This is a genomic window from Agrobacterium sp. 20P9.1.2, from assembly GCF_057799395.1.
Window position 1 is genome coordinate 394772 of sequence record NZ_JBYOKI010000001.1, and the last position, 230686, is coordinate 625457.

General features: G+C 57.7%; 204 protein-coding genes and 3 tRNA genes (2 of these 207 cut by a window edge). 131 read left to right on the forward strand and 76 right to left on the reverse strand.

All coding sequences use genetic code 11. The features are described 5' to 3' along the window. Positions 1–855: the 3' portion of a quinone-dependent dihydroorotate dehydrogenase gene (locus AC27VJ_RS01955; protein ID WP_488682611.1), read on the forward strand. Its footprint begins 234 nt before the window's first position; 855 of the gene's 1089 nt are visible here — the last part of the coding sequence; its start codon lies off the left edge, out of view; its stop codon occupies positions 853–855. Between the two features lie 163 nt (positions 856–1018). On the opposite strand, the gene AC27VJ_RS01960 is transcribed toward AC27VJ_RS01955, so the two are convergent. After that, positions 1019–1516, reverse strand: a complete 498-nt coding sequence (locus tag AC27VJ_RS01960) for a CAP domain-containing protein (RefSeq protein WP_488682612.1) — start codon at positions 1514–1516, stop codon at positions 1019–1021. 1 nt (position 1517) lies between these two features. Continuing rightward, positions 1518–1784: a DUF6460 domain-containing protein gene (locus AC27VJ_RS01965; protein WP_062450945.1), complete on the reverse strand. Its 267-nt coding sequence runs from the start codon at positions 1782–1784 to the stop codon at positions 1518–1520. Between the two features lie 161 nt (positions 1785–1945). On the opposite strand from AC27VJ_RS01965, the gene AC27VJ_RS01970 reads away from it, so the two are divergent. The 4 genes from AC27VJ_RS01970 to pdeM all read left to right on the forward strand — a co-directional run bounded on the left by AC27VJ_RS01970 (position 1946) and on the right by pdeM (position 7033). Continuing rightward, positions 1946–2890 (forward strand): class I SAM-dependent DNA methyltransferase, encoded by a 945-nt coding sequence (locus tag AC27VJ_RS01970; protein WP_488682613.1) that lies wholly within the window; start codon positions 1946–1948, stop codon positions 2888–2890. A 199-nt stretch (positions 2891–3089) separates the two neighbouring features. Continuing rightward, complete coding sequence (locus AC27VJ_RS01975; RefSeq protein WP_488683161.1) at positions 3090–3701, forward strand: YitT family protein; 612 nt, start codon at positions 3090–3092, stop codon at positions 3699–3701. Between the two features lie 45 nt (positions 3702–3746). Then, entirely contained in the window at positions 3747–6266 is a 2520-nt protein-coding gene (locus tag AC27VJ_RS01980) for a ligase-associated DNA damage response DEXH box helicase (protein WP_488682614.1), read from the forward strand. A 38-nt stretch (positions 6267–6304) separates the two neighbouring features. Beyond that, on the forward strand, positions 6305–7033 hold the full coding sequence (gene pdeM, locus AC27VJ_RS01985; RefSeq protein WP_488682615.1) for a ligase-associated DNA damage response endonuclease PdeM: 729 nt from the start codon (positions 6305–6307) through the stop codon (positions 7031–7033). A 490-nt stretch (positions 7034–7523) separates the two neighbouring features. Here pdeM and AC27VJ_RS01990 read toward each other — a convergent pair whose 3' ends face one another. From AC27VJ_RS01990 to AC27VJ_RS02010, 5 genes are all read right to left on the reverse strand, one after another. Next, positions 7524–8342: a TIGR02186 family protein gene (locus AC27VJ_RS01990; protein WP_488683162.1), complete on the reverse strand. Its 819-nt coding sequence runs from the start codon at positions 8340–8342 to the stop codon at positions 7524–7526. After that, a complete protein-coding gene (locus tag AC27VJ_RS01995) occupies positions 8342–9268 on the reverse strand; it encodes a sulfite exporter TauE/SafE family protein (protein WP_113089639.1) in 927 nt (308 codons plus the stop codon). Before AC27VJ_RS01995 ends, AC27VJ_RS01990 begins: the two co-directional genes overlap by 1 nt. Before the next feature lie 216 nt (positions 9269–9484). Continuing rightward, positions 9485–10393 (reverse strand): peptidoglycan-binding protein, encoded by a 909-nt coding sequence (locus AC27VJ_RS02000; RefSeq protein ID WP_488683163.1) that lies wholly within the window; start codon positions 10391–10393, stop codon positions 9485–9487. Between the two features lie 3156 nt (positions 10394–13549). Beyond that, positions 13550–14935 carry an MFS transporter gene (locus tag AC27VJ_RS02005; protein ID WP_488682616.1) on the reverse strand — a complete coding sequence of 462 codons (1386 nt, stop codon included), beginning with the start codon at positions 14933–14935 and terminating at the stop codon, positions 13550–13552. Positions 14936–15261: 326 nt separating this feature from the next. Beyond that, positions 15262–16209: a dihydrodipicolinate synthase family protein gene (locus tag AC27VJ_RS02010; protein WP_488682617.1), complete on the reverse strand. Its 948-nt coding sequence runs from the start codon at positions 16207–16209 to the stop codon at positions 15262–15264. 162 nt (positions 16210–16371) lie between these two features. On the opposite strand from AC27VJ_RS02010, the gene AC27VJ_RS02015 reads away from it, so the two are divergent. The 8 genes from AC27VJ_RS02015 to AC27VJ_RS02050 all read left to right on the forward strand — a co-directional run bounded on the left by AC27VJ_RS02015 (position 16372) and on the right by AC27VJ_RS02050 (position 25097). Beyond that, positions 16372–17400 carry a LacI family DNA-binding transcriptional regulator gene (locus AC27VJ_RS02015; RefSeq protein ID WP_488682618.1) on the forward strand — a complete coding sequence of 343 codons (1029 nt, stop codon included), beginning with the start codon at positions 16372–16374 and terminating at the stop codon, positions 17398–17400. A 171-nt stretch (positions 17401–17571) separates the two neighbouring features. Further along, entirely contained in the window at positions 17572–19368 is a 1797-nt protein-coding gene (locus AC27VJ_RS02020; RefSeq protein ID WP_488682619.1) for an acyl-CoA dehydrogenase C-terminal domain-containing protein, read from the forward strand. 253 nt (positions 19369–19621) lie between these two features. Further along, positions 19622–20830, forward strand: a complete 1209-nt coding sequence (locus tag AC27VJ_RS02025; RefSeq protein WP_062450934.1) for an acetyl-CoA C-acetyltransferase — start codon at positions 19622–19624, stop codon at positions 20828–20830. A gap of 14 nt (positions 20831–20844) precedes the next feature. Next, on the forward strand, positions 20845–21045 hold the full coding sequence (locus AC27VJ_RS02030) for a hypothetical protein (protein ID WP_488682620.1): 201 nt from the start codon (positions 20845–20847) through the stop codon (positions 21043–21045). Positions 21046–21076: 31 nt separating this feature from the next. Then, a complete protein-coding gene (locus AC27VJ_RS02035; RefSeq protein ID WP_488682621.1) occupies positions 21077–23293 on the forward strand; it encodes an FAD-dependent oxidoreductase in 2217 nt (738 codons plus the stop codon). A 284-nt stretch (positions 23294–23577) separates the two neighbouring features. Further along, positions 23578–24069, forward strand: coding sequence for a histidine kinase (locus tag AC27VJ_RS02040; RefSeq protein WP_488682622.1), 492 nt, complete (start codon positions 23578–23580; stop codon positions 24067–24069). A 190-nt stretch (positions 24070–24259) separates the two neighbouring features. After that, the gene (locus tag AC27VJ_RS02045) at positions 24260–24667 is read left to right on the forward strand and encodes a hypothetical protein (RefSeq protein WP_488682623.1); all 408 of its coding nucleotides are present in this window, start codon (positions 24260–24262) and stop codon (positions 24665–24667) included. 354 nt (positions 24668–25021) lie between these two features. Next, positions 25022–25097, forward strand: a tRNA-Phe gene (locus tag AC27VJ_RS02050). Between the two features lie 145 nt (positions 25098–25242). Here AC27VJ_RS02050 and AC27VJ_RS02055 read toward each other — a convergent pair. From AC27VJ_RS02055 to flgF, 4 genes are all read right to left on the reverse strand, one after another. Beyond that, on the reverse strand, positions 25243–26391 hold the full coding sequence (locus AC27VJ_RS02055; protein ID WP_488682624.1) for a glycosyltransferase: 1149 nt from the start codon (positions 26389–26391) through the stop codon (positions 25243–25245). Positions 26392–26642: 251 nt separating this feature from the next. Beyond that, a complete protein-coding gene (locus AC27VJ_RS02060) occupies positions 26643–27206 on the reverse strand; it encodes a flagellar protein (protein WP_488682625.1) in 564 nt (187 codons plus the stop codon). Positions 27207–27220: 14 nt separating this feature from the next. Further along, a complete protein-coding gene (gene fliI, locus AC27VJ_RS02065; protein WP_353576897.1) occupies positions 27221–28612 on the reverse strand; it encodes a flagellar protein export ATPase FliI in 1392 nt (463 codons plus the stop codon). 16 nt (positions 28613–28628) lie between these two features. Further along, complete coding sequence (flgF, locus tag AC27VJ_RS02070) at positions 28629–29363, reverse strand: flagellar basal-body rod protein FlgF (protein ID WP_488682626.1); 735 nt, start codon at positions 29361–29363, stop codon at positions 28629–28631. A gap of 254 nt (positions 29364–29617) precedes the next feature. Between flgF and motA the strand changes: the two genes are divergently transcribed. From motA to AC27VJ_RS02100, 6 genes are all read left to right on the forward strand, one after another. Then, positions 29618–30490: a flagellar motor stator protein MotA gene (gene motA / locus AC27VJ_RS02075; RefSeq protein ID WP_113089791.1), complete on the forward strand. Its 873-nt coding sequence runs from the start codon at positions 29618–29620 to the stop codon at positions 30488–30490. Then, the gene (locus AC27VJ_RS02080) at positions 30487–31446 is read left to right on the forward strand and encodes a FliM/FliN family flagellar motor switch protein (protein ID WP_488682628.1); all 960 of its coding nucleotides are present in this window, start codon (positions 30487–30489) and stop codon (positions 31444–31446) included. The genes motA and AC27VJ_RS02080 overlap by 4 nt, the downstream gene beginning before the upstream one ends. A gap of 66 nt (positions 31447–31512) precedes the next feature. Then, the gene (gene fliN, locus AC27VJ_RS02085; protein WP_113089681.1) at positions 31513–32055 is read left to right on the forward strand and encodes a flagellar motor switch protein FliN; all 543 of its coding nucleotides are present in this window, start codon (positions 31513–31515) and stop codon (positions 32053–32055) included. Between the two features lie 27 nt (positions 32056–32082). Next, complete coding sequence (gene fliG / locus AC27VJ_RS02090) at positions 32083–33126, forward strand: flagellar motor switch protein FliG (protein WP_488682629.1); 1044 nt, start codon at positions 32083–32085, stop codon at positions 33124–33126. 126 nt (positions 33127–33252) lie between these two features. Continuing rightward, positions 33253–34332 (forward strand): flagellar biosynthesis protein FlhB, encoded by a 1080-nt coding sequence (gene flhB / locus AC27VJ_RS02095; protein ID WP_353576899.1) that lies wholly within the window; start codon positions 33253–33255, stop codon positions 34330–34332. Positions 34333–34337: 5 nt separating this feature from the next. Further along, on the forward strand, positions 34338–34787 hold the full coding sequence (locus AC27VJ_RS02100) for a hypothetical protein (protein ID WP_113089684.1): 450 nt from the start codon (positions 34338–34340) through the stop codon (positions 34785–34787). A gap of 91 nt (positions 34788–34878) precedes the next feature. Here the strand turns inward: AC27VJ_RS02100 and AC27VJ_RS02105 are convergent, their stop codons facing one another. Beyond that, entirely contained in the window at positions 34879–36051 is a 1173-nt protein-coding gene (locus AC27VJ_RS02105; RefSeq protein ID WP_488682630.1) for a pyridoxal phosphate-dependent aminotransferase, read from the reverse strand. Positions 36052–36144: 93 nt separating this feature from the next. After that, on the reverse strand, positions 36145–36588 hold the full coding sequence (gene mscL / locus AC27VJ_RS02110) for a large conductance mechanosensitive channel protein MscL (RefSeq protein ID WP_113089686.1): 444 nt from the start codon (positions 36586–36588) through the stop codon (positions 36145–36147). 210 nt (positions 36589–36798) lie between these two features. Here mscL and AC27VJ_RS02115 point away from each other — a divergent pair, with 210 nt between their 5' ends. Further along, complete coding sequence (locus AC27VJ_RS02115; protein WP_488682631.1) at positions 36799–40308, forward strand: hybrid sensor histidine kinase/response regulator; 3510 nt, start codon at positions 36799–36801, stop codon at positions 40306–40308. A 71-nt stretch (positions 40309–40379) separates the two neighbouring features. On the opposite strand, the gene AC27VJ_RS02120 is transcribed toward AC27VJ_RS02115, so the two are convergent. From AC27VJ_RS02120 to AC27VJ_RS02150, 7 genes are all read right to left on the reverse strand, one after another. After that, the gene (locus AC27VJ_RS02120; protein WP_488682632.1) at positions 40380–42224 is read right to left on the reverse strand and encodes a methyl-accepting chemotaxis protein; all 1845 of its coding nucleotides are present in this window, start codon (positions 42222–42224) and stop codon (positions 40380–40382) included. Positions 42225–42514: 290 nt separating this feature from the next. Further along, the gene (gene mnhG / locus AC27VJ_RS02125; RefSeq protein WP_488682633.1) at positions 42515–42859 is read right to left on the reverse strand and encodes a monovalent cation/H(+) antiporter subunit G; all 345 of its coding nucleotides are present in this window, start codon (positions 42857–42859) and stop codon (positions 42515–42517) included. Next, positions 42856–43137, reverse strand: coding sequence for a K+/H+ antiporter subunit F (locus AC27VJ_RS02130; protein WP_113089690.1), 282 nt, complete (start codon positions 43135–43137; stop codon positions 42856–42858). The genes mnhG and AC27VJ_RS02130 overlap by 4 nt, the downstream gene beginning before the upstream one ends. After that, positions 43134–43622, reverse strand: a complete 489-nt coding sequence (locus AC27VJ_RS02135; RefSeq protein WP_162727895.1) for a Na+/H+ antiporter subunit E — start codon at positions 43620–43622, stop codon at positions 43134–43136. The genes AC27VJ_RS02130 and AC27VJ_RS02135 overlap by 4 nt, the downstream gene beginning before the upstream one ends. Beyond that, on the reverse strand, positions 43619–45265 hold the full coding sequence (locus tag AC27VJ_RS02140; protein ID WP_113089691.1) for a monovalent cation/H+ antiporter subunit D: 1647 nt from the start codon (positions 45263–45265) through the stop codon (positions 43619–43621). Before AC27VJ_RS02140 ends, AC27VJ_RS02135 begins: the two co-directional genes overlap by 4 nt. Beyond that, positions 45262–45597 carry a Na+/H+ antiporter subunit C gene (locus AC27VJ_RS02145; protein ID WP_062586443.1) on the reverse strand — a complete coding sequence of 112 codons (336 nt, stop codon included), beginning with the start codon at positions 45595–45597 and terminating at the stop codon, positions 45262–45264. Before AC27VJ_RS02145 ends, AC27VJ_RS02140 begins: the two co-directional genes overlap by 4 nt. Then, a complete protein-coding gene (locus AC27VJ_RS02150; protein WP_488682634.1) occupies positions 45597–48515 on the reverse strand; it encodes a monovalent cation/H+ antiporter subunit A in 2919 nt (972 codons plus the stop codon). The genes AC27VJ_RS02145 and AC27VJ_RS02150 overlap by 1 nt, the downstream gene beginning before the upstream one ends. 995 nt (positions 48516–49510) lie before the next feature. Here AC27VJ_RS02150 and AC27VJ_RS02155 point away from each other — a divergent pair. From AC27VJ_RS02155 to visR, 15 genes are all read left to right on the forward strand, one after another. Beyond that, a complete protein-coding gene (locus tag AC27VJ_RS02155; protein ID WP_488682635.1) occupies positions 49511–51112 on the forward strand; it encodes a methyl-accepting chemotaxis protein in 1602 nt (533 codons plus the stop codon). Further along, on the forward strand, positions 51112–51405 hold the full coding sequence (locus tag AC27VJ_RS02160; protein ID WP_113089694.1) for an STAS domain-containing protein: 294 nt from the start codon (positions 51112–51114) through the stop codon (positions 51403–51405). Before AC27VJ_RS02155 ends, AC27VJ_RS02160 begins: the two co-directional genes overlap by 1 nt. Positions 51406–51407: 2 nt before the next feature. Beyond that, on the forward strand, positions 51408–51773 hold the full coding sequence (gene cheY1, locus AC27VJ_RS02165; protein WP_113089695.1) for a chemotaxis response regulator CheY1: 366 nt from the start codon (positions 51408–51410) through the stop codon (positions 51771–51773). A gap of 16 nt (positions 51774–51789) precedes the next feature. After that, positions 51790–54048, forward strand: coding sequence for a chemotaxis protein CheA (locus AC27VJ_RS02170; protein ID WP_488682636.1), 2259 nt, complete (start codon positions 51790–51792; stop codon positions 54046–54048). 13 nt (positions 54049–54061) lie between these two features. After that, the gene (gene cheR / locus AC27VJ_RS02175; protein ID WP_113089697.1) at positions 54062–54970 is read left to right on the forward strand and encodes a protein-glutamate O-methyltransferase CheR; all 909 of its coding nucleotides are present in this window, start codon (positions 54062–54064) and stop codon (positions 54968–54970) included. After that, on the forward strand, positions 54967–56022 hold the full coding sequence (cheB, locus tag AC27VJ_RS02180; RefSeq protein WP_488682637.1) for a protein-glutamate O-methylesterase CheB: 1056 nt from the start codon (positions 54967–54969) through the stop codon (positions 56020–56022). The genes cheR and cheB overlap by 4 nt, the downstream gene beginning before the upstream one ends. Beyond that, positions 56022–56411 carry a chemotaxis response regulator CheY2 gene (gene cheY2 / locus AC27VJ_RS02185; protein WP_042618009.1) on the forward strand — a complete coding sequence of 130 codons (390 nt, stop codon included), beginning with the start codon at positions 56022–56024 and terminating at the stop codon, positions 56409–56411. The genes cheB and cheY2 overlap by 1 nt, the downstream gene beginning before the upstream one ends. Then, complete coding sequence (cheD, locus tag AC27VJ_RS02190) at positions 56408–56953, forward strand: chemoreceptor glutamine deamidase CheD (protein ID WP_113089699.1); 546 nt, start codon at positions 56408–56410, stop codon at positions 56951–56953. Before cheY2 ends, cheD begins: the two co-directional genes overlap by 4 nt. A gap of 104 nt (positions 56954–57057) precedes the next feature. Continuing rightward, a complete protein-coding gene (gene cheT / locus AC27VJ_RS02195) occupies positions 57058–57441 on the forward strand; it encodes a chemotaxis protein CheT (protein ID WP_113089700.1) in 384 nt (127 codons plus the stop codon). Positions 57442–57667: 226 nt separating this feature from the next. After that, positions 57668–59719 (forward strand): O-linked N-acetylglucosamine transferase, SPINDLY family protein, encoded by a 2052-nt coding sequence (locus AC27VJ_RS02200; RefSeq protein WP_488682638.1) that lies wholly within the window; start codon positions 57668–57670, stop codon positions 59717–59719. 108 nt (positions 59720–59827) lie between these two features. Further along, on the forward strand, positions 59828–60985 hold the full coding sequence (gene glf, locus AC27VJ_RS02205) for a UDP-galactopyranose mutase (RefSeq protein ID WP_488682639.1): 1158 nt from the start codon (positions 59828–59830) through the stop codon (positions 60983–60985). A 312-nt stretch (positions 60986–61297) separates the two neighbouring features. After that, complete coding sequence (locus AC27VJ_RS02210; RefSeq protein ID WP_488682640.1) at positions 61298–68473, forward strand: beta strand repeat-containing protein; 7176 nt, start codon at positions 61298–61300, stop codon at positions 68471–68473. Between the two features lie 123 nt (positions 68474–68596). Then, positions 68597–70285: a flagellar basal-body MS-ring/collar protein FliF gene (gene fliF, locus AC27VJ_RS02215; RefSeq protein WP_353576917.1), complete on the forward strand. Its 1689-nt coding sequence runs from the start codon at positions 68597–68599 to the stop codon at positions 70283–70285. 361 nt (positions 70286–70646) lie between these two features. Then, positions 70647–71378 (forward strand): transcriptional regulator VisN, encoded by a 732-nt coding sequence (gene visN, locus AC27VJ_RS02220; protein ID WP_353576918.1) that lies wholly within the window; start codon positions 70647–70649, stop codon positions 71376–71378. Between the two features lie 11 nt (positions 71379–71389). Beyond that, the gene (gene visR / locus AC27VJ_RS02225; RefSeq protein ID WP_488682641.1) at positions 71390–72136 is read left to right on the forward strand and encodes a transcriptional regulator VisR; all 747 of its coding nucleotides are present in this window, start codon (positions 71390–71392) and stop codon (positions 72134–72136) included. Between the two features lie 90 nt (positions 72137–72226). Here the strand turns inward: visR and AC27VJ_RS02230 are convergent, their stop codons facing one another. Next, on the reverse strand, positions 72227–74149 hold the full coding sequence (locus AC27VJ_RS02230) for an O-linked N-acetylglucosamine transferase, SPINDLY family protein (RefSeq protein WP_488682642.1): 1923 nt from the start codon (positions 74147–74149) through the stop codon (positions 72227–72229). A 381-nt stretch (positions 74150–74530) separates the two neighbouring features. On the opposite strand from AC27VJ_RS02230, the gene AC27VJ_RS02235 reads away from it, so the two are divergent. The 17 genes from AC27VJ_RS02235 to fliQ all read left to right on the forward strand — a co-directional run bounded on the left by AC27VJ_RS02235 (position 74531) and on the right by fliQ (position 91034). Then, the gene (locus AC27VJ_RS02235; RefSeq protein ID WP_488682643.1) at positions 74531–75409 is read left to right on the forward strand and encodes a flagellin N-terminal helical domain-containing protein; all 879 of its coding nucleotides are present in this window, start codon (positions 74531–74533) and stop codon (positions 75407–75409) included. Positions 75410–75679: 270 nt separating this feature from the next. After that, positions 75680–76558, forward strand: a complete 879-nt coding sequence (locus AC27VJ_RS02240; RefSeq protein ID WP_488682644.1) for a flagellin N-terminal helical domain-containing protein — start codon at positions 75680–75682, stop codon at positions 76556–76558. Between the two features lie 318 nt (positions 76559–76876). Continuing rightward, positions 76877–77758: a flagellin N-terminal helical domain-containing protein gene (locus AC27VJ_RS02245; protein WP_113089710.1), complete on the forward strand. Its 882-nt coding sequence runs from the start codon at positions 76877–76879 to the stop codon at positions 77756–77758. A 287-nt stretch (positions 77759–78045) separates the two neighbouring features. After that, positions 78046–79011, forward strand: a complete 966-nt coding sequence (locus AC27VJ_RS02250; protein ID WP_488682645.1) for a flagellin N-terminal helical domain-containing protein — start codon at positions 78046–78048, stop codon at positions 79009–79011. Positions 79012–79194: 183 nt separating this feature from the next. After that, a complete protein-coding gene (locus tag AC27VJ_RS02255) occupies positions 79195–79839 on the forward strand; it encodes a hypothetical protein (protein ID WP_488682646.1) in 645 nt (214 codons plus the stop codon). Next, the gene (locus tag AC27VJ_RS02260) at positions 79832–81145 is read left to right on the forward strand and encodes a MotB family protein (protein ID WP_488682647.1); all 1314 of its coding nucleotides are present in this window, start codon (positions 79832–79834) and stop codon (positions 81143–81145) included. The genes AC27VJ_RS02255 and AC27VJ_RS02260 overlap by 8 nt, the downstream gene beginning before the upstream one ends. An 8-nt stretch (positions 81146–81153) precedes the next feature. Then, the gene (locus AC27VJ_RS02265; protein ID WP_488682648.1) at positions 81154–82395 is read left to right on the forward strand and encodes a chemotaxis protein; all 1242 of its coding nucleotides are present in this window, start codon (positions 81154–81156) and stop codon (positions 82393–82395) included. Between the two features lies 1 nt (position 82396). After that, the gene (gene fliK, locus AC27VJ_RS02270; RefSeq protein ID WP_488682649.1) at positions 82397–83842 is read left to right on the forward strand and encodes a flagellar hook-length control protein FliK; all 1446 of its coding nucleotides are present in this window, start codon (positions 82397–82399) and stop codon (positions 83840–83842) included. Further along, positions 83772–84362, forward strand: a complete 591-nt coding sequence (locus AC27VJ_RS02275) for a transglycosylase SLT domain-containing protein (RefSeq protein WP_488682650.1) — start codon at positions 83772–83774, stop codon at positions 84360–84362. The genes fliK and AC27VJ_RS02275 overlap by 71 nt, the downstream gene beginning before the upstream one ends. Before the next feature lie 271 nt (positions 84363–84633). Beyond that, positions 84634–85305, forward strand: a complete 672-nt coding sequence (locus AC27VJ_RS02280) for a response regulator transcription factor (RefSeq protein ID WP_113089717.1) — start codon at positions 84634–84636, stop codon at positions 85303–85305. 279 nt (positions 85306–85584) lie between these two features. After that, entirely contained in the window at positions 85585–86847 is a 1263-nt protein-coding gene (locus AC27VJ_RS02285; protein ID WP_353576930.1) for a flagellar hook protein FlgE, read from the forward strand. A gap of 19 nt (positions 86848–86866) precedes the next feature. Continuing rightward, positions 86867–88309 (forward strand): flagellar hook-associated protein FlgK, encoded by a 1443-nt coding sequence (gene flgK, locus AC27VJ_RS02290; RefSeq protein ID WP_488682651.1) that lies wholly within the window; start codon positions 86867–86869, stop codon positions 88307–88309. 1 nt (position 88310) lies between these two features. After that, positions 88311–89324, forward strand: coding sequence for a flagellar hook-associated family protein (locus AC27VJ_RS02295; protein ID WP_353576932.1), 1014 nt, complete (start codon positions 88311–88313; stop codon positions 89322–89324). Between the two features lie 54 nt (positions 89325–89378). Next, a complete protein-coding gene (gene flaF, locus AC27VJ_RS02300; RefSeq protein WP_113089721.1) occupies positions 89379–89726 on the forward strand; it encodes a flagellar biosynthesis regulator FlaF in 348 nt (115 codons plus the stop codon). Then, entirely contained in the window at positions 89723–90169 is a 447-nt protein-coding gene (flbT, locus tag AC27VJ_RS02305) for a flagellar biosynthesis repressor FlbT (RefSeq protein ID WP_062586496.1), read from the forward strand. The genes flaF and flbT overlap by 4 nt, the downstream gene beginning before the upstream one ends. Continuing rightward, positions 90163–90588, forward strand: coding sequence for a flagellar hook assembly protein FlgD (gene flgD / locus AC27VJ_RS02310; protein WP_113089722.1), 426 nt, complete (start codon positions 90163–90165; stop codon positions 90586–90588). The genes flbT and flgD overlap by 7 nt, the downstream gene beginning before the upstream one ends. A 179-nt stretch (positions 90589–90767) precedes the next feature. Further along, on the forward strand, positions 90768–91034 hold the full coding sequence (fliQ, locus tag AC27VJ_RS02315) for a flagellar biosynthesis protein FliQ (RefSeq protein WP_113089723.1): 267 nt from the start codon (positions 90768–90770) through the stop codon (positions 91032–91034). A 143-nt stretch (positions 91035–91177) separates the two neighbouring features. On the opposite strand, the gene AC27VJ_RS02320 is transcribed toward fliQ, so the two are convergent. After that, positions 91178–91252, reverse strand: a tRNA-Thr gene (locus tag AC27VJ_RS02320). A 153-nt stretch (positions 91253–91405) separates the two neighbouring features. On the opposite strand from AC27VJ_RS02320, the gene AC27VJ_RS02325 reads away from it, so the two are divergent. The 9 genes from AC27VJ_RS02325 (at position 91406) to yacG (ending at position 97319) form a co-directional block, all read left to right on the forward strand. Then, the gene (locus AC27VJ_RS02325; RefSeq protein WP_488682652.1) at positions 91406–91630 is read left to right on the forward strand and encodes a hypothetical protein; all 225 of its coding nucleotides are present in this window, start codon (positions 91406–91408) and stop codon (positions 91628–91630) included. A gap of 179 nt (positions 91631–91809) precedes the next feature. Continuing rightward, positions 91810–93102 carry a UDP-N-acetylglucosamine 1-carboxyvinyltransferase gene (gene murA, locus AC27VJ_RS02330; RefSeq protein ID WP_353576934.1) on the forward strand — a complete coding sequence of 431 codons (1293 nt, stop codon included), beginning with the start codon at positions 91810–91812 and terminating at the stop codon, positions 93100–93102. A 167-nt stretch (positions 93103–93269) separates the two neighbouring features. After that, complete coding sequence (locus AC27VJ_RS02335) at positions 93270–93707, forward strand: DUF2948 family protein (RefSeq protein WP_488682653.1); 438 nt, start codon at positions 93270–93272, stop codon at positions 93705–93707. A 143-nt stretch (positions 93708–93850) separates the two neighbouring features. After that, positions 93851–95149 (forward strand): histidinol dehydrogenase, encoded by a 1299-nt coding sequence (gene hisD, locus AC27VJ_RS02340; RefSeq protein WP_488682654.1) that lies wholly within the window; start codon positions 93851–93853, stop codon positions 95147–95149. Positions 95150–95152: 3 nt separating this feature from the next. After that, positions 95153–95626, forward strand: a complete 474-nt coding sequence (locus AC27VJ_RS02345) for a UPF0262 family protein (RefSeq protein ID WP_488682655.1) — start codon at positions 95153–95155, stop codon at positions 95624–95626. A gap of 2 nt (positions 95627–95628) precedes the next feature. Beyond that, the gene (locus AC27VJ_RS02350) at positions 95629–96108 is read left to right on the forward strand and encodes an arsenate-mycothiol transferase ArsC (protein ID WP_488682656.1); all 480 of its coding nucleotides are present in this window, start codon (positions 95629–95631) and stop codon (positions 96106–96108) included. A 105-nt stretch (positions 96109–96213) separates the two neighbouring features. Further along, on the forward strand, positions 96214–96432 hold the full coding sequence (gene infA, locus AC27VJ_RS02355; RefSeq protein WP_027673809.1) for a translation initiation factor IF-1: 219 nt from the start codon (positions 96214–96216) through the stop codon (positions 96430–96432). Between the two features lie 30 nt (positions 96433–96462). Then, positions 96463–97086, forward strand: coding sequence for a Maf-like protein (locus AC27VJ_RS02360; protein WP_488682657.1), 624 nt, complete (start codon positions 96463–96465; stop codon positions 97084–97086). A gap of 5 nt (positions 97087–97091) precedes the next feature. Beyond that, a complete protein-coding gene (gene yacG, locus AC27VJ_RS02365) occupies positions 97092–97319 on the forward strand; it encodes a DNA gyrase inhibitor YacG (RefSeq protein ID WP_113089739.1) in 228 nt (75 codons plus the stop codon). An 84-nt stretch (positions 97320–97403) separates the two neighbouring features. On the opposite strand, the gene AC27VJ_RS02370 is transcribed toward yacG, so the two are convergent. Further along, on the reverse strand, positions 97404–99587 hold the full coding sequence (locus AC27VJ_RS02370) for a DUF1217 domain-containing protein (protein WP_488682658.1): 2184 nt from the start codon (positions 99585–99587) through the stop codon (positions 97404–97406). A 284-nt stretch (positions 99588–99871) separates the two neighbouring features. Between AC27VJ_RS02370 and flhA the strand changes: the two genes are divergently transcribed. The 6 genes from flhA to AC27VJ_RS02400 are packed head-to-tail and all read left to right on the forward strand — an operon-like array spanning position 99872 to position 104636. Next, positions 99872–101962, forward strand: coding sequence for a flagellar biosynthesis protein FlhA (gene flhA, locus AC27VJ_RS02375; RefSeq protein ID WP_113089741.1), 2091 nt, complete (start codon positions 99872–99874; stop codon positions 101960–101962). After that, positions 101959–102711, forward strand: coding sequence for a flagellar biosynthetic protein FliR (gene fliR / locus AC27VJ_RS02380; protein ID WP_488682659.1), 753 nt, complete (start codon positions 101959–101961; stop codon positions 102709–102711). Before flhA ends, fliR begins: the two co-directional genes overlap by 4 nt. An 8-nt stretch (positions 102712–102719) precedes the next feature. Then, entirely contained in the window at positions 102720–103127 is a 408-nt protein-coding gene (locus AC27VJ_RS02385) for a hypothetical protein (RefSeq protein WP_353576942.1), read from the forward strand. A gap of 40 nt (positions 103128–103167) precedes the next feature. Further along, positions 103168–103722, forward strand: a complete 555-nt coding sequence (locus AC27VJ_RS02390; protein ID WP_488682660.1) for a rod-binding protein — start codon at positions 103168–103170, stop codon at positions 103720–103722. An 18-nt stretch (positions 103723–103740) separates the two neighbouring features. Beyond that, positions 103741–104106 carry a hypothetical protein gene (locus AC27VJ_RS02395; protein WP_488682661.1) on the forward strand — a complete coding sequence of 122 codons (366 nt, stop codon included), beginning with the start codon at positions 103741–103743 and terminating at the stop codon, positions 104104–104106. Beyond that, complete coding sequence (locus AC27VJ_RS02400) at positions 104103–104636, forward strand: hypothetical protein (RefSeq protein ID WP_353576944.1); 534 nt, start codon at positions 104103–104105, stop codon at positions 104634–104636. The genes AC27VJ_RS02395 and AC27VJ_RS02400 overlap by 4 nt, the downstream gene beginning before the upstream one ends. 294 nt (positions 104637–104930) lie before the next feature. On the opposite strand, the gene fliP is transcribed toward AC27VJ_RS02400, so the two are convergent. The 10 genes from fliP to flgB all read right to left on the reverse strand — a co-directional run bounded on the left by fliP (position 104931) and on the right by flgB (position 111128). Next, positions 104931–105668, reverse strand: coding sequence for a flagellar type III secretion system pore protein FliP (gene fliP, locus AC27VJ_RS02405; protein ID WP_113089747.1), 738 nt, complete (start codon positions 105666–105668; stop codon positions 104931–104933). Next, the gene (locus AC27VJ_RS02410) at positions 105665–106198 is read right to left on the reverse strand and encodes a flagellar basal body-associated FliL family protein (protein ID WP_488682662.1); all 534 of its coding nucleotides are present in this window, start codon (positions 106196–106198) and stop codon (positions 105665–105667) included. Before AC27VJ_RS02410 ends, fliP begins: the two co-directional genes overlap by 4 nt. Before the next feature lie 84 nt (positions 106199–106282). Beyond that, positions 106283–107008 (reverse strand): flagellar basal body L-ring protein FlgH, encoded by a 726-nt coding sequence (gene flgH, locus AC27VJ_RS02415; protein WP_113089749.1) that lies wholly within the window; start codon positions 107006–107008, stop codon positions 106283–106285. Next, positions 107005–107535, reverse strand: coding sequence for a MotE family protein (locus AC27VJ_RS02420; protein ID WP_488682663.1), 531 nt, complete (start codon positions 107533–107535; stop codon positions 107005–107007). Before AC27VJ_RS02420 ends, flgH begins: the two co-directional genes overlap by 4 nt. Then, positions 107532–108623, reverse strand: a complete 1092-nt coding sequence (locus AC27VJ_RS02425) for a flagellar basal body P-ring protein FlgI (RefSeq protein WP_488683164.1) — start codon at positions 108621–108623, stop codon at positions 107532–107534. Before AC27VJ_RS02425 ends, AC27VJ_RS02420 begins: the two co-directional genes overlap by 4 nt. A 29-nt stretch (positions 108624–108652) precedes the next feature. Then, entirely contained in the window at positions 108653–109141 is a 489-nt protein-coding gene (gene flgA, locus AC27VJ_RS02430; RefSeq protein ID WP_113089752.1) for a flagellar basal body P-ring formation chaperone FlgA, read from the reverse strand. Between the two features lie 16 nt (positions 109142–109157). Further along, positions 109158–109946, reverse strand: a complete 789-nt coding sequence (gene flgG, locus AC27VJ_RS02435) for a flagellar basal-body rod protein FlgG (protein WP_113089753.1) — start codon at positions 109944–109946, stop codon at positions 109158–109160. 18 nt (positions 109947–109964) lie between these two features. Beyond that, positions 109965–110321, reverse strand: coding sequence for a flagellar hook-basal body complex protein FliE (gene fliE, locus AC27VJ_RS02440; protein ID WP_113089754.1), 357 nt, complete (start codon positions 110319–110321; stop codon positions 109965–109967). After that, positions 110321–110737, reverse strand: a complete 417-nt coding sequence (gene flgC, locus AC27VJ_RS02445) for a flagellar basal body rod protein FlgC (protein ID WP_353576947.1) — start codon at positions 110735–110737, stop codon at positions 110321–110323. The genes fliE and flgC overlap by 1 nt, the downstream gene beginning before the upstream one ends. Position 110738: 1 nt before the next feature. After that, entirely contained in the window at positions 110739–111128 is a 390-nt protein-coding gene (gene flgB / locus AC27VJ_RS02450; protein ID WP_113089756.1) for a flagellar basal body rod protein FlgB, read from the reverse strand. A 230-nt stretch (positions 111129–111358) separates the two neighbouring features. Between flgB and AC27VJ_RS02455 the strand changes: the two genes are divergently transcribed. Next, positions 111359–113152, forward strand: a complete 1794-nt coding sequence (locus tag AC27VJ_RS02455) for a hypothetical protein (RefSeq protein ID WP_488682664.1) — start codon at positions 111359–111361, stop codon at positions 113150–113152. 85 nt (positions 113153–113237) lie between these two features. After that, positions 113238–114137 (forward strand): bifunctional methylenetetrahydrofolate dehydrogenase/methenyltetrahydrofolate cyclohydrolase FolD, encoded by a 900-nt coding sequence (gene folD, locus AC27VJ_RS02460; protein WP_488682665.1) that lies wholly within the window; start codon positions 113238–113240, stop codon positions 114135–114137. Positions 114138–114159: 22 nt separating this feature from the next. Here the strand turns inward: folD and AC27VJ_RS02465 are convergent, their stop codons facing one another. Further along, complete coding sequence (locus AC27VJ_RS02465) at positions 114160–115182, reverse strand: substrate-binding domain-containing protein (protein WP_488682666.1); 1023 nt, start codon at positions 115180–115182, stop codon at positions 114160–114162. Positions 115183–115466: 284 nt separating this feature from the next. On the opposite strand from AC27VJ_RS02465, the gene AC27VJ_RS02470 reads away from it, so the two are divergent. The 6 genes from AC27VJ_RS02470 (at position 115467) to AC27VJ_RS02495 (ending at position 122560) form a co-directional block, all read left to right on the forward strand. Beyond that, the gene (locus tag AC27VJ_RS02470; protein ID WP_488682667.1) at positions 115467–116828 is read left to right on the forward strand and encodes an ABC transporter substrate-binding protein; all 1362 of its coding nucleotides are present in this window, start codon (positions 115467–115469) and stop codon (positions 116826–116828) included. A 108-nt stretch (positions 116829–116936) separates the two neighbouring features. Beyond that, entirely contained in the window at positions 116937–117950 is a 1014-nt protein-coding gene (locus AC27VJ_RS02475) for a carbohydrate ABC transporter permease (protein ID WP_488682668.1), read from the forward strand. Between the two features lies 1 nt (position 117951). Further along, positions 117952–119112 (forward strand): ABC transporter permease subunit, encoded by a 1161-nt coding sequence (locus tag AC27VJ_RS02480; protein ID WP_488682669.1) that lies wholly within the window; start codon positions 117952–117954, stop codon positions 119110–119112. A 6-nt stretch (positions 119113–119118) separates the two neighbouring features. Continuing rightward, positions 119119–120795 (forward strand): beta-galactosidase BglA, encoded by a 1677-nt coding sequence (gene bglA / locus AC27VJ_RS02485; protein WP_488682670.1) that lies wholly within the window; start codon positions 119119–119121, stop codon positions 120793–120795. A gap of 20 nt (positions 120796–120815) precedes the next feature. Continuing rightward, positions 120816–121904 (forward strand): ABC transporter ATP-binding protein, encoded by a 1089-nt coding sequence (locus tag AC27VJ_RS02490; RefSeq protein WP_488682671.1) that lies wholly within the window; start codon positions 120816–120818, stop codon positions 121902–121904. Between the two features lie 299 nt (positions 121905–122203). After that, complete coding sequence (locus tag AC27VJ_RS02495) at positions 122204–122560, forward strand: hypothetical protein (RefSeq protein ID WP_113089764.1); 357 nt, start codon at positions 122204–122206, stop codon at positions 122558–122560. Positions 122561–122627: 67 nt separating this feature from the next. Here AC27VJ_RS02495 and edd read toward each other — a convergent pair whose 3' ends face one another. From edd to AC27VJ_RS02520, 5 genes are all read right to left on the reverse strand, one after another. Beyond that, positions 122628–124445, reverse strand: a complete 1818-nt coding sequence (gene edd, locus AC27VJ_RS02500; RefSeq protein ID WP_488682672.1) for a phosphogluconate dehydratase — start codon at positions 124443–124445, stop codon at positions 122628–122630. 87 nt (positions 124446–124532) lie between these two features. Then, complete coding sequence (gene pgl, locus AC27VJ_RS02505) at positions 124533–125231, reverse strand: 6-phosphogluconolactonase (RefSeq protein ID WP_488682673.1); 699 nt, start codon at positions 125229–125231, stop codon at positions 124533–124535. A 12-nt stretch (positions 125232–125243) separates the two neighbouring features. Then, on the reverse strand, positions 125244–126719 hold the full coding sequence (gene zwf / locus AC27VJ_RS02510; protein ID WP_113089766.1) for a glucose-6-phosphate dehydrogenase: 1476 nt from the start codon (positions 126717–126719) through the stop codon (positions 125244–125246). A 155-nt stretch (positions 126720–126874) separates the two neighbouring features. Continuing rightward, positions 126875–128161, reverse strand: a complete 1287-nt coding sequence (locus AC27VJ_RS02515; protein WP_488682674.1) for an NAD(P)/FAD-dependent oxidoreductase — start codon at positions 128159–128161, stop codon at positions 126875–126877. A gap of 10 nt (positions 128162–128171) precedes the next feature. Beyond that, on the reverse strand, positions 128172–129608 hold the full coding sequence (locus AC27VJ_RS02520) for a glutamine synthetase family protein (protein WP_488682675.1): 1437 nt from the start codon (positions 129606–129608) through the stop codon (positions 128172–128174). A 129-nt stretch (positions 129609–129737) separates the two neighbouring features. Between AC27VJ_RS02520 and AC27VJ_RS02525 the strand changes: the two genes are divergently transcribed. Together AC27VJ_RS02525 and AC27VJ_RS02530 are read left to right on the forward strand one after the other, a co-directional pair. Beyond that, complete coding sequence (locus AC27VJ_RS02525; RefSeq protein ID WP_488682676.1) at positions 129738–130922, forward strand: BaiN/RdsA family NAD(P)/FAD-dependent oxidoreductase; 1185 nt, start codon at positions 129738–129740, stop codon at positions 130920–130922. 142 nt (positions 130923–131064) lie between these two features. Continuing rightward, the gene (locus AC27VJ_RS02530) at positions 131065–131196 is read left to right on the forward strand and encodes a hypothetical protein (protein WP_488682677.1); all 132 of its coding nucleotides are present in this window, start codon (positions 131065–131067) and stop codon (positions 131194–131196) included. 213 nt (positions 131197–131409) lie between these two features. Here AC27VJ_RS02530 and AC27VJ_RS02535 read toward each other — a convergent pair whose 3' ends face one another. Together AC27VJ_RS02535 and aceA are read right to left on the reverse strand one after the other, a co-directional pair. Continuing rightward, entirely contained in the window at positions 131410–131655 is a 246-nt protein-coding gene (locus tag AC27VJ_RS02535; RefSeq protein WP_045229770.1) for an SMc00767 family acetate metabolism repressor, read from the reverse strand. Positions 131656–131749: 94 nt separating this feature from the next. Continuing rightward, positions 131750–133039 carry an isocitrate lyase gene (aceA, locus tag AC27VJ_RS02540; protein WP_488682678.1) on the reverse strand — a complete coding sequence of 430 codons (1290 nt, stop codon included), beginning with the start codon at positions 133037–133039 and terminating at the stop codon, positions 131750–131752. Positions 133040–133277: 238 nt separating this feature from the next. Here aceA and AC27VJ_RS02545 point away from each other — a divergent pair, with 238 nt between their 5' ends. The 6 genes from AC27VJ_RS02545 to AC27VJ_RS02570 all read left to right on the forward strand — a co-directional run bounded on the left by AC27VJ_RS02545 (position 133278) and on the right by AC27VJ_RS02570 (position 140878). Continuing rightward, complete coding sequence (locus AC27VJ_RS02545; RefSeq protein WP_488682679.1) at positions 133278–134696, forward strand: helix-turn-helix domain-containing protein; 1419 nt, start codon at positions 133278–133280, stop codon at positions 134694–134696. Between the two features lie 136 nt (positions 134697–134832). Then, positions 134833–135930 (forward strand): polyamine ABC transporter substrate-binding protein, encoded by a 1098-nt coding sequence (locus tag AC27VJ_RS02550; RefSeq protein ID WP_488682680.1) that lies wholly within the window; start codon positions 134833–134835, stop codon positions 135928–135930. 78 nt (positions 135931–136008) lie between these two features. Beyond that, positions 136009–137151 (forward strand): ABC transporter ATP-binding protein, encoded by a 1143-nt coding sequence (locus AC27VJ_RS02555; protein ID WP_488682681.1) that lies wholly within the window; start codon positions 136009–136011, stop codon positions 137149–137151. 11 nt (positions 137152–137162) lie between these two features. Further along, positions 137163–138071, forward strand: coding sequence for an ABC transporter permease subunit (locus AC27VJ_RS02560; protein WP_488682683.1), 909 nt, complete (start codon positions 137163–137165; stop codon positions 138069–138071). Between the two features lie 3 nt (positions 138072–138074). Beyond that, positions 138075–138887, forward strand: coding sequence for an ABC transporter permease (locus tag AC27VJ_RS02565; protein ID WP_077118799.1), 813 nt, complete (start codon positions 138075–138077; stop codon positions 138885–138887). A 41-nt stretch (positions 138888–138928) separates the two neighbouring features. Next, entirely contained in the window at positions 138929–140878 is a 1950-nt protein-coding gene (locus AC27VJ_RS02570; protein WP_488682684.1) for an acetoacetate--CoA ligase, read from the forward strand. A gap of 266 nt (positions 140879–141144) precedes the next feature. Here the strand turns inward: AC27VJ_RS02570 and AC27VJ_RS02575 are convergent, their stop codons facing one another. Continuing rightward, a complete protein-coding gene (locus AC27VJ_RS02575) occupies positions 141145–142719 on the reverse strand; it encodes an ABC transporter permease (protein WP_488683165.1) in 1575 nt (524 codons plus the stop codon). 186 nt (positions 142720–142905) lie between these two features. Continuing rightward, positions 142906–146640, reverse strand: a complete 3735-nt coding sequence (locus tag AC27VJ_RS02580) for an ATP-binding protein (protein ID WP_488683166.1) — start codon at positions 146638–146640, stop codon at positions 142906–142908. Positions 146641–147025: 385 nt separating this feature from the next. On the opposite strand from AC27VJ_RS02580, the gene AC27VJ_RS02585 reads away from it, so the two are divergent. The 3 genes from AC27VJ_RS02585 (at position 147026) to AC27VJ_RS02595 (ending at position 149652) form a co-directional block, all read left to right on the forward strand. Next, a tRNA-His gene (locus AC27VJ_RS02585) sits at positions 147026–147102 on the forward strand. A gap of 194 nt (positions 147103–147296) precedes the next feature. Next, on the forward strand, positions 147297–148856 hold the full coding sequence (locus tag AC27VJ_RS02590) for a Ppx/GppA phosphatase family protein (protein WP_488682685.1): 1560 nt from the start codon (positions 147297–147299) through the stop codon (positions 148854–148856). A gap of 1 nt (position 148857) precedes the next feature. Beyond that, complete coding sequence (locus AC27VJ_RS02595) at positions 148858–149652, forward strand: RlmE family RNA methyltransferase (RefSeq protein WP_488682686.1); 795 nt, start codon at positions 148858–148860, stop codon at positions 149650–149652. 15 nt (positions 149653–149667) lie between these two features. On the opposite strand, the gene AC27VJ_RS02600 is transcribed toward AC27VJ_RS02595, so the two are convergent. Next, positions 149668–151065 (reverse strand): MDR family MFS transporter, encoded by a 1398-nt coding sequence (locus AC27VJ_RS02600; RefSeq protein WP_353576973.1) that lies wholly within the window; start codon positions 151063–151065, stop codon positions 149668–149670. A gap of 212 nt (positions 151066–151277) precedes the next feature. Between AC27VJ_RS02600 and AC27VJ_RS02605 the strand changes: the two genes are divergently transcribed. From AC27VJ_RS02605 to AC27VJ_RS02620, 4 genes are all read left to right on the forward strand, one after another. After that, entirely contained in the window at positions 151278–152261 is a 984-nt protein-coding gene (locus tag AC27VJ_RS02605) for an MBL fold metallo-hydrolase (protein ID WP_488683167.1), read from the forward strand. Positions 152262–152439: 178 nt separating this feature from the next. Beyond that, positions 152440–153945, forward strand: coding sequence for an IMP dehydrogenase (gene guaB, locus AC27VJ_RS02610; RefSeq protein WP_113089781.1), 1506 nt, complete (start codon positions 152440–152442; stop codon positions 153943–153945). A gap of 104 nt (positions 153946–154049) precedes the next feature. Next, on the forward strand, positions 154050–154451 hold the full coding sequence (locus AC27VJ_RS02615; protein WP_488683168.1) for an MAPEG family protein: 402 nt from the start codon (positions 154050–154052) through the stop codon (positions 154449–154451). 115 nt (positions 154452–154566) lie between these two features. After that, complete coding sequence (locus AC27VJ_RS02620; RefSeq protein ID WP_488682687.1) at positions 154567–155445, forward strand: dienelactone hydrolase family protein; 879 nt, start codon at positions 154567–154569, stop codon at positions 155443–155445. Positions 155446–155714: 269 nt separating this feature from the next. On the opposite strand, the gene AC27VJ_RS02625 is transcribed toward AC27VJ_RS02620, so the two are convergent. Next, complete coding sequence (locus AC27VJ_RS02625; protein ID WP_353576976.1) at positions 155715–156665, reverse strand: LysR substrate-binding domain-containing protein; 951 nt, start codon at positions 156663–156665, stop codon at positions 155715–155717. Positions 156666–156855: 190 nt separating this feature from the next. Between AC27VJ_RS02625 and AC27VJ_RS02630 the strand changes: the two genes are divergently transcribed. Beyond that, positions 156856–157137, forward strand: a complete 282-nt coding sequence (locus AC27VJ_RS02630) for a YjiS-like domain-containing protein (RefSeq protein ID WP_488682688.1) — start codon at positions 156856–156858, stop codon at positions 157135–157137. A gap of 104 nt (positions 157138–157241) precedes the next feature. Here the strand turns inward: AC27VJ_RS02630 and AC27VJ_RS02635 are convergent, their stop codons facing one another. The 7 genes from AC27VJ_RS02635 to AC27VJ_RS02665 all read right to left on the reverse strand — a co-directional run bounded on the left by AC27VJ_RS02635 (position 157242) and on the right by AC27VJ_RS02665 (position 164877). After that, complete coding sequence (locus AC27VJ_RS02635) at positions 157242–158615, reverse strand: glutamate--cysteine ligase (RefSeq protein WP_488682689.1); 1374 nt, start codon at positions 158613–158615, stop codon at positions 157242–157244. A 135-nt stretch (positions 158616–158750) separates the two neighbouring features. Beyond that, positions 158751–159488 (reverse strand): 16S rRNA (uracil(1498)-N(3))-methyltransferase, encoded by a 738-nt coding sequence (locus tag AC27VJ_RS02640; protein WP_488682690.1) that lies wholly within the window; start codon positions 159486–159488, stop codon positions 158751–158753. A gap of 39 nt (positions 159489–159527) precedes the next feature. Continuing rightward, entirely contained in the window at positions 159528–161030 is a 1503-nt protein-coding gene (locus AC27VJ_RS02645) for an inorganic phosphate transporter (protein WP_488682691.1), read from the reverse strand. Between the two features lie 64 nt (positions 161031–161094). Further along, positions 161095–161604 (reverse strand): NUDIX hydrolase, encoded by a 510-nt coding sequence (locus AC27VJ_RS02650; protein ID WP_488682692.1) that lies wholly within the window; start codon positions 161602–161604, stop codon positions 161095–161097. A 211-nt stretch (positions 161605–161815) separates the two neighbouring features. Further along, entirely contained in the window at positions 161816–162556 is a 741-nt protein-coding gene (locus AC27VJ_RS02655) for an HAD-IIB family hydrolase (RefSeq protein ID WP_488682693.1), read from the reverse strand. Further along, a complete protein-coding gene (locus AC27VJ_RS02660; protein ID WP_488682694.1) occupies positions 162553–163890 on the reverse strand; it encodes a glycosyltransferase family 4 protein in 1338 nt (445 codons plus the stop codon). Before AC27VJ_RS02660 ends, AC27VJ_RS02655 begins: the two co-directional genes overlap by 4 nt. 87 nt (positions 163891–163977) lie before the next feature. Continuing rightward, positions 163978–164877 carry a LysR family transcriptional regulator gene (locus tag AC27VJ_RS02665; RefSeq protein ID WP_488682695.1) on the reverse strand — a complete coding sequence of 300 codons (900 nt, stop codon included), beginning with the start codon at positions 164875–164877 and terminating at the stop codon, positions 163978–163980. 123 nt (positions 164878–165000) lie between these two features. Here AC27VJ_RS02665 and AC27VJ_RS02670 point away from each other — a divergent pair, with 123 nt between their 5' ends. From AC27VJ_RS02670 to glcF, 3 genes are all read left to right on the forward strand, one after another. Further along, entirely contained in the window at positions 165001–166440 is a 1440-nt protein-coding gene (locus tag AC27VJ_RS02670; protein WP_488682696.1) for an FAD-binding oxidoreductase, read from the forward strand. Positions 166441–166445: 5 nt separating this feature from the next. Next, on the forward strand, positions 166446–167645 hold the full coding sequence (locus AC27VJ_RS02675; protein ID WP_488683169.1) for an FAD-binding protein: 1200 nt from the start codon (positions 166446–166448) through the stop codon (positions 167643–167645). A 205-nt stretch (positions 167646–167850) separates the two neighbouring features. Then, positions 167851–169158 carry a glycolate oxidase subunit GlcF gene (glcF, locus tag AC27VJ_RS02680; protein ID WP_488682697.1) on the forward strand — a complete coding sequence of 436 codons (1308 nt, stop codon included), beginning with the start codon at positions 167851–167853 and terminating at the stop codon, positions 169156–169158. A 181-nt stretch (positions 169159–169339) separates the two neighbouring features. Here glcF and AC27VJ_RS02685 read toward each other — a convergent pair whose 3' ends face one another. Then, a complete protein-coding gene (locus AC27VJ_RS02685; protein WP_488682698.1) occupies positions 169340–170062 on the reverse strand; it encodes a L,D-transpeptidase in 723 nt (240 codons plus the stop codon). Between the two features lie 189 nt (positions 170063–170251). Between AC27VJ_RS02685 and AC27VJ_RS02690 the strand changes: the two genes are divergently transcribed. Together AC27VJ_RS02690 and AC27VJ_RS02695 are read left to right on the forward strand one after the other, a co-directional pair. After that, positions 170252–170881 (forward strand): DNA-3-methyladenine glycosylase I, encoded by a 630-nt coding sequence (locus tag AC27VJ_RS02690; RefSeq protein WP_488683170.1) that lies wholly within the window; start codon positions 170252–170254, stop codon positions 170879–170881. Further along, a complete protein-coding gene (locus AC27VJ_RS02695; protein ID WP_488682699.1) occupies positions 170878–171321 on the forward strand; it encodes a hypothetical protein in 444 nt (147 codons plus the stop codon). Before AC27VJ_RS02690 ends, AC27VJ_RS02695 begins: the two co-directional genes overlap by 4 nt. A gap of 22 nt (positions 171322–171343) precedes the next feature. On the opposite strand, the gene copM is transcribed toward AC27VJ_RS02695, so the two are convergent. The 5 genes from copM to relB are packed head-to-tail and all read right to left on the reverse strand — an operon-like array spanning position 171344 to position 173425. After that, on the reverse strand, positions 171344–171718 hold the full coding sequence (copM, locus tag AC27VJ_RS02700) for a CopM family metallochaperone (RefSeq protein ID WP_488682700.1): 375 nt from the start codon (positions 171716–171718) through the stop codon (positions 171344–171346). A 55-nt stretch (positions 171719–171773) separates the two neighbouring features. Continuing rightward, positions 171774–172133, reverse strand: a complete 360-nt coding sequence (locus AC27VJ_RS02705; RefSeq protein ID WP_488682701.1) for a hypothetical protein — start codon at positions 172131–172133, stop codon at positions 171774–171776. A gap of 40 nt (positions 172134–172173) precedes the next feature. Then, positions 172174–172935 (reverse strand): hypothetical protein, encoded by a 762-nt coding sequence (locus AC27VJ_RS02710; RefSeq protein WP_488682702.1) that lies wholly within the window; start codon positions 172933–172935, stop codon positions 172174–172176. A gap of 3 nt (positions 172936–172938) precedes the next feature. Continuing rightward, positions 172939–173208 carry a type II toxin-antitoxin system RelE family toxin gene (locus AC27VJ_RS02715; RefSeq protein ID WP_488682703.1) on the reverse strand — a complete coding sequence of 90 codons (270 nt, stop codon included), beginning with the start codon at positions 173206–173208 and terminating at the stop codon, positions 172939–172941. Then, the gene (gene relB / locus AC27VJ_RS02720; RefSeq protein WP_353576995.1) at positions 173192–173425 is read right to left on the reverse strand and encodes a type II toxin-antitoxin system RelB family antitoxin; all 234 of its coding nucleotides are present in this window, start codon (positions 173423–173425) and stop codon (positions 173192–173194) included. The genes AC27VJ_RS02715 and relB overlap by 17 nt, the downstream gene beginning before the upstream one ends. Before the next feature lie 156 nt (positions 173426–173581). On the opposite strand from relB, the gene AC27VJ_RS02725 reads away from it, so the two are divergent. From AC27VJ_RS02725 to AC27VJ_RS02740, 4 genes are all read left to right on the forward strand, one after another. Next, complete coding sequence (locus AC27VJ_RS02725; RefSeq protein WP_488682704.1) at positions 173582–175243, forward strand: histidine--tRNA ligase; 1662 nt, start codon at positions 173582–173584, stop codon at positions 175241–175243. 201 nt (positions 175244–175444) lie between these two features. Next, complete coding sequence (locus AC27VJ_RS02730; RefSeq protein ID WP_488682705.1) at positions 175445–176566, forward strand: ATP phosphoribosyltransferase regulatory subunit; 1122 nt, start codon at positions 175445–175447, stop codon at positions 176564–176566. After that, the gene (gene hisG / locus AC27VJ_RS02735; RefSeq protein ID WP_488682706.1) at positions 176563–177258 is read left to right on the forward strand and encodes an ATP phosphoribosyltransferase; all 696 of its coding nucleotides are present in this window, start codon (positions 176563–176565) and stop codon (positions 177256–177258) included. The genes AC27VJ_RS02730 and hisG overlap by 4 nt, the downstream gene beginning before the upstream one ends. Positions 177259–177313: 55 nt before the next feature. Further along, on the forward strand, positions 177314–177727 hold the full coding sequence (locus AC27VJ_RS02740) for a GFA family protein (RefSeq protein WP_488682707.1): 414 nt from the start codon (positions 177314–177316) through the stop codon (positions 177725–177727). Between the two features lie 46 nt (positions 177728–177773). Here AC27VJ_RS02740 and AC27VJ_RS02745 read toward each other — a convergent pair whose 3' ends face one another. From AC27VJ_RS02745 to groES, 3 genes are all read right to left on the reverse strand, one after another. Next, positions 177774–178220, reverse strand: a complete 447-nt coding sequence (locus AC27VJ_RS02745) for a DoxX family protein (protein ID WP_353577001.1) — start codon at positions 178218–178220, stop codon at positions 177774–177776. A gap of 200 nt (positions 178221–178420) precedes the next feature. Continuing rightward, on the reverse strand, positions 178421–180055 hold the full coding sequence (gene groL, locus AC27VJ_RS02750) for a chaperonin GroEL (RefSeq protein WP_113088729.1): 1635 nt from the start codon (positions 180053–180055) through the stop codon (positions 178421–178423). A 63-nt stretch (positions 180056–180118) separates the two neighbouring features. Then, positions 180119–180415 carry a co-chaperone GroES gene (gene groES / locus AC27VJ_RS02755; RefSeq protein WP_045229730.1) on the reverse strand — a complete coding sequence of 99 codons (297 nt, stop codon included), beginning with the start codon at positions 180413–180415 and terminating at the stop codon, positions 180119–180121. A 169-nt stretch (positions 180416–180584) separates the two neighbouring features. Between groES and chrA the strand changes: the two genes are divergently transcribed. Beyond that, complete coding sequence (gene chrA / locus AC27VJ_RS02760) at positions 180585–181907, forward strand: chromate efflux transporter (protein ID WP_488682708.1); 1323 nt, start codon at positions 180585–180587, stop codon at positions 181905–181907. Positions 181908–181939: 32 nt separating this feature from the next. On the opposite strand, the gene AC27VJ_RS02765 is transcribed toward chrA, so the two are convergent. Continuing rightward, complete coding sequence (locus AC27VJ_RS02765; RefSeq protein ID WP_488682709.1) at positions 181940–183049, reverse strand: acyltransferase family protein; 1110 nt, start codon at positions 183047–183049, stop codon at positions 181940–181942. A 211-nt stretch (positions 183050–183260) separates the two neighbouring features. Here AC27VJ_RS02765 and AC27VJ_RS02770 point away from each other — a divergent pair, with 211 nt between their 5' ends. The 4 genes from AC27VJ_RS02770 to AC27VJ_RS02785 all read left to right on the forward strand — a co-directional run bounded on the left by AC27VJ_RS02770 (position 183261) and on the right by AC27VJ_RS02785 (position 189211). Further along, the gene (locus AC27VJ_RS02770) at positions 183261–184109 is read left to right on the forward strand and encodes a TIGR01459 family HAD-type hydrolase (RefSeq protein ID WP_488682710.1); all 849 of its coding nucleotides are present in this window, start codon (positions 183261–183263) and stop codon (positions 184107–184109) included. 28 nt (positions 184110–184137) lie between these two features. Next, the gene (locus AC27VJ_RS02775; protein ID WP_488682711.1) at positions 184138–185118 is read left to right on the forward strand and encodes a bifunctional riboflavin kinase/FAD synthetase; all 981 of its coding nucleotides are present in this window, start codon (positions 184138–184140) and stop codon (positions 185116–185118) included. A 397-nt stretch (positions 185119–185515) separates the two neighbouring features. Then, positions 185516–188356: an isoleucine--tRNA ligase gene (gene ileS, locus AC27VJ_RS02780; RefSeq protein WP_488683171.1), complete on the forward strand. Its 2841-nt coding sequence runs from the start codon at positions 185516–185518 to the stop codon at positions 188354–188356. A gap of 228 nt (positions 188357–188584) precedes the next feature. Continuing rightward, a complete protein-coding gene (locus AC27VJ_RS02785) occupies positions 188585–189211 on the forward strand; it encodes a hypothetical protein (RefSeq protein WP_488683172.1) in 627 nt (208 codons plus the stop codon). Positions 189212–189399: 188 nt separating this feature from the next. Here AC27VJ_RS02785 and AC27VJ_RS02790 read toward each other — a convergent pair whose 3' ends face one another. Then, positions 189400–189864, reverse strand: coding sequence for a nucleoside deaminase (locus AC27VJ_RS02790; protein ID WP_488682712.1), 465 nt, complete (start codon positions 189862–189864; stop codon positions 189400–189402). Between the two features lie 72 nt (positions 189865–189936). Between AC27VJ_RS02790 and AC27VJ_RS02795 the strand changes: the two genes are divergently transcribed. From AC27VJ_RS02795 to AC27VJ_RS02840, 10 genes are all read left to right on the forward strand, one after another. Further along, positions 189937–191904 (forward strand): pseudouridine synthase, encoded by a 1968-nt coding sequence (locus AC27VJ_RS02795; protein ID WP_488682713.1) that lies wholly within the window; start codon positions 189937–189939, stop codon positions 191902–191904. Continuing rightward, the gene (gene rsmD, locus AC27VJ_RS02800; RefSeq protein ID WP_488682714.1) at positions 191885–192442 is read left to right on the forward strand and encodes a 16S rRNA (guanine(966)-N(2))-methyltransferase RsmD; all 558 of its coding nucleotides are present in this window, start codon (positions 191885–191887) and stop codon (positions 192440–192442) included. Before AC27VJ_RS02795 ends, rsmD begins: the two co-directional genes overlap by 20 nt. 206 nt (positions 192443–192648) lie before the next feature. Then, positions 192649–193479: a patatin-like phospholipase family protein gene (locus tag AC27VJ_RS02805; RefSeq protein ID WP_488683173.1), complete on the forward strand. Its 831-nt coding sequence runs from the start codon at positions 192649–192651 to the stop codon at positions 193477–193479. A gap of 90 nt (positions 193480–193569) precedes the next feature. Next, positions 193570–194916: a TldD/PmbA family protein gene (locus tag AC27VJ_RS02810; RefSeq protein WP_488682716.1), complete on the forward strand. Its 1347-nt coding sequence runs from the start codon at positions 193570–193572 to the stop codon at positions 194914–194916. 97 nt (positions 194917–195013) lie between these two features. Further along, positions 195014–195817 carry a 3'(2'),5'-bisphosphate nucleotidase CysQ gene (locus AC27VJ_RS02815; protein WP_488682717.1) on the forward strand — a complete coding sequence of 268 codons (804 nt, stop codon included), beginning with the start codon at positions 195014–195016 and terminating at the stop codon, positions 195815–195817. 69 nt (positions 195818–195886) lie between these two features. Continuing rightward, complete coding sequence (locus AC27VJ_RS02820) at positions 195887–196123, forward strand: DUF4170 domain-containing protein (protein WP_113088718.1); 237 nt, start codon at positions 195887–195889, stop codon at positions 196121–196123. 312 nt (positions 196124–196435) lie between these two features. Continuing rightward, positions 196436–197752: a lipid IV(A) 3-deoxy-D-manno-octulosonic acid transferase gene (gene waaA / locus AC27VJ_RS02825; protein ID WP_113088717.1), complete on the forward strand. Its 1317-nt coding sequence runs from the start codon at positions 196436–196438 to the stop codon at positions 197750–197752. A 4-nt stretch (positions 197753–197756) separates the two neighbouring features. Then, the gene (locus AC27VJ_RS02830; protein ID WP_488682718.1) at positions 197757–198497 is read left to right on the forward strand and encodes an HAD family hydrolase; all 741 of its coding nucleotides are present in this window, start codon (positions 197757–197759) and stop codon (positions 198495–198497) included. A 96-nt stretch (positions 198498–198593) separates the two neighbouring features. Beyond that, a complete protein-coding gene (gene lpxK, locus AC27VJ_RS02835; protein WP_488682719.1) occupies positions 198594–199625 on the forward strand; it encodes a tetraacyldisaccharide 4'-kinase in 1032 nt (343 codons plus the stop codon). A gap of 112 nt (positions 199626–199737) precedes the next feature. Then, positions 199738–200082, forward strand: coding sequence for a hypothetical protein (locus tag AC27VJ_RS02840; RefSeq protein ID WP_488682720.1), 345 nt, complete (start codon positions 199738–199740; stop codon positions 200080–200082). Positions 200083–200178: 96 nt separating this feature from the next. Here the strand turns inward: AC27VJ_RS02840 and AC27VJ_RS02845 are convergent, their stop codons facing one another. From AC27VJ_RS02845 to mutL, 3 genes are all read right to left on the reverse strand, one after another. Next, positions 200179–200676 carry a YciE/YciF ferroxidase family protein gene (locus tag AC27VJ_RS02845; protein WP_488682721.1) on the reverse strand — a complete coding sequence of 166 codons (498 nt, stop codon included), beginning with the start codon at positions 200674–200676 and terminating at the stop codon, positions 200179–200181. 133 nt (positions 200677–200809) lie between these two features. Beyond that, positions 200810–201046, reverse strand: coding sequence for a DUF2093 domain-containing protein (locus tag AC27VJ_RS02850; protein WP_488682722.1), 237 nt, complete (start codon positions 201044–201046; stop codon positions 200810–200812). Positions 201047–201120: 74 nt separating this feature from the next. Next, entirely contained in the window at positions 201121–202938 is a 1818-nt protein-coding gene (gene mutL / locus AC27VJ_RS02855) for a DNA mismatch repair endonuclease MutL (protein WP_488682723.1), read from the reverse strand. A gap of 341 nt (positions 202939–203279) precedes the next feature. Here mutL and AC27VJ_RS02860 point away from each other — a divergent pair, with 341 nt between their 5' ends. Then, positions 203280–204944, forward strand: coding sequence for a response regulator (locus AC27VJ_RS02860; RefSeq protein WP_488682724.1), 1665 nt, complete (start codon positions 203280–203282; stop codon positions 204942–204944). Between the two features lie 137 nt (positions 204945–205081). Next, positions 205082–206443, forward strand: coding sequence for a putative bifunctional diguanylate cyclase/phosphodiesterase (locus AC27VJ_RS02865; protein ID WP_488682725.1), 1362 nt, complete (start codon positions 205082–205084; stop codon positions 206441–206443). Positions 206444–206616: 173 nt separating this feature from the next. Here the strand turns inward: AC27VJ_RS02865 and AC27VJ_RS02870 are convergent, their stop codons facing one another. The 4 genes from AC27VJ_RS02870 to AC27VJ_RS02885 are packed head-to-tail and all read right to left on the reverse strand — an operon-like array spanning position 206617 to position 209837. Continuing rightward, complete coding sequence (locus AC27VJ_RS02870; protein ID WP_488682726.1) at positions 206617–207504, reverse strand: SMP-30/gluconolactonase/LRE family protein; 888 nt, start codon at positions 207502–207504, stop codon at positions 206617–206619. Positions 207505–207507: 3 nt separating this feature from the next. Beyond that, on the reverse strand, positions 207508–208137 hold the full coding sequence (locus AC27VJ_RS02875; RefSeq protein ID WP_488682727.1) for a 2-dehydro-3-deoxy-6-phosphogalactonate aldolase: 630 nt from the start codon (positions 208135–208137) through the stop codon (positions 207508–207510). 12 nt (positions 208138–208149) lie between these two features. Beyond that, entirely contained in the window at positions 208150–209067 is a 918-nt protein-coding gene (locus AC27VJ_RS02880) for a 2-dehydro-3-deoxygalactonokinase (protein ID WP_488682728.1), read from the reverse strand. Next, positions 209067–209837 carry an SDR family NAD(P)-dependent oxidoreductase gene (locus AC27VJ_RS02885; RefSeq protein ID WP_488682729.1) on the reverse strand — a complete coding sequence of 257 codons (771 nt, stop codon included), beginning with the start codon at positions 209835–209837 and terminating at the stop codon, positions 209067–209069. Before AC27VJ_RS02885 ends, AC27VJ_RS02880 begins: the two co-directional genes overlap by 1 nt. A gap of 117 nt (positions 209838–209954) precedes the next feature. Between AC27VJ_RS02885 and AC27VJ_RS02890 the strand changes: the two genes are divergently transcribed. From AC27VJ_RS02890 to AC27VJ_RS02950, 13 genes are all read left to right on the forward strand, one after another. After that, positions 209955–210755 (forward strand): IclR family transcriptional regulator, encoded by an 801-nt coding sequence (locus AC27VJ_RS02890; RefSeq protein WP_488682730.1) that lies wholly within the window; start codon positions 209955–209957, stop codon positions 210753–210755. Between the two features lie 174 nt (positions 210756–210929). Beyond that, positions 210930–211670 (forward strand): helix-turn-helix transcriptional regulator, encoded by a 741-nt coding sequence (locus tag AC27VJ_RS02895; RefSeq protein ID WP_488682731.1) that lies wholly within the window; start codon positions 210930–210932, stop codon positions 211668–211670. A 77-nt stretch (positions 211671–211747) separates the two neighbouring features. Next, entirely contained in the window at positions 211748–212971 is a 1224-nt protein-coding gene (locus AC27VJ_RS02900; protein ID WP_488682732.1) for a CmpA/NrtA family ABC transporter substrate-binding protein, read from the forward strand. A gap of 177 nt (positions 212972–213148) precedes the next feature. Continuing rightward, complete coding sequence (locus AC27VJ_RS02905; RefSeq protein ID WP_488682733.1) at positions 213149–214273, forward strand: Mrp/NBP35 family ATP-binding protein; 1125 nt, start codon at positions 213149–213151, stop codon at positions 214271–214273. Positions 214274–214674: 401 nt separating this feature from the next. Next, positions 214675–215652 carry a magnesium transporter CorA family protein gene (locus AC27VJ_RS02910; protein WP_113088701.1) on the forward strand — a complete coding sequence of 326 codons (978 nt, stop codon included), beginning with the start codon at positions 214675–214677 and terminating at the stop codon, positions 215650–215652. 93 nt (positions 215653–215745) lie between these two features. Next, entirely contained in the window at positions 215746–217584 is a 1839-nt protein-coding gene (locus AC27VJ_RS02915) for a potassium transporter Kup (protein ID WP_488683174.1), read from the forward strand. Positions 217585–217768: 184 nt separating this feature from the next. Further along, on the forward strand, positions 217769–218938 hold the full coding sequence (locus tag AC27VJ_RS02920; protein WP_488682734.1) for a cell wall hydrolase: 1170 nt from the start codon (positions 217769–217771) through the stop codon (positions 218936–218938). Between the two features lie 270 nt (positions 218939–219208). Next, positions 219209–219574 carry an AtpZ/AtpI family protein gene (locus tag AC27VJ_RS02925; protein WP_113088699.1) on the forward strand — a complete coding sequence of 122 codons (366 nt, stop codon included), beginning with the start codon at positions 219209–219211 and terminating at the stop codon, positions 219572–219574. Between the two features lie 65 nt (positions 219575–219639). Further along, positions 219640–220389: a F0F1 ATP synthase subunit A gene (locus AC27VJ_RS02930; RefSeq protein WP_111840962.1), complete on the forward strand. Its 750-nt coding sequence runs from the start codon at positions 219640–219642 to the stop codon at positions 220387–220389. Positions 220390–220460: 71 nt separating this feature from the next. Then, positions 220461–220688 (forward strand): F0F1 ATP synthase subunit C, encoded by a 228-nt coding sequence (locus AC27VJ_RS02935; RefSeq protein ID WP_027673924.1) that lies wholly within the window; start codon positions 220461–220463, stop codon positions 220686–220688. Positions 220689–220765: 77 nt separating this feature from the next. After that, positions 220766–221404, forward strand: a complete 639-nt coding sequence (locus AC27VJ_RS02940) for a F0F1 ATP synthase subunit B (RefSeq protein ID WP_488682735.1) — start codon at positions 220766–220768, stop codon at positions 221402–221404. Between the two features lies 1 nt (position 221405). Then, positions 221406–221891 carry a F0F1 ATP synthase subunit B gene (locus AC27VJ_RS02945; RefSeq protein WP_113088697.1) on the forward strand — a complete coding sequence of 162 codons (486 nt, stop codon included), beginning with the start codon at positions 221406–221408 and terminating at the stop codon, positions 221889–221891. Between the two features lie 523 nt (positions 221892–222414). Beyond that, the gene (locus AC27VJ_RS02950; protein ID WP_488682736.1) at positions 222415–224238 is read left to right on the forward strand and encodes a HAMP domain-containing methyl-accepting chemotaxis protein; all 1824 of its coding nucleotides are present in this window, start codon (positions 222415–222417) and stop codon (positions 224236–224238) included. A 12-nt stretch (positions 224239–224250) separates the two neighbouring features. Here the strand turns inward: AC27VJ_RS02950 and rnhB are convergent, their stop codons facing one another. Both rnhB and AC27VJ_RS02960 read right to left on the reverse strand, forming a co-directional pair. After that, a complete protein-coding gene (gene rnhB, locus AC27VJ_RS02955) occupies positions 224251–224904 on the reverse strand; it encodes a ribonuclease HII (protein ID WP_488683175.1) in 654 nt (217 codons plus the stop codon). A gap of 212 nt (positions 224905–225116) precedes the next feature. Beyond that, entirely contained in the window at positions 225117–226274 is a 1158-nt protein-coding gene (locus AC27VJ_RS02960; protein ID WP_113088694.1) for a PA0069 family radical SAM protein, read from the reverse strand. A gap of 203 nt (positions 226275–226477) precedes the next feature. Here AC27VJ_RS02960 and AC27VJ_RS02965 point away from each other — a divergent pair, with 203 nt between their 5' ends. Beyond that, entirely contained in the window at positions 226478–226996 is a 519-nt protein-coding gene (locus tag AC27VJ_RS02965) for a glycosyl transferase (protein WP_488682737.1), read from the forward strand. Here AC27VJ_RS02965 and moaB read toward each other — a convergent pair whose 3' ends face one another. The 4 genes from moaB to AC27VJ_RS02985 form a co-directional block, all read right to left on the reverse strand. Further along, entirely contained in the window at positions 226997–227542 is a 546-nt protein-coding gene (gene moaB, locus AC27VJ_RS02970) for a molybdenum cofactor biosynthesis protein B (protein ID WP_488682738.1), read from the reverse strand. Then, positions 227539–228429 (reverse strand): 4-(cytidine 5'-diphospho)-2-C-methyl-D-erythritol kinase, encoded by an 891-nt coding sequence (locus AC27VJ_RS02975; protein WP_488682739.1) that lies wholly within the window; start codon positions 228427–228429, stop codon positions 227539–227541. The genes moaB and AC27VJ_RS02975 overlap by 4 nt, the downstream gene beginning before the upstream one ends. A 6-nt stretch (positions 228430–228435) precedes the next feature. Further along, positions 228436–230274 carry a tetratricopeptide repeat protein gene (locus AC27VJ_RS02980; RefSeq protein WP_488682740.1) on the reverse strand — a complete coding sequence of 613 codons (1839 nt, stop codon included), beginning with the start codon at positions 230272–230274 and terminating at the stop codon, positions 228436–228438. Between the two features lie 269 nt (positions 230275–230543). Further along, positions 230544–230686 carry the end of a polyprenyl synthetase family protein gene (locus AC27VJ_RS02985; protein WP_488683176.1) on the reverse strand. 874 nt of this gene lie beyond the right edge of the window, so 143 of the gene's 1017 nt are visible here — the last part of the coding sequence; the start codon falls outside the window, past its right edge; it ends in the stop codon at positions 230544–230546.

A 230686-nucleotide genomic window follows, 5' to 3' on the forward strand; every position in this document is an offset into this window, starting at 1 on the left:
TTCGGTTTCACCGAAATCGGCACGGTCACGCCGCGCCCGCAATCGGGCAATCCCAAACCCCGCATTTTCCGCCTGGTGGAAAATGAAGCCGTCATCAACCGCCTCGGCTTCAACAATGAGGGCCATGCTGCGGCACTCGCACGCCTCATCGCCGCCGGTCTGCGCGGCCTCGTCGGCGTCAATATCGGTGCCAACAAGGATAGCGAAGATCGCATCGCCGATTACGTGAAAGGCATCGAAACCTTCGCCTCCGTCGCCTCCTATTTCACCGCCAACATATCCTCGCCCAACACGCCGGGCCTGCGGGATTTACAGGCGCGGGAAAGCCTGTCGGCGCTTCTTTCCGCCGTCCTGGCGCAGCGCGATATCGAGGCTGCAAAGCTCAACCGCGCCCTCCCGGTTTTCCTCAAAATCGCACCCGATCTTACCGAGGAGGGGCTGGACGATATCGCTGCGGAAGCCCTGTCCCACAAGCTGGACGGCTTCATCGTCTCCAACACGACCCTGTCTCGCGATGGCCTGCGTCCCGGTCAGAACAATGGCGAGGCCGGTGGTCTCTCCGGCAAACCACTTTTCGACCTCTCCACGACGGTGCTTGCCAAAATGCGCAAACGCGTCGGCCCGGACCTCCCCATCATCGGTGTCGGCGGTGTGTTCTCGGCGGAAACGGCGCTGGAAAAGATCAAGGCTGGTGCCGATCTCGTGCAACTCTATTCCTCGATGGTTTACGAAGGCCCCGGCCTTCCCGGCACCATCGTGCGCGGGCTCTCTACGTTGGTGGAGCGTGAACGTGTTGGGAATGTCAGGGAGTTGCGGGATAGCGCTGTGGAGAAGTGGGCGGAGCGGAAGATTTGAGGTTTTAACCTCTCCTACGTCATGCCGGGCTTGACCCGGCATCCAGCAGCCACGCGTCTGCGTGGCGGAAGAGTCTTTCGCGATCAAGGACTTGATCGCACTGGACCCCGCAGCAAGTGCGGGGTGACGGCGGATTGTAGGTTTCCGCTAAACTAAACCCTCATCACCGACACAGCACCATAGCCCAATACGGCCGGTTCTTCGCCGCCGCATCATAGGCCACCGCCACACCCAGCCCGCCATAATTCCCCAGCATATTCTCCAAATGGTGCGGAGAGCCAATCCACGCCTTTACCACGCGCTCGACCGTATCCTGCCCAGCCGCCACGTTTTCAGCCGCAGGCAGGGGAACGTTGCCATCCCTCATGCGAATGAGAAAGCTGTCGGTGAGGCCGATGAGATGCGCCATTTTCTGCGCCTTCACCATGCGGCTGGCCTGAAAAGCTGCCGCCTGTTGCGCGGCGCTGTTGGCGGAAAGCGCAGACAGCCCCTTGGAACGGCGAAGCTCGTTGACCATGGGCAGCGCCGAGGCCGTTTCGTCGCGGGTGCCAGCTGTGACGCCCTTGTTGGTGGGCATGGAAACGCAGGCCGATAGCAGCGTGCCGGTAGAGACCAGCACGAAGCCGCGCCGTGAAAATGTCATCAGGGAATGTTGGGTCATATCAGCGGCGGAAGCTCAAAAGGCGAAGAATGATGAAAACGGGGATGACGATGACAGCACCCGCCAGCAGATAATCGCCAATGCTGCCCAAGGCGCGAAAGCCGCTGTGCCAGAGGTCGAGGATGAAATCTCTGACGCCATAGATGATGTTCCACGGTGTCAGGCCGAAGACTGCCATGACGAAGCCGACGATCAAGGATACGACCAGCAACTTTATGATCGTGCGCGCTACACTGTCACCCAGCACCTTATCCACTTCACCCGCCATCTGCAAAATCTCCTGAATTCAGCCAAGACATAGAAAGCATGGTGCCTCTATGCAAGCTTTCACGCCTTTGCATGCGCGATATTTGCCGCTGCCATGAAATAGGACTTGAGTTTTTTTATGGCTTGATGAAAGACAGCCCACCTCTTTCAGGAAAAGCGCTGATGGCATCCAACCAGTTTTCTTCCGGCGATGTCATTGCAGACCGCCGCGCGGACTATGCCCGCATGCTGGCTGAAAACGGGGAACATGCCGCGGCCGCCGAACTGATGGAACAGGCGCTGGAGCTCACGCCTACATGGGCGGCAGGCTGGGTACAGTTGGGAGATTACTGCGAAAAGGCTGGGCAGAGGGAAAAGGCAATTACGGCCTATGAAACGGTCGATCGGCTGGACCCCGAGGGCATTTTCGCCGCGCCCCTGAAACTCGCGGTGTTGGGTGCAGCCGAAACACCGGAGCAACCGCCGAGCGCCTATATCGAAGGCCTTTTCGATGATTACGCAGACCGCTTCGAAACCTCGCTGGTGGAAAAGCTGGAATACAGCGTGCCACAGAAGCTGGCAGCGCTGATCGAAACGGCAAAACCGGCCAGCGGCCAATTCACCTGCACTGTCGATATCGGCTGCGGCACTGGCCTGCTCGGCGTCGAAATACAGGATTGGATGCAGCGCCTCGAAGGCTTCGACCTCTCCACCAACATGCTGGCCAAGGCCGTGGAAAAGGCCATCTACCACCATCTGGCTCAAGCCGATCTTTCGCTGGCGGCAGAAACATCCGGTCTCTTTGCAGATGACCTTCCCCATCACCGCGCTGATCTGGTCGCAGCCGCAGATGTGATGATGTATCTCGGCAGTCTGGAAACCGTCATGCCGCTGGTCTTGGCGTTGCTAGCACCGGGTGGCACCTTCGCCTTCTCGGTGGAAGATGCGGGCGATGAGGAGGGCTTTGTCCTTCAACCCTCCCTGCGCTATGCGCATTCGGAAGCCTATGTCCGCACGCTTTTGGAAGCGTCCGGCCTGCAAGTGCTGGAAACCCGCAAAACCACCATTCGCAAGGACGCCGGAAAACCCCTCTCCGGCATTCTGTTTCTTGCCAGAAAACCGGCCTGATCTTTTCGTTTCTTGCCTTTTTATCGATAGGTCAGCCTTGCTTACATATCGATATTGAAACTGCCCCTGTTGCAATGCAAAATAAGCCCTATCGAGCGATCCATCACGGCAGATGCGAAACGCGACGACACATATTCACCAGCATTGACAGTTCCATTTCGGGGTAGCGCGCATGGCATTCACGAGAAGCGTTTATGGCATGTGGAGTGCCGATCCGGCCAAGCATGCGCCGGTGGAAGACATTCAGGGCATCGTCACCGGCAGCATCGTTTCGGCGCTCGGTTTCTACCTTCTTGCCAAGGTCGGGCTGCTCACTGGCGGCACGGCGGGCGTCGCCTTTCTCCTGCACTACGCCTTCGGCATCAGCTTCGGCTTGTTGTTTTTCCTCGTCAATCTGCCCTTCTATTACCTGTCCTTCCGCCGTTTAGGCCTTGCCTTCTCGTTCAAAACCTTCATCGCCATTGGCCTCGTGTCGGTGTTGACCGAAGTAGAAAGCCGCTGGATGGTGATTGAAAGCATCAATCCTCTCTGGGCGGCATTGCTCGGCGGTCTTCTGTTGGGCTACGGCCTTTTGGCGCTTTACCGTCACCGCGCCAGCCTCGGCGGCATCGGCATTCTTGCCATCTATATTCAGGATCGTTTCGGCATCCGCGCCGGTCTCATCCAGCTCGCCTTCGACAGCTGCGTCATGATCGCCGCCTTTGCCGTCATCAATCCCGAAACGGTGCTGTACTCCATCGTCGGCGCCTTCGTGCTGAACCTCTTCCTCGCCATCAACCACCGCTCGGATCGCTATGTCGTCGTACGCTGATCTCTAAGGCCTTCTTTTTCGCCCGTGCTTCACTACTTTAGAGCAGTGAAACACACAGAGCCCCCCATCTCCGGCGTCGATGTCGGCAGCTTGCCTTTATCCTTCCAGAATTGGTTCGGCGAAAAGGGCTGGAGCCCGCGCGCCCATCAGCTGGAATTATCCGCTCGCGCCCGTGCTGGCGAAAACATGCTGCTGATTGCGCCAACCGGGGCGGGCAAGACGCTGGGCGGTTTCATGGCCTCGCTCACCGATCTGGCGGAACGGGGCAAAATACCACCCGGCTCGGCCTTCGTCGGAGTCCACACGCTCTACATTTCGCCGCTGAAAGCACTGGCCGTCGATATCGAGCGCAACCTGATGAAGCCGGTTTCGGAAATGGGCCTGCCCATATCGGTCGAAACCCGCACCGGCGATACGCCGCAGGCCAAGCGCCAGCGCCAGAAGCTGAAACCGCCGGATATTCTGCTGACGACGCCGGAACAGGTCTCGCTGCTACTCGCCAACAAGGAAGCCGAACGCTTCTTCAAAGACCTGAAATATGTGGTGCTGGACGAGCTCCATTCGCTCGTCACCTCCAAGCGCGGGCACCTCCTGTCGCTGGCCATTGCCCGCATCCGCAAACACGCGCCTGCCATGCGCACCATCGGCCTGTCTGCGACGGTGGCAGACCCGATGGATCTGCAACGCTATCTCAGCCCACAGACAGAAGGCGAACCCACTGCCGGTCTCATCACCGTGGATGGCGGTGCAAAACCTGATATCGCCATTCTCGGCACGGAAGAGCGCATCCCATGGTCCGGCCATTCGGCGCGTTATGCCATGCAGGATCTCTATCCGGCCTTGAAGGCGCACAAGACGACGCTGATCTTCGTCAACACCCGCTCGCAGGCAGAGCGTATCTTTCAGGAACTCTGGACTATCAACGACGACAATCTGCCGATTGCGCTACATCACGGCTCGCTGGATGCGGGCCAGCGCCGAAAGGTGGAAGCGGCGATGGCCGACAACAAGCTGCGCGCCGTCGTCGCCACCTCCACCTTGGACCTTGGCATTGACTGGGGTGATGTCGATCTCGTCGTGCATGTCGGTGCGCCGAAGGGGGCGAGCCGCCTTGCCCAGCGCATCGGTCGTGCCAATCATCGCATGGACGAGCCCTCCAAGGCCATCCTCGTGCCCGCCAACCGCTTCGAGGTCATGGAATGCCGCGCCGCGCTCGACGCCAACTACATCGGTGCGCAGGACACGCCGCCGATTGCCGAGGGCGCGCTGGATGTGCTGGCCCAGCATGTGCTGGGCATGGCCTGCGCCGAACCCTTCGATGCGGATGATCTCTACCGCGAAGTCACCACCGCCTCGCCATACGCAGACCTGCCGCGCGAAACCTTCGACCGCATCGTCGATTTCACCGCCACCGGCGGTTATGCCCTGCGCACCTATGAGCGGTACGCCCGCATCCGCCAGACGAAGGATGGCCTGTGGCGCGTCTCCAACCCCCAGGTCGCGATGCAATACCGGCTCAACCTCGGCACCATTGTCGAGGCGGCAGAACTCAATGTCCGCATGGTCAAGCGCAATGCCAAGGGCATCATCGGGCGCGGCGGCATGTCGCTCGGCAAGGTGGAAGAGCATTTTCTCGAACAGCTGGTGCAGGGCGATACCTTCCTGTTTGCGGGCAAGGTTCTGCGCTTCGAAGGCATTCGCGAAAGTGAATGCCTCGTCAGCCAGGCCTTTTCCATGGATCCGAAAATCCCGTCCTATGCGGGCGGCAAGTTTCCGCTCTCCACCTATCTGGCGGACCAAGTGCGGTCTATGCTGGCCGATCCCGCCCGCTGGCACGCCTTGCCGGATCAGGTGCGCGACTGGCTGGCGATCCAGAAGGAAAAGTCGATCATTCCCAAGCGGGATGAGCTACTGGTCGAGACCTTCCCCTTCCGCAAGCGCTTCTTCATGGTCATGTATCCTTTCGAGGGGCGCTTGGCGCACCAGACGCTCGGCATGCTGCTGACGCGACGTCTGGAGCGGGCAGGGGCCAAGCCCATGGGCTTTGTCGCTACGGATTATTCGCTGGCCATCTGGGCGCTGGAAGATATCGGCATGCGCCTGCAATCGGACCGCCTGTCGCTGCCGGATCTACTGGATGAGGATATGCTGGGCGATGATCTCGAAGCATGGCTCGACGAATCCTTCATGCTCAAGCGCACCTTCCGCAATTGCGCGATCATTTCCGGCCTCATCGAGCGCCGCCATCCCGGCAAGGAGAAGACCGGGCGGCAGGTCACGGTTTCTGCTGATCTTATTTATGACGTTCTTCGCAGCCATGAGCCGGACCACATCCTGCTGGAAGCCACGCGTCGCGATGCGGCAGCCGGACTTTTGGACATTGGCCGTCTTGGCGATATGCTAAGGCGAATCAAGGGCCACACCACCCATTGTGCTCTGGAGCATGTCTCGCCACTCGCCGTACCTGTCATGATGGAAATCGGGCGCGAGACGGTGCCGGGTCAGGCTCTGGACGATGTGCTGGCCGAAGCCGCCGATGAGCTGATTGCGGATGCGATGTCATGATTCATCCGCCTAGAGGATATGAAGGACAAAACCGAAACGTGCTGAGCCGACTTGCCCTGAGCGACAAATTTGCCACCGGCTTCGAATGCCTCGGCTCGGAAACCGCCATCAACGGCGTCGCCGGCTGGTGCGATCCGCTGGGCGGGCTCTATCTGCCCGACCTCTCGCTGCTGGTCGTCTCGGATTTGCACCTGGAAAAAGGTGCGGCGTTTGCCCGCCGTGGCCGCCTTCTGCCGCCCTATGACACCATCGCCACCCTCAAAATCCTGTCATCGCTGATCACCCGCTACGATCCCAAAATCGTCATCAGCCTTGGCGATAATTTCCATGATCGCATCGGCTCGCAGCATTTGCCTCTGCCCTTGCGCGATCTCATCAGGGAAATGGCGCGGGGTCGCGAATGGATCTGGATCAACGGCAACCACGATCCCGATGGCACGGTGGATTTGCCGGGTTCTTCCAGCGATGAAATGTTCTACGGCAACCTCGTCTTCCGTCACGAGCCGAAATTGGGCGCATCCGCGGGTGAAATCGCTGGCCACCTCCACCCCGCCGCCACCGTCCGCCGCCGCGACAAATCGGTGCGCCGCCCGTGTTTCGCCACGGATGGCACCCGTATGTTGATGCCTGCGTTTGGGGTGTTGAGCGGTGGGTTGGATTTACGGCACAAGGCGATGCGGGGTCTGTTCGATCATTCGGCGCTGGTTGCGCATTTGTTGGGGCGGGACCGTATTTATTCGGTTCGGTTTGTGAACTTGCTGGGGTGAGATTTTTTGGGATGCTTGGATGCGAGGCCGATGCGAGCCCAACGCAGCTACCCTCATCCTGAGGTGCCCCGCAGGGGCCTCGAAGGACGAGGGTTGCGGGATGAGACCACAGAGTGTGCGGTCGGATGCTTCGAGGGCGCTGCGCGTCACCTCAGCATGAGGGCGGAGGGTGTGGTTGCCCGCACCCATGAGAGGGCGGAATATGCCGCTCACCCCCCTCTGCCCTGCCGGGCATCTCCCCCACAGGTGGGGAGATTGGCAAGAGGCACGCTCATCCCTCTACCCAGCGGCGTCAGAGGAATGACAAACCAAGCAAACTTGCTCTCACCCATCAACAACGCTCAAGATGGCCAGGACCTCACCCCCGGCCTGATCTCCCCACCTGTGGGGGAGATGCCGGCAGGCAGAGGGGGCGAGCTTGCTCCGGCGTCGGCGAATGTCGAAGGGCATACCCAAATGTACGGTCGAGACAACCCAACCCGGGAAGGTCTTAATCCCGCCTGAACAAAATACTAGCACCCCAACCCGTCACCACCGCCAGCAGCACGCACAGCATGCCATACACCACCGGTGTCTGATGCGCCGCATCCGTGATCGCCTGCTCCATGCCCGTCTTCACCACGCGCAGTCGCAATTCCTTTTGCGCCACCGGCATGCCGCTTTTGAACAGATAGGCCCGCGCCGTGTGGACGCCGTTGGGGACGTTGGCGGGCAGGCGTAGGGTGGCCCAGAAGAGGCCGGTGCGTTCCAGCCGCACGCCGGTCGTGTCGTTGCGATAGATGCCGCTGGACAGTTTCAGGCGACGATAGGCGTCTTGGAAGTCGAAGACATTGTCTGGCACGCCGGAAAACACCGCACTGCGCAGCGGCAGATGTTCCACGCCAAGGCCCATGGCCTTTAGCGTGCCTGCTGTTGCGATATTGTCGATGTTGCGGGTGCTGGCCATGGAGTAGGATTCCGGCAGCGGCGCGAAGGTGATCGCGCTGGTGTTGATCCAGATACCCGCCACCCGGCTTTTTTTGCGGACGGTGGAATAGTCGTTCGGGCCTTCCAGCGTCACCACGATGTCATATTGACCGATTGCCAGCAGCAACTGGTCGGCATTGTTCAGCGCGCCGAACATGGTGAAATCAGCGCCGCGAAAATCCGACGCTATGGAGATTTCCGTGGTGGATGCGCCAATCTCGATGTTTTCCTGCAAGGTGCGGGGCTGGCCAGAAGCATTCGGCGAGATCGCGAGCGGCGGGGTCTGCGCGAAAGCCGTGGCCGAGACGGCACAAAAAGCAGCTGCGAAAAGGGCGGCGCGGATCAATAGCCCAGCCCTCCGACAGCCACGGAAAACAGGTCGTCCGGCTTGATCACCAGCGTGATGGCCAGTCGCACGCCGACGGCCAGAACCAGCAGCGCCAGCAGCGCACGCAGCTGCTCGCCGCGCAGTTTCTGGCCCACGCGCACGCCATATTGCGCGCCCACCACACCAGCCAGCATCAGAATGAAAGCCAGTACGATATCGACGGAATAGTTCGTCGCGGCCTGCACGATGGTCGTATAGGCGGTGACGAAAATGATCTGGAACAACGATGTGCCGACAACGACATTGGTGGGGATGCGCAGCAGGTAGATCATGGCAGGAACCATAATGAAGCCGCCGCCCACACCCATGATGGAGGTCAGAACGCCGATGCCGAAGCCGAGAACGATAATGGGGATGACACTGAGATAGAGCTTCGATTTTTTGAAACGCATTTTCAGCGGCAGGCGGTGCACCCAATTGTGGTGGCCGGGGCGGCGTAGCGTCACCGTTTCATTGCGCGCGGTGCGGCGAATGGCCGAAATACTCTCCTTCAGCATCAGAGCGCCAACGGTGGACAGCAGGATGACGTAAAGCAGGGAGATGATGAGATCGAGCTGGCCGATGCTGCGCAGAAGCGTAAACAGCCATACGCCAAGGGTGGCCCCGCACAAGCCGCCGATCAGCAAAATACCGCCCAGCTTTACATCCAGTGTGCCGCGCCGGAAATGGGTGATGGAGCCGGAAACGGATGAGGCGACAACCTGGTTGGCGCCGGTGGCGACGGCCACGACGGGCGGAATATTGTAGAAGATTAAGAGCGGCGTGATGAGAAATCCGCCACCCACGCCGAACATGCCAGACAGAAACCCCACAGCCGCGCCCATGCCGAGAATGATGAAGATATTCACCGAAAGTTCTGCAATGGGCAGATAGACAGTCACAATAGGACCTCGGACATGCGGACCTCGGACGTGGTTGCGTCCAAAACGGCAAAAACCGCCATCAGGCGGGCCTTGCCACGAAGGGGTGGTATCTGTCTGAAGGGTCAAGGCAAGCGGCCATGCGACCTTTCATCGGTCATGCCCTTGGCAGGCATGACTGTCAATTATTCAACGGCAAATACGTTGATAATTTGGAAAGATCGGCCAACAGGCAAATTACTTGTTGCGGGCCAGCAACGCAGTGACCAGCTCGTCGGTAATGCGGCCATCCGGCGTCTGGCCAACGGACTTCTGGAAGTTCTTGATGGCGGTGACCGTGTTGCGACCCAGCTTGCCATCAGGCTCACCGGCCTTGAAGCCATTGTTGTTGAGAATGGCCTGAATGTTGCGGATCGCCTTCTGCATGTCGACGGAGGAGGTCTTGATCTCCTCGCCGCCGGTCCATTCGGCAGGCGGGTTGACGGAATTTGCCTCTTCATTCAGCGGCGTTACCTGCCACGCATCGACCTTCGCCTTGGCGCTGGCCAGCTGTTCCGGACGCATGGCCTTGGCCACATCGTCACGCTTCTGGCCAGCATCGGCATCGCCATCACGGGCGGCAATGGCAAACCACTTGTAGGACTCTTCAAGGCTCTGCTGCACGCCACTGCCACGGGCATAGAGAATGGCAAGGTTGAACTGGCTGTCACGAACGCCGAGGTTGGATGCCTTGATGAACCAGTCGCCAGCGGCGGTGAAATCAGGCGCGCCAGCGGCGTCTGAGGCCAGCAGCACGGCGAGATTGTGCATCGCGCCCGCATTGCCCTGATCTGCGGCCATCTGGTAGTAGCGCTTGGCTTCGGAAAGATTGCGCTCTACGCCGTTGGCCTTCTCATACATGTTGCCCAAGCGATACTGCGCCGGTGCAAGACCACGATCAGCCGCCAGCTTGTACCACTTGGCTGCCTCGGTACGGTCGGCTGCAACGCCCTGACCATCCGTGTAGCGCACACCGATTTCAAACAGCGCTACCCGATCGCCCTTGGAGGCGGCATCCGCCAGAGACGGCGGGGCAATGCCTTCGGGAACGGTGATGGTCTCAACTGCCGGCTGGACAGCTTCCTTTTTGAACTCTGTCTGCTGCACGTCCGGGATCGAGGTTGCTGGCTGCAAGCGCTCTGCAACGCCGGTTCCGCGCGATGCGGTTGGAACGGAAATCGTCGGTGTTTCCTGCGGCAGGCGAACGCCGCCGATTGGCCGCGTGTCGATCAGATGGTCGCCCTTGTCGGCTTCCACCTGCATCCGTTCACCGGCGGCCTTCGCCTTTTCGTCGATTGTGTTATCGGATGGAACCGTCACAGGAGGCTCGGCGCTGACAGGCGTCGCCTCAACCGGTGCGGCGACAGGCGGAGCCGACATGGGCTCAACGCTCTTCGGTTCGGTCACGATGGCAGCAGGTGTCGTTTCGCCACCGACGAAGGATTTGATGGCGGGCATTGCCATCATGGCCAGCAGAATAGCGCCGATACCCAGAAGCAGCGGTCGGCGGTAGCGGGACAGGGCGGAGCCCTGCTTCTCGACGGCGGCCTTGCTGCGCTGCGGGCGCGAAGCGGCGCTTCTGTCCGGAACGCTTTCCTGTGCGGCGGCCTGAGCGGCGCGGCGAGCCGCGGCAATGAAGTCGGCGCGGTTATCGCTCTCGCCTGCACCGGCGCGGGCAGCAGCCGTCTGGCTGGCGCGAACACGCTCCAGAATCTTCTTGATATCAGGCGCACCGGAGCCTGGCTCCAGCAGTTCGGTTTCGATATCGGCCTGCAACACATCGACTGGGTCCAGCGATGGTGCAGGGTCGATCTGCGTGCGTGCGGAAACCTCGGCCTTAGGGGCTTCTTCGGTCTTGGCGGCGCTGGACTTGAAGCGACGCGTCAGGCCGGATAGCAGGCCGCGCTTTTCAGCAACAGGCTTTTCGGCTTCCGGCGGCACTAGCGTATCGGTGGCAAGGGCGCTGTCCAGCTGGCGGGCGGTCTCAGTGTCGAAGGCGCTTGCGCTGTCCTTGGCAATCAGACCGTCTTCGGGAAACGTGGCCGCAGGCATGCGCGCCCCGCCTTCATACTCGGCCCAATCCGTGTCGGAAAGGCTGACAGGTGCAGGTGCGGGCGTGCGTGGTGCCGGGCGATTGTCCAGATGGTCGAGACGACCGGCAATCTGCACCAGCGTTTCATGCAGCGCTTCAAAGGTGCGGTGCGTGCGCTCTTCGGTGTTGCGGCTCAGACCTTCCAGCTTGCGCAGATCATTAGCGAGTTCGGTCAGAATGACCATGTCGGCATTGCTGGCCGTCTGGGCCAGATTGTTGCGCGTATGCGCTTCCAGAACCGCTTCTGCCGCCTGCCGGGCCGCTTCGATGATATATTCGTCGCTGGAGGCCATATAGTCTTCAATATTGGCCATGCGACGGTCGAGTTCCGGCGACATGTCGTTGGCAACGACGCTGGCCGGGGCCTGTGTCTCATCCAGCTTCGCAGCAATGTCGCTTAGACGATCTTCCAAACGCTTGAAGGCGACGTCGTAGGACGGATTTTTCGCAGGCGCAGGCTTTGCCTCGATCTGTTCGATCCGGCGTGCGATTTTCTCCAGCCGTTCGGCCAACTGGTCGTTGACGGCGCCGCTGCCCAGTTCATCGATCTTGCGGGAAATGTCGGTCAGGAAGGATGTGAGTTCCGGCTGGCTGGACGGGCGCTGCGAACGCTCCAGCAGCAGGGACAGCTGATCCAGCCGCTCACCCAGCTGCGAAACGCTACGCTCGGCGGAAAGCTCTTCGATACGGGTGGTCAGGGCGTCGAGGCGCGCACCCAATGCGTCAGATGGCTTATCTTTCGCCTCGGTCGCGTCCTTCAGATTTTCGATCTGCGAAGACAGCGTATTCAGGCGGTTTTCCAGCCGCTCGGCCAGCGTTGCATCGAAGCTCGGGGCAGGGCGGTTTCCGGCAGCGGCAATCGCACGGCTGATTTCGTCCAGGCGCTCATCGAGGCCGGAGAAATGCTCGCCGAAAGCCTCGTCATTGGGTTGAATGTGTTTGCCCAGCTGCTCGACGGCACCGGCAATGGTCAGAAGCTTTTCTTCCAGCGCGCGCACGGCGGCTGTGCTGCCGCTCATCGTGCCGAGCTGGCCCTTGATGTCATCCAGACGGTAGGCAAGCGCGACGATCTCGTCCTGAAGCGGGGCATTGTCGAAACCACGCAGCGTATCGTCCACCGTATCGAAACGGCTTTCCATGCGGTGCATGCTGTCTTCACGGGCAACCTGATCCATCAGGCTGCGCAGCTCTTCGAACTCATTGCGCAGGGCTTCGGCGTCGGGCGAAGAGGTTTCACCCATGCGCTCGATGCTGGCTGCCAGCCGTGCGACATCCTCGCGGATATCCTCGGCAAAATCCTGATTTTCTGCAAAGGAGCGGATGTTGCGCAGTTCGGAACGCACGCCCTGCATTTCGCGGGCAACGCCTTCGGAAATTTCGTGCTTCAGTTCCTGACGCAGGCTGACAAGCGCCTCGGCCACTTCGCGCAGCGCTGCGTCGCCCTGTGCAGGGGCAGGCGGTGCGGTGCGCTCGAAACGGGCCGTGGGGCGTGGGCGTGCCGGGGGAATGGCGGTGGAAGCGCGGTATTCGCGCTCTGCATAACGGCGGTCCAGTTCACGCTCGGCGGCAAGATCCGTCGCGCGTGGCGCTTCCGCCTGCTGGCGTTCCCAACGTGCATCGAGCGCCTGTTGGCGCTGACGGATTTCGTTGACGGGATCGAAGCGCGGCTTCATCGCCGGCCTTACAGGGCCGTTTTGAAATCCTGCACGATCAGTCTCTGCGCGGGGCGTGTGGATATCATGAGCAGGGCGAGTGGATTTGGTGCCCAGCAGATCTTCGATCCGGGCTTCCAGACCTTCAATGGTGCGGTTGAGCGCGTCCAGAGACGATCTGTCGTTTTGACGATGGGAATTCGATCGCAATCCGTTCATCTTCCTGCTCGCTTCGTCGTTGCCCGGTTTAACTGTTCCGCTGGTAGTCCCGGTGCGGAACACGGAGTTCTTGCTTTTTTGCTCATGGAACGCCCCGGTTCGCGAAGCAGTCCTATGACTTTGAACATTTCGCCATATTTGGTAAATAAATGGTTAACGGGGCATTAGCTTATTTAACTTTTTCTTCATATATGCCGGAAAAGCGCCTCTTCGAACGATTTCCAGCTGCTTGCTGACACAATGAAAAAGCCCGCTCTCCATGTCTGGAAAGCGGGCGGTACAGCTGTCAAAAAATATCTGTCAGGGAGACAGTTCCTCCAGTGCTTGTCCCTTCGTCTCGACGGCGAAGAGAATGGTCACCAACGCGCCGACCAGCAGAATGGCGGCGAAGGTTGCAAAGACATACTGAATACCCATGGACGACATGACGAAGCCCACCAGAATCGGACCTGCCGAAGAGCCGAGCCGCAGCCAAGCGCTGCCCGTACCTGTTCCCAAAGCGCGCAGACGCGTGGGGTAGATTTCCGCCGAATAGAGGTAGAGCGAAAAAGTCACGGTCTGGACGATGGCATAGGCAAGACCGCCGAGGATCAACACCTGAATGGGAGAGGTGGCGCCGAGCCATGCAAGCACGAGAAGCGGAATGGGGGCCAGAAGCAGGGCACCGGCATACCAGCGCTTGCGGCCGACCTTGTCGATCAGGAGCGCGCAGATGACTGCGGCCACTACACCGCCAGCCGAGGTCATGAAGCCGTAGAGAATGCTGGTTTCAAGCGGTAGGTTGAAGGTCTGGCGATAGAGCGTCGGCAACCAGGTGATCGTGCCGTTGGCCACCATATAGGCGCAAAACCACATGGCCCAGATGGACAAGGTGCGCTTGAGATAGATGCCCTGGAAGAGTTCGCGCCAGTCGGATTTGCGCTGAATGGCGCGGACACTGATCTTCGGTTCGGGCAGCTCCTTGCCAGCCGCGCGGGCGCTTTCTTCCATCTTGGTGACAATGGCATTCGCTTCGTCATAGCGACCATTGGCGGCCAGCCAGCGTGGGGATTCCTTGAGGAACCAGCGCAGCGGTATCATCAACATGGCTGGGACGAGGCCGACGACGAACATGGCTTTCCAGCCATAGGTCGGCACCAGGAAGTAACCGATAAGACCGGCACCCACGAGCCCCAGAAGGAACATGACCTCATAAAGCAGGAAGAACCGTCCGCGCCCCTTGGAGCCGATGATTTCATTGATGTAGGCGCTGGCGACTGGCACTTCGCCACCAGTGCCGATGCCCTGAACGAAGCGGAACGCCATCATGGAGACGGCTCCGGCGGCAAACAGGCAGGCCACATCCATGCTGACGAAGAGCAGGATGGTGAAGAGAAGCACTTTCAGACGACCGACCTTTTCCGCTAGCCAGCCGAACAGGACCGCGCCGATCAACTGACCGAGATAGCCCATGGACAGGATCATGCCTGTCTGCGAGGGCGTCAGCCCCCATTCCTTGACCAGCACGGGCATGGCATAGGCGATGGCGATAACGGTATAGCCATCGAAGAAGGTTGCAGCGCCAACGATGTTACGTGCCCAGAAAACCTCGCGGGTAATCGGCAGACGTTCGAGACGCGCACTGATATCGGCCTGCGGATCGGCAACTCTCGCCGCCCCCTCGGGCACGGATTGCATAAAGTTCATGGCTCCTCCTTCGCGCATCCCGACACTCCATCTCCCGGTCGGTGGCGCTGATCCTGGTTGGCGCATGCGCTCGAAAATTCTAGACGATTTTCAAAAAAGCGCGATGCGAAGTTTAAAGCCGGAGCGTTCTGCGTGCTTTGAAAAAGCACGGCGCTCGCTGGGTCTGAAATGCGAATTTCGATCATTTGCAGCATTGGCCAGTCATCCCGCTGTGCCATGCCGATAAGGCTCGCCACCGCCCCGCAAAAGCGGGACGGGGAGGATTTCTGAGGAATACAGAAGTCTCGTTTCAGCGCCCGGACCATGCCGGGCGCAAAGCGCCAATCTTATTCGGCGGCCTGAAGCAGTTCGGCTCTGCCAATACCGGCAGCATCGAAAGCAGCAAAGATTTCCTGCTCTGCCTTGGTGCCGAGATTCTTCAGCGGCTCGCGAATGGTGGCATGGTCGAGTATGCCGCGATGAACGAGGCCGAGCTTGAGGGCAACCGTGCCTTCCATGTGCGAACCGCGGTGATAAACGGCGCGAGTGACCGGCAGCAGGCGCTCGAAAATCTTGCGGGCTTCCGGGTAGTTTTGTGCCTTGCCGGCATCAATGAGGTCAATAAGCAGTTCCGGCGCAATATTGCCGTAACCGACCAGAAGACCGTCCACATCGAACATGGTTGGCAGCAGCCATTCGTCATGGCAGCTGAGGATCTGCAGGTCCGGATTGGCCTTTTTCAGCTCCGGAATTTCCACATACCAGCGCTTCATGTTGCGCACGCCGTTCTTGGTGGCGACGACGCCTTCCTGGGCGGCGATATCCAGCTGGGTGTCCAGATCGTAGCTGGCCTTGGTGACGTCAGGATACTGGAACAGGATTTCTTGCAGGCCAGACTCTTCCCAGATTGCCTTGTAGCGATCCTGTGGAGCGCCCTTCTGGAAGCCGAAACGCAGCCATCCATGATTTGGATAGACGAGCGCGCCGGTAGCGCCTGCGGCCTTGCACTTCTTGGCTTCGGCGGCGGCGACCTTCGTGCCTTCACCGGTAATGCCGGCAATGATCGGAACAGCGCCATCGACCGCTTCGACATAGGTACGAATGAGGGCAAGGCGCTCTTCTTCCGTCAGGAACGTGCCTTCACCGGCATGGCCGAGAATCACGAGGCTTTTGACGCCTTTGAAAGAAACGAGCCATTTGGCGATCTTCGCATTGGCGACGTGATCGACTTCACCGTCTTTGGTGAAAGCTGTAACGGGTGCGGGGCTCAATCCGCGAAGGTCCATCGGTTGCATCTGAAAACTCCTCCTTGTCAGCTGCCGTCCGGTACGATCAGCAGGCTAGATCGTTAATGGGAACGTTCCCAAGATCGATCCATTTCGCGCTGGAGTCAACAGCTTTTTTGGTGCATGCTAAAAATCAAATGCACATCCCTGCGACTCGTTTGGAAAATGCCAATGAATTCAAAAGTGGACGACTATGCCCGTCAGTCACGCGTCACGCTTCACGGTGTGGCGGCAGCGGCGGGTGTCTCCAAATCGACGGTTTCCAGAATTCTGGATGAGCGCTTGCCGCGCTCGGATAGCGAGACCGCGCGAAGGGTGCGCAAGATCGCCGAAGAACTGGGATATGTGCGCGATGTCTCGGCCGCCAGCCTTCGGCGTGGTAACACCATGACGGTGGGCGTTATCGTGCCGAGGCTGACCGATACAGTTATGGCCATGCTCTACGAATGTCTTGCCAAGGCCTGCAGCAGGACAGGCCGCTTCGCCATCGTCGCCACCACGGATGACAAACCGAAAGCAGATCGCCTTGCGGCGGAATCGCTTTTGAAGAGGGGCGTAGACGGGCTCATTCTCTCAACCGCCCGCGAAGATGATGATTTTCCCGATGAGCTGGCCGAACGTGGCGTGCCCTATGTGCTGGCGCTCAGAACTGACGGGCACAGTCTATCCTCTGTCGGAGACGACAGGCTGGGCGGTTATCTGGCCACCCGCCATTTGCTCGACCTCGGGCACCGGAAAATCGGCGTGATTGCGGGCCCCCCCTATGCCTCTAGCGCCCGCGGGCGTGTCGATGGCTACCGGCAGGCATTGACGGAAGCGGGCATTGCGGTAGAGCCGGGCCGTATCGTTGCCTCCACCTTCGGTATCGAGGCCGGGGGTGAGGCCGTTGAGAAACTGATGGCGCTGGACGACAGGCCAACCGCGATCTTCGCAGTCAATGACAACACGGCCGTTGGCGCTTTGTCGCAGCTGTCGAAGATGGGTCTCTCCGTGCCGGGCGATATCTCGCTGGTGGGTTACAACGACATTCCCATCGTCAGCCACTTGCCAACGCCTTTGACGACGATGCGGGTACCGTTTACACAGATCGCATCGCATGCGCTGGAACTTTTGAACGATCCGCACGCTTTGGGAGACGATCGCATTCGCCTGTCGGCACCGACCCTGATTCCCAGAAAATCGACAGCTCCGCTTAGCTAGCGGCGCTAGTCCTGGCAGGGCGGACGGCGCAACTCGAAGGCCGATTTCTGGCCTTATTCACTGACGAAATTTTGTTTCCAAAGCTATTTGACGTTTACGCGCACGTCAAATATTGTGATCTCCATGTTGACGCCGGAGTGGTCCGGCAAACGATGCGGAGGATCATCGGTAATGCCTGTTTACAAGGCCCCTGTTCAAGACACACTTTTCATTCTCAATGACGTGCTCGGCATCGAGCGCTACAACAATCTGCCCGGTTTCGAAGACGCCACGCCCGACATGATCGAGGCGATCACCGGCGAGGCCGCGAAGCTTGCCGAAGAGCAGCTCTTCCCGCTCAACCTGTCGGGCGACCAGCAGGGTTGCAAGCGCGCCGAAGACGGCTCGGTGTCCGTGCCTGAAGGGTTCAAACAGGCCTATGATGCCTATTGCGAAGGCGGTTGGACCGGACTTGCGGTACCGCCGGAATATGGCGGGCAGGGGCTTCCCTACACGCTGCACGCCGCCATCGGTGAATATATGTCGTCGGCCAACCTGTCGCTGATGATGTATCCGGGCCTCACGCAGGGTGCTATTGCCGCCGTTCTGGCACATGGTTCTGACGAGCAGAAGCAGACCTATCTGCCGAAGATGGTCGAGGGCACATGGTCAGGCACCATGAACCTGACAGAGCCGCATTGCGGCACCGACCTTGGCCTGCTGCGCACCAAAGCCGTGCCGCAGGGCGATGGTTCTTACAAGATCACCGGCCAGAAGATTTTTATCTCGGCTGGCGAACATTCCATGACCAGCAACATCATCCATCTGGTTCTCGCCCGCATCGAAGGCGCGCCGGAGGGAACCAAGGGCATCTCGCTGTTCATCGTGCCGAAGTTCATCGTCAATGGCGATGGCTCGGTCGGTGCGCGCAACGGCGTGGTCTGCGGTGCGCTTGAGCACAAGATGGGCATTCACGGCAACGCCACCTGCGTCATGAATTACGATGATGCGACCGGCTATCTCATCGGCGCTGAGAACAAGGGCCTGTCGGCCATGTTCGTGATGATGAACGAAGCCCGCCTCGGCGTTGGCCTGCAAGGCTTGTCGGTTGGCGAAATCGCCTATCAGAACGCCGTCGAATATGCCCGCGAGCGCATTCAGGGCCGTTCTCTCTCGGGTGCAAAGGCACCTGAAAAGAAGGCCGATCCGATCATCGTGCATCCTGACATTCGCCGCACGCTGATGACCATCAAGGCCTATAATGAAGCTGGCCGCGCCTTCCTGCTCTGGACCGCGCTGCAATCCGACATCGCCCACCGCGCGACCGATGAGAAGGAACGTCAGGCCGCAGACGATATTCTCGGCCTCGTGACGCCAATCCTCAAGGGTGTGCTGACCGACAAGGGCTTCGACCACGCCGTCATGGCCCAGCAGGTCTTCGGCGGTCATGGTTACATCGAAGAACATGGCATGAGTCAGTATGTGCGTGATGCCCGCATCACCATGATCTATGAGGGTGCCAACGGCATTCAGGCGCTCGATCTTGTGGGCCGCAAGCTCGGTCTCAATGGCGGTCGCGCCGTCATGGCGCTGTTCAAAGAAATCGGCGACTACTGCGAGGAAAACCGCGCCGACGAGAGCCTCACGCTCTACACCAAGGGCCTCAAGAAGGGCCTGAACGACCTTCAGGCTTCCACCATGTGGTTCATGCAGCACGCCATGGCGAAGCCCGATAATGCTGGTGCCGGTTCGACCGACTACATGCACCTCTTCGGTCTCGTGGTGCTGGGTTACATGCAGGCACGCATGGCAAAGGCCGCACAGGCTGCATTGTCTTCGGGCTCTGCGTCGGATGAGCAGTACCTCAAGACCAAGCTCGTCACGGCCAAGTTCTTTATGGAACGCATTCTGCCGGAAACGGCGGTTCGCAAGATCCGCATCGAGGCAGGAAGCGATACGATGATGGAACTGGCTGCTGAGGCGTTTTGAGGGTGGGAGCAAGGGGCAAACCCCTCACCAACAAAATCTAAGACTTAGCTTTGCTAAGATCTTGATTTTGTGTCCTCTCCCACAAGGGGAGAGGTAGCCCGGAGTGGGCGCGGCGCGTTTATCTCTCCCCTTGTGGGAGAGAAAGCGATTTCAGCATCTTAGCTTTAGCTAAGTGCTAGAAATCGCAAGTGAGGGGTCCACTCACGGCCTCCAAGATTTCGAAGGCATGCAGATGCCGACAGGGAGATGAGAAATGACTGACGTTTATATCTACGACCACGTCCGCACCCCGCGCGGACGCGGCAAAAAGGACGGCTCGCTGCACGAAGTGCCGTCCGTTCGTCTGGCCGCCAAGACGCTGGAGGCCATCCGCGACCGCAATGGCCTCGACACATCCACCGTCGATGACATCATCATGGGCTGCGTCGATCCGGTGATGGATGCCGGTGCCGTCATCGCCAAGGGTGCGGCTTTCGAGGCTGGTTACTCCACCAAGGCACCGGGCATGCAGATTTCGCGCTTCTGCGCGTCGGGTCTCGATGCCATCAATTTCGCAGCCGGCAAGGTTGCGGCAGGCGCGGACGATATCGTCATCGCGGGCGGTGTGGAAAGCATGTCGCGTGTCGGCATGGGCATGTCCGGCGGTGCCTGGTACATGGACCCCTCGGTCAGCTTCCCGGCCTATTTCATGCCGCAGGGCGTATCCGCAGACCTCATCGCCACCAAATACGGTTTCAGCCGCGATGACGTGGACGCCTTTGCCGTGGAAAGCCAGAAGCGCGCCGCGCATGCCTGGGAAAACGGCTACTTCAAGAACTCCGTCATTCCGGTGAAAGACCAGAACGGCATCACCATTCTCGACCGTGACGAGCATATGCGCCCAGGCACGGACATGCAGGCGCTCGCCTCGCTCAACGCATCCTTCCAGATGCCGGGCGAAATGGGAGGCTTCGAGGCCGTGGGCATCATGGCCCACCCGGAAGTGGAACGTATCAACTACGTCCACCATGCGGGCAACTCGTCCGGCATCGTTGATGGTGCTGCTGCGGTTCTCGTCGGCTCCAAGGCCGGTGGCGAGAGCATGGGCCTGAAACCCCGCGCCCGCATCCGCTCCTTTGCCAATATCGGCTCCGACCCGGCGCTGATGCTGACCGGCCCTGTCGACGTCACCGAAAAGCTGCTGGCCAAAACCGGCATGTCGATTGCCGATATCGACCTCTTCGAACTCAACGAAGCCTTCGCCGCCGTCGTGCTGCGTTACCTCCAGGCCTTTGACATCAGCCACGACAAGATGAACGTCAACGGCGGCGCGATTGCCATGGGCCACCCACTGGGTGCCACCGGCGCGATGATCCTCGGCACGGTTCTGGACGAACTGGAACGCCGCGATCTCAATACCGCACTGGTCACGCTCTGCATCGGTGCAGGCATGGGCACGGCAACGGTTATCGAGCGGGTTTGATTGGGACGACGAGCATGGCGGGCTATCAGAACGAGACGAAGCGACACTTCCAGACGAGGCAACTCGACGAGGACATGGCCGAGGCTGCTGAAGCAGCCGGTCGCGTTACGCCTGCCGAAAGCCACGCTCGGATGAAAGCAGAGAGACGAGGACTGATCATCGTTCTTGCTCTGCTTGTCGTTCTGCTTTGCTACCTGCTCGGCGTCTTCGGTTAGCACAAGAAATTCAGGGAAGAGGAATCCCACTATGAGCACTTACACCAATTTCACCGTCGAAACAGACGCAGACGGCATCGCCCTCGTTACCTGGGATATGCCGGAAAAATCCATGAACGTCTTTACGGCGGAGGTCATGGAAGAGCTGAACGCGATCGTTGACGCAACCGTTGCAGATGCTGCGGTCAAGGGCGTGGTTTTCACGTCAGGCAAGAGCAGCTTTTCCGGCGGCGCTGACCTGTCGATGATCAAGTCCATGTTCTCCTTCTACAATGAAGAGAAGGCGAAGAACCCGGATGAGGCGTCCAGGAAACTGTTCGATCTCGTCGGTAAGATGAATGGTCTGTTCCGCAAGATCGAGACCAACGGCAAGCCCTGGGTTTCCGCCATCAACGGCACCTGCATGGGCGGCGCGCTGGAACTGTCGCTCGCCTGCCACGGTCGCGTTGCCTCCAACGCCAAGAGCGTCAAGCTGGCGCTGCCGGAAATCAAGGTCGGTATCTTCCCCGGTGCCGGTGGCACACAGCGCGTTTCGCGTCTCACCGATGCGCAGTCGGCCCTCCAGATGATGACGACCGGTCAGTCGCTGACGGCCAGCCGCGCCAAGTCAATGAACCTCGTGCATCAGGTGGTGGAGCCGGATCAGTTGATCCCCGCCGCCAAGCAGATGCTCAAGGACGGCCTGAAACCCGTTGCGCCATGGGACGAGAAGGGCTTCAAGGCCCCCGGCGGTGGCATCTGGACGCCCGCCGCAGCCCAGCTCTGGCCCGCCGCCCCGGCGATCCTGCGCCGCGAAAGCGCTGGCAATTATCCGGCAGCACTCGCCATTCTCAAATGCGTCTACGAAGGCCTGCAGTTGCCGTTCGACACGGCCTTGAAGGTCGAGCAGCGCTACTTCACGGAAATCCTTCGCTCGAAAGAAGCGTTTGCGATGATCCGCTCGCTGTTCATTTCCATGCAGGAACTGGGCAAGGGCGCGCGCCGTCCGGCTGGCCAGCCCAAGAGCGATCTGAAACATGTCGGCGTCGTCGGCGCAGGCTTCATGGGCGCGTCCATTGCCTACGTCACCGCCGTTGCCGGTCTCGATGTCACCCTCATCGACCGCGATGACGAAGCCGCCGCCAAGGGCAAGACCACCTGCGAAGGTCTGGTGAAAGACAGCGTCACAAAGGGCCGCATGACGCAGGAAGAGGGTGCCGCCATCCTCGCCCGCATCACGCCAAGCTCGGACTATGCCTCGCTCAAAACCGCAAATCTCGTCATCGAAGCCGTGTTCGAAGACCGCGACGTGAAGAAGGCCGTGATCGAAGCGGTGGAAGCCGTGCTGCCGGAAGGCGCGATCTTCGCCTCCAATACCTCCACTTTGCCCATCACCGGTCTCGCGCAAAACTCCAAGCGTCCGAGTGATTTCATCGGCATCCACTTCTTTTCGCCGGTCGAAAAGATGATGCTGACGGAAGTCATCCTCGGCAAGGAAACGGGCGATAAGGCACTGGCAGTGGCACTGGACTACGTCGCCAAGATCAAGAAGACGCCCATCGTCGTCAACGACACACGCGGCTTCTTCGTCAATCGCTGCGTGCTGCGCTACATGGCCGAAAGCTATGACATGCTGATCGAAGGCGTGCCTGCGGCCATGATCGAAAATGCCGCGAAGTTCGCGGGCATGCCTGTGGGACCACTGGCGCTGAACGATGAAGTTGCCATCGACCTCTCCTACAAGATCCTCAAGGCCACCGTCGCCGATCTCGGCGAAAAGGCTGTCGATCCGCGCCACATGGAGCTGGTCAAGAACATGGTGGAAGGCGAGGGCCGCTTTGGCCGCAAGAACGCCAAGGGCTTTTACGATTATCCGGCAAAGCCAGCCAAGAAGTCTCTCTGGCCCGACCTAAAAGGCCTCTACGCGCAGCAGAAGCCTGAAGATGTCGACATGGACGTGCTGAAACAGCGCTTCCTCGTCACCATCGCTCTGGAAGCTGCCCGCACGGTCGAAGAAGGCATCGTCACCGATCCGCGCGAAGCCGATGTAGGCTCCATCCTCGGCTTCGGCTTTGCGCCTTACACAGGCGGCGCGCTGTCCTATATCGATGGCATGGGCGTGGCGAACTTCGTGGCACTGGCCGAAAAGCTCAGCCAAACCTACGGACCGCACTTCAAGCCAACCCCGTTGCTACAGGATATGGCCGCCAAGGGCGATACCTTCTACGGCCGGTTCGATCCCTATGGCGCTGCCGCAAAATCCGCTTAAGATCAAAATTACTCAACCATCAGCAGGCCCTTCGGGGCCTGTTTCTGTATCTGGCCATGTCGGTAGCAATCTGGAATTGCTTCATCGATGTATAATATAAAGATTATAGAGACTTTTTACAGGAATGGTCGGCCTCTGGCCCGTTAACTTTGCTCTGAGCATTCTTCATTACTTGAGATTATTCTGATGACATAATAACGGCTTTCCCTTTATATCGAATTTGGCAACGGCTGGGGCACCATTGCCACCCAATCTTACGCGCCTCAATCCCAGAGGACTTTCCCATGAAAAAAACCATTTTGGCCGCCGCCTTTGTGCTGGCGCCGTTTTTTGCACAAGCAGAAACACTCAAGTTTCCCAGTGAAGCGCCCATAGCATCGGTCAAAATCCCTGATGATTGGGGCCCGAAGGAAACCGAAACCGGCATCGACGCCACTTCGCCTGATGCTGCGATCTACTTCTCCATCGATGTTGCCAGCGACAAGACCATGGACAAGGTCATAGACGATGCCATCAAGTTTTTGACGGATAATGGCGTGGAAATCGACGCAAGCACGAAGTCCGATTCCGGCGATGTCGATATCAACGGCATGAGATTCGGCAGCATCGAGTTCGATGGCAAGGATGAAGACGGCCCAGTCGATGTCTCCCTCGGCTTTGCCTCGCCAAGAGAAGGCAAGATGCTGGTCGTGACCTATTGGGGCACGAAAGCCACACAGGATGCACACCACAAAGAACTGGTCAGCATTCTACAATCGCTGAAGCCAGTGAAATAAGCCTTGCCGAAGGGCTCGATTTACATACCGTTCTGTCAAAGGCCCGCTGGCATGCAAGCGGGCCTTTTGATTTTGCCTCCCAGATTGAACGAAACGCTGCATCCTTTTCTCGCGTCCCGCGTTTGCAGACTATCCATCCAGGCCGTGGTGTTCGCGGCGTCATTACGCGTTTATGCGAGAGGAAAATTGAATGAGGGCGCCGGTACGTTCCCATGGTTTCGACAAACCATCCGATCTTGAAGACGAACTTTCTGAACTGGAAGACGATATGAGCACAACACCCAGAAAGCCCGCCGCCCGCGCCAAAGCTCCCGAAAAGAAGACCATTGACGCGTCGCTGCGCCAGGAAGTCGAAGAGCTTCGTGAGCAGATCGATGCTATCCGCAAGGACGTAGAAAAGCTTCAGGCCGCACAATCCTCCCGCAAGGCCCAGCCCCAACAACCCCGCCACAGCGCCGATATAGCGAACTGGCTCCCCGTCGTCCGATCGGTCGCCATCACCTCACTCGCAGGCCGCATCTTCGCCTCGTCCCCCATCATGGCGCTTCTGGTAGCAGCTGTGCCGTTTGCACTGGGACTTTCTGCCGGATCGAAGTGATACACATAACTTGGGAGCGCTAAGTATTTCACTGTGATGTGTTGACTGTCTTACATCGTGGGAAAGTCGCAATGTATCAGACCTCATCCTGAGGTGCTCGTAAGGGCCTCGAAGGAGATGAGGTTTTTTACTTGGCGGCATCCCGTACCGAGGAAGTTTAAGGCTCACATCGCACCATCTCGCCATGAGCGAAGACGCCCGCAACAACCATCCACAGGCCCTTCAAAAAAACTGTCAAAAAAGTTTCGTCAACCGCTTGCCATGGCCGAACAAGATGTTATAACCCCGCTCACTTCCGGGGCAGCAAGCTTCTCCGGCGCTTACCAAAGGCGATGGTTCGTCAGAACCTGAAGTGCCCGAATAGCTCAGTTGGTAGAGCAGCGGATTGAAAATCCGCGTGTCGGTGGTTCAAATCCGCCTTCGGGCACCATTTTTCTTCAGCGATGACAATGTGTGTTTTGGAGTGATATGCCCGTGATAGGACGCTGGCGTTGTCACAGGTGCCGGCCAATCTCCGGTATGTAACTCACCAAAAGACTTCTCCAGCTACCTCACACTATTTTCTACCGCTAACTCTACTCAATCGTCAGCAAAGTATCGCGCGAGAAATTCTTGTCCATCGTCAACGCAATGAACTGATCGAGCTTGCGATTGAAGTTGTGGGACGCGAATAGATTGGCGCGGGCGTGGCAGGCTTTCGGGGAAAACTCGTTACGGGCGCTTTCGAATTGATCCACGGCATCGACAATTGCTTTTGCGGTTTGTGTTGGGAACAGCACGCCGGTCGCATCGCGTTCCCCATGAGGCACGACGATGTCCTGTGCGCCGCCGCGCGTATACGCAATCACTGGAGTTCCGGCAGACAAAGCTTCCGCCATGACGATGCCGAAATCTTCGTAGGCCGGGAAGATGAACGCTCTTGCGTGGCTTATCGTCTTGATGAGTTCGGCGCGCGGCAGGTGACCGGTGAAGGTGACATTTGGTCCTGCGCGTTCTTTGAGCCGGTTTAATTCCGGACCGTCGCCGCAGACAATCAGTTTGCGGTTTGGCATGTCTTTGAATGCATCAACGACAAGATCGAAGCGCTTGTACGGAACGAGCCGCGAAGCGCAGACGTAATAATCATCCTTTTCCGTCTGAATCGGGAAACTATCCACATCGACGGGAGGGTGCAGGACGTAAGAACGACGCCCGTAAATTTGCTCTATGCGCCGTTGTACGACGGAAGAGTTGGCGAGCAGCACATCCGCTCCGTGCGCCGATCTGACGTCCCAAATGCGCAGCTTGTGGAGTGAATGGCGTAATATTGGGCCGAACGGTAGCTTGGACATGGATGTCCGCCGCATATACTCAAATGTCTGGTCCCACGCGTAGCGCACGGCGGTGTGCACGTAGGCTATGTGGCGTTGATGGGGGTGAACGATGACCCCTTTGGCAAAGGCTGCGCTGGACGACAGAACCAAATCATAGTCTGCCAGGTCAAAACTCTCTATTGCAGAGGGGCAGAAGGGAAATGTGTATCGATAATAATTCTCTCGGAGAGGGAGGCGATCAAGATAACTCGTGAAAATTTCCTTGGCGCCGATTTTCTTCAAGTCGTTATCGTTCAAAAAATTGAATAATGTATAGAGATCGCTCGGCCCGGTGCTTTGCATTATTGCCGACAATACTTGCTCCGCACCGCTGAAAACAGGGAGCCAGTCATGAACTACAGCGACTTTCATTATAACTCTCTTGATATCGACGGAAATGGACGCCCAAGGCGGACAAGCTATGAATTAACGCCCGTCAGTAGTCGATAAAAAAATAAGTATTTCGTAAATTTATTTCATAAGCGCTGGAGCATTGCCATCGCACACGACGTAGAGCGTCATCACCAGCCTTTAGCCAGCGTTCCCGATGACCTGCAGCGCAGGTTTAAAACGGCTTTTCGCACCGCGTCCCCGGTCTGGAGAAGGCGATGCGCAGACGGATATCACTCCGTGTACATCTCGCCCGAGGATGTCACGATCTGCCATTTGCCATCGACATTGCTCATCGAAAGAAGCTTGCTTTCGTCGGGCAGTGTGGAGCCGATCTGGACGAGGAACATGCCGGATTTGTCTTCGATCAGTGCGCGGCCATTCGAGACATGCAGCAGTTTAAAACGGGTGCCGCCGGGGAAGGGTTGGGACTTTCCATCGGAATTGGTGTTTTTTCCGATGCCGTCAGTCTGCACGGCTGCTGTCGTCAGGGCGTCGAGATCGAGAGTGGGTATATCTTTCCGGCCATTGGAGGTGAGGCCTTCGTCGAAATGGGGGATCACCGTATCGACCCCTCCACCCTGGCGTTGAGGCACGTTTTTCAGCGCTTCCCAGCCGGCACCGCTGATGCCGAATTTTTCGGGGTTGAAGAAGACATACCAGGGCAGGGCGGCAGCCGCGCCGGCCACAATGATGAGGCCGCCGGTCAGGAACCGGTCGAAGTCGCGGATCGAACGTCTTTGCCGGGCCTTGCGTTCAACAGTGTCACTGGTTTCTTTGGGCTGTCTTTGTCTCATGAATTTCATCATCATTACCCCCGCCGCTGCACGGGCGCTGGCTGGTTGTTGACCGGAGCGTTTCTGAGTGCGTTGGCAAGTTCCGCATAGGCATCGATGACTGTGGCATCGCCGGGGGATTGCTTGAGCACGTCGTAAACGAAAGGAACCTGCCTGACCGCCATATCGAGTTCGGCGTCCACGCCGGGTCGATAGCCGCCGATCAGGCGCAAATCCTTGGTTTCTTCAAAATTGTGGATCAGCGACTTCAGCCGCGAGACCAGCTTCTGCTGGTCGGGCGTCCATGCCTTGTGGGACAGTCGCGAAATCGACGCCAGCGGATTGATGGGCGGATATCGGCCCTCATCCGCAAGCGAGCGGTCCAGAACGATATGGCCATCGAGAATACCGCGGGTCGAATCGGCAATCGGGTCGTTGTGGTTGTCGCCATCCACCAGAATGGAGATGATGGCGGTGACCGTGCCCGTTCCTTCTTCGCCGGGGCCTGCGCGCTCCAGCAGGCGCGGCAGTTCGGTAAAGACCGATGCCGGATAGCCGCGCGCAATCGGCGGCTCTCCGGCGGCAATCGCCACTTCGCGAATGGCGTGGGCAAAGCGGGTGATGCTGTCTGCGATGAAGAGGACGTTTTCGCCCTTGTCGCGGAAATGTTCGGCAATCGTCATGGCAACCAGCGGTGCCATTTTGCGGAGCATAGGGCTTTCGTCGCTGGTTGCGACGATGGCGATGGATTTCTGCATGTTGTCACCGAGCGTATCCTCGATGAATTCGCGCACTTCGCGGCCTCGTTCGCCGACGAGTGCGATGACGACCTTGTCGAAGGCGTCGGCACGGGCAAGCATCGAAAGCAGCGTCGATTTACCGACACCCGAGCCCGCGAAAATGCCAAGGCGCTGGCCAAGGCAGAGCGGCGTGAAGATATCGATGGCTTTGACGCCGGTGCGAAAACCGGTGTCCACACGGCTGCGTGTCATGGATGGCGGCGGCAGCGTCATGACCGAGCGTTTCTTCGGCCCCTTTGTCAGCGGGCCCTTGTTGTCGATGGGCTTGCAGAGCGAATTGATGGTGCGCCCGCACCAGCTATCGTCTGGCTCGACGCGGAATTCGCCTTCGCGCAGCACGATATCGTTGACGCCGATGGGATCACCCGGCTCGATGGCGCAGACATAGATCAGGTCCGGCTCGACGCGAACCACTTCGCCCAGATGCAGGCCCGTGGCGCTTTTGTGGACCACGAATTCGCCAAGGCGGACATGTTCCGAAAGTCCGCTGACCGTGTAGTGGCCAGCAGCGATGGTCCTGACCCGTCCGCCGCGCGACATGGGCATGCCGGACGACATCTGCGCGTCCAGCATCTGTGCGAGGGCTTCGAGTTTCGGAAAGATGGTCGGCTGGATTTCGGTTTCCATTTACATCAAGCGCCGGTTACTGCCCGCCACCAAGGGTGCGGACGGCCTGTGAGAAGGAATCCTCTGTGGATTTCATCAGCGAGGAGATGCCTTCGAAAGCCCTGTTGACCTGAATGAGCTGCGTCATCTGGTTGATGGGATTGATGTTGGATTGTTCAACATAACCCTGAACGACGCCGACAGAGGAATCGTTGACCACGGGTTGCGGTGCCTGCGAGAAGATCACGCCACTGTTTTCATAGCGCATGAAACCCTTGGTCGCATCGGCGGTGAAAAGACCCAGCTGGGCAACGGTCGTGCCATTTTGCATGATGCGACCGTCGGATCCGACGGTCGGTTCACCGGCTGCCGGATTGAGCTGAATGGGTGCGCCACCGGCATCCACCACCGGATAGCCCTGTGTGGACACCAACTCGCCGGTGATTGCCATGGAGAAGCGACCGTCGCGGGTCATGACCTGACCGGCGGGAGTGTTGATGCCGAACCAGCCATCACCCTTGATGGCAAAGTCGAAGGAATTGCCCGTCTGGATCATTTCGCCGTTGCGGGTGGACAGATAGTCGCTGCCCTGTGTCACGAAGGAAATGTCTGCCTTGAGATCGTTGCGCGTCTGGCTCATCACCTGGTCGAATTTCACTTCCGTACCGCGAAAGCCGACCGTGTTCATGTTGGCGATGTTGTCCGCAATGGTCGTAAGGCGGCGTTCCAGTGCGATCTGGGAGGAAATGCCTACGTAAATACCAGACTGCATGTCGGTCTCCTGTGCGGAACTCTAAGAAAGGTGGGCGCGCAACGACATGGCACCCGCATAGTGTTCCCCAAACTAGGGACGCTTGCTTGTGCGAAGCTTTTGAGCAGCTGCTTGGTTAGAAGAGGGAAAGGTGGAGGGCTCCGAAAAAGGCGTGGCCCGAGACAAACTCTGCAACTCCGGCTTTCAAGCCAGCCTCGCACAAGGCATGTCCCATATCCCTGACATGCGAAATTGGCATCAGACGCGAGCTTCAGATGAACATTATTATCGGACTAGTCATTACCTTCGGCTGTATCATCGGCGGTTACATGGCCATGGGCGGCCATTTGGACGTGCTGTTCCAGCCGTTTGAGCTTGTCATCATCGGCGGTGCTGGCCTCGGCGGCTTTATCATGGCCAACCCGATGAAGGTGGTGAAGGACAGCGGTAAGGCCATTGGCGAGGCGTTCAAGTTCTCTGTACCGAAAGAACGCAATTACCTCGACGTCCTCGGTGTTCTCTACTCGCTGATGCGCGATCTGCGCACGAAATCGCGCAACGAAATCGAAGCTCACATCGATAACCCGGACGAGTCCTCCATCTTCCAGACCGCTCCGTCGGTTCTGAAGAACAAGGAACTCACATCCTTCATCTGTGACTATGTTCGCCTCATCATCATCGGCAATGCGCGTAGCCATGAAATCGAAGCGCTGATGGATGAGGAAATCGAGACTATTCTGCACGACAAGCTGAAGCCGTATCACGCCATCACCGCGATGGGTGACTCCTTCCCGGCCATCGGTATCGTTGCCGCCGTTCTCGGCGTTATCAAGGCGATGGGTAAGATCAACGAATCGCCTGCGGTTCTCGGCGGCCTCATTGGCGCGGCACTCGTCGGCACCATGCTTGGCATCATTCTGTCCTACTCGATCTGTAACCCGCTGACGTCGCAGATCAAGATCGTGCGCACCAAGCAGCACCGCCTCTACATCATCGTGAAGCAGACGCTGCTGGCCTATATGAACGGCTCGGTACCACAGGTCGCGCTCGAATATGGACGCAAGACGATTTCCGGTTACGAGCGTCCATCCATCGATGCCGTAGAGCAGGAAATGATGAACCCGGGCGGCGACCAGAAGGCGGCTTGATAATGGCAAATGCTGCACAAACGAATGTCACGGTAATGGACCCGGCGCTTCTCGCAAAGCTGACGGGTGGCCTGGGCGACGGCAAGAAGGTTGCCAAGATCGGTGCCGATATCGGCCAGATCTACAGCAACTTCCTGCCGGATATCTTCCACAGCGAGACGGGCATCGGCATCGAAGTCGATTATGTCGGCTGCGAATCCGGTCTGATGACCGATCTCATCCAGAGGCTCGGCAAGGATTTTGCCGTGGCCGACTGCTCGTTGCGCAACTGGTGCCCCAACTTCATGCTGGCCACCGGCACGGCCTTCATCATGGCCTTGATGGAGCGCATGCTGGGCGCGGCACCCGATACAATCATGGAGCCGGAAGTCCGCGCGCTGTCGCAGATCGAGCTCGACCTCGCCGCCCTCGTCATGGGGCGCGTGGGTGACGTGCTGCGTTCGGCGGTGAATGCGCCGGGTGGTTTCGAGCCGACCATCGACCCGCCGTTCAACGGCAATGGCAAGAGCGCCTTTGAAGAGGCCATCGCTGCGCAGTTCGGCATGCTGGTCCGTCTCAAGGTCGATATCGGCAAGGTCTCGTCCGAATTCGCCATGGTCATTCCGCAGCGCACGCTTTTGAAAACCACCATCGTCGCGCCGAAACCATCTCCGCAGGCGCTGAAGAAGCAGGAAGAGTGGATGGAGATGATCTCCGAACAGGTGAAGCGTTCGCAGGTGACACTGGAAGCCAAGATCAGGCTGCAGAGCCTGACGCTGAAAACGATCTCGCGGCTGGTGGAAGGCGATGTCATTCCCTTCCGCGATATCCGTCAGGACGATATCTGCGTCGAGGTCAGCGCCAATGGCGCCAATATGTACAACTGCGAGTTTGGTCGCGCAGGGGACAGATACACGGTCCGTGTGAAAAACAACGTCAGCACGGACGATGAAATTCTAAGACATTTGATGGGTTAAATCTTGAACATGCTTCCTTGGAGGCGTGGGCAGCTTGACGCAAGTTTCAAAGGGAATAATTAGCGCATGGCTACGAAAAAGACACCAAAGACCGACGATGATTTGCTGCCTTCGCTTGATGATACAGGCGATCTGGATCAGGCGATTGGCGATCTGCGCGGCGTGCTGAAGAGTGATTCGGAAGGATCGCTCGGGGATTTTGGCGATTTCGGTGACTTCGGTTCGGCAAGTGCCGAGCCGGCGGGCAACGATCTGGCGGCATTCGGTGGCGGAATAGACAGCTTCGGCATGTCGGATTTCGGCTCCTCATCCGCACCGCTGGCCTCATCGCCGTCGCCGCTGGGTAGCGGACTGTCCGACAACCTCGATCTGATCATGGATATTCCAATCGATGTCCAGATCGTGCTCGGCACCAGCCGCATGCTGGTTTCGGGATTGATGGGTTTGGAAGAGGGTGCAACGATCGCGCTTGAGCGCAAGATCGGTGAGCCAGTGGATATCATGGTGAATGGCCGTTGCATCGCACGCGGCGAAATCACCGTGCTGGAAGACGACGATACGCGTTTCGGTGTGAAGTTGATCGAAGTGATGAGTACGAAGAAAGCCTAATCCCTGTGGGGACGGAGAGGAAAGACCATGATGGACTTTGAAGATTTCGGTAACCCAATTGCTGGGAAGCCGTTGTCTCAGGCTGATAAAGCCGCCGCCGTACTGCTGGCGATGGGAAAAGGCGTGGCCGGAAAACTCCTCAAGTTTTTCACGCAGGCCGAGTTGCAGACCATCATCAATTCGGCCCAGACACTCCGCGTCATTCCGCCCGACGAGCTGGCGCAGATCGTGGCGGAATTTGAAGACCTGTTCACCGAAGGCACTGGCCTCATGGACAATGCCAAGGCCATCGAAAGCATTCTGGAAGAAGGTCTGACACCGGAAGAGGTTGACGGTCTTCTGGGTCGCCGTGCCGCATTCCAGGCGTTCGAAGCATCCATCTGGGATCAGCTTCAGGATGCGGACCCGCAGTTCATCGGCAAGTTCCTGATGCGCGAGCACCCGCAGACCATCGCCTATATCCTCTCCATGCTGCCGTCTTCCTTCGGCGCCAAGGTGCTTCTGACCATTCCGGACGAGCAGCGCGCCGACATCATGAACCGTACGGTCAACATGAAGGAAGTCAGCCCTGCTGCTGCACAGATCATCGAAAAGCGCGTCATAACGCTGATCGCGGAACTCGAAGCAGAGCGCAATGCAGGCGGCTCCGCAAAGGTTGCAGACCTGATGAACGAACTCGACAAGCCGCAGGTCGATACCCTGCTCAGCTCGCTCGAAACGCTCAGCAAGGAATCTGCAAACAAGGTCAAGCCGAAGATCTTCCTCTTCGAAGATCTCATGTACATGCCGCAGCGCAGCCGCGTTTCGCTGCTCAACGATGTGTCGGCGGACATTCTCACCATGGCGCTTCGCGGCGCCACGGCAGAGATCAAGGAATGTTTGCTGTCCAGCATCAGCCCGCGTCAGCGCCGCATGATCGAATCCGATCTTGCCGTGCCGACAGCGTCGCTCAACACGCGCGAAGTGGCGATTGCCCGCCGCGCCGTTGCGCAGGAAGCCATCCGTCTGGCAAATTCCGGCCAGATATTGCTGAAGGAAGCGGCGCCCGCCGATCAGTCAGCCGCTGCCTAAAAGCCTCACGGGCCTATAAAACCTGTGTGGCCAGCCGAGGCGGCTTGCGGGGCGAAGCGCCCCTCTATACCCTGTCAATAACGGCCCGCCAGTTCCGGCGGGCTTTTTCCATTGAGGGGACGTGTCTTGTCGGACGAAGACAAAGACAGTAAAACAGAAGAACCAACAGAGAAAAAACTACGCGATGCGGAGGAGAAGGGTAATGTCCCCTCATCGCACGAAGCTTCGCTGTTTGCCTCGACGCTCGCCTTCTACGTCTACCTCGTTTTTTTCGTACCTGATGGAATCAAGAGACTGGGTGAGACGCTCGAGGATATTCTCGAACGTCCCGAGCAATGGCGGCTGAACACCGCAGCGGACATGGTGTCGCTCGGTCTGCATCTTTCCAAGGAAGTCGGCGTGATGCTTCTGCCCGCCGCGATCCTGTTCATCGTTTTCGGCCTTGGCCAATCCTTCGCACAGAATCTTCCGCAATTCGTGCTGGACCGGATTACTCCTCAGGCATCCAGAATATCGCCTATTGCGGGCTTTACCCGAATCTACAGCGTCGACGGTCTGGTCAATTTCGGCAAGTCGCTGTTCAAGGTGGTCGTCGTCGCGATCATTATGGTGATGACGCTGAAGGCTGATTATTACCGCCTTCTCGATGCCCTGATGACTGACCCGCACGCCATGATGTCCACCGGCTTCGAAGTTCTGAAGAAGATGGTGGTCGTCGTTCTCTTCTCGACCGGCATTCTGGCTGTGGCCGACTATTTCTGGGCCAATTATCGCTGGCATAGCCAGCAGAAAATGTCCAAGCAGGAAGTGAAGGACGAATACAAGCAATCGCAGGGTGACCCTGTGGTCAAGGCGCGCCAGCGTTCGATTGCCCGTGACCGCGCCCGCCGCAGAATGATGGACGGTGTGCCACGCGCCACCCTCGTCATTACCAACCCGACCCACTATGCTGTGGCGCTGCGCTATGTGAAGGAAGAAAGCGACGCGCCCATCGTGGTCGCCAAGGGTCAGGATTTGATTGCTCTGAGAATCAGAGAGATCGCGACCGAAAACGGAATACCGATTTTTGAAGACCCGCCACTCGCCCGCTCCATGTTTGCGCAAGTCTCGGTCGATAGTGTCATCCCGTCAGTATTTTATAAGGCCGTGGCGGAACTGATTCACAAGGTTTACGCCGCACGCCAAAACAAAAGACGGGTAAACTGATCAATATGAAAAAATGCTCATATTCGGCTGAAAGAGAAGAAATTTTGGCTCGTGCAATCGGCCCTGTGGCTGCCGAGCTCCGCTTGATCGATGCGGGAGACCTGATCTCCCTTCTGAAGTTCGAATATTATAGCAGCCTGTCGGATCTGGTTGATTCGGCAGCCGAGCTCTACTTCCATCCAGGCACGGTCTATTTTGGAATCGGCGGCGATTACAAGCTGGACTGGGACACCTATCCGTCCATCACGCTGGATCTGGAAATCAAGCCGAAAGGCGTGACCATCTATGCGCAGTTGATGCTGGAAAAAGACCATGCCGGCGTCAACATCAACTACATCAACTTCCAGAACCCTTCGAACGACCCGAACGAGAATACGGCGTTTCTGGAGGATAGTTTGCGCCACGCCTCGTTCTATCGCGACCGGGACAAGCCTGCGGCCAGCGCCACGCACTGATCTGGAGCGCAGCGCGTCCAGACGACTCCATCTTGATTGACGACAACGCCACCGACGATCTTGATCGATCATCGGTGGCGATATGTTTCTGTCAGATGTTTTTACCGAGAATATAGCTCGACAATCTATCGGCTGCGTCTTCGATCTGGACCGGATCGCGCAGGAAGCAGGCGCGCAGGAAACGCTCGCCGCCAGACCCGAAGGCTGTGCCAGGTGCCAGCCCGACGCCGACCTTGTCGACGATGTCGAAGGCGGCAGCACGGCTGTCCGTGATCCCATCGATTTTCAGGAAGGCGTAGAGTGCGCCGTCGGGCTTCAGCGTCTCGACGCGGTTGGTCGCAATCAACGCATCGCAGAGAATGTCGCGGGATTTGGCGGCGCGGGCGAAATTCTGCTTGATGAAATCATCGCCGTCGTCAAGCGCAGCAATGGCCCCACGCTGCATGAATTGCGCAACGCCCGACGTGGAATACTGGATGAGGTTTTCGATGACCTGACCAATTTCCGGCGGGGCGACCAGCCAGCCCACGCGCCAACCGGTCATAGACCAGTTCTTGGAGAAGGAATTGGCGAAGATGATGCGGTCACCCTCTTCCATGATATCGAGGAAGGATGGCGCACGCGCATCGGCATAGTGATACAGCGCATAGATCTCGTCGGCGATGATCCACAGACCGTGGCGGCGGGCAAGCGCCAGAAAATCGCGCAGATTGTCATGCGTCGCCGTCCAGCCCGTGGGGTTGGAGGGTGTGTTGATGAACAGCGCCTTGGTTTTGGGCGTAATCGCCTGTTCCAGCTTGGCGACGTCGATATCCCATTTGCCGTTTTCGAAATCGATGCCGACAGGCACGGCCTTGGCGCCCGCAACGCCGATGGCGGCCACGATGTTCGGCCATGTCGGCGTGAGGTAAACCAGTTCATCACCGGGGGAGGTGAGCGCCTGTACAGCAAGCACGATGGCCTGCATGCCCGAGCCCGTGACGTAGAAATGGTCAGGAGACAAATTGGCGGAGAAATGGCGCTGGTAATAGCGGCTCATCGCGTCGCGCAGTTCCGGAATGCCGCGCTGCCATGTGTAGAACGTCTCGCCGCCGGTCAGCGCATCGGCTGCCGCCTGCGCAATGAATGCCGGTGTGGGCAGGTCACCTTCCCCAACCCACAGCGGCAGCAGATTTTCGCGGGCATGGGCGTATTTCTTGACTTCGACGATACCGCTTTCCGGCGTTGCCAGAGAGCGAGCACTTAGACTTTGCAGAACCGACATGAAAAAAGGCACTCCGTTTGAGTGCCTTCTTAACGCATGAAAAGCCTGCTGTGCATGATTTTCCGTGAAGAGACCACGGATTTTACTGATGGATCAGACGCGATTGGTATCGGCGTTTTTCAGCAGATCGCGGATTTCCATGAGAAGCCGCACGTCTTCCGGTGGAGGTGCCGGTTCCTTCTTCTCTTCGACCTTCTGACGCTCGACCGACGAGCGCAGCGTGTTCACACCCTTGACCATCAGGAAAATGATCCAGGCGAGGATGAGGAAGTTGATGACGACGGTGATGAAATTACCATAGGCAAAAACCGCGCCCTGTGCGCGCGCAGCATCCAGCGACGTTGCCGTCACTGTCGAACTGAGCGGCAGGAAGTAGTTGGCAAAATCGAAACCACCGAACACGGCGCCGACGAGCGGCATGATCAGATCCTTGACCACCGAATCGACGATCTTGCTGAAGGCCGCGCCGATGATGACACCCACAGCCAGGTCCATGACATTGCCGCGGGCGATAAACGTTTTAAACTCGTTGAGCATTCCAGATGTCCCTCTTTGAAGCCCTCTCACAGCCGGGGCGCGCTGCCACGGCAAACACATAATAACATTCAATTTTCGAATGTGCAGATATACGAAGCAAAAAGCTGGTTGGTTCCACCGTCTTAAACTTTATGCCAAGTCCCGGCCAATTCTCATTTTCCCGGAACTATCCTATGCTTGGCCAAGAGGACGGTGGGAGAGAAAAGCCAAGTGCTTCCTGGGTGGATCATATTCGGATCGGCATTCGCCTATATTCTGCTGCTCTTTGCAGTGGCGAGTTATGGCGACCGCAAGAGCCGTCGTAAAACTCCATCCAATCGGGGCAGGCCGATTGTCTATGCGCTCAGCCTTGCCATCTACTGCACCTCCTGGACCTATTTCGGCGGGGTAGGGCTTGCATCCGAACGCGGGCTGGAATTCCTCGGCATCTATACCGGCCCTATTCTCGCCTTCACGCTGGGAATGCCGATCCTGCGACGGATCGTGGAACTGGCCAAGGCGGAAAAGCTGACATCGGTCGCCGATTTCATAGCCGCGCGTTACGGCAAGAACCCGACGGTCGCGACGCTGGTATCGATCATCGCCCTTGTCGGCGCTATCCCCTATATCGCGCTTCAGCTGAAAGCCGTGTCCAATTCCGTTGCCGCAATGGTGGACCCGAGCGATTACGGGATCGGCAGCGGCAATCTCTACTTTCTTGATCTGCCTCTGCTGGTGACGGTGGTCATGGCGGGCTTTGCGGTGATTTTCGGAACCCGCCACACGGACGCCACCGAGCATCAGGACGGGTTGATCCTTGCGATCTCGATGGAATCGGTGGTCAAACTGGTCGCCATCTGCACGGCGGGCGTCTATGTCGTGTTCTTCCTGTTCGATGGTCCTTCACAGCTCTGGAAGCTCGCCTCCGAGAACAGCCAGGTCATGCAGGCCATGTCCTACCAGACCCCGATCAGCCGCTGGATTGTGCTGACACTGCTCTCGGCCTTTGCGATCATCCTGCTGCCGCGCCAGTTTCATGTGACGGTCGTGGAGAACCGCACGCCAAATGAGCTGCGGATGGCGGGGCTGCTCTTTCCGCTCTATCTCATCGCCATCAACATCTTCGTGCTGCCCATTGCCATTGCCGGTCTGCTGACGCTGGGTGGCACCGGCGACGCGGACCTTTATGTGCTGCAATTGCCGCTGGTCAACGAGATGCCGGTGGTCTCGCTCATCACCTTTATCGGCGGCTTTTCGGCAGCGACGGCCATGGTCATCGTCGCCTCCGTCGCGCTGTCGATCATGGTGTCCAACGACATTCTGATGCCAATTTTCCTGCGGCAGAAACTGCTTAACCGCTCCTCGCATCGCGATGATTTCGCCAAGACGCTGCTCAACATCCGCCGCACGGCGATCTTCGCAGTTCTATTGTTGGGTTATGCCTATTACCGCGCGGCAGACAGTGCATCCGGTCTCGCATCCATCGGGTTGCTGGCCTTTGCCGCTATTGCGCAAATGGCACCATCGCTTTTGGGTGGGCTGATCTGGCGCCGCGCCAATGCACGCGGCGCCATAGCGGGCCTCAGTTCCGGCTTCGTCGTTTGGGGTTATTTGCTGTTCCTGCCAAGCCTTGGCGGGCCGGATAATTCCCATATCGCAGCGACGGTGCTGAGTTTCCTCTTGCCCGGCACAACGCTATTCAGCGGACCGGGAGCCGATCCGCTGGTCAATGCGGTAACGCTCAGCCTGTTGATCAATTGTGCGGCCTTCGTGCTGGGGTCGCTGTCGCGCAATCCGCGACCGGTTGAGCGCATCCAGTCCGGCATTTTCGTCAAGCGCCATTCCAAATCGCAATTCGCGACGCGCGGCTGGAAAACGCGTGTCAGCGTGGGCGATCTGAAAACGGCGGTGGCGCGCTATCTGGGCGAAGAGCGGATGCTGCGTTCGCTGGCGGCCTATGAAAAAACTGCGGGCCGTAAGCTGGAAGACGACCAGCCGGCGGATATGGCGCTGATCCATTTCTCCGAGCAATTGCTGGGCAGCGCCATCGGCTCGTCTTCGGCGCGGCTCGTTCTCTCGCTGATCCTGCAAAAAGCGGAGGACACGAGTGCAGATACGGTCTGGCTGCTGGATCAGGCAAGCGAGGCGCTGCAATATAATCAGGACATGCTGCAAACGGCGCTGGCGCAGATGGATCAGGGCATCGCCGTGTTTGACAGTTCCCAGCAATTGACCATCTGGAACCGACGCTTCCGCACACTGCTCGATTTGCCGGAGCAGTTCGGCAGGGTCGGCCTGCCGCTCAACGAGATCGTGGCTATGCTGGAGGAACGGGGCGATATTGATAGCGGTCAGCAACGCCAGACCATCGACCTGTTTTTGACGATGGACATGCCGTTTTCGCTGGTGCTGGCGGGCGGTGCGCGCATCATCGAAGTGCGCTCCAACGCCATGCCGGACAAGGGCATCGTTGCGACCTTCACCGATATCACCCAGCGCGTTGCCAGTGACCAGGCGCTGAAACAGGCCAATGAAACGCTAGAACAGCGTGTGGAAGAACGCACTGGCCAGCTGACCCGCGTCAACCACGAACTGGCGGAAGCGAGGGCAGCGGCAGATGAGGCCAACATTGGCAAGACGCGGTTCTTTGCCGCCGCGGGACACGATATTCTTCAGCCGCTGAATGCAGCACGGCTTTATTCGTCTGCCCTTGTCGAGCGCATGGGCACTTCGGACAATGGCGCATTGGTTCAGAACATTGATTCCGCATTGGAGTCGGTAGAAACCATTCTAGGCGCGGTGCTGGATATTTCCCGCCTCGATACAGGCTCCATGAAGCCACGCATGGCCTCCGTATCGCTCAACGATCTGTTCAAGCGTATCGAAACGGATTTTGCGCCGATGGCGCGGGAGAGGAACCTTGAACTCATCGTCATGCCGACATCGCTGACGGTGAAATCGGATATCAATCTGCTGCGCCGTCTTGTTCAAAACCTCGTTTCCAACGCCATCAAATATACCATTTCCGGCAAGGTTATCGTCGGCGCGCGACGGCGCGGTAAGGAGGCTGTGATTCAGGTCACTGATTCCGGCATCGGCATTCCGTCTTCCAAGTTCCGCACAATATTCAAGGAATTCGCGCGGCTGGACGAGGGGGCGAAGACGGCAGCGGGGCTGGGCTTGGGCCTGTCTATCGTGGACAGGCTGTCGCGCATTCTGCATCACCCCGTTCACCTGTCATCCATTCAGGGCAGGGGCACGACATTTCGCGTTCATCTGCCACGCGAGGTCGCGCATGGCCGCGCGGCCAAGGCGGTTGAGCGTAGCACGCCGCAGCCCATCGCAAATCAAATGCATGGCTTTCACATCCTTTGTGTTGATAACGAGCCGAGGATATTGGAAGGCATGGCGCTGCTAATGTCCGGCTGGGGCTGTGGGGTCAGTCAGGCGGCATCCCTTTCCGCCATCGATCACATGCTGGAAGCGCAAGTCCCCGCACCGGATATGATCGTTGTCGATTATCATCTTGATGATGGCGACGGCATCGATGCCGTGTTGCGCCTGAGGCGCTTTTACCAGCGAGACATTCCAGCACTTCTCATCACGGCGGATCGAACGCCGGAGGTTCGTGCACAGGCGGAAAAGGAAGGCATTGCCGTTCAGCACAAGCCAGTCCGGCCAGCGGCACTGAGGGCCTATATCAATCAGGTCTTCAGCGTGACGCGCGCGGCTGCGGAGTAGGGCTGAACGTATAAGGGCCGCTCGATATGGATCGAGCGGCCCTTATGTTTGGTTCGAGGCGGTAACCGGTCTTAAGCAGCGCGGCTGTAACGATCCTGCTGATGACCTTCCTGGCCAATGCGGAAGCGTTGCACGAGACCGAGCAGGGCTTCGACTTCTTCAGACAGCATCTGTGTTGCAGCGCTGGACTCTTCGGCCATAGCGGCGTTCTGCTGGGTCATCTGGTCCATCTGGTTGACGGAGCCGTTGACTTCCTGAAGCGCGGATGACTGGTCGGCAGTGGCGGTCGCGATGGTCTCGACATGCTTGCTGACGACGACGATCTGCTGGCTGATGTCGGACAGAACCTGTCCGGCTTCCTGCACCAGAAGCGCACCGGTGCCGACCTCATTGGTGGACTGGTTGATCAGCGTCTTGATTTCGCGGGCAGCATCGGCAGAGCGCTGAGCAAGCTCGCGAACTTCCTGTGCAACAACCGCAAAGCCCTTGCCCGCTTCACCGGCGCGAGCCGCTTCGATACCAGCATTGAGCGCCAGAAGGTTGGTCTGGAAGGCGATGTCATCGATGACTTCGATGATCTGTTCGATCTTCTTGGATGCGTCTTCGATACGGCCCATAGCGTCGATGGCGTTCTTGACGACCGAGCCGGAGCTGTCGGCGCTTTTTTGTGTGACGCGAACGGCCTGATTGGCTTCACGGGCACGTTCAGCGGAAGACTTCACGGTAACGGTGATTTCCTCGACGGCAGCAGCCGTTTCTTCCAGCGATGCAGCCTGCGATTCCGTGCGGCGAGACAGGTCGTTGGAGGACTCGCGCATTTCCATGCCGTTGTGCTGAATAACCAGCGTGCGCTCGCGGATTTGCGCCAGCACGTCCTTGAGGTTGGCCAAGGATGTGTTGAAGTCGGTACGAAGCTGCTCCAGACGGCCCGAGAATGGAGAGTCGATTGTCTGGGTCAGATCGCCCTGCGACAGACGCGCAAGGCCGCCAGCAAGCTGGGTGACGGCGAAGTCGATCTGGCGATCCGTTTCGCGCTTTTCGGCATCGTTGCGACCGCGTTCGGCTTCTGCCTCGGCGCGCTCTTCTGCGCTACGGCCTTCGATCAGCAGCTTTTCATGCGCGTTTTCACGGAAGACTTCCAATGCGCGGGCAATGTTGCCGAACTCGTTCTTGCGCTGGGTATAGGGGATATCCGTATCCAGCTTGCCTTCCGACAGCGACTTGACCGCGTTGGTCAGAAGACCGAGCGGGCGCAGGGCGCGGTTGATGACGAAATAGCCAAGCAGACCGAAGACCAGCATGACGCCGAAGCCGCACCACAGAACGATGTTGCGCAAACCATCAATATGGCCCTGATAAACCGTCATCGGCACGCCGACGAAGAGAATGCCGACTGCGGTTCCCGATTTGGACAGGACCGGCAGATAGGCGGTCATGTAGTCTGTGCCGAAGAGCTTGGCTTGACCGAAATAGGCCTCGCCCTTGGCCATCTTGGCATAGGCCGGGCTGTCGAGCGCCAGCTTTGTGCCGACGGCGCGTTCGCCCTTTTCGTTTTTGACGTTAGTGGAGATACGGAGGAAATCCGAGCCCTGTGCCTGAAACACGGTAGCGACGCCACCATTGGCAATGCCGGTGCGATCAACCAGATCGAAATCGAGCAGCGTACCGATGCTGGGGCGGCTAACGGATTTCAATTCGCCGTTTTCGATAGCGACCGTCGCGCCGCCAACCTTCATCTCATAAAGAATAGCCATGCTTCTGACCGCGCGCCGCGTATCCAGAAGTGCACTCTCCATGACGTCGTCTTTCAGACGAAAATAGGTCGTGGTACCCACGGCAACAATGCCAAGAAAAATAAGCGCGATGGTCAGACAGACCATCTGAACAACGATCGATCTCGAAAAGAAACTCGCCATACATATATCCCCGAGAATTACTGAATTTTGCCACAATGAACGAAAAACGTTAAAATTCAGGGAATATTGGGCCGGGGTAACTCCACGATAACATTGGGCTTTTCAGCCTATTTGACAGCAGTCAAATATAGGAAATGATTGCAATATTAGGTAAATAATCGCGCATCCGGTGTTTTGAAGCTGTTTTACAGCCTATCATCTTTCATCACTTTTGCTGTGGTGATGATGATCTTTACACGTAAACGCAAGACACTTGCTGTTGCGTCGCAATGTCTGCCCTTGCAGTAATCTTACAGGCTCTGGCGGCTGTTTGGATTCTGCTCGGCGCGGTCACGGTAGAGCGCGGCGCGGCCCAGAAGCATCAGCGAGACGGGCGTGGTTACCGTCATGAAAATGCCGATGAAGATTTCGTGGAAGACCGGGCGCTGGCCAGACACGGAAAAATATATGATCGACGCCATGACGATGCCGCCCGTGCCCCAGCTGGTGCCGAGTGTTGGGGCGTGCAGACGCTCATAGAAGCTTTGCAGCCGGGCAAAGCCGATGGTGCCGATCAGCGCCAGCGATGAACCCAGAAGTACGAAGAAGGCGACGAGGATCGAAGCCCAGAGGGGGAATTCTGCAACGTCGCTCATTCGATCACCTCTCCGCGCATCATGAATTTCGAAAGGGCCACCGTGGAAACGAAGCCGAGAATGGCGATCAACAGGGCGGCTGCGAAATAGACGTCGTTTCCGGTGCGAAGCCCGAAGGTCAGAACCAGCAGCATGGAGTTGACGTAAAGCGTATCCACACCCAGCACGCGGTCCTGCGCGCGCGGGCCGATGGCGATGCGATAGACGGATATGGCCATGGCAATGGCCAGGAACAATTGTGCGATCGAAAACGACCAGAAAAGGATAACCGAACTCATTCGAATATCTCCATCAGCATTTTTTCATATCGGCTCTTGATGAGGTGCTGCCAGTACGCATCGCTGACCTCGTCCAGAACGTGGATGAGAAGCGTGCCCTGCGACGAATTATATTCCAGCCATGCGCTGCCCGGCGTTGCCGTCAGCACCACGGCCAGAGCCGCAAGGCCCATTGGGTCTCGCAGGTCGAGCGGGATGGTCAGAAAGCCCGATTTGACCTTCCGGTCACGCTTGAACAGAATGATGAAGGCAACCGCGATGTTGGAGCGGATGATATCGTAAAGCACGATGACAATCAGCTTCACGACCAGATGCCAGTTGCGGATGCGCGGTTTGGGCGGGCGCAACGACGCCATGGCCCAGGAGGCGACCATCGCCACCACGGTTCCAAGCAGTAAATGGCCGGGCGAAAAGCTGTTGATCGTCATCCAGAAAATGATCAGCGAAAGCGTCAGCAGCGGGTAGGGGAGAACTCGGGATATCATGGTGCTGCTCCCTCTCCGCTGACAGCACGCGGTGCCGTCATCACGCCCTGGATATAGCTTTCAGGAAGATCAAGAATACGGGCCGTTTCCTGCATGTAGCGCATGATCGGACCAGCAGCGACCGTCATCGCCAGAGTCATGCCCAGAAGCAGCAGGATGGGTGCGATTTCGATGACGAGAACGCGAGGCACCGTGCCTTCCAGCGAACCCCAGAAGGTGCGGATTCCCGCACGCGTCATGGATATAAGCGCAGCGAGACCGGAGAAGACGATAAGGAAAACGATCCACCAGGAGAGGGTCGATACGCTGTCGTCCGCGCCAAGTCCGGAGGGATTGAGGATGGCGGATAGCATGGAGAATTTGGCGATGAAGCCCGACAGCGGCGGCAGACCGGCGAGAAGAATGCCGCAGGCGGCAAAGCAGGTGCCGAGAACCGCCATGGTGCCGGGCATGGTGACGCCGACTTCGTCTTCTTCTTCGTCCTCCTCGCCGTCACCATAGGCTTCCATGGTCACGGCCAGCACGTTGGCACCGGCATCCTGCCCGCGTTCCACAAGCTCGATCAGCAGGAAGAAAGCGCTGATGGTGAGCGTGGAGGAGACAAGGTAGTAGAGCGCGCCCGCAGCGACCGTGGGGTTACCGGTACCCATGGCGGCCAGCAGCGTGCCGGATGACACGAGAACCGAAAAGCCTGCCAGACGGCCCAGCGCCTGCGACGCGAGAACGCCGATAGTGCCGAAGACGATGGTGGCAATGCCACCCACCAGCAGCGCATCATGCCCGAACCCGGCAGATTCACCTGCCGTCTGGCCGAACAGCAGGAAGGACAGCCGTGCAATGACGTAAATGCCGACCTTGCTCATGATGGCGAAGATGGCGGCAACCGGTGCGGATGCGGCGGTATAGGCTGAAGGTAGCCAGAAGTTCAAAGGCCACATGCCCGCTTTGACGAGGAAGGCGATGCCCAGCACGGCGGCGCCCGTTTCCAGCAGCATTCGCTGGTCTGGATTGAGGCCTGCGATACGCTGGGCAAGATCGCCCATGTTGAGCGTGCCGGTGACGCCATAGATGAGGCTGACGCCGATCAGGAAGAACAGGGCGGCAACCAGATTGATGGCGATGTAATGCAGGCCAGCCTTGACGCGCAACTGCCCGGAACCGTGCAGAAGCAGACCGTAGGAGGCTGCCAGCATGACTTCGAAGAAGACGAAAAGGTTGAACAAATCGCCCGTCAGAAACGCGCCATTGACACCCATCAGCATCAGATGGAACAGCGAGTGATAATGTGCACCCGCCTTGTGCCACTTCGCCAGCGAATAGATGAGCGAGGGTATGGCCAACAGCGCCACGAGCAGCACCATGAGCCCGGACAGGCGGTCCGCCACCAGCACGATACCAAAAGGCGCTGGCCAGTTGCCGAGCAGGTAGACGCCCGTCGAGATGACAGCGGCGACCTCGGTGTTAACGGTGGAATTGACCTCCACGAACAGGGCGATGGCCACGGCAAGCAGCAGGAAGGTCGAGACAACGCTGACGACCGCCTTGGTGGTGCGCTTGCGTTCATCGATGAACAGCAGAATAGCACCTGTTATCAGCGGCACCAGAATGGGTGCGACGACGATGTGCGAAGGCAGGAAATTCACTTCGTTTCCCTCCCGTCGACATGGTCGGTGCCGGTCAGGCCGCGTGCGGCGAGTAGCACGACGAGAAAGAGCGCCGTCGTTGCAAAACCGATGACGATGGCCGTCAGCACCAGTGCTTGCGGCACGGGGTCCGTCAGCGTCGAGGTGATGACCCCGTCAAGCAGCAGGGGAGGCGCATTGGTCTTGATGCCGCCCACGCCGAAAATGAAGAGATTGACGGCATAGGACAGAAGCGAAAGGCCGATGATGACCTGATAGGTCCGTGGACGCAGGATGAGCCACACGCCCGAGCCGGTCATCACACCGATACCGATGGCTAGAATGAGTTCCATTACGCTTCCTCCGCTTTTGCGGCGTCGGGCGTACGTACCTTGTAGTTACGCAGCGATTGGTGCGCCAATGCTATCAAAATAAGAACGGTTGCGCCGACGACGAGGGCGAAGACGCCAAGGTCGAACAGCAATGCCGTGGCTGTCGGCATTTTGCCGATATAGGGCAGCTCCGTGTACTGGAAATAGGATGTCAGGAACGGGTAGCCGAGATACCACGAGCCCATGCCCGTCGATGCTGCCATCAACAGACCGAAGCCCATCCAGCGCAGCGGCAGAATGCGAATGCGGTCTTCCGCCCAGCGGGTGCCACCGGCAAGATATTGCAGCAGGAAGGCCACCGCCATGGTGATGCCTGCCGAGAAACCGCCACCAGGAAGATCATGTCCGCGCATGAACAGGAAGATTGAGAAGGTGACGATGACGGGGAACATCCACTGCATGATGACCGATGGCACCAGCAGATAATCGCGAACCGTATCGCCCTTGCTCCGTTCCGGGCTTTCCGCATCGAACGCGTTCTGGATCAGCTGCTGCTCCGGCAGGCCGATACTTTCATGTGCAGGACGGAAACGGCGCAGCAGGGAGAAGACGGTGAGGCCGACAATGGCCAGAACCGCGATTTCACCCAGCGTATCGAAGCCACGGAAATCCACCAGAATGACGTTTACGACATTGGTGCCGCCGCCTTCCGAATAGGCTTTTTCCAGGAAGTAATTGGCGATGGTGTTGGGAACCGGCAGCGTCATGACGGCAAAGGCGATGACGCTCATGCCGATGCCGCAGGCGACCGCAAGCAGGAAATCCCGACCGCGACGAAGCTGGGCCGGAAGTTCGGTGTTATTGTCCACCTTCTCCATGCGCTTCGGCAGCCAGCGCAGGCCGAGCAGGATGAGAACGAGGGTGACGATTTCGACCAGCAGCTGCGTGATCGCCAGATCCGGTGCCGACAGCCACACGAAGGTCAGGCAGGTGATGAGACCGGCGACACCCAGCATGACCAGAGCGGCGAGACGATGGTACTTCGCCTGCCACGCAGCGCCCATGGCCGCAATCATGCCGATGGCCCAGAGAATGGCGAAGATCGGATCGAAGGTCGTCACGCTGGGCAGTGTCAGCGAGAATTCCGAAGCTGCCAGCGGTGAGAAGCCGGCAATCAGCGCAACGAGAATCAGCATGCGCAGCTGCGGCTGCAAACGGCGGGTACCAAGCGTGCTTTCCAGCCAACGCGCCCATTTCCAGGACACGGTGACGATGATGCGCTCGAAAATACGCTGGCCGCGCAGATGGCGGAAGACCGGAGGGCCGTCTTCACAGCGGGCGAAATATCCGCCAAGCGCCGCATAGATCGCCACGCCACCGACGAGAGCAACAAGGCTCATCATCAGGGGAACGTTGAAGCCGTGCCAGATCGACAGGCTGTAAACCGGCGTCTGCGGACCAAGCACCGAAAGCACCGCCGAATGCAGGAAGGGACCGATGGACAGGCTCGGAACGATACCGACGATCAGGCAGGCAAGAACCAGAAACTCGATGGGAAAACGCATCCAGCGCGGCGGTTCATGCGGCTTCGGATTGGGAATATCGTGCGGGGGCGGGCCGAAGAAGACCGTGTGGATGAAGCGCAGCGAATAAGCGACCGCAAATGCACCCGAAAGGGTCGCGACATAGGGAAGCGCCTTGTCCAACAGAGAGTCCGCATGGGTTTCGACGGATTCGGCGAAGAACATTTCTTTCGACAGGAAGCCGTTGAACAGGGGAACACCGGCCATAGCCGCACTGGCCGCCATGGCAAGCGTCGCCGTTGCGGGTAAGAAGCGATAAAGCCCGCTCAAACGCCGCATGTCGCGCGTCCCGGTCTCGTGGTCGATGATACCGGCGGCCATGAAGAGCGATGCCTTGAAGGTGGCGTGGTTCATCATGTGGAAGATGGCCGCAACAGCTGCGAGCGGGCTTCCGAGGCTCAGAAGCGTGGTGATGAGGCCGAGATGGCTGATGGTGGAATAGGCCAGAAGTCCCTTCAAATCCTGCTGGAACATGGCGAAGTAGGCGCCAAGCAGCAGGGTAATGATGCCGCAGAAGCCGAGCAGCCAGAACCATTCCGGCGTTCCTGCCAGAACCGGCCAGAGGCGCACCAGCAGGAAGACGCCAGCCTTCACCATGGTCGCGGAGTGCAGGTAGGCCGACACGGGCGTCGGGGCTGCCATGGCATTGGGAAGCCAGAAATGGAAGGGAAACTGCGCGCTTTTCGTGAGTGCGCCGATCAGGATCAGGACCAGCGCCGGAACGTAGAGCGAATGCGCCCTGATATCCGCACCCTTGGCGATGATATCGTCCAGATCGTAACTGCCCGCCATATGGCCAAGGATCAATAAGCCTGCCAACAGGCAGAATCCGCCAATGCCCGTTACGGTCAAGGCCATGCGCGCGCCATCGCGGGCGGTTGCGTTGTGGTGCCAGTAGCCAATCAGAAGGAAAGAGAAGACGCTCGTCAGCTCCCAGAAAATCGACAGGAGAATGACGTTGCCGGACAGCACGATACCCAGCATCGAGCCCATGAAGGACAGGAGGAAGGCGAAGAAGCGCGGAATGGGATCGTCCGACGACATGTAATAGCGCGCATAAAGCACCACCAGCAGGCCGATGCCGGTGATGAGGATGATGAACATCCAGGCGAAGGCATCCAACCGAAGCGTGAAGTTGAGGCCGAGCTGGGGAAGCCACTCCACATCATATTTGATGACCGCGCCGCCCTTGACGCTGGTATAGAGAAACATGGTGGCGACGAGGCCGAAAAGAGCGATGCCACCGGCGACGGCTGCAGGTGCGCGGGCCGCGCCATCTCTCGGCATCATGGCGGTTATGACGCTGCCGATGAAGGGTAGGGCAATCAGAATCGGAAGAAGGACTTCAAGTCTCATACAGGCTGGCAATTTTCTCTGGCGTTAAGTTTTGGCGGTTCGTGTGCCCGTCAGCTTCGCCAGTTCCATCAGATGAGACGGAGAAATTGGCCGCGACGGCTATGAGCTTGTTCGGGGTGGACCGCGAGGCGAGACCGTTCCGGTGAGGCGAAAACCATGCGTCTGGAGGTGCATGTCTTCAAAGGCGATTTGGGCCTTCGTATAGTCCGTTACCAGTGCTGAAACCGATAAACTTGAATAAACAAAGTCGTGATGGGCCGACTGCTGGCAAAAATGCACCAGCGCTTCTCGGTCTTCGCATCCAAGTCCGGCCAGTGATGGCGACTGCTGGGTTTCTTCAGGTTGATGCGAACGTTCGAGACGATGTGGTTTCAGAGCCGGGGCCGCGTTGGCTGCGGCATGAATTCCCATGAAAACGAGCATGCCCGCGACGAAGACATTGATCAGCCTTGTGGAATGACACGGGGCCCATCGGCTTTTCCCCATCCATGGCAAAATCGTGTCTCCTTAGTCGTCGTCAGCGTTTCGTTGAAACATCACCATGGAAGCGAATATTGTGTCATTTTGTTTTAGGGGAACGGTGTTGCAATTGTCCAGCGCGGCACCCTTAAAAATAAGAAATCTTTTCTAAAAAGCTCGATTCCCGAATGGGTTGAGCGCGTGGTAGAGGTAATCAAAGGTTAAATTGCATAACAATTTTTAGCATTTCCAAGACTTGCAGTGGTTTCTTAACTTTCGAGCAAGGAATTAACCATAAAGATTGGACGTATTTCACGGCGGAATGGGGATAGTGAATCTCCTTCCAGGCATGACGCCGCCCTGCCGTACCGGGACTGATCCGGTATTTCTTTGATTGCAGAAGGCTCAGCAGCGTCGGTGCGCACCATCAGTGGTGCGCATATTCGTGAAATATCCCCCCGGATACTGGCATTCTCAATCGGTCATTGGCCGGTCTCATCCGGCGAAGTTGTTGGGGACGGCGCTTGGGGCAGGAATTGCCAACAGATCAAACGCGAAAGGCCACAGGCGGCAGCCTGGGTGGGCGTTTGCGTTTTGCTGGTCTTACCCAAGACCAGTGCGATCTGCTGCGCCGTTACCGCACCATGCTGGAGCCCCACGTCAAGGCGGGCCTGCGCGACCTGATGGTCCGTTTCCAGTCCATGCCCGACTGTTCTCCCTCCTTCGAAAGCGAAAACCAGCTCGACCGGCTGCATGATCTTCAAAGCGCCCATTGGGGTGTCTTGACGGATGCCCGCTTCGACGCGGTCTACGCCGAACGCATCAAGGTTCTGTCCGATACGGAAAGCCGCATGGGTCTCGACCCGCGCTGGCACGTTGCCGGGCATGCCGTCGTGCTGGAAAATCTTCTCGGCGGCCTGATTGCCGATCATGCGCCACGTTCGCTTCTGCCCGGCAACCGCAAGCGCCAGAAAGAACTGGCAGAGGCCGTCAAAGCCGTGGTGCGGCTTGTCATGGTCGATACCGAGATTGCGGTGTCGCTACGCTTCAACGAATTGCGTATTCGCCACAATCAGGAACTGGCAAAGCAGCGCGAAGACGATCAGGCGGGTGCCAAGCGCCTGTTGGGCGATGCGCTCAACGCCTTTGCCGCAGGCGACCTGACGGCACGCATTACTGGCGATATCCCTGAGGCCTACCGCGATCTGGCAGCTGCCTTCAATGGCGCGCTGGAAAAGATCGAGGCCTCCATGTCCGCTGCTCAAGCGGGCATTCATGATGCGCATGCCGCCACCGAACGACTGGCGGGTGAGGGCAGGGCCATGGCCTCCGCTTCCTCCCAGCAGGCGCAACGCTTCACCAGCGCTGCCGATTCACTCGGCTCCGTCATCGGCGAAGTCCGCACCAGCAGCGAGCGCATTTCCGCAGCCGAAAGCGCGGTCTTGCAGGCACGCAATGCGGCCACCGAAAGCGGCACGGCTGTCGGTGAGGCGATAAGCGCCATGGCCGGTATCGAACAATCCGCAGAACAGATTGGTCGTATCATCGGCTCCATCGACGAGATCGCCTTCCAGACCAATCTGCTAGCGCTCAATGCCGGTATCGAAGCGGCGCGTGCGGGCGAAAGCGGTCGCGGCTTTGCCGTCGTTGCCCAGGAAGTGCGCGCGCTGGCGCAGCGCTCTGCGGATGCGGCACGGGAAATCAAGAACCTCGTTAACGGCACCAAGACGCAAGTCGATGCGGGCGTGCGGATGGTCAACCGCACGCAGGAAGCCATTGGCGGCGTGGTTCGTCAGGTCTCCGGCGTCAGCGATATGATCGGCGATGTTGCCCGCCGCACCGACGAAAACGTCACCAGCCTCCAGACGGTCGCGGTCGAACTCGGCTCGATTGGCGCGGAGTCGGATCGCGCCGCCAGCCGCCTGACGACGACGGCGCAAGAGGCCGACGATCTGCACACGGTTATTCTCGAACTGGGCCGGACGGTGCGCGAATTTCGCATTGCCCGCCAGATGCACGCGGCGGCAGAGCCGGTTACGAGACAGTATCAGCATCAGCAAAACGTGGCACCCTTGCGCGAGGAACGCATGGATTACGGCTACGTGCAGCAACAATTCAGACGCCAAGGAGTGATTTGATGGCAGGCAGGAAAGCAGCGCAGTCGACATTGAAACTGTCACCGGTGCTGGACCTCAATCAGGCATCCGTCTTGCACGGAAAACTGATGGAAATGAGGGGTGCCCCGCTTGCGGTGGATGCCTCCGAGGTCGAGCGCGTGGGCGTACAGTGCGCCCAGGTCTTGATGGCTGGCATCAAGGCTTGGGAAGCCGATGGCAAACCATTCACTTTTTCCAAGGCATCGGATGCCTTTGACAAAACCCTTAAACTGATCGGCGTAGACATCGATCATATGCTCCCGAAGGAGGCATAGAAATGAAGAAGAAGGTTCTGACCGTCGACGATTCCAGAACGATCCGCAACATGTTGCTGGTCACGCTCAATAATGCGGGTTTCGAAACGATCCAGGCGGAAGATGGCGTCGAAGGACTTGAAGTTCTCGAGGGCTGCGATCCAGACGTCATCGTCACGGATATCAACATGCCGCGTCTCGATGGCTTCGGCTTTATCGAAGGCGTTCGCCGCAACGAAAAATACCGTGCGATCCCGATCCTCGTGCTGACCACCGAAAGCGATGCCGAGAAGAAAAATCGTGCCCGCCAGGCAGGCGCGACCGGCTGGATCGTCAAGCCGTTCGATCCTGTAAAGCTGATCGATGCCATTGAACGCGTAACTGCTTGATACGGGACCACTCACGATGGATATGAACGAAATCAAAGAAATCTTCTTCCAGGAGTGCGAGGAACAGCTCGCCGAACTGGAATCGGGTCTTCTGAAATTGAACGACGGCGACCGCGACCCGGAAACCGTGAATGCTGTGTTTCGTGCCGTTCATTCCATCAAGGGTGGAGCGGGTGCTTTCGGTCTCGAAGATCTCGTGGCTTTCGCCCACGTTTTTGAAACGACTCTGGATTGCGTGCGCTCGAACAAGCTCGAGCCCGATCAGGACGTTCTGAAGGTCATGCTGAAATCGGCCGACGTTCTGGCCGATCTGACCAATGCCGCCCGTGATGGTGGCAGCGTCGAGGAAGGCCGCACGCGCGGACTGGTCAAGGAACTGGAAGCGCTTGCCAATGGCGAAAAGGTTTCGCCCGGTGCAGCCTCGGAACCGGCAGCACCGAAAGCCGCAGCACCAGCACCGGTTGCCGCAGCACCGGCCCCAACCGACGACAGTGGCTTCCAGCCCGTCGCCTTCTCCTTCGGCGACTTTGAAGACGACACGGTTCCACTCATGGAAACGCCGTCCTTTAACGTCGTCTTCAAGCCGCAGACATCGCTCTACACCAAGGGCAATGAATCCGCGCTTCTGCTGCGCGACCTCTCGCGCATCGGCGAGATGAGCATCAACTGCGACATGACCGCATTGCCGCCGCTCGAAAACATCGAGCCGGAAGCTGCATATTTCCAGTGGAAGATCACGATCAAGACGGACAAGGGTGCCGCTGGCATCCGCACCGTTTTCGAGTTTGCGGAGTGGGATTGCGATCTGGAAATCACCGAGATCGTCGAGGAAACCCCGCCTGAAGAAGAACTGCCGATGATACCGGTGCCGTTCGATCTTTCGGTTCTGGATGAAGTCGCCGACGAACCCGCCGTCATGTCTGATGCCGCAGACGAGACGACTGCTGCAAAGACCGTTGCAACAGCCGTTGCCGCGACCGAAGTCACGCGCACCGTTTCTGCCGCTTCCGAGAAGAAGGAAGCACCGGCTGCCGCTGCAGCGGCTGCCAACGCCGCCAATGCAAGCGCCGGTCAGACCATCCGCGTCGACCTCGACCGCGTTGACCGCCTGATCAACCTCGTCGGCGAACTCGTCATCAACCAGGCGATGCTGTCGCAGAGCGTGATCGAAAACGACACGACCGGCACATCCGCCGTCAACATGGGTCTGGAAGAACTTCAGCAGCTGACGCGCGAAATTCAGGATAGCGTCATGGCCATCCGCGCGCAGCCGGTGAAGCCTGTCTTCCAGCGCATGTCGCGTATCGTCCGCGAAGTGGCCGACATGATCGGCAAGCAGATCCGCCTGATCACCGAGGGTGAAAACACCGAAGTGGACAAGACGGTCATCGACAAGCTGGCCGAACCGCTGACGCACATGATCCGTAATGCCGTCGACCACGGCATCGAAACGCCTGAAAAGCGCGAAGCCGCCGGCAAGAACCCGGAAGGCACCGTCAAGCTGACAGCAAAGCACCGCTCGGGCCGTATTCTCATCGAACTTCAGGACGATGGCGCGGGCATCAACCGCGAGCGCGTTCGCCAGAAGGCCATCGACAACGACCTGATCGCTGCCGATGCCAACCTGACGGATGAAGAAATCGACAACTTGATCTTCGCACCTGGCTTCTCCACCGCCGACAAGATTTCCGATATTTCGGGTCGCGGCGTCGGTATGGACGTGGTCAAGCGCTCGATTCAGGCACTCGGTGGCCGCATCAGCATCACCTCGCGTCCGGGCCTCGGCTCGACCTTCACCATGAGCCTGCCGCTGACGCTTGCCGTTCTCGACGGCATGGTGGTGACGGTTGCCGGTCAGACGCTCGTCGTTCCTTTGACGGCGATTGTCGAAACGCTGCAGCCGGAAGCCGTGAACATTCACTCCTTCGGTTCCAACCAGCGCCTCATCTCCATCCGCAACTCCTTCTGCCCGCTGGTGGATGTCGGCCGCATTCTCAACTTCCGCGCCACCCAGGCAAACCCAGTCGACGGTGTTGCCCTTCTGGTGGAATCGGAAGGTGGCGGCCAGCGCGCTCTGATGGTGGATGCCATCCAGGGTCAGCGTCAGGTCGTGATCAAGTCGCTGGAAGCCAACTACACCCACGTTCCGGGCATTGCTGCCGCAACCATCCTCGGTGATGGTCGTGTGGCTCTCATTCTGGATGTGGATGCGGTTGTCGGCGCGTCTCGTGGCCAGTCTCTCAAGCAAGAGATGTCTCTTGCGGCAGCCGGTTGAAAAGTGGTGATGAATGACAGCGCTCAAGTTTAACGATCAACGCCTATCACCGGACGAAGTGCTTGCCAGCGGAGAATATCCGCTGACACGCCGCGACCTGTCCGAAATCGCCGCGATGATCTATGCCGATGCTGGCATCTATCTGAACGACACAAAGGCGTCGCTCGTTTATTCGCGACTGTCAAAACACATCCGCAATCTTGGCCTGTCCGGGTTCCGGGAATATTGCACCCTGGTTTCCTCGCAGGAAGGCGCGCATGCGCGCCGGGAAATGCTGTCGCATCTGACGACGAATTTCACCCGCTTCTTCCGCGAAAACCACCATTTCGAACATCTGCGCGATGAAGTCCTGCCGGGCCTCATCAACCGGGCGAAGACGGGTGGTCGCGTTCGTATCTGGTCTGCTGCCTGCTCCGACGGTCAGGAGCCCTATTCGATTGCGCTGACGGTTCTGGCGATGTTTCCAAACGCCGCCGATTACGATTTCAGGATTCTGGCAACCGACATCGACCCCAAGATTCTCGCGCAGGCGAGAGCAGGGGTCTATGACGAGAACGCGCTCGAAACTGTTTCTCCGGCCATGCGTAAGCAATGGTTTCAGGACGTCGATGTCGGTGGTCGCCGCAAGCACCAGATCAGCGACAAGGTCAAGAAGCTGATCACTTTCAACGAGCTGAACCTCATGACGCAATGGCCCTTCAAGGGCGGTTTCGACGTGATTTTCTGCCGCAACGTGGTGATCTATTTCGATGAGCCGACACAGGTGAAAATCTGGTCGCGTTTTGCGGGTCTGTTGCCGGAAGGCGGACATCTTTACATCGGCCACTCCGAGCGTGTTTCGGGTGATCCAAAGGCCCTGTTCGACAATACCGGCATCACCACCTATCGCTTCATCGGCAAACCCGGCGGGAGGAAAGCATGACTTCACCGGCACGGGTTCTCGTTGTTGACGACTCACCCACCATGCGTGGGCTGATTTCGGCTGTCCTGAAGGCTGACCCCGATGTTGACGTGGTCGGTCAGGCAGGCAATGCCATGGAAGCGCGTGCGGCGATCAAGGAACTCAATCCGGATGTCGTGACGCTGGATATCGAGATGCCGGAAATGAACGGCCTCGAGTTTCTGGAAAAGATCATGCGGCTTCGGCCCATGCCGGTCATTATGGTCTCTACCCTGACGCATCGCGGTGCCGGCGCATCTCTGGCGGCGCTTGAAATCGGTGCCTTCGATTGCGTGGGCAAACCGGCACCCGGTGACAGCAGGCCGTTCGGCGATCTGGCGGAAAAGGTCAAGGCAGCGGCACGTTCGCAGCACCAAAGCTACCGCAACGTCGCCACCGAAAAGCCTGCTATCGCGGCGCCGATGGCTGTCAGCGATTACCGCGTCGGTCGCAAGATCGTGGCCATCGGTTCTTCGACCGGCGGTGTGGAGGCTCTGATTTCTGTTCTGCAGAAATTTCCGGCCAATTGCCCGCCCACGGTCATCACCCAGCACATGCCATCGACCTTCACGAAAAGCTTCGCCGAACGTCTCAACCGGCTCTGCGCACCTGTGGTGGAAGAGGCAACCGATGGGGCACGGCTCCAGACCGGTAAAATATACCTCGCACCCGGCGGTGAGCGGCATTTGCAGGTCGTTAATCATTCCGCACCAAGTTGCAGGCTTTTGGAAAAAGAACCTGTTAATGGCCATCGACCATCGGTGGACGTTCTGTTCGATTCCGTGGCTGAACTTGCCGGACGCAATGCGGTCGGCGTCATCCTGACCGGAATGGGTCGCGACGGTGCTGCCGGTTTGCTGAAAATGCGTCACGCCGGTGCGCGTACCGTCGGCCAGAACGAAAAAACCTGCGTCGTTTATGGAATGCCGAGGGTCGCCCATGAGCTTGGTGCGGTTGAACAACAGCTTCCGCTCAACGCCATCGGCGAAGAAATTCTGAAACTTACTGCTGCCCGAAAAGAAGGTTCCGACTAATGTCTCTTGCAGAAAAAATCAAAGTTCTGATCGTTGACGATCAGGTCACAAGCCGCCTCCTGCTCAGTGATGCACTGACGCAGCTCGGCTTCAAGCAGATCACCTCCGCTGGCGATGGCGAGCAGGGCATGAAGATCATGGAGCAGCAGCCCCATCATCTGGTCATCTCCGACTTCAACATGCCGAAGATGGACGGCCTCGGCTTCTTGCAGGCGGTTCGCACGAACCCGACCACCAAGAAGGCAGCCTTTATCATTCTGACTGCGCAGGGCGACCGCGCGCTGGTTCAGAAGGCCGCCCAGCTGGGTGCTAACAATGTTCTGGCCAAGCCATTCTCCATCGACAAGATGAAGGCGGCAATCGAAGCCGTATTTGGATCCTTGAAATGATCGAAACCGCAGCCAAGCGCGTGCACATTATCCAGGGCGAATATAAAATCGCCAACGATCCCGATGTGGTCTTAACGACCATTCTCGGCTCGTGCGTGGCTGCGTGTCTCAGAGACCCTGTTGCGGGCGTCGGCGGCATGAACCATTTTTTGCTGCCGGGTACGGGGGGTATGGGGGGTGGAGATGCGACCCGTTACGGGGTGCATCTCATGGAACTGCTGATCAACGGCCTGCTCAAGCAGGGGGCACGCCGTGATCGTCTCGAGGCAAAAATCTTCGGCGGGGCGAAGACGATTGCCAGCTTCTCGAATGTCGGCGAGCAGAATGCCGCATTCGCGGTGCAGTTTCTAAAGGACGAAGGCATTCGTCTTCTCGGGCAATCGACCGGCGGGGACTCAGGCCGCAAGGTGGAGTTCTGGCCGGTCTCCGGTCGCGCGCGTCAGCATCCGCTTAGCGGTGCCGAAGCGCAGTCGACGGTTGCACTGGAAAGACGCCCCGCACCGGCACCAAAGCCAGCGGCAAGCGACATCGAATTTTTCTAAACGGCGCGCAAAGCGATTGCTCTCGCCGTTCCATCATTTTGTTTCAGCATCGGGCCGGAATAGGTTTTTTCTTTTCGGTCCGGCATATTGGCCACGGAGTATTCATGCAGATCGCAGAGAACGCGGAATTTTCAGCATTCGAAGAGGCGCTTCCCGACGTTCTGATGCGGGTCGTTTCCGAATTGCACGACGTGGCTTACCTCATCGAGCGTATAGAGCCGCAACTGCTTGAAGCGACCAATGGTGCAGTCTCGACCGAAGGCATGCGGCTCCTGCAAGGCATCGATCTTGCGGTTCAGAAAACGCGCGGCCTTGCGGAATTCATCGACACGATCACCGGCTCTATTCCGCTGGAATGGGCGGTCGATGTTTCCACGGCACTCAGCCTCGTCAAGCTTGCAGAAATGCAAAAAGCTCTCGGTGCTGGACTGCGCCATGGCCATTCGCAGCCACTCGACAAGGCTTCCGGCGATTTCGACCTGTTTTAGTCTGGTCAGAATCGGCCAGTAAATCGATGCCAGATTTGAGAGAAAGGCACACTTGTGGTGCCCTTTTGCCTTTGTGTAACGAAAAATGTGTTGGATAAGGCGACAAAACGCACGGTTTTCGTGCAAGTAAAGCGCCGCACAAGCTTCAAAGTATTAATCTCGACACCGGTTCTAAACAGATAGCGGCTTGTTGCCATCGTGCACGCCAGCTCCGGGGTTATGATTGATGAATACTGTCGCACATGGGGAATTTTCCAATTCGCTTCTGCAAAATCTGCTGGAGCTGGCGAAAACGCAGCGTCTGGCTCTGATGGACGTGCTGAAATTCGCTGAAACCTTGAGCGCGGAAGGTCGTAACGCCGATGCCGTGATGCTTTACAAGACCTGGCTGGCATTCAATGATTCCCACCCCGGAATCCAGATGGTTTATTTCAACTACTCCGTCATCCTGCGCCAGCTTGATGATCTCCCGGGCTCGATCAACGCCATGCAGGCGGCACTGAAGGTCGATCCCCTGTTCGGGCCTGCTCACATCAATCTGGGCCGTGCTTATGAAGACAGTGGTCTGGCCCCGCAGGCCATCATGCAGTGGCAAAACTTTACCAGCAGCACGGCAGAGACTACGGCAGACCGTCTGTCCTACCGCGTCATGGCTCTGCAGCACATTGGCCGCGTCATGGAAAATGCGGGCCTGCTCGAGGAAGCAGAAACGGTCCTCTGGCAGGCCATGGAACTGCGCCCCGACAAGACGGAAACCGGGCAGCACTGGAGCGCCATTCGTCAGCGTCAGTGCAAGTGGCCGATCATCAGCCCGTCCAGCCACATCACCAAGCGGCAATTGATCGATTCCATGTCGCCTTTGACACTGGGATGTTATTCAGACGATCCGATGTTCCAGCTTGCCAAGGCCTGGGAATATAACAAGGGTTTCGTCGGTCGCCTCAACCTCAGCAATTTCCCGCGCAACAAGGTCAAGCAGAAGTCCGGAACGGGTGCGCGCTTGCGCGTCGGCTATGTGTCTTCGGACCTGCGTGACCATGCCGTCGGTTTTGCGCTTCGCGAAGTGCTGGAATTGCACGACAAGAAAAACGTTGAAATCTACGCCTATTATTGCGGTGACCCTGTTGCCAACGACCCAACACAAACACGTATGAAGGCTGTTGTGGATGTCTGGCGGGAGATTGGTGGGCTTTCCGATGAAGAAGCTGCACGTCAGATCGCCAAAGACGAAGTTGATGTTCTCATCGACGTCAATGGTTACACGAAACACGCCAGAACGAAGATTTTTGGCTATCGCCCGGCACCTGTCATCGTCAACTTCTGTGGTTACCCCGGCTCGATGGGCAGCCCGTTCCATCAATATATGATTGCCGATCCGCAGATCGTCCCGGTCGAAAGCGAAATCTATTACACGGAAAAGGTCCTGCGCATCGCTTGCAACCAGCCTATCGACCGCAAGCGTATCATCGCCGAAAAGCCAACGCGTGAACAGGCAGGACTGCCAAAGGACGCTTTCGTTTTTGCCTGCTTCAATGGCATGCAGAAAATCAACGCCAGCACCTTCGATCAATGGATGAAAATTCTGACGGCGACGCCCGGTAGCGTGCTTTGGCTGCTGAGCGGAAACCAGAAAGCCGACGAACGTCTGCGGGAGTTGGCTGAAGCGGCTGGTGTTGCACCGGAGCGCATCATTTTTGCGCCCAAGGCAGCTAATCCACAGCATCTGGCACGCATCGCGGTCGCGGACCTCTTCCTCGATACCTTCCCCTACGGCGCGCATTCGACGGCAGCGGATTCGTTGACGGTCGGACTTCCGGTTCTCACCTTCCCAGGCAAGAGCTTTGCCGCTCGCTTCTGCAGCAGCGTTGTGGCCGCAACCGGCGTGCCTGAACTGATCTGCGATGGTCCCGAGGACTATGTCGCCAAGGCAATCGCTTATGCCAAGGCGCCTGCAACGCTGAAAATCGTCAGAGACAAGATTCAGGCCAACCGCGACAAGAGCGTTCTGCGCGATATTCCGGGAGCGGCGCGCCGTCTGGAAGAGCTGTACTGGCAGATGCAGGGAGAGGCCGAGCGTGGAGAAACGCCGGTCCCGGATTTGAGCAATCTGGACATCTATTACGAAATCGGCGCTGAACTCGTTCTGGAAAATCTGGAATTCGTCGATGAGCAGAGCTATCGCGCACGATATCTCCAGAAACTGCGTGAATGGCACGAATTCTCCGCCATACCGTTCGACAAGCGGTTGTGGACCAGCGAGGCCTCCGCTACGGCTTAAGAGCCAAAATCGAAGCCGTTTTCATGCAGGCAACGGAATAATCAGGGCGTCGCAGCATTCAACGGGAATGCAGGGCGCTCTGACATATCATTACAAGGCAGGTCGAGAGTGTCTCAGTCCAAGAAGATTGCTATTGTCGGAGCCGGGCTTTCCGGTGCCGTTATTGGTCGCGAACTCGCGCAAGCGGGTCATCAGGTCGATATCTTCGACAGGCGCGATCACATCGCCGGCAATTGCCACACGGAACGGGATGCCGAGACGGGCGTGATGGTTCATGTCTATGGCCCGCATATCTTCCATACCGATGATGCCGAGGTGTGGGAATACGTCAACCGCCACCAGACGTTCATGCCCTACAAGAACCGCGTGAAAACGACGAGCAGGGGTCAGGTGTTTTCGCTCCCCGTAAACCTGCACACTATCAACCAGTTTTTCGACAAGACTTTCCGTCCGGATGAGGCGAAGGACTTTATTGAGACGCAGGCTGACAAGACCATCGAAGACCCTCAGACTTTTGAGGAGCAGGCGCTTCGCTTCGTCGGTCGCGATCTCTATGAGGCATTTTTCCAAGGCTATACCCAGAAACAATGGGGTTGCTCGCCAACGGATTTGCCCGCGTCGATCCTCAAGCGCCTGCCGGTTCGTTTCAATTACGACGATGACTATTTCTTCCATAAATTCCAGGGCATGCCGGAAACCGGCTACACGCCCATGGTCGAGCGTATTCTCGATCATCCCAATATTCGTGTGCACCTGAACAGCAATTTCACGCGGGATGATGTGAGCGGTTACGACCACACCTTCTATTCCGGCTCACTCGATGGCTATTTCGATTATACCAATGGCCGCCTGGGCTATCGCACGCTTGATTTTGAACGCTTCACCTATGAGGGCGATTATCAGGGCTGTGCGGTGATGAATTACGGAGAAGTCTCCGTTCCCTATACCCGCATCACGGAACACAAGCATTTCTCACCTTGGGAAAAGCACGAGAGTTCAGTCTGTTACCGTGAATTTTCCCGTGAATGCGGCCCGGATGATGTTCCCTACTACCCCATACGTCTGGTGAAGGAAAAAGAGCAGCTTGCTCAATATGTCTCGCTTGCCAATGACGAGAACGGCATAACATTCGTGGGGCGGCTCGGGACGTACCGGTATCTGGACATGGATGTGACGATCCGGGAAGCGCTGGATACATCGCGCCTCTTCCTTGCGCTTGCAGAAAAGCAAGAGGCAATGCCTTCGTTTCTCAACCCTCCGCTCTAACAATCGGTATCAAGTATCAGCCAATGTAAATGTTGGGGTCTCTGAGCCGCAGTGCTGGTCGCATTGCGGGAAACACAACTGCGCCCTGACCAAGGATACTCAGGGTTTTTATTTCGGAAAAACTGAAAGCTTCGCGCAAGCAACCAAACCTAGGATTGTCAACGGGGGATGCTGCCTTTGACCTTTGGCCAAGTGGTGTTCTGCGTGACAAGGGGTCGGGACGAACGCGCGTTTGTGTTCCGGCCTTCGTCTGAGGTCCTGCGGCCTCGACCGTTTGTTTTCGATATTTGAACTCGCGACCAAGGCCTGCACATGACATCGATCATACCTTCTTACTCCATCAGCCAAATCATGAAACTGTCCACGGCGACGGTTGCCAGCTGGTCTACGGAAGATATGGCGGCGCTGTCGACCGAGCAGGTCAAGGTCCTGTCTTCCAAACAGATCAGCGCGTTCTCAGCCGAACAGATCGGTGCTCTGGAAGTAGAAGACGTTCAGGCTATGAGCCCCAAGCAGCTCAGCGCCATTTCAACCAGCTCCATGGTCGGATTGACGCTGGACCAGATCACCGTTCTGAACAAACTTGCTCTTGAAGCTTTGAGTTCGGGGCAAGTGTCAGCGTTGACTCCCCAGCAGCTTGGGCAACTGACGCCGGACCAAGCTGAAGCGCTTACCCCTGCGCAAATTGGAGCGATGAGTTCAGATCAGATCGCGGCGCTTGACCCAGAAGATTTCCAGACATTCTCAACGGCAGATATGGCGGCGATCTCTAGCAAGGGTATCGCAGGCTTGACTACCTTGTCTGTTCTTTTGCTCTCGACGGAACAGACTAGCGCCTTCAGCGGAAGCGCCATTCCCGGCATGAGTGTCGAGGTCTTCACGTCCCTTACGGATGCACAGCTCGCATCGTTGAATACAAATGCTGTTTCCAGGCTGACGACCGAGCAGCTCGGTGCGTTAAGCTCCTACCAGGTCAATGTGCTGACATCTGGTCAGGTTGCCGCGTTGAAAGCCGCCCAGATCACGGCCCTCGGTCCTGATTATATGAGTAACCTCTCTTCATCTGGTATCGCCGGGTTAAGTACGGCAGTTATCGCCAGCCTCACGACATCACAGATTGCCGCCCTGTCGGCAGATCAGCTCTCCGGTTTGACGACGAAACAGGTCAGCGTCCTTAAATCGACACAGGTTGAAGTCCTGTCGGCCGAAAATCTCTCAGGGTTTTCCGCAACTCAAATCGCAGCCCTTGGAACGAGAGCCATTCCAGGCCTGACGACGGAGCAGCTTTCAAAGCTCTCGAACGAAAAGGTCGAGGCGCTGACGGCGACTCAGGTCAAGGCGCTGAACTCCACGCAGATTCAAAGCCTAAGCGATGAGCAGATCAAGACCTTTTCAACTGCGGACATGGCAGCGATCACCAGTGCCGCGGTAGCGGGTCTGAGCGCAGATACCGTTGCGGCTTTGACGGAGCAACAAGTAGCAGCGATCAGTGCCAATACTTTCTCCAAGCTCACGACTGATCAAATCAGGGCACTCAGCGCACTTCAACTCTCTGCTTTAACCTCTACGCAACTGGCGTCATTGACGTCCGCTCAGGCGTCGGTTTTTTCGAAAGACGATATCTCATCTTTCAACGCTTCGGCGCTTGCATCCTTGTCAGGAAAATCAATTTCCGGCTTCGATCCGGACGCCATCGCCAAGCTGACGACAGACCAGATCGCGGCGCTTTCCACCAGCGCGGTTGCCAAACTCACGACCGATCAATTGGCCGCACTGTCCGTGTCCGACGAAAAGATCGCAGCACTAACCGCAGTGCAAGTCAAAGTGCTGAGCTCCACCCAGATTGGAGCCATCAGCGCTAAGGGAATCAATAAATTCACGGCAGATGAAATTGCTGCGATTTCGACCAAGGCGATAGCGGGCCTCAGCACGGCTGCCGTGGCAGGTATCTCGGCGGATAAAATTTCCTCTCTCAGCACCGCGGCCATCGCCGTGTTTTCCTCCGAGCAATTCGCTGCCTTGACATCTGATCAGCTGGCCGAATTAACGAGCAGGCAGCTGGGCGCGATCAAAACCACGCAGATCAAGTCGCTGACGACGGACTATCTCAGCTCTCTCAAAGAAGACCGGATCACGTCTCTCAGCACATCGGCCATCGCTGGCCTTTCGACCGCGCAGGTTGCTGCGCTGACCGAAAAACAGCTCGAAGCGCTTTCCCCGGCACAGGTCAAGGCGCTCAGTTCCGCGCAACTGAGCGTTCTGGGAACAGACGATATCGCCAAATTTTCCACGGCTGATATTGCCGCAATCGGATCCAAAGCCATTCAGGGACTGAGCACCGCGGTCGTTGCCGCGCTCACATCCGACAAAATAGCAGCCATCAGCACAGCCGCCATAGCCGGGTTGACGGGAGACCAGCTCAACGCGCTTTCCGGCGAGATGCTTGGCAAGCTCTCGAACGCGCAAGCCGGTCAGCTGACCGCAACACAGCTTGCTGCTCTGGATGCGACTGACCTGAACGCTCTGACGACGTCTGCTGTTTCCGCTCTCACCAGCAGGGCAATCACAGGGCTTTCGGACTCTGTCGTGGCATCGCTGACAGCGGAAAACATCGCTGTATTGAATACAAGTGCGATATCAAAACTGACGAGTACGCAAATCGCAGCCTTGAGTTCAACGCAGGTTGCGGCATTGTCGACCAACCAGATAAAGGCGCTGAGCTCCACACAAGTGTCGGCCCTGACGTCAACCTCTATCGCTGCTTTGGATACCAAACAGATTTCGTCGATACTGGCGAGAACTCTGGGCGCCCTGAGTGCGGATCAGATGTCCGCACTGTCAAGCACCCAGATCGCGGCTCTGTCCTCATCCCAGGTCGCAGCTCTCAGCTCCGCGCAAATTGCCGGGTTGAAGGCTGAAAACATCAAGGGCATGTCCGCTGAAGCCATTGTCGGCATCAGCGCATCCGGTGCCGCTGGCCTGTCGAATGATGCTTTGGGAGCGCTATCGACCGCCCAGATCGCGGCTCTTAACGTCAAAGCAGTCGCGGGCCTCAAGTCCGATCAGATCGCAGCTCTCACAACACTTCAAGTCAATGCCTTGACCACGATTCAGATCGGCGCGTTGAAATCGAGCCAGACAGCGGGCCTGGGTGCGGATGATATTGCGACGTTTTCAACGGCAGATATCGCCGCGCTCAATTCCAGTGCGATATCGGGCCTGAGTGAGGCCGTCGTCAAAGCATTGACGGCAGACCAGATCAAGAAGTTGTCTACGACGTCGCTCAAGGGCATGACATCCGACCAGATCGACACCCTCAATACCGATCAATTGGCCGCCCTCAGCAAGGATCAGGTTTCGGCCATGAGCTCTGCTCAGATTGCCGCCATCGGTCCTGCCGAACTTGCATCGCTCACCACGACACAAATCTCGGGTATCAACACGACGGCGGTAAAAGGTTTGACGGACCGCCAGGTGGCGGCGCTGAAAACCGAGCAATTGGCGGTGCTTTCCAAAGAGCAGATCGGCCAGTTGGGCTCTGCTCAAATCTCAGCACTTGGTACCGGCAATATAACGGCTCTAAGCACACTACAGATTGCCGCTATATCGACAGCGGGAGTTTCCGGTCTCTCGAAACAGCAGATTGGCACACTTTCCAGCGAGAGCGTTGATGCGCTGACAAGCACGCAGATTGGCGCGCTGAGTGCCGACCAGCTGGAAGCCATCAAAGACATCAACATCAAGAACTTCACCAAAGACGAACTTGCAGCCATCAGTTCCAGCGCAATATCCGGCCTGTCCACGGCTGCATTGGTTGCCATGTCTACGGATATCGCTTCCTTGAACCCGGCCAGCATCTCCGGATTGACCACCAAGCAGGTTGTTGCCCTGACCGCTGAGCAAGTTCAGAAGTTGACGACCAAGCAGGTTTCTTCCCTCACGGCTGACCAGGTTTCTGTTCTTCGGTCTGACGATATCGGCAAGCTTTCGACAGGGCAGATCGCGGCATTCAGCACGGGGGGTATTTCTGGTCTGACGACCGCGCAGATCGCAACGTTGAACACGGGGCAGGCTGAAGCCCTGACCTTGGTTCAGGTTGGTGTGCTGACAACTGCCCAGATAACCGCTTTGGGAGCAGACAATATCAAGAAGTTTTCCAATGAAGAAATTGGAAAGCTCAACATCGGCATCATCGATTCACTTCCGACAAGCACCATTGCTGCGCTGACAGCCGGCCAGATCGCGTCCTTGAGCACGGATGCTGTGGCAAGCCTGACCACTAGCCAGATTTCCGCCTTGAGCACGGGTCAGATCGCGTCACTCTCGACCAAACAGATTGCAGCTCTGACTTCTCAGCAGCTCTCTGCATTCGGCGCGGACGATCTCGATTCTCTTTCCCCATCCGCCGTTGGAGCGATCAGTTCACAGGCGATTGCCGGATTGTCGTCCGATACGATTGCAACGCTGTCCACCTCAACATTGACGGCGCTGGGTACGGGCGGTATTAGCGGCCTATCGACCCGTCAGGTCGCAGCGCTGACGGACATCCAGATCAAGGCACTTCTGACCACCCAGGTTGCGGCCCTGTCGTCGCGGCACGTTGCAGCACTTGGAGCCGGTGTCGCCACACTGACAACGAGCCAGATTGCCGCTTTGAGTTCGGACGGCATCACCGGCCTTTCTACAGGTCAGATTGTGGCCTTGACGACCGAACAGGCAGAAGCGCTCACAACAGTGCAGGTCGCGGCGCTTACCTCCGCACAAGTAGCGGCTCTGAGTACGGATGATCTCGCTGTATTCTCGACAAAAGATATTGCGGCGCTTTCCAGCAATGGCGTTTCCGGTCTCTCAACCGAAACGCTGGCGAAACTGGACCCGTCCGTCATAGCAACCTTGTCACCGGCAAGTGTTCCTGGTCTGACAACAACGCAGCTTGCAGCCCTGACGACCGATCAGGTTAAAGCATTGACGACGGTGCAAGTGGCAGCTCTTGGTTCCAAGCAGGTCGCCGCGCTTGGAACGGTTGGTGTTGCCGCGCTTTTGACGGGTCAGATCGCTGCCTTGAGTTCCGCGGGCATCCCAGGTCTGACGGCAGAGCAGATTGGCGCATTGACGACCGTGCAGGTCGAAGCGTTCAATACGGCGCAGGTCGGACTTTTAACATCATCGCAGGTGAGCGCGCTGGGTTCGGACGATCTTGCCGTCTTCTCGACCGCCGAACTCGCAGCACTGACATCCAGCGCAATCCTTGGTCTTTCTTCAACCACGCTTGCCGGTCTGTCAGCAGACAGGCTCGCAGCTCTGGGGTCTGCCAGCATACCCGGCCTGTCGACCGGGCAGATCGGCTCGCTGACGTCCGCTCAGCTACAGGGATTGACGACGGCGCAGATCGCGTCTCTCGGTTCCAAACAGGTGGCGGCACTTGGCAGCGCCGGAGCGAGCGCTTTGTCCGCCACCCAAATCGCGGCCTTGAGCACGGCCGCCATTGGCGGGCTGACGACGGATCAGATCGCCGCGCTTTCGGTCGTTCAGATCGAGGCTTTCAACTCGGTGCAGGTTGCTGCGTTGACATCGACACAGCTAAGCGCCTTCGGTGCCGATGATTTCGCAGCGCTTTCAACAGATGAACTTGCGGCGTTGACGTCCACTGCGATCAGCGGCCTGTCCACGGACACGATTGCCGCTCTGCCCGTAGAACGTATTGCCATTCTTGGAACGGCAAGCATCGCGGGATTGACCACGACGCAGGTCGCAGCCTTGACCAGCAAGCAGTTGGAAGCGCTCACGACCGTTCAGATGGGCGCGCTTGGCTCCAAACAGATTGCTACACTTGGTACTGCAGGCATTGCAGCGCTGTCCTCGGCACAGATCATGGCGCTGAGTACGGCGGGCATTGCCGGTCTTTCGACAGGGCAGATCGACAAGCTCTCGACCGATCAGGTCGAGGCGCTGACACCAACGCAGATCGCTGCCTTGTCGTCCGCGCAGTTATCGGCCTTTGGCGCCGACGATATCGATCTCTTTTCCACCGATGATCTGGCCGCTTTGCCGTCCCATGTCATTCAAGGTCTGTCCACGGCAGCTCTGGCGGCCATGTCCACAAGCAGGATCGCCATTTTGAGTACGTCGGGCGTTTCCGGCCTGACGAGCAACCAGATTGCAGCTCTCAGCCCTGATCAGGTGGAAGCATTTACCAGCGATCAGGTCGCCGCACTTGGTTCCAGACAATTGGCGGCGCTGGGGTTAGCCCATCTCAAGACATTCTCGACTGCCGATCTGGCCGCGATCAGTTCTGCGGCAATCGTCGGCATTCCGACTGCAACACTGGCTGCGCTTTCCACCGAGATGGTCCACGCACTGAGTTCTGCGGGTATTTCAGGCCTGTCCACGGCGCAGGTCGCAGCGCTTACGGTCGATCAGATCACTGCGCTTTCTCCCACGCAGGTCGGGGCCTTCGGATCCCAGCAGGTCGCGGCTTTGAAGACGGCGGATATCGCCGCACTCTCCACCGGACAGATCGCGGCGCTCAGCACGGGCGGTATTGCAGGCCTGACGAGCGATCAGGTTGCGGCGCTCAGCCTCGAGCAGATCCACATCATGTCGACGGGGCAGATCAACGCGTTTACCTCCACCGCGATCTCCGGGCTGACGGCTGACGAGCTTGATACTTTGAGCCCGGCGCAGATCGGCGCGATCAGTTCTTCAGCCATTGGCGGGCTCTCCACCGATTTCATCGCCTCACTGTCCGTTACGGAACTGTCAGGCCTTGGAACCGCTGGCATTTCCGGCCTCACCAGCAAGCAGGTGGCGGCGCTGAGCAAGGATCAGCTCGATTCCTTCTCGACGGCGCAGATTGCGGCCTTGAGCGCCGATGGTTTGTCTGGCTTGACGACCGATGGCATGTCCACATTCTCGACGGCTGATCTTGCCGCTATCGCCTCCTCGGCGATCAGAGGGCTATCGACGGCGATCATTGCGGGGCTGACGACGGAATATATCAAGGTTCTGACGCCGGGTCAGGTTGGCTCTCTGGGCTATAATCAGGTGGTGACGATGAGCACGGCGCAGGTCGATGCCCTGACGACCACGCAGCTCAATGCGCTGACCGCCATTCAGGCCGCAGCCTTGGGTACCGAAGATATCGCCTTGTTCTCGACGGATGACATTATCGCCCTCAGCACAGGCGCAATATCGGGTCTGGCGACCAGCGCGATTGCGGTTCTAACCACCAGCCAGAGCGAGGCATTGACGCCCGAGCAGGTCGGCGCCTTGACCTCGAAACAGATTGCGGCCTTATCGAAGGAAAATATCGGCAAGTTCTCCACCTCCGATATTGCCGCCCTAAGCTCCTCCGGGGTCGCCGGTCTTTCGACCGATACGCTTCAAAGCTTGTCCAACCAGCAGATCGATACGCTGTTGAACACGCATATGGGCTCCCTGACCTCCGACCAGGTCGCATCGATCATCTCACGCTACATGGCCGCCTAACGATATGGCGCGAGCGGCCTTGCTGGAAAAGCCAGTCGGGAAACGCTCGCGCAAGCTTCACAGTCTAATTTGCTATCGGGACCAAAAGGTCTCGACTCTTTTTGAATGACGGTGCGGGACAGAATGAATCTGTTTAATCAATTCCCACAGGTTTTAAAAAATTTCGCGGCTCTGGGCCAGACGCGGCTTTTGGTGCTGGGTGGTGTGGGCGTTCTGTCCATGGCAATCATTCTCGCTGCCGCGCTCTATGTGAACAAGCCTGCTTACGAAACACTTTATGTTGGCCTCGAAACCATGGATCTGAACAAGATCAGCATCGCTCTTGCCGAGTCGAATGTTGACTTCCAGGTCGGTGCGGATGGGACCAGCCTTCAGGTACCCGTTGGTATGACAAGCAAGGCCCGGCTTCTGCTTGCAGAACGGGGCCTTCCAGACAGCACCAATGCTGGCTACGAGCTTTTCGACAATGTCGGTTCGCTCGGACTGACATCCTTCATGCAGGAAGTGACCCGCGTCCGTGCCCTGGAAGGGGAAATCGGGCGCTCTATCCAGCAGATCGACGGCGTTGCCGCTGCCCGCGTGCACATCGTCATGCCGGATGTCGGCAATTTTCGTCGTGGAGAGCAGAAGCCCACTGCCTCCGTCATGATCCGTGCTAGCACCTCTGCAGGCCGCAAGGCCGCTTCGTCCATTCGTCACCTCGTCGCCTCCGCCGTTCCCGGTCTCGAGGTCGATGACGTGACCCTGCTTGATTCGACCGGACAGCTTCTGGCCTCCGGCGATGATGTCGGTAACGGTGCACTGAACCGCTCGCTGACGCTATCGCAAAACGTTCAGCAGGAACTCGAAGGCAAGATCGACAAGGCGCTTGCGCCATTTCTTGGCATGGATAACTTTCGCTCCACCGTTACGGCAGAGCTGAACACTGACAGCCAGCAGATTCAGGAAACGGTTTTCGATCCCGAATCACGTGTCGAGCGCTCGGTGCGCACGACCAAGGAAGATCAGAAGTCTCAGGAAACGACGCCGGATACGGCTGCGACCGTGGAGCAGAATGTTCCGCAGGCTGCCCCACAGGGTGGTGGCGGCGGTCCGAAGTCTTCGGATGAGAGCGCCAAGAAGGAAGAGCAGACCAACTACGAAATCAACTCGAAGACGACTGCGACCGTGCGCAATGGTTACACCGTCGACAAGATTTCGATTGCCGTGGTTGTCAACAAGGGCCGTCTTGCAAAGATGATCGGCGAACCTGCCGATCAGGCCAAAACCGATGCCTATCTGGCAGAGATGCAGAAGATCGTGGCCTCCGCCGCCGGTATCTCCACCGCCCGTGGCGACGTGGTCACGATTACCGCGATGGACTTCCTCGAAACTCAGCTTCTCGATCAGGCTGTGGCCGGCCCGGGCGTGACGGAAGTGCTGAGCCGCAACTCGGCAGGCATCATCAACTCGCTCGCCTTCGTTGCCGTCGCCTTCCTCGTGGTCTGGCTGGGTGTGCGTCCGATCGTTCGCTCCATGTCCAACGGTTCTGCCGCGACTGCGGAGCTCGGTGCGGATGCTGCCGGTCTCGAATTGCCAGACTTCTCTCCTGCGCTGGGTGGCGCAGGCGGTGGTGGCGGTCTCATGGACGGGTTCGGTGCGGACTTCGGCTTCGACAGCACCGACGACCTTCTCTCCGGAGACAGTGGCGAGGGCGACTTCAATCGCCGGGTGCGCGAAGGACCGGAACGTCGTCTCTCCCGCATGGTGGAAATCAGCGAAGAGCGCGCTGCAAAAATCCTCCGCAAGTGGGCTATCGAAAAAGCAGCATAAGTCAAAAAGGCCGGTCTCAAACCGGCCTTTATCCGTTTTATCTCTTGCATCGCGCAGGCGCACATGTTCTGTTTTAAAACGTAATTTACGCTTTGTTCATCAAGTCGACAATTTACGTTGGAATAATGAAATCAACTCTGTGCGAGGCCGAGAACATCAATATGCTTTCGGTTGCATGACAAAGAGATGAAAATGCGGGATTGCCTTCGACTGCTTATGGCGTTTCCCGTATCGTCTCCTAAAATATAATGATTCGGTCACCAGGGGTGCGAAACGTGGGTACGTGTTTGTGTTTCTGAATGGAAATGATTTCCATCCCGGCTAAATGATCTCCGAAAGGAGAGTAAGAGGGCGTAGGCTATTGAAGGTGGATGTTGATGTTCGCAGGTTGTCGGCTGCGCCGTTTGATAGGTCGGTGAAGTCCTTGCCTCGCGATCAACTCATTCGAAATATCTCGGTTGCGGCTTCAGACGGCAACGTTACAGCCGCCGTGGAAATGCTTGCGTCCTTTGCAGGCGCATCGCATTATCTTCTCGCTCGCGAAGACCTTCTGCAGGAAGCGGGCCTCAACTTCATCATCACTTCCGATTGGCCTTTCGACCTCGTGCGACGCCTGGGCGCTGAGCTCACCAACAATCAGAACCGCGTTAGCGAAATGGAAAAGTGTCTCGCGCTCTTGAAGCCGCGCATGCTCTTCCTGCCTGACGATGCCGTCGTTGCCCATGGTCTGGATCGCAAATATTGCGCGTTGACCTTCTGTGTCGGTCGCGTCCGCTTTTCGCTGTTGCTTTTGTTTGCTGAAGACAGCGTGCCCGTGGAGGACCGCTTGCGGGAAGCGGCCATGCTGACGGGTTATTTCGCAAGCTCCGGCATCGTTGCGGAATCGCGCGTGGAGCGCGACATCGACCTGACAGAACGTGAGCTTGAATGCCTTTTCTGGATTGCGGAAGGCAAGACCAGTGACGAGATGGCGACCATCCTCGGTATCTCCCGCAACACGATCAACAACTACATCACCAGCGTCATGCGCAAGACGGCAACCAAGACCCGCTCAGAGGCCATTGCCTATGCGGTTCGTAATAATCTCGTTTGAAGGTGCGTCGGATGGGCTATTACAAGGATTCTGAGGCGACAAACCTGGGACAGAGCGCGCCTGTGCGTAGCGGCACCTCGACTAGCCGCTCCGATCTTTTTCCCAAGCTGGTGGCCATGCAGCGTATTCTTGGGGCCAAGAATTTTGTCGTCCTGCGGGCAGTGGCATCGGGCTTTCCCAACAAGCGCAAGCTGTTTTGCGAGCTCGAAAACTGGGGCATGAATGCCAGCGACCAAAGCGCGCATCTGGTTCAGGCCATGGGTGAACCCCTGCTGGATCATCTGGAACGTTCACTGCTGCCGGTGATCTGGAAGAGCGAGAGCGGCACAGGTTTTTCGGACATTCCCGATGTTCCCGCCCTCATGCTCAGGCTTGCCAATGACGACCTGTCTTATGCAGGACTGGCCCTGCCGGTTCGCCTTGGCACCATCGGTAACGGATATGTAGTCTTCTGCGGTGGCAGTCTGCTGCTGGATAATGAACTGGTTCTCGAACAGCATATCAAATGCACCGAAATCATGGTGGATCTGCTCGCGCTGGATGAGCGTCGCGTCACGCCCGCGGAGTCACTCAGCGAACGCGAAGTCGCCTGCCTGCAACTGGCCGGTGATGGCCGTATCAGCGAAGAAATTGCGGTAAAGCTCGGCCTGTCGGTTCATACTGTCAACGCCTATCTCGGTTCAGCCACCATCAAGCTCGATTCCGTCAACCGCATTCAGGCCATCGCGAAAGCGATCCGCATGGGCTACATCCATTAGAATGCAAAAAGCGCCGCTTTGTGAGCGGCGCTGCCTGATAATTTATACCGAGAATGGGCTGGGAACCGATGGTTTTCCAGCCCATAGTTTTTATCGGACTTCGAATGGCTCAGTGCGCGGCGGAAGAGCCGGTACGTCGATGTGATCGGGCGCTTCGCCTGCCTTCGCCTTGTCGATCATCGCGACATAGGCAGCTTCCAGGTGACGGCAGAAACGTTCCGCGTCGAAAAGCGGCATCGTGAACCGGTTGGCGTCGATACGGGCGCGGATTTCTTTCAGCGGTGCCGGATCAAGGGCGTAGGACACGGCCTGTTCGACATAGGCCGCTTCGTCCTCGGCAATAAGTTCCGGTGTGCCGATAGCATGAAGAAGGCTTTCACTCACGCGCGATGCGAAGTTCGTGCCCTTGACGGTCAACACCGGCAGGCCTGACCAAAGCTGTTCCGATGTCGTCGTGTGGCCATTGACCGGGAAGGTATCGAGCCCGAGATCGGCAACGGTAATACGGTTGAGGTGGAGGCTGAATTCCAGCTTGCCCATGAAGAACACACGCTTGGCAGGAATGCCCATGGCGATGAATTTCGCGAGAATGTGCGTCTTGCTGTCCTGACTGTTGTGCAGAATCCAGATCACGCTGTTGGGCGTGCGCTTCAGGATTTCGCACCACAGTTCTACAGTTCTCGGTGTGATCTTGCGGTTTGCGTTGAAGGACGCGAAAACAAAGGCATCTTCCGGCAGTCCCGCCTCTGCGCGGCTGATCTGCCTGGCCAAAGGACGGTTGACGGGATCGTTCGGCTGGTAGGTTTCCGGAAGGCGAGCGAACTTTTCGTAATAATGCGGCTTGGAACTGTCTGGCAGCACGTAATGGTCGCCAACAGCATAGTCCAGATCGACATTGACCGTGGAGCCTGGAAAGCCGATCCAAGCGACCTGCACGGGGGCTGCCCCCATATTGAGAATCTTTGTGCGGTTTCCGGCGGTATGGCCCTTCAGATCGACGAGAATGTCGATGCCGCGTGCCTTGATTTCGGCAAGGGCTTCTTCGTTCGTCATATCACGGATGGTAACGACATGGCCCCACAATTCGCGGTCGGCTTCGTTCGTCTGGATGAGGTCCGGGTCCGAGTGGCAAAACAGCGTGACATCGAAACGGTCGCGGTCGTGCAGTTCCAGCACCCGGCGGATCAGCTTCATGGTCGCGTGCTTGTCGAAGAAGTCGGAGGAGAGGTAACCGATCCGTATCTTCTGGCCCCATTCGTGCGGCATCTGCCGCCGCTTGACGCTCATTTCAGGCGAGAAGACCGGGGTGTTGCTGCGGGCAAGCTGGTTGATATGCTCGTCACCGGTCCAATGCAGGTTAAAGAAGGTGCCATCCAGTGAAAGGAAAGCCGTCTCTCCCGAGGCGATGGCGGCATCGATGATCGGCTGATGTTTTTCAATGGCATCGAACTTGCTGTGTTCGCGGCAGAAGACGAGATACATCAGGCGCACCGCTTGCTGGCGTGGCAATTTGGCCAGAAGCTGTCTTGCCGTCTCGATGTCCTTCGGATCGAACAAATCCCATGTGGTGATGGCGATACGTGCACCGAGCTTGACGTGATCGATGTTATCACTTTTCATCAGGATGCTTTTCAGCGCCCGGGCGATCCTCGGTTCTCCGCGCTCAAGCAATGTCGTGCCGACGATATAGGTGATCTCGGGATATTTATGGAACCTGTGGATCAGCTTGTTGGACAGCGCCAGAGCTTTGTCCTTCTGCCCGCTATTGAAATAAAGCTTGATGCTTTCAACGAGATAGCTTTCCGCATCCATTCCATCCTGCTGATAGGCAAGCTCGTAGGATGTGGCAGCCTGATCGACCATACCGACTTGCAGGCAGGTTTTTGCCAGCAGCGCATAGGTGCGTGCATCACGTTTGGTATCGAGCAGTTTGTTCAGCGTCGAGAGGGCTTCGGTGTAACGGCCCGTTTTGAAATGCTTCGATGCGACGGAATAGCTGATTTCGTTTAACATTTGTCCCGTTCTATCCTCTTGCCAGCTCGATCATCGACAGCGGCCCATAGGGGAATCGGATCTTTGGCTATTTAGAATTCGATCAGATGTTACGCTGCGAACCTTGCATGAAACAGGTCTAATCCACGCTCAGCTGTGCCAATTGGGTTAACGTCGGTTTGAACCGTTTGTGCAACATTAACCATTAAAATCGAAGGGTTTCGTGAGGTCTGCGAAATTAAGAACTTGGAAATGCTTGCCGCGCATTTTGGTCTCTGCGTGACGGGTTTGGTGTCCAAAAAAGAAAACCGGAACCGAGTGGCATGATGCCGAACCGTTCGCGCCGGTACTTGTAACCCGGCATGTCCCTCTCATGTACCGCGTTTTTTAAAGGGGCAACTTATGTCTAGCATCAACTTCAACTCCAGCGCCAACAACGCACTGCAGACACTGCGCAGCGTGAATTCGAACCTCAGCAACACCCAGGACCGCGTGTCCACAGGTTTGAAAATTGCTGACGCTTCCGATGGTGCAGCTTACTGGTCTATCGCTACGACGATGAAGTCCGACAACAAGGCACTCGGTGCAGCGACGGACGCACTCGGGATCGGCGCAGCCAAGGTCGATACGGCTTATGCCGCCATGGACAGCGCAATCGACGTCGTCAACGAAATTAAGGCTAAGCTGACCACTGCCAGCGAAACTTCCGTTGACAAGGACCAGGTTCAGCTTGAAATCACCAAGCTCCAGGAGCAGCTGACTGCAATCGGTCAGGCCGCTTCGTTCAACGGTGAAAACTGGGCTGTTCAGTCCGACGACTCCTCCACGACGACTGTTGTCGATGGCTTCATTCGCAATTCGGACGGTAGCGTCAAGGTTACGACAGCAACTTTCAACGCTGGTTCCTACGCAATGTTCTCCAGCATCGAAAGTGGCGTTGGCACCGGTGGCGTTCTGGCCGCGGTCATGACCATTTCTCTGAGCAGCGCATCCACGCAGGGAGCTATTGACGGCTTCTTGTCGACAGTTGAAACCGCTTTGGGCGAACTCACAAAGGGCGCAGCTGCTCTCGGTGCTCTCTCGACCCGTATCGATCTGCAGGACGAATACTCCAGCAAGCTGAGCGACGCGATGGATGCCGGTGTTAGCCGTCTGGTTGACGCTGACATGGAAGAAGAATCTGCGAAGCTTTCGGCGCTCCAGACCCAGCAGCAGCTCGCTGTCCAGTCGCTGTCGATCGCGAACTCCTCTTCGCAGAACATCCTTACGCTGTTCCGTTAATACGAATTTCATCATCGAAAAACTGGCCGGACCGCAAGGTCCGGCCTTTCGTATTTTATTTGTTAATAAAGTATTGCTAAATTTTTTTTAAAATTAACTGTTTGTTTATATAATATTTGGAAGTTCTTAACCTTAATGAGGTTAGATCGGTCTATCGAAACGGCGGCCGAAAAGTAACTATATTGCTCGGCAGGCATGAGGCTGATTGTCGTTTACCGGTAAAACCGGAATGTCCCTTCAATTGTACTTGCCAAAGGGGCAATCAATACTATGACCAGTATCCTCACGAACACATCTGCTATGTCTGCACTGCAGACTCTGCGCACAATCAATTCAAACCTTTCCACGACGCAGGACCGCGTTTCGTCCGGTGAAAAGGTCGGTAAAGCTGCTGATAACGTTGCCTACTGGTCGATTTCCACGACGATGAATTCCGACAACAAGGCGCTCAATGCGGCAACAGACGCTCTGGGTGTCGGTGCAGCTAAGGTTGATACGGCTTACGCCGCCATGGACAGCGCGATCGATGTCGTCAACGAAATCAAGGCGAAGCTGACCACTGCCAGCGAAACATCCGTTGACAAAGAGCAGGTTCAGCTTGAAATCACCAAGCTTCAGGAGCAGCTGACTGCAATCGGTCAGGCCGCTTCGTTCAACGGTGAAAACTGGGCCATTCAGGGTGACGTGGCTTCCTCGACGACTGTTGTCGATGGCTTCATCCGTAACTCGGACGGTACCGTCAAGGTTACGACTGCTACATTCAATGCTGGTTCTTACGCTCTGTTCAACTCCATCGCCGACGGCGTTGGCAGCGGCGGCATCCTTGCCGACGTTATGACCATCTCGTTGTCAAGCGCTGCCACACAGGGCGAAATCGACGCATTCATGACGACTGTCGAAACTGCTCTCGACACACTGACAATCGGTGCTGCTGCTCTGGGCGCATTGTCCACCCGTATCGACATGCAGGACGAATATTCCAGCAAGCTCAGTGACGCGATCGAAGCCGGCGTTAGCCGTCTGGTCGATGCCGACATGGAAGAAGAATCCGCAAAGCTTTCGGCGCTCCAGACCCAGCAGCAGCTGGCGGTCCAGTCGCTGTCGATCGCGAACTCTTCGTCCGAAAATATCATGACTCTCTTCCGCTAATCGACCTAGCTCTAATAGGAAAGCCGCGCTTTTTGCGCGGCTTTTTTTTTGGAAAAATTAAATTTTTAAAATTAGGAAATTATCTATTTTTAACAATATGTTATTCATCGTTAAGGATGCTGGCGCGGCTTAAGACTTCCTTCATTTAGGTAAAAACTTTCCTACCATTAAAGTTTTGTTAACCATAAAGCTGTTTTCTGTGGTCATCGAAACAGCGCACCGAACCATCAGGTCGGTAAGCATGAAGCTGCCTGCTGCGTTTCCCGGCATGACCGGAATGTCTCTTCTTAAAGAATTTGCCAAAGGGGCGACCTGAAGATGACTAGTATTTTGACCAACACCTCTGCAATGTCGGCCCTCCAGACGTTGCGTTCGATCAACACGGACCTCTCCAATACGCAGGACCGCGTTTCTTCCGGTTACCGCGTCGGTCAGGCGAAGGATAACGTCGCCTACTGGTCCATCTCCACCACCATGAACTCCGACAATAAGGCGCTGAACGCTGCCTCGGACGCTCTGGGCGTGGGCGCTGCCAAGGTCGATACGGCCTATGCGGCGATGGAAAGCGCTATCAGCGCCGTCGACGAAATCAAGGCAAAGCTCGTCACTGCAAGTGAAGAATCTGCCGACAAGGATCAGATCCAGCTTGAAATCGGCAAGCTTCAGGAACAGCTTTCCGCCATCGCACAGGGCGCCTCGTTCTCCGGCGAAAACTGGATGGTCCTTGGCGACTCAACACAGGCGAGCGTTGTGGACGGCTTCATCCGTAACTCCAGCGGTGGCGTCAGCGTCACGACTGCAAAATTCAACATCGGCTCTTACGCCATGTTCTCCACGATCAACGTCGATGGCGTCGGTGAGGGCGGCATTCTCGGTAGCGTCATGAGCGTTGCGCTGAACAGCATGTCTACCCAAGGCGATATCGATGCATTCATGACGACGGTCGAAACTGCAATGAGCAGCCTGACGGACTCTGCTGCGGCTATCGGCGCGCTTCAGACCCGTATCGATCTGCAGGACGCTTATTCTGCAAAGCTTTCGGATGCGATGGAATCGGGTGTCAGCCGTCTGGTAGACGCCGACATGGAAGAGGAATCGGCCAAGCTCTCTGCACTCCAGACGCAGCAACAGCTGGCGATCCAGTCGCTGTCGATTGCGAACTCCAGCGCACAGAACATCATGTCGCTCTTCCAGCAGTAAGCTTCATCTGCTTCACATCAAAGCCGCGCCCTCTGAAAAGGAGGCGCGGTTTTTTTATGTCTTTGAACGGCTTCGATAAAATGGCTTCTGCGTCGGTCTCTAGACGCAATCACGCAAGTTTCGGCATAGCTTGGGGTGGTATATGACTTGTCACAGGATTTACATTTCGTTAACCCTGAGCCATGCGAAGGTCCTATCGCTTCGTATCCAAGCCTCTTCATGATGAGAGTGCGGCTTTCGCCAGATAATCTGGCATGTCCTCTTAATCCCCGACCGATGTAGGTATCATGACCAAGATTATTTCCTCCGGCTCCGTGCAGAGTGCGCTTCAGACGCTTTTGTTCAGCAACGATACGCTTCAGAAAACACAGGAACGCGTGACCTCAGGTTATAAGATTGGGTCGGCTGCGGATAATTCCGGCTATTGGTCAACAGCAACCAATCTGAAATCGGATGGAAGCGTCTTGTCCAGCGTGGGTGACGCGCTGGATCTGGGAGTATCCAAGGTCGATACGGCTTATGAAGCGGTGACCTCGCTCATCAATGTGGTCGATCAGATCATGACGCAGTTGACCACAGCATACGAACCGGGCGCCGATCGGGGACAGATCAACAGCGCCATCTCCGCTTTGAAAGAGAACCTCAAGTCGGTGTCACAGGCAGCGAGCTTCTCCGGCGACAACTGGCTTTATAATACGTCGGAGCAACTCGCAGACGTAAAATCGGTGCCCTACGCGTATCATAAGGGTGTGCAGGGGTCGGTCGAGCTACAATATCTGGATGTAAACACCGCAGAAACGACGCTCGTTGATACCAGTGATGCCAGCCGCGGTTTGTTGACCGCAGCTGTAGACGCCAGCGCCCGTGATGCGGACGCCGGTGGTGGCGCACGGGACTATTATCTTGTCGATGCGGGATCGACGACAGGCGCTTCCGGCACTGAGATTTCCGTTTCCAGTGCAACGACGCCGGACGAATTGGACGACATGGTTTATGTCGTCGGGCAGTTGTCGAACAAGCTGAATTCTCTGGGGTCCTCACTGGGAACCATGTCGAACCGCATCGATCAGCAATCGACCTTCGTCGCCTCTTTGCGGGATTCGCTTGATAAAAGCGTTAGCCGTTTGGTCGATGCCGATATGGAAGAAGAATCGACCAAGCTGAAGGCTTACGAAACCCAGCGTGATCTGGCGGTTCAGGTTGTCTCCATGGCCAACAACCATAAAAAGGCCCTCGCCAATCTCTTTGCGTGATCTGTGGTGGGGTTCATCCTCGCACAAGTTTGACTCTCTAATTTAAGAGGCTGAATTGCTGCCGAGTTTCCGCACTGTTGAAGAGTGCGTTGCTCTGTTGCTCGTATCTGAATGCCTTGCGGGTTATTTCATGACTTTCTTATCCAGAGAAAAGACAAGTGCGATGTCGGGCGAGGTGCGTCTGTGAGCGGAGCGCTGAGCAAATATCTCAAGGACTTCAGCCAGTTCGTGCCGCCTGAAGTGCCTGTCGTACCCGAGCTGGAGATGCCTGTTTCCAGCTTTGAGAACAATTGGCCCGCCGCGCCTGAAATCACCGTTGATCTCGATGAAGAGAAACGCAAGTCCTTTGCGGAAGGCGAAGAGGCTGGCACGCGAACAGCGCAAAAAGCCCATGAGAGCGAATTAGACGCCTTGCGTGCGCTGCATGACGAAGAAATGACCGCAATGCGGACGCGGTACGAAGACGAGATTGCAAGTCACCTCGCCACGTCGGTCATTTCGATGAAGCAGGCTATCGCCAGCAATGTTGAGGTCGCTTGTTTCCGTCTTTTCTCCAAGGTCATGGAACGTGACCTTGCCACAAACGCGTCCTCCGATCTTTCGGCCCAGATCATTCGCGAAATCGAAGGTGGATTTGCGGGCACGATTAAAATCACAGGACCTGATGCCCTGCTGGCGCGCATTCGCGAGGATCTGGGCTCGGTCGACAACCAGGTCGATTACGAAGTTTCAGCAGATATTGATATTAAAGTTCAATTGGATAACTCGGTTTTGATGACAAGACTTTCGGAGTTTTTCCAGAGCGTAAGAGGTCTGGCGGATGAGTGAAGGCGAAAATCACCATCACGGCAAAAACGAAATCATTGTCGTCAAGCGTCAGAAGGGTGGCCATGACGGAGCCCATGGTGGCGCCTGGAAAATTGCCTATGCGGACTTCATGACCGCCATGATGGCCTTCTTCCTCGTGATGTGGCTGGTCAATGCCTCAAACGAGGAAACGAAGGCATCCGTTGCCAGCTACTTCAATCCAATCAAACTGACGGATGAAAAGCCAGCTGACCGGGGCATGAAGCAGCCTGCCAAAACGGCGAAGGGCGAGCAGACGCAGCAGACCTCCGACACCAAATCCGAAAAGCCGCAGGACGCGGCAGCCGCGGCCAGCGGTGAAGACATGACGTCGTCAGCGGGCGACAAGACGGCCTATTCCGAAGCTGCATTCTTCGAAAACCCCTATGCGGTTCTTGCGGAAATTGCGCAGGAAGTGGGCCAGCAGGCCAATGTGAGTTCCAAGGGGGAGGGCGGCGCAAGCCAATCCGGCCCTTCGACTGGTGCATCTGGCGGTGAAGCGTACCGCGATCCCTTCGATCCGGATTTCTGGAGCAAGCAGATCGATGTACGCCCAGACCAGGGTGGCGTCGCCATTCAGGACACGGCTTTGCCTGAAAAGCCGCAGAAGAAGACAGATCCGAAAGCCAAAACCGTGGCGCAGGATACGGCAAGCGTCATCAGTGACAGCGAGCCGTCCACGCCGACCCAGATCGCCAATGCCAATTCGAAGAACCTTCCTTCCGGCTCTATCGATGAGATAGGCGATTTGCCGCCGAAGCAAAACCAGACGAAAACCGCCAAAGCGGATGCGTCTGCGAAGACGGCAGTGGACACGGCGCAGAAAGAAGACAAGACAACCGAGGAACTGCGGGAAGAGATTGCCCAACAGGTTTCCGGTGTAGCTGGCAAGCTCGCAGAAGGCATCGTCGTGACGCCAGCTGAAGGTGGCACGCTGATCACCATTTCGGAAAAATCCAATACGGCCATGTTCGACGTGGGCTCTGCGGTGCCGCAGAGAGACCTCGTGATGGCGATGGAAAAAATCGGTGAAGTTCTGAGCAAGCAAAAAGGCGCAGTCGTCATTCGTGGTCATACGGATGCACGGCCTTACAGCAGCGGCGGCAAAGACAACTGGACGCTGTCGATGGATCGCGCTCACGCCGCCTATTACATGCTGTCACGCGGTGGTCTCGATGAAACGCGCATCAAGCAGCTGTCAGGCTTTGCCGACCGCCGTTTGCAAAGCACGGATGACCCGCTGAACGGGGCAAACCGCCGTATCGAAATATTGCTAGAGGATAGTTGAGGCAGCGGATGATGAGATCGACTCGCATTGCTGTCTTGTTTCTGGGTATTCCGTGGCTGGCCAGCACCAGTTACGGATACGCCCAGAGCGATTTGCCGCCAGCCAAGATCCTGCGGTCCCTCCAGTTCGTCCAGGACTCGGTGGTCATGGGGGATCACTCCGCGCGGGAGATGCAGAAATATCTTCTAGAGACGATCGACTCGACCCTGCGAACAGCCGATGCAGCGATTTTCGAAGATTCGCGCAATGCCGATGCAGCACTCGCGTACATCATGAGCGGCGGTAACCCGCAAACGCTGGATTATCTCGTGGCGAGGGATGTGCAGGGCCATTTCGATACCCGCATCACCAACATCCTGCAAAAGTACTTGAACGGACGCGGCAGCCAGGTCGAAAAGATCCTGACCGATATTCTTCCGGAATATCGCAAGGGCGTGCTTGGTCCCTATCTTATGCTGATTGCGGGCAATATCACCGTCAACCGAGATCCGGTCGCATCACTGGCCTTTTTTGACGATGCACGCTTAACCGCCCCGGGCACCATCATAGAAGAGGCGGCGCTAAGGCGGTCGATCATCGCGATGATCCAGGCCAAGGATCATGACAAGGCGCTGAGTTATATCCGCAAATACGCAGTTCGCTTTCTGCATTCGCCCTATGCGTCTCAGTTTGCGGATCTGTTCGTGAATTTCGCAGTTGAAGGCTTCGCAACGGTTCCGAAGGAAAAGATCGAAGAGATCACCCAGTTGATGGACCCGGCGCGCGCTGAGGAAATCTATCTGCGCATTGCGCGACAAGCGTCCTTGCGCGGGCAGAGCGAGCTTGCGCGTTTTGCAACGGAGCAGGCGACCCTGCTGACATCGGAAACCGGCGATATATCGCGTGCCCCTCTGTCGAAACTCTATTCCGGGCTGGCCAGCGTTCCAAGCGAGGGCGTCCACACTGCCAGCGAGCTACTGGCAAGCATACCGAATGATGAACTGTCCGAACGTGATCTGGCTTTGCGCGACGCTGCAAAAGCAATTGCCGAACAGATCGTGAGAGTACCGACTGCCGAAAACCCTTCCGGGCGGCCGGGTGAAAACCCGACGGGCGAAAGTGCGGCTGTTGTGCAGGCGAGTAACGAAGACACGAAGATGCAGGAACAGACAGGCCAAGCCGTTGCCGGAGCGCCATTGAAGGAATTTTTCGACAAGAGCCGGGCTCGTTTGAACGAGATAGATTCTTTGTTGGAGCAGGAGGAGAAGTAGGATGAATGTCTTAGCAACGATTGTTCCGAGTAAAACCGAAGTCGCCAGCCAGGCGACGCGGCAGGATAGGGATAATGGATCGAAGCGTGGGGGATCGGGCTTTTCCGACACCATGAGTTCGCTCGACAAAGGCGGCTCCTCCAAACAGGGCTCCTCCACTAGCGCTTCCGCAAATTCTAGTGCTGATCAAAAAGCCGCACCCGCTGCGCAAAGCGGTACAGCAGCGCCGGTCGATCAGACACAAACCGTCGTCAGCAAGCCTGCCGCGCCCAACACGCTCTTTCTGGAGCCAGCCGCCACACCCGTCACACAGTCTCTGAGCGAAACAACGGTGACGCTCCCGGTGGATGGGACAAGCCCGGTCATGGACGTGAAGGTTCCGCAGGTGATGCCGACCAATCTTGGCAATCCTTTCGATGCGCTAGCTGAGAATGAGACGCTCCCTGAAGTCAGCGATCTGGCAAAGCTCGTGACGGCGTTGAGCAAGCTGGCTGGCTCTTCTGCGACGGATGAGACGACAGATGAGGGCGGTGACGAGGCGACCGACGTCGATGCTACACCGGTTGCTGCTGCCAATGAAAACATGGATTTGCTGTCCTTGCTTGCATCGACTGCAATGCCGGTTGCTCAACCTGTTGCGCAGAATGCGCCGCAGGCCAAGGGAACCGAGGGTTCGGCTCTGGAAGCAATATCGGGAGCAGCTCTTGGTGAAGACGCTCTCGCCGGAAGTGCTGATACAACAGCCACTGTCGTCAGATTGCAGAAGCAGGACGTGCCGTCCGTCGATCTTCACATCGCCACACAGGAAGATGGATCGAAGAAGCTTGATGTGACAACGGCCACCGGTGATGTTGCCGATGTTGTGCAGGTCGTGGAAAGCAGACGATTTGTCGGTCTTGCGGCACCTACCAATACGACGGCGATTACCAGCGCCATGGCTGCAGACCCGGATTGGGCCGCCACAATGGCTGGCCAGACCAGTAACTCTCCGATGATTGCCAGCACCGGGCAGGTCGTTCACGTTCTGAAGATACAGATGGCGCCGGTGGAGCTGGGGCACGTAACGGCGGCGCTTAAGCTGGTGGGGGATGACCTCAGTGTCCAGCTGACCGCGCACACGCTGAAGGGCTATAGCGAGCTGCAAAAAGACAGCAACGGCATTCTGGACGCCTTGAAAGCGCAGGGTTTCAGTGTCGATCAGGTTACCGTGACGCTGGCAAGCAACACTGAACGGCAGGATAGCAGCACCGGCAACCGTCAACCATCCGATCCTGGACAGCAGAGCACACAACAAGGCCAACGCGGCCATGAAGAAAAGCCCCAGGAACAGTTCAACAGACAGTCTGGAACGCGCGTTAGAGAGGAAGCCATCAGCCATGAAAGCACTTCACCGTCTGAAGCCCCTGCTCGCAATTCCAGCGCTCGTCCTGACCACCTTTACCTGTGAGGCTTCCCAGCCCGCAGCAACGGTTGACTGCGAGCGGCAGATACAGGCAGCAGCTGGCCGATATGGAATACCCGAAGGTATTCTCTATTCGGTCGGTCTGACGGAGACGGGCCGCAAGGGCTCTTTGAGCCCCTATGCAATCAACATCGAAGGCAAAGCCTATTTTCCGCAGAGCATGCCTGAGGCCTACAGGATGGTTGATGATGCCCGGCGTGGCGGCGCGAAGCTGATCGACATCGGTTGCATGCAGATCAACGTCTATTTTCACGGCGCCGAATTCGCTTCCGTTGCTGATATGTTCGACCCCGCGAAGAACGTCGCCTATGCCGCGCAGTTCCTCAAAAGGCTCCATGACCGGCACGACACATGGACGATGGCGGTAGCCAGATACCATGCCGGACCCAATAACGACCCCGCGCAACAACGATATGTGTGCCGGGTCATTAGTAACCTGATTGCCACGGGTTATGGGAAATGGACTGCCAATGCGCGAACCTTCTGTGCCGGCGCGGCAACTTAGAGTTTTATAAATCGCCTATCTGACGACCTTCAAACAAATGCGGCGAGATTCGGTCAAAAACGACTCTGCAACAACTAAGTGGCTTGACTCGCACTTTTCCCCCGAAAAAATATCCCTAAATTTGAAAAGTCATACTAGATATAGATCAAATCGGGACAATATGGTTAATCAATTATTAATTAATGCCTGTGTTATTTCGTAGTTGTGGGAGATTCCCGCGATTCGTACACCCATGCTTGTAGATTGGCTACACTGATTCGGAGGCGGACGAATGATCGTGGTAGTTGATGAGCGCAAGCTTGTTAAGGACGGGTACACAGCCCTTTTTGGGCGAGAGGGAATTCCCTCGACTGGATTTGATCCAGCAGAATTTGGCGAATGGGTCCACTCGGCGGCGGATTCCGATATTGCGGCAATCGAAGCGTTTTTGATTGGTCAGGCAGACACGACTCACGAGTTGCCACGCACCATCCGGGATCGCTCTCAGGCACCGGTGATCGCAGTTAGCGATCATCATTCCCTGGACGCTACCTTGGCCCTGTTTGACTGTGGCGTGGACGATGTCGTCCGCAAGCCAGTTCATCCAAGAGAGATACTGGCACGCGCAGCGGCAATTCGCCGTCGCCTGTCGGTTCTCACGAATTTTACAGATGCGGGCCCGATCCGCGTTTTCTCCGATGGACGCGATCCGGAAGTTAGTGGCGAGGTATTCCCATTGCCGCGCCGTGAGCGCCGTATCCTCGAATACTTAATCGCAAACCGCGGTCGGCGCGTGTCCAAGGCGCAGATATTCAACGCGATCTACGGCATCTTCGACGAAGAAGTCGAAGAAAACGTCGTCGAAAGCCACATCAGCAAGCTGCGCAAGAAGCTGCGCAAGAAGCTCGGTTTCGACCCAATCGATTCGAAGCGGTTTCTGGGTTACTGCATCGACTGGAGCTGAGCGAGTGTAGCTGAAAATCCAGAAGCGATTTTTGGCAAACAGAACGAAGCTTCATAAGATACGCGCCGTGGGTCCAAACAGCCCACGGCGTTTTTGTTTTATCGTGTAACTATCGATAGTTAGGCGTCACCATCGGTTGCGGATTAAATTCGCGAATCGATGAAAGGTTCCACCCAAGACTTTCTTTTTGACCGGTTTTTTCAATCGGAGAGAAAAGCAGACAGCCTCACGCAAGGCTTGCATCCTAACTTCGCTACAGATGAGAACAGAGGATTCGAAATGAGCCTTTTTGGAACGATGAAAACAGCCGTATCCGGCATGAATGCCCAGTCCAACAAGCTGGGCACTGTCGGCGACAACATCGCTAATGCCAGCACGACTGGTTACAAAAGCGCATCGACCGCGTTTTCTTCCCTTGTTCTAAATTCTGGCGGCGGCGGCGGCAACTACAACTCCGGTGGCGTCGATACCAAGGTCAAATATTCGATTTCTCAGGCTGGTGCGACTGTCGCAACGCAATCCCCGACGGACCTTGCCATCAATGGCGATGGCTTCTTCGTTGTTCAGGATGCATCGGGCAGTATTTTCCTGACGCGTGCCGGCTCTTTCACAGCAGATGACAATGGCAATCTTGTCAATGATGCAGGCTTCACGCTTCTTGGCTACCAGAACAATGGAACAACGCCGACAACTGTCGTCAACAGCTATGACGGTCTGGTGCCGGTTAATATTGGGGCAAACGGTCTAACGGCCACTGCTTCCACTTTGGGCTCATTGGAGGGTAACCTCAACAAATCTGCTGAGATCGCGGACGTTCTGCCAAGCGAGAATCCTTCCACCCTTGACCTTGAAAAAAGTGGCATTCTGAAAACCTCGATGACGGGCTACAATGCTTATGGCGAGACGGTGAAGTATGATTTCTACTTCGCCAAGACAGATGAGGACGCATGGGAAGTCACCGTCTATGACGCTTCAAAATCGACGAATGGCGGGTTCCCGTATTCCGAAGGCCCAGTCTCCGGTCCTGAGACAATGAACTATGATATCGGTACACTCACTGATCCCGAAACGATCACCATCGACGACCCGAATAACGACCTGAGTATTACCATTGACCTTAGCGCCATGACGCAGCTGTCAGGTAAATCAACAGGTGACGGCGGTAACATCAACGGAAATCCGGCGGAAGCAGTGCAGTCCGTTTCCGTGTCGGCCGATGGCACTGTTTATGCCAACTATGCGAAGTCCGCTGCTCGCGCGCTCTACCAGATTCCACTGGCTGATGTCGCAAGTCCCGACAATCTGACGGTACTCTCAGGCAATGTATTCCAGACCAGTGCGGAATCGGGTGTTGTTACTCTGGGCTTCGCGGGCACGTCCGGTTTTGGCACAATCAATTCAAAACAGCTCGAATCTTCCAACGTGGATACCGCGACCGAGCTGACCGAGATGATCCAGGCGCAGCGTAGCTACACCGCAAACTCAAAGGTCTTCCAGACCGGTTCCGATCTGATGGAAACTCTCATCAATCTGGTACGATAACGTTATAGAGGACGGGTGAATGTCGCTTGCTTCGGCGCTTAATACGACAAAAGCAACTCTGAGCAATAATGCTGTTCAGAGTGGCGTCGTTTCGAACAATATATCGAATGCCAGCTCTGCGGATTACAATCGCCGGACTGCGATCACCACCACGAATGCGTCCACCGGTGCGACCATTGTGAAGATCGAGCGGACAGAAGATGCCGCGCTTTTGAAGCAGACTCTGGCCGCCACGTCTGACGATGCTGGCAAGCAGAAGTTTCTCGACGGTATGAATTCTCTCAGTGTCGTTTTGGGCGGTGAGGAATATACGGCGGCACCTGCCACCTATCTCTCCACTTTGCAAAATGCTTTGCAGACCTATGCGGCTTCACCAAGCGACGTAACGCTTGCCTCAGCTGTCGTCAGTGCGTCGGCCGATGTTGCCAATGCGCTGAACACATCGACACAATCCGTTCAGGCACTGAGAGCAGATGCCGATACGGAAATTGCGACCACTGTTTCCAAGCTCAACCAGCTTCTGTCGGATTTTGAGACGGCAAACAACGCCGTCAAGCTGGCAACATCCTCAGGTGGCGACCCAAACAATGCGCTCGACCAGCGCGAAGGTCTTCTCAAGCAGATTTCCGAGATTGTCGGCGTATCGACCTCTGTCCGGTCGAACAACGATATGGTGCTCTACACCAGCGATGGTACGACACTGTTCGAGACGAGTGCCAGAACCGTGTCGTTCGACTCGATGGCTGCTTATGATGCCAATGCGACAGGCAGCAGCATTTACATCGATGGTGTCGCTGTAAAATCAGGCGAGGGCAGCAACACCAACGCGAAGGGCAGCCTGCCAGCACTTTTGCAGCTGCGCGACCAAGTCTACCCCAACTACCAGTCGCAACTGGATGAAATCGCCCGTGGCTTGATGGGTGCCTTTGCCGAGACGGATACTGGCGGCAACGCAATCGCCGGACTGTTCACGACGTCAGATGGTTCTGAAGTCGATTTTGAGACCCCGGAACTCGTTTCAGGTCTGGCAGGCCTGATCACGGTATCGGCTGACGCCAAGGCATCTCCGGTAAAGCTTCGTGATGGCAGCATTGCGGGTGACTCGCCGAACACCGATGGTTCGACCGGCTATTCCGATCTTCTCTACAAATACGCGGCAGCACTCAACACGCAGATCGAATTCGATCCCAATGCAGGGATTTCCACCAATGTGACATTGCTGAGCTTTGCCACGGACTCCGCCGGTTGGGCCGAAGAGTATCGCAGCAATGCGACGACGGCTGCGGAAAGCACATCTGCCATGCTGACCAAGGCGAAGGAAAGCTATTCCAATTCGACCGGCGTCAACCTGGACGAAGAACTGATCCAGATGCTGGATATCGAGCAATCCTACAAAGCAGCAGCAAAACTGATGTCGACCATCGACGAGCTGTTGAAGACGCTGATGGAGGCCGCGAACTGATATGAAGACCACAGCTATTTCATCTCTTTCCATCAGCACGGCCATGCAGTTGACCGTCTCGAATGCGCAGACGGAAATCACCAAGCTTCAGAAGGAAGCCGTGACGGGCACTTATTCCGACGTCGGTCTGGAGCTTGGCACGCGGACATCAACAAGCATGGATTACACGCGCGAAAGCGGTCGCCTGCAGTCGATTATCGACGCAAACGCCGTCGCCGAACAGCGCATGGATGCGTCACAGCTTGCCATGGAAAACATGTCGTCTTCCGCGCAGACACTTCTGAACTCTGTGATCGCGCTCAGCGGCAACACGGATACCAGCAGCCTTGCCGTCGCCCAGACGACAGCCAAGTCCACGCTGGAAAATTTCGTCAGCTACGCGAACACCTCGGTAAACGGCGAATTCCTCTTTTCCGGTATCAACACTGATGTCCAGACGCTGGGTGACGACTTCATTACTCAAGTGACCGACGACTTCAACGAGGCTTTCACGGCGGCCTTTCCAGACCCTTCTTCCGCCACTGCGGAAGACATGAAAACGTTCCTGTCCGATTATCAGGACAGCTTCGACTGGTCGCAGTGGACGGGTGCCTCTGAGACAACCATGAGCAGTCGCATTAGTACTTCGGAAACCGTATCTACATCCACGACTGCCAATTCGGATGGTTTCAAAAGCCTTGTCATGGCGAGTGTGATATCGTCGCAGATGGTAAACTCTGGATTGAGTTCGAGTGCCCTAGCCGTCGTCAATGACACGACCACCAGCCTTGCGGGATCTGCGATCTCCGGCATCGATACCGAGCGTGCAAAAATTGGCCTGTCCCAGGAACGCGTGGAAAAGGCGAATACCTATATGAGTTCTCAAAAGACGATCATCGACACACAGCTGACCAATCTGATTGGCGTCGATACCTATGAGGCCTCCACACGTCTGACCACGCTGCTCAACCAGGTCGAGACGTCCTACAGCATCACATCCAAGATACAGGGCCTGAGCCTGGTTAACTATCTCTAGGGAATACAGAAACGCCTATGACGGGTGGCAGTTAAGACCATGAAGGAAAGATGAATGTTCCAGTTTTCATATGCGGAGATAATGGAGGATGACCCCAATATCGCCCGCGATAGGGAAAGACAGGTTCTACAGAGATCGATTGAACTTCTCGCAGTGGCCAAGGACAACGACAGCTACGGCAAGGACGGCATCGAGGCAATTTTTTACACACGACGCGTTTGGACCAGACTCATTGACGATCTCAAGCAGCCCGAAAACGAGTTGCCTGTTGAACTAAAAGCCAACCTGATATCCATCGCTATCTGGATTCTTAGAGAGTGCGAGCAGATACGCAAACGTAAATCGAAGAATTATCAGGGCATTATCGACGTTACAACCATCATCAAGGATGGATTAAAATGAAAAGTACGCTGCGGATCTCTTTGAAGTCTGGAGAAAAAATCTTCATCAACGGCGCTGTGTTGCGCGTTGACAGGAAAGTATCTCTGGAATTTCTCAATGATGTGACATTCCTTCTTGAAAACCATGTGCTTCAGCTCGAAGACACGACCACACCTTTGAGACAGCTGTATTTCATCGTCCAGATGATGCTGATCAACCCGGAAGGCAAGGAACAGTCGCTTTCCCTGTTCCGCAAGTCGATCACCATGCTGCTGACCACGTTCAAGAACGAGGAAATTCGTTCCGAGCTGAAGCGGATCGACGCAACGGTATCGTCCGGTCGCCCATTCGATGCGCTGAAGACCATTCGCGGTCTCTATGCAAAGGAAGAGGCTATTCTCAACAGTCATGAAATCACCCCTGCGGTGGTGAACGAACTGAGACGGGAAATCGCACCATGGTAGACGCAGTTACAGGTACCACATCCACCGCAGCGACGACCTCCACGACGTCGACGTCCAAGACCGATGCGAACAAGGCCTCGCTGGATTACGATAACTTCCTGCAGCTGTTGATCGCGCAGATGAAGAACCAGGATCCGACCGACCCGATGGATGCCAGCGAACAGGTCGCGCAGTTGGCGACCTTCTCGCAGGTCGAACAGACGATCAAGACCAACACCAATCTTGAAAGCCTGATCTCGGCTTCCTCGCTCTCCAATGCGTCATCCTATATCGGTAAGACGATTACGAGTGCAGACGGAAAGACATCCGGCGTCATCACGTCCGTGGAAGTGACCTCCGAGGGGTTGACCGCGACTACCGCGGCAGGCGCGTCGATTGCCATCGGTCAGGGCATCAAAATCTCGCAGACCGCTGCATAAAGCCTGTTTGGAAACGTCGGACGGGTCGCATCAGCCGGCTCTCCGCACCGAGTTTCCAAACAGACTCTTAACGGTCGATCTCGAATCATATACCGTTCTTTGCAGACGGAAACGGCGTCACTGACTATTTGACTTCCTCAACTCGGCTTCGTGACGCCGGTTAGATCGAGCGGACTGAGATGAACGAGGCCGACGCTCTCGACATTATGCGAAGTGCCATCTGGACCGTGCTGATTTCAGCGGGTCCAGCGGTGTCTGCTGCCATGGCAGTCGGCATCATCATCGGCCTCATTCAGGCGCTCACGCAGGTTCAGGAAGCAACCCTGACATTCGTGCCCAAGATCATCGCCGTCATGGTCGCAGTCGGCCTGTCCGCACCTTTCGTCGGCTCCCAGATCGGGATGTTCACGAATATGGTATTTTCCCGCGTCCAATCCGGATTTTAAAGCAAGAATGATGTGAAGCGACGAGTGAGTCGCTGATTTTTGCTTGCGCGATTCTCAACGAAAGTATGGATGAACTTCGTGCGCTTGAAGCCTCAGCGTATCTAAAAGGCGCTATATGGTCTGTATTTCGGGGCTTTTACGAATGGTGCTGCGAAAGAGGATTGAACTCTCGACCTCTCCCTTACCAAGGGAGTGCTCTACCACTGAGCTACCGCAGCATCCGGTGCCGAAGCATCTGCTCGACATCAAGTGGGCGCCTATTGCCATAGGTTTTTGATGAGCGCAAGCCGCAAATTCAGACTTCTTGATTACACGGTGCAAAAATCGGCGGGGGCTGTTGAAAAGGCCGAAATTCGGCTATTGCTGCGCGCATGGACGATCATCACGATAATTTAGCGGATAAAGCGGCCTCTGCTTCCGGCCAGAACGGCCCGGGCGACAGGGCCAAACGGCAGGAGGCCGAGCGCAAGGCGCGGGCGGCCAAAAAGCTGCGCGAGAACCTTGCCCGTCGCAAGCAGCAGGCCCGTGCGCGACGTGCCGGTGAAGCTGACGAAACAATCGGTTTGCCTGCCGCAAAAACGGACGAATCGTGCTGACAAGAAACATTCAGCGGAAAATTGAAATAGCGCGGCGTTTCATCTACTGCATAATTTAACGGATTATGCGGCAAGATTGTTTTTTCGGCGATTTTGACGGTCATCACCGACCGTAAAAGCCGAACAGGCAGTGCTTCGCACGGCATCAGGAAAGGCGGGCGCAAAGCCCGTAGGGACGTATGGATCGCATCAGAATAACCGGCGGTAACGAACTCAACGGTATCATTCCCATTTCAGGCGCAAAGAACGCGGCTTTGCCGTTGATGATCGCGTCGCTGCTGACCAGCGATACGCTGACACTGGAAAACGTGCCGCATCTGGCAGACGTCGAACAGCTGATCCGCATTCTGGGCAACCATGGCGTCGATATCTCCGTCAATGGTCGCCGCGAAAGCCAGGGCGAAAGCTATTCCCGCACGGTGCATTTCACCTGCCGCACCATTGTCGATACGACGGCACCTTACGAACTCGTTTCCAAAATGCGCGCAAGCTTCTGGGTTATTGGCCCGCTTCTGGCCCGTAACGGCCAGGCTCGCGTTTCGCTGCCGGGCGGTTGCGCCATCGGCACGCGCCCGGTCGATCTCTTCATCGAGGGACTGGAAGCGCTTGGCGCCAACATGGAAATCGACGGCGGTTACATCAATGCGACAGCGCCATCCGGTGGCCTGATCGGCGCGACTTACACCTTCCCGAAAGTCTCGGTCGGTGCAACGCATGTCATGCTGATGGCAGCATCGCTGGCACGTGGCACGACGGTCATTCACAATGCAGCGCGTGAGCCTGAAGTGGTTGACCTTGCACAGTGCCTGACCGCAATGGGCGCCAAGATCGAAGGTGCTGGCACTTCCACCATCACCATCGAAGGCGTAACCTCTCTGTCTGGCGCACGCCATCGCGTTCTGCCTGACCGTATCGAAACCGGCACTTACGCCATGGCGGTTGCCATGACGGGTGGCGATGTGCTGCTGGAAGGCACGAACGCTTCGCTCCTGGACAACGCGCTGGAGACGCTGAAGCTTGCCGGTGCCACCATCACCGAAACCGAGACCGGCCTGCGCGTCGTGCGCAATGGCAACGGTATCCATCCCGTGGATGTCGTGACCGAACCATTCCCCGGCTTCCCGACCGACCTTCAGGCGCAGTTCATGGCACTGATGACAAGGGCACAGGGTGTGTCGCACATCACCGAAACGATCTTCGAAAACCGTTTCATGCACGTTCAGGAACTGGCGCGTCTTGGAGCCAAGATTTCGCTTTCCGGACAGATGGCCCGTATCGAAGGCGTGTCCCGCCTCAAGGGTGCGCCGGTCATGGCAACGGATCTGCGCGCCTCCGTGTCGCTGGTCATTGCCGGTCTTGTGGCGGAAGGTGAGACCATGGTTTCGCGCGTTTACCACCTCGATCGCGGCTTTGAGCGTCTGGAAGAAAAGCTAAACCGTTGCGGTGCGCAGGTCGAGCGCGTCAGCGACTAATACATATCGCTCATCTAGGAGTCCGTTTGGGAACTCGGCGGATCGACCCGTCCGAAGTTTTCATGCGGACTCTGAGCTCGCCGGTTGTAGAGCGGGCTTCGACTGCCTATCTCCAAGTCATCAATTGGAATAAGCGGCCTTGTCCGCGAAATGAGGACATAGACACGATGAGCGGCCTTAAATTGATGGCGCTTGACGGAGAAGACCTCTCTGTCATTTCAACCCATATGCAGGACAGCGTCTTCAAACTGAAAGACGCGTCCTTCGATCACAAGTCCGGCCAGTTCCTGCTGTCTGCCAACCGCTTCGTCTGGGAAAATGGCAGCAAGAAGGGCCAGTCACCCGAGAGATGCCGCAGCGTGTTTGCACTGAAGCGCGTCGGAAATGCCCGGTCGCATGGCTTTAGCCGCGATAACAAGGAGCAGGTTCTGTCCCTGCTTGCCGTTCGCTTCACGCAAAACGGCGAAGGCCCGGAGGGAACGGTGGAACTGGTCCTGTCCGGCGGCGGTGCCATTGCGCTTGATGTCGAATGTATCGAAGCGCAACTGACCGATGTCAGCGGCGGCTGGGAAACGGCATCCAAACCGCAGCACCCGGAAGACTGATCTTATAAAGACGGACGGGTGGACAGGGAATTGCCTTGCCCGCCTGTTTTAATTTATGCCACATACCCTTATAGCGCACGCCAAAACGTGCAGGCATAGCATTTCGCTCCGTCAACGGACGGGGCCTCAAGAGGGTAAGTGACGTGGCAATCTGGCTGGAGCAGGGGTCTGCTGATTTCGAACAGGCGTTTGCAGCATTCCTGACGACAAAGAGAGAAGTATCCGAAGACGTCAATATCGTCGTTCGCGACATCATCGATGATGTCCGCAAACGTGGCGATGAGGCGCTGGCTCATTATTCTCTGAAGTTCGATAAGCTGGATTTCTCCAAAACCTCCATGCGCGTAACTGCAGAAGAAATCGATGCGGCGATTGCGCAGGTCGATGCTGCCGTTCTGGATGCACTGAAGCTCGCAGCCAAACGTATTGAAAAACACCACGCCCGGCAGATGCCGAAGGACGACATCTACGAAGACGATATCGGCGTCGGTCTCGGCTCTCGCTGGACGGCCATCGAAGCGGTCGGTCTTTATGTTCCCGGCGGTACCGCAAGTTATCCTAGCTCGGTGCTGATGAATGCTGTTCCGGCCAAGGTGGCGGGTGTCGAGCGTATCGTCATGGTCGTTCCGGCCAATGGCGGCACCATCAACCCGGCGGTGCTTGCGGCAGCGCGGATTGCGGGCGTCGAGGAAATCTACCGCATCGGCGGTGCGCAGGCTGTGGCTGCACTGGCCTATGGCACGCAGATCATTGCGCCTGTTGCCAAGATCGTCGGCCCGGGCAATGCGTTTGTGGCGGCGGCCAAGCGCCATGTCTTCGGCACCGTCGGCATCGACATGATTGCTGGGCCATCGGAAGTGCTTGTTATTGCGGACAAGAACAACAATCCCGAATGGCTGGCCGCCGACCTTCTGGCGCAGGCCGAGCATGACGAGGGTGCCCAATCCATCCTGATCACCGATGATGCTGAACTCGGCAAAGCGGTGGAAGAGGCCGTGGAACGGCAGCTGAAGCTGCTGTCCCGCTCACAGACGGCAACAGCCAGCTGGCGCGACTTCGGCGCGATTATTTTGGTCGATGATCTCGCAGCATCCATCCCGCTTGCCAATCGCATCGCAGCCGAACATCTGGAACTGGCTGTCGATAATCCCGATGCGCTGATGGCAGGCGTTCGCAATGCGGGGGCGATTTTCGTCGGTCGCCATACGCCTGAAGTAATCGGTGATTATGTCGGCGGCTCCAACCACGTTCTGCCGACGGCGCGCTCGGCGCGTTTCTCGTCGGGTCTTTCCGTTCTGGATTTCGTCAAGCGCACCTCGATCCTGCGGCTCGGGCCGGAGCAATTGCGCCAGCTGGCGCCGGCTGCGATCACGCTTGCCCATTCCGAAGGGCTGGATGCGCATGCGCGTTCCGTCGCCATTCGTCTCAATCTGGAAGGGTGAGGGATGGGGCCAGACGTCTTCAGGCTTTGCGATGTGGTTCTGGACGCGAGCATCGGCCGGTCCACGCCTGACGTGGAGCATGAACGCGCCGTTGCCATTTTCGACCTTATCGAAGAAAACAGTTTTGAGCCGGTTGGCCATGCCGGTGGGCCTTACAAGCTCAATATCTCGCTGGTCGAGACCAAGCTGGTCTTCACGATCAAGACCGAGGGTGATGAGGCTGTGGCAACCCACATCCTGTCGCTCACGCCGTTTCGCCGCATCATCAAGGACTACTTCCTGATCTGCGAAAGCTATTACGAGGCGATCCGCTCTTCTACACCAAGCCAGATCGAAGCCATCGACATGGGCCGGCGCGGCATCCACAATGATGGTTCGCAAACGCTGATGGACCGGCTGTCCGGCAAGATAAAGGTGGATTTCGATACGGCGCGGCGGCTGTTTACCCTTGTCTGTGTGCTGTATTGGCGGGGTTAGACATGCAGGACCCGGCGGTTGTCGACTTGAAAGAAAAGGCACCGCGCGCCATATTGTTCATGTGTGGCATGAATTCCATCCGCTCACCCATGGCGGAAGTCATTGCCAAACAACTCGTTGCTCCCGGTATCTATATTCAGTCGGCAGGCGTGCGTGCGGGCGAGCGTGATCCTTTCGTGGATGCCGTGCTGGACGAGGCGGGGCTGACGCTTGGAAAACACAAGCCAAGAACGCTGGAAGAGATAGAAGACGACTTCTTCGATCTCATCATCACGCTCACACCCGAGGCGCATCATGCCGCGCTTGAGCTGACACGGTCCAATGCTCTCGATGTCGTCTACTGGCCGACCATGGATCCAACGGTGGCGACAGGCACGAGAGAGCATATTCTCGAAGCCTATCGTGAGGTGCGTGAACACCTGACGAAGCTGATTTCGGAGCGCCTGCCGCAACGCGCAAGGCCGTTTTCCGAGACACTTTAAAACGATTGACAATTTAGGTTCACAAATGTGCGGCGATTGTGTAGTTTCCGCGCAATTTTCCCGGACTGTTCAGTCCGGCATTATCAACAGGAAGAAAAACCCTATATGACAAAAGAAGAAGTCCTCGAGTTTCCGGGCGTCGTTACCGAACTTTTGCCGAACGCGACTTTCCGCGTGAAGCTGGAAAACGAACACGAAATCATCGCACACACTGCCGGCCGCATGCGCAAGAACCGTATCCGCGTTCTGGCGGGCGACAAGGTGCTTGTCGAAATGACGCCTTACGACCTGACCAAGGGTCGCATCACCTATCGTTTCAAGTAATCGCCCGGCAGATCGGACGACTGGCAGAGCATGACAGACGCAAAACAAAAGCTGATTCTGGCTTCCGGGTCGCCACGCCGTCTTGAACTGTTGAATCAGGTTGGCATCGAGCCCGCACGGCTTATGCCGATGGATATCGACGAGACGCCAGCCCGGCTGGAGCATCCTCGCACGCTGTGCCGCCGCCTGTCCTTGGCAAAGGCAGAGGCGGCCCATAAGGCTGTGAAGGGCGAGCTTGCCTGGAAGGGAGCCTATGTTCTGGGTTCCGATACGGTCGTGGCCGTTGGCCGCCGTATCGTCGGCAAGGCGGAATATATCGAAGAAGCGTCTGCCGCGTTGCACCTGCTCTCGGGCCGTAGCCACTGGGTCTATACGGGCATCTGTCTTGTTACACCCGGTGGGAAAGTGCGCCAGAAGGTCGTTGAAACCAAAGTTCGCTTCAAGCGCCTTTCGGAACATGAAATCGACAGCTACATCGCGTCCGGACAATGGCGCGGAAAAGCGGGGGCCTATGGCATTCAGGGCATTGCCGGTTGCTTCGTACAGAAGCTAACCGGTTCCTACACGAATGTCGTCGGTTTGCCGCTTTATGAAACGGTGTCACTTCTGGCCGGTGAAGGGTTCGAGGTGGCGTCCGCCTGGCAGGAAGGTTGATCCCAATGACAGATGCATCGAACAAATCCAGTGTCACTCCCTTGCGCAAGACCCAGCCTTGTCCAGAGTGCAAAAGACCATCCACGCGCGAAGACTATCCTTTCTGCTCGGATCGTTGCCGCTCCGCGGACCTCTCGCGCTGGCTGAAAGGCTCTTACGCCATCCCCGTTGCCGAGGATGAGAGCAATGCCGAAGAGGGTGACACAAGACGCCCCGGTGATGGCGATTACTGAACAGCGCTGAAATAATTCCAAACAAAAGGCCCGCAAATCGCTTCGATTTCGGGCCTTTTTCTATTGGCAGTTTGTCCGAACGCCTTATCCAGCCTTCAACTGTGCGACCGCCAAAAGCGTGTCGGCGCTGATGGAGGTCGAACCGCCGCTCAGGATCGACAAGCTTGAGGAGCTTGTGCTGTTTTGCGTATCGTACAGTGCCGTAAAACGCTTGATGAGCTTGCTGACGTAATCGGTGTCCTGGAGCTGTGTGACGTCGATGTATTTCGTAACCATCTCCGCCTGTTTTTCCACATCCATATTGGCGATGGAATCAGGCATGCTGTAGGCGGTCTTGAAGAACTTGAATATGGCGTCATCGCTCAAGATGCCGTAGGCGCTCGAGATAGTCGGGGCGACACGTTCGAAATACAAGGCAAGGCGGACGCCTTCGCTGGTATCGCCCTGCTGCTCTTCCAGGGTTTGGCGTACATACTGGTTGGTGGTTTCCAAAATGGAACCACGCTGCTGGCCACCCTGGACGGCATCTGCGGTCAGACTACCCTTGGCATCGAAGTTGAAGGACGCGACGATCTCGGTAAACCTGTTGTCCTCAAGCGTATTTACATAGCTCTTGGGGTCCGTAAGGTCGGACTCGAACATTTTCTTGAGGTCGCTGGAAGTGACGCTTTTCGGATCGATGCCATTGGCTTCGAGAATGTAATTGGTGACGCGACTATCGGACAGCAAATCCTTCACCGAAGTGACGGTCTTCATCTGCTCCTGATAATATGCCGTTTCCTTGTCAGCCTTCTCAACGGCGTCTTTCTTTTCCTTGCCGCTCAAGCCTCTGACTTTATTCTTCTCATATTCAGATGCGTATTTGTCGGACACGCTTTCCGACTGGGCCAGGAGCGGCGCCTCCACCTTCCCGTCAGTGGTAAAGTTGAAGGCCTTATTGAGCTCTACGAAACGGTCATCCTTAAGCGAATTGACATAGCTTTTCTTGTCGTTCGTATCGCTCGAAAGAATGCGTTTCAGTTCCGACTGGCTGATCTCATCCGGATCGATACCGAAAGCTCTTAGCGCAACGTCCCAGATTTCGGTGACGCTGTCATTCTTCTTGTCCTTGTCTTTTTTATTGGAGACGAGGAAATCATCCAGGCTTTCGACCCCGGCGATCCGTGTCTGGTAGTTGGTGACGGCCTCATCGACGGATGTCGCCTGGTTTTTCTGAAAGGCCTTCTCATAGAGCTTGGCCATATCTGTCGTTTGAGTGGCTGTCTGGGGCGTGTTGCCGTCCGCCAGCGTGCCATCATTCTCGAAATTGAAATAGTCCAGCAGCGCCGTGTTGCCGTAAGTCGTCGCAAATGTCTCGTTGGACATCAGGCTGGCAACGCTGCTGGCCATGATGCCCGTGCTCAGGCCGAATGCGGTTTTGACGTAATCCAGCATTCTCTTGTCAGCCACGACTTCCGTGGCGGTCGTGGCCTTGGCAACGTTCTTTTCGAAATAGCGATCATTGGCATCGGCCAACAGGTCGGACGGAAAGGTGGATTTGTTGAAGATATAGTCGAGCTTCAGATCTTCGGTCTGATCGGCGCTCTGCACCGAGCCATCGACGGTGCCATCGGCCTTGAAATTGAACGCTTCCGTGAGCTGTTTCCAGGCAGGGTTTTTCGCCTTGTTGGCAACACTGTCCGGGTCATCGAGATCGCTCGTCAGAACCTGCTTGAGGTAGCTCTTGGACGTATAGGTGGAATCGAGGCCGACCGCATCGAGCATATAGGTGCGAAGGCGGTCATTGTTGATGAGACTGTCAACACTGGTGACTTTGCCGATCTGCGCTGCGAAATAGGTGGATTCGTCCTTCAGCGATTTTTCTTCGGCGGTAAAGGACGCCTTGTAGGCATCGGTAAGCGTGCTCGCCTGCACAGAGTTCTGTGCAGTTTTCGCGTCTCCGGCAAAGTTGAAGGCTTCGGCGAATTGCAGGTAGCGCTTGTCGGTCAGCGAATTGGCGAAACTCGAGCTATCCGTCAGGTCGCTTTCCAGCACCTTGCGCATGAAGGCTTTGCCATAGGTCATGCCCTCAAGGCCGTAAGCCTTCATCGCATAGGAATAGAGACGGTAATCGCCGAGAAACTCATCGACGGTCGTGACCTGTCCGATCTTTTCCTTGTAATACTCCGTATCTCGCGCAACCGAGGACTGACTCGCCACCTTTGACAGGGAAGAGTTGATGTCGCGGTTGACGCCAAGGAAGCTCGTATAGGTGGAAATCGTCGCCATAAGGTAGCCTTGCAGAGTTTGACCTTGGTCATGGCCAGCATGCACGCCATCATCGCGCGAATAACCTCGCTAACATATTACAAAAATAGTCTGAACCAAAGCCTAAATATTACGGGGCAACAGCTGGCCGCCGCAATAACGAAGGTCGTCAATTCTTCCACTCTCGCGCAAGCTTGATCCAATAAAGCTCGGGCGTCGATCTCCGTCTTGGTGGTCGGCAAGGCTTTTTCATGATGGGAAAGTCGGGACGCTTCTACAGTTTCTCATGAAGAGATGGAGTTAGAATGGCTACGCCTCCGAGCATCTTGCCCCTTCCCAAAGTCGCGGCGCGTGGTCGCGATATCGGGTTTGCAGTGGGCATCGTGTGCATTCTCTGCATTCTCTTCCTGCCCATTCCGGTTTTCCTGATCGACATGGGCCTGGCATTTTCGATTGCGTTTTCCGTCCTTATTCTGATGGTATCGCTTTGGATTCAGCGCCCGCTGGATTTCTCATCCTTCCCGACCATCCTCCTGATTTCAACGATGATTCGTCTGGCATTGAACATTGCCACGACACGCGTCATCCTTTCGCACGGTAACCAGGGTCACGATGCGGCCGGTGGCGTGATCGCGGGCTTCTCAAGCCTCGTGATGTCGGGCGATTTTGTCATCGGTTTGATCGTCTTCCTCATCCTGATCGTGGTGAACTTCATCGTCATCACCAAGGGCGCGACGCGCATCGCGGAAGTCGGCGCCCGCTTCACCCTTGATGCTATTCCCGGCAAACAGATGTCGATTGATGCCGACCTCTCGGCTGGTATCATCAATGAAAAAGAAGCCCAGCTGAGGCGTCGTGAGCTGGAAGAAGAAAGCGCTTTTTACGGTGCCATGGACGGTGCGTCCAAGTTCGTGCGCGGTGATGCCGTTGCCGGCTTGTTGATCACCGCCATCAATATTTGCGGCGGCATCATCATCGGCGTTTTCCGTCACGGTATGCCGATTGGCGAAGCCGCGGACGTTTTCGTGAAACTGTCCGTCGGCGACGGTATCGTTTCTCAGGTGCCAGCGCTGATCGTCTCGCTGGCTGCAGGTCTGATCATTACCCGTGGTGGCGCGCAGGGTTCCACCGATAAGGCGGTCATTAACCAGCTCAGCGGATATCCCAAAGCGCTGGGAGTTGCGGCGGGACTCATGTTCGTTCTTGCGCTCATTCCAGGCTTACCCTTTCTCCCGTTTGTGTTTTTGGGTGGAATGCTCGCTTCTGGCGCATGGTTCATTCCACGCCAGCTCGCACGGGATCAGGCTGCGGAGCGTGTTGCCGAAGAACAGCAGACCACCAAAGCCAACGATGCCGAAAAGGATACCGTCAAGAACTCGCTGCGCACGACGGAAATCGAACTTGCTCTTGGCAAGCAGGTTTCTCCAAGGCTCTTGGGCGCGCATCAGGAACTCGGCTTCCGCGTCGGAAAAATGCGCAAGAAGTTCGCATCGCAATACGGTTTCGTCGTACCCGAGATCAAGGTCACGGACGACATCGCCATTCCCGACAAATCCTACCAGATCCGAATTCACGGCACGACGGTTGCGGCCAGCACGCTTCGCGTCGGCGAAGTTCTCGTCATCACCGGCAAGGGCCGCAGACCTTCGGTTCCGGGCGACGATGTTCGCGAACCAGCCTTCGGCATGCCAGCCGTGTCGGTTCTGGAAAACTTCGTGGACGACCTTAGACGCGAAGGCTTCCACCCGATCGATAACATCTCGGCGCTGCTGACCCATGTCAGCGAAGTCATCCGCAACAATCTGCCGATGCTGCTGTCCTACAAGGACGTCAAGGTTCTCATCGAGCGTCTGGACCCGGAATACAAAAAGCTGGCGGATGAGATTTGCTCGTCGCACATGTCCTATTCCGGCCTTCAGGCCATCCTGAAGTTGTTGCTGGCAGAACGCGTGTCCATTCGTAACCTGCACCTCATTCTCGAAGCCGTGGCGGAACTTGCCCCGCATCTTCGCAGAACGGAACAGATCGTCGAACACGTCCGCATCCGCATGGCGCAGCAGATTTGCGGCGACCTTTCCGACAATGGTGTGCTGCGCGTCTTGAGACTGGGTACGAAATGGGATGTCGTCTTCCAGCAGGCCATCAAGCGCGATCCTAAGGGCGAAGTGATCGAATTCGATATCGATCCGCGTCAGGTGGAAGAGTTCAGCAACGAGGCGAGCAAAGTAATCCGTGAATACATGGATGTCGGACTACCTTTCGTGCTTGTGACTTTGCCCGAAACCCGCTCATATGTGCGGATGATTACGGAACGACTCTTCAGCACGTTGCCGGTGCTCTCTCACGTCGAATTGGCCAAGGGCACAGAAATAAAGATACTCGGCTCGATCTCATGATCCCAGACCCGCAGGGAACGATAATGGCGCTCTTTCTGGCATTTTGTCGGATTGGCGCCTGTTTGATGGTGATGCCAGGATTTTCCTCGGCACGCCTTCCCATGCAGATTCGGTTGCTGACCGCCTTGGCCCTCTCGATGGCCATTTTGCCGTTATTGTGGGACACGATCTATCCTCTGGCGCAAACCGATACGATCACCTTTCTGAAATACATCTTCTTCGAATCGCTTATCGGTGCCACATTCGGAATGATTGCTCATCTTTACGTGCTGGGCATGCAATTTGCGGCAACCGCCATCGGCATGGCCATTTCGTTTAACGGCCCGCCCGGTCAGGACGTGCTGGAAGACACATCGGAAAGCCAGCTATCCAGCATGCTGTCCTACGGCGTCCTGCTGCTGTTGTTCATTCTCGATTTCCACCATGTGATCTTTCGCGCCATCGTGGATTCCTACGCATCCATTCCGCTTGGTGGGGCGATGAGCGTGCAGCGCATGCTGATATCGCTGACCGACACTCTTGTCGCGTCGATGAACATCGGGCTTCGCGTGGCCAGTCCCTTCATCCTGTTCGGATTTTTGTTCAACGTTGCGGTCGGCCTTATCAACAAGCTCGCGCCGCAGATTCCAGTCTACTTCATCTCGACACCCTATGCGCTGGGCGGAGGTCTGCTGCTGCTTTATTTCGGTATTGCGGCGCTGGTAAACCAGTTTGCAAACGGGTTCTTCCGCGTTTTTGCGAATATGTAAGGTAGACGATGGACCCGAACAAATCCAAGAAGCTCAGCAGGCTGGTGAAGGTCCAGGGACACATCCAGCAGATGGCCGAGAATGAGCTGGCAATCACGACGCGGGAGCGCAATGAGCTCTCGGAAAAGATCGAGACACTTAGCGGCTACCTCAATTCGCTTGATCCGCTACACCAGCAGATGCTCAAGCACTATGCCGTCAGGCATGACAGGCTGAAGAGCCGTGATGTGCGTCTGGAAGCCATCGAGAAGGCGCAGGAGCAGCAGGTTCTCAAAGAGACGAAGAAGGGCGAACGTCTTGAAGAAAAGCGCGATGCCGCCCGCCAAGACGAACAGCGTGAACGTGAAGACAACAGCATCTACGAGCTGATCGATCTGCACATGGCTCTGAAAGACACCAGCCTCCAGCAAGGTTAAGCCGCTATCGTCATCCGATAAAACCGGAAAGGATGACGACGTGGCCATTTCTCCTCCAAGCGATCTTGTGCTTGATGTTGTGAATGCAGCTGACCCGACACAGGTTACGGCAGCACGAGAAAAACTGCGCTCGATCAGCGCATCCCACCAGGCGTCGGTGCTGACAGCCAGCAATGCGGGCTTCGAATCGGCGATTAACAGCATCGATACGACGGCCAGCAAGGCCGGGCTTGGACGTATCCAGCCGCCGAAAGGCGATGAAAAGATTCCCGAAACCTATCGCAAGTTCGAAGCCAGCGTTCTGTCGACCATGCTCCAGAACATGATGCCGAAGGAAAGCGAAGAAATTTACGGCAAGGGTTCTGCCGGCGACTTCTGGAAAAGCATGATGGCCGAGCAGATGGCGGATGCCGTTTCCAAGCGCGGTGGCATCGGCATTGCCGAGCAGGTCTATTCGCAGGCGCTGCAAAAGGCACGTAACGCCGAAGCCCCCACAAAAATGAATGAAGACGACAAGAACCTTGCCATGAGCATGGTGACGGACTTCCAGCGGCGCACCTTTTCTGTAGCCGATACGAAGAAAACTGAAAGTTAAGCGGAGCGCTGAGAGACAATGGAAATTGTAAACAACGACTACAGAACACAGGCCATTCTCGGTCGCCTCGAAACGGTTATCGACAACGAAAACCAGCGGATCGGCAAAGACCCCGATTTCGATTTCAAGCTTTCGAACGCCCATAAGAGCCGTTGCCTGTATGAGCTCAGCATGTTGCTCCGCGACGTGGATGGTGTGCAGATCGCTACAAACCACAAGCGCCAGATTCTGGACATCAAGGCTAAGCTCGCCATCAACACGCGTCGTGTCGAAGCCAACCTGCATGCCGTCAAGGCTGTGGTCGATCTTCTGAAGACCGCTGCAAAGCGTGCCGAAGATGACGGCACCTATTCGCTGGAACAGTTCGCAAGCGGGGCGCAATGATCAAGCTGCTGGCGACAGGCATCTGGATTCTCGTCGTCACGCTCGGCGGCGTCTATGCCGCCGTGACGTTGGGAAATCACGGTGCAAATCAAGCGGCGGATGCGCCTCCGCCTCCGCATTTCGTTCAAAGTGAAACCGTGACCCTGCCTGTGGTGGCAGATGGCAAGGTCACCGGATATTTCCTCGTGCGCGCCAGCCTGCAAGTGGATGAGGACGCACTGAAAGAAGTGCATGTCCCGGTTCCGGCCTTCCTGACGGATGAGCTTTATACGCTGCTCGTCGGCGACAAGCTGGTCAACGTCAAGGATGCAGACAAATTCGACGTCGCGGCCTTCAAGGCGAAGATCAAGGACGGCCTGAATACGCGCCTTGAGAAGCCGCTGGTGAAAGAGGTTCTGGTCGAGCAGATGGATTTCATTTCCAAGGAAGACATCGAAGCGAAAGACCCCAATCGCAAGCCTCAGAAGATCGTCGTCAATACCGATCCACCGCCACCAAAACCGGCGGCCGCTGCAAGCTCCGGTCACTGAAGCGAAGACATTTTGAGAATACCAAAACCGCCTGAACTGCATTTGTACCAGTTCAGGCGGTTTTCTTTTGCGTCTGCGTCAGCGTCTGGGGTGAGAGCAGCCCGGTAGCGTGGAGCCACTTACGCTCGGGTCGAGAGGCTGGGGTGGCCTCCTCTATGCGAGCCGTAAGGGGTGGTATCGCATCACAGTTCGGCGTTAGCTTCTTGATGGCAATACGATCAGCCAGCAGTGGAATCGCCCCATTGGGTTACCGTTCCACCGCATAAGCCAGGAGCATCGGTCAGGATAGTTGGATCAGGAGAACGATCTGACGAGCGAGCCGACAAGCAGATTCCAGCCATCGATCAGCACGAAGAACAGAATCTTGAACGGCAGTGAAATCGAGGTGGGCGGTAGCATCATCATGCCCATCGCCATGGTGATGGTCGCGACAACCATGTCGATGACCAGAAACGGCAGGATGATGAGGAAGCCGATTTCAAAACCGCGACGGATTTCGGACAGCATGAAGGCGGGGATGAGGACGCGATATTGCGGCACATTGCCGTTCATCGTTTCCTGGCCCCGTTCATTCGCCAGATCCACGAAAAGCGCGAGATCCTTTGGGCGGGTATTGTTCGTCATGAAGGCGCGGAACGGCTCTGCGGCACGCTCCACGGCTTGGGCCTCGGTGATCTGGTTCTGCAGCATCGGCTGAATACCGTCCTGCCAGGAGCGCTCGAAGGTGGGTGCCATGACGTAGAAGGTCATGAACATCGCCATACTTGTGAGGATCATGGTGGAGGGCGTGGTGCCCAGACCCATGCCGGAGCGCAGAATGGAGAAAGCGATGATGAAACGAGGAAAGCTCGTTACCATGATCAGAATGCCGGGCGCGATGGACAGAACCGTCAGCAGCCCGAAGGTGCGAATGATCCACGCAGCCGCAGAACCGTCCAGCGGCAGATTGAGCAAATCTGCTGGCGACTGTTGGGCAAATGCAAGCCCTGGGGTGAGGGCTAGAACAAGCAGAAGGGCGATTTTTCGAATCATTCGATCACAAAGGTTCTGAAGAGAACCTTGGATACGCGCCCTTTTGATCTGAGGTCAACGATTTCTCTTAGGTCATCCCTAAGATATTGAAAGCCGCGTGGGCCCTGAAGCTGCTGGAGAGAGACGGTTCTGAGATAGGCAAGCATTTCCTGATGCAAGTCCTGAGCGAGTGCCGTGTCGCCGGGACCGGAAAATTGCAGGGCCAGTTCAAGCCTTATCCAGTTGTCGGTGGGGTAACCGAGGTTGGTAACGATAGGATCGAGCGTGATCAGGCTGGGGCCTGCCCCCGCGGCGCCATGCTCACCTGCTGCCGGTGCGGCACCATGTCCGCCTTCGGCCGCTGCCGTTGTGGGCGCGTGTTCCGCCGGGCTTGGCGGTGTGGCGGCTGCCGGTGCGGACGGCATAAGCAAGGTCTTGCCAACGAAAAATCCACCGCCGAGCCCCAGTAGCGAAAGCACGGCGATAACGCCCGCAGTCACGACAATCGACGGCTTTTTGGGTGCAGCGGGTTCGGTGGTCGTGAGGCTCATATTCGTTTCTAACGTCTGTCCCGGAGAGCAGCCCGTGCGGAATGCGGCGGGCCGAATGCCTGTTTATGCTACGCTAATGCGCCGTCAGATTGGGGAGAACAGGTCGACGACCTGCTGGCCTACTGGCGGCTGCTGGATTTCGGTGATGCGACCGCGACCGCCGTAAGAAATACGGGCTTCAGCAATCTTCTCGTAAGAAATCGTGTTCTCGGAATTGACATCCTGCGGACGCACGATACCGGCCACGTTGAGAATACGCACCTCGTGGTTGACGCGCACTTCCTGCGAACCGCTGATCAGTAGATTGCCATTTTCCAGAATGCCGGTCACGACGGCGGCGACCAGCAGCGTCAATTTTTCGGCACGGCTGATCGAGCCTTTGCCGTTGGATTCGCTGGTATTGTCGAAGCTCATGCTCGAATCCGCCTGCGGCTTCCAGCCAAGAATTTCGGCATTCGCCTTCCAGCCGGTGTCGCGATTGTTCTTTCTGGTGCGGTCCGTCTCGTTGTCGAAGGTTGCCTTGTCATTGATCTGGATGTTGACCGTCAGGATGTCACCGATGTTGAGCGCACGGGCGTCCTTGAAGAGCGCGGCCTTGCTGTCGCTCCACAGCGAGTACCCGCTGGCCGAGCGCAATGGCTGCTTGGGGTAGGACGCCAGCTGTGGTGCCTGGCTGAACTGCAATCCACTGCCGATCGGGCTCATCGCCGGGGCGTTACCGATTTCTTTCAGCGTCTGGTTCTGTGTGATGCTGGAGCAACCAGTCAGAACACTTGCGGCAGACAGGACAAGGATGAGCGCTTTGTTCATGACGGATCTCTTGATGTGGTTTTATCGGCAGCACTGGACATGATCGATGCGACCATGGCAGCCTTCTTGGCGTCCATTTCGGCAAGGATCAGGCCTGACTGGCGGGGAGGCAGCTTCATGATGATGGCGGCGGCAAGACCTGCATCGACCTGCTCCAGCTGTGGGGCGGCAGCATCTGCCTTCATCGTCTTGTAGACGTTGACAAGGTTGCCTTCGGCCTGCTGCATGAAATCATTTCGGCGCTTCAGCCAGTCCTCATATTCGGCTTTTCGTGCTTCCATGACGGCGATGCGGTTATCGACATCCTGTTGCAGATTTTCGAGTTCCTGCTTCTGCATGAGGTAGCGCTGGTCGCGCGCCTGATCGATGATGTTGGTGCAATATTGCTGGATTTCCTGGCCACTCGTGTCGCCGGATGTCACGCGCAACTGCTCTTGCGCCCTTGCGGAAGGCAGGGCGGCAACCATGACGAACACGGCAATCAGCGCGCGGCGGGGCGTGAAGAGGTCGGTAAGCTTAGCCATCATTGCAACACCAGTTCTGCTTGCAGCGCGCCGGCTGACTTTATGCCCTGAAGAATGGAGATGATGCCATCAGGCTTGACGCCGATATTGTTCAACCCGGCGACCAGTGAGCGCAGGTTCGGTCCTTCGAGTATGGCGACGGGCCCGCCCTTGTCGATAACGGAAATGTCCGTCTGCGGCTGGACGGCGGTCTGGCCACGGCTGAACGGTGCAGGCTGGATGACCTGCGGCGTTTCCGTGACCTGAACGGTCAGCGTACCGTAGCTAACGGCAACCTGTGAAATGCGCACATCAGCGCCGATGACGATGGTACCGGTGCGTTCGTTGATGACGACCTTGGCAGGCGTGTCGGTTTCGACGGCAAGATTTTCGATACTGGCCATCAGACGGGTGAGGTCCGCGGTTCTCGGCTTCTGGATGAACACGACCTGACTGTCGCGTGCTTCCGCAATCGGCTCACCAAACGAGGTGCGCGCGTAGTTGTTTATGGCATCGGCAATGCGTGTGGATGTCGAGAAGTCGGGGTTGCGTAGTTGCAAGACCAGATTGACGGAGTCCTTGAACTGCGATGGCAATTCGCGCTCGATGATCGCGCCGCTTGGAACGCGTCCGGCGGTGGTTACGCCCTGCGTCAACTGTGCGGCCTGACCTTCGGCATTGAAACCGGAAACGATGACCGAACCCTGTGCCACTGCATAAATCTGCCCGTCGGCACCGGACATCGAGGTCATGATCAGCGTGCCGCCGCGCAGCGACGAGGCATCGCCCAAAGAGCTGACATTGACGTCAAGGCGGCTGCCGGGGCTCGCGAATGGCGGAAGGTTGGCGGTGACCATGACGGCGGCGACATTCTTCGAGCCGCTCTGGTTACCCTGCATAGAAATGCCGAGGTTCTGCAACATCGCCTTCATAGACTGTTCGGTGAAGGGCGACGAACGCATGCCGTCGCCGGACCCTTGAAGGCCGACGACGAGACCGTATCCGATCAACTGGTTTTCACGCCCGGCCTGCAAGGAGGCAATGTCTTTGACGCGCGCATTGGCTTGGGAATAGGCTGCCGGTGTCGTCACGAAAAGCGTGGCGACAATCATGGTGGCAGCAATCAGGCCCTGACGAAAACTCATTTCTCAAAAACCTCCACGGTTCCGTCTTCCTTGGCGGTTCCACTGATTGTCACGCCGGTGTCGCGGTTGCGAACACGCACCACTTCGCCCGCCATGCCATCTTCAATGGCCGTGCCGGAGGCTGAAAGGTTCATGCCACCCGTGCTGTAGGTGATCCTGATGGTCGTGCCGCGCTGAACCGCAAAGGGATCGCGCAGATCGCTCGGCGTAATGGTACGGCCAGCAACCAGCGTGCGCTTGGAAACCTTGCCCAGCACGATTTGCAGATTATCGACATAGCCGGGGGCAAGGTTGGGGTTGGTGACGAGAACTTCCGTCACGCGGTCGCGGGTGATGATGTCGCCGGCGAAAATAGTGCCAGTTGGAACAACGGCGTGTTTTTGCTGCGAAAGAGCGGCCTGGGGTGCGAACACCACCAGGCTGACCATGACCGCAAGCGCCATTTTGCAGAGACTGCCAGGCACGTTTTTCGGGCGAAACTTCATGTTACCCTACCTTCGTTTACTTCAGATTCTGACTGACGATCGTCGCCATTTCGTCGGCTGTGGTGATGACCTTCGAGTTCATTTCATAAGCACGCTGCGCCGAAATCAGGTCGGTGATTTCCTTCACGGAATCGACGTTGGAACTTTCTAGATAGTATTGTTTGATGTACCCGAAGCCGACGGACTGAGGCGTGGCATCAACCGCGTTGCCGGACGCTTCCGTCTGCTGGAAGAGGTTGTCGCCCAGTGGCTTCAGACCGGCTTCGTTGGCAAAGTTGCTCATCTGCAACTGACCGAGTTCGGTCAGGGTGTTGGCAGTGCCGATGCGCACCGAAACGATACCGTCCTGGCTGATTGTGGTTTCCGTGGCGTCGGTAGGAACCGTAATGGCTGGCAGAACCGGCAGGCCGTCCACGGTTACCAGACGGCCAGTGGAATCAAGGTTCAAGGCACCCGCACGCGTGTAGAGCGTGTTGTTGTCCGGGCCCTGCACCTGCAGCCAGCCCTTGCCGACGATGGCGACATCGAGAGTGTTGCCCGTCTGGCTGATTTCGCCCTGAATGTGCAGCTTGCGCACGGCGGAGGTCTGCACGCCGAGACCGATGTTGGCGCCTTCCGGAACCACGGACTGATTGGCGCGGTTCATCACGCCCTGTGCACGCTCTGTCTGGTACAGAAGGTCGGTAAACTCGGCGCGGCCGCGCTTGAACGCCGTCGTGTTGATGTTCGCGATGTTGTTCGCGATGACCTCAAGGTTCGTCTGCTGGGCATCCATGCCCGTCGCTGCAATGGCTAGTGCTCTCATTTTTTATGTCCTTAAGCGTCAGATCTGCATTTTCACGATATCGAGATAGGCCGAGACGATCTTGTCGCGCAGAGCCACGGCGGTCTTGAGTGTCTGGTCGGCCTGCATGACGGCATCGACCACTTCACGCGTGTTAGCCTTGCCCTGAATACCGGCAAAGGACATAGCTTCACCCTGCTTCAGCGACTGCACCGCATCCGATGCTACGCCGCCCAGAACACTGGCAAAGCTTGGGCCGGTGACTGAGGTCGCTACGTTTGCTGCGGTGGAAATGGCGTTTCCTGCCAGCGAGGAAATGCCCGATGTGATCTCGCTCACACCGTCCGTGGCAGATTTGCTGGTCAGCGATTTCAGGCTGCTAATGGCGTCGATCATCACTGACCCTTCAATAAGTCGATGGTTGAGGTGATCAGGTCGCGCGTCTGCTTGATGACCTGCAAATTGGCTTCATAGCTGCGGTTGGCTTCGCGAAGGTCAGCCATTTCAATCAGCATGTTCACGTTGGGCAGCTTGACCATGCCTTTTTCGTCGGCGGCCGGGCTGTCGGGATCGTATTCCTGCGTGAAATCGGAACGGTCGACACCCAGCTTCTTCACCTCAACGAGGTTCGTCTGGCTGGCGCGATCAAGTTCCGTTGCGAAAGTAATGGTCTTGCGCCGGTATGGATCGGCACCGGGCGTATCGCCCGTGGTTCGGGAGTTGGCTATGTTTTCCGAGACGATGCGCAGGCGTGTTGCCTGAGCTTCCATCCCGCTGCCTGCAATCTTCAATGAAGACGATAGAGAGTCCATGTTACTTGCCCACCGCGGTCAACATCATGTTGTGGAAGGAGCGGACGAGTTGCGTGTTCAGTTCGTACTGACGCTTGATCTCGCCCGTTTTGGCCATTTCGGTTGAAAGAGAAACGGTATTGCCGGATTCCTGCATGCCGATTTCGTTTGCAAGCGGAGCAGTTTCCAGCCCGATCTTGCCGGCACCCGTCATTGCCAGCTCCATATGGGCCGCATTGGTGCGGGCCATCTGCATGCCAACAGATTGCAGTTCGGACTCGAAAGGAACGACGTCCTTTGCGGTGAACTTTGGTGTGTTGGCATTCGCGATGTTGCTGGCGACGACTTCTTGACGCACAGAAAGCCATTCGGCCTGCCGGGATGCCAGCGAAAAAAGCTGAATCGGCTGCATGACAATTCTCCGTGTTTAACTTGAAGCTTGTTTAGGTTCACAATCTTGCGCGGGACTTGCGGGCGGGGGCTTTCGGTGGCCAGCGTGGCGTCGTATCGGCAAATGACAGTTTTAACCGTTGTTAACCTTTTGTTTGCCTTATCGCTTTAGGGTTTGTTCATATTCTCGACGGTCGAGATCCCCTGTAACCCTATGGGTTTGCGATGGTTTTTAAGAGCGACAGACGTGTTATGCCGAATCAGGGTGCGCTTCGCGAAAGGCTTGGCGCAGCCTCCTGGCGGCGATATCTGCTCTCTGCCGGTATCGTTCTTTCATTGACCGCATCCGGCATCTTCCTGCCGGGCGTGCTGCTGGAGCCCGGCCTGAAGGGCTTTGCATCCTACGCCAGCGTCAAGGTATCGAACCCGCGCATGGGCACAGCGGGCATACAGCGCACGACCTTGCAGCTGCGCGAGAGCCTCCTGTCTCCCGTCGCGCTCAGCCTCATCGTCTCCGATCTCGACCTTCAGCCCAAGGATTTGATCGGCGCGGCGGATCAGGGCCATTTTTCCGTTCTCCTGGATTTGCTGGCTGGCGGCGGTAAAGATGCCGAAACCGTGGTCGGTGCTACCGAAGATGCGTTGAAGAATGCCGTGTCCATATCATCTGCACCATCAAGCCCGGAAATCGGCATCGATGTGACAGCAGCAACGCCGGAAGCATCGCAACGAATTGCCGAGTATTTCGCTGGCCGTATCGTCAGGGACATAGGCTCGGAGCAGCGTAATCCCGAGCTTCAGGCCGTCGAGGCAGCACGCGTGGCGCTCGACAGCGCCGAGGCGGCACTGACCGGTTTCCAGATGCGCCATGGCAATGACGCCGTTTCCCGTATTCAGGGTTTGCAGCAGAGAATTCGCGAAGACGATGCGACCACGGCTGCACTGACCGCGAAGAACGGAGAGCTGGCGGACGCCATTTCCTCCGCCTCATCTATGAAGGTGGAGGATGTTCTCAATAGAAACCTGCCGGCGATAGACACCTTTGCGCCGCTTGAAACCATCCGCCAGACTTACACCGCCGCGAAGCTGGCGCTGGCGGAGGTCAGTGTCGACCATGGGCCGAAGCACCCCCGCACCATTGCCGCTCAGACGACGGTTGACGCCGCCCGCGCAACCGCCATGCCTGCCCTGCGCCGCGTGCTGGAAGCCTTGAAGCAGGAGCAGGCAACTATCACGGCTGCGCTGGAAACCCACGCAGGCACGCGTGCCAAACTGGACGAAGACTTGCGGGCTCTGGGCGATGCGCCCGCAGATCTGGACCGGCTGGAAAAGGCGCTTGAAAAGGCGCGTAGCGACTACATCATTTCCAGCGATGCGGCTGGCACCTTCTCCAGCGCCCCGCGTGTCAGCGCCGCTCTTGCGACGCCAGCGGAGCCGGGTGTCGCCAATTATGACAGCTTCACCGCCAATGCCATGGCCCTTGCCGGTGGCGCTGCCGGGCTGTTGCTGTCTCTCTTCGTCCTGAGCTTCAAGCGGAAGGAAGACGATGTAGAGCATGTCGAACTGTCCGAGGCTCCCGAAGCCGAGGTCGTCGTCGAGGCAGCTGCGGCGGAGACGGAGCTTGCCGACACCATCGAAATAGCACCTGCCATCTTCGATGATTTGATAAATGTCGAAGTCAAACCGCAACCGGTTGCCAGCGCGGCACTGGCCGAAGCCGAGGCTGCGGAGATCGCGTCTTTGATTGCCGAAGAATATGTCCAGGAAATCGAAACGCCCTACGATGAACCTGCCAACGACATTCCGCTCGATGAGCGCGTCCGTCAGGTTCTGATGCGCAACGCCGTTTCTCTTGAGCAGGTGGCGACAACAAGAAAGCCTACCTTCAAGCTCCCGCCACTCTTGGCGGCGGCGCTGGCCGGTCAGGCAGAGCATGCCCAGGCGGAAACCGAAGAGTTGCGTGCCCTGCGCCAGGAACTGGCGATGTTGAGGGCGCGTCTGTTCGAGCAGAACATCCAGGAAGAACGCGAACGCAAACGCGCCTGACCCGCCGATTTTTCTTGCAATCCACCGTGCCGCACAGCATTAGGGCGCTAGCTAGATAGCTATCTCGTTCCTAGGAGGCAGGCATATGGTAGTGGTCATTGACGGCAAGGCAAAGGCAGCATCTGTCATCGAGACCGTGCGCGAAGCGGCGGCAGGTCTGGAACAGCAGACGGGTGTCAAAACCGGACTTGCAGTGGTGATCGTGGGCGATGACCCGGCCAGCCACGCCTATGTTAATTCCAAGAGCAAAATGGCCAAGGAATGCGGTTTCAAGTCGGTTCAGCACACGCTGCCCGAAGACACCACGCAGGCCGATCTGGAAGCTCTGGTCGCGACGTTGAACGCCGACGCCTCCATCCACGGCATTTTGGTGCAGTTGCCATTGCCGAAGCATCTGGACTCCGTTCCTGTCATCCAGTCCATTCTGCCAGAAAAGGATGTGGACGGCCTGAGTTTCGTCAATGCCGGAAAGCTGGCCGCAGGCGATCTAGAAACCGGCATGATTTCCTGCACGCCCGCTGGCTCCATGTTGCTGGTTCGCGGCATTCACGGCGAAGACCTCTCCGGCCTTAATGCCGTCGTCATTGGTCGTTCCAACCTGTTCGGTAAGCCGATGGGTCAGCTGCTGCTGAACGCCAATGCCACCGTCACCATGGCGCATTCACGTACGAAAGACCTCGCTGCCGTCTGCCGCAATGCCGATATCCTCGTTGCTGCCGTTGGTCGTCCGCAGATGGTCAAGGGCGATTGGGTGAAGCCCGGCGCAACCGTCATCGATGTCGGCATCAACCGCGTGCCCGCACCGGAAAAGGGCGAGGGCAAGTCCCGTTTGGTCGGTGATGTCGCCTTTGATGAGGCCAGCGCCGTTGCCGCCGCCATCACGCCTGTTCCCGGCGGTGTCGGCCCCATGACGATTGCCATGCTGATGGCTAACACCGTCATTGCCGCGCATCACGCTTCCGGCAAACCCGCTCCGAAGTTTTGACCGGTGTTTCGCGGCGACGCGCTCAGCCTTGCGCTGGGCCCGTCGATCCGCGCACCACAAGCTCGGCTTTCCACAATTCCTGAAGACAGTCCGGTTGGCCGCTCTTTATCTGATTGATCAGCCGTTCAGCAATGCGCGACCCGGCTGCGCGTAGGGACGACCGCGTCGTTGTCAGCGGTACGGAAAAGTTGACGGGCTTCAGCAGCGGCAACACGTCGTCATGGGCAATGAGCGATATGTCCCGCCCCGGCTTCAGGCCTCTGTGATTGAGCGACCGGACGGCACCCAGCGCGAGTGCCGTCGATGCACAGATGACCGCCGTCGGGCGATCAGGGCGTGACAGCAACTGCTCCATTGTAAGAAACCCAGCCTCGTCATTCATAATGCCATGGCTGACATTCTCAGGACTGAGCGCATATCCTCGCTCGGCAAGAGCGGCCTCCACGCCGCGATGGCGGCGAAAGGTGAAATCGTAACCTTCAGGGCCATTCAAAAGCGCGATGTTGCGATGACCGAGCTGCAACAGAAGCGATGTCGCATCACGAAATGCGGTCTCATTGTCCACATCGAGAAAAGGGTAATCCGTTTCCACACCCCATGAGCGTCCGTGCACCATGAAGGGGATGGACAGGCCCTTCATCATTTCGATACGGGGATCGCTCTTTTTCATATAGGCGAGATAGATGCCGTCCACGCCGCCGCTGGCTGCAAGCTCTCTCAGCGCATTCTGTTCATTGGCAGGATCGGTCGGCATGATGACGAGATGGAAGCCGTTGCGGGCGGATGCCTCGCCAAGGCCGCTCAGAAACTCGCCGAAATGCACGTCTGACTGATGTTCCGGCCCGGTCGGCATGACAAGGCCGATGGAGCCCATCTTGCCGGTTGCCAGACGCTGCGCTGCGGCATTCGGCCTGTAGCCGGTTTTTTGCGCGGCCTCGATGATCCTGCGCCGTGTTTCGGCGTTGACTTCGGGATAGCCATTGAGCGCGCGGCTGATGGTGGTCTGGGAGATTCCGAGCAACTGCGACAATTGTTTCAGGTTCATAGTCCGCAGCCCTCCTTTTCAATATCCACCTGTGGAACCTTTATTCCGCAGGTGAGTTCCCAAACCGCTTTGGAGATTAGCAAGTCTTGGGGATGGCCACAATTGGAAAGTGATATTTCTTCGCGCACAATCTTTATATTGCACTGCGATATCAAGGGTAAAACGTCATAGTTGCGCATAGCTCTTGACTTCTGTTCACTCTCGGTGAGATGAATAGCTAGCCAAAGCGCTTTGAAGATTTTTTGAGGGTGGATAGCCTGACAATGTGATGGGAGGAAAATCACATGAAAAAGACTTTCTGGACGACCGTGGCCATCGCCACATTTCTGTCGGGAGCGGCCTTTGCGGCGGACCTGAAGTTCAAGCCCGGCGAAGACGCGAAATTCAACTGGAAAAGCTACGAAGACTACAAGGCTGCCAATGCCAGCCTGAAGGGCGAAACCCTGACGATCTTCGGCCCATGGCGCGGCGAAGACGAGGCCCTGTTCCAGTCGGTTCTGGCCTATTTTGCCGATGCGACCGGCGTCAACGTCCGCTATTCTTCTTCCGAAAACTACGAGCAGCAGATCGTCATCGATACGCAGGCCGGTTCTCCTCCCAACGTCGCCATTCTCCCGCAGCCCGGCCTTCTGGCCGACCTTGCTGCCAAGGGTCTGCTGACGCCGCTGGGCGATGAGACGGCAAACTGGGTCAAGGAAAACTACGGCGCGGGCCAGTCCTGGGTCGATCTCGGTATCTATCCCGGCAAGGATGGCAAGAAGGCCTATTTCGCATTTCCATTCAAAGCCGACGTGAAGTCGCTGGTGTGGTACGTGCCTGAAAACTTCGAGGAAGCGGGCTACAAGGTTCCAGAAAGCGTGGAAGACCTCGTCAAGCTGAGCGATCAGATTGTGAAGGACGGCGGTACGCCATGGTGCATCGGCCTTGGTTCCGGTGGCGCAACCGGCTGGCCGGGTACGGACTGGGTCGAAGACTTTATGCTGCGCACGCAGCCGCTGGATGTCTACCTGAAGTGGACGACCAACGAAGTGAAGTTCAACGATCCGCGCGTGGTCGCCGCCATCGAGGAATTCGGCAAATTTGCCAAGAACGACAAATATGTCTCGGGTGGCGCAGCAGCCGTTGCCTCCACCGACTTCCGCGACAGCCCGAAGGGCCTCTTCGACATTCCGCCGAAGTGCTACCTGCACCGTCAGGCCTCGTTCATTCCATCCTTCTTCCCAGAGGGAACAAAGGTCGGAACGGATGTCGACTTCTTCTACATGCCGACATTCGCCTCCAAGCCTGAACTCGGCAAGCCGGTGCTGGGTGCCGGCACGCTCTTTACCATCACCAAGGATTCCAAGGCCGCACGCGCCTTCGTGGAGTTCCTGAAGACACCGATTGCGCATGAAGTGTGGATGGCGCAGTCCGGCTTCCTGACACCCTACAAGAACGTCAACCTCGCTGCCTATGCCAGCGAGCAGACCAAGCGTCAGGGTGAAATTCTCACCTCCGCCACCAGCTTCGGCTTCGACGGTTCGGACCTGATGCCCGGCAAGATCGGTGCTGGCGCCTTCTGGACGGGTATGGTCGATTTCGTCGGCGGTAAATCTGCGCAGCAGGTTGGTGACGATATCCAGAAGGCCTGGGATGGCCTGAAATAAGCAGACACTCCGCCCGGCAGTGCAAAGCCATTGCCGGGTCGTTCTTTGCAGGTGCCTGTGGCGGCCAAAGTGCTGCTTCAGGCATGAGAGGAATAACGGGGAGGGAACATGATTACCCAGATCGTTTCAGCGCTCGGCGTGATGATCGTCGGCGTCTTCGCCTGCGCCGCCTATTACTGGCTTTCGGACAAGGCGCTGCAATTCATCTTCCCGTTGAAGGACGGCGACGTCATTCACGCCTCCCGCAACCTGAACCGGCGGGCAGCCGTTCGGCCATGGCTCTTCGTGGGTCCGGCCTTGCTGTTACTCACCGTTTACCTCGTTTACCCCGTGGTCGCGACCTTCATCCTGTCTTTCCATGATAGAACTGGCGATAATTTTGTCGGCCTCGCGAATTACCGCTGGGCGTTTTACGATGCCGGTTTCCGGCAGTCGATTTTCAACAACATCCTGTGGCTCGCCGTCGTGCCCGCCGCCTGCACCTTCTTCGGCCTCGTCATCGCCGTCATGACCGACCGCATCTGGTGGGGGAATATCGCCAAATCCATCGTATTTATGCCGATGGCCATTTCCTTCGTCGGCGCGTCGGTCATCTGGAAGTTCATCTATGAATACCGCGGCGAGGGGCAGGTGCAGATCGGCCTGTTGAACGCCATCGTCGAGTTCTTCGGCGGTAACCCGGAGGTGTGGATTTCCATGCCCTTCTGGAACAATTTCTTCCTGATGGTCATCCTCATCTGGATTCAGACCGGTTTTGCCATGGTCATCCTGTCCGCCGCTCTGCGCGGCATACCGGAAGAGACGGTCGAGGCCGCCGTTATCGATGGCGCCAATGGCTGGCAGATTTTCTGGAAAATTCTCGTGCCGCAGATATGGGGTACCATCGCCGTCGTCTGGACGACCATCACCATTCTGGTTCTCAAGGTCTTCGATATCGTTCTGACCATGACCAACGGCCAATGGAACACCATGGTTCTCGCCAACCTCATGTTCGACTGGATGTTCCGTGGCGGCGGCGATAGCGGACGCAGCGCCGTCATCGCGCTCGTCATCATGGCGGCGGTGACGCCGATCATGATCTGGAACATCCGTCAGGCAAACAGCGAAATGGAGGGCCGCTGAGATGAATATCGTAACGCGTCTTCGCCGCATCGGCCTGCCACGCCTCATCGTCCATATCAGCGTTCTCTTCGTCGTCCTGCTCTGGCTTTTGCCGACGCTCGGTATTCTCGTCAGCTCGCTGCGAGATAAAGACCAGCTCGTCGTTTCCGGCTGGTGGACCGCATTCTCCAGCTCCAGCCAGACACAGGCCCTTCGCTTGGCCGACCCGGCCACGCAGAAGCAGGAAGGCGACCGTTTCGTCATTTCGGGCAACGTCTTTGAGAACGGTCCCGGTGGCAAGATTTCTGCCTTCGGCGTTCGCGTACAGGACCCTGAAGCCTTTCCGGCAGGTGAGACCGCTGATCTGGGTGACGGCGAAAGCCTCGTCATCAACGAGGACGGCACCTATCAATATAGCAAGAATGCGAGCTTCGAAGGCTCTCGCGCCAAGCGCGTCTATCTTGCCGTGGCGACACCACCGATCTTCACGCTCGACAACTATCGCACGGTGCTGACATCGGAAGGCATCGGCCAGTCCTTCGTCAACTCGCTGACGGTTGCCATTCCCGCCACCGTCATCCCCATCCTCATCGCGGCCTTTGCGGCTTACGCGCTTTCCTGGATGAAGTTTAGCGGCCGCTCACTGATGATCGCCATGGTCGTCGGCCTCATCGTCGTTCCCTTGCAGATGTCGCTTATCCCGCTGTTGCAGCTCTATAACTGGATCGGCAATGTCTTCGGCGTGCCATCCAAGACCTATGCAGGCATCTGGCTGGCGCATACGGCCTTCGGCCTACCGCTCGCCATCTACCTGCTGCGCAACTACATTGCCGGTCTGCCGAAGGAAATTATCGAAAGCGCGCGTGTCGATGGCGCCAGCGACTTCGAAATCTTCGTCAAGATCGTCCTGCCGCTGTCGTTCCCTGCACTCGCCTCCTTTTCGATCTTCCAGTTCCTGTGGACATGGAACGACCTTCTGGTCGCCATGGTGTTCCTCGGCACGCAGAAAGACGAGTTGGTGCTGACGGGTGCCTTGAATGCGCTGCTCGGTTCGCGCGGCGGCAATTGGGAAATCCTCACCGCATCGGCCTTCGTCACCATCGTCGTGCCGCTCTGCGTTTTCTTCGCTCTCCAACGTTACCTTGTGCGCGGCCTGCTGACAGGCTCGGTCAAGGGAGGCTGATAACTAATGAATGCCCATACCACACAGGATACTGCAATGACGTCTTCTGCTCTCGTGCGCGATAAGGATTGGTGGCGCGGTGCCGTGATCTACCAGATCTACCCGCGCTCCTATCAGGATTCCAACGGCGATGGCATCGGCGACCTCAAGGGTATCACCTCGCGTTTGGAGCATATTGCCAAGCTCGGCACGGACGCGATCTGGATTTCGCCCTTCTTCACCTCGCCGATGAAGGATTTTGGTTACGACGTTTCCAACTACGTCGATGTCGATCCGATGTTCGGCACGCTGGCGGATTTCGATGGGCTGATTGCCGAAGCGCATCGTCTCGGCGTCCGCGTCATGATCGACCTCGTCCTGTCGCACACGTCCGATCAGCACCCATGGTTCGTGCAGAGCCGTTCCAGCCGCCAGAACCCCAAGGCGGACTGGTATGTGTGGAGCGATGGCAAGCCGGATGGCACGCCGCCCAACAACTGGCTATCGATATTCGGCGGTTCCGGCTGGCAGTGGGACCCGACGCGCATGCAATATTACATGCACAACTTCCTCACCTCGCAGCCGGACCTCAACCTGCACAATGACGAGGTGCAGCAAGAGCTGCTGAACATTACCCGTTTCTGGCTGGAACGCGGCGTCGATGGCTTCCGTCTGGATACGATCAACTTCTATTTCCACGACAAGGAACTGCGCAACAACCCGGCGCTCGCACCGGAGCGTCGCAATGCGTCGACCGCGCCTGCCGTGAACCCCTACAATTTTCAGGAACACATCTACGACAAGAACCGCCCTGAGAATATCGCCTTCCTGAAGCGCTTCCGCGCCGTGCTGGACGAGTTCCCTGACATTGCTGCCGTCGGTGAAGTTGGCGACAGCCAGCGTGGTCTCGAAATCGTTGGCGAATACACCTCCGGCGATGACAAGATGCAGATGTGCTACGCCTTTGAGTTCCTGGCGCCCGATGCGCTGACCCCGCAGCGCGTGGCGGATGTGCAGGCGGATTTCGCCCGTGCCGCACCTGAAGGGTGGGCCTGCTGGGCCTTCTCCAACCACGATGTCGTGCGCCATGTCAGCCGTTGGGGCGATGTGGTGGAAGACAAGGACGCTTTCGCCAAGGTTCTCTCCGCTCTGCTGATGACGCAGCGCGGCTCGGTCTGCATCTATGAGGGCGAAGAGCTTGGCCTGACGGAAGCCGATATCGCTTTTGAAGACTTGCAGGACCCCTACGGCATCCAGTTCTGGCCGGAATTCAAGGGTCGTGACGGTTGCCGCACGCCGATGGTCTGGGACGCAGGCCATGCGCTGGCAGGCTTCTCGACAGCCGAAAAGGGTTGGCTTCCCATTCCGCCCGAACACAAGCAGCGCGCCGTCAGCGCCCAGCAGGGCGACGAGGCATCGGTGCTGGAGCATTACCGCCGCTTCCTGACATTCCGCAAACTGCATCCGGCCTTTGCCAAGGGCAAGATCGAGTTCCAGCCGGTGGTCGGCACGGTGTCGAGCTATACTCGCACCCTCGGTAACGAGACGGTGCTGTGCCTCTTCAACCTCTCGGCAGAACCCTCGGTGGTGGCGTTGCCGCAGGGTGACTGGGAGGTTCTGGACGGTCACGGCTTTGCCGCAGAGCAGAGCGGCAATGAAGTTACATTACCGGCATGTGGCGCTTTTTTCGCCCGCCACGCCTGAAGATTGAGGGAGGACATCGCATGACTGGCGTTATTCTGAAGGATATCCGCAAATCCTACGGGCAGGTCAAAGTCCTGCACGGCATCGATCTCGACATCAAACAGGGCGAGTTCATCGTCTTCGTCGGACCCTCCGGCTGCGGCAAGTCCACACTGCTGCGCATGATTGCGGGTCTGGAGGAAATCACCGGCGGCGAGATGTATATCGATGGCCAACTGGTCAACGAAATCCCGCCCTCTCGGCGCGGTATCGCCATGGTGTTCCAGTCATATGCGCTCTATCCGCATATGACGGTCTACGACAACATGGCCTTCGGCATGAAGATCGCCAAGGAGAACCGCAAAGAGATCGACCGTCGCGTGCGCGCCGCCGCGGATATCCTGCAACTGACGCAGTATCTGGAACGCCTGCCAAAGGCACTGTCCGGCGGTCAGCGTCAGCGCGTCGCCATCGGTCGCGCCATCTGCCGCAACCCCAAGGTCTTTCTGTTCGATGAGCCTTTGTCGAACCTTGATGCCGCCCTTCGCGTCGCCACCCGCATCGAGATCGCCAAGCTCGGTGAGCAGATGGCCGACACAACGATGATCTATGTCACGCATGATCAGGTTGAAGCCATGACGCTGGCCGACCGGATCGTTGTGCTGAATGGCGGTCGTGTCGAGCAGATGGGTGCGCCGCTGGAGCTTTATGAGAACCCGGCAAACCTCTTCGTGGCCAAATTCATCGGCTCACCTGCCATGAACATCATCGCAGGCAAGATCAAGGCGACGGGTGCGCACACGGCGCTGGAGCTTGCCGATGGCAAGCCGCTCAACGTGCCAATTGCCACCGCAGCGGGAGAAGAGGGCAAGGCTGCGTCCTTCGGCGTGCGCCCGGAAGACCTTTCGATTTCAACGGGCGACGACTACCTCTTCGAGGGCAAGGTTTCCATCGTGGAAGCACTCGGAGAAGTCACCTTGCTCTATCTGGAAGCCCCTGCCGGACAGGAGCCGATTATCGTCAAAATTCCTGGCATCGCGGAGGCCAAAAAAGGTCAGGTTTTACGCTTCTCCGCACCGTCCCAAAAGTTGCATTTATTCGACGCTCAAGGCCATACTTATCGTCGCTAAAGGGCGATTCGGAACGGCTTTTTAACCAGAAAATAAAGCCGTTCCTTCGTGTCTTAAATATTTCATGTGCTTAAAAAAGATTTCCAATCAATAATTTACCCTCTACGGCGGCTTTCCGTCGGGACCAACTCTTAACTGTCCACAGCCATATTTCGCATGTGTTTCATATCGAAACGGCGTGAGAAATTATTAATGAGTTCTGGCTAGGCTTTTCTGGAAATTTTAGAAAAAGGAATTTAGCAGTGAACGCGCGGGCAAATGTCGGCAAACCCTCTTATCTCAGCAAGGAAGAATCTTTCATGTACGACCGTGAAGGTCGTTTCAAAATGGAAGATACGATGAATGCCGCGCGCATCGAATATACCGAAAAAGCGGTGATGAATATGGCGTCGCGCCGTTGTGACGTCATCAAGATTTCGCAATCGGAAGCGGTGCTTGCTCTGATGACGCAGTACAACCTGCCGAGGCAGTTCTATCTCGATATTCCCGATGCCCGCATCACCAAGATTGGCTGCGTGCTGATGAAGGTCAATGCCAACAACACCATTCAGGTCCGCTTCCTGCATATTCTCAGCAAGAAGGACATGGACAGGATTTTCGTGTTCAGCACCCACCCGTCTCACCGCGACCGCACGCTCGATATTCGCGCCTGGTAATAGAATTCATCCAACAAAAAGGCCGCGTTTCATCCGAAACGCGGCCTTTTTGTTATTGAGCCATCAATCAATGAAAGACGCTGGCACCCTGATCGGCTGGGCCGACATTGCGGCGGAAGGGCGCGAAGAGTTCACGGCCCATACCCCATTCATTGTCGGAAAGATTTGCCGTTGCGGGTTCACGGGCTGCAAGCTCGGCGGATGAGACCAGAACCTCGATGGTGCCGGTGATGGCGTCAAGGCGGATCATGTCGCCATCGCGGATGCGGGAAATCGGGCCGCAATCGACTGCTTCCGGCGTCATGTGAATGGCGGCGGGTACCTTGCCGGATGCGCCGGACATGCGGCCATCCGTGACCAGCGCCACCTTGAAGCCGCGGTCCTGCAACACGCCAAGCGGCGGCGTCAGCTGGTGCAGTTCCGGCATGCCATTGGCCTTCGGTCCCTGGAAGCGAACCACGGCCACGAAATCCCGATTGAGCTTGCCTTCCTTGAAGGCGGTCTGGAGGCTCTGCTGGTCGTGGAAGATGATGGCTGGAGCCTCGATGATGTGGCGCTCAGGCTTGACGGCAGAAATCTTGATAACTGCCTTGCCGAGATTGCCAGTCAGCATCTTCAGACCGCCGGTCGGCTGGAAAGGGGTTTCGATGCTGGCCAGAACCTTCGGGTCATGGCTGACTTCTGGCGAAGACGTACGACTCACGCCGCCGTTCTCATCCAGCGTCGGCTCAATCGTATAGGCCTCAAGCCCCTGACCGAACACAGTGCGCACATCATCATGCACGAAGCCCTGCTTTAGAAGCTGTTTGATCAGGAAGCCCATACCGCCTGCGGCGTGGAAATGGTTCACATCGGCCAGACCGTTCGGGTAGACGCGCGCCAGAAGTGGCACAACGTCCGAGAGGTCAGAAATATCCTGCCATGTCAGCACGATGCCTGCTGCCCGCGCCATGGCGATGAGGTGCAGCGTGTGGTTGGTGGAACCGCCCGTGGCGTGCAGACCGACGACGCCGTTCACGACGGAACGCTCATCGATCATCTCGCCCGCTGGCGTAAACTCGTTGCCCTGCGCCGTAATCGCCAGTGCCCGCTTGGTCGCTTCACGCGTCATCGCATCGCGCAGCGGCGTGTTAGGGTTGATGAAGGATGATCCGGGCATGTGGAAGCCCATGATTTCCATCAGCATCTGGTTGGAATTGGCGGTGCCATAGAAGGTGCAGGTGCCGGGGCCGTGGTAGGATTTGGATTCGGCTTCCAGCAGTTCCGCACGCCCCACCTTGCCTTCGGCATAAAGCTGGCGGACGCGGGATTTTTCGTCATTCGGCAGACCCGATGTCATCGGTCCTGCCGGAATGAAGATGGATGGCAGATGACCGAAGGAAAGTGCCGCAATCACCAGACCGGGAACGATCTTGTCGCAGACGCCGAGGAATACGGCCGCATCGAACATGTTGTGGGACAGGCCGATGCCCGCCGCCATGGCAATGGCATCGCGTGAAAACAGCGATAGCTCCATGCCCGGCTGACCCTGTGTCACGCCATCGCACATGGCCGGAACCGCACCTGCCACCTGCGCAATGCCGCCTGCTTCCTTGGCGGCTTCGCGGATGATGTTCGGGTAGATCTCAAAGGGCTGATGCGCCGAGAGCATGTCGTTATAGGCGGTGATGATACCGAGGTTGCCGACCCTATCGCCGGCAAGGATGTCCTTGTCGGCGGGGGAACAGACCGCAAAGCCGTGTGCAAGATTGGCGCAGGAGAGAACGGAGCGATGCACGCCCTTGGAAACCTGAAGCCGAAGCCTTTCGAGATATATCTCACGATAAGGTTTCGAGCGCTCGACGATACGGGCTGTGATAGCCTGAATGCGCGGGTCGGCAGCCATGGGCGTTCATCCTGTCCTTCTGTGGACCATCGGCCAGACGCTTGGGAACGTCGGCCAACGGTCATGTTGCTGTTTCAAGCGCTGGGCTTAGGGCGCCCAGTAGATATTCACCTGCGAATCCGCCCGGTTGAGGACGGCCCTGATGGGCATCTCTTCCTCGTCCAGATCGGACTTCGCCTTGTCGAGCGTTTCCTTCTTGGCCGCACCTTCGATGTGCAGCACGAGGAAACGGGCATCGTGAAGTGCTGAAAGATTGAACGTCAACCGTTCTTCACCAGCGGTTTCAGCGGCCATCGGCAGAACGGCGCGGTCCTCGTCCAGATCAAGCGCTTCTTCGAGGTTGTCGCCGCCGGGGAAGAAGGAGGCCGTATGGCCGTCCGTTCCCATGCCCAGAATGACAACGTCGAAGGGATCGCAGATGGCTTCCGTCTTGACCGTGGCCAGCGTGGCCGCATCTTCCGGTGTTGCGAAGAACTGGTAGAGCGGCACGAAATAGGCATAGGTCGCCGCGTTCTGCAACAGATTGTCGGCCACAAGCTTGTGGTTGGAACGGTCGCTTTCCGGCGGTACGAAACGCTCGTCCACCAGCGTCACGCTGATGTTCTTCCAGTCCAGCTGATGTTTCGAAAGCTCCTGAAAGAAGCGCTTCGGCGTAGAACCGCCAGAGACGGCTATGCTGGCCGTGCCGCGTTCGGAAACCGCGTCTTCAAGACGCTTGGCAACGTCCTTTGCCAGCGTCTCTGCCAGTTCCTGACCGTTTGTGAAGATATGCTCCTGCCCAATCATCTGCATATCCCCTTAATCGGCTTCGTGCCATGTCCGACCATCGCGCTCGATCAATGCGATCGAACCGCTTGGTCCCCATGTGCCTGAGGTGTAACCCTGCACGCCTTGGCCGACTGCTTCCCAGCTTTTGAGAATGGGGTCGACCCATTTCCACGCCGCTTCCACTTCGTCGCGACGCATGAACAGCGCCTGGTTGGAGCGGATCGTGTCCATCAACAGGCGTTCATAGGCATCGGGGCTGCGCACGTTGAAGGCTTGTGCAAAGCTCATGTCCAGCGAGACCTGACGCAGGCGCATGCCGCCCGGACCGGGGTCCTTGATGAGCAGCGACTGCTTGACGCCCTCATCCGGCTGCAGGCGAATGACCAGCTTGTTGGCCTCGACCTTGCCAGCCGCATCGTCAAAGATCGAATGCGGGATCTGCTTGAAGGTAACGACGATCTCGGACACGCGGGTTGCCAGACGCTTGCCGGTGCGGATGTAGAAGGGCACGCCAGCCCAGCGCCAGTTGGCGATTTCGGCCTTGATGGCAACGAAGGTCTCGGTGTTGGAAACGCCACCTTCCAGCTCTTCCAGATAGCCCTTGACCGGACCACCGGCAGACGCACCGGCGCGGTACTGGCCGCGCACCGTCAGCTTCTCGACATTGGATTCGTCGATCAGCTTCAGCGAACGCAGAACCTTGACCTTTTCGTCACGCACGGCTTCCGCATCCATGGAGGATGGAGGCTCCATGGCAACGAGGCACAAAAGCTGGAGAATATGGTTCTGCACCATGTCGCGCAGTGCACCGGCCTTGTCGTAATATCCGGCGCGGCCTTCAAGGCCGACGGATTCGGCAACGGTAATCTGCACGTGGTCGATATGGGCGGAGTTCCACAGCGGCTCAAACAGCGCATTGGCAAAGCGCAGCACCATCAGGTTCTGCACGGTTTCCTTGCCGAGGTAGTGGTCGATACGGAAGATCTGCTCTTCCTTGAAGACGTTACCTAGCGTGTCGTTGAGTTCCAGCGCAGAGGCCAGATCACGGCCAATCGGCTTTTCAACGACGATGCGAGTGGATTTGGTAATCAGCTTGTGATCACGGATCTTGAAGGCAATATCGCCGAAGATGCCGGGTGCAACGGCCAGATAGAAAGCACGGATGCGATCCTTGCCCTCATCCAGAAGCTTTTTCAGCTTGTCCCAACCGCCATCGGATTTTGCATCGACGGGAACGTAGAACAGGCGCGCGCAGAATTTTTCGACCTGCGCATCGTCATATTCGCCCTTCTTGAGATGCTCTTTCAAAGCGTCCTGCGCGAATTTGCGGTATTCGTCATGCGTCATTACCGAACGGGAAGCACCGATGATGCGTGTCGGTTCGGACAACTGGTTTTCCACCTGACGGTGGTAAAGGGCTGGCAGAAGCTTGCGCTCGGCCAGATCGCCAGTGCCGCCGAAGACGACGCAATCGAAGGGCTCGACTGGAATGATTTGACTGCTCATACCGATTCTCTCGATCTTTCCGTGTTGAGGGCATCCATAATCTAATCGATTTAAAAATGCCAGACTTGTTGTGCGAAATTATGTTTTTTGCTCGTAAGCCATTGGTTTTGCTTTGTCCGAGCGTGTTTCCTATGCCTTTGTTGTTAACCTGACTATCAGAACCTGTCGCGCAATGCGTACCATGAAAGCGCCAGAAACAGCAGGGGCGCCCGCAACCGCGTGCCACCCGGGAAGGAGGGCACGTCCAGCACGGCGAACTGCTCCAGCGCTTTGTCCTTGGAAACGATCATATCCGCATAAAGCTTGCCGCAATAGTTGGCCAACATCACGCCATGGCCGGAGTAACCGCCGATTGACATGACGCCCGGCATCACTTCACGCACGAAGGGCTGGCGGGTCAGTGTAATACCCACCGATCCGCCCCAGGCATGGGTCATCTCTATGTTTTGCAGGGCAGGATAGATTTCCGCGATCTGCTTGCGAATATGTTTGGAGATGTCGCGCGGTGAATCCGCCGTATAGGCCTCACGCCCGCCAAAGAGCAGGCGATTGTCAGGCGTCTTGCGGAAGTAACGCACGACGAAGCGGCTGTCGGCAACTGCCTCTTTTCCGGGAATGATGGTGGGGAAGCCATCCAGCGGCACGGTCGCGCCGATGAAGGAGCGGATCGGCATCACATGCGCTGCGGTCACCGGCTCCAGATTGCCGATATGGGCATTGGTTGCGATCAACACGCGGTTGGCGGTGATGGTGCCGGATGATGTCTCGATCAGCGTCTTGCCGCCGGTCTGGGTTATGGATTTGGCAGGCGTCATCTCGAAGATCTGCGCGCCAGCTGCCTGCGCTGCTTTCGCCAGTCCGATGACAAGCTTCAGCGGATGAATATGCCCGGTGCCGGTATCGCGCACGCCGAAGTGATAGTGGCTGGAACCGAGCCTTTCCGCCGTTTCGGCCTTCTCCATGAAGGAGACATGGCTGTAGCCGTAGCGGCTGGACATGGCCTCGACGCTTTTGCGGTAGTCTTTTTCGTAGGACGCCTTGTGCAGAACGTTCAACTGACCGGGCAAGAAATCCATGTCGATGGCATGCTCGCGGGCGAAATCCAGCACATAGTGCTTTGCCTGTTCGGCGATGTCGAACAGCGCCTTGGAACGCTCAAAACCGACTTCCTTTTCCAGATCGTCCGGCCATGCGCGCTGGCCGGTGCCGAACTGCCCGCCATTGCGACCGGATGCGCCGTCGCCAAAGCGGTAGCCCTCGATCAAGGTCACCGAAACGCCAGCCTTGGCCAAATTATAGGCCGCCTGCAAGCCGGTGAAGCCGCCGCCGATGATGGCGACGTCCACAGTCCGTGAACCGTCCATCGCCGCATATTCGCGCCGTGCGTCCAGACTGTCCTGATACCAGGAAACACCGGGCGCGATGGGGCTTTGCCATGTCATGCTGTGGCCCTCACACGTTCAGCAGCAGGAATTCCCGCTCCCATGGGCTGATCACCTGCATGAAAGTTTCGAACTCGCCACGCTTCAAACCGGCGTAAAGACCCACAAATTCATGTCCGAAGACGCGCTCCAACTGCGGTTCGCCTTCCAGAAGGGCTACGGCTTCCAGAAGCCCGCGCGGCAACTCGATGGAGCCTTCGTTTGCCGTCTCGTAGGTCGGCTCTGTCGGCTCGATATTGTTCATGATGCCGAGCCAGCCGCAAGCGAGCGAAGCCGCCAGCGCCAGATAGGGGTTCGCATCGGAACTCGGCAGACGGTTTTCCACACGCCGCGCCGAAGGACCCGATATCGGCACGCGGAATGCCGTCGTGCGGTTATCGTAACCCCAGGCGTTGTTGACAGGGCAGGCCATATCCGGCGTCAGACGACGGTAAGAATTCACATAAGGCGCCAGCATCACCAAGGCATTCGGCACATAACGCTGCATGCCGCCGACGAAGGCGAAGAACTCCTTGGAGGGGCTGCCGTCCTTGTTGGAAAACACGTTATCGCCGGTCTCGATATCCACCACCGACTGGTGGATGTGCATCGCCGAACCCGGCATGCCCTGCATAGGCTTGGCCATGAAGGTGGCGTAGATGCCGTGTTTCAGCGCGGCCTCGCGAATGGTGCGCTTGAAGAGGAAGACCTGATCGGCAAGCTCGATCGGGTCGCCATGGCGGAGGTTGATTTCCAGCTGCGCTGGACCCTCTTCATGGATCAACGTGTCGATCTCCAGACCCTGCTTTTCCGAGAAGTGGTAGATATCGTCGATCAACTCGTCGAATTCGTTGATACCGGCAATGGAATAGCTCTGCCCGCCGACGATGGAACGCCCCGAGCGGCCTTTGGGCGGATGCAGCGGGTAATCCGGGTCGTCATTCATGGCGACAAGATAGAACTCGATTTCAGGCGCGACGACTGGCTTCCAGCCCTTTTCCTTGTACAGATCGAGCACGTTTTTGAGCACGTTGCGCGGCGTGTAGGGAACGTATTTGCCTTCCTGATCCACGACATCGCAGATGACCTGCGCGGTGGGATCGCTTTCCCACGGAACGACGCAGAGCGTGGACAGATCGGGCACCAGCTTCAGGTCGCTATCGCGTGGCTCGTAACGGAAATTCGCCGTTTCATCCGGATATTCGCCTGAAATCGTGTGGCGGTAGAGCGCCGAGGGCAGCGCCAGCGAGGTGTCGCCAGTAAACTTCGCCGTCGGCATCATCTTGCCGCGGGGCACGCCCGCAAGGTCTGGCGTAATGCATTCAATATCCTCGATACCGCGGGCCTTGAGCCATTGGGCGGCTTCCCGCCATGAGGCGCAACCGCGTGTGGAGGAAACGTCGACTTGGATCTTCTTTGCCATGTTTGCCGGTTTTTTCGGACGGAGCATGGTTTTCTTGGGGGGCATAAATCACCGGGTGTGTGTTTCGATTGGGGCCATCATAACCAGACTTTGACAATTGGCGAGGGGGGAAAGCGCCATTGACAACAGGCCTGACTTCGAAAAGAGGAAGTACACCGAAACTAGGGAAACTCCATGACGGAAAAATGTAACGTGCTGATATTGGGCGCAGGCGCCGCTGGCATGATGTGCGCCATCCGTGCCGGTCAGCGCGGCCGTTCCGTCATCATCCTCGATCACGCCAAAGCACCGGGTGAGAAAATCCGCATTTCCGGCGGTGGGCGCTGCAATTTCACCAACGTGCATGCGACCCCGAAAAACTATCTCTCCAGCAATCCGCACTTCGCCAAATCGGCGCTGGCCCGCTACACGCCGCGCGACTTCATCGCCCTTGTCGAAAAGCACCGCATCCCCTGGCACGAAAAGACGCTGGGCCAGCTCTTCTGCGATGACAGCGCCAAGGATATCATCCGCATGCTTCTGGCCGAGATGCAGGCGGTGGGTGCGAAGCTGCGGCTGCAAACGGAGATCGCTTCGGTGGAAGCCATTCCAACCGGTGGTTTTCGCGTGTCCACCTCAACAGGCGTGATTGAAGCGGAAAGCCTTGTCATGGCGACCGGTGGAAAATCCATTCCGAAAATGGGCGCAACCGGCTTTGCCTACCGCATTGCCGAGCAATTTGGCCTGGGCATCGTCGAAACGCGCCCCGGCCTTGTGCCGCTAACGCTGGAGCCGATGCAGCTTGAAAAGCTGTCCGCGCTTTCCGGCATCGCCGTTCCCGCCGAAATTTCCCACGGCAAGACATCGTTCAATGAAGCATTGCTGTTCACCCACAGAGGTTTGAGCGGCCCATCCATCCTGCAAATCTCGTCCTACTGGCGCGAGGGTGATGCTATCAGGCTGAAGATGGAACCGGATCTGGACATCATCGGCCACCTGAAAATGGCAAAAAAGACAAATGGCCGCCAGTCTGCCCAGACCGCGCTGGGCGACATTCTGCCTAAACGACTGGCGCAGCATGTGGTGGAGCGGGCAGGGGTTACCGGCAACATTGGCGACATGTCCGACAAGACGTTATCTGTGCTGACCGCTGCTGTGCAGGAGTGGTCGATAAAGCCCTCCGGTTCGGAAGGATATCGCACCGCAGAAGTCACGCTCGGCGGTGTCGATACCAGTCATCTCGACTCCAAATCCATGCAGGCGAAAACCGTGCCGGGCCTCTATTTCATCGGCGAATGCGTGGATGTCACGGGCTGGCTGGGCGGCTATAATTTCCAGTGGGCATGGGCATCCGGCCACGCCGCCGGGGAACCTGTGTAAAGCCTCGACATCTTAATGCCTTATTAAGAGACGCGGAGTCATGCTGATCGAATGCCAGCACAACGCAAGTTGATACATGATGTCCCGCTGGACGCCGGAACCCGGCATCGATCGGTTATGTTTCTCGTTCAGGAAGCCGCTCATGATGATGTCCAGAAAACCCGCTCGCGCCATCGCAATTGCCCGCACCGCCAATGATACTGCTGTTTACGCCTTCCGCCTGAGCCTGATTTCGGCTGGTGCGATTGCGGCTCTGCTGGTGCTGCTGTTTTAATTTGATCAGCATACAAAATGCTGACGGCATAGCTCAACGGGTTCGATTTCCTTGAAAGCTTTCCACCGTCATGCTCGGGCTTGTCCCGAGTATCTGCAACGTATCAATTTAATTCGACGTGATTAGATCCTTGGGACAAGCCCAAGGATGACGTAAGGACGTGTCTGCGATCAAGTAAGCCGGACGGTATAACCGCCCGGCTTGAGACTTCGGTTACGCGGCAGCCTTGCCCTGCGCAACGATAACCGGGATCAGCAAATCACCCCAGTTTCCATCGCCGCCATGGTGGCGGGCGGAGCGGACGAGTTCGACGGATACGCCGGCTTCTACCGCATTCATGACCGCCTGATTGAGGCGGTGCAGGTCGTTGGCCAGCATACGGATGGCGCTTTGCTGATCCTGGCTCATGGATGAGGATTGCTCCTCGGTACGTTCCTTAACTCTTGAAATCGAAGCCATTGGTTTTCCTCCGTTCAATGGGCTTGAAGCTTGTTTCTTGTTTGTCGCATGTCGTTATCGCAAAACCGCTTCACACTTTTGCGCGACATGCTTGTCATTCCGCAGCGGGGCGGAACTGGTCGTGTTCGGTCGATTCCTTCATCGCCGTGGTGGATGACGTGCCGCCTGATATGGCGACGGAGACCGCATCGAAATAGCCGGTGCCGACTTCGCGCTGGTGCTTGGTGGCGGTGTAGCCGTTGATTTCGGCGGCGAATTCAGCTTCCTGAAGCTCCGAATAGGCTGCCATCTGCCGGTCCTTGTAGCCGCGTGCCAGTTCGAACATGCCGTAGTTCAGTTGGTGGAACCCGGCAAGGGTGATGAACTGGAACTTGTAGCCCATGGCGCCCAGTTCACGCTGGAACTTGGCAATCGTTGCATCATCAAGATGTTTCTTCCAGTTGAAGGACGGCGAGCAATTGTAAGCCAGCTTCTTGCCCGGATGCACCTTGTGCACGCCTTCTGCAAAGCGCTTGGCCTGCTCCAGATCCGGCTTGGACGTTTCGCACCAGATGAGATCGCAATAGGGCGCATAGGCGTTGGCGCGGGCAATGCAGGGCTCAAGGCCGTTCTTGACCTGATAGAAGCCCTCGACCGTGCGGCCTGCATCGTAATCCACGAAGGGCCGGTCGCGCTCGTCGATGTCGGAGGTCAGAAGCTTGGCGGCTTCCGCATCTGTGCGGGCGATGACCAGCGTTGGCGTTCCCATGACGTCTGCAGCAAGGCGCGCAGCCGTCAGGTTGCGGATGTGCGCAGCTGTCGGGATCAGAACCTTGCCGCCCAGATGGCCGCATTTCTTCTCCGACGCCAACTGGTCTTCATAGTGAACACCGGCAGCGCCAGCTTCAATGAAGGCCTTCATTATTTCAAACGCATTCAGCGGGCCACCGAAACCGGCCTCGGCATCGGCAACGATGGGCGCAAACCATGTATCGACTGACAGGCCTTTGCCTTCGGCGGTCTCGATCTGGTCGGCACGCTGCAAGGTCTTGTTGATGCGCTTCGCTAGTTCCGGCGCTGCATTGGCCGGGTAAAGCGACTGGTCCGGGTACATTGCCGATGCGGTGTTGGCGTCCGCCGCAACCTGCCAGCCGGAGAGATAGATCGCCTTCAGACCGGCGCGAACCATCTGCATGGCCTGGTTGCCGGAGAGCGCACCGAGCGCATTGATATAGCTCTCTTCGTTGATCAGCTTCCACAACCGGTTTGCGCCCATTTCCGCCAGCGAATGTCGGATGGTGACGGAGCCGCGCAGCTTCTCCACATCCGCTGCCGTATAGGTGCGCTCGATACCGTCGAAACGACCCTGTGGCGCACCTGGAACCAGCTTGTAAAAATCAGTCATGTCTCTCTCCCTTGTCAGAACTGTCAAACCATTCACACATCCTTACTCCATTGAGATGTGTGATCCGATGTGACTGAATTTACAGTTTCAAAGATTTTCACGCCAGATAAAAAGGAAAATCAGTGACTTGAAAGAGGTCATGCTGTATCGTCTTTGACAGGATGGAGTTGTAAAACTGTAAATTTTGTAAAAACCGTGAATGCGACGTTTTGTGTGTATTTTGTAAAGGGAGGAGGTTTTGGTGGAGGCCAAGATATTTGCGGGGCCGCGCGTTCGACGCGTGCGCAATGGATTGGGTCTGACGCAGACGGCCATGGCCGAAGCTTTGTCGATCTCGCCGTCCTATCTCAATCTCATCGAGCGCAACCAGCGTCCGCTGACCGTGCAGCTGCTGCTGAAACTCAGCTCCGTCTACAAGGTCGATCTGGACGACTTGCAGGGCGAAAGCGGCGGCCTTACCAGCCAGTTGCGCGAAGTCTTTGCGGATCCGCTGCTGGCGGGCGAGGTGCCATCGGGGCAGGAGCTGGTCGAGGTGGCGGAAGCTGCACCCAATGCAGCCAGCGGCATCACCAAGCTTTACCGTGCCTATAAGGAGCAGGCGCAGCGTCTGAGCGATCTCTCCGATCTTCTGGCGCGGGAAGGTCATCAGACCACGCTATCGGCCACCCGCCTGCCGATCGACGAAGTCAGGGAAATCTTCGAGCGGCGTGCGGCACATTTTGCGCAGCTGGATGCAGCAGCGGAAGCATTTCATAAGACACTGTCGCCGGGTGATGATCTGGCCACCGCGCTGAAAAGCTGGCTTCAGAAAAACCACGGCATCGTCGTGCGCTCCATGCCTGTTCACGCCATGCCCAACCTGCGCCGCCGTTATGACCGCCACTCCATGCGGCTGTTTCTCTCGGAACGCCTGTCGCCGCAAGACCAATTGCGCGAAATGGCGATGGAGGCCTGTCTTCTGGCGCTGACGGACGAGATCGGCACTGAGCTGCAAGCACTGGCTCTCTCAGGCGAAGAGGCAAAGCGCATCGCCCGTTTCGAGCTTGCCCGATACGCTGCCCATGCGCTGATGATGCCCTACGGCGCATATCTGGCTGCTGCCCAGCGTGCGCGATATGACATCGATATCTTGCGTGGGCGTTTCAATGTGTCCTTCGAGCAGGCGGCAAACCGCCTCGTCACGCTGGCGCGGCCGGGTGCATCTGGCATTCCGTTTTTCCTGATGGAAATCGACAGCGCCGGAAACCGGTTCCGCAAGGCAGGCGCGCAAGGCTTTCCGCAGGCGCGGTTCGGTGGTCTCTGTGTGAAGCTCAACGTTCATGCGGCCTTCGCGCAGCCGGGGCAGGTGCTGGCCGAACAGGTGGAGATGCCGGATGGCGGGGCCTATCTCACCATCGCCCGTTCGCTGGATGGACCTAAAGCGGGGTTCGGTGAACGCATTCGTCGCACGGCTGTCATGGTGGCCTGCGATGCATCGTTGGCGAAAGAAACGGTTTACGGCGATGTCGTTGGCATCAAGGCGGGCAGCATTGCCATCGGCCCATCCTGTCGGCTGTGTGAGCGCCAGGGCTGTCTGTCGCGCGCGGAGGCGCCGCTGACGCGTCCGCTGGGGCTGGATGAAATGGTGACGGGCTTGAGTGTTTTCGATTTTCAGTAGTGGCTTTCAAACACAATTGTTTGAAATTGCCGCGCCGCACATTTCCCGCTTGCCGACACAAGTTTTCCTTTCTAGTCTCTGGCAAAACAAGGGGTTCACGCGCTTCTCCCACTGCGCGTTCAAAACAGGAGATATCATGAAACATCGTTCGCTTCGTTTCAGCCTGGCCGTCGTGGCAGCAGTGCTGGCCGCCGGTACGGCATTCGCGCAGGAAAAGGTCGTCCACGTTTACAACTGGTCCGACTATATCGATCCTGCCCTTCTGGAAGAATTCACCAAGGAAACTGGCATCAAGGTCGTCTACGACGTCTATGACGGCAACGAGGTTCTGGAAACCAAGCTGCTGGCTGGAAACTCCGGTTACGATGTGGTGGCGCCGACATCACCGTTCCTTGCGCGTCAGATCAAGGCTGGCGTCTACCAGAAGCTGGACAAGTCCAAGCTGCCGAACCTCAAGAACATGTGGCCGGAGATCACCACGCGCCTGTCGCAGTACGACCCCGGCAATGAATATGCCGTCAACTATATGTGGGGCACGACCGGCATTGGCTACAATGCGGCCAAGGTCAAGGCGGCACTGGGCGATGTAAAGATCGATAGCTGGGATATTCTCTTCAAGCCGGAAAATGCGGCCAAGCTGAAGTCCTGCGGCATCAACATTTTAGATGCATCCGACGAAACCTTCGCCATTGCCATGAACTACATCGGCAAGAATCCGGACAGCAAGGAGAGCGCTGATCTGGAAGCGGGCGGCGATGTCTATAAGGCGATCCGTCCTTCGGTGAAGACGTTCAATTCATCTGCTTATATCGACGAGCTTGCAAATGGCGATAGCTGCATCACCATCGGTTGGTCGGGCGATATTCTTCAGGCTAAGACCCGTGCCGAAGAAGCCAAGAACGGCGTTGAAGTGAACTACGTCATTCCGAAGGAAGGCACCTACATCTGGATGGATTCCTTCGCCATTCCGGCAGATGCGAAGAATGTCGATGCGGCGCACGCCTTCATCAATTTCATGATGAAGCCTGACGTAGCCGCCAAGGCGTCAGACTATGTGCAATATGCTAACGGCAACCTTGCCTCGCAGGCGCTGATGGACGAGGCGGTTTCCAAGAACCCCGGCGTTTATCCCGATCCTGAGACGATGAAGAAGCTCTTCACCATCTCGCCCTATGGACCGAAGGAACAGCGCGTACTTAATCGCGTCTGGACCCAGATAAAAACCGGCAGCTGACCGGGTTTTTAAAAGGGGCGGGTGGAAACTCCTGCCCCTTTCTCGTTCAGCCACTTCATAAAACAAATGGGACAGTTCATGGCGAAATCTCTTGGTCCGGTAAAACGCAAATTCTCACCATGGGAAGATCCCGCCGCAGTCCCCTTCATCCGGTTTGAAAACATCACCAAACGCTTCGGCGATTTCGTTGCCGTGGATAATCTGACGCTTGATATTTATGAGCGCGAATTCTTTTCGCTGCTCGGCCCATCCGGCTGCGGCAAGACGACCCTGATGCGCATGCTGGCGGGCTTCGAGGAGCCGACGGAAGGTCGCATCCTGTTGCAGGGCAAGGATATTTCCGGCGTGCCGCCCTATAAGCGGCCCACCAATATGATGTTCCAGTCCTACGCGCTTTTCCCGCATATGTCGGTGGAGAAGAACATCGCTTTCGGGCTGGAGCAGGATGGCTTGCCCAAGGCCGATATCAAGGTTCGCGTCGAAGAAATGCTGCGCATGGTCAAGCTCACCGAGTTTGCCAAGCGTAAGCCCAGCCAGCTCTCGGGCGGGCAGCGGCAACGCGTGGCGCTGGCGCGCTCTCTGGCCAAGCGGCCAAAGGTGCTGCTGCTGGATGAACCGCTTGGCGCGCTGGACAAGAAGCTGCGCGAGGAAACCCAGTTTGAACTGATGGACCTTCAGCAAACGCTCGGCACCACCTTCCTGATCGTGACCCACGATCAGGAAGAGGCGATGACAGTGTCTGATCGCATCGCCGTCATGGACAAGGGCATCGTTGCGCAGGTGGCCACACCAGCTGAAATTTACGAAGCGCCCAACAGCCGCTACGTGGCGGATTTTATCGGCGACATCAATATCTTCGACGCGACGGTTACGTCCAAGGCCGGCCCTGCCGTGCAGCTGGATTGCGATGGTCTGGCTGTGACAGTGGAGCAGGAATGCGCCGCCACCACCGGCGACAGGGTGGCCTTCGCCATCCGCCCGGAAAAGGTTCGCATCTCGCTGGATGCACCGGCGGAGACATCGCCCAATGTCGCGCATGGCGAGGTCTGGGATATCGGTTATCTCGGCGATTTCTCGGTCTTCATCGTCAAGCTGGACGATGGTCGGGTCATCCGCGCCGCGCAGGCCAATGTCTCACGTCTGGTGGACCGGCCCATTACCTTCGGGGATATGGTCTGGCTCAGCTGGAAAGCCGATTCCGGTCTGGTTCTCACACGCTGAGGGAGGGTTCAATGGCGATTTCGTCTCCGGAAAACCGGCAAAGCCCCACCCGCTGGCTGGTGGTGGCCATACCCTATCTCTGGCTGCTGCTGTTCTTTGCCGCGCCGTTTCTCATCATTCTGAAAATATCCTTTTCAGAGACGGCCATCGCCATGCCGCCTTACACGCCGGTGTTCGAAGGCTTTGCCAAAATCGGTGATTTCTTTTCGCAACTCGATTTTGCCAACTATCTCTTCCTCACGGAAGATCCGCTTTATATCGAAGCCTATCTCTCGTCGCTGCGCATCGCTTTCATCTCGACCTTTCTGCTGTTGCTGATCGGTTATCCCATGGCGCTTGCTATGGCCCGCGCCCCCGGCACCATCCGCCCAACGTTGGTCATGCTGGTCATCCTGCCGTTCTGGACCTCTTTCCTCATCCGCGTTTACGCGTGGATCGGCATATTGAAGCCCGAGGGACTGTTGACGTTGCTGTTCCAGACCATCGGGCTTCTGGGGCCGGACGAGCAGGTGAACATCTTCCGCACTGACACTGCCGTCTTCATCGGTATCGTCTATTCCTATCTGCCCTTCATGGTGCTGCCGCTCTATTCCGCGCTGGAAAAGCTGGATGCGACGCTGCTGGAAGCCGCCAATGATCTCGGCTGCCCGCCATGGAAAGCATTCTGGAAAATCACCTTTCCGCTGTCGCTGCCGGGCGTCATTGCCGGTTCGATGATCTGCTTCATTCCGATTACGGGAGAGTTCGTCATTCCCGATCTGCTGGGTGGCGCAGAAACGCTGATGATCGGCAAGACGCTCTGGACGGAGTTCTTCGGCAATCGTGACTGGCCACTGGCATCCGCCGTTGCCGTGCTGCTGCTGCTCTTGCTCGTCGTGCCCATTGCCATCTTCCAGAACCAGCAGAAGAAGGTGGGGTAAGTCATGAAACGCGGCAAGTTCGATACGACCATTCTCACCTTCTGCTTTGCATTTCTCTACATCCCGATCATCATTCTGATCGTCTATTCCTTCAATGCCTCGAAGCTTGTCACGGTCTGGGGTGGCTTTTCGCTGCAATGGTATAGCTCCATGTGGTCCAATCAGGGCCTGATGGATGCGGCATGGATCACGGCGCGCGTCGCCGTCCTCAGCGCCACCATCGGTACCATTCTCGGTACTCTGGCGGCGCTTTCGCTCACAAGATTCTCCCGCTTTCCGGGCCGCATCCTGTTTTCCGGCATGATCTATGCGCCTTTGGTCATGCCAGAGGTCATCACCGGCCTGTCACTGCTGCTGCTCTTCGTGGCTGTCGGCGTGGACCGCAGTTTCTGGACCGTGGTCATTGCCCATACGACGTTTACGATGTGCTACGTCGCCATCGTCGTGCAATCGCGCCTGCTGACCTTCGACCGCAGCCTGGAGGAAGCCGCGCTCGATCTCGGTTGCCCGCCGGTCAAGACATTCTTCCGCATCACCCTGCCGCTCATCCTGCCTGCCGTCGTGGCCGGGTGGATGCTGGCCTTTTCCCTATCGCTGGATGATCTTGTCATCGCTAGCTTCACCACTGGGCCGGGTGCAACCACGCTGCCGATCAAGATTTACTCGCAGGTGCGCCTGGGCGTAACGCCTGAGATCAACGCCATCTGCACGATCCTGATTGCACTCGTCACCGTCGGCGTCATCTGCGCTTCGATTGCCTCCAAGCGCACGGAACTTCAGCGCATGCGTGACGAGCACGCCGCCGCAACGCCGTGAGCAGGGTGTTGTAGAGCATCAAGGCTTTGGAGGAGGCCAGCATGGGAGAAAACCAACCGCTGTGGGTGCCATCGCAAGAGCGCGTGGCCCGCTCACCGATGACGCATTTCATGCGGTGGTGCGCGGAGCAATACGGGCAGAGATTTGAGGACTATGACGCCTTTCACCGCTGGTCGGTGGATGACCAGGACACATTCTGGAGCGCCGTCTGGGATTATTGCGATGTGAAGGGCAGCCGTGGCGAGCTGGCACTGGTGAATGGCGACGATATGCTCGCCGCCCGCTTTTTCCCGGATGCCAGGCTGAATTTTGCCGAAAATCTTCTGGTTCGAAGTGGGCCTGATGACGCGCTGATCTTCCGTGGCGAAGACAAGGCCGAGGATCGCTGGTCGTGGGACAGGCTGCGCGACGAGGTCTCGCGCCTGCAACAGGCATTCCAAAAACTGGGCCTCAACCCCGGAGACCGTGTTGCGGCGATGATGCCCAACATGCCGCAGACCGTGGCATTGATGCTGGCCGCGACCTCGCTCGGTGCCGTCTGGTCATCCTGCTCGCCGGATTTCGGAGAACAGGGCGTGCTGGATCGCTTCGGCCAGATCGAACCGAAGCTCTTCATTTCCTGCGACGCCTATTGGTACAATGGCAAAAAGCAGGATGTGACGCAGAAGGCGAGGGCGGTTGCCGAGAAGCTCGGCGTTTTTCTGCTGCTGGTGCCTTATGCGGGCGATAGCCTGACCTCTACCGAGGTGCTGGACGACACCGTCCTCTATGATGACTTCATCGACCTCTTCGAGCCGCAGGACCTGCAGTATACCCGCCTGCCATTTTTGCATCCGCTCTATATTCTCTTCTCTTCCGGCACCACAGGCATTCCCAAATGCATCGTGCATTCCGCGGGCACGCTGTTGCAGCATCTGAAGGAACATCGCTTTCACTGCGAATTACAGCCGGGAGACAAGCTGTTCTACTTCACCACCTGTGGCTGGATGATGTGGAACTGGCTGGTCAGTGGTCTGGCATCGAGTGCCACGCTCTGCCTCTATGACGGTTCGCCCTTCGCGCCTGATGGTCATGTGCTGTTCGACTATGCCGCCGCTGAAAATTTCGCGGTCTTCGGCACTTCGGCCAAATATATCGATGCGGTGCGCAAGGCAGGGCTGACACCCGCCAACACGCACGATCTATCGGCGCTGCGGCTCATCACATCGACAGGATCGCCGCTGTCTCCGGAAGGCTTTTCCTTCGTTTATGAAGGCATCAAAAGCGACGTGCAGCTTACGTCCATTTCCGGCGGCACGGATATCGTATCCTGCTTCGTGCTGGGCAATCCGCTGAAACCCGTCTGGTCCGGTGAGATTCAAGGCCCCGGTCTTGGTCTTGCCGTCGATGTCTGGGGCGATGACGGCAAGCCGGTTCATCGCGAAAAAGGTGAACTCGTCTGCACCAAGCCCTTTCCCTGCCAGCCTGTGATGTTCTGGAACGACCCTGACGGCACCAAATATCGCGCCGCATATTTCGACCGTTTCGACAATGTCTGGTGCCATGGCGATTTTGCGGAATGGACGGAGCATGGCGGATTGATCATCCACGGCCGTTCCGACGCCACCCTCAACCCCGGCGGCGTGCGCATTGGCACGGCAGAGATCTACAATCAGGTCGAGAAGATGGATGAGGTCGCGGAAGCGCTCTGCATCGGCCAGGATTGGGATGGCGATGTGCGCGTGGTGCTGTTCGTGCGGCTTGCCAATGGCGTGGTGCTCGATGAGACGCTGGTAACCGCCATCAAGAACCGTATTCGCACCGGTGCGTCCCCACGGCATATACCCGCCAAGATCATCGCCGTTGCTGATATTCCGCGCACCAAATCCGGCAAGATCGTGGAGCTTGCCGTGCGGGAAGTGGTGCACGGGCGACCGGTCAAAAACAGGGAAGCTCTGGCAAATCCCGATGCTCTGGCGCTTTTTGAGAATATCGAAGCTTTACAGAGTTGATCGATATCGGCACAGCCTGTGCCAGATGGTCAGATCGCTGTGCCATTATGCAAAAATCCCTGACCCGGATTAGGATTTCTTGCCCCTAAATGGTGTAGTGGCCTTTTAACACTTTGTTAAATCGGGCAGGTCAAATGTAAATCCAACGTGGGTGCACTCAATGAGAGGGTGGCCGGGCCGGTGGCCCAAAGACATGATGTTACTTTGTTCCTACTCTCGTTATAAGCACAATTTTCAAGGCAGCCTCGGCTGCCTTTTCTTTTGCCTCACGCTCTTCCATCCAGCGACCGCGACACCAAAACCACGGGGATAAGCCCTGCTGCAATAATGATGAGTGCTGGCAATGCGGCATCCTGCACGCGGGAGCGGGACGCATCCTCATAGACCAGAGTGGCCAGCGTGTTGAAGCTGAAGGGGCGCAGCATGATGGTGGCGGGCAGTTCTTTCAGGGATTCGATGAAGACCAGCAGCGCCGCGGTCATGGCCGCCGGGCGTATGTTCGGCAACAGCACGGTCACAAGTGTCTGGAAACGGCTGCGACCCAGCGTGCGTGCGGCCATGTCCAGATGCGGCGAAAGCTTCTGGAATCCCGCATCGATGTTGCCTTCCGCCAGCGTCATGAACCGTACGCTGTGGGCATAGATGATGGCGAATGCCGTGCCCGATAGAAGAAGCCCGGTGGAATAGTTGAGGTGCAGCCGCAAAAAGCCGTCCAACGCATTGTCGAAAGCCGCCAGCGGCAAAAGCACGCCGATGGCCAGCACCGTGCCGGGTATGCCGTAACCCAGCGAGCCAATACGACTGGCGGAACGGGCAAGCGACGATGTGTTGACCCGCTGCACATAGGCAAAGACGAAACCGCAGACGAGCGTGATCAGCGCCGCCGAAACGGACACCTCGAGACTATGCGCCAGCGCCTTGATAAGCTTGGGGTCTGAAAGCGCCCCAAGCCGTTTGGCCGCGTAACTTCCCAGAACGAGAACCGGAATCGCGAAACCGAACAGGACCGGCAAAGCGCAGAAAATCGTCGCCAGCCATCCGCGACCGGCAGGCAGCGTCTTCAACCCGAAGCGCTGCGTCATGGCCGTGGATTTGGCAGCGGCAAAACGCTGACGGCTGCGCGCCCTCCGCTCGGTGAGGATGAGGGCGCCGACGATGAGGATGAGAACGGAGGCGATTTGCGTTGCGCCTGCCAGATTACCGCGGTTGAGCCACGTCTCGTAAATGGCGAAAGTCAGTGTGCGGACACCGAGATATTCGACCGCACCGATATCGTTCAGCGTCTCCATCATCACAAGCGCAAGGCCGATGATGATGGCAGGCCGCGCCATGGGCAGTTGCACCGACAGGAATATCCGCAACGGTCTCGCACCCAGGGTTCTCGCCGCTTCCGTCGCAAACCGGCCCTGCAAGCCAAAGGCCGCCCGGACCGACAGATAGACATAGGGGTAGAGAACGGAACTCAGCACCAGCACCGCGCCACCCAGCGAACGGATATCCGGAAACCAGTAATCCCTGATGGTCTGAAACCCGAAGAGCGTTCGAACAGTGCTTTGCACGGGCCCTGTAAAATCCAGAAATTCACCAAAGGCATAGGCCGCAAGATAGGATGGAATGGCAAGCGGCAGCACCAGAGCGAAGGAGAGCAGGCGGCGCAGCGGAAACTGAAATGTGCTGACAAGCCATGCGGAAAGAATGCCGAAAAAGGCGGTGGTCGCCCCCGTCATCACCAGCAGCATCAGCGTCTGACCGCCCGCACGCGGCAGGACATTGACCAGAAGATGCCGCCAGCCATCCGTGCCGCCCGTTAGCGCGATGCAGAAAATCGCGATCAGCGGCATCGCAACCGCTGCCGCCAGCAGCACCGTTCCGACCGAAAGTCCGGAAGGCCTTCGTGTTGAAGGCTGTAAAACGGCAGAAGACTGTTGGGACAGCGGCAATGCTTTTATCCTTGCGGCCACCGGTCTGGCCGATGTGAAGACGTGGGAGCGCTGGGCGCTCCACACCATTGCTAATCCCGGATGTGCTTAGTTCGCAAGCACGCGCTGCGAAGGAAAGCTGATTTCCACCAGCGTTCCCTCATTGGGTGCCGAGGTGATGGAGAAATTGGCGCGGTTGGCATCCACCATCGCCTTGGTCAGGGGAAGACCAAGACCCGTGCCATCGCCACGCACGCGGCTGCTGGAGGGGGAGACCTGCCGGAAAGGCTTCATGGCCTGCTCGAGTTCCGTGCGGGTCATGCCGATGCCTGTATCGCGAATGCGCAGCACCACGCTTCCATTGGGCTCGTAAGCCGTAGACACCACAATCTGTCCGCCTGAAGGCGTGAACTTGATGGCGTTGGACAGAATGTTGAGCATGATCTGCTTGATGGAGCGAAGATCGGCGACGATCTGCGGCACGGATTGCGACAGCGCCGTGCGGATGATGACGCGCTGATTGTTGGCCTGAGGCTGGACGATGGAAACGGCTTCAGCAATCGTGTCATTCAGGGCAACCGCCTTGAAATCCACATCCATCTGACCTGCTTCGATTTTGGAAATATCCAGGAGATCGTTGACGATATCCAGCACATGACGACCGGACCGCACGATATCGTTGGAATATTCGATGTAACGCGGATGCCCGACAGGCCCGAAGCGCTCGGTCGCCATCATGTCGGCAAAACCTATGATGGCATTGAGCGGCGTGCGGATTTCATGGCTGACGCGGGCAAGAAAGTCCGTCTTGTGGGCATTGGCCGTTTCCGCCGCCCGCTTGGCGTTGCGCAAATCCTCTTCGGTGCGCTTCCACTGGGTGATATCGCGAATGACCACGCAATAACCGTTGGAGGATTTCAGTCTGCCGATGGTCATGAACAGCGGCAGGAAGCCGCCGGATGCCTCGCGGCCAATGACCTCGCGGCCATCATTCAGCACGCTTGCCACGCCGTTATTGGCAAGTCCGGAGAGATAATCCAGCACCGCGCGCTGGCTCTCATGGGCAAACAGCGTCACGAAGGGCTTGGCCGCCACTTCGTTATTGTCATAGTTGAACAGCGCGCTGGCCGAGCGGTTGAGCGAGCGAATGGTGCCGTCTTCGTTCAAAACGACCACGCCATCCGTTGCCGTTTCCAGAATGGAATGTAGCTCTTCCACCTGACCTTTGAGACCGGTCAGCTTGGAATCCGTTCCAGTCTCGTCTGCGTCCGCCTGCATATTCTCATTGGCGGGCTGGGGATTGGCGCTTTTCTCTTCGGTGGGGATCAGCGACAGCATCAAGGCACCGGCCTCATCCCAGCGAACCGATTGCAGCCGCGCCTTGACCGGGATCAGATCGTTCTCAGCGCTGACGGCAACCATGCCGCCAAAGCGTTCCGAGACAGCATCGAGTTCGTCCCGCTGAAGCAGCGCATCGAGACCGCCGATTTCGGCCAGTTCTTCCAGCGTGCCGTAACCCGTCAACCGCAGAAATTCCGGGTTGGCATGGATCAGCCGGTCGCCGCTATGGATCAGAAGCGCAATCGGCATTTGGTCCACGGCTTCTGCCGTCAGGGATGTGGCGATGCGCAGCGGAATGAGAACGTCAGCCGTCTTGCCAACAGCCGACTTTTCGTCCGACAGGCGGGCAGGGCTTTGCGGCGCAACGAAGCTCACCGGCTCATCGCCACGGGTATAATCGGCGAAATCATCCGGCTCTTCGGCTTCCGATGCGACCGGCGCAGGTTCTACGACAGCGGATTCTTCCTCAGTCAAAGCCGGCTCAGGTGCAGCTTCAGCCTCGACTTCAACGTCGGTTTCGACCTCCACCTCTGTCTGGACTTCTGTCTCCGCCTTCACCTCTGGCAACGACGTGACCTCGGCCACTTCAGGCGTCTGGATATCATCCTGTTTTTCCGGCTCCGCCTCTGGCGCAACAACCGGCTTCAGCGTGCGGGCAATCTCGTTAAAGGCGGCCTGTTCGCTGGCGCTCAGCTCATCTCGGTTTTTGCTGCGGCGGTTTTCGAACTGCACAACCTTATCGGAGTAACGGCGGTTCGGTGTTTCGGTGATCTGCAGGGCCGGAATTTCTTTTTCCGGCGGGGCATAGCTGCGTGGTTCTTCCGGCTGCGCTGGCTCAGCGACCGCCTGTTCAGCTTCAGCGGCTTCTTCCTCTACGGCATCCAGCGGCTCAGCTGCAAAGAGCTCTGGCTCTTCGGTCTCGTCGGGCAACGAAAACAGCGTGGTCTCGTCATCCACGTCTGACGCCTGCTCGTCATCGGAATGCTCGTCGGCCACCAGAGTGAGACCCACGGCATTGGGATCTTCCACCGCATCGGCAATGCGCACGATGCCGAAACCGCGGAAGCCATCGAATTCGCGCGAGCGTGTATAGGTCGGCAGGGCGGCCAGATCGATCGGCACGGTCAGCGATGTGCCTTCCACCGGCCAGTAAATTGTCTTGCCAGACCACGTATCGCGGCGGTTCAACAACTCGGTGATCTTGCCATCGGGATCGAGATTGAACAGGGCCGCAAGGTCGGCAAAGCTCATGCCCTCGACATTGGCCGCCTTCGGGCCAACGGCATCGGCAAATTCATGCGAAATGGAACTGAAGTGGCCGTTGGCATCGATCTTCCAGACGAAACGCGACGCGCGGCGATGAGGATCGAAGACAAAAGGCTGAGGCTCAGCAGCCTGCGTTTCCGTAGCGTCAGCCGTTGCCGCGGCCACTTCTTCTACGGGTTCGGCAACTGGCTCTTCTGCTGCCGGAGGAAGCTCAGGTTCGGCTTCCACCGACTCGACAGCCACAGCATCTGATGCTTGCGGCGCTTCCAAAATGGGCTCAGCCCGGTCATCATCCCCTACAACTGCTTCGTTTTGTTCTTCAACCTGATGCTCTTCGATAGCAGCGACATCTTCGACGCTGTCATTCTCTGCGGTAGCGTCGATATCCTCGTCCTGCGGTTCAGAAACCTCTTCGATTTCCGCCACGGCATCCAGCACCTCGGCAAAATTCGGGTGCGTCTTATGCTCTGAAGCATCCACTACCGTTGCAGGCAAGATCGCTTGTGGCTGCTGCTCTGCCGCTGGCTCCGCCTTCGTCTGCGTGAACTCGCTGGATGGATCAAGCGTGCCGATCACGGTTTCGACGACGAAAATCAGGTTGAGTTCCGGCTCCTGCGACAATTGTCCGGCAGCGGCTGGAAGGTAGCCTTTGCCCGCAGGCACGGGGCGCTTCACCAGCTTGCCCGGCTGGGTGGAGGCCATGGAAATCAGCGTGCGTGTCGTGACCGGTGTGATGCCAAGCGCCGCAAAGCCCTGTGATGCCGCCAAAATCCTGGAGTCGGCATCCAGCACGGCCATATGGATATCGGGGTCATCGAAGCCCTCGATCATCCGGCGCGCACGCTCCTGCAAGGATGGCGTCACCTGATCGATGGGTGCGGTAAACAGGATAGCGGGCTGGCCAGCCTCGGCCTCGATGATCTCTACAGTCGCGATGACGGAGACGCTTTTGAAACCGGAATGAATGCGGATGGTGAACTGTCGGCTGTCGCCCGCCTCGGTCAGCCGCGCGGCTGTTGCCGCAAACTGACGGAAGGTCACATCCTGCTGCTTTGGTCCATGCTCTAAGAAGTCATAGATCATCGGCATGCCGAACAGGGCAGCACCACGACCATTGGCCCAGAGCGCGCTTTGCAGGTCCATCGAGAACAGCGCCATGGCTTCGCCCCGACCGAAACGGTCGCGGACACGCTCATGAACTGCAATGTCTATAAATGGATATTGAACGGCGGGCATGTGGAAACCTATTCTGGCACGACCTGACATGCGCGACCGCACGACCTCTTCATGAGGCACCATACAGCCTGCATCGGCTTGATGTTAACAGAATCTTAAATAACTTCACAGCGTGGTTCGGTCCATCATCTGCGTCAGAAATTGCCAATTACAGTTAATTCGCAAACATGCGGATATCCCGCTGAATGTGTGTTGCCCGACTTTGTTTTGCAATCATTTTGGCCGGAGCGTCCTCACCAATCCACGCTTTTTATCGCCGCCGTATCTCGCAGCCGGAAACGCACTTGCTTTCCCAAGCTTTTTTCGCAAAAATTGCCGAAGGACTTGCAAAACGGAAAAACTCCCCGTATGTGAGCCCCCGTGACGCCGACGCGGCGTTTCATATGCGGTTGTAGCTCAGTTGGTTAGAGCGCAGGTTTGTGGCACCTGAGGTCGGAGGTTCAATTCCCCCCAACCGTACCATTTTTCCACTTCGATATTCCGTTTTGTTTTGTGTGGCGTTGGGCTTAGCCCAAGCGCGATCTCTGCCGTTGTGATTTTCCCTCCGTTCATCTCCGCCAAAAATCGGTTGGCTAAAATGCCTTGCGCTGGTATGGTTGCGTCAACGTAACCTTTATGGACGCCAGCAGCATTGCTTGACGCTTTCGCGCGGCGGAATGGATAAAACAGTGATTGACCCCGGCAACGGCGCTAAGCCGTCGGAATCAGGGGCATCGGCGGTGGAAAAAGGGAATGCGAAGCGTTCCCGTCGTGGCAAGAGCAGGCGTAACGGCAAGCCCCGTGACGCGTCTGCTTTGCCGCAGCTTCACAATGCCGATTCCCACCTGGATTCCCCACCTATAGGCAATCCCGAGCGAGATTCGGAGCCGCGAAAGCGCAAACGTCGCAGACGTGCGCGTGGTCACGGCGGCGGGCAGCCGCAGCAGGAGGCTGTCGCAGGCAGCCCCGCGGCTGGCGAGCAGACGCCTCAGGCTCCATCGACACCATCTCAAGGAAAGCGCAAGGCGCGTGGTGGAAAGCGCAACCATCGCGGCCCGCAGGGCAGGCCGCTGGTGCCGACCCATGCGCCCAAGACGTCCGCCCGGCAAAACGGTGCCACGTCTCCCGCGCATTCGCCCGCATCTGGTGAGCAAAGCCGCTCTCATGGTCGGTCGCAGGCCCATTATCGGGATAACGGGATTGATAGCGGTGCGGATATGTATGCCGCGCTTGACCTCGGCACCAACAATTGCCGTCTGCTGATTGCCCAGCCCACACGCCCCGGCCAGTTCCGGGTGGTGGATGCGTTTTCGCGCATCGTGCGCCTTGGCGAAGGTTTGGTGTCAACCGGACGTCTGTCTGATGATGCCATGGACCGTGCTGTCGAGGCTCTGCGCATCTGCGCATCCAAGCTCGCCGGACGCTCCATTCGCCGCATGCGGCTGATTGCGACCGAAGCCTGCCGTGCTGCCGTCAATGGCGAGGAGTTTCTGGCGCGGGTGACGCGCGAAACCGGCCTTGATCTGGAAATTATCAGCCGCGAGACCGAAGCCCGGCTTGCGGTTTCCGGCTGCTCGTCGCTGGTCGGTCGGGAAGCACGCTCTGTCGTGCTGTTCGATATCGGCGGCGGATCGTCGGAAATCGCCGTTATCCGGGTTGGCGAAAACCGCTCCAACCGGCTGGCAAATCACATCACACACTGGACATCGCTTCCCGTTGGCGTCGTCACGCTTTCGGAACGTCATGGCGGTCGCGATGTGACACCGGATGTTTTCGCCGCGATGGTGGGCGAAGTCGAAGGCCTGCTGGATGCGTTTCATTGCCCGCCGCTGGGCGAAGAGGAGCCGCACGAAGACTTTCACCTGATCGGCACATCCGGAACGGTGACGACATTGGCCGGTGTGCATCTCGATCTGCCGCGTTATGATCGCCGCAAGGTTGATGGGCTGTGGCTTTCGGATGCCGAAGTCACGGCGATGCAGGACAAGCTGCTGGCGTGGGATTTCGCCGGTCGCGCTGCCAATGCCTGCATCGGGCCGGATCGGGCCGATCTGGTGCTGGCCGGTTGCGCCATTCTGGAAGCGATCCGCAGGCGCTGGCCCGCGCGGCGCATGCGGGTGGCGGACAGGGGGCTTCGCGAAGGGCTTTTGACGGATATGATGGCAGATGATGGCGCATGGCGCCGCAACAGAATTCGCCGTGCGCAGACGCAGGGCAAACCGGAACGGAAAGGTTGATATGAGCAAGGCGCCCACGAGTACCAACCGTACCGGACGCAAGATCGGCCAGAAGGTGAAGAAGGCGAAGCTGAAGCCTTCTTCACGCGCCTGGATCGAGCGTCACATCAACGACCCCTATGTTCAGCGCGCAAAGCTGGAAGGCTACCGCGCCCGCGCGGCGTTCAAGCTGCTGGAGATCAATGACAAGCACCAGATCCTGAAGGGTGCGCGCCGCATCATCGATCTGGGTGCGGCTCCTGGAAGCTGGTCGCAGATTGCCGCCAAGGTCACGGATTCGACCGAAGACGATATTCGCGTTGCGGCCATCGACTTCCTCGAGCTCGATCCCATTCCCGGCGTCAAGATCCTGCATCTCGACTTTCTCGATCCGGCTGCGCCTGAGCGTCTGATGGAAGCCGTCGGCGGAACCCCGGATCTTGTTCTATCCGATATGGCGGCACCCACCACCGGCCATCAGAAAACCGACCATATCCGCACCATGCATCTGTGCGAAGTGGCTGCCGATTTTGCCGTGCAGGTGCTAGCCGAAGGCGGGCATTTCCTTGCCAAGACCTTCCAGGGCGGAACGGAACGGCAGCTCCTGGATATGCTCAAGAAGAACTTCAAGCAGGTCATTCACATCAAGCCCGCATCGTCGCGCTCTGAATCGGTAGAAATGTTCCTGCTCGCCAAGCACTTCAAGGGCAGAAAACCCGGCGACGCCACGATGCGGGAACAGGATGGCGATCTCGACACCGTCGAACTAGGCCCCGATCCACGGGATGACGACTACGAAGACATGGATATGCGCTGAAACCAGCGCATATCGTTATTCCGCTGGCTGCGATGCCTTTTCTCTATGGCCTGAAACGGCAGCCCCCGCGCTGCGGTCCATCGCGATGAGCGGTGTGATGGCCAGTAACGATACGACAGCCACGATCATGAAGGCCGTGTGGAAATCCGCCAGCTGTAAATGCGAGCCCGACATGAAGCTGCTGACTTCGAGAATTGTCGCGGCAAAGGCCACACCCAGCGCCAGACTGATCTGCTGCAATACCGACGCCATTGAGGTCGCCTGACTGGCCTGTGAATCATCGATGTCGGAATAGCCGAGCGCATTGGTGCCGGTGAAGAAGAAGGAGCGCGCAAAGCCTGCCGTGACCAGAAAGATCATGATCAGCGGGTAGGGCGTGTTGGGCGTGAAGAAGGAATTGGCCAGCGTGGTGCAGGCACCGACAATGCCCGCGCTGATCAGGACGGATTTAAAACCCGTGGCCGCAAAGACGCGTCGCGCCATGAATTTGGTGGTGATGGCACCGATGGCGCCTGCAAAGGTAATCATGCCGGATTGGAACGGGTTCAGCCCGAAGCCGATCTGCAACATCAGCGGCATGAGGAAGGGGATGGCCCCCGTCGAGATGCGGAAGATAGTTCCGCTGACGGAGGCTGCCCGGAATGTCGCGTTCTGGAAAATCTTGAAGTCCAGGATCGGCGCGGGATGGTTCTTTGCGTGCTGCACATACCAGTAGCCGCAGATGAAACCGATGATGGTGGTTGCGATGCCGACATAGGGCGGCAGGGCAGGCAAGCTGACGACGGAAACGCCGAAAACGACGCCCGATGCGGCGATGCCCGAGAGGATAAAGCCCTTGGTATCCATTGGCGGCGGATTGGTGGTGTCAATCTCCGGCAGGAAGATCGTGGCCAGCCAGATGCCGATGACGCCGATGGGCACGTTGATGAGAAAAATCCAGTGCCAGGAGAAATAGGTGGTGATGAAGCCGCCGATGGGTGGGCCGGTCAGCGGCCCGACAAGGCCGGGGATGGTCAGCAGCGCCATGGCGGAGACGAGTTCGGTGCGCTTGGTGGTGCGCAGCAGAACCAGACGCCCGACCGGTGTCATCATCGCACCGCCCATGCCCTGCAGGAAGCGGGAAATGACGAATTCGACCACCGAGGACGAGACCGCGCAGCAGATGGAGCCGATGACGAAAATGGCAATCGCGATGCGGAAGATTTTCTTCGCGCCGAACTTGTCCGCCATCCAGCCGCTGATGGGAATGAAGATCGCCAGCGCCACCATATAGGAGGTCAGGGCCAGCTTCAGGGTGATCGGCCCGACATTGAGATCGGCGGCAATCGCCGGCAGAGACGTGGCGATGACGGTGGAATCCATTTGCTCCATGAAGAGAGCGACGGCGAGGATGAGCGGAATGATGCGGTTCATGGGATGATTGCGGGAAACCCGCATCCTGATAAGGTCGTTAACTGTTACCTACGCCCGTCAGAGCACTTTGCCAACTAAACAATCTGCAAGTTTTCGATTTCCATCACGTCTGTGTGAAACGCATTTTTCTACACAATCTCGGCACGTTACTGGTGATAGTCCTGTCAGGCGTAGAAATTGTATTGGAGGATTTTATGAGCAGTTTTTTGAAGATGAACAGGCGTGGTTTGTTTGCCACCGCGGGGATCGGCGCTCTTGCTGCCCCTTTTGTGCTTCGCGGCACCGCATTTGCCCAGTCCAGCCAGCCTCAGACATCCATGGAGGTCAACCACGTCATGCCGCCTGAAACAAACCGCTTCAAGCTTGGAAATTTCGAAGTTCTGGTTGTCAAGGACGGCGCGCGTCCTTCCGGCAAGCCGGGCGAAACCTTCGGCACCAACCAGAGCGCTGAAACCGTCGGCGCCCTGTTGCAGGAAAATTTCCTGCCCGCCGACCAGTTCGTCAACAGCTTCTCGCCGGCGCTCATCAACACCGGAACCGATCTCGTCCTGTTCGATACGGGCTTTGGTGAAAGCGGTCGCGAAGCGGGCAATGGCCGCCTGATCGAAGGTCTTGCTGCTGCCGGTTACACGCCTGACGATGTGACGGTGGTCGTGCTGACGCATATGCATGGCGACCATATTGGCGGCCTGATGGAGAAGGGCGCCCCGGCCTTCCCGAAGGCACGCTATGTCATGGGCCAGGCCGAATATGATTTCTGGACGGACGCCAAGCGCGTCGGCACTCCCGCAGAAGGCGGGCAGAAAGGCGTGCTGGCCAACGTCAAGCCGCTGGCCGAAAAGGCGACCTTCATTGGCGATGGCGCCACGGTCGTTCCGGGCATTACCAGCGTTGCGGCCTTCGGCCATTCGCCGGGCCATATGATTTTCCGTGTTGAGTCGGAAGGCAAGCAGCTGGTGCTGACGGCCGATACCGCCAACCACTTCGTCCTGTCGCTTCAGCGCCCGGATTGGGAAGTGAAATTCGACATGGACAAGGCCGCCGCCGCTGCCAGCCGCAAGAAGGTCTTCGATATGATCGCCACGGACCGCCTGCCGTTCCTCGGTTATCACATGCCGTTCCCGGCAGTGGGCTATGCGGAGCGTCAGGATGTCGGTTACCGCTTCGTGCCGAAATCCTACCAGTTCGATATCTGACATCTGCTGCATTGCAGCAACAGGAGAGACCCGGACTTCGTTTCCGGGTTTTTTCTATTCCCTTCCTGTCATGAACGTGTTACCAGCCCTCGCCAACTTCCAAGCAATCCTTTGCAGGGCGCCGGGGTGAACTTTTCGTTCCGGGTCGGTCATGCATTTTCAAAATAGGAATTTGGCCATGGCACGCATTATACAAACCCCGACAGGTCTCGACGCTCTGACATTCGACGATGTGCTTCTTCAGCCGGGGCACTCCGAAGTCATGCCCGGCCAGACGAATATTTCCACACGCATTGCCCGCGATATCGAGCTTAACCTGCCGATCCTGTCTTCTGCCATGGATACGGTGACCGAAGGTCGCCTCGCAATCGCCATGGCGCAGGCTGGCGGCATTGGCGTCATCCACCGCAACCTGACACCCATTGAGCAGGCCGAAGAAGTTCGCCAGGTCAAGAAGTTCGAAAGCGGCATGGTCGTCAACCCTGTCACCATCGGCCCGGATGCTACGCTTGCCGAAGCCCAGGCACTGATGAAGACCTACCACATTTCGGGCATTCCGGTTGTTGAGAACGGCGGTTCTGGCGGCCACAAGACGGGTCGCCTCGTCGGTATTCTGACCAACCGCGATGTGCGTTTCGCCTCCGATCCTGCCCAGAAGATCTACGAGCTGATGACCCGCGAGAACCTCGTGACCGTCAAGGAAAGCAGCGTCGACCAGCAGGAAGCGCGTCGCCTTCTGCACAAGCACCGCATCGAAAAGCTTGTTGTTGTCGACGGCAAGGGCAATTGCGTCGGCCTCATCACCGTCAAGGATATCGAAAAGTCGCAGCTCAACCCGAATGCCACGAAGGATGCGCAGGGCCGTCTTCGTGCCGCCGCCGCCATCAGCGTCGGTGCAGATGCCATCGAGCGGGCAGAGCGCCTGATCGAAGCTGGCGTTGACCTGCTGGTGGTCGATACCGCCCATGGTCACTCCCAGCGCGTTCTCGATGCCGTCACGCACGTGAAGAAGATGTCGAATTCGGTTCGCATCATCGCTGGTAACGTGGCCACGGCTGATGGCACCAAGGCGCTGATCGATGCCGGTGCGGATGCGGTCAAGGTCGGTATCGGCCCGGGCTCGATCTGCACAACGCGTATCGTCGCCGGCGTCGGCGTGCCACAGCTTGCCGCCATCATGTCGGCGGTTGAGGCAGCGCAGGCGGCTGATATTCCTGTCATAGCCGATGGCGGCATCAAGTTCTCGGGCGATCTGGCCAAGGCCATTGCCGCCGGTGCATCCGCCGTCATGATCGGCTCGCTGCTGGCGGGTACGGATGAAAGCCCGGGCGAAGTGTTCCTCTATCAGGGCCGTTCCTTCAAGGCTTACCGCGGCATGGGTTCCGTCGGCGCCATGGCGCGCGGCTCGGCAGACCGCTACTTCCAGGCGGAAGTGCGCGACACGCTGAAGCTCGTTCCTGAAGGCATTGAAGGCCAGGTTCCATACAAGGGCCCGGTCTCCGGCGTGCTGCACCAGTTGGCTGGCGGCCTCAAGGCTGCCATGGGTTATGTCGGCGGCGGCACCATCAAGGACTTCCAGGAGCGCGCCACTTTCGTTCGCATCTCAGGTGCTGGCCTGCGCGAAAGCCACGCCCATGACGTGACGATCACCCGCGAAAGCCCGAACTACCCCGGCGCAGTTTGATCTTTCGTCCAGATACGGAACATGCCAATAGATACACGCTCTCCGAACAGACCCGTTCGGAGAGCGTTTTGCTGAAAGGATGAGACATGTCACCGACAACCGCAATGTTCTGGCCCATGATTGCCCACGCTTTTCTGGTTTTCGGTCTTTATGTCCTGCTCTTCATTCGCCGCAAGAAGTTTACATTCACCGACAAGGACGCTTTCAAGCGCTTTCGCGATGCCGGTGAAGAGGCGGTTCAAAGCCAGCTGGTGAACAGGAACATCGCCAACCAGTTCGAAATTCCCGTGCTGTTTTATGCGGCCTGCCTGCTGCTCTACATCACCGATGCGGACAACATCGCCACCATCATTCTGGGCTGGATATTCGTCATCGCCCGTTACGCCCATTCCTATGTGCATGTGACAAGCAACAGGCTGCGTTACCGCGCGCCAGCCTTCGGCATCAGCTTTGCTGCACTGGTGCTGATGTGGGGCTGGCTGGCCATCTGGTTGGCGCTGGAATAGGCCTCGGCGCTTGCTGCGGGATCGCGAAAAATTGTTTTGCCGATCCCGTAGCCCTGCATCCCTTTGCTTTCGTTTAGGCTAGTCTTGCCTGTGGCCGTTCACATGGGAGAAGATGATGACCGACAAGCCAAAGATTACGCAGGCAATGATCGATGCCTATGATGAGTACACCCATCTCAGCCTCGACCGCCGCAAATTCATGGAAAAGCTGTCGCTGCTGGCAGGCTCCGGCGCTGCTGCTGCGGCCATTGCGCCTTTGCTGGCTGCAAGCGGTGCGCAGGCGGCCATCGTACCGGAAACAGATGACCGTCTGACGGCGGAAAACGTGACCTATCCCGGCGCAAAGGGTGAGATGAAGGGCTATCTCGTCACGCCCAAGAACGCGTCTGCGCCGCTCGGCTCCGTCATCGTCATCCACGAAAACCGTGGCCTCAACGAACATATCCGCGATGTCGCCCGCCGAATGGCGCTGGAAGGTTTCGTCGCACTCGCCCCCGATTTTCTGTCGCCACAAGGCGGCACGCCAACCGACGAAGACAAGGCGCGTGAGATGTTCAGCGGTCTGGATATGAATGCGACCATTGCCGATGCGGAGGCGACGCGCGTGTGGCTGTCCAAACGGCAGGGTGCCAACGGCAAGGTCGGCGCTGTCGGCTTCTGCTGGGGCGGCGGTCTCGTCAATCGTTTGGCTACTAAGTCAGCAGGTCTGAATGCTGGCGTCGCCTATTACGGCGCCCAGCCCCCGGCAGAAGACGTTCCCGCCATCAAGGCACCGCTGCTTTTGCATTATGGTGGTTTGGATGACCGCATCAATGCGGGCATCGACGGCTATCGCAAGGCGCTGGAAGCGAATGGCAAGACGTTTGAAATCTTCGTTTATGACGGCGTCAACCACGCGTTCAATAATGATACGTCGAGTGCGCGGTATGACAAGAAGGCTGCTGATCTGGCGTGGAGCCGGACGGTGGATTTCTTTCGGAAGAATTTGGGGTGATTTCCATCAGTCTTTGATGCTTTTGGCATTGAGGATGGATGTTTATGATCGCGCGGAGGGTGTGGTTTACCCCCCTCTGTCCTGCCGGACATCTCCCCCTCAGGTGGGGAGATTGGCTGGGCGCGCACCCCCTGCCCAATCTTAAACGTTCAAGATGGCCGAGAGCTAACCACGAGTCGATCTCCCCCCTTGAGGGGGAGATGTCCGGCAGGACAGAGGGGGGTGAAGCCACGCCCGGAGTTACCTACTATCTAGCCGCCAAAAAACCATCACCACCCCGGAGCCAACTGCCCCGTCCGCACCCGTGCCAGCTTCGGAAACGACTTGATCTCCGCATCCAGCTCATCCGGCGGTGATGCCAGCGAAATGTTGTCCAGACACGCGGTGATATGGTCGGTAATGGCATTGATAAGCGATGGTGACAGGCCGGGGCGCTTCATCAGGCCTATCTGAACCGGCGGCAACGGTGGGAAGCCGTCTGCCGATGTCAGCACCTTCATGCCGGTTCGCAGCGTCGATTCCGGCAGCACCGAAACGGCCATGCCAGCCAGCACAGCGGCGGCGATGACGGTGGACGACCAGCTTGTAAACAGAACCTGATAATCGCGGCCATCGGCATCGAGAGCCGAGGCGGCCAGTTGCCGCCAGTGGCAATCACGTCGTCCGACCGCCAGCGGCACCGGCACGTCGTCGCGCAACGGATGGTTGGCAGAGGCCACCCAGCAGAGAGGTTCGGTGCGAACGATATCCGAGGTGCGCGCGCGCGGGTTGTGGGTGACGAGCGCGATATCCAGTTCGCCGCGCGCCATTTTCTCCGCGAGGCTTACGGATGGCTCACAGACGATATAAAGCTCGACATTTGGATGCGTCTTGGCAAAACGACCGATGATCTCTGGCATGTAGCGGTCGGCGTAATCATCAGGGGTACCGATACGCAGCGTCCCTTCCAGCCTGTTGTCATCAAAGGCGGCGACGGCTTCGTTGTTAAGGCGGATGATACGGCGGGCGTAATGCATCAGCTTTTCGCCTTCCGCAGTTAGCCGGTTGCCGCGTCCATCCTTCGCAAACAACTGTTTTCCCAAGCGTTCTTCCAACCGTCGCATCTGCATTGAAACGGCCGATTGCGTCTTGAAAACCCGGTCGGCGGCTTTGGTGAAGCTGCCGGAATCGACGATGGCGATGAAGGTGTGCAGCTGATCTATGTCGAGAGGTGCGGACATGGCGGTCACCCATAAGAATGATTGATGACTGACATTAGAAACATTCGTTGGACTGATCAATGGTCTTGCGACATTTTGACGCTCGAAACATCAAATAACCAAATGGTCATCCGCCGATGACCGAACTGGCGGCTTTCACGCATGGGTGTGAAGGCAGTGCCGCATCGTGCCTAAATGAAGGGATAGTATCATGCGCACGGCAGAACGGAGAATGGAACTGGGTTTGATCGCACCGCGTGCAGCTTCCGGGCAGCAGGTCGTGGAGTCGGTGCGCAAAGGTTTCGTGACGTTTCTGCGCCGCATCGCCAATCGCATGGAGGCCAATCGCCTTATGGAGATGGATGACCATCAACTGGCAGATATCGGCCTGACCCGGAACGATGTCAGGACTGCGCTCAATTTGAGGCTTACGGACGATCCAACAACGCAGCTTGCCCGCTGTGCCAGAATGGCCGCGGCAAAGGCGTTGTAAGCCACCGCCTCAAACAATTTCCCCGCAGGGTGATTTGCCAATAAGCCCTGCCTTTTGCCCGGTGTTCGGTCCCAAGCCGCACCGGGCTTTTTTATGCCTGCGGATCAGTATTGGTATTCTTCGAAAATCGGCAGAACGGACTGGTTCCAGCGGCCATTATAGAGCGCCAGCAAATCTTCGGCCAACGTCGCCTTCTTCGCCAGAACCTCATCCAGCGGGTTCAGAAACACGCTTTCGTCCTGCCCGTCTTCGTTAAGACGCTTGCGGTTGCGCAGGCCATCACGGGAAATCGAGACGGTTTCGCGCGCGACGTCCAAGAGATCGCGGCCAGCGACCTTGGCTTTCAGCCCCTGAACAGGAACTGTGTCGCGCATGGTGATGACATCTTCGAAGGTCCAGTCTGCCGTCAGTTCGTCAGCGGCGCTAAGCGCGCTGTCATCATAGAGCAGGCCGACCCAGAAGGCGGGCAGGGCACAGATGCGACGCCATGGGCCGCCATCTGCGCCGCGCATTTCGAGGAACCGCTTCAGGCGAACATCAGGGAAGAGGGTCGAGAGATGGTTGGTCCAGTCGCCCAGATTGGGCTGCCATTCGGCAATCTGGCCCTTCAATGCACCGCCCATGAACTGGCGGAAGGTGATGTCGGTACAGTCGCGATATTTGCCATCGCGCACGATGAAATACATCGGCACATCCAGCGCCCACTCGACATAATCCTTGAAACCGAAATCCGGCTTGAAGGTAAAGGGCAGGGTACCGGAGCGGCGGTTGTCGGTGTCGCGCCAGATATCGCCGCGCCAAGACAACAGGCCATTCGGCTTGCCTTCGGTAAAGGGTGAGGAGGCGAACAGGGCAGTGGCGAGCGATTGCAGCTTCATCGAAACGCGCATCTTGCGGCGCATGTCTTCTTCGGATGAAAAGTCGAGATTCACCTGAATGGTGCAGGTGCGGTACATCATATCCAGACCCTGCGTGCCGACCTTGGGCATGTAGCGGGTCATGATGGCGTAGCGGGATTTCGGCATTTGCGGCGTTTCGTCGTAGGTCCAGAGCGGGCTGCCGCCAATGCCGAGGAAACGAATGCCCATGGGTTCGGCAATCTCGCGCAACGTCGCCAGATGCCGGTTGGATTCCTTGCAGGTCTCATGCAGGTTTTCCAGCGGTGCGCCGGAGAGTTCGAACTGGCCGCCCGGCTCGATGGAGATCGCGCCCATGCCGTTGGCTTCACCGAGACCGATGATGTTGCCTTCGTCGATGATCTGCTCCCAGCCGAGCTTTTCCTGCATGCCGTTTAGGAGCGCGGAGATGCTGGCGTCACCGAAATAGGGAACCGGCGTGTTGTCATCCTTGAAGAAAGCAAATTTCTCGTGCTCTGTGCCGATGCGGAATTTCTCCGCCGGTCTGCACCCACCCGCCAGATAATCTGTCAATTCCTGTACGGAGGAAATGGGTGTCTGGTCGGTCGTGTCGCGGGCCATGGAATTACCTTGTCGATGTCGCCTCGGAGGCTTTTGAATTCGCTGATAGGGCGCGGCACCGCCACACGCAAATGAATTTCTTTTAAGCATGGTGAAGCGCGTTTGTTTTGCGCCATGGCCGTGCCTCGTAGTCCACTATTTCCAGTCGCCCAGACTTGCCTGAATGACGGCCAGCGCCGCAACGGCTGCCGTATCCGCCCGCAAGATACGCGGCCCCAACGGAATCGGTGTGACGCGGCGATGGTTGCGCAGCAAGTGCCGTTCCTCTTCCGAAAAGCCGCCCTCCGGCCCAACCAGCAGAGCGATCTTCTTTTCCTCTATACGGTTGAGGATGGGCAGTGGATTTTGCCCTTCGTCGCCCTCATCACAATAAATGATGCGACGGGTCTCGGGCCATGTTTCCAGGAGGTCTTTGAGTTTGACCGGCTCCATCACCTCGGGGACGGCCAGAATGCCGCATTGTTCAGCAGCTTCCGTTACGTTTGCGCGCAGCTTGTCGAGATTGGTGATCTTGCCCTGCACATGTTGCGTCATGACCGGCTGAAGCAGGCCCGCGCCCATCTCCACCGCCTTCTGCACCAGATAATCCATGCGGCCGACTTTAAGCGGCGCAAACAGATAGTGGAGGTCGGGCGTCGCAGGCTGCGGGCGGGTCTGCTCAATGGCCGTCAGCTGGATTTTCTTACGAGTGGGGTAGGAAAGCTGCGCTCTCCACTCACCATCGCGACCGTTAAAGACCAGAATGTCCGTGCCATCAGCCATGCGCAGGACATTGGCGAGATAATTGAACTGGTCGCTGGTTGCCTCGAAAGCCTCACCGGCATTGAGAGGCTGGCTGACGAAAAGCCGTTGCATTCTAAAGTTGGCGCGCATGGGTCTCTTTGCGTTTGGGATAAATGGCTATCAGCAGGCTTAGATGAAAAGAATATACATGATTCCGTAAAACGCCGCCGCCAGTGTCGCGCTGGTGGGAACGGTGATGATCCACGCCGCAACGATGGTCATGAAATGCGAGCGGCGCACCAGATAACGGCGGCGGATTTCCGAGGAGTTCTCATTGTCGTCGTCATTCGCTTCGCCGGGTGTCTCCACGCGGGCCGGTTCCAGCCGTCGCCGGGCATTCTGCATATACCACTCACGGAAAAAGCCGACGCCGAAGACCGCGCCGATTGCGGTGTGGGTGGTGGAAACGGGCATGCCGAAGCGGGATGCGACCAGCACGGTGAGCGCAGTGGAAACGGAGACGCAAAAGGCGCGCATGGGGTTGAGCTTGGTGATCTGCTCACCCACCAGCTTGATCAGGCGCGGCCCGAACAGCAGAATGCCGCAGGACAGGCCGAATGCGCCAATCAGCATCACCCATTGCGGAGCCCGCGCCGTTTCACCGATGATGACGCCCTGCGTGGCGCGGACGATGGCGACAACAGGCCCGATGGCGTTGGACACGTCATTGGCGCCATGGGCAAAGGACATCAACGCGGCAGCAAGAATGAGAGGCCACTGGAACAATGTCCGAAGGGACTGATTGCGGTTTTCCAGCCCGTGCGACTGTCTGTCGATCAGCGGAATGCACAGCCGCCAGCCCAAAAGGCCGACAGCGAGGCCCGATATCAGCGCCGTCGCAAAGGAGATGGTGACGACCTGATGCAGCCCGACCCAGATGAGATAGGCAGTAAAGACGCCGCTCATGATGCCGATCAGCACGGGAACCCATGTCCGTGCAGCGGCGATCTTGTCGCTCTGATTGATGATGAACCGGTTGATGAAGGCGAGAAGCAGTGTGGCGAAGAAGGCGCTGATGAAGGGTGTGGCAACCCATGTCATCGCAATGCGACCCAGCGAGAACCAGTCAACTGCGGCAAAACCATAGGCAGCCGTGCCTGCGCCCGCGACACCGCCGACGACGGTGTGCGTCGTGGAAACGGGGGCCTTGAGATAGTTCGACAGGTTGACCAGCAAGGCGGCGGTGATGAGCGCCGACAGCATGGCCCATGCAAAGATGTTGCTATCGGGAATGGTGCGGATGTTGATGATGCCGCTGGAAATCGTCTCGACCACGTTGCCGCCGGTGATGACCGCGCCCAGAACCTCGCATATAGCACCGATTAGGAGCGCAGCCGTAAGCGGCAAAGCCTTGGCACCTACCGCTGGCCCGACATTGTTGGCGACATCCTTCGCGCCGATATTCATGGCCATGTAGGCGCCGATGATGGCGGCGGCGAGCACAAGGCTTCCACCCGGCTGGCCGATGACGAAGGCGCTGGCAAAAAGCGCCGACATGATGAGGAAAAGCAGGCCGATGCCTGGCGCCGTCATGCCGCGTGTCAGATGATAGCTCGCCTCCTCGACAAGCGTCTGCTTATCCAGATCCTTGTCAAGCGTCGGCTTTATGCGGTTGCGGGGTGGTTGCGCCATCTATCTGCTTTCGGCTGCGGCATATACCGCATTTGCAGGCGCAGGAGCGGCGGTGGGTGTGATTCTACAAATTTACGGTTTTTGCGTCAGGCTGGTGTTGCGTTTGCGCCATTTGCCTGCCGAAGCAAAGGAAAAGTTCTTTCAGTTCTGGCTCGTTGACACGACGCGACGCCTCTTCCGGCGACACCCATTCCAGTTTGCGGCTTTCCCGCTCCGGGAAGTTCTTCACCAGATCGACCACCTCGAGCAGATGCACCTGCACCCGGCACATGACTTTCACGCCATTGCGCAGCTTTTTCTCGTAATCGAAAAAGCCGAAATGCTCTTTGTCGACATTGCCCCGAACGCCAGCTTCTTCAAAGGCTTCCTGCTGGGCAACCGCATGGGCTTTCTTGCCATCCATCGGCCAGCCCTTTGGAATGACCCAGCGTCCCGTGTCCCGGCTTGTCAGCAGCAGGACTTCGGTTTCGCCCGTCTTCTTTTTGCGGCGATAGCAAATAGCTGCATATTGCTGACGCGGCGGGCGCCTCAACATCAGGCAGACATCATTTGCCAATCGGGTGATAATGTTCAACTCAGTGTCATTCCTTCAACGTTCAATGCAGAAATATACGATACGGCTAATATAGTGACCATATGGGGGCCAATACCATAGCGTAGCGCATGATATGTTATGATTCTCTCAATTGTCCGGCTGTGGCGGGCCAACGTCAATGCGCCCGGCGGCAAGCACCAAGCATTTTTGATGTTGAGCACATATTTTATGTGATCGGACTTTTGTGTCTCTACAGAGACATCCAGTATCTCACGCCCGATATAACGCCATCTGCCTCAGCTTCAAGGGCGGAAAAAATATTATCACGATCTTTTGCGAGCGCCTTCAGCTCTGGCAGCGCGTTGGAAACGGCGATACCCCGTACGCCCGGCAGTTCGAACATGGCGCGGTCATTGCCCGTATCACCGGCAACCACCACCTCGTCCAGACCGAGTTCGAGATGATCGCAGAGCCATGTGATAGCCGCGCCTTTATCCGCAGCGCGGGGCAGGATATCAAGATCGCGATTGCTGGAATAAACGATGCGGGCATCGATATCGTTTTCGGCAAGGCGCTTTTCGATATCGAGCAGATCTGCCTCGCTGGCATCATGCAGATACCAGCTGGATTTCAGCCCGTGCTGATAGCGCGCAGGCTGGATGCTGGTGCCGGGAAAGTCGGAGACAAGAGACAGGATTTTGTCGGTATCGAAAGCTTTGCCGAGAGAGGCCGTATAGGCCTGTCGCAAGGAAGGCTGGTCGCGGCAGGACAGCATGGTGCCCACGCCTCCGATGACATAATCAGGCGCGGGAAGGGGCACTTGCTCCATTAATTCGAACTGGTCATCCAGAAGCCGCCCGCTGTTGAACACTAGAAGCGGGCGCGTTTCCTCAGGCAGAGACTGCCAGAAGTCACGGAAACGGGACGTCGCGGCATCATTGCCGACAACGGTCCCGTCCAGATCGGTCGAGAATAAGCGAACCTGTTTCAATCGCCATCATTCCATGGTTCAGCCCAATCGGACTCTTCCAGCACCGGCATCATCGGGCGTCCTTCGACAACGGCCAGAAGCTGTTGTGCGATGCCTGTCCATGTGAACAGGCTGCGGGCTTTGTGGGCACCCATGCGCGACAGGCGACCATAGAGCCGCTCGTGCTTGAACGGCTTCATCATGGTGATGCCGAGATCTTCCTTGTCGAAAGGATCGGCAAACAGCGCATGACGACCATAGCTGACGGCGCGGAACAGGCCACCGTGGATGGTGACGACTGTCGGCGTGCCGCTGGCCATGGCTTCGATGGCGGTCATGCCGAAGGGTTCGTAGCGGCTGGAAAGCACGAAAAGGTCTGCCGCGCGGTAGATATCCGGCAGGTCTTCGTCCGCGACGTAACCGGAGAAGATGACCTTGTCTTCAAGCTTCAGAGACTTCACCCGATCCTTCAACTGGTTGAGGATCGTCGTTTCCTGCTCATCCATATTCTCGCCGCCAACGGCAAGATGCAGGCGCGCTTCCGGCTCGCGTTCGGCCAACACGGAGAAGCCATCAATCAGCAGATCGTAGCCCTTGTTGGTGGCCAGACGACCCAGCGCCAGCACCGTCTTGCCCTCGAAGCCGAAGCGCTGCCGCAGCATCTGGCGGGAGCCTTCGGACACGGGGAAGAAACGATTGTCATCATAACCCGGCGGGATCATGTGAATGTGTTTGCGCTTGAGGCCGTAATCTTCGATCAGCACGTCCAGCTGCACCGGCGTCGTCGCAATCACCATATCGCAGCTGCGATAGATGATCAGCTCATGCTGAATGCGTTCCTTGAAGTTAAACTCCAGTTCGAACGTATCGGCCTTTTCGGGATAATCCGTTTCCATCTGGCGCTTTTTCCAGATGCCGATGGAGTGTGGCGTGTGCAGATGCGGTACTTTCAGCGCTTCGGACAGACGCTGACCGGCTACGCCCGCATCCCAGTAATGGCTGTTGATGAAGGAGTAGTTGAGGTTCTCTTTCTTGATGAACCGCAATGCGTTCTCGCACCATTCCATCAAATGGCGGTGCAGATATTCCTTTGGAATGAAGTCCTTGCCACCGCAGGGAATGCGCACGACGCGCACGCGCTCATCGACCTCGTCAAACGCAGGCTGGTCTTCGAACTGCCGGGTATAGAGATCGACGGTATATCCGAGTTGGCCCAGTTTTTTGGCGAGTTCCAGGACATAAACAACCTGTCCGCCGGTATCTGCTGCGCCGAGTGGCGGCTGTGCGGCTACGTAGCCATGCGTCGATATGAGTGCTATCCGGGGATAGCGTTCAGTTTCGCTCGTGGTAATCATAGCGTCCCATCGTAGTAAAAATTTCCAAATAACCTCATAAAAATGGTGCCCTGCGGAAAAAGTTCCATCAACAGGCGATAAAATTGATTAAATGTGATCCCAATAGGGAATGGGGCCATAGAGCTCCGTGACGTAATCGATGAACAGCCGCACTTTGGCCGGAAGGAAGCGGCGACTGGAATAAACGGCGGAAAGCGCGACGCTTTTCGAGCTTTCATAGGCGGGCAAAACCTGCACCAGCGCGCCCGATTTCAGCTCCGCGCCGATATCCCATGTGGAGCGCAGGGCAATGCCGAGACCGGAGATGACCGCTTCGCGGATGACTTCGCTGGAATTGGTAATCAACATGCCCTCTGGTCGCAGGCTGATCGGACCGTCCGGGCCTTCCAGTCGCCAGAGGTCGTTGTTGTGCGCGGGCAGGCAGCGGTGCTGCTTCAACTCTTCGATTGTCTGCGGCATGCCGTGTTCGGCGATATAATTTTGCGATGCACACAAAACGCGCCGCACCGGCGCCAGGCGCTTCGCCACAAGGCTGGAATCCGACAAATCGGCAATGCGGATTGCCAGATCGTATCCACCGGCGACGATATCGATGAATTCATCGCTCAGCACCAGATTGATCGACAGGCCGGGATGGCGATCCATGAAGCCCTTGAGATGCGGTGCCACATGCATGCGCCCGAAGGAGGTGGACGCCGAGACCTTCAGCGTTCCATTCAGTGTGTTGGAACGACCGGAGACGAAATCCTCAGCCTCCTCCAGCCCTTCCAGCACGGCCAAAATCCGCTGATGGAAACCGTGGCCTGCTTCCGTCAAAGAAATCTGGCGCGTCGTGCGTTGAAAGAGCCGGGCGCCAAGCCTCTCTTCCAGCCGTTTGATGCGTTTGGAAATGACGGCGGGGGAATAGCCGAGTTCTTTTGCTGCATGTGACATGCTGCCGGAGGCGGCAACGCTGGCAAAAACTTCCAGATCACCCAGATTTGTCATCGGTCTGCGCCAATTCTTTCCATTTTGGAAACAATCTCTAGCATTTGCGCGACTTGCGTCCAAGCCATAAAGGCCCGTAAACTCAAAGCTCTGCATCGCAAGGAGGAGGCCTGTGGAGCAACCATGTCGCAAACCATAGAGTTTCTGAAACCGCGCTCCTCGGTGCTCGACAACCGCGCGAGGATCGTCGCGGACCTCGCCGATCTCCTGCCGCCGGAATGTCTGGTGCATGAGGCGAGAGAGCTGGTTCCGTTTGAAACGGACGCTTTCATTTCCTATCGCAGGGTGCCGCTCGCCGTCGCCCTGCCAAAGACGACGGCGCAGGTGGCTGCTGTCATGAAATATTGTCATCGCTACGGCATTCCCATCGTGCCGCGCGGGGCGGGCACTTCGTTGTCAGGTGGTGCCATTCCGCAGGAAGATGCCGTTGTCATCGGCCTCTCCAAGATGTCGCAGATTCTGGAGCTGGACCTGTTCAACCGCACTGCCACGGTGCAGGCGGGCGTGACGAATCTTTCGATTTCCGATGTCGCTGGACCGCAAGGCTTCTTTTATGCGCCGGACCCGAGTTCGCAGCTTGCCTGCACCATCGGCGGCAATATCGGCATGAATTCCGGCGGCGCGCATTGCCTGAAATACGGTGTGACGACCAACAATCTGCTGGGCGTGAAAATGGTGCTGGTGGATGGCACGGTGCTGGAACTGGGCGGCAAGCATCTGGACGCCAGCGGTTACGATCTGCTGGGCCTCGTCTGCGGTTCGGAAGGCCAGCTTGGTATCGTAACGGAAGCCACGGTGCGGCTGATCGCAAAGCCGGAAGGCGCACGACCGGTTCTCTTCGGTTTCGAAACTTCTGAAGAAGCGGGCTCCTGCGTGGCCGATATCATCGGCGCGGGCATCATTCCCGTCGCTATCGAATTCATGGACAAACCGGCCATCGAGATTTGCGAGGCCTTTGCCAAGGCCGGATATCCGCTGGATGTCGGTGCGCTGCTGATTGTCGAGGTGGAGGGGTCGGAAGACGAAATGGACGCCATGCTGGCGGATATCGTCGCCATTGCCCGCAAACATGGTGTGAAGACCGTGCGCGAATGCCAATCCGCCATGGAAGCCGCCGCGATCTGGAAAGGCCGCAAGTCCGCCTTTGGCGCAACAGGCCGCATTTCGGATTATATCTGCATGGATGGCACGGTGCCGCTCAGCCAACTGTCTTACGTGCTGCAAAAAACCGGCGAAATAGTTGATAATCTCGGGCTGCGCGTCGCCAATGTCTTCCATGCGGGCGATGGCAACATGCACCCGCTCATTCTATTCAATGCCAATGATCCGGAAGAGGCCGCGAAAGCCGAGGAAGCAGGCAACCAAATCCTGCGCCTCTGCGTCGATGCGGGCGGTTGCCTGACGGGAGAACACGGCGTCGGTATCGAAAAGCGCGACCTGATGCGCCACCAATATTCCGACGCCGATCTGGCGCAGCAAATGGCAGTTCGCTCTGCCTTCGATGAGGGCTGGATATTGAACCCGTCAAAGGTCTTCCCGCTGGATGGACGGCCTGGGTCATGATGGACATGCTTCTGCCCACCAGTGAAATCGAAGCTGCCGATATCATCCGTGACCATGCGGAGGCACGCCGGGCGTTGGCAATCTTTGGCGGCAACACGCGCTCCGGCTTTGGCAACCGCGTCGAGGCCGAGGCGGCGCTGTCATCCCGCGCAATCACTGGCATCGTGGCCTATAACCCCGCTGAAATGGTCATGACTGTCAAAGCCGGAACGCCCGTGGCAGAGGTGGAGGCGGCTTTGTCAGCGGCCGACCAGATGATGGCTTTTGAGCCGATGGACCACCGCGCGGTGATGGGTACAGCGGGTGAGCCGACCATCGGCGGTATCTTCGCCGCCAATGTGTCCGGCCCGCGACGTTTCGTGGCCGGTGCCGCGCGCGACAGCCTGCTCGGCATTCACTTCGTCAATGGTCAGGGAGAGGCGATTAAGGCAGGCGGGCGAGTGATGAAAAATGTCACCGGGCTCGATCTGGTGAAGCTGTTGGCGGGCTCATACGGAACACTCGGTTTTCTCACCGAAGTCACCTTCCGCGTTCTGCCGGTGCCGCCTGCGCAAACCACACTGGTCATTTCCGGCCTTGAAGACGAAGCCTCAACCCACGCCATGGCTGCTGCCATGGCGACCAGTGTCGAGGTATCCGGTGCCGCGCATCTGCCGGAGAGCGTGAAGTCACGCTTCGTGAGCGGATCGCTGCCCGATGGCGCGGCAACCGTGCTGCGGCTGGAAGGGCTTGGCGCTTCGGTCAAGGCGCGGTCGCAGAAATTGCAGACCATCCTGTCCGCACTCGGTCCTTCGGTGTTTCTCGGTGAGGACGAAAGCAAGGCGCTGTGGCGGGACATCCGCGATGTGACGCCCTATGCGACCAATCCCGCAAAACCGCTCTGGCGCGTGTCCGTCGCGCCCTCGCAAGGCCACAAGCTGGTGGCGGCGTTGCGGCTGGAAGCGGGTATCGATGCGTTTTATGACTGGCAGGGCGGGTTGGTCTGGATGCAGATGGAATATGATCCAGAGGCGGATCTGATCAGCCGCCAGATCAGAGCCTTGGGTGGTGGCCATTCGACTTTGATACGGGCGTTGCCCGCGTCTCGCTATGGCCTCGCAGGCTTCGAGCCACTTTTGATTGCTGAACACGAACTTTCTAAGCGCATCAAGGCAAAACTCGATCCGGCGGGGATTTTCAATCCGGGGAAGATGGGAATATCGTGATGGTCGAAGCGCTGAGAAACCCCCTCTGCCTGCCGGCATCTCCCCCACAAGGGGGGAGAGAAGCAGGCCGCACCGACACCAATTTATCCGATACGTCGAATAAAGCTGGAGGGTCGCCGCAGGTTATCTCCCCCCTTGTGGGGGAGATGCCCGGCAGGGCAGAGGGGGTGGCGGCACCCGCCGACGTCGAAAGAGGTCTCACCTAATGCAAACCTCCTTCACCCCCCAGCAACTCACCGATCCCAACGTTGCCGAATCCGAAAAAATTCTGCGTAAATGCGTGCATTGCGGGTTCTGCACGGCCACCTGTCCCACCTATGTGACGCTGGGCAACGAGCTGGATAGCCCGCGCGGGCGCATCTATCTCATCAAGGACATGCTGGAGAACGACCGCCCGGCGGATGCCCAGGTGGTGACGCATATTGATCGCTGTCTGTCCTGTCTGGCCTGCGTGACCACCTGTCCCTCCGGTGTGGACTATATGCATCTGGTCGATCACGCCCGCATTCACATTGAAAAAACCTATCGGCGGCCCATCATGGATAGGCTGATCCGCAATCTCCTGGCCTTCGTGCTGCCCTATCCCAAACGTTTCCGGACCGCACTGAAACTTGCCCGCCTCGGCCAACCCTTCGCGTCCGTGTTTAGCAAGACCAAAGCGCTGCGGCCCTTGGCATCAATGCTCGATCTGGCCCCGAAAACCACTCCCGCACCATCGACCTTCGCCAACCCCGGCACTCACGTCCCGCAGGCCGAAAAGCGTGGACGTGTTGCCATCCTCACCGGCTGTGCTCAGCCCGTACTCGACCCTGAGATCAACGACGCGACGATTCGGCTTCTGACCCGGCTTGGCATCGAAGTCGTTTTGCCGGAAGGCGAGGGCTGTTGCGGGGCGCTGGTGCACCATATGGGCCGTGAGGAGCAGGCGCTGGCCTCGGCGCGGCGCAATGTCGATGTGTGGATGCGTGAGATCGAACGCGGCGGTCTGGATGCCATCATCATCACCGCTTCGGGCTGTGGCACCACCATCAAGGACTACGGCCATATGCTGCGGCTGGATGCCGCCTATGCAGACAAGGCGCAAAAGGTCTCGGCACTGGTGAAGGACATCACCGAGTATCTCGCCGATCTCGACTTGCCGCCGCTGGAGCGTAACGGTTTGACGGTCGCCTATCATTCCGCCTGTTCCATGCAGCATGGCCAGAAGATCACCATGTCACCGAAACTGCTGCTGAAGGCGGCAGGCTTTGTGGTGCGTGATCCGGCGGAAGGGCATCTCTGTTGTGGTTCGGCGGGCACCTACAATATTCTGCAGCCAGAAATTTCGGCGCAGTTGAAGGCCCGAAAGGTGAAGAACATTAAGGCGACGAAGGCCGATATCATCGCCACCGGCAATATCGGCTGTATCACGCAGATCGCCAGCGGCACCGCCATGCCCATTCTGCACACCGTGCAATTGCTGGACTGGGCTTATGGCGGCAAGAAACCGGACGGGATTGAAGCATTAAAATAAAAAACGGGCGGTTTGACCCGCCCGTTTTTTAATATCCGGCTTGCAGCTTTAAAGCGCTTCCGGCCCCTTGACGTCCCCCGCCAAAGTTTATGCTCGGAACTTAACGCATTTCAGCCATCCGGCAAGCACGTTCAGTCCGTTTCACAACTCTCCGGCGTGAAGAATGACTTCAGCGTTGCTATCAGATCACTATGACCTTCGTGCCGACATTCACGCGCTCGTAAAGATCGGTCACATCTTCATTGCGCATGCGGATGCAGCCCGACGAATTGTTGCTGCCGATGGTCCATGGCTGGTTGGTGCCGTGAATGCGATAAAGCGTGGAGCCGAGATACATGGCACGCGCGCCCATCGGGTTGGCCGGGCCGCCTTCCATGAAGGCAGGCAGGTAGTGACCCTTGGCGGCTTCGCGGGTGATCATTTCCTGCGGCGGCGTCCAGCTTGGCCATTCTTTCTTGCGGGTGATCTTATGCGTACCGGCCCATTCGAAGCCCGGCTTGCCGACGCCAACGCCGTAGCGGCGCGCTTTTCCATCTGCCATGACCAGATAAAGGAATCGGTTTGGCGTATCGATGACGATTGTGCCCGGCGCTTCCTTGCCCTGATACTGTACCATCTGCGGCAAAAACTGCGGGTCGATGCGCATGTTTGGCGTATTCGGTCTTGCTGCCACGGCCTGCGCACGCGGCTGTGCAACGGGTCGCTGAAACAGCGACGGACGCGCAGGACGCTGCGGATAAACCACGGGGCGAACCTGCCCGCCACCCAACTGCACCACCCACGGAGCCGTCAGGTCGGGGCTGACCACGACAGGCGGGCGCTCGCGGTAACGATCATTGGCAAGGGCTGGCATGGAGAAGGCGCAGACAAGGCTCAGCGCCATAAAAACGGGTTTCATCGACATCGGGTGGACTCTCTACATGACACCGGAACATAAGCGTCACGTTCGCACCTCCGAGACAGCGAATGGTAAATGGCCGTTCATGAAAAGCCGCGATTTGGACGAAACCTTTTAATAAGGTTAGCGCACGGTTTTGAAACAGAGTGAATCAATGGTAATCACCGGCAGACGATGGAAAAGAGCATGGGCGCCATGAGTGAAACCGGACTTTCGACGGGTGAAGACGGCCTCATCCGCTGTTCCTGGCAGCAGGGGCTGGCGGATTATGCGCTCTATCACGATGAAGAATGGGGACGTCCGGTCAAGAACGACACGCGCCTCTTCGAAAAGATTTGTCTTGAGGGCTTTCAGTCCGGCCTCTCCTGGCTGACGGTGCTACGCAAGCGCGAGGCGTTTCGCGCCGCTTTCTGCGGTTTCGATTTTGAAAAGGTGGCAGATTTCGGTGAGGCGGATGTCGAGCGCTGCGTCGCCGACAAGGGCATCATCCGCCATCGCGGAAAGATCGTTTCCACTATCAACAATGCTCGCCGTGCCATCGAGATGCGCGATGAGTTCGGCTCGCTCGCCCGCTATTTCTGGAGCTTCGAGCCGAAGCCGGAAGAGCGCCCGCCGGTCTTCGATTACGCAACCCTGCGCGCCAACCCCATCACGCCCGCCTCCACGCGGCTGTCGAAAGACCTGAAGAAGCGCGGCTGGACCTTTGTCGGGCCCACTACCATTTACGCCTTCATGCAGGCCATGGGCATGGTCAACGACCATATCGAAGGTTGCCATTGCCGCCCGCGTATCGAAACGCAAAGGCTGGAGTTTTTACGCCCATGACCCGGTTTCCCCAAATTCTTCTGGCATTCCTGCTGGCGCTATCGGCGGTGGCTCCAGCCCATGCCGAAGGCCGCAATGTCGATGGCATCTGGCTGGATGATGGCGAGACGCTGAAGCCTGCGGCCATGCCAGCCACGGGCCCGCTGGTGCTGAATGGCTGGACGCGACAGGGACGCGGCGATGTATACCGCCTCAAGGTCAAGGCCGGAGAGAAGCTGAAGGTCACACTGGCCAGCCGAAGCGAATTCGTGGTCATGGCCATCTTCGATTTTGCCAAGCCCGAGGACGACGCAATCTTCTTCAGCGATGCGGGCAACAACACGGCACTGCTGACGCCCAAGGCAGACACGGAATGGCTGATCCGTCCCATCCTCGTCCTCAGCGCCTCGCGCCGTGGTTTGGGTGCCAATTACACGATTACGGTGGAGAGGCAGCCATAGGCCGCCCCTCCGAAGTCTTCCTTTAGTGGCCCTTTGATTTCAGCCACTCTTTCATCATGGCAATTTCCGCTTCCTGCGCTTTGATCACCTCTTGCGCCAGTTTGCGGATTTCCGGGTCCTTGCCATATTGCAATTCCACCTTGGCCATATCGATAGCGCCCTGATGGTGCGGGATCATGCCGCGCACGAAATCCACATCGGCATCGCCGGTGTATTTTGCCGACATATCCTCATGCATTTTCTTACTGGCTTCCATGAAAGCCTGTGTCGAGGCGTTTTCGGATGCCGCACCCTTGGACATGGTGTGGCCCGCATGGCTGCCAGCGTCCTGCGCATGGGCGGGAATGATGAGTGCAGCGACAAAAGCTGCGGTTATGGACATGGTTTTGATAGACATGGATTATCCTTCCTGTGTCTGACAGAATCTTTGAATGGATGGTCGTCTGTACCTGTCAGGCGCGGGGAGGGGGCAGCGGCGGAGCCGGAACATTGCCGATAAAAGCCCGCTGCAATTCGGGCTTAGGGTAGCCAAGCGGCGCGCGTCCCTTTTCGGCAAAACGCAGTTCGGGGATCAGCACCAGGCATGCTGCGCAGAAAGGCGCATGGGTCATGCTTCCCCGATGCGGGCAGGGATCGCCCTTGTCGACATTTTCTGACGGCGCAACCGGCATGGCATGGTCTCCATGCGTCATCTCGGTAGCATGGGCTTTCACGTTGCTCATCGGCATGGACATGCTGATCGCTGCCTGTGCGGGCATTGCACCGTACAGCATCCAGGCCAGAAACATCAGCATGTGAACAACAAAGCGCATGAGGCATATCTAGCGGCTGAAAAGCGACGGGAAAAGGGCATCAGGTCAACTCGGCGGCAATCACCTTATGAATGATCTGATAATCCCGGCTTTCTTCGCCAAATGGCACGACCGGCCAGTCCCATTCGCGTGCGATGCTTGGCACCGACACGCCATACAAGAGGTCTTCCTGCTGCCGTAACCCGCCGTTCTTATCGATCACCTCGAAGCCAGTATCGGTGAGAAGGCAAGCCTTGCAGGGCAGGCCAGAAAGGCCATCGACATGAGCCTGAATAAGCCGGGGCAGGGCATCTTCCGGCGCCGTGTGTGCAGGCTCTTTCTCAAGGCGGTTTTGCACGCCGGTTCCGATCTGCGACAGCAGATTGGCGGAAATGACGAGATCGAGATAAGGCACCTGCCGCAGAAAACTCAAAGGCTCCGGTTCTTTACCTGCCTGCAAGGCATCGAAACCGGAGAGATCGCGATAATTGAGGACGACGCTTTTGGCATGACGCCAAAGTGCCGTGCGCATGCTGGCCAGATGCACCAGATCGACCAGGACGACGGTATCGAAGGCCGATGCCAGCTGCTTGAGCGGCACGTCCCGTAGAAGGCCGGAACCTAGCACGACTGCCGTGCGGCGCTGCCTCAGTTTCGCAGTGGCACCCAGAATGAAATTGCGGCTATTCTCCTCATGCTCCGCCCATGCTTTTTTGCAACGGTTCGCCCGCGCCCAGAGATTGACGGAATAACGCACATAAGGCCGAAATTCCCGCGGGGTCTTGGTATAGGTCGCGGCGTAGTTGATGGCTTCGAGGATCATGATTCAGCGGTAGACTTCCCGGCGGTGGCCGATTTCGATGACGAGAACCACGAGCTTATGATCCTGTATGTCGCAGAGGATGCGGTAATCGCCAACGCGGTAGCGCCAGTAATTGCCGAGTTCCGAACCTCGTAGGGCTATCCCACTTCTTCGTGGGTCCTCATCGAGCGCAATCCGATCTGTCAGATAAGAGATGATGCGCGTTGCATTGGTTTTGCCAAGCTTTTCAAGCTGCTTGAGTGGCTTTTCCTGAAACTCAATTGTCCAGACCAAGGCGGCGCTTCACTTCTTCCAGAGTGTAGGTGGGCTCGTTGTTCTCAAGCCGACGCCGCGTCGCCTCTTCAGCCAGATACAAATCCTCCATATCCTCGATATGCTTTTCGATGGCCTCGCGGATGTAATAGGCAGATGTCCGGCCTGTGCGCTCGGAAAGCGCCTTCAGGCGCTCATAGGTTTCATCCGGCAGGCGGATGGCGGTCTGTTTGCTCATGGTTCTCTCCTCCCGGCAGTGGAGTGGGATGCATGTATCCCAGATAGCATGTCCGCCTTAACAATGCCAGCAATTCCCACCGGCCACGCCCTTGCCGCACAAGGCTTCATCCTCTAATACACCGGCTTGATTTCAAGAGATAATTGGACCGGCATCATGAGCGAAAAAGCAAAAAAGCCTCAGAAACTGAAAGCCCGCCTGCCGCGCGGCTTCGTGGATCGTTCGGCTGCCGATATCCATGCCACCAATGAGATGATCGAGAAAATCCGTGGCGTCTACGAACTCTACGGTTTCGATCCCATCGAGACACCGCTGTTCGAATATACCGATGCACTCGGCAAATTCCTGCCCGATAGCGACCGTCCGAACGAAGGCGTGTTTTCGCTGGCCGATGATGACGACCAGTGGATGAGCCTGCGCTACGACCTCACGGCTCCACTTGCCCGTCACGTCGCCGAGAATTTCAACGAGATACAGCTCCCCTTCCGCACCTACCGCGCCGGCTACGTCTTCCGCAACGAAAAGCCCGGCCCCGGCCGCTTCCGCCAGTTCATGCAGTTCGATGCCGATAGCGTCGGCGCACCGGGCGTGCAGGCCGATGCCGAGATGTGCATGATGATGGCCGATACGCTGGAAGCTTTGGGCATCAAGCGCGGTGATTATGTGATCCGGGTGAATAGTCGTGCCCTATTGGATACCGTTCTAGTAGCTGCTGGCGTGAACGACTCTCAGAAGCTCAACGTTCTTAGAAGCCTGGATAAGTTCGATAAGTTCGGTTGGGAAGGTGTATTCCAGCTGTTGACCTCTGGTCGTAAAGACGAGAGTGGAGACTTCACGAAGGGCGCTGGCTTATCTCAAGATCAAGCAAAGTCATTATACAGGCTCTTTGGCAAACCAGTCGTAATTAGTCAAAATGACGAGCCACTAAAAATTACTATCGGCCAACAGACGATTAACTGGCCCAAATCGCGCATTGAATTCTTCTCTGATTTTCGGAGAGATGGGAAGCCGATATTTGATGAGCAGCAGGTTGAATCCGGTGCGGTGGATTGGCTTTTGCCAATAATGATACTTCTATCTGATCCCGTTGAGGGAGCGACCGTCGATTTTCCTTCTTTGTTTACTTTGTTCGACATCAATACGCTTGTTCGTTCCGCTGGCTACGGCACAGATAGAATTAAGATTGACTTGTCCTGCGTCCGAGGCCTCGAATACTACACCGGTCCCGTCTACGAAGCCGAGCTCACCTTCGACGTCACCAACGAAAAAGGCGAAAAAGTCGTCTTCGGGTCTGTCGGGGGCGGTGGTCGTTATGACAGTCTGGTGTCGCGTTTCATGGGCCAGCCGGTTCCTGCCACGGGTTTCTCCATCGGTGTTTCGCGCCTGATGACGGCACTAAAAAACCTTGGCAAGCTCGGTCAGGTCAAGCCGCTCGCGCCGGTTCTCATTACCGTCATGGATGGCGATGTGGAGAGCATGGGGCGTTACCAGCGCTTCACGCAAGCGCTGCGCAATGAAGGCATTCGTGCGGAAATGTACCAGGGCAACTGGAAGAAATTCGGCAACCAGCTGAAATACGCCGACCGCATGGGCGCCCCCATTGCCATCATTCAGGGTGGAGATGAGCGGGCCGAGGGTGTCGTGCAGATCAAGGACCTGATCGAAGGCAAGCGCCTCTCCGGCGAGATCGAGGACAACGCCGCATGGCGCGAGGCCCGCGTGGCGCAGGAAACGGTGCCGGAAGCGGAACTGGTCACGAAGGTGAAAGAGATTCTGGCCGCACAGGCCGAAGATCGCCGCCGGGCAGAGAGCAACTGAACCGATGAGCCCAGCCAGCCCCCCTCTGCCCTGCCGGGCATCTCCCCCACAGGTGGGGAGATCGAATCGTAGCACCGTATCGGCCATCTTTAACGCTGCGGGAGGGGCAAGGAGCTTACGTCTTGCCGATCTCCCTCCTTGTGGGGGAGATGCCCGGCAGGGCAGAGGGGGGTATCCCGCACTCCACGCAGGAGATCGTCCATGCCTCTGATCGATATGCCAGATTTTTCCGCAGAGCTTCTGGATGAATTCGCCGCCCGAAAGACGGCGCGGGTCAACACGCCTGTCATCCAGCCCGCCGAACCGTTTCTGGATATGGCCGGGGAAGACCTGCGCCGCCGGATTTTCATGACGGAGAGTGAGACGGGGGCAAGCCTTTGCCTGCGCCCGGAATTCACCATTCCCGTCTGCCTGCGCCACATCGAAACCGCAACCGGTACGCCAAAGCGCTATTCCTACCTGGGCGAGGTTTTCCGTCAGCGTCGGGACGGATCGAGCGAGTTTTATCAGGCAGGCATCGAAGACTTGGGCGATACGGATATCGCCAGCGCCGATGCCCGCGCCATCAGCGATGCGACCGCCATTTTGAAGCGGCTGCTGCCGGGCCGCAGGCTGACGGTCACGCTGGGCGATCAGCAGGTGTTCGAGGCCGTGGTTGCCGCACTCGGCCTGCCGCAAGGCTGGCAGAAGCGGCTGGTGCAGGCCTTTGGCGATACCGTACAGCTGGATGCATTGCTGCAAAGCCTCGTCAGCCCCAAGCCGATGACCGGGCTCGATGCGCGCGTTGCGGGCCTGCTCGCCACCGGCGAGGAAAAGGTGCTGGTTGATTATATCGACAGCGTCATGCAGGACACGGGTTACTCCACCAATGCCAGCCGCGCGCCGCAGGAAATTGCCCGGCGCCTGCGCGAAAAGCTGGCGCTGGCCGCCACACGCCTGCCGGATGAGAGCTTTGAACTGCTGAAACAGTTCCTGTCCCTGCAAGCGCCGTTGTCGCACGCGTCTCAGACGCTTTCCGATTTTGCCGATAAAGCGAAGCTGAAACTGGATGGCGCCTTGTCTGCTTTTGACGCACGCGTGGCAGCGCTCGCCAATAGCGGTCTTGACCTCGATGCCATCACCTATGGTGCAGCCTTCGGGCGTCCGCTGGATTATTACACCGGCCTCGTTTTCGAAGTCGGCGTGGAAGGCGAAAGTGCCGTTCTGGCTGGCGGCGGTCGGTTTGACCGGCTGATGACGCTGCTCGGCGCAAAGGACAAAATACCGGCGGTCGGTTTCTCGCTCTGGCTGGATCGCATCGAAGCCATGAGGGCCACGGCATGACCATCACCATCGCTTTGCCCTCTAAGGGCCGCATGAAGGAAGACGCCTCCGCCATTCTGGAGAGCGCGGGCCTCAAGGTTCTCGCCATCGGCAATGACCGCTCCTATCGCGGCCGTGTCGAGGGGCGCGACGATATCGAGATCGCCTATCTCTCGGCCTCCGAAATCGCCCGCGAAATCGGCAACGGCACCGTGGATTTCGGCGTGACCGGTGAAGACCTAGTGCGGGAAGATTTGAGCGATGTCGAAAACCGCGTGGAGTTCTGCGCGCGGCTGGGCTTCGGCCATGCGGATGTCGTTGTCGCCGTGCCGGAAATCTGGCTCGATGTGGACAGCATGGCCGATCTCGGCGATGTTGCCTCCGAATTCCGTGCCCGCCATGGCCGCCGCCTTGCCATCGCCACCAAATATTGGCGGCTGACGCAGCAGTTCTTCTCCCGCCAGCATGGCATTCAACTTTACCGTATCGTCGAAAGCCTCGGCGCGACCGAAGGCGCACCGGCGGCAGGGCAGGCGGATATTATCGTGGACATAACCTCCACCGGCTCGACGCTGACCGCGAACCATCTCAAGGTTCTGACCGATGGCATCATCCTGCGGTCCGAAGCCTGCTTCGTGCGCGCCCGCAAGCCGGAACATGCGGGTGATGCGGTGGTCAGCGATATCATTGCGCGGGTTCAATCCGCGCTGTAATTCTTGGCTTATCGAACGGCTGCTTTATGATGGGCTCCAAGAGAAGGAGCTCATCATGCAGATTACCGGCCAGTGCCAGTGCGGCCACATCCAGTTCGAGGCTGAGGCCGATCCCGGGCGCGTCGGCATTTGCCATTGCACGGATTGCCAGCGCCTGACCGGCTCACCCTTTCGCGTGACGCTGACGGTGAAGCGTTCTGCTCTTAAAATCGGAGAGAATAGGCCGAAGGTCTATCGCAAGACGGGCGATAATGGCCTCCCGCGCAACCAGCATTTCTGCCCGGCGTGCGGCTCGCCACTGTTTACCAGCGGTGAAGGCGAGGATGCGAAGGAGTGGGGAATTCGCTGGGGAAGCATCGATCAGCGCGACGCGCTGGTTCCGAAGGCTCAGATATGGACCAGATCGGCAGTGAACTGGTTATCCAATATCGATGATCTTCCCGGTTACGAGAAAGATTACGTGAAATAAAAAAGCCGCCGGATTGCTCCGGCGGCCTTTCTTTTGATCACTTCAATCAGGCGCGCGCAGCAACCAGACCGCGGCGGGCATCAAGCGAGTATGCACCGGCACCGAAGGTTGCGAGCAGGATGTAAGCGCCAGCCAGCGTGATGTTTTTCATCAGCATGATGCCGTTCAGCGTGTTGATCCAGCCCAGAGCCGCATCTGGCCAGCCAGGAACAGCAACGGTGCCACTGTGGAAGACGAGGCCGGTGAACACGCAGAATGCAGCGAGCGCCCAGGCAGCGACCTTCGTCTGGAAACCAACGAGAATGGCAAGGCCGGTGAGCAATTCGAAAGCGCCAGCGAGATAGGCAAGAGCGGTCGCGGCAGGAAGGCCAGCGCCGGAAATCATGCCAGCGGTGCCAGCAGGGTCGGTCAGCTTACCGAAGCCTGAATAGATGAAGATGAAAGAAAGAAGAATACGCGCGACGAGCACGAGTGTGTTCTGGCTGCTGGACATGGAAGTCTCCAAGATGTTGCCCGGATGGCGTTAATTGATAATTGACATATGCGCCAATTCCGCATCGCAAGAAAGATGAACGATTGGAGACAATTTGTTCACTATTCGGAGACAGTGAGCTTTTTTATCAGCTATACATGCCACAACAAAAAAGGCGGCCCGCAAGGACCGCCTTTTCGTATTTCCGAAGGTCAGACTTCTTAGAAGTCCATACCGCCCATGCCGCCGCCTGGCATAGGAGGCATTGCAGATTCCTTCTTAGGAAGTTCTGCAATCATGGCTTCTGTCGTGATCAGCAGCGAAGCAACCGAAGCTGCGTTCTGCAGGGCTGTGCGAACAACCTTGACCGGGTCAACGATACCCATGGCAATCATGTCGCCATATTCAGAGGTCTGGGCGTTGTAGCCGTAGTTCTCTTCGTTCTTGTCGAGGATCTTGCCAACAACGATGGAGGCTTCGTCACCAGCGTTTTCAGCGATCTGGCGAACCAGCGACTGAAGAGCGCGGCGAACGATGTTGATGCCGGCTTCCTGGTCGTCGTTTGCACCCTTGACGGTGATCTTCGTGGAAGAACGCAGAAGAGCAGTACCGCCGCCTGGGACGATGCCTTCCTGAACAGCAGCGCGTGTCGCGTTCAGAGCGTCGTCGATGCGGTCCTTGCGTTCCTTGACTTCGATTTCCGTGGAGCCGCCAACGCGGATAACGGCAACGCCGCCAGCCAGCTTGGCAAGACGTTCCTGCAGCTTTTCGCGGTCATAATCGGAAGATGTTTCTTCGATCTGAGCCTTGATCTGTGCAACGCGGCCTTCGATGTCGGTCTTCTGGCCGGAGCCGTCAACGATCGTCGTGTTTTCCTTGGAGATCGAAACCTTCTTCGCCTTGCCGAGCATGTCGAGCGTGACGTTTTCGAGCTTGATGCCGATGTCTTCGGAGATAACCGTACCGCCGGTCAGGATCGCGATGTCTTCGAGCATGGCCTTGCGGCGATCGCCGAAGCCAGGAGCCTTGACAGCAGCAATCTTCAGGCCGCCACGCAGCTTGTTGACGACGAGCGTTGCAAGAGCTTCGCCTTCGACGTCTTCAGCGATGATGACGAGTGGCTTGCCAGTCTGAACGACAGCTTCGAGAACAGGCAGCATGGCCTGAAGGTTCGAAAGCTTCTTCTCGTGGAGAAGAATGTAGGCGTCTTCCAGGTCAGCAACCATCTTTTCAGGGTTGGTGACGAAGTAAGGCGACAGGTAACCGCGGTCGAACTGCATGCCTTCAACGACTTCGAGTTCGGTTTCAGCAGTCTTGGCTTCTTCGACTGTGATAACGCCTTCGTTGCCAACCTTCTGCATGGCTTCAGCAATGTCGAGACCGACCTGCTTGTCGCCGTTTGCAGAGATCGTGCCAACCTGTGCAACTTCTTCCGATGTGGAGATCTTCTTGGCCTTGGCCTGAAGGTCCTTCACGACTTCGGAAACAGCGAGGTCGATACCGCGCTTGAGATCCATTGGGTTCATGCCGGCTGCAACAGCCTTGTTGCCTTCGCGAACGATGGCCTGTGCAAGAACGGTCGCAGTCGTGGTGCCGTCACCGGCAATGTCGTTGGTCTTCGAAGCAACTTCGCGGACCATCTGTGCGCCCATGTTTTCGAACTTGTCTTCGAGTTCGATTTCCTTGGCGACAGAAACGCCGTCCTTGGTGATGCGTGGTGCGCCGAAGGACTTGTCGATGATGACGTTACGGCCCTTAGGACCAAGCGTTACCTTCACTGCGTCTGCGAGAACGTCGACGCCACGAAGCATCTTTTCGCGCGCTGTGCGGCCGAATTTAATTTCTTTAGCTGCCATGGTAGAAAACTCCCGGGCTCATTGCCCATTGGTTGTCATGTAAGGATGAGAAAACCGGCTAAATCAGCCGATAACGCCCATGATGTCGGATTCCTTCATGATCAGAAGGTCTTCGCCGTCGAGCTTGACTTCGGTGCCGGACCACTTGCCGAACAGCACGCGGTCGCCAGCCTTGACGTCCAGAGGAACGAGCTTGCCGCTATCGTCGCGAGCGCCGGTGCCAACAGCGACGATTTCGCCTTCCTGTGGCTTTTCCTTGGCGGTATCAGGAATGATGATGCCGCCCTTGGTCTTTGCTTCAGACTCAACGCGACGAACAACGACGCGGTCATGCAGCGGACGGAAAGTAGTGCTTGTCATTGTCTAATCCCTCGATCAAATGACCTGTACGGACCCATCAAAGGTCCGCGTGATAAGTGTTAGCACTCCTCATTGGAGAGTGCTAGCGAGGCAGAGATAGGGCTGTGCCTGTGGTGAGTCAAGAACGCCCTGTCGGAAATATTTCATGTAAAATGGTTATCAGCGGTTCATGACAGATATTATAAACCCGCCACCCGCAGCCAAACCGACCCTCGCCGAGCTCACATCCGTCTTCGCCCGCATAGGCTGTCTCAGCTTCGGCGGTCCCGCCGGACAGATCGGCATGATGCACCGCATTCTCGTGGATGAGAAACGCTGGGTGTCTGAAGCGCGCTTCATGCATGCGCTGAATTACTGCATGCTGCTGCCGGGGCCGGAGGCGCAGCAACTGGCTACCTATATCGGCTGGCTCATGCATGGCGTGCGGGGCGGCATCATTGCCGGGACGCTGTTCATCCTGCCGGGCTTCTTCGCCATCGTCGCCCTTGCCTCGGCCTATTGCCTCTATCAGGATACGCATTGGCTGCCCGGCCTTTTGTTTGGCCTGAAGGCCTGCGTGCTGGCCATCGTCGTCGAAGCCCTGATCCGGGTGGCGAAACGGGCGCTGGTCAGCCGTTTTCTGGCAGGCATCGCAGCCGCAGCCTTCATTGCGCTTTTCGTTTTCGGCCTGCCGTTTCCGCTTGTCATCTTCGCGGCTGGCCTGATCGGCTTTCTACGTGCGCGACATGCCGCCGTTGAATTAAGCGAGACGGATACGGAGACGACACCGGTCACGCTTTTCTCTCGGGTGAAAGGGCTCGTGTTGGGGCTGGTGATATGGCAAATCCCGCTGGCGCTGATCTTTCTCTTCTCCGCGCCGGAAACGCTGGCGACCCTGCAAAGCTTTTTCTCGCGCATGGCGGTGGTTACTTTTGGTGGGGCCTATGCCGTGCTGGCCTATGTCGCGCAGGTGGCGGTGGAGACCCACGGCTGGCTTTCCCCCGGCGAAATGCTGGATGGTCTGGCGCTGGCGGAAGCCACGCCGGGGCCTCTGGTGCTGGTGCTTCCTTATATCGGCTTTCTTGCCGGGTTTCGCCATGCGGAATGGCTGGACCCGATGGTCGCAGGCGTTATGGGCGCGACGGTCACAGCGTGGGCGACATTCGTGCCGAGCTTCATCTTCATTTTTCTTGGCGCACCCTATGTCGAAAAACTGCGCAACAACCGCGCTCTGTCGTCTGCGCTTTCGGCCATCACGGCGGCGGTCGTCGGCGTCATTCTCAACCTATCCATCTGGTTCGGACTTCATGTGCTGTTTGGCGAGGTCAAGCGCATAGCTGTTCCGCTAAGCTTCAGCCCCGGCATATCCTGGCCGGTCTGGAATACGCTCGATCCCTTCGCGACCGGACTGCTGGTCCTGTCCCTGATGATGCTGATGCGCTGGAAAGTCGGCATGGTTCCGGTGCTGGCGCTTGGCATCGCAGGCGGTGTTCTTCGCCTCTGGCTGATGTGATGTGCCGCCGCATGAGGTGGCGGCACATCTGATTACTTGCCTTCGACAGCAGGCCGCATCGTTGCCGCGGGGGGTGTGCGGTGCGTCTTCGACCGATAGAATGGCCGCTCCACATATTTATGCGCGAGGTAGGAGAAGGGAATGGCCGTGGCGAAGGTCAGCGCCGCCAGCATGGCGAAATAGGTACCCTGGCTGAAACCCTGATCGTTCAGCACATACATCCAGCCATAAAGCGGTATCATGTGCAGCAGATAGAGCGAGTAGGAGACGGTGCCGAGGAACATCATGGCGGGATGCTCCAGAAACATCGCCACGAAACCCTTCTTGCGGCCCTTGTCGCGTACCATGATGGCGCTGGTGAAGACGAAAATCCATGCGCCGATGGCCAGATCGAAATAACCGACAATGGCGGCCAGCGGTAAAACGACCGGCGGCGACATGAAGGGCTGGTCGTCCCAACGCATCTTCCAGAGGTAATAGCTGGCGATGCCAGCGGCGAAATAGATGGCGTAGTTGGCGAGGATTGCCCCATTCGGCCAATGGCGGAAATACCAGACGCCGATGACGGAGGCCGCAAGGAAGCCGACGCGCACCAGATTGCTGGAATGGTGAAGGCACCAGAAAGCCAGCGGTGCAATCAGGTAGAACTGGAACTCGGTGGAAATATTCCAGGCCTGACCCAGAAACGCATAGGCACCCAGCGGCAGCCAGCTATCGGGAATGATGCCATGCAGCATGGTCATATGGGCAAGCGTGTTCATTTCCCAGTTCTCGAAGCTGCGGTTGAGAATGGCGATCCGGCCCGCATTGCGCACGCTCTGGAAATCGGCTGTATGCAGTGCCTGATAGGCGATCCAGGCAAAGGCAATCGACAGGAAAAACGCGAAAATATAGACGGGATAAATGCGTTTGATGCGGCGGGTTATGTAAGTCGAATAGTCTTCCGACAGCGAGGACATCATGACGAAAATCACGAAACCGCTCATGATGCAGAAGATTTGCACGCGGATTTTTTCATTGATCAGGGGTTTCAGCGCACCCATGCTGTCAGGATCAATGCCGGCTGCGGGCAGCAGGTGAACCAGAACAACCCATGCGGCCAGAAGACCGCGAAGACCCTCGAGCTGGTCAATTCTCTTCATCGATGGCTCCTCGGTAGAGTAAGCCAGCCCCGCCCTATAAAAACACGTCAGGCGTGCGATCACAACATGTTGCAGTGCAAAAAGGCGAACTCGGCTCTCTGCGCTTTGGTTGGCGAGACTCGTTTTTGCTTGTAATCGGCGTGCTGGTTTGCCATGTCACGCCCATGCATTTTTGAAAAATCTGGCAGTTTTGAAAGTCTGGAAGCATCTCATGGCCCACCGCATTTCCACCCTTGGCGAAATCACAGATCGGTTCGACGTTGTTCTTTCCGATGTCTGGGGTGTGCTGCACAACGGCGTTGCTGCGTTTCCCCACGCGGCCATAGCGCTGGAGGCGGCACGCAAGGCGGGCAAGACGGTGGTGCTCATCACCAACTCCCCACGCCCGGCCCCCGGCGTCATCACGCAGCTGCGCGCGCTGGGCATTCCCGATACGGCCTATGACCGCATCATCACCTCGGGCGATGTGACGCGTACCTTGATTTCGCAGGGTCCGAAAAAAGTCTTTCTGCTGGGGCCTGAGCGCGACATGCCGCTGCTGGAAGGTCTCGACATTGAAGTGGTGCCGGAAACGGAAGCAACCGCTGTGGTCTGCACCGGCTTTTTCGATGATGAAACCGAAACCCCGGAAGATTACACGGATATGCTCAAGGGCTTCGTTGCCCGCGGCGTGCCGATGATCTGCGCAAACCCCGATCTGGTGGTGGAACGTGGCGAGCGCATCATTCCCTGCGCCGGCGCCATGGCGGCCTATTTCGAGCAGCTGGGCGGCGAAGTCCGCATCGCGGGTAAGCCGCATGCGCCGATCTACGAGGCCTGCCTTGCTGCCGCCAAGGAAGTGCGCGGCGCGTTCACCAAGGATCGCGTTTTGGCCATCGGCGATGGCATGCCCACGGATGTCAAAGGCGCCATCGATGCGGGCCTGACGCTTCTCTATATCAGCGGCGGCATTCACGCGGCAGAATATACGTTGAATGGCGAGACGGACGAGGCCCTGCTGAACGCCTATCTCAAGGGCCAGAACGCGGCACCCGGCTGGTGGATGCCTCGTTTGGCTTGAAGCACTGGCTTGAAAACAGAGTTTGCCCATGACCGTTTTTCACCGCAATGAAAAGAAGGAGCCGCTGCCCGACAATTTGAAGGGCGGCGTCATCGCCATTGGCAATTTCGATGGTGTGCATCGCGGCCATCGCGCGGTGCTGGACCATGCGCTGGAGCTCGCCTCATCCCGCAACGTTCCGGCACTGGTGCTGACATTCGAGCCGCATCCGCGCACCGTGTTTCGCCCTGAAACGCCAGTCTTCCGGCTCACGCCAGCATCCGTAAAAGCCCGCGTGCTGGAAGCGGAAGGGTTCAACTCCGTCATCGAATACCCGTTCGACCGCGATTTTTCGCAGCGGTCTGCGGAAGATTTCGTCAAATCCATTCTGGTCGATTGGCTGGGTGCCAGCGCCGTCGTCACCGGCGTGGATTTCCACTTCGGCAAGGGACGCGAAGGCGGTCCGGCCTATCTCATGGCGGCAGGCAAACGGCATGGCTTCGATGTCATGCTGATCGATTCCTTCCGCGATGAAGGTGCGGAAATCGTATCCTCCAGCCGTATCCGTGAACTGCTGTCGCAGGGCGATGTCGCCGGTGCCGCTGGCCTGCTGGGTTATCGTTACACGGTCGAGGCGGAAGTCATCGGCGGGCAGAAGCTCGGCCGCACGCTGGGTTACCCCACCGCCAACATGGCGCTCCCGCCGGAAACGGAACTGAAACCCGGCATCTACGCCGTGCGTTTCCGCCGGCCCGATGGCACGCTTTATGATGGCGTTGCCAGCTTCGGCTATCGCCCCACCGTTACCGACAATGGCGCGGCTCTTCTCGAAACATTCGTCTTCGATTTCTCCGGCGATCTCTATGGCAAAATCTGCGCGGTGTCCTTCTTCGGTCACCTGCGAGACGAGTTGAAATTCGACGGGCTGGAGCCGCTGGTGGCGCAGATCAAGCGCGACGAGGAGGAGGCGAGGGCACTGCTGTCAGGCGTAACGCCGCTCAGCGAACTGGACGCTAAAATCGCATTTTGATGGTTGGTGTCGGATTTGGCGACAGACATGCGCATTCAAACCGACAAACCTCTTCCTTTTTGCGGGAAAAACGCATAAACAACCGCCATGTACCAATTTCGGTTGACGTTCATTTCCCGAATTATTGGCCCGGCCTTTCGCGCGCAGTAAGCAGCCGAAAGGTCCGGGATTTCGGCGCTTGCCGCAAGCGCCTCTCCGCTTTGCCCCTCTTGCACTCAAGACGGCGCAACCCTGAAATTCTTTGTCAATTTCGGGCACGCCGCATAACGGTATGATCATGAACGACACCGCACAGACAATCGATTATTCCACCACGCTGTACCTGCCGCAGACGGATTTCCCCATGCGCGCCGGTCTGCCCCAGAAGGAGCCGGAAACGGTTGCCCGCTGGCAGCAGATGGGTCTTTACAAGAAGCTGCGCGCCTCCGCCGCCGGTCGCGAAAAATTCGTGCTGCATGATGGCCCTCCCTATGCCAACGGCAACATCCACATCGGCCACGCGCTGAACAAGATCCTCAAAGACGTCATCACCCGCTCGTTCCAGATGCGCGGCTTTGACGCCAATTACGTCCCCGGCTGGGATTGCCACGGCCTTCCCATCGAATGGAAGATCGAGGAAGCCTACCGCGCCAAGGGCAAGAACAAGGACGAGGTCCCGATCAACGAATTCCGTCAGGAATGCCGTGAGTTCGCGGCTGGCTGGATCGAAAAGCAATCCGCCGAATTCAAGCGTCTCGGCATCGAGGGCGATTTCGAACAGCCCTACACGACCATGAACTTCCACTCGGAAGCCCGCATCGCTGGCGAGCTGTTGAAGATCGCCAAGAGCGGCCAGCTTTATCGCGGCTCGAAGCCAGTCATGTGGTCGGTCGTCGAACGCACGGCTTTGGCTGAGGCCGAGGTCGAGTATGCGGATGTCGAGAGCGATATGATCTGGGTGAAGTTCCCGGTCAACGTAAAGTCGTCACTGGTTAAGCGCGATGAGAGCGGTAACCTTGGTCGAGGAAGAAACGAGGCAGAAGCTCAACTACTCAACGCGTCCGTCGTCATCTGGACCACGACGCCTTGGACCATCCCCGGCAACCGCGCCATCTCGTTCTCTTCGCGCTTCCCTTACGGCTTGTTCGAAGTCGAATCCGCTGAGAACGACTTTGGTCCACAGCCCGGTGAAAAGCTGATCTTCGCTACCAAGCTGGCCGACGAAGCCGCGAAGAAGGCAAAGCTGACATTCAAGCTGGTTCGTCCTGTCACGGCGGAAGAACTCGGCGCCATCACCTGCGACCACCCATTGGCTGACCTCGGCTACGATTTCGTCGTCCCGCTTCTCGACGGCGATCACGTCACCGATGATGCCGGTACCGGCTTCGTCCACACGGCTCCCGGCCATGGTCGTGAGGACTTTGACGCATGGATGTCTCAGGCGCGAGATCTGGAAGCGCGCGGCATCTCGTCCAAAATTCCCTTCACGGTTGGCGATGACGGCTTCTACACCGAAGACGCACCCGGTTTCGGTCCATCCGCTGAAGGCGGCGCTGCCCGCGTTATGGACGACAACGGCAAGAAAGGTGACGCCAACGATCGCGTCATCAAGGCGCTGATCGCGGCCAACAATCTGTTTGCCCGTGGCCGTCTGAAGCACAGCTATCCGCATAGCTGGCGCTCCAAGAAGCCGGTCATCTTCCGCAACACGCCGCAGTGGTTCGTCTATATGGACAAGGAACTGGGCGATGGCACCACGCTGCGCTCGCGCTCCCTGTCGGCCATCGATGACACCCGTTTCGTGCCTGCCGCTGGCCAGAACCGTCTGCGCGCCATGATCGAGAACCGTCCGGATTGGGTGCTCTCGCGCCAGCGCGCCTGGGGTGTGCCTATCGCTGTGTTTGCAGACGAAAAGGGCGAAATACTGCTGGACGACGCCGTCAATGCCCGCATTCTGGAGGCCTTCGAGGCCGAAGGCGCGGATGCATGGTTTGCAGATGGTGCCAAGGAACGCTTCCTCGGTAACGACCACGATCATACCAAGTGGCATCAGGTACGCGATATCCTCGACGTCTGGTTCGACTCGGGCTGCACGCACACCTTTACGCTGGAAGACCGCCCTGACCTGAAATGGCCAGCCGATGTCTATCTGGAAGGTTCCGACCAGCATCGTGGCTGGTTCCACTCGTCGCTGCTGGAAAGCTGCGCGACGCGTGGCCGTGCGCCTTACAACGCCGTAGTCACCCATGGTTTCACCATGGACGAGCAGGGCCGCAAGCAGTCAAAGTCGCTTGGCAATGTGGTGGCTCCGCAGGACGTGATGAAGGAATCCGGTGCGGATATCCTGCGTCTGTGGGTCATGACCACGGATTACTGGGAAGACCAGCGTCTGGGCAAGGCCATCATCCAGACCAACATCGATGCCTATCGCAAGCTGCGCAACACCATCCGCTGGATGCTGGGCACGCTGGCGCACGACAAGGGCGAAGAGATCGCCTATGCCGATCTGCCGGAACTGGAACAGCTGATGCTGCACCGTCTGTCGGAGCTTGATCAGGTCGTGCGCGACGGCTACGACGCCTTCGACTTCAAGAAGATCACCCGCGCGCTGATCGATTTCGCCAATGTCGAGCTGTCGGCCTTCTATTTCGATATCCGCAAGGATGCGCTCTATTGCGACGCCCCGTCGTCGCTGAAGCGTCGTGCCTCGCTGTCGGTCATCGCAAAGCTGTTCGATTGCCTTGTCACATGGCTCGCACCCATGTTGCCGTTTACGACGGAAGAGGCATGGCTGTTGCGCTACGCCGATGCGGAATCGGTACATCTCGTTCAGTTCCCGGACGTTCCCGCGGAATGGAAGAACGAGGCGCTGGAAGCCAAGTGGGATAAAATCCGCAAGGTCCGCACGGTTGTCACAGGCGCGCTGGAAGTGGAACGTCGTGAAAAGCGCATCGGTTCTTCGCTGGAAGCAGCTCCCGTCGTGCACATTGCGGATGCCGAGCTGATGGCCGCACTCGAAGGTCAGGATTTCGCGGAAATCTGCATCACCTCGGCCATCTCGGTTGTGGCTGGCGAAGGCCCGGCAGATGGCTTCCGCTTGAGCGAAGTGCAGAAGGTATCGGTCGAGCAGAAGCTTGCCGAAGGCCGCAAATGCGCCCGCTCCTGGCGCATCACCACCGATGTCGGCTCCGATCCTGCGTTTCCGGACGTATCGGCCCGCGATGCCGTCGCGCTGCGTGAACTTGGCGTCAGTGCTTAAGAAAATGGCCGGATGAATTGCACTTTAGCCGTTCATCCGGTAAACCTGCCTGAAATTGGCCGGATTTTAGCATCAATGCGGGGCTACCGGTCGTCGGGACGGCTACAGCATCGGCCCGGAAATCGACGTCGATTTTCGGAATGCGCGATGACTAGATTAATATAAAGAGCGCCCTGTGGGTGTCCGCTGAGGACGCACGGCGCTTGGGGCGGAAGGGTTTCAATGAGCATGACGCAGAGTTTTCGCATGTACGGCACCATTTTTGGCGCAGTATCTGTTTGCCTTGCACTAGGCGCGTGCACCAGCCCGACCTATGGCACGGGAAAGACATCGGCTGAACAGCTGGTGGATGACCTTGGCAATGCCACCTCCATCACCGGCGATCAGAGCAAGCGCAACCTGAAATACAATCCGCGTCCCGGCCTCGTCGTTCCCGCTCAGGCCCGCGCCGAGCAGCTGGCACAGCCGCAGCAGAGCCTTGCCAACCGCGAGACCAACCCGCAATGGCCGGAAACGCCTGAAGAAGCGCGTGAGCGTCTGCGCAAGGAAGCGGACGAAAACCGCGACAATCCGCATTACCGTTCGCCACTTCTGGCCGGTAACGGCACCAACGGCCAGATGACCGAAAGCCAGAAATGGGAAGCCTTCCGCAAGGCCAAGGCAGATTCGCAGGGCGGCACCATCGTCAACAGCAACCAGCGCAAATTCCTGACCGACCCACCGGTCGAATACCGCAACCTGCCGCAGGATCAGCTTGCTGATCTAGGCGAGCCGGAAGCGAAGAAGGAAAAAGAGCGCAAGAAGAATGCGGCCATGGCCGGTACTGGCAAAAGCTGGTGGAACCCGTTCCAGTAAGGGTTGATTGGGCGGCAGCGGCGGTATTTATTACCCAGCGCGAAAAGCTTTATAAAAGCCCACGCCCCAACCTCCGTCATCCTCGGGCTTGACCCGAGGATCTAACGAACCCCTACGTCAAACGTGGTCAGATCCTCGGGTCAAGCCCGAGGATGACGTTGAGTGTGAGGTGAGCGTGGCAACCCACCTTACACTGCACCATCATTCCGCTTGCTCTGAAAAAATTCCCGTAAAATCTCCGCACTCTCCACTTCCGCCATCCCCGAATAGACCTCCGGCGCATGATGGCATGTCGGCTGGTTGAAGAAGCGCACACCGCTTTCCACCGCTCCACCCTTCACGTCATTGGCGCCATAATAGAGGCGGCGGATGCGGGCGAAGGATATGGCGGCAGCGCACATGGTGCAGGGTTCCAGCGTCACGTAAAGGTCCGCGCAGGGCAGTCTTTCCTGCCCCAGTTCCTCGCAGGCCATGCGGATAACGGCGATTTCGGCGTGGGCGGTCACGTCGTTCAATTCGCGGGTTCGGTTGCCGGAACGGGCAATCACACGGCCATCCAGCACCAGCACCGCGCCGATGGGCACTTCGTTCCGTTGGCCTGCGGCCTGCGCTTCGGCAAGCGCCAGCTCCATGAAATGCGTCGTTTCCGCCATAGTTCTTGCAATTTCCTCTTAACCAGTGCCGCGCGACCTGATAGGACACGGCAAACAACAGGCAAACAACAAATGACATTCAAAGACAAGCCGAAGCGCGCTGGCGGCAAAACATTCGACCGTGACAGGAAGCCGAAGCCTTCGGCAAAGCCTGATGCGGCGCGCGAAAACAAGCCAGTGACGGCCAAGGCCGAGACTGTCGTGACCGAGACGGCACCCACCAAGCCCGAACGTATTTCCAAGATCATGGCGCGCGCAGGCGTGGCCTCGCGCCGCGATGTCGAGCGCATGATCATGGAAGGTCGCGTGTCGCTGAACGGCGTCAAGCTGGACAGCCCGGTGGTCAATGCCACCCTCGATGACAAGATCGAGGTCGATGGCGCGCCGATCCGTGGTGCGGAACGCACACGTCTGTGGCTCTATCACAAGCCTGCCGGTCTGGTGACGACCAATTCCGACCCGGAAGGACGTCCGACCGTTTTCGACAATTTGCCGAAGGAACTTCCCCGCGTCCTGTCCATCGGACGTCTGGATATCAACACCGAAGGTCTGCTGCTGCTGACCAATGATGGCGGCCTGTCTCGTGTTCTCGAACTGCCGACCACCGGCTGGCTGCGCCGTTACCGGGTGCGCGCCCATGGTGAGGTCGATCAGGCTGCATTGGACAAGCTGAAGGACGGCATTGCCGTCGATGGCGTTCTCTACGGTGCCATCGATGCGACGCTGGACCGGACCCAGGGCCACAATGTGTGGATCACCATGGGTCTTCGCGAAGGCAAGAACCGCGAAATCAAGAATGTGCTGGGTGCACTCGGCTTGGAGGTTAACCGCCTCATCCGTATTTCCTATGGTCCGTTCCAGCTGGGTGACCTGCCGGAAAGCCAGGTGGTGGAAGTGCGTGGCCGCATGCTGCGCGACCAGCTTGGCCCGCGCCTGATCGAAGCCGCAGGCGCCAATTTCGATGCGCCGATCTATGATGCGGTCGTTGACGAGGATGAAGCTCCGGTTCAGCGTCCCGTCAAGTCCGAATGGACCAAGCGCGGCGATGCCGAGCAGAACCCGCGCGGCGGCAATTTCGCGGAAAAGCGCGACAATCCGCGCGACCGCGCGCAGGGCAAGCCGGATGCGAAGCGTCCCGGCAAGCCTTTCGCCAAGGGTCGCGATGAAGAGCGCGACGACGACCGTCCCAAGCGCCCGCCCATGGGCAGCAACCGCACAGCCAATGTGTGGATGGCCCCGGGTGCAAGGCCGACGCGCGATGGCAAGGAGCGCAAGTCCGTGCGCGCCGAAGCCGAAAGCGTCTTCAAGAAACCATCCGCAGAAGCCGATGCCCGTCGCGCAATCGTCAGACATAGAGACGTCGATGGCGAATGGATCCGCGCAGACAAGCCCGCGCAGGACGACAGCCGTGGTCGCGGCAGAGGCGAACGCGGTGGCGAGCGCGGCGAGAAATCGTTTGGAGACCGCAAGCCGCGTGACGCAGGCGACCGTGGTGATCGCCCCCGTGGCGACCGGCCATTCAGCGCACGCCCGGATCGCGGCGACCGCCCGGCCCGGACCGGCGAACGCAGCGAACGCCCTTACGGCGACCGCAAGCCACGCGATGGCGCTGAACGCAATGACCGTCCTCGCGGCGAACGCTCCTTTGGTGATCGTCCCGCCCGTTCGGAACGCCCTTTCGGCGACCGTCCGGCCCGCAGCGAGCGTCCGTTCAGCGACCGCAAGCCGCGCGAAGAGGGTGACCGTCCACGCGGTGAGCGCCCGTTCGGTGATAAGCCACGCGGAGCAAAACCCTTCGGCGACAAGCCGCGTGAAGGTCGCCCGTCCGGTGGCAAACCGGGTGGTTTCGGCGGCAAGCCAGCATTCGGCAAACCGCGCGGCGAGCGCTCCGAAGGCGGGTTTTCCGGCAAGGGGCCTGCCGGTGGCGGTAAAAGCGGAGATCGCAAGGGACCAGGTAACGGCCCCGGCGGCGGTAAAGGCCCAGGTGGCAAACCTTCTGGAGGCAGGGGAATGACGCGTAATGCGGATCGTAGGCGGTGAGTTTCGCGGCAGGTCTCTTGCCGCTCCGAAATCGAATACAATCAGGCCCACCATCGACCGTACGCGGGAAAGCCTCTTCAACATATTGAGCCACGCCTATCCGGAAAGTCTGGATGGCACGCGCATTCTCGATGTCTTTGCGGGCACGGGTGCGGTCGGGCTCGAGGCTCTGTCGCGCGGTTGCCGCGTCGCGCTGTTCGTTGAGAACGGCGTCGAGGGCAGGGGGCTTCTCTGGGAAAACATCGATGCTCTCGGTCTTCATGGCCGCGCGCGCATTCTGCGTCGTGATGCCACAAAGCTCGGCAGCGTCAACAATATCGAGCCTTTCGATGTTCTGTTTGCCGACCCACCCTATGGCTATGGCCATGGTGAAAAAGCCATGCTGGCAGCCCATCAGGGTGGCTGGCTGGTGCCGGGCGCACTTGCCATTCTGGAAGAACGTGCCGATGTTCTGGTGACGGTCGATCCCGTGTTCAAGCTTCTGGAAAGCCGCACCTTCGGCGATTCCATGATGCATTTTTACCGTTACGAGCCTTAAGCGCCGTTTTGGTCACGATGACGCGCGACCTTGTGCGCGCGTCACTCTCCTGTCGTCTTTGTGTCATAGAGCGGGACAGCACATGACATGAAGGAGAGTCCGCTCTCGTGGCTGACAAGAAAAAGAAACTCTCTGGCAAAAAGCGCAAACGCAAAGACGCGGCGAGAGACAATCCTGTAGCGCAAGTCCGTGATCCGACATTCGCTCTGGCGCTGGGTGGCGGTGGTGCGCGCGGCATTTGTCACATCAACATCGTTGAAGCGCTGGACGAACTGGGCATTCGCCCAACTGCCATTGCGGGCTCCTCCATCGGCTCCATCATCGGCGCTGGCATGGCCGCAGGCATGAGCGGTCGCGACATCCGTGAATATACGCTGGAACTCATGGGCAAGAAGGGCAGTGTCGCCAACAAGCTCTGGAGCCTTGGGCCTGCCTCCATGCGCCACGCGGTCTTCGGCTTTCGTTTCGGCCAGTTCAATCTTGAACTCGTTCTCGATGCGCTTTTGCCATCCGCTTTGCCCAAGACCTTCGAAGGGCTGAAAATTCCGCTGAAGGTCACGGCGACGGATTATTACGCGCAATCGGAAGTCATCGTTGAATATGGTGATCTCAGGCAGGCGCTTGCCGCGTCGTCGGCCATTCCCGCCCTGTTCATGCCTATCCGCATGAATGACCGTATCATGATCGATGGCGGCATTTTCAATCCCGTTCCTTACGATCATCTGCTGGACAAGGCGGATATCGTGATTGCGGTGGATGTGGTCGGCGGGCCGGAAGGCGATGGCACGACGATGCCCAGCCGCTTCGAAAGCCTGTTCGGTGCCAGCCAGTTGATGATGCAATCGGTCATCTCGCTGAAACTGCGCATGCACCCGCCGCATATTTTCATGCGCCCTCCAGTCAACCGCTTCAAGGTGCTGGATTTCCGCAAGGCGCATGAAATCCTGGCCGAATCTCAGGTCACGAAGGACGATCTCAAACGGCAGATCGAGATGCAGGTGGAGCTTTATCACCGCGGTCACGGTGTGGACGCGTAAGCATTTCGCTCAATTACCGGTGAAATGCGGCTTTGGCCTTGATGCGGCAGATGCGCCGCAATAAATGAAGGTCAACGAAAGGCTTAGCCCATGTCCTCAGATATCGATTCCTCCAAGCTTCTCGAGCGCGCCAGTGAACTGGTCGATCTGGCCCGCCGCGCAGGTGCGGATGAGGCTGACGCCGTCATCGTGCGGTCGCGCTCGCAATCCGTCGGCGTGCGGCTCGGCAAGGTGGAAAGTACGGAATCCTCCGAAAGCGATGATTTCTCGCTGCGCGTGTTTGTCGGCAAGCGCGTCGCCAGCGTTTCGGCCAATCCCGGTTTCGACCTGAAGACACTGGCCGAACGCGCCGTCGCCATGGCCAAGGTTTCGCCGGAAGACCCCTATGCCTGCCTTGCGGACAGCAACCGGCTGGCAAATTCTTACGACGACCTGCAACTCTTCGACCCGACCGAAGTCTCCGCCGATGAGTTGCGTGAGGCAGCGCTGGCGGCAGAAGAAGCGGCATTGGCCGTTCCGGGTGTCAGCAATTCCTCTGGTGCCGGGGCCTCCAGCGGCATGGGCGGCCTTGTGCTGGTCACCTCGCATGGCTTTGCTGGCAGTTACATGGGCAGCCGCTTCGGTCGTTCCGTCAGCGTCATCGCCGGTGAAGGCACCAAGATGGAGCGTGATTACGACTACGACAGCCGTCTCTATTTCGCCGATCTCGACAATCCTGAAGACATTGGCCGCCGTGCGGGTGAAAAAGCGGTCAAACGCGTCAATCCCCGTCAGGTCGATACTGGCAGCAACGTGACGGTCGTGTTCGATCCGCGCATCGCCCGTGGCTTCGTCGGCAGCATTGCCGGTGCCATCAATGGCGCATCGGTTGCGCGCAAGACCAGCTTCCTGCGCGATAAGATGGGCCAACAGGTGCTGAAGAAAGGGCTGTCGATCACCGACGATCCCCAGATCGTGCGCGGCCCATCCTCCCGCCCCTTCGATGGCGAAGGTGTGCGCGGTGAAAAGCTTGTGATGATCGAAGATGGCGTGCTGAAGCACTGGTTCCTCTCTACATCGACGGCCCGCGAAATCGGTTTGGAAACCAATGGACGTGGTGTACGCGGCGGAACGTCGGTCTCTCCGGCCTCCACCAATCTGGCACTGGAGCCGGGCGATATCTCTCCCCAGGATTTGATTGCGCAGGTCGGCACCGGCTTTTACGTCACCGAACTGATCGGCCATGGTGCCAATCTGCTGACGGGTGAATATAGCTGCGGCGCAAGCGGGTTCTGGATCGAGAATGGCGAAAAAGCCTTCCCGGTATCGGAGGTAACGATTGCCTCCAACCTCAAGGACATGTTCATGCGGGTCACGCCTGCAAATGACATTGACCGCAAATATGGCGTGGCCGCACCGACGCTCGCCATCGAAGGCATGACCATAGCGGGACGCTGATACCGCCATTCGGCGGTTGCTTTGGCGCGCGTGCCATGCGCATGGTCAGGCTCTGGAAACAGGCCCCCATCAGGGCCGTGCAACGAACGACGATGAAATGACCGATATGACAGGGGCAGACTGGCGCCCCGATCTCGACCTCATTGTGGATGCCGCCCGCCAAGCCGGGCGCGTCGCGCTGGAATTTTTCCGCAAGGACCCGGAGGTATGGTGGAAGCAAGGCCATTCGCCGGTAAGCGCAGCGGACTATGCCGCCAATGAGGTTCTGGCGACGGTCCTGCGGGGTGCACGCCCCGACTATGGCTGGCTTTCGGAAGAAACCGATGATGACGAAGATCGTCTGACGCGAGACACCGTCTTCGTGGTAGACCCAATCGATGGCACGCGTGCCTTCATTGCCGGCAAGGATACATGGTGCGTGAGCGTTGCGGTCGTCCATCGAGGCAGACCGGTTGCTGCGGTGCTGGTTGCACCTGCCTTTGACGAAGAATTTACCGCACTTCCCACCGGCCCCGCTTTGAAGAATGGCCAGCCCTTGGCTGTCTCGTCTGCCGGTCGCGAGCAAATCCAGCTTGCCGCACCGGAAGACGTGATTGCGCGGCTTCCGCGAGATTTGAAATCGCGCGTCCACCGCATTGCGCATGTGCCGTCGCTCGCCTACCGCCTTGCCATGGTATCAGATGGGCGAATCGATGGGACTCTGGTCAAGGCCAGTTCCCATGACTGGGATCTGGCCGCTGCCGATCTCATTTTAGAGCGGGCAGGCGGGCAACTGGTCAGCCTTGATGGAAAGCCGCTGATCTACAATCGCAGCGCGGTCAGTCACCCGGAATTGTGCGCCGCAGCAAATCATATCCTTCCAGCGCTGCTGGAGCCGCTGAACTTGTCGGCGAGAGGTTGATTTTCGCGGTGAAATCCCGCAGATGAGGGCTTCTCGGGGCAATTGGAATATTAGAAAGAAGAGAAGAAAATGACTGTAGCAGGCGAACAGAAACAGCTTCTGCACCTCGTATTCGGCGGCGAGCTTGAAAATCTTCAGGACGTACAGTTTCGCGATCTGAAGGCGCTCGATATCGTTGGCATCTTCCCGGACTATGCAACTGCGCTCACGGCGTGGAAGTCAAAGGCCCAGCAGACTGTGGATAACGCTCACATGCGTTATTTTATAGTGCATATGCACCGTCTGCTCGATCCGCAAAGCAAATAATCGCTGCTTTCCTACTTCCTTTGTACTATACCGGACAGAGCAAAAGGTTGTGCGAGTCCCGTAAGGGCACGCACAACATCTGGTTACCGCTTACATTTTTCGTGAGCCGATTTTTGTTCTGAAACAAAAAAGACGCATTTTTATATGAAATAGGCTTCCACACATCGACTGAAAAACGCTGACGCGGTTTTCGAAGATCCGATGGCTAAACAAAAAGATAGAGCTGCGCGGACACCTCCGTTTGTGCGACGCAACGCTCTGGCAGGGATCACAGGGGAAAGCATTGCGCGAAATGATCGAAGGCAGCATGTCATGAACAGCCGAATCGCACGTTTCGCCCTTTCGGGTTACAGAATTGCAGGCGTTGCCGCTTACCCTTTTGCCCGCCCCTATCTCATGTATCGTTCCGCCAAGGGCAAGGAAGACAAGCGCCGCCGTATGGAGCGCTTCGGCTATCCCAGTGCTGAGCGTCCGCGTGGCCCGCTCGTCTGGTTTCACGCCGCAAGCGTCGGTGAAACGCTCGCTCTCGTTCCGCTCATCCGCGAAATCCGCAAACGCGACATTCACGTTCTTTTGACCACGGGCACGGTCACCTCGGCAGAGCTTAGCCGCACGCGTCTGGGTGATGACGTCATTCACCAATATGTCCCGCTCGACATCAAGATTTCCGTCAACCGTTTCCTGACCTATTGGGCGCCGGATGCGGCGATTACTGCCGAGTCCGAAATCTGGCCGGTGACGATGATGGAGCTGGAGCGCCGTCATATTCCGCAAATCCGCGTCAATGCGCGTCTGTCGGATCGCTCCTTCGGGCGCTGGCACAGCCGTTCGGATTTTGCCGAGGCGCTGTTCAGCAAGCTCGCTCTGGTGGTTGCACAATCGGATTTGGATGCGGAGCGCTTCCGCGATCTCGGTTCATGGCCGGTCGTCGTTTCCGGCAATCTCAAGGGCGATACCGATCCACCGCCTTGCGATGCCGCACTGCTGGAAACCTATCGCCGTCAGATCGGCAATCGCAAGACATGGGCCGCCATCTCCACCTTTGATGGTGAGGAGAAGGCTGCCGGGACCGTGCATTCGGCAATCAAGTCCCGCAACGGCCAACTCACCATCATCGTGCCACGTCACCCGGAGCGGGCAGACGAAATCGAGACCATGCTGAAAGGCATGAATCTCAATGTGGCGCGCAGAAGCCGCAACGATGCCATCACGCCTCAGACGGATATTTTCCTCGGCGACAGCATCGGTGAGATGGGGCTTTATCTGCGCCTGACGGAACTGGCCTTTGTCGGTCGTTCGCTGATGGCGGAAGGCGGGCAGAACCCGCTGGAACCGGCCATGCTGGGTTGCGCAGTCCTGTCCGGCGCGCATGTGCAAAACTTCCGCGAAGCCTATCAGAAGCTGCTGCGCTCCGGCGGTGGGCGCATCATTCGCGATGTGGAGATGCTGGCCAAGGCCGTGCATTACCTGCTCGTCAACGACAATGAGCGCTACAAGATGATCGATGCGGGCGGCCGGGTCATTCAGGATATGCGCGGTGCACTGTCTTCCACCGTCAAGGCGCTGGAACCCTATATCAACCCGCTGACGGTGACCGCGAAACTCCAGCCACGCAGCGCGGTTGGCTGATCCCATGGACGCGACAAACACGGCACGCTCAGTGGCTAGCATCGCCGCCATCCTCTTCGACAAAGACGGAACGCTCATCGGTTACGATGCCAGCTGGGGTCCGGTCAATCGTGAGCTTGCAGCCATTGCTGCGCAGGGCGATGCAGCGCTTGCCGACCAATTGCTTCTGGCCTGCGGCATGGACCCGGTCACGGGTCATGTCACAGCGGACAGTCTTCTGGCCGCTGGGAATACCGCACAGATTGCACAAGGTCTGGTCGCTGCCGGTTCTCCCTGTGATGTCTTGGAGCTCACTCAACGCCTCGACCGGCTGTTTACCGATGCGGCTGGAAAATCCGTCGCGGTGACGGATCTGAAAGCCTTCTTCGCGCGGCTGAAGGGCCGGGGCTACAAGCTCGGTATTGCATCCAGCGATAACGAAGCCTCCATTCGCGAACTGGCCAAACGGTTCGGCTTTGAGGCAGATCTTGATTTCGTCGCCGGTTACGATAGCGGCCATGGCACCAAGCCACAGCCTGGCATGGTTCTGGGTTTCTGTCAGGCTATCGGCCTGCCGCCGGAATGTGTTGCTGTGGTGGGTGACAACAATCACGATCTGCATATGGGCCGCAACGCAGGTGCTGGCCTGCGGGTGGCGGTCTTGACCGGCACGGGCTCGAAAGAGAGCCTGTCGGCGGATTGCGACTATTGTTTTGAGGATATAACGAGCCTCGAAAACCTGTTGCCGGAACGCGCGGCATCTTAAGCATCGAGCTTGCAAACCACCTCCTTTGCAAAATCCTTACCTTTCTGGCAGATAGCTGCTGCTACCAATTCGGGTAAAGCGGGAGTTTGGGGACGGATGGTTTCGGAAGCACCGCCATTCTGGTGGGAAAAATCCGGTTGGCAGGCTTGGGCGCTGGCGCCTTTTTCCTTCGTTTACGGCAAGGTCGCCGGGCGGACGATGAAGAAGGCAAAGCGCGCATCCGTGCCTGTTCCCGTTATCTGCATCGGCAATTTTACCGTGGGTGGTGCGGGCAAGACCCCGACCGCCATTGCTATTGCCCGCGCCGCAATCGACAAAGGCCTGAAGCCCGGCTTTCTCAGCCGTGGTTATGGCGGCACGCTGGATGTAACCACGCTGGTCGATGCCAACCATCACCGTTCAGTCGATGTCGGAGATGAGCCGCTGTTGCTGGCGCGTGAGGCGATGACGGTCATCTCTCGCAGACGTGTCGAGGGTGCAAAGCGTCTGGTGGTGGAAGGTGTCGATCTCATCATCATGGATGACGGGTTTCAGAGCGCGCGGCTGACGCTGGATTATGCCCTCGTCGTCATCGATACGCAGCGTGGCATCGGCAATGGTCATCTCGTTCCCGGAGGTCCCGTCCGGGCACCGCTGGATGAGCAGATGCGCCAGCTGTCGGCCATCCTCAAGGTGGGAAGCGGCAATGCCGCAGATGCCATTGTCCGCACCACGGCGCGGGCCGGAAAGCCCGTTTTCGTCTCGTCCATTCAGCCGCGTCCGCAGCCGGGCTTTGAAGGCAAGCGCGTTCTGGCCTATGCGGGCATCGCAGATCCCAACAAGTTCTACCGCACGGTGGAGGAACTGGGAGGGCAGATCGTCTCCAAACGCTCCTTTCCCGACCACCACCATTTCAGTGACGAAGAAATCGGCGATCTGCTGGATGAGGCCAATAGGCTCGATCTCTTGCCGGTAATGACCGCCAAGGATGCCGTGCGCCTGAACGGGCATCACGGGCTGACGTCGGAATTGCTCTCGAGCAGCCTTGTGATCGAGATCGACATGGCCTTCGATGATCCCAATGCGGCAGGCACGATCATCGATGTTGCCACAGAGAATTGCCGCCGCCGAAAGCTGCAGCATTCCTAGCATTCTCTGCAACGTTGAATCTCACCGGTGTGAAGGAACAATCTGACGTTGGGGGGCTTTTCCTGAGAAGACGGGCATTCACTGTGCCCGCAAGAGGTTTCAGGAGGAATTCATGCCGCAGGGTAACGAAAAAAAGGTCTTCACCCCACGCGAAAGTCGTCAGGGTTTCCGTGGAAGCCCGGTTCTCGTCATTCTCGTCATCAGCCTGCTGCTGGCAGGTGCTGTCTGGATCGTCGCTGAGACGTGGGGCGAAAGCACAGCACCGGCCACCACCGAAACCCAGCCGGCCCCCGGCCCATCGACACCAAATGCACCGGCTGATCCGGGTGCGAAGGGTGCGGGCTCTTTCGATAACAACACACCGTCAGGCACGACCCCTGCAACCGGCGGCACGGACAGCAATCCTAATCCGGGTCAGGCAACTCAGCCCGCGCAACCTGCACAACCCGCACCATAAAAACCGCATAGGAAAAAACCGGGCATTGCCCGGTTTTTTATGTCTTCAATAAATAGAACCGGGCAAATCGCCCGGCTCCTGTCGTATCGTAGATTTTTATGCAGCCTTCTGAGCGGCGGCATTGACCGATGAGCTGGCCAATTCGGTCAGCGATTCATCCGTTGTGGACTCTTCGGTCAGCGTGGCGTCCAGCAATGGCACGACCTTGGTGTGGCCAAGCTTTTCAGCCCATGCCTTCAGCGTGCCGTAACGGGTAATTTCGTAATGTTCGACAGCCTGTGCGGAAGAAATGAGGCCAGCATCCAGTGCCGCAGTGCCCTTGTAATCTTCCATGATCTCTTCGCCCTCAGCGATGATGCCCTGGATCGCTTCGCAGGTCTTGCCCTGTGCGCGCTTGCCAATAAGTTCGAAAACCTCCTGGAGGCGTTCGATCTGCCCCTGGGTTTCTTCCTTGTGCTTCTCAAACGCCGCCTTCAGCTTCGGGTCAGTCGCCGCGCGTGCCATTTTCGGCAGAGCTTTCAGCACCTGACGTTCCGCGTAATAAATGTCTTTCAGCGTGTCGTAGAAAAGATCGTCGAGTGTCTTCTCGGCCATAGTCAGCTCCTATTGAAAATTGTGCGTGTGCATTGCAACGCTGGTCTAACCAGCGCCATCAGCGAATGTTCCTGATGGGTTGTGCACAACGTCAATTTACTTTAGCAGGCCGTGAAATTCTGGCCGCTGGAGATCAGCCGGCGCGTTTTTGATTAGGCAGGGCGCCAGCGCGTTTTTCAGCTTCCAGCGAGGCCTCGGCATCCGCATAGGGCTCCTGTCGCGCAACGCTCCAGTAGCGCAGCTCGTCCAGCGGAATGAACTTGCCGGTCATGGCGCAGACGACATGCGAGCCGGTCTGGACGATACGCATATCGCCGTCGAGATATTCGACCTTTGCTTCGCGATTGCCGCCGCCTTCAAATCTGTTCATTCTTCTAGTCTCCTGACGCTCTGTCTTTTTAACCGTGCCGTGGCGGGAATGCCAGCCTGAGGTGCGGGAATGTCTCAACTTCTGCCAAACAGTTTTTCGATGTCCGCAAGCTTCAGCTCAATATAGGTCGGACGTCCGTGGTTGCATTGGCCGGAACCCGGCGTGTTTTCCATCTGCCGCAGCAGCGCGTTCATCTCCTCCGGTCGCATGCGACGGCCTGAGCGCACCGAGCCATGGCAGGCCATGGTGGCGGCGACATATTCCAGCTTGTTGGCAAGACTGCCTGCCGTGTCCCATTCAGCGATCTCGTCGGCCAGTTGCCGCATCAGCCCCTGCACATTGACCTCACCCAACATCGCCGGTGTCTCGCGCACCGCTACGGCTCCCGGCCCGAAGCGCTCGATGGCAAGCCCCATACTGTCGAAGCCCTCGGCATGTTCCATCAGCCGGTCGCAGTCTTCTTCCGGCAGATCGATGATTTCGGGAATGAGAAGGACCTGCGAGGGCGGGCGCTTGGAATGCAGGGCTTTGCGAATTTCCTCGAAGACAAGCCGCTCGTGGGCGGCATGCTGATCGACAATGACGAGACCGTCTTCCGTCTGAGCAACGATGTAATTGGCGTGCACCTGCGCCCGCGCGGCCCCCAGCGGATAACGGGCAGTGTCTGTTACTGCTGTCGCATTGTCTGTGGGGTCGGCTCTCTCCGCCCGCGCCGTCGGCATGGTGATGTCGTTGAATTGCGATTGCGCGGTTTCGCGCAGCGCCAGATCGCTTGAGGCAGACAGCGGGCGCGATGGCGAGGTCGCAGGTGTCCATGCTTGGGACGAGAAGGGTCGAACTGTCGAAGGGCTGTAGCCGGGGCGAAACGCATTCATCATCTGCGCCGCGCCTGTCGTTGCGGCCCGGTCCCCCTCCCGGCTCAATGCCTGCCGCACGGCCCCGACGATCAGCCCGCGGATGAGGCCAGGGTCGCGAAAGCGCACATCGGATTTTGCCGGATGCACATTCACATCCACCAGCGCCGGGTCGAGCTGCAAGGACAGAACCGCAATCGGGTAACGGCCATGTGGAATGGTTTCGGCATAGGCACCGCGAATGGCCGATAGCAAAAGCTTGTCCTGCACCGGGCGGCCATTGACGAACATATATTGATGGGCCGAATTGCCACGATTGAAGGTCGGAACGCCTGCAAATCCGGTCAAGGTCACGTCTTCGCGCTCGGCATCGATCTCGATGGCATTGTCCTTGAAGTCGGCGCCAAGAATCTGCGCCATGCGCGCCAGATGGTCATCGCCCGTTGCTGGAAACTCCAGCGTCGAGCGGTCGGTGCCCGACAGCACGAAGCGGATATGCGGAAAGGCAATCGCCATGCGCTTGACGATTTCGGTGATTGCAGCCGCTTCCGCCTTTTCGGTCTTGAGGAATTTCAGACGCGCGGGCGTGGCGAAGAAGAGATCGCGGACTTCAACGATGGTGCCGGTGTTGGATGGTGCTGGCCGCACCGGCGAAAGCTTGCCACCGGCAACCGAGATGATAGCACCTTCTGCGGCACCCTGCTGGCGGCTGGTAATGGTCAGCTTGGCAACGGAGCCGATGGAGGGTAGGGCCTCTCCACGAAAACCCAGCGTGCGGATATCGTCCAGCGTTGCTGAAATCTTCGAGGTGCAATGCCTGCGGATCGCCAGTTCCAGATCGGCGGGCGACATGCCGCAGCCATTATCCGAAATGCGCACCAGCCCCTTGCCGCCGCCTGCGGTGGCGATCTCGATGCGGGTCGCACCAGCATCGATGGCGTTTTCTATCAGTTCCTTGGCGGCACTCGAAGGGCGTTCGATGACTTCGCCGGCGGCAATCTGATTGATCAGGGTTTCTGAGAGCTGTTTGATGGACATGGGTGCCATTTTCGTGGATTCGTGCGTCTTGTGAAAGCGAAATCACGCAAATCACCGGCCATGGCTTGGTTGTCCCGCTAAATATTTCTTGCACACAACGTTAAGTACCTCTTAAGGGAAAACTTCTAGGGTGCAGTCAGCTTGGAATGAATGCAGTATTATGTCCTTTCAGCATAGCGAAGGGGATATATGTGGCGGAAAGCAGGGGCCGCCACCCGATCTAGACCAATCTGCTTCAAGCACTGATCCCGCATGTCCGATTTCTTTAGCCATTTCCGTGTGGTCGTTGGCCAGTTTTTGTGAGTGTATTTCGCTTTGAGACGTGCGTGTGAGGGATTGCAATGAATGACGTGGCGTCGATGGGCGCAGATATTCAATCTGCGATGCTCGACGCCGTTTGCGATGCGATTTCCTCTGGGCTGATCATTTATGATCGCCACGATCATATCGTTTTCGCCAATCGCCGTCTTCTGACCTATCTGCCCATCAGCGAAACCAAGCTTGTCGTCGGCACACGCCTTCGAGATTTTCTGGCGGCCCTTTATGATGGGCGAAAGAATGTCGATAGCGATTCCCTTCCACGCGGTGTGGAGCGCGATGACTGGATTGCCGAGCAACTGGCATCTCACTGGAAAGAGCGTTCGGAAACCGTGGAGCAACGCGGCTGCGACAGGTGGCTGCGCTTCATCAAACGCCGCATGCCCTCAGGCATGGGCATCTGCGTCATCACCGATATTTCCGAACAGAAGAAGCGTGAAGATCAGTGGCGTCTTGATATCGAGCGCGTGCAGCTGACCGAAGAAATTCTGGATACGCTGCCGCTTTCGGTCTTCGTCAAGGATCGCAACACCACCTATGTCGCCGTCAACAAGGCTGGCTGCTCGCTTCTGGAAACGTCTGCCGATCTCATTCTCGGGCGCACGGTATCGGATATCCATTCCGAACCGCTCGCCTCGCGCATCGATGCAATGGATCGCCATGTGCTGGAAAGTGGCAGCCCGGCCATTCTGCCGGAGCGGGTGACGCGCCTGACGGGTGAGGAAGTCCTCGTCATCACCCGAAAGCAGCGCGTTGGTAATCCGGGCCGGTATTTTCTGGTCACGACCATGGATGACGTCACTGCCTTTGCAGCGGCGGGAACGGATGGCAGCAGCGTCATTCGCGGCCTGGAACATATGTCTTTTACGCCGTCATCCTATATGGATGACGAACACCATCAGGCCTCGCAGCTGTTGACGGGCCGCAGCATTCTTCTGGTCACGCCCAATACCGCGCTTGGCGAAGTCGCGCGTCGCAAAATGACCGCGGTCGGCGTGGATTGCGCGGTCGTGACCAGCCATGACGAACAAAAGGCCTTCATGGAATTTGCCGCATCGGCCAATGTCCGGGTCGATCTTGTGGTCGTCGATGTTCAACTGGACATCGTCTGTCTCGATCTGCCCCAGACCTATGGCGTGGATGCCATGACGGTTGATGACTTCCAGCTTGAAAGCTCGCTGATCAACCAGATCACCCGCCATTTCCGGCTCAAGAACAGCGCTCTGTCCTCGCAGCAGGCGGATGGAAGCTGGGAAATTTCCACCGGCAACCTGCCGTCCCCGGCCAAGAAGGCGACGCTTGACGTTCTCGTTGCGGAAGACAACGACATCAACAAGATCGTCTTTTCGCAAATCCTCGAAGGTCTGGGCCTGAGCTACAAGATCGCTGCCACTGGCAAGCTGGCACTGCAAATCTTCGAGCAGGACAAGCCCACTTTCGTCCTGATGGATACGACCTTGCCGGACTTCGATGGTTTCGAGGCGGCACGCAGGCTGCGCAAAATCATGGGCGCGGAGCGCATTCACACGCCCATCATCGGCGTCGTGCCGCTGGCATTTGAAGGTGACCGGCAGGCCTGCCTCGATGCGGGCATGGACGATATGATGCTCAAGCCCATCAGTCCCGATATGGTGGAAGCCATGATCAAACGGCACCTGCCGCAGCGCGAACATCGCATTCGTGGATGATCGACGCAAATTACGTGCAGCAGAGGCATTCCCCTGAAAATCGATGGCTATTTCGCAGAGTTTAGCGATAGTGTTTTCTTAAGAATCAAATCACATTGTCTGCGAAAATCTCATAGTCCGTTGATCAGGATGTGCGCATGAAATCCCCAGTACAGAATGCGCCGCAGGTCAGCCAGCACGAGTTGCAGGCCATGGCTTACAGCGATCCGCTGACGGGTCTGGGCAACCGCTATCGTCTCCGCGACAAGATCCGCATGCTTGCTGCAGAGCGGGCAAGCGATCCCGCCCCCTTCACCATCGGTGTCGCCAACATCGACGGTTTCAAGCCAATCAACGATCTTTTCGGCGTTGAGGCGGGCGATGAAATTCTCTGTCAGGTCGCACATCGCCTCAGGGCCTGTGTGCCGGATGGCGCGGTCGTGACCCGCCACGATGGCGACGAGTTCGCCTTCGTGCTGCCGCTGGTGTTCGAGCGTCTGGGCGCGGAGCGCGTCGGTAACATGATCAAGGACGTGCTGTCTGCCCCTTACGATCTGGGCGACCGCAACGTGCGTCTATCCTCGTCTTTCGGCTTTGCGATCTATCCATTCGCGGGCGAGGATTTCGAGGATTTGCTGAAGAGCGCAGAAACCGCGCTCTACCGTTCGAAACGTCGCGGTCGCGGTCAGATCACCGTCTATTCGCGCGAAATCGCGCAGGAAATGAAGCGCGCTACGCAGCTGGAACAGGCGCTTCGAAACGCTATCATCAGCGATGCGGTCGATGTGCATTTCCAGCCCATCGTGCGCCTCAGCGACGCCACGGTCATCGGCTTCGAGGCCCTTGCGCGCTGGAACGATCCCGATCTCGGCTTCGTATCACCCGCCGTCTTCGTGCCATTGGCAGAAGAGCGCGGCTTTATCGACGCACTGTCCGAAACGCTGCTGCGCAAGGCGGCGGAGGCGGCCCTTTCATGGCCGCGAGAACTGTTTCTGTCCTTCAATCTATCGTCCGCACAGTTGATGGACCCGACGACGGCGGAAAACATTCTGTCGATCCTGCGGCGCGTGGGTCTCGATCCACGCCGGCTGGAACTGGAAATCACCGAAACGGCGGTCATGACATCCGCCGATACTGCCCAGCGCATCATCAGTGAACTTCAGCAGGCGGGCGTGCGCATTTCCCTTGATGATTTTGGCACGGGCCAGTCGAGCCTTGGGCGTCTGCGGGACTTCTCCTTCGACAAGGTCAAGATCGACCGTGCCTTCGTCTCACGCATCAGCACCGACCGACCGTCCGAACACATCATCAAGGCCATTGTCGCCATGTGCGATGGGCTGGATCTTGAGGTTGTCGCAGAGGGTATCGAAGACAAGACGGAAGCGGAAAAACTGCGCAGCCTCGGTTGCGCCATGGGTCAAGGCTATTTCTACGGCCGCCCGGCGGATGCCGCCGCGACCCATCGCTATCTCCAGCAAAACTACCGCGACTTGCCAGCGTCTGGCTTGGATTTCGGGTAGCAATCTTTTTCCAAGGTTGTTTTGGTTCTCCGTCATCCCGCACTTGATGCGGGATCCAGTGCGATCAAGTCTTTGATCGCAGAAGACTCCTTCTCGCCGCAGACGCGGCTCTGCTGGATTCCGGCTCAGGGCCGGAATGACGGGGAAATGTTTGGGTCATCCCAAAAAGGGCATCAAACCCTATAAGCCCCATCCAGCACACCCTTCACCTCGATCCCGAGATCAAAGGTCGTGCCGAACAGCGGGTTGGCCTTCACCGTCGCGTCGTCCAGACCTTCGCAGGCGGAGGTGACGGCGAGGCGATTGGCGGTCGCGCCGAAGAATGCCGGGCAGGTCGTCTGCTTTGCTGGCACCTCATAGCGGTCGAGATGTTGGCCGGTCGGGGAATAGCGGTCCACGGCACCCATGCCCCAGCGGGCGTTCCAGATGTGGCCATCAGCATCGCAAACCGATCCGTCGATGCCACCATCCTTGCCTGCCTGATCGACAAGCACCTTGCCGGGGCCGGTTGGCAGGCCAGTGGCTGGATCGAGCGGGACGGCCATCAGCTTGTTGGCCCGCGTGTCGACATAATAGCCGGTCGCGCCATCTGGCGAGAAGCAGATGGAGTTGGAGATGCTGATGTTCTCGAACAGTGTCGTCACCACGCCCTTGGCGACATGGTAGATGCCGCCTGCGCCGTCTTCGGCCTTCTTGCCCATGGTGCCGATCCATAATGCGCCGCTCTGGTGCACGCGACCGTCGTTAGAGCGGTTGCCGGGTTTGCCGGGCTCGAAATCGGCGTGGAGGAAGAGATCGCCCGTTGCACGGTCGCGGATGAACAGGCCTTCGTCGGAGGCCAGCAACTGGCGCTTCTCATCGATCCGCGCCACGACGCTCGCCATGAAGGGCAGGGCATGTACGGTTTTTTCACCCGTCGCCGGATCGAGTTCGTGCAGTTCCTTGCCGAGAATGTTCAGCCAGCAGAGCCTGTTGGTCAGCGGATCGAAGCTTGGTCCTTCACCCAGATGCATCTGTGTCGCGTCCAGCACCTTGCCTGCAAATGTGTGGATGTCAGCCATGGCTCAAGCTCCCATCGCGATATCATAGGCCTTGACGGTGACGAGCGCGCGCTCATGCACATCTGCTGCTGTCATGCCAGGCTTGTAGAGACTGGTGCCAAGGCCGAAGGCTGTGACGCCGATGCTGGTGTAGTCGCTGAAATTCTTGTCGGAAACGCCGCCGACAGCCGCAACCATCGTGTCCTTGGGCAGAATGGCGCGGATGGCGTTGATGCCGGATGGGCCCAGAACACTGGCGGGGAAGAATTTGAGGCCGGTGGCACCAGCTTTCAGCGCCAGCAGAGCTTCCGTCGGTGTCAAAACACCGGGCATGGTGACCATGCCCTTTTCGCGCGCCGCCGTGATGACCTCGACATCGACGTTCGGGCTGACCATCAGCTTGCCGCCTGCCGCATCCAGATTCTTCACATCCTCAACCGTCAGCACGGTGCCAGCACCGATCAGCGCATCTGCCGGGGCAAGCTTTGCAGCAATTTCGATGGAGCGGAAAGCGTCCGGCGAATTGAGCGGGATTTCAATGGCGCGCAGGCCGCTTTCCAGCAGCACGTTGACCACGCCCTCGGTTTCTTCCGGCCGGATGCCGCGCAGAATGGCAACGAGCGGATACTTCATTGGTGGGAAGGGAATACGCATGCAAAAATCTCCTCAGTGCCAGATGGCATGTGCGGCGGCGACAAGCCCGTGACGAACGGCTTCATCGGCATCGATGGTTACGAAATTGATGGACAGGGCGTCGAAGGCCGCCTTGTAAAGCGCACCCAATGCGCCGGATGCAATCAGCACCACCTTTGCGCTTTTCGGTGCGGTGGAATGGGCGCCAGCAATCTCCAGCCCGATCATGGTACCGGAAAGCTTTGCCTTCGCATCTGTCGCGGAAAGGCCGTGCAGCAGTTGCCCGGACCGCACCGTAAACAGCCGGTTCGTCGCCATTTGCGGGTTGGCGTAGCTATCCGCCACGGCAGCGCGGAAAGCGGGAAGATCACCGGTAAAGGCTTCCGCATCCGCAATAGCATGCGACAGGATGGAGTGTTTGGAAATGACGTCGAACAATTCGCCGGTCATGAAGGTGGAAAAGCCGGTGACTTTCAGATTGCTGACGCTGACCCATTTGGAATGGGTGCCGGGCATGCAAACCAGTTGCTCGCCGGTTTTGTAATCGGCGGACAACGCACCCAGAAGCTGGGTTTCTTCACCGCGAATGACGTCGGGCGTTTCTGCCGCGCGCTGGGCAAGACCCGGCAGAATACGGATATCATCTGCCTGACCCGGCACACGCACTGCACCCTTCAAAACCTCTGAGAGATCGGCGGGCACATCCACATAGCCTGCTTCGACCCAGCCTTGCCGCGCACCGGCCATGCCGCAGATAATGACCGGAAGGCCGGATGGTGCGGAAAGGGCGGTAAGATGGGAGGCCAGCACTTCCGGGAAGCCGGTTTTCATGGCCGTGGTCATGCCCTCGGCGCTGCGTCGCTCGCCCAGTATGTCGCCGGATTTGCTCATCAGCCAAAGCCGGAAACTGGTCGTACCCCAGTCCACGGCAACAAATGCGGCATCGGACATTACAAAAGACCTCCATCGATGATGATTGTTTGGGCCGTCATGGCGGCAGATGCCGAAGAGGCCAGAAAGAGACAGGGACCGGTAAGATCATCCGCCGTCAATGCGCGCTTGAGGCATTGGCGGGAAACCCCTTGCGAAATCGAATCGTTGGTCAGCCAGAGTTCCTTTTGCCGCTCGGTCACGATCATGCCCGGCAGAATAGCGTTGACTCGGATGTTTTCAGGCCCGAGTCGTCCGGCGAGGCTTTTCGTCAGGCCGACGATACCGGCTTTTGCCGCAGCATAGGCCGGCAATTCGCCCATATTCAACAAGTAGGAAATGGACGAGAAATTGATGATTGAAGCACCATGCGCCTTGCGCAGATAGGGCAGCGCCGCTTGTGTTACGAAAAACACCGGCTTCAGATTGACCGCGTGGTTCGCATCCCAATAATCGCTGGTCACGGTGTCGATATCGTGTCGGTCATCCCAGGCGGCGTTGTTTACCAGAACCTTGATGCCGCCAGTCGCTTCTGCCGCCGTCTCCACGGCATGCGCCAGTCGGGATTGGTCGCGAAGATCGGCCTCGATGAATGTTACGGGATGCCGGGTTTTCCGGGATAGCGTTTCGACAAGGTTTTGGCTGGCGGAAACATTGATGTCGATGAAGGTGACTTTTGCGCCTTGCTCGGCAAAGGCCGTAACCAGCGATGCGCCGATGCCCGAACCGCCGCCGGTGATGAGAACGCCCTGATCCGCAAATTCGGAAAACTGTCCAGAATTTTCCGCCATCACGCCTCCCAGTACGGATTGCAAGTTCCATTATTTGGAACTAAGTTTCATTTGACGGAATAGTGCCCTTTCCGCCTCTGAAATGTCAAGCGCGGCAATGTCGCACACGGAGATCAAATGGCGTCCCATTCTACCGAAAAGACAACGGATAGCACCACCGGAACGTTAGGAAAGGCAATCGCGCTGCTGGAACTGGTCGTCATGTCGCCGCAGCCGCTTCGCTTCACCGATATCCTCCAGCGCTCCGGCCAGCCGCGTGGCACGCTCCATCGGCAGCTTGTTCATCTGCTCGAAGAGGGCCTGTTGGAGCAGAAGGACGACCAGACCTATGTCGCGGGCGTGCGGCTTCTGACATTCGCTTCACAGGCATGGAGCGGCAACGACCTGCGCTCCATCGCCGCACCACATCTGCGTGTTTTGCATGAAAAGACACAGGAATCTGTTCATCTCGGCGTGCTGCGCGGTGCCGAAATCGTCTATCTCGACAAGATCGATGGCAAGCATGCGGTGCGCATGTATTCGCAGATCGGACGCGTGTCCCCGGCCTATTGCACCGGCGTCGGCAAGGCTGCGCTTTCGCTGCTTTCCGATGCGGAACTGGATGACGTTGCAAGCGCAATGGCCTTTCATCCCTACACGCAAAACACCATTATTTCTGCAACCCAGCTAAAACAAGAAATTAATAATATTCGACACTGCGGATACGGCTTCGATCTCGAGGAGCACGAGACCGGAATTCAGTGCATCGCGGTACCGGTTTCGGCGCGGGGCAGATATTTTCACGCCGCCATCTCCGTCACCGGACCGGCCTACAGACTAACGCGAGAGCGCCTTGAAGGCTGGTCTGAGCTGGTGCAGGAAGCAGCGCGGAATATTTCTTTAGATATTTCGGTGCGTCTGCCGCCTGCGCAAGAATGAAGCCATAGAAATTATCTGTAAATGTACAATAACAATCTTTAGATTCGAAAATGATATGAAACTTCGTATCAACTTTTGTTTGCAAAAATATAACGAATTGGTAATTATTGCCGTAACAATTTTCTGTTAGCCAGATTCATCCTTTTAAGCTTACCTTGTAAAGAATCAGAACCAATGTTGAAGCCAGAGATTTCCAGTTCTACGCTTCCCGGTGCAGAATGCGCGGAGGAGATTGCCGAACTGAAAACCCAGTTCGATATTTTCCGTTTTCTCAAGAAGATAACGGAAGCCTGGGGCATGAAAGCCTTCATGGTGCTCAACCTTCCGTCCCATATTTCCCTGGAGCTGTCGCAGCATACTGTCATTACCAATTGGCCTGCAGAGCTTCTGCATCAATATGACAATGCGGGCCTGCTGAGCCGGAGCAATGTATTTCGCACCCTGAGGCAGTCTTCTGTACCCTTTCTCGTCGATGCCGATCTTGCGTTGCAGGGCCATGGTGATGCGGCGGCCAAAACCGTTGCGGAGTTGTTCGACCGCTTCGATATGAAAACGTCGCTGTGGTGCCCCGTGCATGATCCCTCGGGTCAAAGGGGCGCAGTGTCGTTTCACGGCAACAAGACGATGTTCCAGCCCAGATGCATCGCTGAAATTTCTTTCTTAGCCGCACATGTTTTCAGCCGTCTCGCCTATGTGCGCAGTCTCGATGCCCGCATCCCCGAAACGCTGACAGATCGAGAGATTGACTGTCTCAACTGGACAGCAGCAGGAAAGACCAGCGCGGAGATCGCTGAAATTCTCGTTCTGTCCGAGCATACGGTCAATCATTACCTCAATCGCGCGACCAAAAAGCTCAATACGGTCAACCGCACACAGGCCGTTGCAAAAGCGTTGCGCGTTGGCCTGATAAAATAGGAATATTTTCGATTTTTTGATTGTACTCTGCATCAACGTGCGCAATTCTCGAATCGCCCACGGCAGAGGAGATTCGTTTGTCGGCTTCGAAAAGCTTCAAGGCTGGTTTTTCTCCGACAATTGATTGTGCGGTTCTTGTTGTCGCAGCCGAAAAAGGTTTCGCCACGGATGAGGGGCTTTCCCTCGAACTCGTTAAAAAAGCATCTGCACGCGAGTTGCTTGCCGGATGGGAAAAGGGCGATCTCCACGGCCTGCATCTGTCCGCATCCCTGCCGGTTGCTTCCGCCCTGGGCCTGCCCGATCTTCCCGCTGATCTGATCGCCCCCTTTGTTCTTGCCACAGGCGGCGCGACCTTTGCCGTCTCGCAGATAGTGCATGACGATCTGGTCGAGCAGGGTATGAAAATCCCTGATCCCGGCACGGTCGCCCGGGCGCTTGCCCGCGTGGCGGCATCGCGCCAGACGGCGGGGTTGAAACCGCTCAAGCTTGCAGTCGAACATCCTCTGGCAGTGTCGATGTTCGAACTGCGTTATCTCCTGGACAATGCCCGCCTGCGCCTTGAGCGTGACATCACGCTTGTAGAAGTGGCACCCGCCGCCATGCCGCAAATGCTGGAAGCGGGTGAGATCGATGGTTTCTATGTTGCAGAACCCTATGGTACCGCTGCCGTTCTGCGCGGAACGGCGAGGATCATCACCACCAAATCCCACATCTGGCAGAATGCGCCGGAAAAGGTGCTGGCCGTCTCGCGGGATTGGGCAGGGGCCGAACCGGCAACACTGGAAGCGCTGTTGCGTGCCCTTTACCGCGCTGGCGAATGGTGCGCCATCAACGCCAATATAGAAGAATTGGCAGGCATTCTGGCCGCACCCCATTATCTCGATATGGAGGGTGATCTCATTCTGCCGGCACTCACCGGCTTTATCTCGCATTCGCCTGCCCGCATGCTGGAATGCAGCGGCTTCTTTTCCACCAGCGGCAAGGCGGCGAATTTCCCCTGGCAGAGCCAGGCGCTGTGGTTCTTTTCGCAGATGCTGCGGTGGAACGATTGCCCGCCGGAATTCTCAGGCGATGTCAAAGCCTATGAGGCAGCCTGCGAGGCCTTCCGCCCGGATATTTTCCGCAAGGCGATCAAGCCGCTTTTCGCCCCTGTGCCATCAGCCAATATGAAGCTGGAGGGTACACTGCACATGCCGGTCGATGTCGGTGCCTCCCGGTCCGGCCTCGTACTAGGCCCGGATGCGTTTTTCGATGGTCGTGTCTTCGATCCGGAAAAATTCGATACCGGTAGCGAAAGCTGATCAATCCATTCTGTGATGAGCCGGATTGCGCTTTATCATTGGCGAAACCCGCACGCTTGGTTATTGAAGACCAACACATGGAAGCGTTGAACGCTCTCATTACTGAAATCTACGCATCGTGCTGTCCCAAATCTTTGTGAGTTGCGGGCCGAGGCTGTGGGTATAACGGACATTGACATGACACAGGTCGATAAGAAGCAGATCGAACAGGCACTGGAAAACGTCGTCTATCCGGGCGGCGACAGAAGCATCATGGCGCTTGGCATGGTGTCGGAAATATTCATTGCCGATGCCAAGGCCTTCTTCTCCATCACTGTTCCGGCAGACAAGGCCGATTCCATGGAGCCGCTGCGGCTGGCAGCCGAAAAGGCAGCACTCGGCGTGCACGGCATCAAATCCGCCATGGTGGCGCTCACGGCGGATCGTAAAGCTGGCTCTGCTCCTGCCCCAAAAGCCCCACCGCCACCGGCAAAGTCCGTAGCTCCGCAGCCCCGCACAAAAGCTGGTGTTCCCGGCATCGGTGCGATTATTGCCGTCGCATCCGGCAAGGGCGGGGTGGGAAAATCCACGACCGCCGTCAATCTGGCGCTTGGTCTTCAGACGCTTGGCCTACGCGTCGGCATTCTCGATGCCGATATTTACGGCCCCTCGCTGCCGCGACTGTTGAAACTGTCCGGTCGCCCGCAGCAGGCGGAAGGCCGCATCATCATTCCCATGGAAAATTATGGCCTGAAGGTCATGTCCATGGGTTTTCTGGTGGATGAAGAAGCGGCGATGATCTGGCGTGGGCCGATGGTCCAATCCGCCCTGATGCAGATGCTGCGGGAAGTGGCATGGGGCGAGCTCGATGTTCTCGTTCTCGACATGCCGCCCGGCACCGGGGACGCGCAGCTGACCATCGCCCAGCAGGTGCCGCTGGCCGGTGCCGTCATCGTCTCGACGCCGCAGGATCTGGCGCTGATCGATGCGCGCAAGGGCATCACCATGTTCCGCAAAGTCGAGGTGCCGCTTTTGGGTGTCATCGAAAATATGAGTTATTTCATCGCACCGGATACGGGCGCACGCTACGATATTTTTGGCCATGGCGGGGCGCGCGCGGAAGCAGAGCGTATCGGCGTTCCCTTCCTCGGGGACGTGCCGCTCACCATCTCCATCCGCGAATTGTCGGATGCCGGAACACCTGTCGTGGTGGCAGAGCCGGATGGACCGCAAGCCCAAATTTACCGAGATATTGCAGAGAAAGTCTGGACACAGGTGGGGGCAGGACTGCGCAAGCCCGCGCCACGCATTGTCTTCGAATAACGACGCCTGATCGATGCAGTCCACGCATAGCACTCGTTCTCTAGCACAACTTGACACGCCCGCGCTTAGGTAGAAAGCGCGGGCGAATTTCTGTTTTAACGAGAGTAAGCCCTGACCATATCTGCTTCCGAAAACGCGGTAACGCTTTGAATGTAGGATAGTTTCTTCAGAATTATCGGCTAGGAAAAGCAAGCGGGTTGGGAAGGCGATGGGTGCGGCTTCGCTCGGGGTGAAAAGCAGCTGTAAAAGCGCTGCGAAAAATACCCCTTGATTCTTGAAGGCATTGAGAGCATAGCCCTGCGCCGTTTGATCCGCCGTCCATCCGGGCGTTTGCGGAAGCCACACATGATGTGTTAGAGCAGCATATCGACCTCTGTCGGTGTGCTGACCGGAGAAACTGATTGATCAAAGCCTATCGCTCGAATTGCGAGGCAATCAGCCTGTCGGCGGACCGTTCGGTCCCGCAGATTTCGGACGATATTGTCTGGATCGATCTCATCAATCCCGAAAGAGCCGAAGAGCTTTACGTCGAAAATCTACTCGGCGTCGAATTGCCCACCCGCGAAGATCTGAAAGACATCGAACCATCCAGCCGCCTTTACGTGGAAGATGGCAATGTCTTCATGACCGGTTCTCTGGTTTGGAATGCGGATTCCAAAGACCCACGGCTGACGGATGTCGCTTTCATTCTCGCCGGAAAACGCTTGGTCACCATCCGTTACGCAGAGCCGAAATCCTTCAATCTCTTCATTGGTGCCATTTCTCGCGTTCCACATGAGATGCGCAGCGGCACGGCACTGCTGTTGAAGCTTCTTGAAACCATTGTGGATCGCACCGCCGAAATTCTGGAAAATTCCGTCGTCCGCATCGATGATGTGGCCGCAGGCATTTTCGGAGAGCAGGCGCGCAGCAAGCGCAAGGCACCGCGCTATCTTGAAGACAAGATTGCCGATATCTCCGGCTATCATCGGCTGATATCGAAGGTGCGCGATAGTCTGGCATCGCTTGCCCGTTTGCAATCCTTCCTGCAAGCCACGCCCAATGTGCAGCAGGACAAGGAAAACAAGGAAACGGGCCGTTCCATTGGCCGGGATATCCAGTCCCTGTCGGAACATGCTTCCTTTATATCCGGCAATCTCACCTTTTTGCTGGATGCGTCGCTCGGCATGATCAATGTCGAACAGAACGCCATCATCAAGATTTTCTCCATCGCGTCGGTCGTGTTTTTGCCGCCAACGCTCGTGGCATCCGTTTACGGAATGAACTTTAACGTCATGCCGGAGTTGCAGTGGTCCTATGGATATCCACTGGCAGTCTTCGTCATGCTCATATCGGCCATCATTCCGTTCATCTTTTTCCGTTGGAAGGGCTGGCTCTAACCGGTCAGAATCAACATGTCTCATGCCTTGGATAAGGAACATATCGACAAGCCGGGCGCGGATGATCACCGCCTCAAAGGCTTGTTTCCGGCAATGCTGGGTTCGATCGGCGTCGTGTACGGCGATATCGGCACCAGTCCGCTTTATGCTTTTCGCGAAGCCCTGAAGCCCATCTCGTATGATGGTGTCACCGAAGCGGAGGTCATCGGCCTCATCTCGCTGATGATCTGGGCGCTGACCATCATCGTCACCATCAAATACATCTGTTTCCTGCTGCGCGCAGACAATGACGGCGAAGGCGGCACGCTGTCGCTGCTGGCGCTGTTAATGAAGACCGCCGGTGCCAAACGTGGCGTCCTTATTATGCTGGGCCTCATCGGTGCCGCACTTTTTCTCGGCGATGCGATGATTACGCCAGCTCTTTCCGTCCTTTCGGCGGTGGAAGGCCTGAAACTCGTCACACCGCAGATGGATTCCTTCATCATCCCCATTTCCGTCGGCATTCTGGTTGGCCTGTTTGCCATCCAGTCCCACGGCACGGAAACGGTTGCCAAATTTTTCGGCCCGATCACGGCCGTCTGGTTCATCGTCATGGGCCTCGTCGGGCTGCTGCACATCTCGGATGACTATAGTATCCTCTACGCATTCAATCCCTGGCATGCCGTCGAGTTTCTGATGGCCGAGGGCTTTTACGGTCTTGTCGTTCTTGGTGCTGTCTTCCTGACCATCACCGGTGCTGAAGCGCTCTATGCGGATTTGGGCCATTTCGGACGCAGACCCATTCAGTGGGCGTGGTTCGTGCTGGTGTTTCCGGCGTTGACGCTCAATTATCTCGGGCAGGGCGCTCTGGTTCTCAAAGACCCGGCGGCAATGTCGAATCCATTCTATCTGATGTTCCCGCAATGGGCGATTTTGCCAGCTGTCATCCTGGCAACGGCGGCCACCATCATTGCCAGCCAGGCGGTCATAACAGGCGCGTTCTCACTGGTGCGTCAGGCCATCAACCTCGGCTATCTGCCGCGTATGGAAATCCTGTTCACGTCCGAAACCAATACGGGACAGATCTACCTTCCATCCGTCAACACCGTTCTCCTGTTGGGTGTCGTCGCGCTGGTGCTGACCTTCAAAAGCTCGGATGCGCTAGCCACTGCCTACGGTATTTCGGTGACCGGGGCGATGGTCGTTACCAGCCTGCTGTTCTTCCAGTTCGCACGCAGCCATTGGAAATGGTCGAGATCGCTGGCCATGCTGGTTATCTTCCCGTTCATTTCGCTCGAACTGATCTTCCTCGGCGCAAACCTGTTGAAAATCCACGATGGCGGTTATGTGCCGGTGCTGCTGGCCGTTGCCTTCACCATCATCATGACGACATGGCAGCGCGGATCGAAAATCCTGTTTGCCAAAACCCGTCGCACCGATGTGCCGTTGAAGGCCTTCGTCGCATCGGTTGAAAAGGAAAGCGCCCATGCGCCTGTTCGCATTCCCGGCACGGCAATCTTCCTGACCGGCGACCCGGAAACGGCACCTGCCGCACTGCTGCACAATCTCAAGCACAATCACGTTCTGCACGACAAGAACGTCATTCTGACGATCCGCACGGAAGACACGCCGCGTGTTCACCCGGACAAACGCTATACGATCACCAAGGTCAGCGAGCGCTTCGTCGTCGTCGAACTGCATTTCGGCTTCATGGAAACGCAGAACGTCACGCAGGCGTTAGGCTATCTGCGCCGCACCGGCTACAAGTTCGATATCATGTCGACATCTTTCTATCTGGGCAGACGCAAACTCGTGCCAGACCCGAAGTCGGGCATGCCCGGTTGGCAGAACCGTCTGTTCATCGGCCTTGCCGAAACCGCAGCAGACCCTTCGGATTATTTCCGCCTTCCGGCAAACCGCGTGGTGGAACTCGGCTCTCACGTCGTGATCTGATCCACCCGCAATCCTGAATAAGCACGCAAGCGCCATCCTCTCCGCGAGGGTGGCGCTTTCTTTATATGCGGACACGCTAACGTGAAGACGCCCAAACCGGCGCTGTTAACCAAGCATCAAGGTTAATGAGAGATTATCCCGTGCTGTAGCAGTGAGTTGCGTCTGTGTGTCCGGAGTGCTGGTTTTGCGTTCAAGAAAAGTATCGCGTCGCGGGTCCTTCTTCTCGTTTGAGAAATGGACATCGCCTGTCGTCTTCGGCCTTGCCGCATGGCTCGCCTTTCCCTCCTTCGCCGCGCGTGCCGATCTGGCATCGCTTCTCGCCGGGCTTGATGGTGGTGGTGAACAGTGGCGCATGGTGCTGACCAATTCTCCCGCAGGCTCCGTTCATAATGCATCGCTCGCCTTCAACGAAGCAAATCCCGCATCTGCCCTGACCGGTGCCGGAATGGTTACGTCTGATGGTCGCAAGGTCGCCTTCGTGACCGGCAAGAGCGGCAAGCAGACCTCGCCCGATAGCGACCGCGTCAACCGCGCCGCCAAGAAGGGCCGGGTGGTCTCCACCGAAATCATGCAGCCACCAAAATCCTTCACCGCAGGCTCTGTACTACAGCGTACCAGCATGCTGGATATCGAGCCGCTGAAGCGCAAGGACCGCACCGCCTTCGTCAAACAGAAGAAGAGCAACGAGATCGAACTTGCCTCCTTCTATTTCCGCCGCGACGAGACAAAGACGGAAAAAAGCGTTTCGCCCATGGTGGCAGCGCTGATTACCAACCGCACACCGGATGTGCTGGCAACGGCCTACGCGCCGGCCGAACCGGATTTCGCCCGCGAATCGCCGTTCGATGCCATTTTGAAAAAGCCGGAAGCGGGCCGCTTCATTCCGCAGATTTCACCTGACGACCACGCCTGGGCCGCGACGCCTCTGCCAGCAGAGGTGTTTTCCGCCGCCGAACAGCAATGTCTCGCTTCCGGCATCTATTTCGAAGCCCGCGGCGAATCGGTCAAGGGTCAGGCAGCCGTTGCACAGGTCATTCTCAACCGCGTGCGCAATCCCTCCTATCCCAAAACCATCTGCGGCGTGGTCTATCAGAACAAGGATTGGCGCAATCGCTGCCAGTTTTCCTTCGCCTGTGACAATATAAAGGACCGCATCAACTCCGAGCGCCATTGGAAGATGGCCCGCGAAGTGGCCATGGCCACCACCGCTGGCAAAATCTGGCTCAGTGAAGTGGGGTCTGCCACCCACTACCATGCCGTCTATGTGCGTCCGGCCTGGGGCAAATCCATGAAAAAGGTCGGTAGAATCGGCCTGCACGTCTTCTACCGCACCTATGGCGGCGGCTGGAGCTGAGATTTACGGCTTTTTCCCGGGATAAGCGTGTCAAAATTGCCGATTCCTGAAGGCAACGAGGCAAAGAATCCGCGAATATTGCACAAGATATTGATTCAAATACACAATTTTGTATTCGGCGAAGCGCGCTCAATGCCTTGACTAGCGAAGTCCCTAAAACTATGTTGCGCGCGACTTCAGAGCGGGCTGGAACAGGCTTAAAGCCCTGCCGTTTACAACTCCAAAGAGTTCTGGCAATGCCAGTATGGAGACAAAGGGTGGGATTTAGCAATGACCGGCAACCGTAACGATAGTCTGGATGAGCGCCGCAAGCGCCTTGCCGATGAGTTGGCAAAGGTGAAGGCGGAGGACGACGCGGAGGCGAAGACAGAACAGAACGCAGCGGAAAGCCGAAAAGGCTTTGCAATGGCGATCAAGCTGTCTTCCGAGTTTATTTCCGCGGTTATCGTTGGCGCCATGCTGGGTTATCTTCTGGACCATTTTGCTGGCACTTCGCCGTGGGGGATGATCGTTCTTCTTCTTCTCGGGTTCTGTGCGGGTGTGTTGAACGTCCTGCGTTCTGCCGGAGTGGTGGCCAAGCCGCCGCTTCTGGAAGGCGGGCTGGGAAAAGACAAGGGTGGAAAGCAGGGCGACTGATCTCGCCTCTTTCCATGGATAGATAAAGTGCCGTCATGTGCGGCAACAGGTAAAGAGGGCAGCCGGTGGCAAACGATCCGACGCATCAGTTCATTGTACAGCCGATCATCCCGATTGAGATCGGTGGCGTGGATTTTTCGTTCACCAACGCGTCTCTTTTCATGGTTGCTACCGTCGCTGCCGCATCCGGTTTCCTCTATTTCGCAACGTCGAACCGCGGTCTGATCCCAGGTCGTATGCAGTCCGTTGCTGAAATGTCCTATGAATTCATCGCCTCCATGCTGCGCGAAGGTGCTGGCAAGAAGGGCATGGTTTTCTTTCCATTCGTCTTCTCGCTGTTCATGTTCGTTCTGACGGCAAACCTTCTGGGCATGTTCCCGTACTTCTTTACCGTAACCAGCCAGATCATCGTGACCTTCGCACTGTCGTGCCTCGTCATCGGAACGGTCGTCGTTTACGGTTTTTATAAGCATGGCCTGCACTTCCTCGGCATTTTCGCGCCGCAGGGTGTTCCGGCGGTTCTTCTGCCGCTTGTGTCATCGATTGAAATCATCTCCTTCCTGTCGCGTCCGATCAGCCTTTCCGTTCGTCTCTTTGCGAACATGCTGGCAGGTCACATCACGCTGAAGGTTTTCTCGGGCTTCGTCGCTTCCATGGGTGCGCTCGGCGCTCTTGGTATCGGTGGCGCAATCCTGCCCCTCATCATGACGGTCGCAATGACCGGTCTCGAATTTCTCGTCGCCTTCCTGCAGGCATACGTCTTCGCGGTACTGACTTGCATGTACCTGAACGACGCCGTGCATGGCGGTCACTGAGAAGTAAAGTCGCTGGCCCCGAAAACCGGGTGTCAAAAATAGCCGCAACAACCCATTCTAAGGAGCTTAACATGGAAGCGGAAGCAGCAAAGTACATCGGCGCAGGTCTCGCATGCCTCGGCATGGCTGGTACGTCCCTCGCTCTCGGCCGTATCTTCGGCGATTTCTTGTCGGGCGCACTGCGCAACCCGTCTGCCGCTGACAGCCAGTTCGGCCGTCTGGTATTCGGCTTCGCCGTTACGGAAGCTCTGGGCATCTTCTCGCTGCTCGTAGCTCTCCTTCTCCTGTTCGCTGTCTAATATCGGCATCAGGTATGGATCACGGCTCGCCAAGCGTGCCGTGATCCTTCGCATTTGCACTACCCCTGGAGGTGAGCATGTTCGTGACCGAGGCTTTGGCCCAGTCAGCACCGGCGACAAGTGAAACGAATACCGGAACTCCGGCTGTCGGTCAGACCGCTCCGGAAGCAACGCATACGGAAACGGGAGTGGCACATGATGCCGGTCACGCATCCGCAGTGTTTCCGCCGTTCGATCAGTCCACTTACGCATCCCAGCTTCTTTGGCTGGCCATTTCGTTCGGCCTTTTCTACGTGCTCATGAAAAAGGTCATCGTGCCGCGCGTTGGTGGTATTCTCGAAGACCGTCACGGCCGTATCGCACAGGACCTCGATGAAGCATCCCGGCTGAAGGCCGAGGCAGATGCCGCCATCGAAACCTATGAAAAAGAATTGAGCTCCGCTCGCGCCAAGGCCGGCTCTATTGCCGCTGCCGCCCGCGAAGCCGCGAAAGTCAAGGCGGATGCCGACCGCGCAGCAATCGAAGCCGAACTGGCCCAGAAGCTGACCGCTGCGGAAGCCCGTATCGACAGCATCAAGAGCCAAGCATTTGCCGATGTCGGCACCATTGCCGAGGAAACCGCGACCGCAATCGTCGATCAGCTGATCGGCACCAAGGTCAAGGACACGGATGCAAAGGCAGCCGTCGCTGCTGCATCCGCAGTGAAGGGAGCTTGATATGGCGTTCGATGCAACATTTTTCGCTCTCGTCGGTCTTATCCTCTTCTTCGTCCTGATTGCCTATCTCAAGGTTCCAGGCATGCTGGCGAGCTCGCTCGATGAGCGCGCTGGCAACATCAAGGAAGAGCTGGCGGAAGCCAAGCGTCTGCGCGAAGAGGCCCAGCACCTGCTGGCCGAATATCAGCGCAAGCGTAAGGAAGCCGAAGCCGATGCAGCCAACATCATCGCTGCTGCAGAACGCGAAGCCGCTGCCCTCACGGCAGAAGCAAAGGTGAAGACGGAAGAATTCGTCGCCCGCCGCAACGCCCTGTCGGAACAGAAGATCAAGCAGGCAGAAGCCGATGCCATCGGTGCCGTGCGCGCCGCCGCCGTCGATCTCGCCATCGCTGCTTCTGAAAAGCTCATCGCAGAAAAGACAACCGCAGCGGCAAAAGCAAAGCTTTTCAAAGCCGCCGTCAGCGACGTCAAGACGCGTCTGAACTAAGCTACGGTTATCTCGGAAGCATCCGAGATTTAATCGAGAGATTTCAAACCCCTGCCGGGAAACTGGCGGGGGTTTTTCTTTGTCGAAAAGCTGGATGGGTTGAACAATTTGCCTAACCATTTTTTTGCTGGAGCGTTGTCAAAAGCGGAGTATTAGGAAATCGGACTATTCTTAAGGTTGATTTTTTGATCTAGATTTGACGAGTGCTCAAATAAAAATTTGAGAATAGATAAGCCGATGCAAGTCGAACCATATGAGTTATTGGAAATATCAAAGAAACGGCGCTGAATACGGTCGATATTGGGTCATGTGATTTTCAGCCATTCTAATTTTAATAAAATTTCAATAATGATAATAGAATATATTCATTACGACATGGGGAGGAACATGTCGCCTTGAGATAAAGTTCTAATAAATGGCCTCAAGGCAAAGTCGTTCCTCTCGAGAATATTATTCATGCAGTAAATTTATATCCAAACATGACTGTGTAAGCGGTGGGGTCACTCCGCGTCTGGGGATTATCATGCGAATATCGGTAGGTCTTGTTCTAGGTGCCCTGTCGGGCATCATGTTGCTCGTTGCAGGCGTGCAGGGCGGGTTTTCGATTTCTTCGCTCCATCAGATCCGGGGCAAGATCGATACGATCGTTGGTGATCGCGTGCCAGCCTTCATTCTGCTGGGTAAGGTCAATACGGAAGTCAGCAATATCAGAAACGCGCAGAGCTCGATTGTCAGCGCAACGCCTGAGGCCTGGTCGCAATTCGAAACTCAGATGCAGGCAGCGCGCACCGCACTCGATGCCGATTTCCAGGAATACCAGAACTATCTGGTAGACGAGGCGGACAAGAAACATTTCGCATCCTTCACCGAAAAATGGAAAGTCTCCGAAACCCGCTGGAACGACGTCAAAGCGCTGCTTGCGGCAGGAAAGGCCGATGAAGCACGCTCTCGCTTCGTGGGTGATGCCTTGACGGCCTATAGCGACGCGAAGGCCGCGCTGCAGAGCGCTGTCGATGATATGGAAGGCGACGTCAGGGGCGAGGGCGATGACACCACTGACATCGCCGAATCCGCCGCCATGCTCAATTACATCTCGCTGGCGCTGGCGCTGGCCATCGGTGCGGGTGCAGCGCTCTTCGGCAACATCCATATTGCCAGACCACTTGGGCGGATGACGGGCGTCATGCGCCGCCTTTCGGACGGCGATACGGATATCACCATTCCCGCTCGCGGTCGCAAGGACGAGGTCGGTGCGATGGCAGAAGCCGTCGAGGTGTTCCGCCGTGCTGCAATCGAAAACAAGCGGCTGGAGGCCGAGGCCGACACGAACCGCAAGCAGGCCGAAATCGAACGTCTGGCCGCCCAGCGGAAGGCGGAAGCCGATGCCGAGGAGAGGCTGCGCATCGCAACATCCGGTCTGGCAGATGGCCTGCGCCGTCTGGCCTCCGGCGATCTCGCTTTCCAGATCAACGAGGTTTTCGCGCCTGACTTCGAACAGCTGCGCCACGATTTCAACCGCTCGCTCAAGCAGCTGGGCGCGACCTTGTCGGAAATCTCCCATTCCATTGACACGATGAACAATGGCACCCGCGAAATCGCGGAAGGGTCGGTCGATCTCTCGAAGCGGACCGAACAGCAGGCAGCAACGCTGGAAGAAACAGCTGCGGCTCTCGACGAAATCACCGTAAATGTCGCAAACTCCACCAAGCGTGTGAATGATGCACGCGGTGCTGCGACCGAAGCCAACCGTGCGGCAAAAATCTCCGGTGAAGTCGTCGCGACTGCGGTTGATGCCATGCACCGCATCGAGCAATCTTCCGGCCAGATTTCCAACATCATCGTCGTTATCGATGAGATTGCCTTCCAGACCAATCTTCTCGCGCTCAACGCCGGTGTGGAAGCCGCGCGTGCCGGTGAAGCTGGCAAGGGATTTGCGGTCGTCGCGCAGGAAGTGCGTGAACTGGCTCAGCGTTCCGCCAAGGCCGCCAAGGAAATCAAGGAACTGATCGGAAAGTCATCCACGGAAGTCGAAAACGGCGTCAATCTCGTCAAGCAGACGGGTGATGCGCTGAAGACCATTGAGCGGCATGTGACCGTGATGAACGAACATATGGGTGCAATCGCCTCTTCCGCGCAGGAACAGGCGACCGGTCTTGCGGAACTCAACACCGCCGTCAACCAGATGGACCAGACCACCCAGCAGAACGCCGCCATGGTGGAAGAAACGACCTCTGCAACATCTGCACTGGCCAGCGAAAGCGATAAGCTGCGGGAATTGTTGCAGCAGTTCCAGCTGACGGCTCAGGGCCGCGACCGTGGTGCTTACGACATGCGGCTTGCGGGTTAAGCGACTTCCGCCTCACTCCACCCGCATGGGGCGGAAGCTCATGCGGTGCAGCGGGCAGGGTCCATTGGCCTCGATAGCGCGCAGATGCGTTGGGGTGCCATAGCCCGCATGGGCCTCGAAACCATAGGCCGGATGGATCGATCCGGCCTTTTCCATCATCCGGTCCCGCGTGACCTTGGCGACGATGGAGGCTGCGGCAATAGAGACAGACCGCGCGTCACCCTTGATGACGGCTTTGCCGGTGCAGGGAATGCCCGGTGGAATATCCCGCCCATCGGCCAGCACGAGAGCAGGTGCCGTCTGAAGGCCAAGCAAGGCGCGGCGCATGGCATCCAGGCTGGCGCGCAATATATTCATGCGGTCGATCAAAACAGGGCCGGATGAGGCGATGGAGACGATGGATGTTTCCAGAATTTGCTCGAACAGGAACTCCCGACGCGCCTTGGACAGCTTTTTTGAATCGTTCAAGCCATCGGGAATATTGTCGGGGTCGAGAATGACGGCGGCGGCAACGACGGGCCCGGCCAAAGGACCGCGCCCGGCCTCATCCGTACCGGCCACCGGCCATTCGCCGCGCTTCTTCGCGTCCAGTTCCAGGCTGAAATCCGGGCCGGTATCGATTAGATCAAAGAGGGCAGGAGAATCGGGTGCTGTGCTTCGCTTCATGCGGCGAAACTGGCACAGGCAACCGATCTCCTGCAAGCCCCCGGTCGCAGGGTCTGTGCAGCAGCCCAAGGGGCGGAGGGCTGCTGCATAAGGTCTCATGACCTCCATGCTCTTTCAATTGGGGCGGAAAGAGCACACCCATGCGAGGCGGCAGATACCGGGGGCATAAACCCGTAGCGCAGGGCATAGACGCTATGGGTATTCTTGAAAGGTCAAAGCAGAGACAGCTGCACGCCTGCACCTCCTGGCGCTATGAACAGATCGTCGCGAAGCTGAATGCCACGGCGGATGAGCCCCAGCCGCTTCGTCGTCATTTCGAAACGGCGGCTGATCTGCCAGGCATAGGGACCGGCGCCTTTCATCCGCTTGCCGAACTCGGCATCATAGTCCTTGCCATCCCGCATGGAGCGCACCAGCGACATGACGTGCTGGTAGCGGTGCGGATAATTGCGCAGCAGCCATTCGCGAAACAGCGGGCTAACCTCCAGCGGCAGACGCAGCAGCACATAGGATGCCTCCGTCGCTCCAGCCGCCTTTCCAGCCTCCAGCACCCGTTCGATCTCGTGATCGTTGAGTGCTGGAATGACCGGCGCCATCATGACGGCAACGGGAATACCGGCGTCCGTCAGCGTCTTGATCGCTTCCAGCCGTTTGCTGGGCGTGGATGCGCGCGGCTCCATGCTGCGGGCGAGCTTGCGATCCAGCGTCGTGACCGAAATCCCGACCTTGACCAGACCCTTGGCTGCCATCGGTGCGAGAATATCGATATCGCGGGTAATCAGCCCCGACTTGGTGACGATGGCGACGGGATGCTCGGCCTTGGCCAGCACTTCGAGGATTTGCCGCATGATGCGCCATTCCCGCTCGATAGGCTGGTATGGGTCGGTATTGGTGCCGATGGCAATCACCCGCGCCTTGTATCCCGGCTTGGCCAGTTCACGTTCCAGAAGCTTTGCGGCGTCCGGCTTGGCAAACAGCTTGGCCTCGAAATCCAGCCCTGCCGACAGGCCCATATAGCTATGGCTTGGCCTCGCGAAACAATAGATGCAGCCATGCTCGCAACCACGATAGGGATTGATGGACCGGTCAAAGGGAATATCCGGCGAATCATTGCGGGTGATGATCGTGCGTGGCTTTTCCACCTGCACTTCGGTACGAAACTCCGGCAGTTCCTCGATGATCTGCCAGCCATCATCGACAGGCTCATGCTGCAGAGGCTCGAAACGCCCGCCGGGATTGATGCCCGCACCACGCCCGCGACGACGGTCGATCTCGATCCGCAGACCGGACGCATCGGCCAGTGCATTGGCAATATCTGGCGTATGGCCCGGCTGGAAGGCAGCCTGCCCGGAAAGCACATGTTGTCTCATCTGGATGCTCCTGACCGGCATGAAACCGGCTTGGTGGATGCCCAGATTCTTAACCGAGAAATGAGAACAAGACAAGAACAAAATGCTGAAACGCGCGATAGCTATTTCTTTTGCATTGCGGTAGGAATTTTATCGATGAAATGTTGTAGGTCGATCAACCTCTTCAATTTATCGCTCATAACGGAACACAAGCTGATAGACATATGCTGACAGTCATCATGGAATGCCGGGATCAGGAGCCGGAGCTTGCTCACACCCTCTCCACGCTCGTTTCGGGCGCTGTGGAAGGGCTGATCAGTGACGTCATTGTGCTGGATCACGCCTCCAGCGATGGTTCCTCACGCGTCGCGGAAGCTGCCGGTTGCCGCTTTCATACGGAATGGGACATCCGGGATATCATCGCATCTGCGCGCGGTGAGTGGATTTTGATGATGGAGCCGGGCAGCCGCCCGCAAAGCGGCTGGATCGAGGATATCAGCGAATATACGGCGCTGAACAAGCTGGCCGCCCGCTTTGCGCCCTCGCGTCATTATCGGCCATCGTTTCTGTCGCGTTTTATTCGCCGCAGACCGCCGCTGGAATACGGCCTGTTGCTGCGCAAGGACGAAGCTCTGTCGATTGCCAAATCCGGCATGCCGCTCGATCATTTTCCGAAATCGCAAAAGACCCGCCGCCTCAGCGCCGAGCTTATTCCTTCCTGGGTGCTGCGCGCCGCGCGGTAATTACCCTTGCGCCTTGCCGCGCTTCAGATGCTCATCCAGACGCGGCATGATTTCCACGAAGTTGCAGGGCATGTGGCGGTAATCCAGCTGCGCTTTCAAAATGCCGTCCCACGCATCCTTGCAAGCGCCGGGAGAGCCGGGCAGCACGAAGATGAAGGTGGAATTGGCAAGGCCCGCCGTCGCGCGTGACTGAATGGTGGATGTGTTGATCTTGTCATAGGAAATGCGGTGGAACACGGCGGAAAAGCCATCCATGCGCTTTTCGAACAAGGGTTCCAGCGCTTCCGGCGTCACATCGCGTCCGGTGAAGCCCGTGCCGCCAGTGGTAATCACCACATCAATCTCGTCGGACAAGGTCCATTTGCGCACCTGCTCCTGAATGGCTGCCTTGTCATCCGGCACGATGGCGCGGTCCACCAGCAGATGACCTGCGTCAGAGATGCGGGCGGCAAGCGTGTCGCCGGATTTGTCATCCGCCAGCGTGCGGCTGTCGGAGACGGTCAAAACCGCGATGCCGACGGGAATAAAGGCTCTATCAACAGTCATCTTGGCAGTCCGTCTATGGTTTTCGTTGCCTGAACATACCAGCCGGGACGCTTTTGGCGAAGCTGGTTGGCCGCAGATTCGGCTTGTTCCGCCGTGTCGAAGAGGCTGAAGCAGGTCGCGCCGGAACCGGACATGCGCACGAGGGATGCACCTACATGCGCCAGCAGATCGGATACCTCAGCGATTTCCGCCAGAATGTCCCGCGCTGGCGGCTCTAGATCGTTGCGGCTTTTGCCGATGAATTCCATCCACGTCTCGTTGCCTCGTTCCTCAAGCGGTGGATTGCCCTTATTCGTCAGGCGTTTAAACACCTCGGGTGTCGAAACGCCCTTCAGCGGGTTGACGAGAATAAGCGGTATAATGGGCATATCACCGAGGATCGTAATATCTTCGCCAATCCCGCGCGCAATCAGCGGCTGGCTGGCGAGACACATGGGCACATCCGCCCCCAGTTTCAGAGCAATATCCTCAAGCTTTCCGGGGGCAGGGGTCATCTGCCAATGGCGGCAAAGGCCTCGTAAGGTTGCCGCCGCATCCGCAGATCCGCCGCCGATGCCCGAAGAAATGGGTAGATTTTTATCGAGATGAATGGCGATGGATGACGCTTCTGCGCCGACCGCAGCGCGCAGTAAATCCCGCGCTTTGAGCACGAGATTATCGCCCGCGTTTCCTTGTTGAAGAACTTCAGCGAAAGGCCCGGAAATTGAAAACCCATCCTCCGGCGCATCCTTGATGCGGATGACATCACCCGCTTCGGTGAAGGTCACCAGAGATTCGAGCAGATGGTATCCATCTGCCCGCTGTCCGATCACATGCAGCGCGAGATTGATCTTCGCGGGAGCGGCTTCGATTGTCTCAACCGCTCCGGCAGGCTTATGCGAGAGCATGATGCCTTAGGACTTCTTGTCCGGGGCAGGGGCAGGTGCCACAGGTGGTGGCGTGGCCTGATCCTTCTTGGCCGTGTTCTGAGCGTCCTTTTCCAAAGGAGGCAGACCGTTGGCGATCTTGTCCTTCACCTTGGTCTTGTCCACATCGTCGCTTTCGCCAATCAGTGCCCGGTTCCACTGGTAGACCGCCTCGATCTTGCGACCGACGCGCCAGTAGGCATCGCCCAGATGGTCGTTGATGGTCGGGTCACCGGCGCGCAGTTCGATGGCGCGTTCCAGCTCTGTCACCGCCTCATCGAAAGCGCCGAGACGATAATGCGCCCAGCCGAGCGAATCGACGATATAGCCGTCATTGGGACGCAGCTCGACCGCGCGGCGGATCATGTCGATCCCCTCATCGAGGTGCATGTTCTTGTCCACCCAGGAATAGCCCAGATAGTTCAGAACCTGCGGCTGGTCCGGGTTCAGCTCCAGCGCCCGCTTGAAATCAGGCTCGGCCTTGTCCCACTGCTTCAGGCGCTCATAGGCAATGCCGCGCTGGAAGAAGATGGTCCAGTCGGTTTTCTTCGGCACAGAACCGATAACCTCGACCGCCTTGTCGTAATTGGCCGCCATGGCCGCATAATCCTTGGCATCGGAGAGAACCGAGCCATAGGCGAGGTAGGAGCGAATATCGGACGGATCGGATTCGAGCAGCGACTTCAGATGCTTGCGGGCTTCATCCACCTTCTCCGTCTGCGCCAGGGTCAGGCCCAACTGCAATTCGGAAATGCGGTGCATCGGCGAATCCGCCGGTACGTCGCGGTAGAATTCGATAGCGCGGTCAGGCTGCTTCTGCGCTTCGGCAAGGCCACCGAGAAGGATCAGCGTATCGGCGCTTTGCGGATCGAGTGCGCGCGAGGTCTGAAGGTAAAGCGTGACGATTTCTTCCGCGCCTTCGCGGTTCAGCGCACCGGCGATGGAGAACATCACGGCGGCAGCACCCTCGATGGGCGTCTGTACCTGTTGATCGGGCTTTTCACCCTTTTCGATGCTCTGGCGCAGCGCCTTCAGAGGCGCATAGTTCGGCGCGAAATTGTCGCCAACGGAAATCGTGTCGAGCGCCTTCTGCTTGTTGCCAGCCTTGGCTTCCAGCCGCGCCAGCGCCATCACCGCGCGCATATAGGTGTCGGTTGCGGTTGCACCACCTTCACGGTCGGTCACGGCATCGTTCAGGCTCTTGCGGGCGGCTTCCGTGTTGCCGGTCACCAGTGCGATGGCACCAGCATGGTACTTCTGGAAGATCGAAATCCAGCCCGGTCCCTTCATGCCATTGACCAGCGCCAGGGCTTCCTTGCCCTTGCCGGCACCGGCGCGCGCCCAGGCGGTCAGCAACGTATTGACCATGCGGTCTAAATCGTTCGGGCCGCTATATTTCAGGATTTTTTCCGCGCTGGAAAATTCCTTGTGCTTGATAGCGGCCAGCGCACGAACGATGGTCGTCACGCGTTCCACGGACGAATCGTCCTTCAGCGAATCGGCAATCTTCGCGCCTGCTTCGAAATCGCCGCTGAGCAATTGCGCGATCATCAGGCGCTGGCGGATTTCAACATTGGCCGTGTCGAATTCCAGCGCTTTTTTGTAGAGCGTAATCGCGGTCGCGAAATCCTGATCCACATCCGCCGTGCGGGCTGCCAGGAATGCGCCGGAGAAGGTGTTGACCTTTGCGGGATCGAACGTGACGGTCTCGGCAGCCTTGTCTGCGGGCTTCGTCTCGGCAAAGGCAGGCACGGAGCCTGCGCCGATGGAAAGGGCGGCAATGAAGGCCGCGCCGCAGAGAAGACGAAATGCTGGTTTGCGCCGCATGAAGGAACCTTTGCTTTTGTGCATTCGCACCGAAAAATCAGTTTCCCGCCTTACAGTTCGGGGCAAGCCATCGCACCGGAACGCTGTAACGCTTGAATTGGACTGTTGTGCCTGAACCGGAATCAGTTCACGCAATCACTCACCACGTCACGACAGAATGGCTTTTTTGGAGCAAGCCTGCAAGAAATTCTGCCCGTGATTTTAGATTCGTGAAATGTCGGCATCGCGGCGACGACGAGCGTCTTTTCCGCGATGCCCGGAACACTCTTTTAGTTCACGCGCTCGATGCAGAAGTCGATCACTTCCATCAGGGCATTCTTCCACGGGCTCTGCGGCAAAGGCGCCAGCGCATCGCGGGCAATCGTGCCATAGTGGTTGGCGCGGGTGATCGTATCGGCCAAGCCATTGTATT

Excerpts from the sequence above, each read along its gene's own strand:
- AC27VJ_RS02475 (WP_488682668.1), top strand. The coding sequence starts at position 116,937 with ATGATTACCCAGATCGTTTCAGCGCTCGGCGTGATGATCGTCGGCGTC.
- AC27VJ_RS02105 (WP_488682630.1), bottom strand. The coding sequence starts at position 36,051 with ATGTCGGTTCTGCAAAGTCTAAGTGCTCGCTCTCTGGCAACGCCGGAA.
- AC27VJ_RS02870 (WP_488682726.1), bottom strand. The coding sequence starts at position 207,504 with ATGGCTGACATCCACACATTTGCAGGCAAGGTGCTGGACGCGACACAG.
- AC27VJ_RS02480 (WP_488682669.1), top strand. The coding sequence starts at position 117,952 with ATGAATATCGTAACGCGTCTTCGCCGCATCGGCCTGCCACGCCTCATC.
- AC27VJ_RS02705 (WP_488682701.1), bottom strand. The coding sequence starts at position 172,133 with ATGCGCTTTGTTGTTCACATGCTGATGTTTCTGGCCTGGATGCTGTAC.
- AC27VJ_RS02465 (WP_488682666.1), bottom strand. The coding sequence starts at position 115,182 with ATGAACCTGAAACAATTGTCGCAGTTGCTCGGAATCTCCCAGACCACC.
- AC27VJ_RS02890 (WP_488682730.1), top strand. The coding sequence starts at position 209,955 with ATGGCGTCCCATTCTACCGAAAAGACAACGGATAGCACCACCGGAACG.
- AC27VJ_RS02685 (WP_488682698.1), bottom strand. The coding sequence starts at position 170,062 with ATGTCGATGAAACCCGTTTTTATGGCGCTGAGCCTTGTCTGCGCCTTC.
- AC27VJ_RS01970 (WP_488682613.1), top strand. The coding sequence starts at position 1,946 with ATGGCATCCAACCAGTTTTCTTCCGGCGATGTCATTGCAGACCGCCGC.
- mutL (WP_488682723.1), bottom strand. The coding sequence starts at position 202,938 with ATGTCCATCAAACAGCTCTCAGAAACCCTGATCAATCAGATTGCCGCC.
- fliN (WP_113089681.1), top strand. The coding sequence starts at position 31,513 with ATGGCTACGAAAAAGACACCAAAGACCGACGATGATTTGCTGCCTTCG.
- AC27VJ_RS02150 (WP_488682634.1), bottom strand. The coding sequence starts at position 48,515 with ATGAGACTTGAAGTCCTTCTTCCGATTCTGATTGCCCTACCCTTCATC.
- AC27VJ_RS02675 (WP_488683169.1), top strand. The coding sequence starts at position 166,446 with ATGCTTCTGCCCACCAGTGAAATCGAAGCTGCCGATATCATCCGTGAC.
- AC27VJ_RS02490 (WP_488682671.1), top strand. The coding sequence starts at position 120,816 with ATGACTGGCGTTATTCTGAAGGATATCCGCAAATCCTACGGGCAGGTC.
- AC27VJ_RS02845 (WP_488682721.1), bottom strand. The coding sequence starts at position 200,676 with ATGGCCGAGAAGACACTCGACGATCTTTTCTACGACACGCTGAAAGAC.
- flhA (WP_113089741.1), top strand. The coding sequence starts at position 99,872 with ATGGCTACGCCTCCGAGCATCTTGCCCCTTCCCAAAGTCGCGGCGCGT.
- ileS (WP_488683171.1), top strand. The coding sequence starts at position 185,516 with ATGGGTCTTTACAAGAAGCTGCGCGCCTCCGCCGCCGGTCGCGAAAAA.
- AC27VJ_RS02170 (WP_488682636.1), top strand. The coding sequence starts at position 51,790 with ATGGATATGAACGAAATCAAAGAAATCTTCTTCCAGGAGTGCGAGGAA.
- cheY1 (WP_113089695.1), top strand. The coding sequence starts at position 51,408 with ATGAAGAAGAAGGTTCTGACCGTCGACGATTCCAGAACGATCCGCAAC.
- AC27VJ_RS02200 (WP_488682638.1), top strand. The coding sequence starts at position 57,668 with ATGAATACTGTCGCACATGGGGAATTTTCCAATTCGCTTCTGCAAAAT.
- AC27VJ_RS02250 (WP_488682645.1), top strand. The coding sequence starts at position 78,046 with ATGACCAAGATTATTTCCTCCGGCTCCGTGCAGAGTGCGCTTCAGACG.
- AC27VJ_RS02670 (WP_488682696.1), top strand. The coding sequence starts at position 165,001 with ATGTCGCAAACCATAGAGTTTCTGAAACCGCGCTCCTCGGTGCTCGAC.
- cheD (WP_113089699.1), top strand. The coding sequence starts at position 56,408 with ATGATCGAAACCGCAGCCAAGCGCGTGCACATTATCCAGGGCGAATAT.
- flgA (WP_113089752.1), bottom strand. The coding sequence starts at position 109,141 with ATGAAGTTTCGCCCGAAAAACGTGCCTGGCAGTCTCTGCAAAATGGCG.
- AC27VJ_RS02960 (WP_113088694.1), bottom strand. The coding sequence starts at position 226,274 with ATGAGACAACATGTGCTTTCCGGGCAGGCTGCCTTCCAGCCGGGCCAT.
- AC27VJ_RS02565 (WP_077118799.1), top strand. The coding sequence starts at position 138,075 with ATGAAACGCGGCAAGTTCGATACGACCATTCTCACCTTCTGCTTTGCA.
- AC27VJ_RS02880 (WP_488682728.1), bottom strand. The coding sequence starts at position 209,067 with ATGTCCGATGCCGCATTTGTTGCCGTGGACTGGGGTACGACCAGTTTC.
- flbT (WP_062586496.1), top strand. The coding sequence starts at position 89,723 with ATGAAAAGTACGCTGCGGATCTCTTTGAAGTCTGGAGAAAAAATCTTC.
- flgC (WP_353576947.1), bottom strand. The coding sequence starts at position 110,737 with ATGGACTCTCTATCGTCTTCATTGAAGATTGCAGGCAGCGGGATGGAA.
- AC27VJ_RS02795 (WP_488682713.1), top strand. The coding sequence starts at position 189,937 with ATGACATTCAAAGACAAGCCGAAGCGCGCTGGCGGCAAAACATTCGAC.
- AC27VJ_RS02630 (WP_488682688.1), top strand. The coding sequence starts at position 156,856 with ATGCGCACGGCAGAACGGAGAATGGAACTGGGTTTGATCGCACCGCGT.
- AC27VJ_RS02935 (WP_027673924.1), top strand. The coding sequence starts at position 220,461 with ATGGAAGCGGAAGCAGCAAAGTACATCGGCGCAGGTCTCGCATGCCTC.
- AC27VJ_RS02875 (WP_488682727.1), bottom strand. The coding sequence starts at position 208,137 with ATGCGTATTCCCTTCCCACCAATGAAGTATCCGCTCGTTGCCATTCTG.
- fliQ (WP_113089723.1), top strand. The coding sequence starts at position 90,768 with ATGAACGAGGCCGACGCTCTCGACATTATGCGAAGTGCCATCTGGACC.
- AC27VJ_RS02135 (WP_162727895.1), bottom strand. The coding sequence starts at position 43,622 with ATGATATCCCGAGTTCTCCCCTACCCGCTGCTGACGCTTTCGCTGATC.
- AC27VJ_RS02295 (WP_353576932.1), top strand. The coding sequence starts at position 88,311 with ATGAAGACCACAGCTATTTCATCTCTTTCCATCAGCACGGCCATGCAG.
- AC27VJ_RS02560 (WP_488682683.1), top strand. The coding sequence starts at position 137,163 with ATGGCGATTTCGTCTCCGGAAAACCGGCAAAGCCCCACCCGCTGGCTG.
- AC27VJ_RS02815 (WP_488682717.1), top strand. The coding sequence starts at position 195,014 with ATGACCGATATGACAGGGGCAGACTGGCGCCCCGATCTCGACCTCATT.
- hisG (WP_488682706.1), top strand. The coding sequence starts at position 176,563 with ATGACCATCACCATCGCTTTGCCCTCTAAGGGCCGCATGAAGGAAGAC.
- mscL (WP_113089686.1), bottom strand. The coding sequence starts at position 36,588 with ATGCTCAACGAGTTTAAAACGTTTATCGCCCGCGGCAATGTCATGGAC.
- AC27VJ_RS02695 (WP_488682699.1), top strand. The coding sequence starts at position 170,878 with ATGACCCGGTTTCCCCAAATTCTTCTGGCATTCCTGCTGGCGCTATCG.
- AC27VJ_RS02570 (WP_488682684.1), top strand. The coding sequence starts at position 138,929 with ATGGGAGAAAACCAACCGCTGTGGGTGCCATCGCAAGAGCGCGTGGCC.
- AC27VJ_RS02410 (WP_488682662.1), bottom strand. The coding sequence starts at position 106,198 with ATGAGCCTCACGACCACCGAACCCGCTGCACCCAAAAAGCCGTCGATT.
- AC27VJ_RS02055 (WP_488682624.1), bottom strand. The coding sequence starts at position 26,391 with ATGAAAGTCGCTGTAGTTCATGACTGGCTCCCTGTTTTCAGCGGTGCG.
- yacG (WP_113089739.1), top strand. The coding sequence starts at position 97,092 with ATGACAGATGCATCGAACAAATCCAGTGTCACTCCCTTGCGCAAGACC.
- AC27VJ_RS02745 (WP_353577001.1), bottom strand. The coding sequence starts at position 178,220 with ATGTCCAGCAGCCAGAACACACTCGTGCTCGTCGCGCGTATTCTTCTT.
- fliE (WP_113089754.1), bottom strand. The coding sequence starts at position 110,321 with ATGATCGACGCCATTAGCAGCCTGAAATCGCTGACCAGCAAATCTGCC.
- fliP (WP_113089747.1), bottom strand. The coding sequence starts at position 105,668 with ATGATTCGAAAAATCGCCCTTCTGCTTGTTCTAGCCCTCACCCCAGGG.
- AC27VJ_RS02145 (WP_062586443.1), bottom strand. The coding sequence starts at position 45,597 with ATGGAACTCATTCTAGCCATCGGTATCGGTGTGATGACCGGCTCGGGC.
- flgK (WP_488682651.1), top strand. The coding sequence starts at position 86,867 with ATGTCGCTTGCTTCGGCGCTTAATACGACAAAAGCAACTCTGAGCAAT.
- AC27VJ_RS02915 (WP_488683174.1), top strand. The coding sequence starts at position 215,746 with ATGCTGGGTTCGATCGGCGTCGTGTACGGCGATATCGGCACCAGTCCG.
- AC27VJ_RS02370 (WP_488682658.1), bottom strand. The coding sequence starts at position 99,587 with ATGGCGACGATTTCCACCTATACGAGCTTCCTTGGCGTCAACCGCGAC.
- AC27VJ_RS02645 (WP_488682691.1), bottom strand. The coding sequence starts at position 161,030 with ATGGCGCAACCACCCCGCAACCGCATAAAGCCGACGCTTGACAAGGAT.
- glcF (WP_488682697.1), top strand. The coding sequence starts at position 167,851 with ATGCAAACCTCCTTCACCCCCCAGCAACTCACCGATCCCAACGTTGCC.
- AC27VJ_RS02210 (WP_488682640.1), top strand. The coding sequence starts at position 61,298 with ATGACATCGATCATACCTTCTTACTCCATCAGCCAAATCATGAAACTG.
- AC27VJ_RS02520 (WP_488682675.1), bottom strand. The coding sequence starts at position 129,608 with ATGCCCCCCAAGAAAACCATGCTCCGTCCGAAAAAACCGGCAAACATG.
- flgG (WP_113089753.1), bottom strand. The coding sequence starts at position 109,946 with ATGAGAGCACTAGCCATTGCAGCGACGGGCATGGATGCCCAGCAGACG.
- AC27VJ_RS01965 (WP_062450945.1), bottom strand. The coding sequence starts at position 1,784 with ATGGCGGGTGAAGTGGATAAGGTGCTGGGTGACAGTGTAGCGCGCACG.
- AC27VJ_RS02690 (WP_488683170.1), top strand. The coding sequence starts at position 170,252 with ATGAGTGAAACCGGACTTTCGACGGGTGAAGACGGCCTCATCCGCTGT.
- AC27VJ_RS02235 (WP_488682643.1), top strand. The coding sequence starts at position 74,531 with ATGTCTAGCATCAACTTCAACTCCAGCGCCAACAACGCACTGCAGACA.
- AC27VJ_RS01975 (WP_488683161.1), top strand. The coding sequence starts at position 3,090 with ATGTGGAGTGCCGATCCGGCCAAGCATGCGCCGGTGGAAGACATTCAG.
- motA (WP_113089791.1), top strand. The coding sequence starts at position 29,618 with ATGAACATTATTATCGGACTAGTCATTACCTTCGGCTGTATCATCGGC.
- AC27VJ_RS02635 (WP_488682689.1), bottom strand. The coding sequence starts at position 158,615 with ATGGCCCGCGACACGACCGACCAGACACCCATTTCCTCCGTACAGGAA.
- AC27VJ_RS02575 (WP_488683165.1), bottom strand. The coding sequence starts at position 142,719 with ATGCCGCTGATCGCGATTTTCTGCATCGCGCTAACGGGCGGCACGGAT.
- fliK (WP_488682649.1), top strand. The coding sequence starts at position 82,397 with ATGAATGTCTTAGCAACGATTGTTCCGAGTAAAACCGAAGTCGCCAGC.
- AC27VJ_RS02060 (WP_488682625.1), bottom strand. The coding sequence starts at position 27,206 with ATGAGACAAAGACAGCCCAAAGAAACCAGTGACACTGTTGAACGCAAG.
- AC27VJ_RS02820 (WP_113088718.1), top strand. The coding sequence starts at position 195,887 with ATGACTGTAGCAGGCGAACAGAAACAGCTTCTGCACCTCGTATTCGGC.
- AC27VJ_RS02730 (WP_488682705.1), top strand. The coding sequence starts at position 175,445 with ATGCCTCTGATCGATATGCCAGATTTTTCCGCAGAGCTTCTGGATGAA.
- AC27VJ_RS02775 (WP_488682711.1), top strand. The coding sequence starts at position 184,138 with ATGACCGTTTTTCACCGCAATGAAAAGAAGGAGCCGCTGCCCGACAAT.
- mnhG (WP_488682633.1), bottom strand. The coding sequence starts at position 42,859 with ATGAGCGACGTTGCAGAATTCCCCCTCTGGGCTTCGATCCTCGTCGCC.
- AC27VJ_RS02950 (WP_488682736.1), top strand. The coding sequence starts at position 222,415 with ATGCGAATATCGGTAGGTCTTGTTCTAGGTGCCCTGTCGGGCATCATG.
- AC27VJ_RS02595 (WP_488682686.1), top strand. The coding sequence starts at position 148,858 with ATGAGCAAGGCGCCCACGAGTACCAACCGTACCGGACGCAAGATCGGC.
- relB (WP_353576995.1), bottom strand. The coding sequence starts at position 173,425 with ATGAGCAAACAGACCGCCATCCGCCTGCCGGATGAAACCTATGAGCGC.
- AC27VJ_RS02345 (WP_488682655.1), top strand. The coding sequence starts at position 95,153 with ATGGGGCCAGACGTCTTCAGGCTTTGCGATGTGGTTCTGGACGCGAGC.
- AC27VJ_RS02275 (WP_488682650.1), top strand. The coding sequence starts at position 83,772 with ATGAAAGCACTTCACCGTCTGAAGCCCCTGCTCGCAATTCCAGCGCTC.
- AC27VJ_RS02925 (WP_113088699.1), top strand. The coding sequence starts at position 219,209 with ATGACCGGCAACCGTAACGATAGTCTGGATGAGCGCCGCAAGCGCCTT.
- AC27VJ_RS02335 (WP_488682653.1), top strand. The coding sequence starts at position 93,270 with ATGAGCGGCCTTAAATTGATGGCGCTTGACGGAGAAGACCTCTCTGTC.
- AC27VJ_RS02765 (WP_488682709.1), bottom strand. The coding sequence starts at position 183,049 with ATGAAGAGAATTGACCAGCTCGAGGGTCTTCGCGGTCTTCTGGCCGCA.
- AC27VJ_RS02265 (WP_488682648.1), top strand. The coding sequence starts at position 81,154 with ATGATGAGATCGACTCGCATTGCTGTCTTGTTTCTGGGTATTCCGTGG.
- AC27VJ_RS02785 (WP_488683172.1), top strand. The coding sequence starts at position 188,585 with ATGACGCAGAGTTTTCGCATGTACGGCACCATTTTTGGCGCAGTATCT.
- AC27VJ_RS02120 (WP_488682632.1), bottom strand. The coding sequence starts at position 42,224 with ATGGCGAGTTTCTTTTCGAGATCGATCGTTGTTCAGATGGTCTGTCTG.
- folD (WP_488682665.1), top strand. The coding sequence starts at position 113,238 with ATGGTAGTGGTCATTGACGGCAAGGCAAAGGCAGCATCTGTCATCGAG.
- AC27VJ_RS02230 (WP_488682642.1), bottom strand. The coding sequence starts at position 74,149 with ATGTTAAACGAAATCAGCTATTCCGTCGCATCGAAGCATTTCAAAACG.
- groES (WP_045229730.1), bottom strand. The coding sequence starts at position 180,415 with ATGACAAGCACTACTTTCCGTCCGCTGCATGACCGCGTCGTTGTTCGT.
- AC27VJ_RS02240 (WP_488682644.1), top strand. The coding sequence starts at position 75,680 with ATGACCAGTATCCTCACGAACACATCTGCTATGTCTGCACTGCAGACT.
- AC27VJ_RS02425 (WP_488683164.1), bottom strand. The coding sequence starts at position 108,623 with ATGATTGTCGCCACGCTTTTCGTGACGACACCGGCAGCCTATTCCCAA.
- zwf (WP_113089766.1), bottom strand. The coding sequence starts at position 126,719 with ATGAGCAGTCAAATCATTCCAGTCGAGCCCTTCGATTGCGTCGTCTTC.
- AC27VJ_RS02515 (WP_488682674.1), bottom strand. The coding sequence starts at position 128,161 with ATGACATGGCAAAGCCCCATCGCGCCCGGTGTTTCCTGGTATCAGGAC.
- AC27VJ_RS02710 (WP_488682702.1), bottom strand. The coding sequence starts at position 172,935 with ATGATCCTCGAAGCCATCAACTACGCCGCGACCTATACCAAGACCCCG.
- rsmD (WP_488682714.1), top strand. The coding sequence starts at position 191,885 with ATGCGGATCGTAGGCGGTGAGTTTCGCGGCAGGTCTCTTGCCGCTCCG.
- fliI (WP_353576897.1), bottom strand. The coding sequence starts at position 28,612 with ATGGAAACCGAAATCCAGCCGACCATCTTTCCGAAACTCGAAGCCCTC.
- AC27VJ_RS02400 (WP_353576944.1), top strand. The coding sequence starts at position 104,103 with ATGATCAAGCTGCTGGCGACAGGCATCTGGATTCTCGTCGTCACGCTC.
- AC27VJ_RS02590 (WP_488682685.1), top strand. The coding sequence starts at position 147,297 with ATGGATAAAACAGTGATTGACCCCGGCAACGGCGCTAAGCCGTCGGAA.
- aceA (WP_488682678.1), bottom strand. The coding sequence starts at position 133,039 with ATGACTGATTTTTACAAGCTGGTTCCAGGTGCGCCACAGGGTCGTTTC.
- AC27VJ_RS02640 (WP_488682690.1), bottom strand. The coding sequence starts at position 159,488 with ATGCGCGCCAACTTTAGAATGCAACGGCTTTTCGTCAGCCAGCCTCTC.
- chrA (WP_488682708.1), top strand. The coding sequence starts at position 180,585 with ATGACAGATATTATAAACCCGCCACCCGCAGCCAAACCGACCCTCGCC.
- AC27VJ_RS02130 (WP_113089690.1), bottom strand. The coding sequence starts at position 43,137 with ATGAGTTCGGTTATCCTTTTCTGGTCGTTTTCGATCGCACAATTGTTC.
- bglA (WP_488682670.1), top strand. The coding sequence starts at position 119,119 with ATGAATGCCCATACCACACAGGATACTGCAATGACGTCTTCTGCTCTC.
- AC27VJ_RS02010 (WP_488682617.1), bottom strand. The coding sequence starts at position 16,209 with ATGCAACCGATGGACCTTCGCGGATTGAGCCCCGCACCCGTTACAGCT.
- lpxK (WP_488682719.1), top strand. The coding sequence starts at position 198,594 with ATGGTTTCGGAAGCACCGCCATTCTGGTGGGAAAAATCCGGTTGGCAG.
- AC27VJ_RS02865 (WP_488682725.1), top strand. The coding sequence starts at position 205,082 with ATGAAATCCCCAGTACAGAATGCGCCGCAGGTCAGCCAGCACGAGTTG.
- AC27VJ_RS02980 (WP_488682740.1), bottom strand. The coding sequence starts at position 230,274 with ATGCGGCGCAAACCAGCATTTCGTCTTCTCTGCGGCGCGGCCTTCATT.
- AC27VJ_RS02470 (WP_488682667.1), top strand. The coding sequence starts at position 115,467 with ATGAAAAAGACTTTCTGGACGACCGTGGCCATCGCCACATTTCTGTCG.
- AC27VJ_RS02725 (WP_488682704.1), top strand. The coding sequence starts at position 173,582 with ATGAGCGAAAAAGCAAAAAAGCCTCAGAAACTGAAAGCCCGCCTGCCG.
- AC27VJ_RS02860 (WP_488682724.1), top strand. The coding sequence starts at position 203,280 with ATGAATGACGTGGCGTCGATGGGCGCAGATATTCAATCTGCGATGCTC.
- visR (WP_488682641.1), top strand. The coding sequence starts at position 71,390 with ATGGGCTATTACAAGGATTCTGAGGCGACAAACCTGGGACAGAGCGCG.
- AC27VJ_RS02280 (WP_113089717.1), top strand. The coding sequence starts at position 84,634 with ATGATCGTGGTAGTTGATGAGCGCAAGCTTGTTAAGGACGGGTACACA.
- AC27VJ_RS02605 (WP_488683167.1), top strand. The coding sequence starts at position 151,278 with ATGAACAGGCGTGGTTTGTTTGCCACCGCGGGGATCGGCGCTCTTGCT.
- AC27VJ_RS02660 (WP_488682694.1), bottom strand. The coding sequence starts at position 163,890 with ATGATTACCACGAGCGAAACTGAACGCTATCCCCGGATAGCACTCATA.
- fliG (WP_488682629.1), top strand. The coding sequence starts at position 32,083 with ATGATGGACTTTGAAGATTTCGGTAACCCAATTGCTGGGAAGCCGTTG.
- AC27VJ_RS02260 (WP_488682647.1), top strand. The coding sequence starts at position 79,832 with ATGAGTGAAGGCGAAAATCACCATCACGGCAAAAACGAAATCATTGTC.
- AC27VJ_RS02975 (WP_488682739.1), bottom strand. The coding sequence starts at position 228,429 with ATGCTCTCGCATAAGCCTGCCGGAGCGGTTGAGACAATCGAAGCCGCT.
- AC27VJ_RS02615 (WP_488683168.1), top strand. The coding sequence starts at position 154,050 with ATGTTCTGGCCCATGATTGCCCACGCTTTTCTGGTTTTCGGTCTTTAT.
- rnhB (WP_488683175.1), bottom strand. The coding sequence starts at position 224,904 with ATGAAGCGAAGCACAGCACCCGATTCTCCTGCCCTCTTTGATCTAATC.
- AC27VJ_RS02160 (WP_113089694.1), top strand. The coding sequence starts at position 51,112 with ATGGCAGGCAGGAAAGCAGCGCAGTCGACATTGAAACTGTCACCGGTG.
- AC27VJ_RS02740 (WP_488682707.1), top strand. The coding sequence starts at position 177,314 with ATGCAGATTACCGGCCAGTGCCAGTGCGGCCACATCCAGTTCGAGGCT.
- AC27VJ_RS02035 (WP_488682621.1), top strand. The coding sequence starts at position 21,077 with ATGAGCACTTACACCAATTTCACCGTCGAAACAGACGCAGACGGCATC.
- flgH (WP_113089749.1), bottom strand. The coding sequence starts at position 107,008 with ATGAACAAAGCGCTCATCCTTGTCCTGTCTGCCGCAAGTGTTCTGACT.
- AC27VJ_RS02840 (WP_488682720.1), top strand. The coding sequence starts at position 199,738 with ATGCCGCAGGGTAACGAAAAAAAGGTCTTCACCCCACGCGAAAGTCGT.
- AC27VJ_RS02555 (WP_488682681.1), top strand. The coding sequence starts at position 136,009 with ATGGCGAAATCTCTTGGTCCGGTAAAACGCAAATTCTCACCATGGGAA.
- pgl (WP_488682673.1), bottom strand. The coding sequence starts at position 125,231 with ATGATTGGGCAGGAGCATATCTTCACAAACGGTCAGGAACTGGCAGAG.
- AC27VJ_RS02455 (WP_488682664.1), top strand. The coding sequence starts at position 111,359 with ATGCCGAATCAGGGTGCGCTTCGCGAAAGGCTTGGCGCAGCCTCCTGG.
- cheY2 (WP_042618009.1), top strand. The coding sequence starts at position 56,022 with ATGTCTCTTGCAGAAAAAATCAAAGTTCTGATCGTTGACGATCAGGTC.
- AC27VJ_RS02325 (WP_488682652.1), top strand. The coding sequence starts at position 91,406 with ATGGACGATCATCACGATAATTTAGCGGATAAAGCGGCCTCTGCTTCC.
- cheB (WP_488682637.1), top strand. The coding sequence starts at position 54,967 with ATGACTTCACCGGCACGGGTTCTCGTTGTTGACGACTCACCCACCATG.
- moaB (WP_488682738.1), bottom strand. The coding sequence starts at position 227,542 with ATGACTGTTGATAGAGCCTTTATTCCCGTCGGCATCGCGGTTTTGACC.
- murA (WP_353576934.1), top strand. The coding sequence starts at position 91,810 with ATGGATCGCATCAGAATAACCGGCGGTAACGAACTCAACGGTATCATT.
- AC27VJ_RS02550 (WP_488682680.1), top strand. The coding sequence starts at position 134,833 with ATGAAACATCGTTCGCTTCGTTTCAGCCTGGCCGTCGTGGCAGCAGTG.
- AC27VJ_RS02895 (WP_488682731.1), top strand. The coding sequence starts at position 210,930 with ATGTTGAAGCCAGAGATTTCCAGTTCTACGCTTCCCGGTGCAGAATGC.
- AC27VJ_RS02030 (WP_488682620.1), top strand. The coding sequence starts at position 20,845 with ATGGCGGGCTATCAGAACGAGACGAAGCGACACTTCCAGACGAGGCAA.
- AC27VJ_RS02245 (WP_113089710.1), top strand. The coding sequence starts at position 76,877 with ATGACTAGTATTTTGACCAACACCTCTGCAATGTCGGCCCTCCAGACG.
- cheT (WP_113089700.1), top strand. The coding sequence starts at position 57,058 with ATGCAGATCGCAGAGAACGCGGAATTTTCAGCATTCGAAGAGGCGCTT.
- AC27VJ_RS02620 (WP_488682687.1), top strand. The coding sequence starts at position 154,567 with ATGACCGACAAGCCAAAGATTACGCAGGCAATGATCGATGCCTATGAT.
- guaB (WP_113089781.1), top strand. The coding sequence starts at position 152,440 with ATGGCACGCATTATACAAACCCCGACAGGTCTCGACGCTCTGACATTC.
- waaA (WP_113088717.1), top strand. The coding sequence starts at position 196,436 with ATGAACAGCCGAATCGCACGTTTCGCCCTTTCGGGTTACAGAATTGCA.
- flgB (WP_113089756.1), bottom strand. The coding sequence starts at position 111,128 with ATGCAGCCGATTCAGCTTTTTTCGCTGGCATCCCGGCAGGCCGAATGG.
- AC27VJ_RS02940 (WP_488682735.1), top strand. The coding sequence starts at position 220,766 with ATGTTCGTGACCGAGGCTTTGGCCCAGTCAGCACCGGCGACAAGTGAA.
- fliF (WP_353576917.1), top strand. The coding sequence starts at position 68,597 with ATGAATCTGTTTAATCAATTCCCACAGGTTTTAAAAAATTTCGCGGCT.
- copM (WP_488682700.1), bottom strand. The coding sequence starts at position 171,718 with ATGTCTATCAAAACCATGTCCATAACCGCAGCTTTTGTCGCTGCACTC.
- AC27VJ_RS02025 (WP_062450934.1), top strand. The coding sequence starts at position 19,622 with ATGACTGACGTTTATATCTACGACCACGTCCGCACCCCGCGCGGACGC.
- fliR (WP_488682659.1), top strand. The coding sequence starts at position 101,959 with ATGATCCCAGACCCGCAGGGAACGATAATGGCGCTCTTTCTGGCATTT.
- AC27VJ_RS02625 (WP_353576976.1), bottom strand. The coding sequence starts at position 156,665 with ATGTCCGCACCTCTCGACATAGATCAGCTGCACACCTTCATCGCCATC.
- flaF (WP_113089721.1), top strand. The coding sequence starts at position 89,379 with ATGTTCCAGTTTTCATATGCGGAGATAATGGAGGATGACCCCAATATC.
- cheR (WP_113089697.1), top strand. The coding sequence starts at position 54,062 with ATGACAGCGCTCAAGTTTAACGATCAACGCCTATCACCGGACGAAGTG.
- AC27VJ_RS02600 (WP_353576973.1), bottom strand. The coding sequence starts at position 151,065 with ATGAACCGCATCATTCCGCTCATCCTCGCCGTCGCTCTCTTCATGGAG.
- infA (WP_027673809.1), top strand. The coding sequence starts at position 96,214 with ATGACAAAAGAAGAAGTCCTCGAGTTTCCGGGCGTCGTTACCGAACTT.
- AC27VJ_RS02850 (WP_488682722.1), bottom strand. The coding sequence starts at position 201,046 with ATGAACAGATTTGAAGGCGGCGGCAATCGCGAAGCAAAGGTCGAATAT.
- AC27VJ_RS01960 (WP_488682612.1), bottom strand. The coding sequence starts at position 1,516 with ATGACCCAACATTCCCTGATGACATTTTCACGGCGCGGCTTCGTGCTG.
- AC27VJ_RS02885 (WP_488682729.1), bottom strand. The coding sequence starts at position 209,837 with ATGGCGGAAAATTCTGGACAGTTTTCCGAATTTGCGGATCAGGGCGTT.
- AC27VJ_RS02395 (WP_488682661.1), top strand. The coding sequence starts at position 103,741 with ATGGAAATTGTAAACAACGACTACAGAACACAGGCCATTCTCGGTCGC.
- AC27VJ_RS02580 (WP_488683166.1), bottom strand. The coding sequence starts at position 146,640 with ATGCCCGCCGTTCAATATCCATTTATAGACATTGCAGTTCATGAGCGT.
- AC27VJ_RS02770 (WP_488682710.1), top strand. The coding sequence starts at position 183,261 with ATGGCCCACCGCATTTCCACCCTTGGCGAAATCACAGATCGGTTCGAC.
- flgF (WP_488682626.1), bottom strand. The coding sequence starts at position 29,363 with ATGCAGTCTGGTATTTACGTAGGCATTTCCTCCCAGATCGCACTGGAA.
- AC27VJ_RS02665 (WP_488682695.1), bottom strand. The coding sequence starts at position 164,877 with ATGACAAATCTGGGTGATCTGGAAGTTTTTGCCAGCGTTGCCGCCTCC.
- AC27VJ_RS02905 (WP_488682733.1), top strand. The coding sequence starts at position 213,149 with ATGACACAGGTCGATAAGAAGCAGATCGAACAGGCACTGGAAAACGTC.
- AC27VJ_RS02530 (WP_488682677.1), top strand. The coding sequence starts at position 131,065 with ATGATGATGTCCAGAAAACCCGCTCGCGCCATCGCAATTGCCCGCACC.
- AC27VJ_RS02350 (WP_488682656.1), top strand. The coding sequence starts at position 95,629 with ATGCAGGACCCGGCGGTTGTCGACTTGAAAGAAAAGGCACCGCGCGCC.
- AC27VJ_RS02830 (WP_488682718.1), top strand. The coding sequence starts at position 197,757 with ATGGACGCGACAAACACGGCACGCTCAGTGGCTAGCATCGCCGCCATC.
- AC27VJ_RS02040 (WP_488682622.1), top strand. The coding sequence starts at position 23,578 with ATGAAAAAAACCATTTTGGCCGCCGCCTTTGTGCTGGCGCCGTTTTTT.
- AC27VJ_RS02285 (WP_353576930.1), top strand. The coding sequence starts at position 85,585 with ATGAGCCTTTTTGGAACGATGAAAACAGCCGTATCCGGCATGAATGCC.
- AC27VJ_RS02420 (WP_488682663.1), bottom strand. The coding sequence starts at position 107,535 with ATGATGGCTAAGCTTACCGACCTCTTCACGCCCCGCCGCGCGCTGATT.
- AC27VJ_RS02045 (WP_488682623.1), top strand. The coding sequence starts at position 24,260 with ATGAGGGCGCCGGTACGTTCCCATGGTTTCGACAAACCATCCGATCTT.
- AC27VJ_RS02945 (WP_113088697.1), top strand. The coding sequence starts at position 221,406 with ATGGCGTTCGATGCAACATTTTTCGCTCTCGTCGGTCTTATCCTCTTC.
- AC27VJ_RS02360 (WP_488682657.1), top strand. The coding sequence starts at position 96,463 with ATGACAGACGCAAAACAAAAGCTGATTCTGGCTTCCGGGTCGCCACGC.
- AC27VJ_RS02005 (WP_488682616.1), bottom strand. The coding sequence starts at position 14,935 with ATGAACTTTATGCAATCCGTGCCCGAGGGGGCGGCGAGAGTTGCCGAT.
- AC27VJ_RS02790 (WP_488682712.1), bottom strand. The coding sequence starts at position 189,864 with ATGGCGGAAACGACGCATTTCATGGAGCTGGCGCTTGCCGAAGCGCAG.
- AC27VJ_RS02015 (WP_488682618.1), top strand. The coding sequence starts at position 16,372 with ATGAATTCAAAAGTGGACGACTATGCCCGTCAGTCACGCGTCACGCTT.
- edd (WP_488682672.1), bottom strand. The coding sequence starts at position 124,445 with ATGGCTGCCGACCCGCGCATTCAGGCTATCACAGCCCGTATCGTCGAG.
- AC27VJ_RS02020 (WP_488682619.1), top strand. The coding sequence starts at position 17,572 with ATGCCTGTTTACAAGGCCCCTGTTCAAGACACACTTTTCATTCTCAAT.
- AC27VJ_RS02810 (WP_488682716.1), top strand. The coding sequence starts at position 193,570 with ATGTCCTCAGATATCGATTCCTCCAAGCTTCTCGAGCGCGCCAGTGAA.
- AC27VJ_RS02100 (WP_113089684.1), top strand. The coding sequence starts at position 34,338 with ATGAAAAAATGCTCATATTCGGCTGAAAGAGAAGAAATTTTGGCTCGT.
- AC27VJ_RS02525 (WP_488682676.1), top strand. The coding sequence starts at position 129,738 with ATGACGGAAAAATGTAACGTGCTGATATTGGGCGCAGGCGCCGCTGGC.
- AC27VJ_RS02385 (WP_353576942.1), top strand. The coding sequence starts at position 102,720 with ATGGACCCGAACAAATCCAAGAAGCTCAGCAGGCTGGTGAAGGTCCAG.
- groL (WP_113088729.1), bottom strand. The coding sequence starts at position 180,055 with ATGGCAGCTAAAGAAATTAAATTCGGCCGCACAGCGCGCGAAAAGATG.
- AC27VJ_RS02965 (WP_488682737.1), top strand. The coding sequence starts at position 226,478 with ATGCTGACAGTCATCATGGAATGCCGGGATCAGGAGCCGGAGCTTGCT.
- AC27VJ_RS02495 (WP_113089764.1), top strand. The coding sequence starts at position 122,204 with ATGTACGACCGTGAAGGTCGTTTCAAAATGGAAGATACGATGAATGCC.
- AC27VJ_RS02535 (WP_045229770.1), bottom strand. The coding sequence starts at position 131,655 with ATGGCTTCGATTTCAAGAGTTAAGGAACGTACCGAGGAGCAATCCTCA.
- flgD (WP_113089722.1), top strand. The coding sequence starts at position 90,163 with ATGGTAGACGCAGTTACAGGTACCACATCCACCGCAGCGACGACCTCC.